We start from the raw sequence: 230,686 nt of genomic DNA on the forward strand, positions 1-230,686 counted from the left end.
GCAGCCTTGTGGAATTCCGGGTGGTGAAGACCCGGCGGTATCTCCGCTGCCCGGTATGCGAGGCAACGGTGATGGATGAGTCGTGCCGGCTTTCTCCTGATCAGGAGCGGGATATCTACCGACTGCACGATAACGACCCGTCTGATCCGGGCTATCGTAAATTTCTTTCAAAGCTGGCAGACCCGCTGCTGGAGCGCCTGCCACCGGGCGCCACCGGGCTGGACTTCGGCTGTGGGCCCGGCCCGGCCCTGGCAAGGATGCTGGAGGCCGAAGGCATGGTTGTCAGCCTCTATGATCCCTGCTTTTACCCCTCGCAAACAGCCTTGTCCCGTACCTATGACTTCATAACCTGTACCGAGGTGGTGGAGCATCTGTACGAGCCAGCGGAGGTGTTCCGGCAACTCGATCAATTGCTCAAACCGGGTGGCTGGCTGGGGGTGATGACCTGTTTCCAGACCGACGACGACCGGTTCGACAACTGGCATTATCGCCGCGACCCCACCCATGTTGTGTTCTACCGTGAGTCCACCCTGGCATTGCTGGCTGAAAAATTTGGCTGGGTTATGGAGATCCCGAGAAAGGACGTGGTGCTTTTCAGGAGGGGCAGCCAGACGGGACACTAGGGCGCTTCCCGGGGACACTCCGGTAATGTCGGGCAGTCTTTCGGTGCCGTTACCGGGTTTGATCGGAGCAATATTGAATTGCCAAAGCGTTCCGGTGCCAGGGCAGCGGCGCAGCGGGCGGCCTTGGTGGCGGTTACCGGGCAACTTGTCTCTTCCAGGGCAAAGGCGAGGTTGTTCCAGCCTCCGGCGAACTCCGGGAAACGGTTAACCGTGCGGAGGAAATGCCCTGCCGCCTCGGTATGCCTGCCCATCTGCCAGGCCAGATTGCCTCTGGCCATGATGGCGGCTGGTTGGTCAGGCCAGGTGGTTTCCGCAGTCTTGTACGCAATCGCCGCGGCAGTGGTTCGCCCGGTTGTCTCCAGATCGTGGGCTGACTGGAGAAACCGCAGTGGTTTCGCGGTTGCCGGAACCTGATCGGGAGGCAGAATCACCACAGACCAGTTGTCGGCCCGCCCCCAGGTGTTGGTAAACACTTCCAGGGCCACGCGCTGGCGTTCGCGGGTATCGGTATGAAGAATCAGATCCCTTCGCTCCGCGTCGTAACCGATCACAACCGCGAAGTGCCACTGGGGCCACCAGTCAAATCTCAGATTCTGCATAACCAGCACCGGGTTACCCGCCGCCAGTTCTGCCAGCATGCTCTCAAGCTCGCCGTCCAGCGGATAGACCAGCATCCCGTGGGACCGAGCACCGGCGACCATCTCAACCTGCAGGGAACCTTCCCGGCCGGGGATGTAAACCAGTTCTTTGAGAACTTCCGGATCGGTCGTAAGACCCTGGCTGTTCAGCGTCATGGCCAGTGAGGCCGGACCGCATTGGTACTTTTCCTGAGGAAAAAACGGGACATCCTCCAGAATCACCTGATCTGGCAGAGAAGGGCGGTCTGTTCCAGTGTCCGGGCCCGGCCATTTCGGGGCGCTGGCGCAACCGGCCAGGAGGCCGACCAGTAAAAACAGGGTCAGCCTGACTGACGCGGCCCTCTCCCGTTGCAAAATGACTGCCACGGACCGACGCTATCGGATGCAGTTCACGAATGGGAAGATGTTAGTGGCGCACAACATATCGGTGATAATGAAGACCAGCAGAAACAGCACAATAATGCCAACCACACCCTGACCCGCAGGGGCTTCGGCAAGCTGACGTTCAAAATCCGCCAGTTCCGCCGGCGTGAGGTTCTGAATACGTTCCTTGACCTGGTCCTGGCTTACGCCCAGATCTGCCAGTTTGTCCTGGACTTCCTGATTCTCAAGCATATCGATCAGCTGTTGTCTGTCCAGCTGGACCTGTTGTTCGCCAATCATCTCGCCGGTTCCTACCATCCCGGCGGATGCGGTGGCCGACCAGACAGAGCCAAGGGCCATCATCATGGCCATGAAAAAAGAAACATACCTCAGATGCTTGCGAATTCCTGACATGGTTCACTCCTGTTTGTTGGCTACTTCAAGTTTCCGTTCAGGCCAATGCAGTATAGCTGACCGGGTGAGCATGGGGCTTGTCCCTCATGTTCAGAAGGTCGACAGGCCGGTCGCTTCCATAATCCGGTAACGCCAGTAGCGCAGCGTTGATTCGTCGGCCCAGCGCTCATAAGGCAGGCTCATAACCGGCTCGTCGCCGGGGCCTTTGTGCCATTGCTGGTCGAAGAACGCTCTTGCTTTCATTGCAACCGAAGACTGGGTCGCAACCGAGATCCACAGGTCGGTTTCCAGGTTCAGGTCATCCAGATTGCGGCGGGTAAAATTGGCGGACCCCAGCAATATCCCGGTTGTCCCACTCTCCTTCGCCAACATCAACAGCTTACTGTGGCATTGCTCACCCCGGGTATTACACCAACGTACAGGAATACCTGCCCGGACCAGTTCCATGGCCACCTGCCGGTTGGGAATACCACTTTTCTGAAGACCAAAGGCCTCGTTGTTGGCATCAAGCAAAATCCGAAGCTGTGCGCCACGTTCCGAGGCCCTGATCAGCGCCCCGACAATCCGCCGGTGTGACAGGTAGAACATCGCCAGATCCAGCTGGTCTCCGTCCGCGGCCCCGCGAATCATTTCCAAAGCCTGGTCGAGTATGGCCGATTCGGTCAGTACCGCCACTTTGTCCTTTTTACCTTCTCCGGATTCAGGCGCTTCTTCAACCCGGCTGATCCAGTCATCAAGGGATTCTGTGTCGGCACCAGACATGGCCAGCACTGCCCGTTCACTTCGCAACACATCGGCCACGGCGGGCCCTTTGAAGCTCAGCCCGACGTTGCTGTGGCGGCTGCTGCCGTCATGCGGGTTGGCTGAGGTCACGAGAGCTCTCAGGGAGCCGGCCTCATCGGCCACCACAAGTTTGCGGTGATTGGCCTTGAAGTTCAGCAGCGAAAGGTAGCTTCGAACCGTGACTGGCTTGTTGCCCAGGGCATTGTCCAGCCAGGCCCCTTTCGGATTGTTACCGAACCACTGGCAACAAAGCCGCCAGACTGAAGACCAGGTGGGGTTGCTGTCCCTGAGGGGACGAAGCGCTGTTTCAACAACGGGAATGTCGGCCTTACGCAAGGCTTCAAACCAGGGTGACGTTGTCCCGCCATACATGGTGTTCAGTGGATCGGAAATAACGATCACAGACAGCCCCGGTTTTTCCGACTTCCGGGCCAGCAGGGCTTCGGTCAGCTGCTGTGCCAGGGGCCGGTGAACGACACCTTCCGGTTTGGTGCTGTTGAACAGGAACATGTCGACAAGAATGAACTCTTCGGCCTGCCCGATCAGCCGGAACACGTCGTTGAAGATTTCGTGGTCTTTCTCTTCGTGACCGTCCGTGTAGTGACGGGTGACATCGGTCAGCAGGACAGGATCTTCCAGCGGCAGGGCTTCACCCCGATAACTGATGCCCTGAGGCAAGGGTTTGTGGGTGTGGTAGAGCCCGATTCCAGTCAGCGCGAGCAGTAACAGGGGTAAAAGCAGCTTCAGTGTCATACCGGTAATTCCATCATCCTTGAGTGAAAAGACGAAATTACCATACGTGACCTTCCTCTCAGGTAAACAAACACTTACAAAAAACACCCCTGTCGTTGTATCGCCCGACACCAACGCTTTCTAAACTAGGCAGATCAATCATTTATAACAAAGTTGCCTGTGAACGCCATCATTTCATTCATGCCGCGCCTGTTCAGTCTGCGGGCCGTTGTTCTTTTGGCTGCCGTGGTGTTTGCCCTGGCCGGAGACCAGCTGGCGCTTGTTGGCTGGGCCGATAGGGTGCTGTTCAGTATTCTCGGAGTGCCAGAGGGTGCCAACCCCACCACCATTGTGCCACAGGACAGTCTTCACAAAGCGCTGGCTGACCGGGGGCTGGTGGAGCCTCTGTGGGCGGATGGTACGGTTACTGCCGGGCTGGCCGTTACGGCACTCTTTCTGACGCTTGCTGTCCCGGTGATGGGCGCCGCCGTTTCCCTGCCTGTCACTCTTCTGCTTGGCGGTTCCCTGGTGGTTTTACAGGCGGCGCTGATGTTTTATCGCAATGCCTGGGTGCCCCTGGGGGAAGTACTGACCTTGCTGGTGGTCGGTTTTGTGGTGATGCTGTTCTGGCTTCAGCCCCACAATCGCATCCGCGCACTGACAGACAGCGTTCGCGAAGCCCGCCTCCGGTTGGCCGGACTGCTCCTGCAGCAGGGCCACACCGACGATGCCCTTGAGGCACTCAATCACTGCCCGCCCTGCGAGGGGGCTCTGGAGCTGCGTTACGACATCGCCATCCACCAGGAACGCAAGCGCCAGTATGAGAAAGCTGTAAACACTTACCGCAGCATCCGGGAGCGCAGGAAGAATTTCCGGGATACCGCCGCTCGCCTGGCGGCACTGGAGAAATTGTCGCCGGATGCCTCAGTGGTGCAAACCGGCAGCTTCGACAACAACCGCACCCTGTTGATGCCGGAACCCACGGTGAGTCGGCCGACCCTGGGGCGCTATGAAATCGAGCGAGAGATCGGCCGGGGTGCCATGGGCGTGGTCTATCTCGGCAAGGATCCGAAAATTGCCCGCACCGTTGCCATCAAGACCCTGAGCTATCAGGCGTTTGATGATGCCCTGCTTCAGGATCTGAAGGAACGTTTCTTCCGGGAAGCCGAAGCGGCGGGTCGTCTGAGTCACCCGGCCATCGTAACGGTGTATGATGTTGGGGAGGAGGCAGACCTTGCCTATATTGCCATGGATTACGCCAGGGGCCGGCCGCTCAGTGAATTCGGCAAGCCCGGGAGGTTGCTGCCGTTGCCCCGGGTACTGGATATTATTGCCCGGGTTGCTGATGCCCTGGCCTATGCCCATAGCCAGAAAATTGTCCATCGGGACGTCAAGCCGGGGAACATCATTTTCAACCCGGATACCGGCGACATAAAGATTACCGACTTTGGCATCGCCAAAATTTCCGACGACTCGCGGACCCGCACCGGCGCCGTTATGGGTAGCCCGCTCTACATGTCCCCGGAGCAGCTCAAGGGCCAGAAGGTAACTGGCGCTTCTGATATCTACAGTCTGGGGGTCACACTGTACAAACTGGTGAGCGGTGAAACGCCGTATCAGGGCGATACCCTGGCCAACCTGACTTACCAGATCCTCAACAAACGCCCGCGCAGCGTCCGGGAGTTCAATGCCGGGTTGCCCAATGGGGTGGTTCGGTTGATCAACAAGGCCATCCAGCGCGAGCCGGATAAACGCTTTGCCAGCGCCGCCACCATGGCCGAGGCCGTGCGGCGCCTGGCAGTGCGGGAAGCGGGCCAGGAGGTGTCCTGATGAGGTATCGCATTGCAGGCCAGAGTCACCGGGGTGCAGTCAGGGAATCGAACCAGGATGTGGTGGACTGGCGGGTAAACGATGCCGGTGATCAGGCGCTGCTGGTGGTTGCCGACGGTATGGGCGGCTACCAGGGCGGCGAGATTGCCAGTCGTCTCGCGGTTGACGCTGTTGTGGAAGCCCTTGAGCCGGAAATCTCCGGGCCGTCATCCGGCAAAACCGGCAGCTCAGTCAGGGAAAGCCTGGAGCGTGCTTTCGCACTGGCCAATGAACGGATACTGAGCCAGCGTTCCGAAGATCCGAGGCTCGATAAAATGGGCACAACCCTGGTGGTGGCCTGGGCAATCGACAACGAGGCACACATTGCCCACATGGGCGATTCCCGGTGTTACTGCCTGCGCGGCGGCCAGGCGGTCTGCCTGACCCGGGACGATACCGTGGTCCAGAACATGCTGGAAGATGGCAGCATTACCGAGGCCGACGTTCCCAATGTACCTTTTAGAAATGTACTTACCCGTGCGGTGGGTGCAGTTGAGCAGGTGCAGCCCAGTTACCGGGTTGAGTCCTTGGAAAAAGGTGATGTGCTGTTGCTGTGTTCCGACGGGTTGCCCCATTCTGTCCCGGAAGCACAGTGGCTTGAGATTTTGAGGGACAGTGACGGCATGGAGCGCAGGGTTCAGGCTCTTGTTGAAGCCGGCCTGGCAAACGAGGCCGGCGATAACGTGTCTGTGGTATTACTGACGTTGGAGTATTGAGGAAACTGACATGGCTTCGCTTTCGCAACTGGTGGACAACGTGGTGGTCAACACCTTTGAACTCGGGCAGCCGGAAACCCGCCTTGGCCGCCGCCCGGATAGTGACATCCGGATTGATGAAATCTCGGTGAGTGGCCAGCACGCGCTGATTGAAGCGGTACCCAATGCCTATCTCGAAGACGCCGTGGATTACTACATTACCGACAGCAACAGCACCAATGGTACCTTTGTCAACGAATTGCGGATTGAGGGCCGGCAGCGGCTGAACAGTAACGATAGGGTGCGTATCGGCTGGAATGAGTTCCGCTTCATTGATGAAGAAGAGCAGGCGATGGAAAAGACGGCCTATATCCTCGACTGACGAAAAATGCCGGCCGGATATTACCGGGCTCGTTTGATAACCAGCCTTGAAAAACGAGGGAGAAGCGAGGATGCGTCCGGAGCGGGGCTCACACCGGCAATCAGTGCTTGCGCATCAAGCCCTTCCCGGGTCAGGTCCGGCGCCTGTACTTCCAGGTAGGCGCTCATGACGGTATCCGTGAACTCTGGATGGAACTGCACACCCCAGGCGCAGGGGCCGATTCTGAACGCCTGGTTAGGCTCGAAACCGTTGCGTCCCAGCAACACCGCGCCGGCGGGTAAGCGCAGTACCGACTGCCGGTGCGTCAACTGGGCCGGGAAAATCGCCGGCAGTCCCCGGAACAGGGTGTCTGAGTCGGCTTCGGGAAGCAGCTCAACCTGATGGGTGCCGGTCTCCCGGCCTTTCGGGTGATACCCCACTTCGCCGCCCAATGCATGGGCCAGCAGCTGATGCCCGTAGCAGACTCCGAGTACCGGGATTTCACCGGCAACCGCCCGTGCCAGCCAGGCCCCGGTATTTTCGCTCCAATCGGCCCGGTCACTCACCATGGCGGGGGAACCTGTCACCACAATGCCATCCCAGTCTTCAGGGCTTCCGGGTAGCTCGCCGGCTTCCACATTGGTGACAGTAATATCCAGCTCCGGTAACAGTCCGCGCAGGAACCAGTCGTCGAAATCACCGAATTGCACCAGGAGGCCAGGGTAGGTGCTGCCTGTTTTCAGGACCACCACCCGCGCCTTGCGGTTCGGGGAAGGGTTCTGCTGCACGGTGCGGTTTTCCTGCATGGCGTGAGCCTCTGGCTTACTGGTCCGGCAGCTCGGCGTTGTGGAATACATTCTGCACATCGTCCAGTTCGTTCAGCATATCCAGGAATTTTTCGAACATGGGGATGTCATCGCCTTCCACCGGTGTGGTGGTCTTGGGCAGGAACTGGATTTCGTCCACCTCAAAGTCGATGCCTTCGATTGCGTCTACCAAAGCCTGACGCGCCTTGGCATATTCCGTGTTTGGCGTGAAAACCGTAATCAGGCCGTCCTCGTTTTCAATGTCGGTCACGTCGACGTCCGCTTCCATCAGTGCTTCCAGAACGGCTTCCTCATCATCGCTCTTGAACGCAAAAATGGCACTGTGATCAAACATGTGGGCAACGGTGCCCGGGGTGCCGATCTTGCACTTGGTCTTGGTGAAGGCCAGGCGCACGTCGCCAAAGGTGCGGTTAGGGTTGTCAGTCAGGCAGTCCACAATCACCATGCAGTTGCCCGGTCCGTAGCCTTCGTAGCGGGCAGGGGAGTAGTCTTCACCAGCGCCACCCCGGGCCTTCTCAATTGCCTTCTCGATAACGTGGGAGGGTACCTGGTCTTTCTTTGCACGGTCGATCAGGCCACGAAGTGACAGGTTGCCATCCGGGTCTGTGCCGCCGGATTTGGCGCTCATGTAAATCTCGCGTCCGTACTTGCTGTAGACCTTGGTTTTTGCCGCAGCCGTCTTGGCCATGGACTCTTTACGGTTCTGGTAGGCTCTGCCCATATGCGCTGCCTCTTGGTTCTCTGGAAAAGGCCGGATTTTACTCAACATTGCCGGCTGGTGACAGGGTTATTTCGATTCGGGCAGAGACTCCGTTTCAGGTTATACGCGATCAACCGGCCTGCGATAATTGTCGCGGGTCAATTCTCTGACATCCCTCAAGTGACGATTTCTCAAGTGACGATTTGTTGTCGCCGGCCTTCAGGCCAACCGGGGTACCCGTTTGATTCCGCGGCGAATGCCCTGTTCAAGGGCCGTACGCACCACTTTTCCGGTAAACGGCACAATGTCGTCAAAAGAGATGGTGTAGTTCACCCGGGTCTTGCCTTCCGGCGTGTCCTCAAACCGGATCCGCCCCAGATGATTTCGGATCGGGCTCATACTGGTGATGGTGTACTCAATCAATGAATCCGGCTCGAAATTGGTGACTGTCTCTTCCAGGCCTACCGGCCCGATGCCAATCTTGCGGACCGAGCCGATGCCATTCGGGTCGGCCTGGTGGCTGTCCCTGATGCGTTTGGCCGGCGCACCCAGAAGTTTGCCAAAACGATGGTGATCGGCAAACAGGGCAAACACCTTTCTTCGGGGCAGGTCAAAGGTTTCATCAATTTCAATCCTGTACATGGCCATGGGCTCACTCTTTCTATCCATTTATCGGCCAAGACTAACCCTTTGGCTTCTGCAACAAAAGTCGTAGCAGGCGGCAGGTTTCAATCTGGCCCGGAGTGCCCGGTCAGTGCCGCGCGGTATGCCGGTAATCCCGGGGTGACTGGCCCATAACCTTTTTGAAAAGCCGGGAAAAATAATAGGCGTCGTCGTACCCGAGGCGCCGGCTGATGTCGGCAAAGCTCAGGCTGCTGGTGTCCAGCATCTGGCAGGCCCGTTCCACTTTCAGGTGCAGGAAGTGCCGGATAGGGGAGGTGCCGGTCTGCTCCCGGTAACGGGTGGCGAAATGGGCCGGGGACAGGCCGGCAAGGTCTGCAAGCTGCTCCAGGCTGATGCGTTCGTCCAGGTGTTCACGCATATAGTTGTGGATGGTTTCCAGTTCCGCCTGCCGCTCATGACCGGTCTCATCCGCGTTGATTGGGACTGCTGCCATTAGTTGCCGGAGCCGGTTGGCGGCGTGGATCAGCCCGCGAGCCCGGAAACCGGTCTGGCGTACCGATAACAGGCCGTTAAAGTCCACCAGCAGGCGTGGCTGGCGCCCCAGGTGGCGAATGCGGGTTGGGTCGTCAAACCCCATGTAATGGCGGAAATCCTCCGCCAGTGGCCCCGTGTAATGAACCCAGTGAATGGTCCAGGGATTGTCTGGATCAGCGGTATAGCGGTGGCTGGCTCCCGCCGGCAGAAGCAGCAGGTCACCGGCTTCCACGGTGTAGGGCTCGCCCCGGACATTCAGGAATGCCTTGCCTTCGGTGCAGTAAATCAAAAGATTGTCGTGGTGGTGTTCCCGGTGCATGTGATGGCCCATGGCCCGGCGGTAGTGGCCGAAGGCCAGGGGGTATAGGTCCCGGGTAAGTGGGTGGCTGGCCAGGAGCCGAATGATTGGCTCAGGTACCACATATCGAATGCTGTCTTTGGGCACCGGCCACTGCGAGGTTTGAGTCATGTCTGGTGTCGCCTGGGTTTCATATATCGAAATATAGTCCATTACGGGCGAAATTTAGTCAATCGCCCTCTCGCCGTACCCGTGCTAGTCTTTGGTTAAACGTGGTCGGAACCCAACGGGTTTCGGCTGGCTTCCCGCACAACAACAAACAGGGATATCAACATGAAAAATGTGCCGCTGTATCTCGCAGGTGAATTCGTCCAGAGCAACACCAGTGACTGGATTGATGTCACCGACCCCGCGACCAACGAAGTGATCGCCAAGGCGCCGTGCACCACCGATGCGGAAATGCGCAAGGCCATCGAAAGCGCCGGTGAAATGTTCAACACCTGGAAAGAAGTGCCAGTTTCCGAGCGTGCCCGGGTCATGCTGCGTTATCAGGCCCTTCTGAAAGAACATCATGACGAGATCGCCGAAATCCTCTCCAAGGAAACCGGCAAGACTTTTGATGACGCCAAGGGCGATGTCTGGCGTGGTATCGAAGTGGTTGAACACGCCGCCAACGTCGCCTCCCTGATGATGGGCGAGACCGTTGAAAACGTGGCCCGTGAAGTGGACACCCATTCCTGGATCCAGCCGCTGGGTGTTTGCGCGGGTATTACACCATTCAACTTCCCGGCCATGATCCCGCTGTGGATGTTCCCGATGGCCATTGCCTGCGGTAACACCTTCATCCTGAAACCGTCCGAACAGGACCCGCTGACTCCCATGCGCCTTGCCGAGCTGTTTGAAGAAGCCGGCGCGCCCAAGGGTGTTCTGCAGGTGGTTCACGGTGGCAAGGAGCAGGTAGACGTGCTTCTGACCGACCCGGCCATCAGGGCCGTTTCCTTCGTGGGTTCTGTGCCTGTCGGCCGTTATATCTATGAAACCGGCACCCGCAACATGAAGCGTGTGCAGAGCTTCGCCGGCGCCAAGAACCACATGGTCATCATGCCGGATGCCGACAAACAGCAGGTACTCAACGCCCTGGTGGGCGCTTCTGTTGGCGCCGCCGGCCAGCGATGCATGGCGATTTCCGTGGCCGTCTTCGTGGGCGAGGCCCAGCAGTGGATTCCGGAGCTGAAGGAAGCCATGGCCAGGGTTCGTCCCGGTGCCTGGAATGACGCCGGCGCCAGCTATGGTCCGGTGATTTCCGGCAAGGCGAAAGATCGTATCGAATCCCTCATTGCCACCGGCGAGGCTCAGGGTGCCAACCTGCTGCTGGATGGCCGTGGTTGCACCGTCGATGGCCTGCCTGATGGCAACTGGGTTGGTCCCACGCTGTTCTCCGGTGTGACCACGGAAATGGACATCTACAACGAGGAAGTCTTCGGCCCGGTTCTGTCCTGTGTTGAGCTGGACAGCCTGGGTGAGGCGATTGAGCTGGTTAACAAGAGCCCATACGGTAACGGTGTTTCCATCTTCACCAGCTCCGGTGGCGCTGCACGCCGGTTCCAGCATGAGATCGATGTAGGCCAGGTCGGTGTAAACATCCCCATTCCGGTGCCCCTGCCGTTCTTCTCGTTCACCGGTTGGAAGGGCTCCTTCTATGGTGATCAGCACGCCTACGGCAAGCAGGCGGTTCGCTTCTACACCGAAACCAAAACGGTTACTTCCCGCTGGTTCTCCAGTGAGGCGACGAGCTCGGAAGCCAACTTCTCTATCCAGTTGCGTTAATTGCGTTGAAGGTGGGGTATTTGGGCCGGAATCCGTTTCCGGCCCCTTGTTGTTCGCCCCTTTCAATGCCAAGCCTCTTTTATCTGGAGCGTAACGATGGACTTTAACCTCACTGAAGACCAGCAGGCGTTTCGCGAGGCGGCCCGGGCGTTTGCGGAGAAAGCCATGGCGCCGTACGCGGCAAAGTGGGACGACGAACATATCTTTCCGACGGATGTGCTCAAAGAAGCCGGAGAGATGGGCTTTATGGGCATGTACACCCCGGAAGCCCTTGGCGGCATGGGCCTGTCACGGCTGGACACCTCCGTTATCGTGGAAGAGCTCGCCGCGGCCTGCCCCTCAACGGCTGCATTTATCACCATCCACAATATGGCCACCTGGATGGTTGCCAGCTTCGCCTCGGACGACCTAAGACAGGAAATCGTGCCGAAACTGGCCAGCGGCGAATGGCTGGCGTCCTACTGCCTGACCGAACCGGGCGCCGGTTCAGACGCTGCCAGCCTTCGTACCAAGGCAGTCCGGGACGGCGACAGCTATGTGATTAACGGCAGCAAGGTATTTATCTCCGGTGCCGGCGCCACCGAAATCCTGGTGCTCATGGCCCGCACCGGGGCGCCGGATTCCGGCTACAAAGGTATTTCCACCTTCGTGATTCCTGCAGACGCCGATGGCGTTTCCTATGGCAAGAACGAGGAGAAAATGGGGTGGCACAGCCAGCCAACCCGGATGATCAGCCTTGAGAACGTGCGCATCCCGGCCAGCAACCGTGTGGGCGAGGAAGGCGACGGTTTTGCCATTGCCATGAAAGGCCTGGATGGCGGGCGCCTGAACATCGCCACCTGTTCCCTCGGTGGTGCCCAGGCAGCCCTGCTGCGGGCCCGTAATTACATGCACGAGCGCGAACAGTTCGGCAAACCGCTGGCCGCGTTTCAGGCCCTGCAGTTCAAACTGGCCGACATGGGCACCAATCTGGTCGCAGCACGGCAGATGGTTCGCCTGGGTGCCTTCAAGCTCGATAACGCCGATCCGGAAGCAACCCTGCATTGTGCCATGGCGAAACGCTTCGCCACCGACGCCTGCTTTGAGGTGGTCAACGAGGCCCTGCAACTGCACGGCGGTTATGGCTATATTCGCGAATACCCGCTGGAGCGTTACCTGCGCGATTTGCGAGTGCACCAGATTCTGGAAGGCACCAACGAAATCATGCGCCTGATTGTCGCCCGCCGTCTGCTCGAGGACGGCGTGGCGGAAGCCATTCAGTAGGCATAAAGAGGGGGTCAGATGAAAGTTCATCTGACCCCATTTTCAGAACGGGAGAATACGATGAGCGATCTGATTCAGCTCGAAAAACGCGGACACATTGCAATACTGACCATCAACAACCCCCCGGCCAACACCTGGACCCGGGATTCCCTGATTGCCCTGATGGACAGGGTTGGTGAACTCAACGAAGACCGAAACATCTTTGCCCTGGTAATGACCGGGCAGGGCGAGAAATTTTTCTCCGCCGGTGCCGACCTGAAAACCTTCGCCGACGGTGACAAGGCCCGGGCCAATGAAATGGGCCAGTTGTTTGGTGAGGCGTTTGCGACTCTCAGCCGATTCCGGGGTGTGTCAATCGCGGCGGTGAATGGCTACGCCATGGGTGGCGGCCTGGAGTGCGCCATGGCCTGCGATATCCGTATTGCTGAGGAGCATGCCCAGATGGCCTTGCCGGAGGCGTCCGTGGGCTTGCTGCCCTGTGCCGGTGGTACCCAGAACCTGCCCTGGCTGGTGGGTGAAGGTTGGGCCAAACGCATGATCCTGTGTGGCGAGCGCGTCAATGCGGATACCGCCCTGAGAATCGGCCTGGTTGAGGAAGTGGTGCCTTCGGGTAAGGGGCTTGAAAAGGCCCTGGAGCTGGCGGAAATGGCCTGCAAGCAGAGCCCGTCTTCCACTGCCCGCTGCAAGACCCTGGTGATGAGCGCCCGCGACGGTCGCAGCCATGACGACGGCTGGCGTATGGAACGGGAACTGTTTGTAGAGCTGTTCTCCACCGAAGACCAGAAAGAAGGCGTGAATGCGTTTCTCGACAAGCGCAAGCCGGAATGGAAAAACCGCTGAGGCCGGCGCCCTGAACCCTGGCTCAAGGATCTGTTATGAGTGATCACCCCATTATCTTTGAAGAGTGGAAAACAGGCGACGGCGCGCTGATTGCCGTGGCCCGGCTGAACATGCCGAAGACGCTGAACTCGCTGTCTCTGGAGATGATTCGCCTGCTGACACCGCAGTTGAAGCGGTGGGCAGAGGACCCGGCCATTCAGGCAGTCTGGCTTGAAGCCGAAGGCGATAGGGCGTTCTGTGCCGGTGGCGACATTGTCGCCCTGTATCGCAGTATGACCGAGCCCCAGGCTGCCAGTGAAGGTGAGGCGTTCTTCACCGAGGAATACGAGCTGGATTACCTGATCCATACCTTCCCGAAACCCATTGTTTGCTGGGGCCATGGCGTTGTGATGGGGGGCGGTATGGGCATCATGCAAGGCGCTTCCCACCGGGTAGTGACCGAAGGCTCGAAACTCGCCATGCCGGAAATCAGCATTGGCCTCTATCCGGATGTTGCCGCTGGCTGGTTCCTGAACCGCACCCCAGGCCGTACCGGGCTGTTCCTGGGCCTGACCGGCGCCCGCCTTAATGGCGCAGACGCCCTGTTTACCGGCCTGGCGGATCGGTTTATCCGGCACGATCTGAAAGCGGATGTGGTAGCAGAGCTGTGCAAGCGCAACTGGCAGGATGACGAGGCCCACGCCGTGGTTGGCAGTGTGCTCAGACAGTTCGAACGCCACAGTGGTGATGCCATACCGGAATCACCGGTACGTACCCATTTTGATGAGATTAACCGGGTCACGGATGCCGACTCCCTGGAAGCGACCGTCGACCAGCTGAAAGAACTTTCCGGTGGTGATGGGTGGGTGGCGAAAGCGACCCGTTCCCTAGCTGGCGCCTCACCAACGTCGCTGGCTCTGGTCTGGCACCACCTGCACGGCTGCAAACACGACAGCTTGAAAGAGGTGCTCGATAAGGAACTGGCGCTTTCCCGGAAGTGCCTGACAAAAGGGGAATTCGCCGAGGGTATCCGTGCGCTTCTGATTGACAAGGACCAGCAGCCGCGCTGGCGCTATGCGTCCCTGGCCGAGATGGACAGTGCCTGGATCGACGACTTTTTTACCCGGTAGCAGGCCTGCTGCCGGATTACGCTGCGCTAATCCGACAAGCTTTGACAAGAGAGCTCAGGGCTGCCGATAAGACAAGCCCTACGAATCAAATATAAGAATTAGGAGAAGAGACATGGCAACAATTACCTTCATCGGTCTTGGCAACATGGGCGGCCCCATGGCCAGCAATCTCATTAAAGCCGGCCACGAAGTAACAGTGTTCGATCTTTCGAAAGACGCCGTTGCAGCGCTGGTGTCCGAAGGCGCAAAAACCGCCGACACCGCCCACGAAGCGGCCAATGGCGCCGAGTGTGTCATCACTATGCTACCCGCCGGGCAACATGTGGAAGCCGTGTATCTGGGCGACGATGGCCTGCTGGCCAATCTGCCGGCCGGTACCCTGGTGATTGATTCCTCCACCATCGCGCCGGAAACAGCCCGCGGTGTGGCCGAGGCCGCAAAAGCGAAGGATATTCCGTTCCTGGATGCACCGGTTTCCGGCGGTGTAGGCGGTGCCAGGGCAGGCGCGCTAACGTTTATCTGCGGCGGTGCGGAAGAGACCTTCAGCAAGGCAAAGCCGATCCTGGAAGCCATGGGCAAGAACATCTTCCACGCCGGTGAGCATGGTTCCGGTCAGGTCGCCAAGATCTGCAACAACATGCTGCTCGCGATCCTGATGGCCGGCACCAGTGAAGCCCTGGCTCTGGGCGTGAAGAACGGTCTCGATCCGGCGGTACTGTCTGAAATCATGAAGCAGAGCTCCGGCGGTAACTGGGCGCTGAACGTCTACAATCCCTGGCCGGGTGTGATGGAAGGCGTGCCGGCATCCCGCGGCTATGAGGGCGGCTTCCTGGTAAACCTGATGAACAAGGATCTGGGTCTGGCTTTCGACAACGCGGTGAAGAACCACGCGGCGATCCCCATGGGCTCGCTGGCCCGCAACCTGTTTGAGCTCCATGCCGGGCAGGGCAATGGCACGCTGGACTTTTCCAGTATCCAGCGGCTTTACAAACCCGAGTAACGTAAAATCGGGGTCAGATGAAAAGTTCATCTGACCCCATTTTCATCTGACCCCATGTTCAGCCTTCACCACTGGATTTTCTGAACCAGTGCTGGTACTTTCCCCGCCAGTTGTTGTTCGTCAACCCGACCAGGATGTGGTTGGCGTGGAATTCGGGGTCAGATGAAAGTTCATCTGACCCCAACTTCAGGGATTGAAGATATGCCCCAGGCAAGCGGATTGCAGTTTACCGCCCATGTTGGCGAACTCCCCCCGGATCTATTCTCAGTGGTTGGCTTCACCCTGGCCGAGCGCCTTTCCGAGGTGTTCCACGGTCGCCTTGAGCTGGCCAGTACCGACCGGTCGATTCAGGCTGCGGACATTCTGGAACAACCGGTCGATCTCGCCGTCTGGCAGGACGGCGTGCCGCTTCGGCGTTTCACCGGCGTGGTCAGCGAATTCGCCCGGGGCGATGCCGGCCACCGGCGCACCCGCTACGAACTGGTCATCCAGCCCCCGCTCTGGCGTCTGGGCCTGATGCACAACAGCCGGATCTTCCAGGCCCAAGGCACCGATGCCATCGTGCGGACCCTGTTGGAGGAGCGGGGCATTATCGATTCGGTCTTTGATTTCAAACGCCCACCGCAAGAGCGGGAGTATTGCGTCCAGCACCGGGAAAGCGACCGGGCCTTTGTCGAACGCCTGGCCGCCGAGGAAGGCTGGCACTACCGCTACGAACACGGCAGCGTGGACGGGGAGATTCAACCGGCCCTGGTCATCGCCGATCACCACGGCGATGCCCCGACACTTGCCCCGGCAGAGTACAACGCCAACGCGGGCGGCAGCACCCAGCGCCCGGTGGTGTATCGCTTCCGATACGAGGAACGGGTGCGGGTGGCCTCCGTGGCCATGAAGGACTACACCTTCAGGAATCCGGCCTACGCCCTGATGCACGAGAATGCCACCGGCGGATTGCATCATCGCGAGGACTACCAGCACTACGACTACCCCGGCCGTTTCAAGGCCGACGCCAGTGGCCAGCCCTTCACCGAAGCCAGACTTCAGTCCCTGCGCAACGACGCCCGCACCGCCACCGGGGAGAGCAACCGCCCGGATTTCTGTGCGGGTGCCAAGGTAGAACTGACTGACCACGGCAGCGATGCCCTGAACCGGGAATGGCTGCTGACGGCGATCATCCACACCGGCACCCAACCCCAGGCCCTGGAAGAAGAGGACGGCAGCGAGCCGACCACCTACCATAACCAATTCCGCGCGGTGCCCGCCGACATCCCCTGGCGGCCACAAACCCAACACCGCCCCCGGATGGACGGCCCGCAGATTGCCATGGTCACCGGGCCCGAGGGTGAAGAGATTCACTGTGATAAGCACGGCCGGGTAAAAGTCCGCTTTCCGTGGGATAGATACAGCCGCAATAACGAACACAGCAGCGCCTGGCTACGGGTCAGCCAGGGCTGGGCCGGCGGCCAGTACGGCTTCATGGCACTGCCCAGGATGGGCCACGAAGTGATTGTCTCCTTCCTGGACGGCGACCCGGACCAGCCCATCATCACCGGTCGCACCCACCACGTCACCAACACGCCACCCTATGCGCTGCCGGAACACAAAACCCGCACCACCCTGAAAACCAAAACCCACAAGGGCGAGGGCAGCAACGAACTGAGGTTTGAAGACGAAGCCGACCAGGAGCAGATCTACCTCCACGCCCAGAAAGACCTGGACTTGCTTACCGAGAACAACCGGACCGAGGTGATCCGGAACGATAGCCACCTCACCGTCGAGAACAACCGCTTCAGCCAGACCAAAGGTAACGACCATGTCACCGTTGATGGCGAGTATCGCCAAAGCATAAGTGGCGATTCCAGTCTCACCGTCAACGGCAGCCACCACAGCAAACAGGGCAAAAGCCAGCTCATCGAAGCCGGCAGCGAAATTCACCACAAGGCGGGTATCAAGATCGTCATCGAAGCTGGCGCCGAAGTCACTCTCAAAGCCGGTGGCAGTTTTGTGAAGGTGGACCCCAGTGGGGTAACGGTGTCTGGTCCTTCAGTACGGATGAATTCCGGTGGTGGGCCGGGGAGCGGGAGTGGTGCGGCTGGCGAGACGCCGGAACTGCCTCTCGGGGTTATTGCGGAATCCGGGCGCCGGGACGCCGTGCAGCTGGCTGAAACCAACCAGCGGGCTTCGGGGAAGGGTGCCCCACAAGTCGTAGCAGATCCCTCAATATTGCTGAAGGAATCAGCCAACCAGGGAGCGCCCGTCGTTTCCGCTTGCGAGTTTGATGAGAATGGACGCTGCAAACTACATCAGCACGCTTGATCGTCTCGAGTTGCTAAATCAGGAACCCTTCCGAGCAGACTTTGCCGTCATCGACCTCGCGGTTGATGAACGGTTTCTGCAATTTCTGTACGACTCTGATCGACAGGGCGCTGTTCATTGGCGGAGTCTTCTGGAAAATACCCGATGGCAAGCTTCCTGGCAGGCTGGCCCGGTATTTCTGGAATTCGCTGGCGACAGCCACTTCCGGGACAAGCTGAAAGAACGGTTGACCCAATTGCCATTGGGCATCCTCGTTGAATCCTCTGAGAGCCCGGAGCAGGTTTTTGAGTGGGCTCAGGGATGGCTGCTGGCGCTTGCGGATTCGGATGAGCGTCTTTTCCGGTTTTACGATCCAAGGTCTTTCCGGCCGCTGATGGCAACACTCCAGGAAAGATCACGGAGCATGGTGAACCCAGGAGCGGCGATCTATTGGAGCCAGAGTGGCGCCTGGTACGCATACCGGTCTGCCGGTCAAACAGAAACAGGCGATGCCCCTGAAGGTATTTCGTTGTCTCAGGCAGAACTCTTGGAATTGCCGGGTTTTCGGTTGGCAGGTCGTGCCATGGTCTACACGAATGTCTACCGGGATTACCTGCCCTATAGCGAAAACCCCGGAGTCTGGGTGTTAGAGCAGCTGCAGGAAGCCAACAGTCTTGGTTTTGAATCCGCTTCTCTGCAAGAGCGCTGGTTGCGACTGAGAATTCGCAATGGCGCTCCTCTGCTTGGCCGGCTGGATTATCGAGAAATCATGAACAAGCCGGATATGACGCCGGCGGACCGTTTGAACGCTATGGAAAGCATATTGGAGTCCACGGATGCCACAACATAAAGTTCAGTCAGGTGAAACCCTGTCAGGTATTGCTTCCCGTTACGAGGTTTCGCTGGATGAGATCAAGGCTGAGAACCCGATTATTCAGGATGTGAATCACATAGAGGCCGGCTGGAATCTGACAGTGCCTGATAACCCCGCAACCCGGAATGCTTTGCCGCCAGCACAGTCGGCCAATGATGATACAAAAGATGATCTCGAATGTTCCCAGTGCTCGATAGAATGCGAAGCGCTTGTCCATGTCACTGGTGAGGAAGACGTTCTCTATGCGCTTACCCGAACTCAGCTAAGAGATCTGCATAGGGAGATTGAAACGCTTAACGAGCCATTGATTGAACTGAAAGCGGCGGAAGAAGGGCCAAAAGCAGAGATACCTGCCGCCCGGGAAAAAGCCTGGAACAGACTCAGAAAGTTGGGAGCGCTCCCGAAGCCGGAGCACAGTTCGACTGCAAAAGAACTGCTCAGAGACTACGAAGCGCGCTGGAAAAGGGAGCGGCAACGGCTTGAACATCAGCGCCGTCGTGCAAAGCGGATTGAGTATGAAATCAACCAGATTCGAAACCAGATCCTGTTTCCGGCCAGTCAACGCAATCTGACAGATGCAAGGGACCAGCTTTCGGTAAAGGTGTTCACAACGCTTTGTGCGGAACTGGAGGCGACCCTGCCAGGTGTGAAAGCCAAGGTTGAAGCCCATGAACTGATCGCCGACGCCAGTAAACAAGACCTATCGGCAATAGATGAAAGGCTGAAGTTTCTTCGCGCGGCGCTCGAGGCAGAAATTCAGTACCGGATGGTGGAGAGTGCCGACGACGCAGACAGCCAGGAAGCACGTCAGCTAAGGTATGAAGCCGACGAGCTGAAAAATTATACCCGCTGGCCTGATTTCATTGCCGAGTCCGATATCCAGTCTCTCGTAGAAAAGCAGAAACGGCTCAACGAGCTCGATGGTGAACTTATTCCGTACATGGATTACGTCAGCGACTATGCGGCGAAAGTGTCCTGGGTCGTCCGGCTGTGGAATGTCATCCACCACGAGGAGGTTGAGAAGCATCGTCAGGAGCAGCAGGAACGCCGGGACCTGATCGTCGATATTGGGAAGACCCTCAGAGGCCTGGTGGAAACCAGCCCTCCCTCGGCTGTCGATGTTCTTGCCAAACCCAATGTCAGTTCAATGAAAGCCCGCCCGTTGATCGAACTGAAGCACACTGGTGGCGCTGGTTATCGTTACGCCCGCCAGGAGGTTCTGAATCAATTGCGCAGTAACTGGAAGCCATTGAAGGCCTCGGATGTTCGTGCAGTGATGAACGCCGCCGACTTTGAGCGAGCCTGGGGCGAGGCCAAAGATTCACTGAAGAACAATCGGTCGCTCAAGGTGAAATTCGCCGAGTGGAAGAGTAAAGAGGACAACTTCTTCAACCAGTTGGAAATCGAATTATTTAAAAAAGAAGCGTCGACCAAAGATGGGCGCTTCGCTGCCAGTGCTGAAGCACAGATGTTCCGGTTTGCCGCTCAATGCAGTCTGGAAGCCAACTATGATCCCCAGAAGGGCGAGGCCTACATCGGCACGCAAATGCAGGGTGCGTACAGTTTGCTGCAGGGTGAGGCGACCTTTGCGGCACGAATACCTGATGAAACCGGAGCAAAGGTTATTCTCGAATACGAGAACCACCAGGGAAATCAGATAAAGCTTCATTGTGGTTACTTCAGAGCCGATGCGGAGTACCGGATCCAGGGCTTCGCTGGTGCCTGCGTCTCTCTTGCAGCCAATGCGAAGGTATCAAGTGCCCCGGGGCAAGTCGGTATTTCTGGGGAAACTAACGGGGAGGCATTTGCCGGGGCGACGGTGAGTAATGAAGCCAGGTTTGGGGTTAAGTGGAAGGCGGCTTATCAGGAGGTTGCCGATCACCAGGGTTCTGGTGAGGGTAGCTCCTCAAGAAGCACGGAGATCACTGAAGATCAAAAAGCACTGGGCTCCGAATTCAGATCCTTGCTGGATGTAAAGCCGGAGATTGCGATATCCGCAGGAATCGGGGCCGGTTTTGATTACAAGGTATTTCTTGAGCGGGATACATTGTACATGGCACTTAACGGTAGGCTGGTTGTCGGTGCTGGCGGAGGTGGCGGAATTGCCGCCGAACTCAATGGCAAGCAGATCTGGGAGTTGGGGAAGTTTGTCCGCTGGTCGCTGGAGCGGAGTGATTTCAGATTTCTGGACTGGATTGATGAGGGTGCATTCAAGCAGATCACGTTGTTTTTAAAAGCGTTTGTTTTAACGAAATCAGACTTTGAAGAGTTTGTTTCTCAGGGGGCAGAACGAATCGAAAAGTTCTGGGCGGATCTGAGCACAGCTAATTCGAGAGTAAGGGATGTTGCTAAGGCTGTTATTTCGAATAACGATGTGGCCAGGCTGCCCCCTCTTGCAAAAGCTGAGCTTTTGGAGATTTTGATGGAAGACAGTTCCGCTTTCTTCGGTTTTGAGGATCCATACCGATCAATTGCTGACGAAGCGAGTATGAAGATCCTTGAGACGGTAACCATGCATCGGGAATTGGTGGAGATTTTGAAGCGGATCGGTAATGAGGGGAAGAAAGGCGGCTTCCATGATCTCAAGACCAATTATGCGCGACTGATTGCTCGCCGATTATTGCGTTCGCCTCAATCTGAAAAGGCTGAGCGGTGGTTGTCAGGCGTGCTCAGTTAATGCTGCATGATGGTCTATTTTAAGCCTGAATCTGTAGAGCAACGGAACCCCCGGATCTCTGAAGCGAGCGTCTGCGAGCCTTTTCGTCGGGATATTGTTGTGTTTGCAAGGAAGTTCTCATAATTACCACCTCGTAACACCCGATAGGGCAAGCCTTCGAAAATATCCTTCTGTCCCTCTGCGGGCCCTTTAGGGTTGTTAACGGGAGAGTGCTCGTAGAAGTCCTCTGAGTAGTTGTCGCTAACCCACTCTCCAACGTTCCCCGACATGTCATATAACCCCAGCGCATTCGGTGGAAACGTGCCGGGCGGGTTTGGCATTGCGACTTCATAGGGTGGTGGGGCGTACCGGCTATGCTCAACCTTGGCAGCCATGGTGACATCTTCAATAGCCTCTCCGTTCTCGGTTGCGTAACGAAGCATTTGCCCCCGAGAACGTGCAGCAAACTCCCACTCTGCCTCTGTGGGAAGCCGGACTTTTGTGCCAGCGTGTTCGCCCAGCCATTGGCAAAAGGCTTTCGCATCTACCCAGGATGCGACAGCTGGGAATTCATCGTCAAAGCGCTCGGACATTTTATCCCTCATGTCCTCATAGCGATCATCGGAGGGCTCATACCCCGTCACCTCTATAAACAGCTCAAAATCTCCCTGGGTAACCTCATACTTCTGAATATAGAAATCATCCAGAACCACCCTGTGAGGCGGCCAGCTATCACTGCTCCCATCCCATCCACCTGGATTCCCCATCATAAACTCCCCACCTTCCACAAAAACCATGGCATCCATCTGTCGCTGGACCATGTCTTTTGCCTGGGATTCGAAATAGAGGCTGCAACCGGAAAGGGCTGATGTAAGAACGAGGGAAGAAAAAACGAGGTAACGCATGCTTGCTCCGTGCACTGGGATTAACACTCCATGTGTTGGTGCCATTCTAGCAACTAGCGTGAAGTAACAGAATTACTATAGAGACAGTTTGTGCCCAGTGGTGGAGCCAGGTCTCACTTCGTGACTTTCAAGCCCCGCCGATTCAAGTATAATTTTGACTCCCGAAAACAGGCCGTTTTCGGGCAAGGAAGAAACCATCAAAGGAACTGATATGAAAACCTTCAACACGCTGCGTGTGATCTTTGCACTCGTGGGTACCGGCATGCTTGTCGGCGCCTTCTTTTCTTTCCAGAGCACCTCAACCTTTCTTGATACCGCAACAGCCAAGCCCGGTGTTGTGACAGACCTGATCCGCTCGCGGTCCGGTGATTCAAATGCCTATTATCCCATCGTCCGCTTTGAAGACGAGCAGGGCAGGCTCACAGAGTTCCGTTCTTCAAGTGGCAGTAATCCTCCAAGTTACAGTCCCGGTGAGACGGTTCGTGTGCTGTTTACGCCCGACGAGCCTGAGTCTGCAAGGATTGACGGATTCTTTTCGCTTTGGGGTGCAACCCTGATCGTAGGCTTCTTGGGTGGCGTTTTCTTCCTGATTGGGGCCGGCATGTTTGTTGTACCGGCTGTCAGAAATGGTGGCGCGGCAAAGCTTCGCGAAACCGGACAGCGGGTTCAGGGCATCTTTCAGGGTGTCGAAAAGAACAAGATGATAGAGATGAACGGCAAAAGCCCCTATCAGATCGTTTGTCAGTGGCAGAATCCGGTCACTTCCGATATTCATGTATTCAGGAGTGACAACCTCTGGTTTGACCCGTCGGAGCATATCCAGAGCGAATCCATACCCGTGTACATCAACCCGACCAACCCGAAGCGCTATTGGGTAGATACGTCCTTTTTGCCGAAGATGGCGGCCTGATTCGGCTCTGAGCCCCCATGTAAGTGAACCCCACGTAGCCTCTCCCGGGTGCACCCTGGCACTGGTGAGGGTAGACTGACCGTTTTGAATGCCGGCCCGGCTTTTTCCGGGCCGGATTTTTCTCAAGGTCTGCAGGGTTCATCATGGACGACCATTCCACAAACACCGACTCGGCGGGCGAAAGCAGGCGCCCGCTGATTTCATCGGATCTTGCCACGCCAATCTACGGGCTGTTCGGCCTGGGTACTCTGTACACCCTGTACCTGGCCCATGAGATTGTTATGCCCATCATTCTCGCGTTAATGACGAGCCTGTTGTTGTCGCCACTGGTGAAGAAGGCCTACGTCAAATGGCGGATTCCGCGGGTGGTCAGCTCGCTGGTTCTGGTCTTGCTGGTACTGGCCGGGATTGTCGGTATTGCCGTTGCTGTCGCGACCCCGGCGCTGAAGTGGATGGAAGAGGTGCCGCAGGGTATCTCCAGGCTGCTGGTAGGCGAGAGCGAGATAAGTCGCCAGATTGCCAGGGTGACGGAATCAGCGAAGCAGGTTGAGAAATCCGTGGAGGAGCTTTCCGAGACAGAACAACAACAGCCAACGGCGGTTGTTCTGCAAACGGACTCCTGGCGCAGCCAACTGATGGCCAAAGTCCGGAACGGCATCGCGGGCCTCGCGCTGGCACTGGCACTGACCTATTTCCTTCTGGTCAGCGGTAACCGCCTGACCAGAAACTTTGTTCGTCAGCTCCCCATTGATCAGCGCAAAACGGTTTTACGGATCACTCATGATTCGCAGCATCAGATTGCCCGCTACCTGGGCGTTCTGGGATTGAGCAATCTGGCCGTTGGCACTATCACTGGTCTTATATCCTGGGGCGCCGGCTTGCCGGATCCGGCGGTCTGGGGGCTGGTGGCAGGGTTGGCCCGGTTTATTCCCTATCTGGGCAATATTCTCTCGATTTCGATGCTGACAATCGTATCAGCCGTCAGCCTGGATGAACTCTGGATGATGGCGATCGCGCCCCTGGGTTTCCTGGGGCTGACAACCCTTGTGGGTCTGTTTATCGAGCCCTGGATCCATGGCTTCCGCATGGCCATCAATCCGGTGATTATCTTCGTCTCGATCTTCTTCTGGGGCTGGCTATGGGGGCCAGTGGGCGTGCTTCTGGCGGTGCCATTGATGACGGTTATCCAGGTGGTCCTCAAGCAGATTCCCAAGCTGCGCCCGGTCTACAAGGTTATTGCGCGATAGCGGGAATAATGGATACCCGCAACACGCACTGACACACCCCGGAAACTCACCTATCCTCTCTGGATACCCGAAATTCAGCAGACAGGGAGGATCGCCCGCCCATGATCCCGACTACCATGAAAGCCATGGTTCTTACCGGTCACGGTGATATCGACAAACTCGAGTATCAGGATGTCCCCGTTCCCACCCCCGGGCCCGGCCAGGTGCTTGTTCAGGTGACGGCAACGGCTAAGAACAATACCGACCGGAAGGCCCGGGAAGGGCTGTATCCCACCAAAAAGGGTGAAATGACCTCGTTCCAGATGGGCGGCAAACCCACGCTGGTTTTTCCACGGATACAGGGTGCGGATATTGCCGGGCGTATTGTGGCCGTTGGCGAAGGTGTTGATGAGGCCCGGGTCGGCGAACGGGGTCTGCTGGACTTCAACATCTACGCCAATGATCGTCGGGATATCAATCTCACGCCCGATTACTACGGCCACGGCGCCGATGGCGGGTACGCGGAATACGCTGCACTGCCTGCGGACCAGTTTCATCACATACCCAACCCCGAAATGGCGGATGCCGAAGTCGCGTCCATGGGTATGTGTTCCTATCAGACTGCCATGCACATGCTCACGTCGGCCAACATCAGGGCCGGCGAACGGGTACTGGTAACCGGCGCCAGTGGTGGTGTGGGCACCGCACTGATCCAGCTGTGCCGGATTATGGGAGCAATTCCGTACGCCCTGAGCAAACAGGACAAGGCCGGACCGTTGCTGGAACTGGGTGCCGAGGCGGTGCTGGATCGCTCCGATATGGCTACGTTCGTGGAGCGAGTGAAAGCGCAAACCGGCGGCAAACCCATTGATGCGGTGATGGATCTGGTTGGCGGTGAAATGACCGATGCGTTCATCGATACCATGATTTTCGATATGAATGCCCGCAGCACCTACCCGCGCCTGAGCATTGCCGGCGCCAGCGGCGGCAACATCAGCGAAATCCTGTGGACCCGTATCTACCTCTATCAGGTGCAGATTCTCGGCGTGTCCCATGGTACCCGGGAGGAAGCGGAACAGCTGATGGCCTGGATTCGCAACGGCCACCTGAAACCGGTTCTGCACGGCGCTTTCCGGCTCTCTGATCTGCACCGGGCAGAGCAGTACTTCGTGAACCGGGGTAGCACTTATCTCGGCAAGATCGTGATTGTTCCCGACTCACAGTGGGAAGAACACGGCAAACGCTGGTCACTGGAGAGCGCCTGATGAAGCCGGAACTGACCATTGAACTGATGGATACCCATGCCGGCGGTGATGTCAGCCGTATCGTGACCGGTGGTATTGATCGGCTGCCCGGCGATACTGTTCGGGCGCAGATGGAATACCTGCGCGACGATGCCGATGGCCTGCGCCGGCTGCTGCTGGAAGAGCCCTATGGCGTGCCGGAAATGTCAGTGGATCTGCTGGTGCCGCCGACGGACCCGAGGGCGGCGGCCGGCTACATCATCATGGAGGTGATGGGCTACCCGATCTACTCCGGCTCAAACACCATTTGCACCGCCACCGCCGTGCTCGAATCGGGCATTGTGCCGAAACAGGAAGGGAAACAGAATTTCGTCCTGGAGTCGCCCGCCGGCCTGGTTCAGATCGAGGCGACCGTGCATGACGGCCTGGTGGAAACGATCACCTGTGAAGGCCTGCCCAGTTATATCCATACCTACCAGGCCACCATTGATGTGCCTTCGCTGGGTGGGATTACCTACAGCGTGGCCTACAGCGGCGGGTTCTACGCGCTGGTCGATGCCGCCAGCCTGGGTTTTGATCTGACCCTGGATGAGGAACGCAAGCTGGCGGAAACCGCCCACGCCATCGTCGAGGCCATTCAGGCCGAGCGTGGCTTTTCCCATTACACCCTTGGCGATGTCGGCCCGCTGCCGTTCCTGCACTTCATGGGGCCTGTGGAGCATCTAGCTGAAGGTTATTACCGTTCCCGTTCCGCTACCTACGTGCATCCGGGCGTGATATGCCGGAGCACGACCGGCACCGGCACCTCGGCGCGGCTGGCGCTGATGAATTACGAAGGCAGCATAAAGCCGGGCGACAAGCTGGAAACCATATCCCTGAGGGAGACCGGTTTTATCGGCGAATTTACCTCGGTTGAGGAAGAGGGCGAATACCAGGTGATCAAGAACAGCATCACTGGCAAGGGCTATGTCATTGCCCGCTCAGACATCGTTGTGAACTGCGATGATCCTATGGTGGAGTGTGGGGCCCTGCACCATATTCTTTCCAGCCGCCACTCCGGAGATATCACCCCGAAATCCTGATCTCCTCACTGGGCGCGGCCTGCCGGCTGCGCCGGTTTATCTCCTCATAAAGCGCCCCGATTTTCTTCCTACTTGGTCTAAAGTTTACCTTTACGTAAAGTGAAGCCTGTGCTAAACCTTGACCCGTGCTTTCGATGATAAAAACAACAGGAGTTGAGAATGAGCCTTCCGGAATACACTGACGTTTACAACAACTTCGATCCTGCTGCCCTGGAAGCGGACATCCTGGATGGACGTCTGGATAGCGGGCTCAACGTATGCCACGAAATCTGCGACAAGTGGGCGGGCGACCCCAGCCGGGTCGCCCTTTACTACGAAAAAGAGGATGGCGGTGACGGTGTTCTGACCTTTGCCGAGCTGAAAGAGCAGTCCGCCCGATTTGCCAATTACCTGGCATCCCAAGGCATTGGCAAGGGTGACCGGGTGGCTGCACTCCTGCCGCGTACACCGGAGCTGCTGATCGTCATCGCGGGCACCCTGCGCGCCGGTGCTGTCTATCAACCCCTGTTCACTGCCTTTGGGTCCGGGGCTATTGAATACCGTTTTGAGCGGGCCGGCACCAGGCTGGTGGTGACCAACCCGGAAAACTACCCCAAGCTGAATGACGTCAAGGTGTGTCCGCCGGTACTCGCAGTGAACGCCGGTGAGATTGACGCTGAAGTCCCCGATTTCGAGGAAACCCTGGCGGCGCAGTCCAGTGAGTTTGAGCCGGTCATGGTTAAAGGCGACGACCCGTTCCTGCAGATGTTTACGTCTGGAACGGTGGGCAAGTCCAAGGGCGTTGCCGTCCCGGCCAAAGCGCTGCTGGCGTTTTATGTCTATATGAAGTATGCCATCGATCTGCGTGACGACGACAGGTTCTGGAATGTGGCCGATCCCGGCTGGGCCTACGGCCTTTATTACGCCGTGGTGGGCCCCCTGTTGATGGGGCACGCTACCCATTTCAACCCGGGGGGCTTCACGCCGGAATCCACCTACGACATGATCCGGAAGTACAAGATCACCAACCTGGCCGCGGCGCCTACGGCCTATCGTCTGCTCAAGGCCAACGATCATGTGCTGCCAGAAGGTGAGAACCTGGGTCTGCGAATCGCCAGCAGTGCCGGTGAGCCCCTCAATCCGGAAGTGGTGAACTGGATCCGCAATCGTCACTTCTGCCCGGTCAAGGATCACTACGGCCAGACCGAAACCGGTATGACCTGCTGTAACTTCCATGGCCTTGAGCATCCCGTTCGCGAGGGTTCAATGGGTTATGCCTCCCCGGGCCATAAAGTCGTCGCCCTGAACGAGAAGAACGAGGAAGTGGGCGCGGGCGAGGTTGGTCAACTGGCCGTGGACGTGAAAGCTTCGCCCCTGTTCCACTTTGACGGTTACACCTGGGGTGAAAAAGACCCGTTCGTGGAAGGCTACTATCTCACCGGTGACATGGTGGTCTGCCACGGCGATGGGTGCTTCTCCTTCAGCGGTCGGGACGACGACATCATCACCACCGCCGGCTACCGCGTCGGCCCCGCGGATGTGGAGAGCACGTTGCTGGAGCATGCCGCCGTGGCGGAGTCCGGCGTAGTCGGGAAGCCGGATGAAAAGCGCGGCTCCATCATCAAGGCCTATGTGGTGATCAAGAGCGATCAGGAACCGGCGGATGAGCAGGCCCTGAAAGACGAACTTCAGGAGTTGGTGCGCCGCCGGTTGTCCACCCACGCCTTCCCCCGGGAAATCGAGTTCGTTGATGAGCTGCCGAAGACGCCGAGCGGCAAGATTCAGCGCTTCGTCCTTCGTAATAAAGCCCAGGAAGAAGCCGGCGCATGATCATCACGTTTGAAGAGCTGCAGGCCTTCCTTGACGAGCAGTTTCCGCAGGGGGCCGCCTTCGGCACCCTGCAAAAGCTGGGGGACGGCTGGGCGGAAATGAAGCTGGAAGTGGATGAGGAGCATCTCAGGCCGGGGGGGACCGTCTCCGGGCCGGCCATGATGGGGCTGGCGGACGTCACCCTTTACGCGGCGCTGTTGAGCAGGATTGGCCTGGTGCCGCTGGCGGTTACCACCAACCTGAATATCAACTTCCTGCGCAAACCTGTGGCACACCAGCCGATCTGGGCCAGGGCGACAATGCTGAAGGTCGGCCGTACCATGGGGGTGGGTGAAGTGTTTGTCTACTCCGAAGGCGCAGAGGATCCGGTGGCCCACTCCACCCTGACCTATTCGATTCCTCCGAACCGGTAGCGCCATGCAGATAAGAGACATGATGGTGCCGGTGGGCGAGGGCGTTGAGCTGGAAGTCAGGCGGATCCAGCACCAGCAACAAAAAGGGCCGGTTCTGGTGTTTCTGCACGAATCCCTCGGCAGTATTGCCCTGTGGCGGAAGTTTCCGGAGAAGCTTGCTAGGGCGACAGGGTGGGATGCGCTGATCTACAACCGGCAGGGTTACGGGCAGTCAACCCGGGAAGTGCTGCCGCGCCCCTACGACTACCTCGAAGTCGCCGGCCATCGCTGGCTACCCCGGTTGCTGGACAGGCTTGAAATTCCGGAAGCCGTGCTGGTGGGGCATAGTGATGGTGGCTCGATTTCCCTGGTAGCCGCCGGCGCTTTGGGCAGACGCGTAAAGGCGCTTGTCACCATGGCGGCGCACACCTACGCCGACCACCTGACGCTCGCGGGTTTAGAGGAAATGGCCAGTCGTTACCGGGAAACCGATATTCGTGAACGCCTGGAGCGGTATCACGGCCATCGGACCGATGATCTGTTTAACGCCTGGCAGACCGTCTGGCGTGATGAGGGGTTCCATGCGGCGATGGATTTCGGTCACTGGCTGGCGGCTATCGAATGCCCGGCTATGATCATTCAGGGAGAGTGTGACGAATACGGCGTGCCCGAACAGGTGACTGACATCGTGGCTGGCATCGGTTCCAGCGCCAGGGAGGTTTTCCTGGAAGATGCCGGTCACTCGCCCCATCTCGAGCAGCAGGACCAGTTGGTGACCCTCATATGCGACTTTTTGCGTAGCGAGGTTGAACTGAAAAATCAGAATTAAGTGTTGACGTTTACGTATACGTCAATCTAATCTGTGATATAGATAACATGTACAACAATAACAAAGGTAAATTGGCTCATGAGTGAACAGTACGTGCTGGAGACCCGTAACCTTGTCAAGGAATTCAAGGGCTTTGTTGCGGTCGACGACGTGAATCTGAAGATTCAGAAAGGCCATATTCACGCCCTGATTGGCCCCAACGGCGCCGGCAAGACCACGGTCTTCAATCTGCTCACCAAGTTCCTGATTCCGACCCGGGGTCAGATCCTGTTCAAGGGGCAGGACATCACAGCCATGAAATCGGCTGCCATTGCCCGTAAGGGGATCGTCCGCTCATTCCAGATTTCCGCGGTGTTTCCTCACATGACGGCACTGGAGAATATCCGGGTTGCCCTGCAAACCGCGGAAAACAACTCCTACAGCTTCTGGAAGTCCGGCGCTTCACTGAACAAACTGAACCAGCGCTGCATGGAATTGCTCGATTCCGTCGGGCTTGTGGAGTTCGCCAACACCACAACGGTGGAACTGGCCTATGGCCGCAAGCGGGCGCTGGAGCTGGCCACCACCTTGGCCATGGAGCCCGAATTGCTGCTTCTTGACGAGCCTACCCAGGGCATGGGCGGCGAAGACGTAGACAGTGTGGTTGAACTGGTTCGCAAGGCAGCCAGGGGCCGCACGGTGCTGATGGTGGAACACAATCTCGGGGTGGTCAGCAAACTGTGCGACCGCATCACGGTGCTGGCCCAGGGGGCCGTCCTTACCGAGGGAGAGTACAGCGAAGTGTCTGCCGATCCCCGAGTGCGTGAAGTCTACATGGGCACCGCGAACGATAAAGCCTCGGCGGAGCGGGAGACATCAGAATGAGCAACCGTGCCGACAAAGAATACGAACAGCTGCGGGTTTCCGGTCTGCACGCTTTTTACGGTGAGTCGCATATCCTGCACGGCATCGATCTTGTGGTTCACCGCGGCGAGCTGGTCACCCTGCTCGGGCGCAACGGCGCCGGCCGCAGCACAACGCTCAAGGCCATCATGAACATGGTTGGCCGCCGCACCGGCTCCATCATGATCAACGGCGAAGAGACCATGTCTTGTGCGCCGCACCATATTGCAAGGTTGGGTGTCGGGTATTGCCCCGAACACCGGGGCATTTTTTCCGCACTCAACGTCCAGGAGAACCTGACCCTGCCGCCGGTAGTGCGCAGCGGCGGCATGGGCCTGGAAGAAATTTACAGCATGTTTCCCAACCTCTATGAGCGCCGCTTCAGCCAGGGCACGAAACTGTCTGGCGGTGAACAGCAAATGCTGGCCATGGCCCGCATCCTTCGGACCGGCGCCAATATGCTGCTGCTCGACGAAATCACCGAGGGGCTGGCACCGGTCATTGTTGAAAAGCTTGGCGAAGTGCTGATCAAGCTCAAGAACAAAGGCCTGACCATTGTGCTGGTGGAGCAGAATTTCCATTTCGCCGCGCCGCTGGCTGATCGCCACTACGTTGTGGAGCATGGCCAGATCGTGGAAGAGGTAAGCGCCGGCGAGCTTGAAGCCAAGCAGTCGCTGCTGAACGACTATTTGGGTGTGTAACACCGGATAGAAGAGAGCAACAACCAAAAAAAGCAACAACCCGAACAACCAACGCACGACAGTCGCGGAGATACAACAATGACAATGATGAAAAAGCTTCTGACATCAGCCGTTGCAACCGCCATGATGGTGGGTGGCGCCCAGGCGGCCATTTCTGACAACACCGTTAAAATCGGCTACCTGGCGGACATGTCCGGTACCTACCGGGATCTCGCTGGCCCCAACGGCATGAAGGCCCTGGAAATGGCCGTCGCCGATTTCGGCGGAAAAGTGAGCGGCGCCACTATCGAAGTTGTGAGCGCAGATGACCGCAACAGCGCGGATGTGGCCTCCAGCACAGTCCGCCGCTGGGTCGAAAATGACAAAGTCGATCTGGTCGCCGGCCTTGTGGCTTCCTCAGTCTCCATCGCGGTAAGCGATATCCTTGAAGAGAATGACAAGCTGGGTATCATTTCCGGCTCTGCGGCCTCCAGCATCACCAACGAGCATTGCACGCCAAACCATATCCACTATGTGTACGACACTTATCCGCTGGCTAATGGCACTGCCAGTGCAGTGGTAAAAGAAGGCGGTAAAACCTGGTACATCCTGACCGCGGATTACGCGTTTGGTCATGCCCTTGAAGCGGACGTAACCCGCGTTGTTGAGGCCAACGGTGGCGAAGTCATCGGTACCCTGCGGCATCCGTTCCCTACGCCTGATTTCTCCTCTTTCATCCTTCAGGCACAGGCTTCGGGTGCGGATGTCGTGGCGCTGGCCAATGCGGGTGCGGATACCACCAATGCCATCAACACCGCCAGTGAGTTTGGTGTAACCCAGTCAGGACAGACCCTTGCCGCTCTGCTGCTGTTCCTGACAGATGTGCACGCACTGGGCGTGGATGCAGCCCAGGGCATTCAGCTGACCACGGGCTGGTACTGGGATATGAACGATGAGACCCGCGCCTGGTCCGATCGTTTCGAGAAAGAAACCGGAGTACGTCCGACCATGGTTCACGCCGGTATCTACTCCAGCACCATGCAGTACCTGAAAGCCGTTGAAGCCACCGGTTCCGACGATGCCCAGACTGTACGCCAGAAAATGATGGATACACCGATCAACGACATGTTTGCCAAGAACGGCAAGATTCGTGTCGATGGCCGTATGGTGCACGACATGTACCTGGCAGAAGTCAAAACACCGGCTGAGTCCAAAGGGGAGTGGGATCTGTACAAGATTCTCCGCACTATCCCGGCTGACGAAGCCTATCGCCCGCTCTCCGAGAGCAAGTGCCCGCTGGTAACCAGCAAATAAAGAGAAGAGCGTAATCTTCGGGGTTCCCTCGCCTTCCGGTGGGGCAGCCCCGGGAACTCGCAACGATGGTTCCCGGTATCACGTTTGCGCTGCTTTTGGAGTGAGCAACATGTCCATGATTTTCGGTGTCCCCCTTGCCGTGCTGGCTGGTCAGCTTCTGATCGGGGTCATTAATGGCGCGTTTTATGCGCTCTTGAGCCTCGGCTTGGCAGTTATCTTTGGCCTGCTCAAGATAATTAACTTTGCCCATGGGGCAATGTACATGCTGGGCGCCATGTCCACCGTCATCCTCTTTGACGCTCTCGGCGTCAATTACTGGGTTGCGCTTTTCGTCGCGCCACTTCTGGTCGGAGCGGTCGGCGTACTGATCGAATATTTCCTGCTCCGGAGGATCGCCGGCCAGGACCATATCTACAGCCTTTTGCTCACCTTTGGCGTGGCTTTGCTGTTACAGGGTGTGCTTACGAACATCTACGGGGTATCCGGGCTCCGGTATTCCATGCCTGATATATTCCAGGGCGGAATGAAACTCGGATTCATGTTCCTTCCTTATTACCGGCTCTGGGTTATCGTGATCGCGTTGCTGGTCTGCTTTGGCACCTGGTTCATGATCGAAAAAACCAAGCTTGGTGCCTATCTGCGTGCCGGAACGGAAGACTCTCAATTGATGCAGGGGTTCGGCATCAACGTGCCCTTACTGATCAGCCTTACCTACGGCTTTGGCGTTATGCTCGCGGCGTTTGCGGGTGTCCTGGCTGCGCCAATCTATTCCGTTACGCCGGTGATGGGGTCTCACATCCTGATAACCGTCTTTGCCGTGGTGGTTATCGGTGGCATGGGCTCCATCGGTGGCGCGATTATCACCGGTATTCTCATGGGGGTGATTGAAGGCCTTACCAAAACCTTTTATCCGCCTGCTTCATCCGCGGTGATCTTCCTGGTCATGGTGATCGTTCTGATGTTCCGCCCCAGTGGCTTGTTTGGTAAGGAGGCGTAACCATGACTCAGCCTGTCAATCAGACCGAGATCCAAAAAGCCATTCTGGAACAGCAAAGCGCGGACAACCGGAAAAAAATGGTACTGAACGGTGTCCTGCTGCTGCTTTTGCTCGCAGCACCGTTCGCCATGTATCCGGTGTTCCTGATGAAGATCCTGTGTTTTGCCCTGTTTGCGGTGGCATTTAACCTGCTGTTCGGTTTTACCGGCCTGCTGTCCTTCGGCCACGCGGCTTTTCTTGCGACAGGCGGTTATACAACCGGCTATCTGCTGAGCAACGTTTCCGGCCTGACCACTGAAATGGGCATTATTGCAGGCACCGCTGCTGCCACATTGCTGGGGTTGGCGTTCGCACTGCTGTCCATCCGACGGCAGGGCATCTACTTTGCGATGGTTACCCTGGCGCTGTCGCAGTTGGTGTTCTTCTTCCTCGTCCAGTCGGAATTCACCGGCGGTGAAGACGGGATGCATGGTATTCCCAGGGGCAATCTGTTTGGTTTCGTCGACCTCTCGGACAACTACAACATGTATTATTTCGTGTTGGCGGTTTTCCTCGGTTGTTATCTCCTGGTCCAGCGGATTGTAAGCAGCCCTTACGGCCAGGTGTTAAAGGCGATCAAGCAGAATGAACCCCGGGCCATATCATTGGGCTACAACGTGAATCGCTACAAGGTGCTTGCCTTTGTCATCTCGGCGGCCCTGGCAGGACTTGCCGGTTCCCTGAAGTCAGTGGTTTTCCAACTGGCCTCCCTGAACGATGCGCACTGGCATATGTCGGGCGAAGTCATCCTGATGACCCTCGTGGGGGGCATGGGCACCCTTCTTGGACCTGTTGTGGGCGCAACCTTTGTGGTTAATATCGAGTACCAGCTCTCCCAGGGTCCGCTTCGGGATTGGGTAGATCCGATTCTCGGTGGCATCTTCGTGCTCACGGTACTGGCGTTCCGCAGCGGTATCGTTGGTGAGATCCAGAAGTTTGTGAGAAAGAATCTGGGGTAAGCGAACCTCAGTTCGGGAACCCAGAGAGGCCACCGATCCAGGTGGCCTCTCTGTTAAACACGAAGGCGTCCATGGCCAGAACGCCATGTTCGATACCGCCATCAATCAGGCCGCCCGAACTTCCGATGCCAGCTGCACCGGCCGCCACCAGCAGAGGCAGGAAATGCTCTTCTGTGGGGTGGGCACGCCGGGCGTGGGGAGCCAGTTTCAAGGTTTCAATCAGCTGTTGCTGATTGCCTTCCCGGATGTTTGCCCGCACCCAGTCCGTAAATTCCCGGGCGTAGTCTGACGCCTTCCGATCCCGCCAGCGAACTTCGTGCAGGTTATGGGTCAGACTGCCGGATCCGACAATCAGTACCCCGTCATGCTCCAGGGGCTGCAGTGCCTCGCCCAGCTGCCACGCTGACTCGGAATCAAGATCCATTGGCATGGAAACCTGAAAGACCGGGACTGAAGCCTCCGGGAACAGGTGCATCAGGGGGACCCAGGCACCGTGATCCAGCCCCCGGCTGGCGTCAGCCACAGGTTTCCAGCCGGCCGCCTCCAGAAGCGCCAGGGCTTTGCCAGCCAAAGCCGGGTGGCCTGATACCGGATATTCCATCCGGTACAGCTCAGGCGGGAATCCGCTGAAATCGTGGATGGTTGCCGGTTTTTCCGAGAAGCCCACCCGGATTCCGGTGGTCATCCAGTGCGGTGAAACGACCAGCACGGCTTCGGGTTTTGGCAGGCGTCTACCCAGGTCGGTCAGTGCCGGGCCAGCCAGGCCCGGCTCCAATGCGAAGGTGGGTGCGCCGTGGGAGACAAACAGGCTCATGGTTGATTCTTCCTTGCTGAGCGTGGTTATTGGGCTGCGATAAGGCGGTCAACAGATGCCCGTCCGGCACCACTGAAAAACAGTGACACGGATACTGCCAGCAATGCCAGACCAAACTCGTAACCATTGTTGCTCATGAACAGCCCGTTGCCGATATGAACGCTGAAAATGGCAATCAGCATGGCGAAAGCCAGTACCGCGCTGGCGGGGCGAACCAGAAAGCCGATGATCAGTGCCAGACCGCCAAGGAATTCCGCACCACCGGCCAACAGGGCCATCAGGTAGCCCGGGCTCAGGCCGATGGAATCCATCCACTGCCCGGTACCTTCCAGGCCATAGCCGCCGAACCAGCCAAACAGTTTCTGGGCGCCGTGGGCGGCGAAAATAATCCCGACCGGAATGCGCAGGGCAAGAGCACCCCAGCCGGCCTGGGTAGACAGCAACGTGTTCAGGAATGCGTTGTTCATGGTGAATCTCCTTGGGTGTGTTTGAACATGTTGTCACTTTACAAATATCAAATAACGGGATAAACCTGCTTTATATAAATTAACTGTTCCGGAAAATGAAACAATGGATCGATTGCTGGAGATGCAGACCTTCTGTGCGGTGGTGGAGGCGGGCAGCTTCGTTGCCGCTTCGGATGCCCTGGGCATGTCCAGGGCGGCGGTGTCCCGCTATCTCGGTGAGCTGGAATCCCGGCTTGGAATAAGACTGTTGCACCGGACGACCCGGAGGCTGTCACTGACGGGAGAGGGTGAAGTTTTCTATGTTCGCTGCCGGGAGCTGCTCGCGGGCGTGGAGGAAGCCGAGGCGGAAATTACGTCCCGGAGCGATGTCGCCCGGGGTTTGTTAAGGATTAACGCACCGGTCAGTTTCGGGATCAGCCATCTGGCACCTTTGTGGGGCGAGTTTCACGCCCGTTATCCGGATGTGGCGCTCTCTATCGATCTGTCTGACCGGCTGGTGGACATTGTCGAAGAAGGCTTTGATCTGGCCATCCGTATTGCAACACTGCAAAGCTCCACGCTGGTCAGCCGACGGATAACGTCAACCCGCCTGATCGCCTGTGCCTCCCCCCATTATGTGTCGGCCCAGGGCTCGCCCGAAGCGCCTGCGGATCTCGCCAGCCACCGGATCATCGGCTACAGCAACTTCACGACCGGCAACGACTGGCCGTTCGAAGGACCGGAGGGGGCGACCAGTGTGCGGGTCCGGCCGTGGATGCAGGCCAATAATGGCGAGACATGCTGCGCAGCCGCGGTGGCTGGGCAGGGCGTGGTGCTTCAACCGGGCTTTCTCGTACAGAAGGACCTTGAAGCCGGGCGACTGGTGGAACTGATGCCAGAATATCGTTCCACTGAGCTCGGCGTGTACGCCGTTTATCCCACCCGCAAGTTCGTGACGCCCAAAGTCCGCGTGCTGGTTGATTACCTCGTATCGGCGTTTCCGGAGGCTCTGTGAGGCCTGATGCCTATGTTCCCAATTGTTTCCAATAAGGGCCGGAAGATCTCTGTTTAAAATTGTAAGCAGCCACCGGCACAGTCGCCGTCAGCCTTCGTGGAGCCGGTGGTCTAAGCATGGAAACCGTCAACCTGACTCCGTTGACGCACCTGGCCGTAACCCTGGCGGAACGCAGTGCCAACGGGCTTTCACCGAATGCGCTTTCTAGTGCCTACACAACGGTGGAAGCCTGGTTTGGTCTCCCGGCCGGCGCCCTCCGTCTCACCCCGCCGGATGTGACCCAGCTTGACGAAATGACCGGTGTTACCGCTGACGCCCTCCAGGTAGCTATCGCTAATGCCGCCTTCCTGGGTTTGGTAAACGACAATGCCCAGTGGAACTCGATTTCTGATGTACTGAACAATCTCACTTCTCAGGTCAGTGCCACGGGCCAGATCAGTGTGATGGGGGATGGCGCCAATGTAGCGCTCGCTGACCTTGTTTCTGCCGCAGCATTGCAGGCCTCTGAGCTCCAGGCAACCGTGGATTCAAGCGTCATCAGCCAGAAACTGGTGGTGGTTGAGTACCGCAACGTACAGCGTTTCAAAACCATTGCCGAAGTCTATGACGGCAGCGATACCAGTGTTGCTGACAGTGATGACACGACCACCGACACAACAAACGACAGTTCTGCAAGCACGGACCAGACGGCTGCAGACGGCGGGGATACGACGGCTGATACCAGTACGGAAACCACAACGGATAACACTGAAGAGCAGGTTGCCGGCACAACCGAACCGGATACCACTGTAGACGGCAGCACCGGTGATTCGGTTGCCGATACCGGAGCCAGCGAGCCGCCGGCCACGGAAACGACGCCGGAAGAAACCATTCCGGCCAACGCAGCCCTGCTGAGCTGGACGGCACCGCTGACCCGCGAAAACGGTGACAGCCTGGCCATGGGTGAAATTGCCGGCCTTGAAGTTGTCTACGGTACCAGCGCCGAAAGCCTGGACCAGAGCCTTGCGATCGGTGATGCTTCCACCGATGAGCTGCTGGTGGACGAACTCACCGAAGGCACCTGGTACTTCGCCATCCGCACCCTGGACACTGATGGCAACCGCAGCCGGCTGTCCGAGGTTGTTTACAAGCAGATCTGATCCGGCATGAAATGCTGCGGTGTCCCGCTGGGGTCGCCGCAGCCAGACTGCTACTATGTATCAGTCCAATATCCATGCCGAGCACGCAATGAATGGTTCAGACTCTCTCCAAACCCTCCTGGAAGTCATTCCGGATGCCCGCGACGGCCTCACCCGAACAGAGCGCATCATTCTGCATGTACTGCATGAAACCCAGCGGGAACTGAACGGCCGCAATGTACCAACCGCCATGTTGTATGGGCGGGTGCTGGAGTATGTGGATATGAGCGAAGCGGAGCTTCACGTCTATCTTGACCGGCTGGGAGTGAAGGGAGACGGTTTGTGAGTATCGATTTCAAAGCTCTCTATCCAAAGCTGATCAATCTGTTGTTGGATACGGTCTTCGTGGTCGATGAATTCGGACATATCGTGTTTGTCAGTGATGCCTGCGAGCAGCTGCTTGGTTATTCCGCCAACGAGATGATCGACACCCGGATTCTGAATTACATCCACCCTGACGACCTGGATCGCACTCTTGTAGCTATCGGCAATGTGATGAGTGGCCAGTCCCACACGGATTTCGAGAATCGTTACCTGCACAAAGATGGCAGCGTTGTTCAAATCCTTTGGTCCGCACGCTGGTCTGAGCAAGATCGCCTGAGGATTGCTGTGGCGCGAAATGTTACCGCACTGCGGCAGGCAGACCAGACCCGGAACGCGTTGTATCGAATTTCCGAAGCGGCCCACGCGGCAGAAACGCTCCGTGCGCTGTGCGACGGTGTGCGCGAGGTGATCGGCGAGCTTTTCCCGGAATCTGATCTGTGCCTCGGGTTTTACGACGCTGCCGGGAGCCTGCTCAGCGTTCCGGACTGGATCGCCGGACGATCCGGTAGCTGGATTGAGAAGCCTGTGGAATCAGGGACTGCCATTGCCGATGTCATCAACGCGGGGCAGGCTCTGCTGGCTTCCCGTGATCCCGCTCGGCAGGGGGTGGGGCTCAATGACCTGACACAACCTGAAGGTGCCAATTGGTTAGGTGTGCCCCTGATATCCCGGGACGCTGTTCTTGGTGTATTGGTCATTGAAAGTCCGTCACCAGGCACGCGCTATCGCGAAGCGGATCAGGCGTTGCTGCAGTTCGTGGCGACGCAGCTTGCGACGGTGGTTGAGCGTAAACGGGCGGAAGAACGCCTGCGGTTCATGGCTCACCACGACGCGTTGACCGGTTTGACCAACCGCTCGCTATTCTACGACCGCCTGGAAACCGCCCTGCGGTCGGCCAACAGGAACGAAGGCCGGCTGGCCTTGCTGTACCTCGATGTAGATGATTTCAAGCGCATCAACGACACCGGTGGCCATGAGGCCGGGGACCAGCTGCTTGTGGAAATCGCCCGCCGTCTGGAAGATTGCACGAGGGAGACGGATACAGTTGCGCGTATGGGTGGCGATGAATTCACGGTGCTGTTGACTGATGTTCATGGCCGTGACTCGGTCGAGACGGCTGTTGCCAAGGTCCATGAACTGACGGCGCTGCCCATGAATCTTGAAGGACAGACTTTTCATATCTCATGCAGCATCGGTACGGCTCTTTACCCGGAGGACGGAATGACGGCCAGGGAATTACTCAGCAAGGCCGACGCGAATATGTATTTGGGAAAAAGGCATGCGCACTAGCCGCTGCTTTCATGGGGGGGCTCCCTGGAACGACCGTGAATATCACCGCCTGATACGGTATATGCCTATCTTGCAAAGTGCTCCGAAAAACCGGATAAAGGAGCGTTAAGCCCCCTGTGCCGGCCCCTCGCCACAGGCCTGTTAGAGTTTGTGGAAGGTTTTTCCTATGGGTTCTGGTTTTGCGAGCGCTGAGGCGTTCCTTCAGGCGCATCCCGAGCTGCAGTTTGTTGACCTGCTGATTCCGGATATGAATGGCATTGTTCGTGGCAAGCGGGTGGATCCGTCTGCGCTGGCTAAGGTGTTTCAGCGGGGCGTAGCCATGCCGGCCTCGATCTTTGCACTGAACATCCAGGGCACCACCGTGGAAGAAACCGGCCTGGGCCTGGATATCGGCGAAGCGGACCGCGTGTGTCTGCCCATTGGGGGCACTCTCACCATGGAGCCCTGGCAGAAACGGCCGACAGCCCAGCTTTTGCTGACCATGTTCGAGCTGAACCGCGAAACGCCGTTTTTTGCCGATCCGCGGGTAGTGCTGAAGAATATCGTCAAACGCTTCGGGGAACTGGGGCTGACACCGGTTGCCGCCTTTGAGCTGGAGTTCTACCTGATTGATCAGGAGAACCTGGCGGGCCGTCCCCAGCCGCCGAAGTCGCCCATCTCCGGCAAACGCCCGGCGGGTACCCAGGCCTATTCCATTGATGATCTCGATGAATACGCAGAATTCCTGGCAGATGTGCTGGATGCGGCCCACGAGCAGGAGTTGCCTGCGGATGCACTGGTGGCGGAATCCGCCCCCGGCCAGTTTGAGGTAAACCTGCATTACGTGGACGACGCCGTGCGTGCCTGCGACCACGCCACTCTGCTCAAGCGCCTGATCAAGAACATGGCATACGACCATGAGATGGACACCACCTTCATGGCCAAGCCTTATCACAATCAGGCGGGCAGCGGCATGCACCTGCATGTAAGCCTGGTTGATGGGGACGGGCGCAACGTGTTCGCAGGTGACGCCGAGCAACCCAACGACCTGCTTCGCTGGGCGGTCGGGGGCCTGGTAGCCACCATGAACGATGCCATGGCGCTGTTCTGCCCCAACATCAATTCCTACCGCCGGTTCAGTCCGGAGTATTATGTGCCCAATGCGGCTACCTGGGGTGTGGACAACCGCACCGCGTCACTGAGACTGCCGGGTGGTGATCCCGGCGCCCTGCGCATTGAACACCGCGTAGCCGGTGCCGACGCCAACCCCTACCTGTTGATGGCAGCGGTGCTGGCGGGCATCCATTATGGCATCTCCAACCAGATCGAGCCGCCGCCGGTCACGGTGGGTAACGCCCACGAGCAGCACGAAGCGACGCTGGTAAACAACCTGCGGGATGCCTTGCGGGAGCTGGGACAGTCAGCGGTGATGGCCGACTATCTCGGCAGCCAGTTCCTGGATGTGTTCGTGGCCTGCAAGGAGCATGAGCTGAATGAGTTCGAGATGACTATCTCCGATCTCGAATATCTCTGGTACCTGCACACGGTTTAATGGTTTCCCGGAGTTGATCTGCGGCGCTTGTCGGGCGCCAGCCACACCGGTTTCATATTGGGCTGGCCGGCATAGACTTTCCTCCGGCGAGCACCGTTGCCGCCGGTTACCAAACTCTTCCATCACCCTGTCTGGCGCCACATAATGATCCAGTATCCCCCAGTTCTTTCCTATTACACCGCCTCCGCCAATCCGGCCCCTGTGCGCCCGGCTCTGCGGGGATCGTGTGAGGCGGATGTCTGCGTAGTCGGCGCCGGTTATACCGGCCTGTCCACGGCGCTGTTCCTGGCGGAAGCCGGTTTCAGGGTGGTGGTCCTTGAAGCCGCAACGGTTGGCTGGGGCGCGTCGGGTCGCAATGGCGGTCAGATCGTAAACAGCTTCAGCCGCGATCTGGACAGCATCGAACGGCAGACCACTGAAGACCACCTGAAGCTGCTGGCCGAAATGGCCTTCGAGGGCAGCCAGATTATCCGCCAGAGGGTGAAGAGTTACGGTATTCGTTGCGACTTGAAAGAGGGGGGCATTTTTGCTGCTCTTAATCCAGGACAGTTCAGACATCTGGAGTCCCAACAGGCGCTTTGGCGCCGATTCGGCTATAAGGAACTGGAGCTGCTGGATCGCGACGCCATTCGTGCACGGGTTGGCAGCGAGCGCTATGTGGGCGGTGCCATCGACCACACCGGTGGCCATATTCACCCACTGAACCTGGCGCTGGGAGAGGCGGCGGCACTGGAGTCCCGGGGAGGTGTTATTTATCAGCACTCAGCGGTTACCGGGATTCTTCCGGGGAAAACGGCAACGGTTAAAACCGAACACGGTGAGGTCAGGGCACAGTATGTCGTGCTGGCCGGCAACGCGTACCTGGGGGGGCTGGTGCCCGAACTTGAGGCCAAGTCCATGCCTTGCGGTTCCCAGATCATTGCCACCGAGCCGTTGGACGATGCGCTGGCCAGGAAGCTGTTACCTCAGGACAACTGCGTGGAAGACTGCAACTATCTGCTGGATTACTTCCGACTGTCTGGCGACAAACGCCTCATTTACGGCGGTGGTGTGGTGTATGGCGCCCGAGCCCCGGACAACATCGAACGGCTGATTCGACCCAACATGCTGAAAACGTTTCCGGAACTGGCGAACGTGATGATCGATTACGCCTGGACCGGCAACTTCCTGCTTACGCTCTCACGCCTACCCCAGCTCGGCCGCCTGTACGACAACGTGTTCTATTCCCAGGGCTGCTCAGGCCATGGTGTCACCTTCACTCACGTGGCCGGAAAGGCTTTGGCCCTGGCCATCCAGGGCCAGATTGAACGCTTTGATGCCTTTGCCAGCCTGCCGCATTACCCGTTCCCGGGTGGGCGCGCCCTCCGGGTGCCTTTAACGGCAATGGGGGCCTGGTACTACGCGTTGCGGGACAGGTTGGGGGTTTGAGTCATCGAGCCGTTCGAGAATTGCTGTAAATGGACAGCTCGCGCCCATGCCGTTCAGGTTTGGGGTCGTCAATGGACTCCACGGCTTCATTTTCATCGTAACCAAACCCCAGCGCCTCATGCCGATCCAGGTCAGGTTTTTCTGCGTCGACAATCTCGTAAACCACACCTATCACAAGATCGTCCGGGTTGCCGGTTTCTTCCGCGTCGCATTTGGCGGAGCCATCCCCGGCAGATTTATGGAAGCGAAGCCGATGGGCGGGTAACCCTGCCACAGCCACGAACCGGGCCGATGGAACCCGGGCCTGGAGCCGTCGTTGTGACATGTTGGAGCCGTAGCTGAAGCAGAGCATGGGGCCAGGTTAATCTCCGGTATCCGGGAGCGGTCTCCGGAAAACTGTGCAACCGCTCTCGCTTTATCAACGTTTAAATTTGTAATCAGGCACCGCGCCTGTCGTTCATGGCGCTGAGCCAGAATGTAATCGTGATGCATAAAAATACAGTAAAACAATACCTTATGATCCGCAATCCGGGCTCCGCGCTGTAACCTTCCATCACAACGTGTATCCCTCCGTAAGCGTCAATTTCCTGACGGGCCTGCTCCGGAAAATCCGGAACTGCGCCACATATAACCGAAAACCGCCGCTGTAAGATTCGCTCAAATTCGTCAAACAAGTGGTGCAAAAAAATGTCATATTGCGGCAAAAAATTAACGAAGCAAGGACTGCTGATGTTACCTGCGGTCATTCTGCTTTCGGGCTGCGGTCTGGACATTTCCAGTGACGAAGACAACACCTCGACACAGTCTTCGGCCACGGCTGAGCCGACAGTCCAGATTGCCGGCGCAGCGATGAAGGGCGTCATCCAGCAGGGGCTGGTTGTTGCCAATCGCCTGATTTCCGACAAAGACGGCTATTACGTGCCACAGCGCCAGGCGGCCAAGCCGGTGTTGACTGCAGACGATGGTAGTTACGAGTGGCAGCTCCGGGGCAAGGCCGAAGGCTGGGCCCTGGTTGAACTTACGGCTGATGGCGGCACCCGCATGATCTGCGATGTTGTGCCCCAGTGCGATCAGGCTGGCGGTGACCCGGTGGCTTTCGGCCAGACCATGCCGCTGGACAGCGACTTCAGCTTACTGGGCGCGGGTGATCTGCGCATGGAAACGGTAAACCTCACTCCGCTGACTCATCTGGCGGTTACCCTGGCGGAGCGCAGTGCTGAAGGTCTTTCACCGACCGCGATCTCCAGTGCCTACACCACAGTGGAAAACTGGTTCGGCCTTCCGGCCGGCGCTCTGCGCCTGACCCCGCCGGACCTGACCAACCTGGATGACATGACCGGCGTAGCCGCCGACGCCATTCAGGTTGCGATTGCCAATGCGGCATTCCTGGCTCTGGTGAACGACAACGCCCAGTGGAATTCGATTTCTGATGTACTGGGCGACGTGACCTCACAGGTCAGTGCCACCGGCCAGATCAGCGCGATGGGGGACGGTACCAACGTGGCGCTGGCGGACCTTGTCAGCGCCGCGGCACTGCAGTCTTCCGAGCTCCAGGCCATGGTGGATTCAAGCGTCATCAGCCAGAAACTGGTGGTTGTTGAGTACCGCAACGTGCAGCGCTTCAAAACGATTGCCGATGTTAACGAAGACAACGACACCAGTGTTGCCGACAGTGGTGACACGACCACCGACACAACAAACGACAGTTCTGCAAGTACGGACCAGACGGCTGCAGGCGGCGGGGATACGGCGGCTGATACCAGTACGGAAACCACAACGGATAACACTGAAGAGCATGTCGCCGGAACGACCGAACCGGATACCACTGTAGACGGCAGCACCGGTGATACAGTTGCCGATACCGGAACCACCACCGGAGCCAGCGAGCCTCCGGCTACTGAGACCACGCCCGAGGAAACCATTCCGGCGAATACGGCCCTGTTGAGCTGGACTGCGCCCCTGACCCGCGAGAACGGCGAGAGCCTTGCCATGGGCGAGATCGCAGGCTTCGAGGTGGTCTATGGCACAAGCGCTGAAAACCTGGACCAGAGTCTGGCGATTGGTGATGCCTCTGTAGACGAGTTGCTGGTAGACGAACTTACCGGGGGAACCTGGTACTTCGCTATCCGAACCCTGGACACTGATGGTAACCGCAGCCGTCTGTCCGATGTTGTTTACAAGCAGATCTGATTCATGGCTCACCACGACGCGTTGACCGGTTTGAGCAACCGCTCGCTATTCAATCACCAGCCAGGTGGCCTTGATTTCAGTGTATTTGTCGAAGGCGTGCAGGGACTTGTCGCGGCCGTTGCCGGACTGTTTGAAGCCGCCAAAGGGCGCGGTCATGTCGCCGCCGTCGTAATGGTTGATCCAGACGCTGCCGGCCCGAAGCGCCTTGGCGACCTTGTGGGCGGTGTTGATGTTGGACGTCCACACCGCTGCGGCCAGGCCGTAGATGGAGTCGTTGGCAATGTTGATGGCTTCTTCGGCGGTCGTGAACCCGATCACCGACAGTACCGGCCCGAAGATTTCCTCCGAGGCGATGCGCATACCGTTTTTCACCCCATCAAATACCGCAGGCTGAACGAACAGGCCACCGGTCTCTTCCATCACCTGTTTACCGCCTTCCACCAGGGTTGCCCCTTCGGACTGGCCGATACCGACGTACTCAATGATGCGATCCAACTGGGCCTGGTCAACGATGGCACCGCAGGTCGTCGCCGGATCCAGGGGATGGCCGGGGCGCCAGGTTTTCAGGGCCTCCCGGATCAGGCCAATGAACCCGGCGCGGATGCTTTCTTCAACCAGCAGCCTGCTGCCGGCGGTGCACACTTCGCCCTGGTTGAAGGCTATGGCGCTGGCGGCTTCGGCGGCGGCTTTCTTCAGGTCCGGCGCGTCTGCAAAGACGATGTTCGGGCTTTTGCCGCCGGCCTCCAGCCACACCCGTTTCATGTTGGACTGGCCGGCATGGATCATCAGCTGCTTGGCCACGTTGGTGGAGCCGGTGAACACCAGGCAATCTACGTCCATATGCAGGGCCAGGGCCTTGCCCACGGTGTGGCCATAGCCGGGCAGCACGTTGAACACGCCGGCGGGAATACCCGCTTCCTCCGCCAGGGCCGCCAGACGAATAGCGGTGAGCGGGGATTTCTCGGAGGGCTTGAGGATGACCGAGTTACCGGTGGCCAGGGCCGGGGCAATCTTCCAGGAGGCCATGATCATCGGAAAGTTCCAGGGCACGATGGCGGCCACCACCCCCATGGGCTCCCGGGAAATCATGCCGATCTGGTCGTGGGGCGTGGCTGCCAGTTCGCCATAGACCTTGTCGATAGCCTCGGCGGTCCAGCGGATCGCGCGCACGGTAGCCGGCACATCCACGGTTCGGGCGTGGCCGATGGGCTTGCCCATGTCCAGTGTTTCCAGCAGGGCCAGTTCATCCGCGTGTGCGTCGATCAGGTCCGCAAACCGAAGCAGAGTGGCCTTGCGCCTGGTGGGTGCCAGGCGGCTCCAGACGCCGCTTTCGAAGGCCTCTCTGGCGCCAGCAACGGCAAGCCCGGCATCGGCCTGGCCGCAACTGGCGATTTGGGTCAGCTCGCGCCCGTCTACCGGACTGATGCAGGCAAAGGTTTCGCCATCGCTTGCCCACCGGTAAGAGCCGTTTACATAGGCTCGGCTTTCAATTGTGAGTTGATCTGCCAGGGCCTGCCATCCGGCCTGGTCGGTGGGTGTGGTGGTAGTTTTGGGATGATTCATGGCCGTCTCACAGGCAGGGGAGTTGGCCAATCATAGCAGCACTTCCCCGGGTGATCGCGGCTTCAGATATAGGTAGAAGAACGTGTCTTCCCGAACGTCTGGTCCTGGCATAGACGTGCGTCGGCGGCTGTTTTCGGCCGCCGCCTTACTGCTATTCCCAGGGCTGCTCTGGCTACGGCGTCACCTTCACCCATGTGGCGCGGGCAAGGCCCTCGCGCTGGCGATTCAGGGTCAGGCTGAACGCTTTGACGCCCTCGCCAGCCTGCTGCTATGTACCAGTCTGAATTGCGTGGCCAGTAAATAATGTCTGGCTTTTATCACGGCACCGGCCGACATTGATGCCCGGTATCGGTTGTCATGGCACCGGATTAGACTATAGTCAGCGGGAGATCTTTCTTCAGGAATCAGGACCATCTTGCCGTGACGTTCCCGCTAAACGAAGTTGAACCGGCCGACATCCACCTGCTTACGGGCATGTTGGATACCATGGCCGATCATGTGTTTAGCCTGCGCGCAGAGGCGGGTCGGTATCGGCTGATCTATTGCAATAAGGCAATGGACCGGTTCATGAACCAGGCAGACGCCATGCTCTGTGGGCGGTTCCTCGACGAAATCGTGCCGGACCGGGACCTGTACCAGCGGATCGCTGATAATTACGCCCGCGCACGGATCGCCGGCCATATGATTCGCTATGAGGAAACCACGGAAGGTTTCGATTCCGCGCCGCTGACCATCTTTGAGACCAGTATTTCACCCCTTACCGGGCGGGATGGAGAAACGGCATACATTTGTGGCATTTCCCGTGACATCACCGCGCGCCGGAACGCAGAAATAGCCTTGCAGAAGGCCAACGAAAGGCTGGAGCAGCAGTTGGCCGAAAACAGGCGGCTGCAACAAAAGCTGCGTGAGGAAGCGATCCGCGACCCTCTCACCAATCTGTTTAACCGGCGCTATTTTCTTGAGAGTCTGGCCCGGGAAATGAATCGGGCGGAGCGCGGGGGTTATCCCGTTACCCTGATGATGGTAGACATCGACCACTTCAAGTGTTTGAACGATGACTACGGCCATTCTATCGGGGATCAGGTGCTGATCCAGTTCAGCAGGCAGCTCTGTTATGGAATGCGCAAGGGGGATGTGGTCTGCCGCTGGGGCGGCGAGGAGTTTCTCGTGATGATGCCCGGGATTTCCCTGAACGATTCGTACCGCCGAATGACCGATTGGCGCCGACAATACAGCCCCATGAAATTTAAAGCGGGTGGCCAGGAACTGGCTATTCGCTTTTCCTCAGGCCTCGCAACCGCCCCGGAGCATGGATTCAGCCCGGATGAGCTCATCGATGCCGCCGACAATGCACTTTACCGGGCTAAAGCCTCGGGGCGGGATCAGCTTCAGATGCCTGGGCAGCCAGAGCCTCGGCAATGAACTGGTAGCCCCTGGGCCCCGGGTGATAACCGTCTCGGGCAAGCAGTTCCGGGTCTGAAATCGTGGGGTAGCTTCGGTAAACAAAGTCTTCCGGATATTGCCGGGCAAGCTGGCGGTACAGGCTGTCCAGTTGCCTCGCGCGCCAGCCTATCACATAGCGCAGCGGCGCAGGCAGCGCCGTGAACAGGTGCATTGGCGGAACACTGAGCAACTGCAGCGGCCCGGGGTAGCGTGAAGCCAGTAACTTGCGAAGTGCCCGCAATTGGTTGCGGAACCGGTAACGGGGCGTAAAGCCGGTTGTGTCGTTCACGCCCATGCTCAGCAGCACCACATCGGCTTCTGGCAGTTCAGCGTCTGCATCCTCAACCGCGTGAATCAGCGCGCTAAGACGAATACCGTTGATGCCGAAAGTGTGCCAGGCGATTGTCTCGCCGGAACGTTCGTGGAGTCTGTGTGCCAACTGACTGGCCAGACCCTCGTCGTGGGTTTCAACCCCGACACCGGCGGCCGTGGATTCGCCAATGACCAGGATCCGCTTACCGGGTGTGCCTTTACCGTATTGGCCTGAAGGCGAGCCCCCGGCTTCCGGGAGCCGCGGTGTGTTGCGCCGCGCCTGTTTGCCCTGGTAGAGCAACACCGGGAAAAGCAGGGCGGTGGTCAGCCAGAAGGGAAGGTGCATGGTTTGGTGTCCCGAGCCAATTAAGGGCAAAGTGTACAGGCGTTTCAGAAAGATCAGGAGCTGAGTATGACGGATAAAAAGACCGCTGTAATTACCGGTGCCAACCGTGGCATCGGCCTTGAACTTGCAGAATCGAGGGGCTTAGCCTGGAGAATACCGGGTCCTTCTGGCACAGCAACGGTGAAGAGCTGCCCTGGTAAGCTGACGGCAATGGGGCCTGGTATTATGCGTTGCGGGACAGGTTGGGGGGTTGAATGCCCCCGGGTTGCCACCGAAAGGCGCGTTAACGAGTTTCTATTCTGAAATCATTCTCCAGTGCCTGCCAGTGAGCAATCAGTATGTTTTTTTGAGCAGCCGCCATTGGTAACTCTTGAAGGGCGTTCGGCCACAAGGTCCGGGCTTTTTCCAAAGTGTCGTCCAGATGGGGCTTGATAACCCGCCAGGGTATCCCGGATTTTTCTGCCCAGTTTCGGAAATGCTCCATGGTCGCAGAGTACCAACGTTTGTTTTTCCCCAGATTGAGCGCAAACTCACTCTCATTCTCGATGTAAACGCGGGTTGTGACGATGTCATAGGCCGGTGAAAGTCGGGGCGTGACCTGATCAGGGTAGGTCAGGCTCCAGTTTTTCAGATGGGCATCGCCGTTGGCGAGCAGGATATTCACCAACAGTCTACGGGCAAATTGTTGGGCGTCTGCAAGGCCATCGCCGGAGTAGTCGTAAACCACCCTACCGATCTGCTCATAGTTCGCCGAGTTGTATTTTTCGTGGGGGTACTTCACGAGGATCTGGGCGAAGTCCTCCATATGCACGCGCCTGTTTCCATCCCGGTCAAACCGCCTGATCGCAAATGCCTGCTTTTCCTCCGGCAGATTAATGGGCGGAAGGTTGTCGAGTTTATCAAGATCCACCAGCTTTATGTCCGGTATATCGATTCCGGCCAGGGATGCCAGGCTCATTGCCGTGTATTCGTTAAGGGGAACGTGGCTGTGCTTGGTCGAAGGTGTTTTGATAATCCAGTCGCCCAGTTCGTTACTCTTTGTCAGTTTGTAGCGACCTTCCTTTTCCTTCATGGAAAATTTCATCTGGACGCCCGCCAGCGAGAACCTGTTTTCGAATCTGGGTTTTTCGAACTTCACGGCCTTCGCTTTTCCGTGGGTCGATAAAACGCTGTCTGGAATGTCCTCCGGGTCCATGGGAGTGGCGATCAACGCACCTGGCAGATCCTCCCCGAGATAGGAAAAAAGGTAAAACTCGTTATCAACATGAACCTTCAGGCTTTGCGCAATCAGTTCCCTGAGCGATCCTTCCGGAAGGAGGTTGGACTGCGAGGTATGAAGCCTTTGGTTACGGGCCCATGGCTCTGCGAGCAGCTTTTCGGAATTCGGGAAGCGGGGATGGGTGATCAGGCTGAAGGTGGGGCGATCCCTGTCTTTTTTGAATTCCTCCGCAAAACTCAGGACGTTACGGCCAGTGCTGAAACCAGCCAGATAGCCCACCAGTCGTCCGTGAAGAGTCAGCTCGAGCACCTTCACGTCGCCGTCTGCTGCATTGCTCATTGATCGTCCTCCAGCAAGCCTCGCCAGGGATCGTCTGAGAGGGAGCGTTCTGTTTCAGATGAGCGGCTGTTGTGAGGAGAGTGGTCGATGCTCTTATCCTCGAGGACGGCCCTGACTGCCTCCAGCTTTTCCTGGGGAACCAACATGAGTTCGCTTTTTAGGCCCATGGCAATCAACTCAAGCGTATCGAGCCTTGGGTTACCCTTGGACTCCAGACGCTGGTATTGCTGGCGCGACATACCGACACGCATCATCATGTCGTGCTGTTTAAGTCCCAGGTTCAATCGACGTTGCTTGATTTGGTCCAGTAGTGAAGTCATACGGAAACGTATCAGTTGCCTTTTTGAGTGATAGCAACATATTCGCTTCTTTTTCCTATGTTGGCAACACAAAAGTTGCTAATTGTCGATAGCAAACCGGAAGTGTGGTGAATAGCAACTCATACGTTGCTGTAAATCGACAGCTCGCGCCCATGCCGTTCGGGTTTTGGGTCGTCAATGGAATCGACGGCTTCGATCTGCGAGATGTACTCAGCCGGCAGTTCGTTTTCCCTGGCGCCGGTGAGGACGTGGTCTTTGTACCAGTGGAAGGGCTTTAATGCCTTATTGATGCGCGTGGCGTAATACATCCAGGCGTGGAGTCTTCCGCTCCCGGTAAATAGTTCCACCTGCTTTTCATCGTAGCCAAACCCCAAAGCCTCATGTCGATCAAGGTCAGGCTTTTCTGCATCGGCAATCTCGTAAACCACACCGATCACCCGATCGTCCGGATTGCCGGTTTCCTCTGCATCGCATTTGGCAGAGCCATCCCCGGCCGATTTATGGAAGCAAAGCCGGTGGGCCGGTAACTCTGCTACAGCTACAAACCGGGCCGACGGAATCCGGGCCCGGAGTCTCCGTTTTGACATGTTGGAGCCGTAGCTGAAGCAGAGCATTGAGCCTCTTTAATTTACCATCCTGGAAATTTATTGCGGGGAGTGCGGGCCCACTTCATGCTTACTGCGGGCTCAGCCTTGCCCTTCAAAATAGCATAGTTTCAACGCCCCAAGCGTGTAATCAATAATGGGCTAGATTGCTATCTCGTGATGAGGAGGATTTTTATGACAGATAACAAAGCCGCGGTCATTACAGGGGCCAATCGTGGCATTGGCCTTGAGCTGGCGCGCCATTATGCGCGCGAGGGCTGGAATGTTATTGGCGTTTGCAGGCAAACGTCAGACGAGCTTTCTGGCGTCGCGGCGAAAGTCATCGACAACATCGATGTCACCACTGACAGCGGTATCTCGAAACTGAAGAACGAGCTGGCCGGGCAAACCATTGATCTGCTGATCAACAACGCCGGCCTGCTACAGGATGAGAAGCTGGGCAGCATCGACTTCGATTCCATCCGGACCCAGATGGAAATCAACGCCTATGCGCCGTTGCGGGTGGCCGAGGCCTTGGTCTCGCAGATCCCTTCCGGCGGGCTGATCACACCCGAGGAATCAGCCAAGGGTCTGGCAGCCAGGATTGAAGGCCTGAGCCTGGAGAACACCGGCTCCTTCTGGCACAGCAATGGTGAAGAGCTGCCCTGGTAACGGCGCATTAGCCGCTACCCGTCGCTTCAGTTGCCGCCCATATCGGCAAAATACGCGGATTGTCACCGAAGCATGGCTTTGCGCCAGCGCACCGGGGGCAGTCCGGTCCAGCGCTTGAAGGCGCGGTAAAAGGTACTGACTTCGGCAAAGCCCAGGGCTTCGGCAACTTTGGGTAGAGAGGCGCTGGGATCTGCCACGGCCTGCAGTGCCTTTTCACGGCGCACTTCGTCCAGCAGGGCATCGAACGTCTGCTCCTGTTCCTGCAGCCGCCGCGCCAGAGTCCGTTCGCTGATACCTAACGCCTCGGCTGCTTCGGCCCGACGAGGAAGGCTCGGGCCCAGACGGGCCATCAGCCATCTCCGTATCTCCGGCACAGAAGCGCTGTTAATGGAAAGCGCGGTAAGTCGGGCGGTGGTGTAGCGTTCGTGCACCTGCGCGAGTTCCGGATCGGCCTGGGGCAGGGGCTGGTCCAGAACGGCATTGTCGACCAGCACACCGCTGAACGCCTGCTCGAATTCCACCGGGCAGTTAAACGCGGCCTGGTATCCCGCCAGGGGCCCGAGCCGGGGCTGGCTGAACTGGACCCGTGAAGGCTGCATGCGGGTACCGGTTACCCAGCTGGCGAAGCCGACCACCGCGGCCAGCACCGCTTCAATCTGATGCGGACTGAAAGCCAGCTTCCCCTGCCGGGGATGGTAAACCAGCCAGGTGGCGGAATGGCCTGCCAGGATCTGGAAACGCCCGCCGTCGGAGATCAGCCGCTGGAAGCGCTGCCCCATCACAATGGCTTCGCGCAGAGTAGCGGCAGACTGGAGTGCAAAGCCCACACCACTGATGCTCATCGGGGTGAACTCCGCCCCGGCTTTCAAACCAAAACCGGGATCGCCGGTGCAACGCTCCGCCGCGTGCCAGAGCCGGGTGATGTCATCAATGGGCCAGCGTTCCCGGGTACCGGCCGCCTCCGGAATACCGGCGGTTGTCAGCAACGTACCTTCATCCACAGACAGCCTTTGCGCCGCCGCGATAACGGTATTCACCCAGCCAATGGAAACTGTGGCCTCTAAAGTCAATTTTTCTGGCCTCTAATGTCAATTTTAAAGCCATGGTACCGGTATATCTTTAAAGCTGACAACTCATTGCTACCGAGTCGGATGCGCACTATGGCCAAGGTAATTTCCTCAGACATTCTGGTGGTCGGCGGAGGGCTGGCCGGACTTGTCACGGCCCTCGAAGCTCTGCGAGCCGGGAAATCAGTGACCCTGGCGGACCGGGATACGGCCGAACGAATGGGTGGCCTGGCACTGTGGGCCTTTGGTGGCATGATGCTGGTGGGCACGCCCCTGCAGAAACGCATGAAGATTGCAGATACGCCGGAGATTGCCCTGGGTGACTGGCTCAGCTTTGGTGAGCTGGCGCCGGATGATGAATGGCCCCTGCAATGGGCACGCTACTACGTGGAGCATTCCCGCTCAGAGGTTTATGACTGGCTGGGCAATGAAGGCATCAAATTCCTGCCGGCCGTGAACTGGGTGGAGCGTGGTCGCTTCGGTGATGGCAACCGTTTGCCCCGTTACCATGTGATCTGGGGCACTGCCCGGGAATTGGTCCGCTGCCTGCTGGCGGCCCTGCACCGGGAAAACACTGGCGGCAAACTCACCCTGTTGCACCAGCATCGCATCACCGAACTGGAGCTTGAGGCCGGCAGAGTGAGCGGCGCCCAGGCCATCAACGAGGCCACCGGTGAGGAAGTCCGCCTGGCCGCATCCGCTGTGGTACTGGCCACCGGCGGCATCAACGGCAGCCACAGGGAATGCCGCGCCAACTGGCCCAAGAATCGTCCCCAACCTACCGGCATGCTGAACGGTGCCCACCCCTATGCGGATGGCCGCATGCACCACTGGGTGGCCGACACCCTCGGCGGCAGGATTACCCACGCCGGGGAGATGTGGAATTACGCGGCGGGCTTTGCGCATCCTTACCCCCACTTTCCCGGCCATGGGCTTTCCACCATCCCCTGCAAATCCGCCCTGTGGCTGAACCATCGGGGTGAGCGGATCGGCCCGGAACCCCTGGTGACCGGATTTGATACCCACTGGTTATGTCAGCGAGTGGCGGAACAGGAAAAACCCTGGACCTGGCACCTGCTCAACTGGCGCATTGCCGCCAGGGAATTCGCCATCTCCGGCGCCGAGCACAATGCCCGGATACGGGACAAGCAATTCCCCTTGTTCGTGAAAGAACTGCTGCTGGGCAACCACGCACTGGTGCGCCAGATGCAGCGTGAAAGCCGTGATTTCCTGGTGGCGGATAACCTGTCCGACCTGGCCGGCAAGATGAACGCGCTGACCTGTTCCCATGACATCAATCCGGCCACGCTCCAGGCCGCCGCGGATGCCTTCGATGCCAACTTCACCGCTGGCACCAGTCTCCATAACGACCCACAGATCCGGATGATCCAGCACGCCCGGGAATGGAAGCCGGACCGCCTGCGCACCTGTAAACCGGCCCCGTTGCAAAAGCCCGGTGCCGGGCCCTACATTGCTATCCGCATGCAACTGATCACCCGCAAGAGCCTGGGCGGGCTTCAGACCGATCTGCAAAGCCGCGTCCTCAATGCTCAGGGAGCGCCCGTCGAGGGCCTGTACTGTGTAGGAGAAGCGGCAGGCTTTGGCGGCGGTGGCGCCAATGGTAAACGCTCGCTGGAAGGCACTTTTCTGCCCGGCTGCATCATGACGGCCCGGGCAGCGGTGCGTTCCATTGTGACCGGAGGCTCAAGCCCCTGAACCCGAAGCTGACCCCAATGGCACAATCGGCCAGACCCTTAATAATTGAATTCCTAAAGGTTGGAGAATAACAATGACAAACGGCGCACAAGCCCTGATGAGAACCCTGGTGGATGCCGGTGTGGAAGTCTGCTTCAGCAACCCCGGCACCAGTGAAATGCATTTTGTGGCGGCTCTGGACGATGAGCCCAAGATGCGTGCCGTACTCGCCCTGTTTGAAGGCGTCGCCACCGGCGCGGCAGACGGATACGCCCGCATGGCGGACAAGCCCGCCGCCACACTGCTGCACTTGGGTTGTGGGCTTGGCAACGGGCTGGCCAATCTCCACAACGCCCGCAAGGGCAAGGTGCCGGTGGTCAACATTGTTGGCGACCACGCCACCTACCACGTGAAATACGACGCCCAACTGCAGTCCGATATCGAGACCGTTGCCCGCAACGTCTCCCCCGGCTTTGTGCGCACCGCCAAGAGCACGGAAACCCTCTGCCAGGACGCCGCCGCGGCCATTGCCGCCGCACGCACCGCGCCCGGGCAGGTGGCCACCCTGATATTGCCGGCCGATGTTTCCTGGGGCGAGGGCGGTGTGCCCAGCGCACCCCTGGTGCCGCCCACACCGGAGCCGGCAGACGATGCCACGGTAGAGGTCATTGCCTCGGCCATCCGCTCCGGCAGGAAAACGGCCCTGCTGATGGGCGGCCATGCCTTGCGGGAACCAGGCATGCTGGCGGCAGCAAAGTTGGCCGCACACAATGGCGTTACCCTGCTGGCCGAAACCTTCCCTACCCGGATGGAACGGGGTGCCGGCCTGCCCTACATTGAGCGCCTTGCTTACCTGGCTGAGCTGGCTACGGTGCAACTGACGGATATTGAACACCTCATCCTGGTGGATGCCAAGGCGCCCGTCTCCTTCTTCGCCTACCCCGGCAAACAAAGTTACCTGGTGCCCGATACCTGCCAGGTGCACACTCTGGCAGCGCCCAACCAGGACATCCTGGCCAGCCTGAACAAGCTCAACGATGCCGTCGGTGTCAGCCAGGCCGAACCCAAGCTACAACCTGCGAAACGACCGGGACGGCCACGAGGCAAACTGACCGCTGAGAAAGTCTGCAAAGCCGTTGGCCACCTAATGCCGGAGGACGCCATCATCGTGGATGAGGGCATCACCTCCAGCCTGATGCTCTCGGTGATGACTGCAGGTGCACCCCGTCATGACATGATCACCTTGACCGGTGGCGCCATTGGTCAGGGCCTGCCCAATGCCGTGGGGGCTTCTGTGGCCTGCCCGGACAGGCCGGTACTGGCCCTGATCGGTGACGGTACCGCCATGTACACCATCCAGGCCCTGTGGACCATGGCCCGTGAGCAGCTCAACGTAACCACCATCATCTTCAACAATGCGTCTTACTCGGTGCTGAACATTGAACTGGAGCGGGTAGGGGCAGAAGACGTCGGCATCAAGGCTAAATCCCAGCTGGACCTGCGAGGCCCCGTACTCAACTTTGCCCAAATGGCGCAGGGCATGGGCGTGCATGCGGTGCGGGTGGATACGGCGGAAGACATGGCAAAAGCCCTGGAATACGCCCGGAGCATGCCGGGGCCGCATCTGATCGAAGCCATGATTCCGGAGTCACTGAGCGGCGTGAAACGCAGGATACTGCCGTGGATGCTGCGCTCGTTGCCGAGCCTGCCGTTGTCGGTTTCCAGGGCGTTGAAGCGAAAACTGGCGCCGTGAGGTAGAAGCCTGGCACACCACTCCCCGCAGCCCGGAGTGGCGTAGGGTGACCGCCGTTGTCGTTAGGGCAGGATGACCAGGTGATTGGGAAGTTCGTTGCGCTCATGGGTGGCGGGCAGGTGCTCTTTCAGGAGCTTGCCACAGGCAGCAATGCAGTCAAGGAATCCCTGCCGGGTCTGGCCCTGGCGCACCCTGGCGGTGAAGTCCGCCACGATGTCTTGCCATACCGAGTTGTCCAGAACGTCGGCAATGCCCTGATCCACCAGGATCTCCACATAGCGTTCCGCCTCCGAGACGAAGATCAGCATGCCGGTGGCGCCTTCGGTATGGTGCAGGCTCTGCTCCAGGAACTGCCGCCGCGCCAGGTTGGAGGCCCGCCAGTAACGCACCTGCCGGGGAATCAGACGGGTGTTGATACCGGGCATCCGGAACAGCAGGCTGAGCAGGATGAACGTACCCCACTGCACCAGCATCAGCATATCGGCGCCGAACCAGCCGCCGAAGTAATTGCCAATACCCGGCACCAGCAACGCCAGGATGCCGGCCCAGAGCAGGGGAATATAGCTGTAGTTATCGGACTGGGCCGTCAGCACGGTGACCAGTTCGGCATCGGTTTCCCGCTCCACCTCGTTGATGGCGGCAGTAACGGCTTCCTGATCGCTTTTGTTTAATAATGTCATGATTCTCTGATTCTCAATTTCAGGTGAGGGGATTCAGCACGCTCGGCTATCAGTGCGGAGCTACCAGCCACCAGAGGCACCGCCACCGCCGAAGCCGCCGCCACCGCCGCCAAAACCGCCACCGCCGAAGCCGCCGCCATGGCCGCCACGGCCACCCATGGCGCCGCCCAGCAAAGCCGCGCCTAACAGGGCAGCGCCACCGCGCCCGCCACGGCCGCCGCGACTGCCAATAAAGAACACCACCGCCATCATGATGATGAAGAACAGCGCCACCAGGCCGGCCCTGGGCTTTTCCTGGACTGCAAGGGACTGCTGGCCCTGGGGAATCGCCATGGGCTCGCCGCCGAGGACCTGGATCATGGCGGCGGCACCGTTGACGATACCGGCCTGGAAATCCCCCTGACGGAACGCCGGGGTAATAATGCGATTGATGATGACAGAGGAGTCGGCATCGGTGAGCCGGCCTTCGAGGCCATAGCCCACCTCAATGCGGATTTTGCGCTCTTCCTTCGCCACGATCAGCAGGGCGCCGTTATCCTTGCCTTCCTGACCGATTCCCCACTGCCTGCCCAACTGATAGCCGAAATCCTCAATCGGAAAACCCTGCAGGTCCGGCAAGGTGACCACCACAACCTGTTCGGTGCTGGCCTGCTCGTGGGCCTGAAGCATCTGGCTCAGGCGCGCTTCCACCTCAGGGGACAGCATCTCCGCCTGGTCTACCACCCGGCCGGTCAGTTCGGGAAACTCCGGCGTTGACTGGGCCCAGATAGCAGCCGGTAGCAACAGCAGTAACGCCAATAGCATACTGTTTCGGAGCTGGGCAGCCATCAGAATTCCACCGCGGGCGCTTCATCCGCATTTTCCGTGGTGGCTTCGAAGTTGGCGCGGGGCTCCAGATCGCTATACAGGATGCTGTACCAGATCTTGCCCGGGAAGGTGCGCAGCTCGGTGTTGTAGCGCTCCACCGCCTGGATGAAATCCCGGCGTGCGACGGCAATACGATTCTCCGTACCTTCAAGCTGGGACTGCAAGGCCAGGAAGTTCTGATTCGACTTCAGGTCCGGGTAACGTTCAGACACAGCCATCAGCCGGCTCAGGGCGCTGCTCAGTTCACCCTGGGCCTGCTGGAACTGCCGCAGCTTCTGGGGATTGTTGAGAATGCTCTCGTCCACCTGAATCGACGTAGCCCTGGAGCGCGCCTCAATCACCGCGGTCAGGGTTTCCTGCTCCTGGGCCGCGAAGCCCTTGACGGTTTCCACCAGGTTGGGAATCAGGTCGGCGCGGCGCTGGTACTGGTTTTCCACCTGGGACCAGGCGGCGGTAACTTTCTCATCGTAAGTGGGGATGTTATTGATGCCACAGCCACTGAGAAACAACACCAGTGCCATCAGCGATGTCAACTGCCAGAAGGTCCGCGGTTGAAGCGGTTTGTGAAGGGTTGCCATAGTGCTCTGTCCCGATGGTGGTTGCATGAAATAGGGGAAGATGCCGGGCCCGCGGGCGGAGGCATCAAACTACCCTCTAATTGGGGACAGGGCCAGTGTTTTCAAGGTGATCAGCGTTTTGTGCACCTGCTGTATGGCGATTTCGTACAACAGCCCGGGCAAAAGGGCAGGGCCGGCCAATCGCTGAGGTTTGGCTGGTGGGCTCGTTGCGGTCTACGCTGACACGAATGAATAGCGTTAAAGGGCATGGATGTTTTTCGGAGGTGGCATGAAGTTTCCCTCAAGCACGGTGTTTGCACTCTTGGGAGCGGCACTGATCGCGATCAGTTACGGGCTCGCACGCTTTGCTTTCGGCTTGTTTGTGCCCCCGATCCGCGCTGAACTCGAACTGGCGCCGGACGTGATTGGCTTCATCGGCGCACTGCCGCTGATCAGTTTCGTGCTCGCCACGATGGTTGCGCCGCTTGCCGCTGATCGTCTCGGTGCCCGCAACACGGCAGTGCTTTCCGGCGTTTTTGGTGCTGTCGGTCTGGCGCTGATCAGCCAGGCCTCTGGTGCTCTGTCCCTCGGCATCGGTGTATTTGCCAGTGGCATCTGCACCGGCCTGATGATGCCGGCCCTCACGGCCGCCATGCAGGCCCTGGTGAAACGGTCCCTGCATGGGCGCGTTAGCGCGGTCATGAACGCGGGTACCAGCATTGGCGTCGCCATTGCCGTGCCGGCAATTCTGTTTCTGGCCGGGGCCTGGCGTTATGCGTATGTATCCTTTGCCATCCTGGCGGTGATCGGGGTGTTCGCCACGTGGTTTTTCATCCCTTCAGTTTCGCGTATCACGCCTTCGAACGCAGCGCCCCCGCCTCCGATCAGCGCCTTGCAGTGGTTGCGCCTGTTCCGGCTCTCGCTGTTTGCCTTCGGGATGGGCTTCGTCTCCGCGGCGTACTGGATTTTCGCGCCCGATCTGGTCGTCAGCCTCGGTGCCCTGCCGCCCGGCGCAACCGGCTGGCTGTGGCTGGCCGTTGGCATCGCCGGTCTCGGAGGTGCCGTGGTGGCCGACCTGGCTGATCGCAACAACCCGCCCATTACGCAGGCACTCATGCTGACGATGCTGTCCGCGAGCCTGGCATTGCTCGCCGCCAGCCCTGGTAATCTGGTGATCGCGGCATTCTCCGCTCTGGTCTTCGGCCTGGCTTATATGAGTCTGACGGGGCTCTATCTGATGACCGGCATCCGTCTGTTGCCGGGCAGACTGTCTATGGGCCCGGTGCTGCCATTTATGGCTGTATCGCTCGGGCAGGCGGCCGGTTCGCCCCTGGTTGGCATGCTGGTGAATGAATTCGGTTACCCCGATGCGTTCGCCATGTTCTCCGTGACTGGCATTCTGGTGGCAATGCTGTCGCCACTCTATCCGCGCTACATTGAGCATGAGCCCGAGGAGGAAGCTGAGGACGAAACCGGACTCCAGGCGGCGTACGATTATCAGCTTCAGAACGAGGATGGTGAGCCGTTTAAATCTGTCGAGAATGAAGCCACAAACCCGTAGTCGAACACTGACACTGACAGAGGAGCCGGTTGATCGGGTCTGCGGCTGCGGCCTGCGCCTGGATATGACTTGACTGGGCAGTATTGGGCATGCTAACAAAAGACAGGCAGAGCAAGGGGATACAGAGTGGGAGAGCGCCGTTTCTATGATTGCGCACTGAGTGAAAAGCGGCTGTATACCGCGTTTCTGCTGCTCATGGCTACGGCTTACCTGATGGCGCCGCAAGACAGCCAGTTCCACTAGCTGAGGAGGGCGCAACATGCACAGCAAGGTTGTTGCGATGACCACGCGATCCTCCGATCTGACGCCGATCATCGACCTGGCAGCGGAGCCGGGTACCGGACCGACGCGCACGCGGCGGCCGGTCTACGTGGATCTTCTGCCCCCGTGCAACCAGGCCTGTCCGGCAGGGGAGAACATCCAGGCCTGGCTGGCCCATGCGCAGGCGGGCCGCTACCGCGAGGCATGGGAGACGCTGGTGCGGGACAACCCGCTGCCGGGCGTGCATGGACGGGTCTGTTATCATCCCTGCGAAACCGCCTGCAACCGCCGCGCGCTCGACAGCGCCATCTCGATCCACGCGGTCGAGCGTTTCCTTGGTGACCTGGCCGCGCGGGAAGGCTGGGCGTTGCCGGTCGATGCCGCGCCGAGCGGCAAGCGGGTGCTGATCGTCGGCGCCGGCCCAAGCGGTCTGTCGGCTGCGTATCAGCTCGCGCGCCGCGGCCATGCGGTTGAGATCCGGGAGGCCGGTCCGCTGCCTGGTGGCATGTTACATTTCGGCATTCCCGCCTACCGGCTGCCGCGTGCGGACCTGCTGCAGGAGGTGCGGCGGATCGAGGCCATGGGCGTCAGGATCGTCCTCGATCACAAGGTCGAGGACCTGCTGGCCGAGCAGGAAACCGGGGGCTTCGATGCGGTATTTGTCGCCATCGGGGCGCATGTCGCCAAACACGCGGACATCCCGGTACGCGATGCCGCCCGGGTGCTCGACGCGGTGAGTCTGCTGCACGAGGTCGGCGGTGGCGAGCGACCACAGCTTGGCCGGCGGGTGGTGATCTACGGTGGCGGCAATACGGCCATGGATGCCGCACGCACTGCCAGGCGCCTCGGCGCGGAAGAGGCGCTGATCATCTACCACCGCGACCGCGCGCACATGCCGGCCCACGCCTTCGAGGCCGACGAGGCTCTCGAGGAAGGGGTCAGGATCCAATGGCTGACCAGCATCAAGGAGGTCGCGGGGCCGTCGCTCACCGTCGAGGTCATGGCGCTGGATGCGGCCGGTCGGCCGCAGCCGACGGGCCGTTTCGAGACCCTGCAGGCAGACGCCGTGGTGTTGGCCCTGGGGCAGCAGGCCGACAGCGGTTTCCTGCGCCGGATTCCAGGCATCGAATTCCAGCCCGACGGCACGGTCATGGTCGCCCCGAACATGATGACCGGTCGGCCCGGGATCTTCGCCGGCGGCGACCTGGTGCCGGGCGAGCGCACCGTAACGGCGGCGGTCGGGCATGGCAGGCAGGCGGCGCGGCACATCGATGCCTGGCTGTGCGGCACCACCTACCAGCCTGCCGAGAAGCACCCCGTCGTCTCCTTCGATCAACTGCACCTGCCGATCTACAGTGATGCCGACCGCTCGGTGCAGCAAACACTGCCGCCGGAGGCCCGTGCGACCGGCTTTACTGAGGTGCAGGCCGGCCTGAGCGAAGCCGAGGCGATTTACGAAGCCCAGCGCTGCCTGTCTTGCGGCAACTGTTTCGAGTGTGACCAGTGCTACGCCGCCTGCCCGGAGCAGGCGATCGAAAAACTCGGGCCCGGCCGGCGTTACCGCTTCCTCTATGACCGCTGCACCGGCTGCGCGGTCTGCGTCGAAACCTGTCCATGCCATGCCATCGAGCTGATTCCCGAGCCGACCCAGACGGGGGGAACGTGATGCCGCACGAGTCCGATATGCCCGATACCGACACCCTCGACGGCAACACCGCGGTCGCCCATGTCGCCTACCGCGTCAACGAGGTGTGTGCTATCTACCCGATCACGCCGGCCTCGCCCATGGCGGAGCTGGCCGACGAATGGTCGGCGCAGGGGCTGACCAATCTCTGGGGTGGTATCCCGGTGGTGCATGAAATGCAGAGTGAAGGGGGAGCGGCGGGTACGGTGCACGGTGCGCTGCAGTCGGGTGCCTTGACCACCACCTTCACCGCCTCCCAGGGCCTGCTGCTGATGTTGCCGAACATGTTCAAGATCGCCGGCGAGCTGACGCCGACGGTGTTCCATGTCGCCGCGCGTGCGCTCGCCACCTCGGCGTTGTCGATCTTCGGTGATCATTCCGATGTCATGGCCGCTCGCAGCACCGGTTTTGCGCTGCTGGCGTCGGCGTCGGTGCAGGAAGCCCACGACCTGGCGCTGATCGCCCACGCGGCGACTCTGGAGGCACGGGTGCCGTTCCTGCATTTCTTCGACGGCTTCCGCACCTCGCATGAGGTCAACAAGCTGACCCTGCTGTCCGACGCCCACCTCCGGGCCATGATCCGCCAGGACCTGGTGCTTGCCCACCGGGCTCGCGCGCTGACTCCGGAACGCCCGGTGGTGCGCGGCACCGCCCACAATCCCGACACCTTCTTCCAGGCGCGCGAGGCCTGCAATCCTTACTATGCGCGGGTGCCGGAAATCGTGCAGGCCAGCATGGACCGGTTCGCCGCACTCACCGGCCGCGCCTACCGGCTGTTTGAGTATGACGGTGCGCCCGACGCCGAGCGGGTCGTGGTCCTGATGGGCTCGGCGGTGGAGACGGTGCGCGCTACCGTTGCCTTCCTGCGCCAGGCCGGGGAGCGCGTCGGCGTGCTGCAGGTGCGGCTGTACCGCCCGTTTGCGGCCGGGCACTTCCTCGCCGCCCTGCCGCAGTCGTGCCGTGCCGTCGCGGTGCTGGACCGGACCAAGGAGCCGGGTGCGCCGGGCGAGCCGCTCTATCTCGATGTGGTCACGACCCTGGCCCAGGCAGTGGTGGACGGAAAGCGCGCGGCCCTGCCGCGCGTGATCGGCGGGCGCTACGGGCTGGGCTCGAAGAACTTCAACCCGGCCCAGGCCAAGGCGGTGTTCGACGAGCTCAGCCAGGCCACACCGAAGAACGGCTTCACGGTCGGCATCGAGGACGACGTCTCGCACACCAGCCTGGCAGTCGACCCGGCGTTCTCGCTCGAGGGCGACGACACAGTGCGGGCGCTGTTCTTCGGCCTCGGCGCCGACGGCACCGTCGGTGCCAACAAGAACAGTGTGAAAATCCTCGCCGGGGATCCGGGGCGCTATGCCCAGGGTTACTTCGTCTACGATTCGCACAAATCCGGCGCGCAAACCATCTCCCACCTGCGCTTTGGCAGTCAGCCGATCCGCGCCCCCTACCTGATCGAATCCGCCCAGTTCATCGCATGCCACCAGGCGGGGTTCCTCGACCGCATTGACGTGCTGCGGCTGGCGGCCGAGGGCGGCGTGTTCCTGCTCAATACCCCGCATGGGCCGGAGGCGGTCTGGGACCGGCTGCCGCGCTCGCTGCAGACGCAGATCCTGGAGAAGCGGCTGCGCTTTTTTGTGATCGACGCCTCGAAAGTTGCGGGCGACTCCGGTTTGGGCGGGCGCATTAACACCGTGCTGCAGACCTGCTTCTTTGCGATCTCGGGGGTGCTGCCCCGTGACGAGGCGATCCAGAGCATCAAGAACTCAATCAAAAAGAGCTATGGCGCCAAGGGCGGCGATGTGGTGCGCAGGAATTTTGCCGCCGTCGACCAGGCGCTGGCGCATCTGTTCGAGGTGGACGTGCCGGGCGCGGCGACTAGCACCTTCGACCGGCCGCTGATCGTGCCGGCGCAGGCGCCGGCGTTCGTGCGTGAGGTCACCGCGCCAATGATGTTTGGTCTCGGCGATGGGCTGCGCGTCGGTCAGTTGCCCGCCGACGGCACCTTCCCACCGGGTACCGCGGCATTCGAGAAGCGCAACATCTCCGACAGTGTGGCGGTCTGGGAGGCGGACCTGTGTGTGCAATGCGGCCAGTGCGGCTTCGCCTGTCCCCACAGCGTGATCCGCTCCAAGTACTATGGCGCCGACGCCCTCGACGGCGCGCCGCAGGAGTTCGAATCGGCGCCGGTCAACGCCCGCGGCTATCCGGATGTGCGCTTCTCACTGGCGGTCTATGTGGAGGATTGCACCGGCTGCGGTATCTGCGTCGAGGTCTGCCCGGCGCACAGTCCGCTCGATCCCGGTGTGAAGGCCATCAACCTCGGGCCGAAGGCGCCGATTCTTGAACGCTCGCGTGCCAACACGGCCTTTTTCGAGGCACTGCCGGTCAACGACCGCGCGCGGGTCGACTTCGCCAATGTGCGCGGCGTGCAGTTCCTGCAGCCGCTATTCGAGTTCTCCGGCGCCTGCGCAGGCTGCGGCGAGACGCCTTACCTCAAGCTGCTGTCGCAACTGTTCGGGGACCGGCTGCAGATCGCCAACGCCACCGGCTGTTCATCAATCTACGGCGGCAACCTGCCGGTCACGCCCTGGACGCGCGACGCCGACGGCCGTGGGCCAGCCTGGTCGAATTCCCTGTTCGAGGACAATGCCGAGTTCGGGCTGGGTTTTCGGCTGGCCGCCGACCAGCACCTTGAGCTGGCGCGGAGCCGGCTGCGCGAGCTGGCGCCGGTGGTGGGCGAGGAGCTCGCCGGATTAATTCTCGACGCGCCACAGGTACACGAATCCGAGCTGCGCGCCCAGCGCGAGCGTGTCGAGGCGCTGAAGCGGAAGCTCGCGGTCGTGGACGAAGACGCCGCAGGCGAACTGCTCTCGGTCGCCGACTACCTGGTACGGCGCAGCATCTGGATCGTCGGCGGCGACGGCTGGGCCTACGACATCGGCTACGGCGGACTCGACCAGGTGCTGGCGAGCGGCCGCGACGTCAACCTGCTGGTGCTCGACACCGAGGTGTACTCCAACACCGGCGGCCAGGCCTCCAAGGCGACCCCGCTCGGCGCCGTGGCCAAGTTCGCCGCCGCCGGCAAGCGCGTCGCGCGCAAGGATCTGGCCTTGCAGGCGATCGCCTACGGCAACGTGTATGTCGCCCAGGTGGCGATGGGTGCCAACCCTCAGCACACGCTGCTCGCGTTCCGCGAGGCCGAGGCCTATCCGGGCCCGTCGCTGATCATCGCCTATAGCCACTGCATCGCCCACGGTTTCGATCTCCGCCACGGCATGCGCCAGCAGGACCTGGCCACCGCCAGCGGTTACTGGCCGCTGTTCCGATTCAATCCGGCGATGCTCAGCATTGGTGCGCGGCCGTTCCGGCTCGATTCGCCGCGACCGACCATCCCGTTCAAGGATTACGCCTACAACGAACTGCGCTACCGGGTGCTTGCGCACACGGATCCGGCTGCGGCCGAAGCGCTGCTGGAGGCCGCACAGCAGGTAGTGACCGAGAAATACCGGCAATACGAGGAACTGGCGAGCCTTGGCTGTGAGTGTTTCCATCCCTCGGGCATGAGCGGCGGCGATGCGAAACCGGAGAACGACCTATGGACCTGACGACGGACTACATGGGCCTGCGTCTGCGCAACCCGCTGATCGCTTCGGCGTCGCCGCTGAACGCCGACCTCGGCCAGTTGCGCCGCCTCGAGGATGCCGGCGCCGGCGCCGTGGTGCTGCCGTCGATCTTCGAAGAGCAGATCGTTGCCGAGCGAGAGGCATTCGAACGCCACACTGAGACAACAGCGGAAGGGTTCGCCGAGGCGCTCTCCTTCTTCCCGGCGTATGCCGGCAAGGGGTTCGGGCCGGGGCGCTATATCGAGCTCGTGCGCCGTGCCAAGGCGGCGCTCGACATCCCGGTGATCGCCAGCCTGAACGGTGCTTCCCTGTCCGGCTGGACCGGGTATGCACGCGACCTTCAGGACGCCGGTGCCGATGCCATCGAACTCAATATCTATCTCATCCCTACCGCCCTTACCACGACGGGGCGCGAGGCCGAACAGCATTATCTCGACATTCTGACGGCCGTGAAGGCGGCGGTCACCGTCCCCGTGGCGGTCAAGATTGGCCCCTACTTCAGTGCGTTCGGGGCCATGGCGCTGGCGCTTGCCGAAGCCGGCGCGGATGCGCTGGTGCTGTTCAACCGTTTCTATCAGCCCGACATCGACCTCGTGTCCCTGCGCCCGTCGCCGGACGTCGAGCTCAGCACGCCGTCCGAGATGAGGCTGCCGCTGCTGTGGATTGCCGTGCTCCACGGGCACCTTCCGGCATCGCTGGCCGCCAGCACCGGGGTTGACTCGGCGGATGATGTATTCAAGTACCTGCTGGCCGGCGCGGACACGGTGATGACGACCGCGTCGCTGCTGCGCCACGGCGCCTGGCACATGCGCACCCTGCTTGATGGCCTGGTGGCGCTGCTCGCCGCGCGCGGGATCGAGTCCCTGGATGCCATCCGCGGCCGCATGAGCCGGGGAAATCTGGAGGACCCGGGCGTGCTTGAGCGGGCGGGTTATGTGCAGATGCTGCAAAGCTATCAACCCGCGTTTCATGGGGGTGGTGCGGGATCAGGAGAGTCAGAATGAGAATCAGCTTCCTGGCAGCCTGTCGGACTTAAGGCTGATCTACTGTGCCGGTGGGAAAGCGGCTCAAATTTTCCGGATTTTTCGTTACATAGAACCACTATGCGCCTCAAAATCCAAAAAATTTGCGCTCGCTTTCCCACCTTGCTCGTGACGATCACTTAAGTCCGACAGGCTGCTGGGCCGGACTAAAATGGTGGCCGGTTCCTCGGGGCATAGCCGTCATAGCCCTTATGGGTGTATCTGACACAAGGGTGCGCATGCTTCAGGCGTTAATTGCGACATGAAGTTGCATAAGTATATGTTGTAATTCGAGTTATTTTCGTAGTTGTTGGCTCTGCGCACCATTGGCCCACCCAACAGAGAAGTACTCGAAAGCGCAACCTGGTGTTCTACCACCAGTATCCTACCCACCATGCGAAACGGATTTGGTATGAAGCGTTGGGGACAATGAACCCTGTTAAGAGGAACCGTGAGGGGAATCGGAACTGCCAGTGCCAGGCGGTCGGGGGCTAGGATGGAGCGATAGGATGAACGTAAGTGAAGAATCGTTGACGTTCCGTGAGATGCCAGATCTGCCAAAGGCGCTGACAGGCAGTCACCAAAAGGTAAGCAATCTCGGTCGTCGCCTTGATAACGTGGGCGGCGCGTAGACACCGCATTGCCGGGATACAGATTCCATCTACGTCGCTCGTAAAGGTGCTTATGCAGAACATGGCAATGTCGTAGAGCCTTCAGGGAGGAAGAAGGTAACCCGTAAGGGAGCCGGTGACTCTGCGTCGATGAGATGGGGGAAAAAGCGAAGGGTTTCCTGTAATGGGAGGCATACGGATTCGAACTTTGTCCGGCACGAAAGTGAGCCCACGTCCCCTCGGTGCTTTGTTGCGAGAGAGCTGACAGAATCGATTTCATGAAGGAACGACAAATGATCGCCGCCACGGCGAGTGCACCTTCAACCGACGCCCAACGCTGGCAGTCCATAGACTGGCCGGCGATGGAAAAGCGCGTTTATCGACTGCAAGTGCGTATCGCAAAATCTATCCGCGAGCAGCGGTGGGGTAAGGCGCGAGCCCTGCAACATCTGCTATCGCGCTCGTTTGCGGCAAAGCTGATCGCCGTCAGACGGGTCATATCCAATAAAGGAAGCCGCACGGCAGGTGTTGACGGAGAGCGGTGGACCGCTCCCGGGCAATACTGGCGGGCGGCGCAACAACTAAGGACAGCCGGTTATCAGGCGCAACCACTGCGCCGGATCTATATCCCGAAAAAGAACGGTGACCGCCGTCCTTTGGGGATACCCACCCTTCATGACCGGGCGATGCAAGCCCTCTATGCTCTTGGGCTTAACCCCATTGCGGAAACCACGGGAGACAAACACTCTTACGGTTTCAGGGAAAAACGCAGCCTGCACGATGCTTGCAAACAGGGCTTCATTATACTGGCCCAGAAAACCGCGGCCCAGTGGGTTCTGGAGGCAGACATCAAAGCCTGCTTCGACCGCATCAGTCATGACTGGTTGTTGACGCATATCCCGCTGCCCAGGCGGGTGTTAGGGCAGTGGCTTAAATCGGGGTACTTGGACAAGGAAGCACGCTACGAGACGGAAGACGGCACCCCGCAAGGTGGCATTATCTCGCCCACCCTCTGCAACATGACACTGGATGGCCTGGAAGATCTGGTTGTGCCGGCGTCCCGCAGTCAGGGGCGCAGCAAACTGCATATCATTCGATATGCGGACGACTTTATCATCACCGGGACCACCCCCGCCATTCTGGAGCACGAAGTCCGGCCCAAGGTCGAGCGCTTTCTGGCGGAGCGTGGGCTACAGTTGTCAGTAGAGAAAACACGTTTAAGTCATATTGATCAGGGTTTCAACTTTCTGGGCTTTCACTTCAAGAAGTACCGGAAAACCCTGCTGATCCAGCCCGAGGACGGCAAGACCGGAGAAGTGCTGGCGAAAGTGCGAGGGGTGTTAAAGAAATACCGAGGCATCCCCTTCCATGCTCTGCTGGCCAAACTCAATGCCGTGATCCGGGGCTGGGCCTATGCGTACCGACACGTGGTAGCGAAACAACGCCTGAGTTACGTCGATGACAGGATCTACCCACTGGTGAAAAAGTGGCTACAACGGGAACACCGATCCAAGACGTGGGCATGGATAAGGAAACGCTACCGGGGTTGCTTCAAGGGTCGCATAGAGTATGGGTGCCACTACCCGACAACATCGGGCATGAAACTCATACGCTTGTTCAAGGCTGGAGACTTACCGATCCGGTATCACAGCAAAGTTCGCAGTGACGCCAATCCTTATGACCTGGCCGACAGCGACTACTATAAGGCGAGAACCGCAAGGCAGCGAATGCACGCGCGCCGGGACCGAGTCTTCTTGAACAGCTCGTCCTACGAGAAACTGGCCGCCTGAATGGATGCGTTATTGGATGTGAATAGGTGGGTCGCCTGGGCGGCCTTTAAAGGGCTTGAGCTGTATGATGGGAAACTATCACGTACAGTTCTTATGGGGCGAAGGGCCGGAAGGCCCTTAGCTACCAGGTATTTTTGCTGCAGCCTTGAAAAATATGATGTAATACAGTGTAGTCACTGTATGCGGGGGTAGAACAATGAGCGTAACCACAGTCCGCCTTCAGGTTGAGGTAGAGCAGCATCTGGATGCAATCGCCAGCAGGCTCCGTCGGAGCAAAGGCTGGGTTATCAATCAGGCGTTAACTGAGTACATCGAAAAGCAGCAGCGTGAGCAAGAGCGTTGGCAGCAAACCCTGGAGGCAATGGAATCTGCGGCCCAAGGGAAAGTAGTCGATGCGGGTGAGGTCCATAGTTGGCTTAAGAGCTGGGGCTCCGAGAACGAGCAGGTTGCGCCGGGGTCAGGTGAGTGAAACTGGTTTACACACAAGAAGCCGTTGCAGATTTAAAGCGTCTAAGGGAGTTCATCGCTGTTCACAGTCCTTCAACTGCGACTCGAATAGCCACCGAATTGATTTGCAAAATCGAGCTGCTACCAGATTTCCCTAAAATCGGCGTTCCGGTTGAGATAGCGCCGGAACCAGAATCAGTTCGTGACATAGTCTTTGGCAAGCACATTGTCCGTTATTCGGTTCACATCAAGACAATCATAATATTGCGGGTGTGGCATACCTTGGAAGGTGAGCGATAGCAATTTAATTTCAGGAATCGGGCGGTGGGAACGGCTCGGAATCGGGTTTTTCTACGGTCTCTTTATGTTTAATAAATAATTTGAGATATAGAATGAATATAGAATTACAGGAATTGCTTGAAAAGTATAAATGCGATAAAGAGTCAGTATTCAACACCTGGTTTATCAATAATGATGAACGTCTGAAAGCCTTTCGTTCTATTCGCCGCGGGGTTCAGAAAGTAATACTGGAAATCAAGACTAAAGAATTCGGAAACGATTATAAAGGCTCATCCCTGGAGTTTGTCTTAAACTGTATTACCGAACAAAAGCAGGTATTTATTGGAGCGTCACATGCATTCTACTGGAAGCCAAAGCTTCGGATTCCAGATATTTATGAGAATGAAGAAAACAAGATGGCATTTGGTCAGTTTCTTGAGAATTGCTATAATGCTACAAGAGAAGATAAAATATTAAAGGAAATAATCCGCCTCGATCAGAGAAAAATAAAGGGGCTGGGGCCTGCAGTAGTTAATATTCTGTATTTCCTTCATCCTGAGATTATTCCTCCATTCAATACTGCAATCGTTAATGGGTTTAACCACTTATTCAAGGAAAATATTAAGCTTGGTTCATGGCAGGAATACCTTCGTATGCGGGAGATAATTATAGGAAAAAACAGCCAGCACAGAAGTATACTTTCTAAGGATCTTGGGGCATTTTCTGGCTTGTTGTTTGACATTGGCGTTAAAAAGCTCATGGTTGGAGATGAAGGTGCTCTTTCTGATGATGAGAAGGTGAAAATAGAAAAGCTCCTTAAGAAACGACACAAAGAAGTTACAAATGAAAAAGAAGAGGAAGATCTGCATACAGAAATGCAATACCATCTTCTGAAGATCGGCCACGCGTTAGGGTATGATGTAATTAGCGCTTCAAACGATCGGTCAAGATGTCACGATGGTATTAATTTTTCATTTATAAGTCTGCCAATATTTCCTGATATAGGTGTTGATAGAGACACAAATAACACTATTGCGCTAATTGACGTGATTTGGTTTGAGAAAGGCACAAACAAAATTGTTTGCGCTTTTGAGGTTGAGAAAAGCACATCAATATATTCTGGAATACTTCGGCTTACTGACTTGTACTTCTCATTTCCAGAAGACCCCTCCTCCCTGTTCCTTATCATTCCTGACAACAGAGAAAAGGAGTTAGAGTTGCAGCTAAGTCGGCCAGCGATTAAGGGCAATAATATCGAAATTCATTACATTTTATTCTCTGACTTGCGTAAACACTGTGATGCGATATGTACGTTTGGCGATAGCAAAGAAACTCTGAAGAAAATAGCTAAGGTGGTCAGTTGAGTCAGTGCATATCAAGGCCATGCACCGGATGCCAGAACTTCCGCTTCGCTACGGTTCTGTCATCGGTGATGACGTTGCCCTGAGAGCTGGTTGGCGATGCAAGATATGTACGATCTCTGGGTGGCCCGTGGTACGATCAATCTGGACGGTGTTCATCCCCTGGATTTCGAAGTAGCTTAACCAGCGCGGCAGGCGTTAGATTTTAAATAGAACACATGATGAAAAACTGCAAATACGTCCGGATACACATAATAGTCATCAGTATCCTGTTGCTTATAGGGCAATTGAGTGTGCTCTGTCACTCCGCAGAACACCAATTTCATGCGCCAGATAAGTCATGCCAGATATTTTTGCAGCTGGAGAAGTCAGGAAACGGATTGATCTTTTCCGACTTACGATTAATGTCGTTGGTTAAAAATATCCCGCTCACCCCTAGAATTACTACCCTCCGAATACCCTTTCTGCAAGCGATGTATTTCGCACGCGCTCCCCCTTTTTCTTCGTAACACCTTAATAAATCGTTTATTAAATTGACACAACTATTTGAAGTTGTGTTTGCTGTTTTTCGTTATCAGAGTATTTCCATGTATAAGATATTATTTGTAGCTACTATAATAACAGCCACAATGGCAAGTCCGGTATTATCTGATAATATTATAGATTTAACTGGTTTAGATAGACCAAAAAACCATGGATTTGAAACTATAAAGCTGGGTGCTAATATGGATCTCTTTGCAGCATCAAGAGACTTTGGTCCAGTCGGTGAGAAAAGTGAGCTGAAACTTCGCGAAATGGAGATGTCACTTGAAGCTCAAATAAATCCGTGGCTTTACGGTATGATATTTTTAACAAAACCATCCGATGAGCCTTTTGATGTCGAAGAGGCCGCAGTTATAGCAGACCTCAGCTACGGATTTCGATTGAAAGCCGGCAAGTATCGAAATGAGTTTGGCTTGCTTAACGCAATTCATGAGCCAGAAAGGCCACAAATTTCGCTCCCGCTACCAGTTGCCGAATTTTTAGGAGAGGAGCAACTTCGTGAGCCAAGTATTACGATTGGGAAAAAAATCGAGTTTGTAAACGGCCACAATGGAGGCGTGAGCCTTGCACTGCTTAATAGTGAAAATGAAGTTGCTTTTAATCAAGCCCAATCGAAAGATAAAGCCTATTCTGGTAAATTATATTATGGTTATAGATCATCCGACACGGCCTATCAGCTTGGGTTTAGTGCACTAACCGGGAAAAACGATGTAGACGGACGTTTAAGTACAAATCTGCAAGCCGTTGATTTTCTCTATATGCTGAAGCCAGATTATGCGTCAGGATATGATTATCCAGCACGTTTTATGTTGCTAGGTGAGGCCTTTTATAACCAGCGTGAAATTACAGCGGGCAACACAAATAAAGCTCAAGGTTATTGGGCGGTGGCAGATTACCAGTTTTTGCCTGCGCACCATATTGGCATAGGGCTGGAATCTACTGAAGGAATATTGGATAAATCTATTAAGTCGGATGCGTACTCCATGCATTATAGCTGGTACTATGGTTCGCATAGTCGTTTGCAATTAGAGGCACGCCGTCTAAAAATAGATAATGAAGATGATGGTCTGGAGATTCTACTTCAATGGAATATCGTGTTGGGTCCACACAGTGAAAAACCATTTTTGCCCATGTTAGGGCAGTGAAATTGGTATAGTTACAACGCATATAACAAGGCAAATTAACTTGGACAGTTTAAAGCAGCGCACCTCGCTCCTCTGCTTTAAACTGCCGGTTATTTGCGACGTTAGAAACTGGTCGAACGATGGCGGCCGCCCACCGGCCGCCCTTGCCTGGGCAGCGCTTATATCCGCGTTGTAGGGTCGACTACTTCTTTCATAAAAGATCCTCGTGAGCGAACGCTAAGAGTGGCAGGAATCACTGAAAGATTGGGAACCGTGGTGCTTTGGCGCAGGGATCACCTGGCGGGCTTTCCCTGGGGGCTCAGTCCGGCGATGTCTCAGGCGACGCCGCCCAACTGGTATAACCAAGCTCCATGATTCGCGCGACTTCCTCATCCGGTACTGCCGAAAGGTCACCCAGCTCCAGCGTGTCGTAATGGAATGCGTAGAGCCGGGAGGTGAATTCGGCAATGGGCAGGGAGGCCTCGCCGCGGAACTCGCCGTGGCCCCGGGTGGAGCAGGTAATTCCCTGGCCCCAGTCCTGACCACTGTCGTTGTTGGGGTTGAAAAAGTAGACCCGCATCTCATTGCGGGGGCTGAGCCCGACCCTCAGGATGTTGATGGCGTGGCGGCCTACAAAGCGTGCGGCGCTGTCGGTAACGGCAATACCGGCCGGCTGGGCGTGGATTACGGGCAGGTGGCCGTTGTAGAAAGGGTGGTAGCTGGCATAGAAGTGCCGGATGAAGCCCTCGTAGTCGTGCACCTCGCCAGTGTAAATATCAGCCACCACACGGAACCCGTGGCTGACCCACCAGCCATAGAATTCCGGGTTGATCCAGCGGTGGGCATCGTCGTCGCGGTTTTCACAACGGCGCCACATTTCGCCGTAGATGCGATCGAGGTGGGGGATGAGGATCAGAGATACCGGATCTACATCGACCGGTGTTTCCTTGACCAGCCCGGGCTCCAGGTCCCTGGAAGAGACGTTCTCGCCTTCGAAGCGGCTTAGCACTTCGTTGTCCCGGGCCGCCCAGGTCAGTACCTGAAGGAGATAATCGGCCTCGTTGGCCGCCCATACCGACAGGCCGATGGCAGACTGGCAGGTAGGGTTGTTGCCCTGGCCCACACCCAGCGGCTGCCCCAAAAGGTTGATGACACCGGCCAGCAGGAATACCCGGGGCGGTCGGGCATCGCCAAAGGCCTCTCGAAGGGTATTGGCGGTCTCCGCCGACAGTTTGAGTTGGATCTGCCGCCACAGGGCCTGGGCCACAGAGGGCGTAAACAGTGAGCCCCGCTCCAGCATCATGGTAAGGCCATATACGGCCTGGCAGGTCTCCGGGTATATGGCTTCGTCAATCAGGGCATGGACCAGTTCAGTGTAGCAGTAGAGATCGTCCAGGCCGGTCATGGTCAGCCCCAGTATGGTGGGTATCAGATCGTCCTGATCATTGTTGCGCAGGAACCTCAGCATAACCGCGTGGTACGGGGAGGCCAGACCGGTGTCGTGCATGCTGCGGGCAAAGCAGGTGGCTTCGGAAGCGAGGGTTAGGTCGTCCATCTCGGTCAGACGCTGCTCATAAACCTGCAGGCCGGGGTCTTCAGCGCTGCCCGGTGTGGGCGCAAACAGGGCGTTGACCAGGCGGGTTGCGGCGACGTTTTTGTTGGTTTCTATCTTCGGGTCATAGAGGCACTTGGCGATCTGGCCGATCATCTCGCAGATGCTGTCGACCTGCACCGGCCCCTGGTCCAGGAGGCGCCAGACTTCCGCCACCAGGCTGTCCAGCAGGCTCTCATAGCCGAGGTGGGAAATCAGATACCGGTAGAGTTCCTGGACAATCATCCCGAGCTGTTTCGGGCGCTCCCGGTCGGCTTCCGTGAGTTGGCCAGACAGCAGATCCAGGTTCAACGCCATAACCTGGGTCAGGAAGTATCGTGCCTGTTCTGCGGAAATGCCGGGGTGGAAGTAATCGCCCCGGGTGACGGCAAGCATTCGTAGCTCACTGATGGCCTCTACGATGGTTGTAACAGCACCGGCCTCGCGCAGGGAGTGCTTGGCCAGTGCCGGCTGGAGGATTGCCGGCTGAGCCCAGTCGCTGGAGCCGAAGATGCCGGCGGATTCCAGCGAGCGAACCCGCCGGTACAGGGCGTCAAAGCCGCCCGGGAGCGTCATCAGCATTCGGGTGCGCTCTAGCAGCCCAAGGCTGGAGGCCTTGGGGTCGGTGCGACGGGCGCGGGCGAAATCTCCCAGCGCTACATCAAACTGCCTCAATGCCGGCCCGAGCGCAGGATCAGCGTTTTGGTGCGCCATAGCTTCGTCTCCCTCGATCTCTTTTGGCTAGATGTTTGAGGTGGATGCTCAACCGCCGGCCTCCCGATAGGTCACCATACGCTGTTTCTCTTCATCCCAGAGGGCGTACCGGAAGCAGTCCGCAATGTCGCGGGGTGCAAGGGTCGTTATTAGCGGTGATTGTAGTTCAGGAATGGTCGCCATCACTTCGGGAAGGCGGTAGAAGGGAATTCGAACGTTGAGATGATGAATATGGTGGTAGCCAATATTTCCGGTAAACCACTGCATAACCCGATTCATCCGCATGAAACTCGAAGACTCCATGGCTCCCCGGTAAAAGGTCCAGGCTTCGGGCGAGGCAATCTGCATACGCCGGAAACTGTGCTGGGCAAAAAACAGATAGCACCCCATCGCGGCGGCAAGGGTCATGGGCAACAGGATGACATAGAAGACCAGACCGAATCCGCCCAGCACCCACAGCACGGCGATCAACCCGAAATGACTGAACAGGGCTATCAACGAGTCGATGTGTTTGCGGGGGGTCTTCAGCAAGGGTATGAGCGTAATGTTCAAACCGAAAACAATGGGGTAGCTCAACAGCACCACCAGGGGATTCCGCTGGGCGCGATAGGTAAAGCGTTGCCACCGCGTTGAGTCTTGCCACATACGGGCGGTTATAAGCGGAAAAGCGCCCACGCTGGCATCCGAAATCTGGCCCACATGGCCGTGGTGATAATTGTGGCTGGCACGCCAGGAGCGGGTTGGCGTGAGAGTCAAGGCGCCGTAGGTATGGAAGAGCCAGTAGGCAACCCGGGAGTCTTTTAGAATTGCACCGTGCAGGTAATCGTGAAAGGTGATGAAGGCGCGCACCATCAGCAGGGCGCCCAATACCGAAAACACCACTCTGAGGGGCCACCACGGGATCACCCCGGCGGCCGTCAGTGCGGCAAACACCAACCCAAAGGTAGAGCCGACATACCACCAGCTTGTTGCAGCAGATTCTTCAACGTAAGGTTTCGTGGCCTCAAGCAGCTCCCGCCCTACCCGGATATCTTCGCTGTGTTCCGGCAAGCTGTCGTCCGATTCCCGGACATTGTCCTGACGCATGGCCCGTCCCCCCCCTGCCTATAAAATTAGATCTTTTGGCAGGTAATTTCCAACGGCAGGAAACGCTGAAAGCTCTGGGTATCGGCGGTACGCCTGAAAGAACAAACCCCGACAAAAGCCGGGGTCTGAAGGTTTTCGCGAAGCAGCGAGGAGAAGTTACTTCTTCAACCCCATCTCCTCAATTGAAATCTCCCGCATCTTGAACTTCTGGATCTTCCCGGTGACGGTCATCGGGAATTCATCCACGAACTTGTAGTTCTTCGGGATCTTGAAGTGGGCGATCTTGCCCTTGCAGAAGGCCTGCAGGTCCTCTGCGGTGACCGGGGCCGCTTCGGGGGCCAGTTTCACCCAGGCAATCAGCTCTTCACCGTACTTGTCATCGGGAATGCCGGTTACCTGCACTTCCTCGATGGCCGGATGGGTGTAGAGGAACTCTTCGATTTCCTTCGGGTAGATGTTCTCACCGCCGCGGATGACCATGTCCTTGATGCGACCAACAATCTGGACGTAGCCCTCTTCGTCCATGGTGGCCAGGTCGCCGGTGTGCATCCAGCCGGCACTGTCTATAGCTTCACGGGTTTTTTCCTCGTTGTTCCAGTACTTCAGCATCACGCTGTAGCCGCGGGTGCACAGTTCGCCGATTTCGCCGCGCGGGACCACGTTGCCGCTGGCCGGGTCCACGATCTTGGTTTCCAGGTGCGGCTGGGTGCGGCCCACGGTGGTGACCTGCTTCTCGAACGGGTCGAGGGAGCTGGTCTGGGTGGATACCGGGCTGGTTTCGGTCATGCCGTAGGCAATCTGAACTTCTTTCATGTTCATCTTGCCGTTGACCTTCTTCATCACCTCGGCCGGGCAGATGGAACCGGCCATGATGCCGGTGCGCAGGCTGGAGAGATCGTAGGTTTCAAACTCCGGCTCGGCCAGTTCGGCGATGAACATGGTGGGCACGCCATACAGGGCGGTGGCCTTTTCCTGGTGTACGGCCTGCAGCACGGATTTTGGTTCAAAGCCTTCACCCGGGTAGATCATGGTGGCACCGTGGGTAATGCAGCCGAGGTTGCCCATCACCATGCCGAAGCAGTGGTACAGGGGCACCGGGATCACCAGGCGGTCGTTTGCTGTGAAGCGCTGACTCTCGGCCACGAAGTATCCGTTGTTGAGGATATTGTGGTGGGTGAGGGTGGCGCCTTTCGGGTTGCCGGTGGTGCCGGAGGTGAACTGGATGTTGATGGGGTCATCGAACTGCAGCTCGCTCTGGCGTTTGTCCAGATCGTCTTCGGAGACGTCGCCGGCGAAGCCCAGGAACTCTTTCCAGGTCCACATGCCGTCGTGCTTGTCTTCATGCACGTTGATCACGGCGCGCAGCTCCGGTACGTGGTCGGCCTTGAGTTTGCCGGGGACGCTGCGCTTCAGTTCCGGCGCCAGCTCGTAGATCATCTCGCGGTAGTTGGAACCCTTGAAGGCGTCCGCCGTTACCAGCGTGGTGATGCCGGCCAGGTTCAGGGCGTATTGCAGCTCGTGCACGCCGTAGGCCGGGTTGATGTTCACCAGGATGGCGCCCACTTTCGCGGTGGCGAACTGGGTAACGGTCCACTCATAACGGTTGGGGGACCAGATGCCCACGCGGTCGCCGCGCTTCACGCCGATGGCCATGAAGGCGCGGGCGGCTTCGTTGACCTTTTCAACGAATTCTTTGTAGGTCCAGCGAATGTCCTGGTGCAGGCACACCAGGGCTTCGTTGTCCGGATACTGTTCGGCGGTGCGGTCGAGCATTTGACCGATGGTCATGCCCAGCAGGGGCACTTCCGCGGTTCCGCTCGTATAGCTTGGTAGAGTCTTGCTCATATCTCTGCCTCCATTGTTTTTGTATTCGAGGGCGAGCAGGGTTGCGGTCCTGCTAGCGACTCTGACTGTGATACTCGGGGTTTGGTTGCATATCGCTGGCAATCGCCACGCGATTGGACATGTTGTAAAAACCGACCAGGTTGCTCAGGTCCCAGATTCCGCGGTCGCTGAGTCCTGCATCCCGCAGGGCCTGCGTGTCTTTTTCGGTGACGGTGGCCGGTGAGCGAGTCAGGTGGGATGCAAAGTCCAGCATCGCCCGCTGGCGCTTGTCGAGTCTGGCGCTGCGGTAATTCATGACCATGTGCTCGCCCAGTTGGGGATCACCGCTCAGTACCCGCACGGCGGCGCCGTGGGCCACCAGGCAGTAGAAGCATTTGTTCTCTGAGGAGACCACCACGGCCACCATTTCCCGCTCCAGTTTGGAGAGTTCCCCTTCACCGAGCATGAGTTCGTTGTAGAGGCGGGTGAAGCCTTCCAGCTGTTTAAGGTTCTGGCTGTAGGCGGTGAGTACGTTCGGAATCATGCCCAGCTTTTCCTGGCAGATCTGGAAGTACTTCCGGGTGTCTTCCGGCATGTCGCTGATCTCCGGGATCGGGAGATCCAGGGCGACTACGTTTTTATTACTCATTCTTGCTGACTCCTAGCCTTCAGGATTTGGTGCAGTGGCGAGCGGGTACGACTTCCCGGGACACGCTGTGAATACCTCCCTGTACGCTTGCCTGCAGCATCCATGCTGCAGACAGTCCCGGGAAGTCGTACCCGCTCACCACGTTAATCATTGGCAGTTACCGCCTAGCGCCTGTCCTACTTTGGAGCCATTTGCACGGTTCAGTTGGCCGCAGATCCAGTCGCCGGTTGCCACTAATTTTTCGAGATCAACACCTGTTTCTATACCCAGGCCGTTAAGCAGGTATAGCACGTCTTCGGTGGCGACGTTGCCGGAAGCGCCCTTGGCATAGGGGCAGCCGCCGAGGCCGGCGACGGAGGCGTCGATAACCGCAATGCCTTCTTCCAACACCGCGTAGAGGTTGGCCAGGGCCTGGCCGTAGGTGTCGTGGAAGTGGGCGGCCAGCTTTTCCAGGGGAACATGGGCGGCGACGGCTTCAAGCATGCGCTTGGCTTTGATGGGTGTGCCCACGCCGATGGTGTCGCCCAGGGAGATTTCGTGGCAGCCCATGTTGTAGAGGGCTTTGGCCACGGCAGCGACCTGCTCGGGAGCAATGTCGCCTTCGTAAGGGCAGCCCATCACGGTGGAAACATAGCCGCGCACGGGGATGCCGTGCTTGCGGGCTTCTTCCACTACCGGTGCAAAGCGTTCAAGGCTTTCGGCGATGGTGCAGTTGATGTTCTTTTTGGTGAAGGATTCGGAGGCAGCGCCGAATACCGCAACCTCGTCTGCCTTGGCTGCCAGTGCGCCCTCAAAGCCTTTCAGGTTTGGGGTGAGGGCGGAGTAGCGTACGCCGGGCTTACGGGTAATGCCGGCCATCACTTCGGCGGCGTCGCCCATCTGCGGCACCCATTTCGGGGACACAAAGCTGGCGGCCTCAATGTGGCTCAGGCCGCTGTCTGCCAGGCGGTCGATCAGCCCGGTTTTGATGGCGGTGGCGATCACCGGGCCGGGCTCGTTCTGGAGTCCGTCCCGGGGGCTCATCTCAACCAGGCGAACCTGTCTGGGAAAGGCCATCAGCCTGCCTCCTCTTCAGTCACTTCAATGGCGATCAGTTCGGCACCTTCTGAGACCTGGTCGCCTTCGGCGAAGAAGATTTCCGTCACCACGCCGTCGGCCGGGGCCTTGATGGCGTGTTCCATCTTCATGGCTTCCATGATCACCAGGCTCTGGCCGGCGGTGACCTTGTCGCCGACTTTGGCCTGAACGGCCACGATGGCGCCGTTCATGGGCGCGGCCAGGCTGCCTTCGCCGGCTATTTCCTCGAAGCCGTAGGTTTCCCGGTATAGGGTGCAGTTGAAGGTGTCACCTTCGTAGAACAGCACCAACTGGTCGTTGTGCAGGTTGCCGTGGATGCTGATGCGGTGGCCGTTGATCACGGCCTGCAGGTAATCGTCATCCAGGCGGGCGGTGAGGTTGTATACGCTGCCGCCCACGAACACCTGATAGCGGTCGTCCCGTTCCAGGATCTTCAGGTCGTGAATCTCCTCACCCACCTGAAGTTGCAGGGGCTGGGCGTATTCGGAGTTCATGCGCCAGCTGTTCTGGCGGCCAAACGGTGACCAGGGGTCGGTGCTCACCACTTCCCGGGATTTACGCTGCTCCAGTACGAAGCCGGCGGCCAGTACCAGGGCCTTGTGGGTATCGAGTTTCGATTTCGGGAACAGCAGTTCCCGGTGATCGTCGATAAAGCCGGTGGTCAGGTCCGCTTCCCGGAACGGCTGGGCATCGGCCAGGGCGTGCAGGAACCGGATGTTGGTTTTCACGCCGGCAATGCGGTAGTGCTCCAGGGCCTGAACCATGCGGTTGATGGCCTGGTCCCGGGTTTCATCCCACACGATGAGTTTGGCGATCATTGGGTCGTAGTGGATGCTGATGTCGTCGCCTTCGGTAACGCCGGTATCCACACGCACGTGGGCGCTTTCATCCGGGGTGCTCAGGTAGCGCAGGTTGCCGGTGGCGGGCAGGAAGTCCTGGTCCGGGTCTTCGGCATAGATACGCGCTTCCAGGGCGTGGCCCCGGGTTTTTACCTGGGACTGCTCCAGCGGCAGCGGGTCGCCCCAGGCTACCTTCAATTGCCATTCCACCAGGTCCTGGCCGGTGACCATTTCGGTGACCGGGTGCTCTACCTGCAGGCGGGTGTTCATTTCCATGAAGAAGAAGGAGCCGTCCACGTCGTACAGGAACTCGACGGTGCCGGCGCCTACGTAGTCGATGGCCTGGGCGGCTTTTACCGCCGCCTCACCCATGGCTTTGCGGGTGTCTTCGCTCAGGCCGGGGGCCGGGGCTTCTTCCAGGACTTTCTGGTGGCGGCGCTGCACAGAACAGTCCCGCTCGGCCAGGTACACACCGTTGCCATCCTGATCACAGAATACCTGGATTTCCACGTGCCGTGGCTGGGTCAGGTAGCGTTCGATGAGCATATCCGGGTTGCCGAAGGCGTTCTTCGATTCCCGTTTGGCGGCGGCCAGGGCGTCGTCGAAGTCTTCCATGCGCTCTACCACGCGCATGCCTTTGCCACCGCCGCCGGCGACGGCCTTGAGCAGCAGCGGGAAGCCGCATTTTTCGGCTTCTGCCCGGAGTGTTTCCGGGTCCTGGTCGTCGCCATGGTAACCGGGCACCAGGGGCACGCCCGCTTTTTCCATGATGGCCTTGGCGGCGGACTTGGAGCCCATGGCGGCAATAGCCGGGGAGGGCGGGCCGATGAACACCAGGTTATTGGCTTCACAGGCTTCGGCAAAGCCGGTGTTCTCCGAGAGGAAGCCGTAGCCCGGATGAATAGCCTGGGCACCGCTCTTCCTGGCAATCTCGATGATCTTTTCGGCTCGCAGGTAGCTCTCGGAGCTGGGTGCCGGGCCGATGTGGAAGGCTTCGTCGGCCATGGCCACGTGCCGGGCGTTGGCGTCGGCGTCTGAATAGACGGCCACGCAGCGAATACCCATGCGGTGGGCGGTTTGTATGATCCGGCAGGCAATTTCGCCCCGGTTGGCAATGAGAATTTTGCTGAACATTAGTCTGTCTCCGGAACCCAGTTGGCCTTGCGCTTGTTCAGGAAGGCATTGAGCCCTTCCTGCCCCTCTTCACCCACCCGGATATCCGCTATGCGGTGCGCGGTGTCGTCAATCACGTCGTCGTTGATGGGCTTGTGGCTAACGGCAAATACCAGGTCCTTGGCAGCCCGCATGGCTTCCGGGCCGTTGGTGACCAGTTGTTGCACCATCTCGTTGCAGCGGGCTTCCATGGCCTCGACATCGTCGCAGACGATGTGCACCAGGCCGTAGTCCTGTGCCTGCCGGGCGTTGAACACTTCGGCAGAGATAAAGTAGCGGCGGGCCTGGCGTTCCCCAATGGCGCTTACCACGTAGGGGCTGATCACCGCCGGGATCAGGCCGAGTTTCACTTCGCTCAGGCAGAAGCTGGATTTCTCGGTGGCGATGACGATGTCGCAGCAGGCGGCCAGGCCCACGGCGCCGCCATAGGCGGCACCTTGTACCAGGCCAATCACCGGCTTGCGCAGGCCATTGAGTACTTCCATCAGCCGGGCCAACTGGCGGGCATCGTCCAGGTTTTCCTTGTGGCCGTTGTCGGCCATGCGGCGCATCCAGCCAAGGTCGGCCCCGGCGGAGAAATGCTTGCCCTCGGAGCGTAGGATCACCACCTTGGTTTTGCTGTTGGAGCTCACCTCGGTGAGGGTGTTGATCAGCTGCTGGATGATCACGTCGTCAAAGGCGTTGCGTTTGTCGGGGCGATTAAGGACCACCTCGGCAATGCCCCCGGCGCGGTGTCTGAGCAGAACTGCGGATTCGGTGTCTGTCATGTCATTCTCCCCGATTACATCCGGAACACGCCGAAGCGTGTCGGTTTGGCCGGGCGGTTAAGGGTGGCAGACAGGCTCAGGGCAACCACTTCGCGGGTCTGGGCCGGGTCGATCACGCCGTCGTCCCACAGCCGTGCACTGGCGTAGTAGGGGTGGCCCTGGTGCTCGTAGGTGTCGATGATCGGCTGTTTGAATTCGGCCTCTTCTTCGGCGCTCCACTCCTGGCCTTTACGTTCCATGCCCTCGCGGCGCACGGTGGCCATGACGCCGGCGGCCTGTTCGCCACCCATCACCGAGATGCGGGCATTGGGCCACATCCACAGGAAGTCCGGGCTGTAGGCGCGGCCGCACATGCCATAGTTGCCGGCGCCGAAGCTGCCGCCGATCAGTACGGTGATCTTGGGCACGTTGGCGCAGGCCACGGCCATCACCATCTTGGCGCCATGCTTGGCAATGCCTTCGGATTCGTACTTCTGGCCGACCATGAAGCCGGTGATATTCTGCAGGAACAGCAGCGGGATGTTGCGCTGGCAGCAGAGCTCCACAAAGTGCGCGCCTTTCTGGGCAGACTCACCGAACAGGATGCCGTTGTTGGCGATGATGCCCACCGGATAGCCGTGGATATGGGCAAAACCGGTCACCAGGGTCTGGCCGTAGTAGCGTTTGAACTCGTCAAACTCGGAGCCATCAACGATGCGGGCGATCACGTCGCGTACGTCGAACTGTTTGCGCAGGTCAGTGCCGACGATGCCGTAGATTTCCTCGGCGTCGTACAGCGGCGCTTTCGGCTTGCGGATCTCGACGTCCACTGGCTTGCGGCGGTTCAGGTTGGAGACGCAGCGCCGGGCGATTTCCAGGGCGTGAGCGTCGTTTTCGGCGTAATGGTCGGCAACACCGGAGATCTTGCAGTGTACGTCGGCACCGCCCAGGTCTTCGGCGCTGACCACTTCACCGGTGGCGGCTTTCACCAGCGGCGGGCCGGCCAGGAAGATGGTGCCCTGGTTGCGGACGATGATGGATTCGTCAGCCATGGCGGGTACGTAGGCGCCGCCGGCGGTGCACAGGCCCATGACGACGGCAATCTGGGGGATGTCGTCGGCGGACATGCGGGCCTGGTTGTAGAAGATGCGGCCGAAGTGGTCGCGGTCCGGGAAGACTTCGTCCTGTCTTGGCAGGTTGGCGCCGCCGGAATCGACCAGGTAGATGCAGGGCAGGCGGTTCTGCAGGGCGATTTCCTGGGCGCGCAGGTGTTTTTTGACGGTCAGCGGGTAGTAGCTGCCGCCTTTCACCGTGGCGTCGTTGGCGATGATCATGCATTCGGTGCCGGAGACGCGGCCCACGCCGGCAATGACGCCCGCTGCGGGGACTTCTTCATCGTAGACGTTGTAGGCGGCGAACTGGCCGATTTCCAGGAAGGGGGAGCCGTCGTCCAGGAGGCGGTTTATGCGCTCGCGGGGCAGCAGTTTGCCACGGGCGATGTGGCGCTCCTGGTAGGAGGGGCCACCGCCTTGCTGGATGGTGGAAACTTTGTCGCGCAGGTCCGCTACGGCGGTTGCCATGGAGTCCTGGTTGGCCTGGAATTCGTCAGACCTCGGGTTTATTTTGCTTTGCAGTATCGTCATGTTTTCCGGGCCTCGAGTTTCGGGGCGGCGGGACTGGCGGGGTGTCGCTCCGGGAACCGCTACGAGCACGTCCATGTGCGCTTGTTTCCGGCCATCCTTGGCCTCCAACATTCCCGGACCGTCCTGCCGCCGCCCCCTCCGTCATACTTTGGGTGCTGGCCGTCCCTGGCTTTCTTCGCTTTGGACAGCCTCTGGCTTGAAGCTGCGTTTTACTTGTTCAGGTACAGCTCTCGGCCGATCAGCATCCGGCGGATTTCGGACGTTCCGGCACCGATTTCGTAGAGTTTGGCGTCCCGCAGCAGTCGGCCAGTCGGGTATTCGTTGATGTAGCCGTTGCCGCCGAGCAATTGGATGGCGTCCAGAGCCAGTTTGGTGGCCATTTCCGCGGAGTAGAGAATGACGCCGGCGGCGTCTTTGCGGGTAGTTTCGCCTCGGTCGGCGGACATGGCGACCATATAGACGTAGGACTTGGCTGTGTTCATCCAGGTGTACATGTCGGCGACTTTGCCCTGTACCAGTTGGAATTCGCCGATGGCCTGGCCGAACTGTTTGCGCTCGCGGATGTAGGGGACGACCACGTCCATGGCGGCCTGCATGATGCCCAGGGGACCGCCGGAGAGGACGAGACGCTCGTAGTCGAGGCCGCTCATCAGGACTTTGGCGCCGTTGCCAACGCCGCCCAGAATGTTTTCTTTGGGAACCTTGCAGTCTTCGAACACCAGTTCACAGGTGTTGGAGCCGCGCATGCCGAGTTTGTCGAGTTTCTGGTGGCGGCTGAAGCCCGGGGCGTCGCGTTCTACGATGAAGGCGGTAACGCCCTTGGAGCCGGCCTGGGTGTCGGTCTTGGCGTAGATGACGTAGGTATTCGCATCCGGGCCGTTGGTGATCCACATTTTGGTGCCGTTGAGGACGTAGTGGTCACCGGCGTCTTTGGCGCTGAGCTTCATGGAGATGACGTCGGAGCCGGCATTGGGCTCGGACATGGCCAGGGCGCCGATGTGTTCACCACTGACGAGCTTCGGCAGGTATTTCTGTTTCTGCTCTTCGGTGCCGTTGCGGTGAATCTGGTTTACACACAGGTTGGAGTGGGCACCGTAGGAGAGGCCAACGGAGGCGGAGGCGCGGCTGATTTCTTCCATGGCGATGACATGCGCCAGGTAGCCCATGTCGGAGCCGCCGTATTCTTCGCTCACGGTGATACCCAGCAGGCCCATGTCGCCCATTTTCCGCCACAGGTCCATGGGGAACTCGTTGTTGCGGTCGATTTCCTCGGCGCGGGGTGCGATTTCAGCGGCGGCGAAGCCGTTGACCTGCTCACGCAGCATGTCGAGGGTTTCACCGAGGCCGAAATTGAGCTCTGAGTATTGTGATTTCATCGTTGGCTACCTTTGGTTTTTGTCATTGGTGTTCAGCGGTCTGCCGGGCTTCGTCGTCGGCCAGGGCCTGCTGTTTCTTTTTGTTCTGCAGTTCAGCCAGGGCTTCGCGGCACCGGGTTTCGGCTGTGTCTATTTCCATTTCCGCCTGGGCAATGTCGTTCTTTTGCTGTTCCATTTGTGCTCGTTTGTTGGCCAGAATGGTCAGCATCTTGTGAAGCTGTTTCTCATTTCCGCTGAGGGTTTCGTCCCACAGGTCAAACAGCTCTTTGGTTTCGGCCAGGGAAAAACCCATGCGCTTGCCCCGGAGGATGAGCTTCAGGCGCACCCGATCCTTTGAACTGAAGATCCGTGTCTGCCCGCGCCGTGAGGGCTTGAGCAGCTCCTGATCTTCGTAGAAACGAATGCTCCGGGTTGTTACATCGAACTCTTTGGCGAGCTCGCTGATGCTGAATGTCTTCTTTATGTCCATTGGGATTTCCTTTTTAGACTTAGGTTAGATAAAGTTTACGTAAACGTAAAGTAGTTTTAGAGTCCGATTTTAAACAAACAGAATCCTGAAAAGGGGGAGTGAACGATGGAATTTAAAAATGTAGCAGCCATTGTAACAGGCGGGGCTTCCGGGCTGGGCGAGGGTGCTGCCCGTGCGCTGGCGGCTGCCGGGTGCAAGGTGGCTATTCTGGATCTTCAGAAAGCGCAGGGTGAAAAGGTGGCAGCGGATATCGGCGGGATCTTCCTGGAGTGCGATGTCAGCTCGCCGGACAGCGCCGAGGCAGCCATCAAGGCAGCACGGGAAGCCCATGGCCATTGCGGCATTGCGGTGAACTGTGCCGGTATTGCCCCCGCCTCGAAGATTCTGGGCCGTGATGGTGTGATGCCGCTGGAGAACTTCAGCAAGGTTATCCAGGTCAACCTTATTGGCACCTTTAACATTATGCGCCTGGCGGCGGCGGAAATGGCCCAGCGTGAGCCGAATGCCGATGGTGAGCGTGGCGTGATCATCAACACGGCGTCGGTGGCCGCTTATGAAGGCCAGATCGGCCAGGCGGCGTATAGTGCTTCCAAGGGTGGCGTGGTTTCTCTGACACTCCAGTCCGCCCGTGAGCTGGCCCGGGAAGGTATCCGGGTGAATACCATTGCGCCGGGACTGTTCATGACGCCGATGATGGCTGGCATGCCTGAAGAAGTTCAGGAGAGCCTGGCTGCTACGCTGCCGTTCCCGAAGCGGCTCGGCAAACCGGAGGAGTTTGGCATGATGGTAGACCAGATGGTGCGTAACCCGGTTCTCAACGGCGAGGTCATCCGCCTCGATAGCGCCCTGCGTATGGCGCCCAAGTGACATCATTCAATTGCAGGAGACATTCATGACCATGTCTGTTGATAAAGAAGAACTGGCGATGTTCCGTGAGTCGGTGATCAGGGCTCTGGAAGCCGAGGTTAAGCCTCATTACGAAGCCTGGGAGAAGACCGGCATCGTGCCCAGGGAGCTGTGGAACACCCTCGGCAACGCCGGCATGCTGTGTGTCGACGTGCCCGAAGAGTGCGGGGGGGTCGGTGCACCCTTCCAGTTCTCCGTGGTTGTGGGAGAAGAGCTTGCCCGCATGGGGTTCGGCGCGCTGTCCACCAATGTGATGGTGCACTCGGATATTGTTGCGCCGTACCTTAGCCACCTTGCCAGCGAAGAGCAGAAGCAGCAGTGGCTGCCAAAGCTGGTTTCCGGGGAGGCGGTTGGCGCCATCGCCATGACCGAACCCGGCGCCGGCAGTGACCTGCAGGCGATCCGCACCAGTGCCGTGAAGGATGGCGACGACTACATCCTCAATGGCTCGAAGACCTTCATCACCAACGGCCAGCACGCCGACATGGTCATCGTGGCCGCCAAGACGGATCCCAAAGCCGGTGCCCGAGGCATCAGCCTGTTCCTGGTGGATACGTCACTGCCGGGCTACAGCAAGGGCCGGAACCTGGACAAGATCGGCCAGCATTCCGGTGACACCTCCGAGATGTTCTTCTCGGATATGCGCATTCCGTCTTCTGCTCTTCTGGGTGAGGAAGGGCAGGGTTTCATGTACCTGATGCGCGAGCTGCCCCGGGAGCGGCTGGTGATTGGTGCCCTTGGTGTTGCCGCCGCCCGTGGCTCCCTCGACCTGACCATCGCCTATGCCCAGGAGCGGGAACTGTTCGGCCAGAAACTGGCCCAACTGCAAAACACCCGGTTTGAAATCGCCCGCATGGAGACCGATTACCGGGTCAACAAGGCGTTCGTGGACCAGTGTATTGATCAGTACGATCTGGGCGAGCTGGATGCCCCAACTGCCTCCATGGCCAAGTACAGCGCCACCGAGATGCAGTGTCGCGTGGCCGATGGTTGTTTGCAGCTGTTTGGCGGTTACGGCTATACCACGGAGTACCCGATCTCCCGGAACTTTATCGACGCCAGGGTGCAGCGGATTTACGGTGGCACCTCGGAAGTGATGAAAGAAATTATTGCCCGTTCTGTGCTGGGCAAAGCCTGAAACCCGGGAACCTAATCCGGTTCTATAGAGGGCAATTCGAATGTTTGGGGTCCGAGCAGGGGGATGCCTTTCCGGGACTGTCCAAAACATGGATGTTTTGGACAAGCGTACAGGGACGTATATACCGCGTGTCCCGGAAAGGCATCCCCCTGATCGGGCCCTCCCCCAAATCAGGAGGACAATCAAATGAACAGCAATGACGTAGTAATAGCAGGTTCCGCAAGAACACCAATGGGCGGCATGATGGGCTCCCTCAGTTCCGTGCGTTCCCCGGATCTGGGCGCCACCGCCATCAGGGCGGCCATCGAACGCTCCGGCCTCCAGCCGGCTGACATCCAGGAAGTGATCATGGGCTGCGTACTGCCCGCGGGCCTCGGCCAGGCCCCGGCCCGCCAGGCCTCCCGTGCCTCCGGCATCCCGGACAGCTCCGGCTGCACCACCGTCAACAAGATGTGCGGCTCCGGCATGCAGGCCGTGATCATGGCCCACGACCAGATCAAGGCCGGCACCAACAACATCATGATCGCCGGCGGCATGGAAAACATGAGCCAGGCGCCGTACCTGTTGCCCAAAGCCCGCGCCGGCATGCGCATGGGCCACGGCCAGGTGATGGACAGCATGTTCCTGGACGGCCTGGAAGACGCCTATGAAGGCGGCCTGATGGGCGTGTTCGCCCAGCGCACTGCTGACAAATACGACATCAGCCGCCAGGCCATGGATGAATTCGCTATCGGCTCCCTGCAGAAATCCCTGGCCGCCATCGAAAACGGCTGGTTCCGGGACGAGATTGTTCCAGTGACTGTCTCTGGCCGTGGTGGTGACACCAACGTCGACACTGACGAGCAACCGGGCAACGCCAAACCGGAGAAAATCCCGCATCTGAAACCGGCCTTCGCCAAAGACGGTTCGGTGACCGCCGCCAACTCCAGCTCCATCAGCGACGGCGCCTCTGCGCTGGTGCTGGCATCCGCTGCTGAAGCCGACGCCCGCGGCCTGACGCCCCAGGCCCGTATCCTGGCCCACGCCACCCATGCCCGCTTGCCGGCCGAGTTCACCCTGGCGCCCATCGGTGCCATCGAAAAAGTGCTGAAGAAAGCCGGCTGGAGCGTGGACGACGTGGATCTGTTCGAGATCAATGAAGCCTTCGCGGTGGTCACCCTGGCGGCCATTAACGAGCTCAAACTCCCAGCCGAAAAGGTCAACGTCCACGGTGGCGCCTGCGCCCTTGGTCACCCGATTGGTTCTTCGGGGTCGCGGATCATCGTTACCCTGATTAATGCCCTGAAGCAGCGTGGCCTGAAGCGTGGCGTAGCTTCACTGTGTATTGGTGGGGGCGAGGGTACCGCCGTGGCCATTGAGCTGATCTGATCTGGCCCGGGAGGCAGCTCCGGTTTTGGTCTGCCTCCCCCCGCTCCTCACACTTCAAATCTGACGGGCCTGAAAATTTCTGGGCTCAATCCGGAGTTTTTTCAGCCGCGAGGTGAGGGTGGTTGGCTTGATGCCCAGCATCGCCGCCGCCCCGTCCTCCCCGAATACCCGGCCGCCACTCATTTCCAGGGCCTTTGTCAGGTTCTGTTTTTCCAGCTCTCTGAGTTCGTGTTCAGTCATCAGTTCGCCGTTGAAATGCCGGGCCGGCGGCGTTTGTTCGGGCGTGGGTCTGGCGGCGGAATCCGGCCCGGGAAGATCCAGGTCCAGTCTGCCGTTGGCGGTGATGACCTGGCGCTCAATCACGTTCTCCAGCTCCCTCACGTTGCCCGGCCACTGGTAGGCCTTGAGGGTCTCCACGTCCCGCTCTCTTAATGTCAGCTGGGGCCGGTTGAACTTCTGGCAGGCCCGGTTCAGGAATTCCCGGGCGAGAATGGGAATGTCTTCCCGGCGCCGGCGCAGTGGCACCGACTCGATAGGGAAGACGTTCAGGCGGAAGTAGAGGTCTTCCCGGAAGGCTTTCTCCTGAACTTCCGATTTCAGATCCCGGTTGGTGGCCGCGATGACCCGGACATCCACCGCCCGGGTGCGGTTTTCGCCCACGCGCTCGAACTGCTGGTCCTGCAGAACCCGAAGCAGTTTGCCTTGAAGTTCCAGCGGGATTTCCCCCACTTCGTCCAGGAACAGGGTGCCGCCGTCGGCCAGCTCGAACCGGCCCACGCGGTCGCTGACGGCGCCGGTGAACGCGCCCTTGATGTGGCCGAAAAACTCGCTCTCGAACAGGTCCTTGGGAATGGCCGCGCAGTTCACCCGGATCAGGGGCCGGTCCCGCCGGCTGCTGGACTGGTGGATGGCGCGGGCGATCAGTTCCTTGCCGGTGCCGGATTCGCCGGTGATCAGCACGTTGGCATCGGTCGGCGCTACCATGCTGATTCGTTGCACAATGGCTCGGATGGCCTCGCTCTGGCCAAGGATTTCGTGAAAGTGATATTCCGCGCTGAGTTCCTCCTGCAGGTAGGCGTTTTCCATTTCCAGCCGGTGTTTGAGGGTCTCCACCTCCTCCAGCGCTTTCTGCAGTTCTTTCTGGGCCTCGAGGCGTGCCGAGATATCCCGGAAGACCACCACGGCGCCCACCGGATGGCCGTTATCCAGAATCGGCGTGCTGGTGTATTCCACCGGGAAGCCAGTGCCGTCCTTGCGCCAGAACCAGTCCTCGCCTATCTGCTTCACGCTGGCGTCCCGGAACGCAGCATAAATGGGGCACTCTTTCAGGGGGAAGAGGCTGCCATCCGCATGGGAGTGATGCACAACGCGGTGAATGACCCGGCCCATCAGCTCATCAATACGCCAGCCCAGCATCCGTTCCGCGGCCGGGTTGGCAAAGGTGGTTCGCCCCTCCGCATCGACGCCGTAGATGCCTTCTCCGACCGCGTGCAGGATGAGCTGGTTCTCCCGTTCCATGTCCTTGAACAGTTCCTCCACCCGTCGCCATTCGAGCAGCCCTCCCCGGTGATAGTGGTTGGCATCGTGTCGTTCCCGAAGGGTACGCAACTGGCGGCGGTCCCGAAGCAGCAGCAAGACGTTCCGGGATTCCGCCTCGCCAACCCGGGAGGAGGAGATCTCCAGCTCCACTGTGTGGCCGTCCCTGCGCCTGAGCATGAAGTCTTTGCTCCAGCCGTGGCTTCGGAACAGGGTTTCTTCAGTGAAGGTAATCAGTTGCGGGCGCTGGTCAGGGAACAGAAGGGTGCAGGGGGTGCCCGTCAGGGATTGCCGGTCCGTGCCGATCATGCGGGCAAGGGCGCTGTTGGCCGCAACGACCAGATCCTGGCTGGCATCCACCAGCAGGGCGGCTTCGGGCAGGTGGTCGATCCAGTTCGTGGCGGCTATCGGAGTGATGGCGTTTTCGGGGCTCATGGGTCTGTCCTGTGTTATCCCGGATAAGACCAGACAAACCCTGTGCCAACTACGAAAAATCGTGGCATTTGCTACGAAAAATCGTTAACTACGAAAAATCGTAGTTGGTGAGATTCGTAGTCTTGGATTTAAACACCAGTTAAAACAGCGCATTAATAAAAAAACAGCAGTTGGCACAAACCCTGCGATAGCTCTTTCAGAACGTAAAAAAGGTCCGGCCCTTTTTCAACTCCGGATCCGAACTGCACCTTGGCTGCACCGCGAGAGTGCAAAAACAACCCGAGATTAGGGAGAGTGCCCCATGACCACAAAAAGCCTTGGTAATCCGTTTGACGGTGACCAGTCACTGATTCACGCCAGAACCTGTGGCTGTCCGGAATGCAAGCCCGGGCAGGAAACGCCGTCGGTGCCTCTGAATCTCCAGCAATCGACAAGCCAGGATGCATCGGCCTCCGAAGGCGCCATGGATTCCGAGGTCATGATGGACCGGGCAATCGAGAGCGCGGTGGTTCGGTCGGTGTTCGGCCACAACGATCACAGTCGCCGGAGCTTCATGAAAATGATGGGGGCGGGCACCGCGGCCGCGCTGCTGGGCAGCGTCTTTCCCATGGACAAGGCCAAGGCGGCGGTCAAGGAATCCCTGGGCAAGCTGGAGAAGACCAAACTCAACGTCGGCTTCGTGCCTATCACCTGTGCCACGCCCATCATTATGGCGCACCCCATGGGTTTTTATGAGCGCTACGGCCTGGATGTGACCGTTACCAAAACCGCCGGCTGGGCGGTGGCCCGGGACAAGTCCCTGGCAGGCGAATACGACGCTTCCCATATGCTGACCCCCATGCCCCTGGCCATGAGCATGGGCGCCGGTTCAACACCCGAGCCGTTTATCATGCCGGCGGTTGAGAACATTAATGGCCAGGCCATCGTCCTGCATGTGGATCACAAGGACAAGCGGGACCCGAAACAGTGGAAAGGCTTCAAGTTCGGGGTGCCGTTCGAATACTCCATGCACAACTTCCTGCTGCGCTACTACCTGGCCGAGAACGGTATCGACCCCGACAAGGACGTACAGATCCGCGTGGTGCCGCCGCCCGAGATGGTTGCCAACCTGCGTGCCGGTAACCTGGATGGCTACCTGTCTCCGGACCCGTTCAACCAGCGTGCGGTGTGGGAGAAGGTGGGCTTCATCCATATGCTCACCAAGGACATCTGGGAAGGCCACCCGTGCTGCGCCTTTGCCTGCAGCCAGCAGTTCGCCACCCGGAACCCGAATACCTACGGCGCCCTGCTGCGGGCGATCATCGACGCCACCCAGTACTCCAACAATCCGGATAACCGCAAGGAAATTTCCGAAGCCATTGCACCAAAGAACTACCTGAACCAGCCGGTTCCGGTGATCCAGCAGGTGCTCACCGGCTACTACGCCGATGGTTTGGGCGAGGTGAAAAACGTACCGGACCGTATCGACTTCGATCCGTTCCCCTGGCACTCCATGGGTGTCTGGATTCTCACCCAGATGAAGCGCTGGGGTTATATCGAAGGCGACGTGGATTACAAGGGGATCGCCGAACAGGTCTACCTGGCGGGCGAGACCGGCAAGGTCATGGAAGAACTGGGCTACACGGCACCGGACAGGACCTACAAGACCCACACCATCATGGGCAAGACCTTTGATTCGGATCGTGCCGAAGCCTATGCCCGCAGCTTCGCGATTGGAAGGGTGTAATCATGGCTTCGTTGAACGTACGGGCAGCACTGCTGTCGGTGTCGTTCCTGATTCTGGCCCTGGGGCTCTGGGAAATGGCAACCCAGCCCCCGGAAGCCCAGACCGGAATGACGGAATACGAGATACTGATGGGGGGTGCCGACCAGGAATCCCGGGTGCCGCCGCCCTCAGCGGTGATCAAGCTGGCCTGGGCCGAGTTGTCCAACCCGTTCTATGACGCCGGCGCCAACGACAAGGGTATCGGCATCCAGTTGGGGTATTCGGTGTACCGGGTGCTGACCGGCTACCTTGCTGCCATGGCCATCGCGCTGCCCATAGGTTTCCTGATTGGCATGTCGCCGTTGATGTACAAGGCGCTGAACCCGTACATCCAGGTTCTGCGCCCCATCTCGCCCCTGGCCTGGATGCCGCTGGCCCTGTTCATTATCCAGGATTCCGATGCCTCGGCGATCTTCGTGATCTTCATCTGCTCAATCTGGCCGATGTTGCTCAACACCGCCTTCGGCGTTGCCAATGTGAGGCAGGACTGGGTGAACGTGGCCCGCACCCACGAACTCGGGCCGCTGCGCACCGCCATCACGGTGATCCTGCCGGCCGCCGCACCGACCATCCTGACCGGTATGCGAATTTCCATCGGCATTGCCTGGCTGGTCATTGTCGCCGCGGAAATGCTCGTGGGCGGCACCGGCATCGGTTACTACGTGTGGAACGAGTGGAACAACCTGGACCTGGCCAGTGTGATCTTCTCCATCCTGATGATCGGGGTGGTCGGCATGCTGCTGGATCTGGCCCTGGGCAAGGCTCAGAAGCTGGTGGAATACAAAGAATGAGCGGTTCGGTGACGGGCAGCCGGCGCCGGCCTCAAACCTCCGAATGGAGACCTGTTATGAGTAAGTCATTCCTGGAAGTAGAGGGTTTGTCCAAAGTGTATCCGGACGGCCAGGGCGGCGAACTGACTGTGTTCGAGGATGTCCGCTTTGCTCTGGAGAAAGGGGAGTTTGTCTGCATCATCGGCCACTCCGGTTGCGGCAAATCCACCATCCTGAACGTATTGGCGGGCCTGGACGAGGCCAGGGCCGGCAACGTGGTGATGAACGGCAAGGAAGTCAAAGGCCCCGGGCTTGAACGTGGCGTGGTGTTCCAGAACTACAGCCTGCTGCCCTGGAAAACCACACTGAACAACATCGTGTTTGCCGTTCGCGCCCGTTGGCCCAAATGGTCCAGGGAAGAGGTTAAAGCGCACAGCGAGCGCTACCTGAAAATGGTGGGGCTGGATCACGCCCTGAATCGCAAGCCGTCCCAGCTCTCCGGAGGCATGCGCCAGCGGGTCAGTATCGCCCGGGCCTTCGCCACCCAGCCGGAACTCCTGTTGCTGGACGAACCCTTCGGCGCGCTGGATGCGCTGACCCGGGGTGTGATTCAGGACGAACTGGTGAAAATCTGGGAAGAAACCCGCCAGACCGTGTTCATGATCACCCACGATGTGGACGAAGCCATCCTGCTCTCCGACCGCATCTTCCTGATGTCCAACGGTCCCAATGCCCGCATCGCCGAAAGCGTGAAAGTGGACATCCCGCATCCAAGGGCCCGGGCCACCATCTTCCAGAACCCGGCTTACCACAAAACCCGGGACTACCTGGTGGACTTCCTGGTCAACCGCAGTGGCGCGGCCCTGCCAGAGAAAGACGGCAGCCCGAAAGTCGCCGAGCCTGCCAAGGGCGTTGCCCAGTCAACGCCAGCGTCTGCCGAACCTGAATCCGAATCTGAAACTGCCGCTCGCGCGGTGAATGCCTGAAATCTAAAGCCAAGAGAGGAAACAGCCATGATGAACAAAGAACTGATGACCGCCAAAATCCTGGAAGCCAAAGTTTCCAAGGGCATTACCTGGGAATCCATCGCCGAAACCATCGGCATGTCCCCGGTGTTCACCACCTCAGCGGCCCTGGGCATGAACAGCCTGACCGAAGACAAGGCCTTCGCGTTGTGCGAAATCCTGGGTCTGGACAAGCCGGTGGCGGAAGCCCTGCAGGTCTGCCCGAAAAAGGCCTGGGACGGCGCCGTGCCGCAGGATCCGCTGATCTACCGTTTGTATGAGGTGGTGGGTGTTTACGGTGACACCATGAAAGAACTCATCCATGAGAAGTTCGGCGATGGCATCATGAGCGCCATCGACTTCACCATGGATGTCGAGAAGGAAGAGAACCCGAAGGGCGACCGCGTTGTGGTTACCATGAACGGGAAGTTCCTGCCTTACAAGGCCTGGTAACCTCAATGCCTGTAACTTCGGAGTTTCCGTCCTTGTAGCCTGTGGGTTGAGGGGCGGGCCTGCCACCCCCGTACCTGCCCGCCAAATCTCAGGCTACAAAAAGACCAGCCCTTAAAAGTTCAGGCCGAACGAGACCGAGCCACAGACCCAGATGCGAGGGCAACCTCGGCCACCGTATGCAGCTTCTCCAGTTGCGACTGCAACATGGCAATCGGCCGCGTGCCCTCGAGGGTGAGGGCGATGTTCAGGTGCTCGCCGGCGGTTTCTACCGCCATGGTGGCAATCCGGAACCCGCGGATGCGGACCACCTGGCACAGACGCTCCAGGGCGGCGGCTTCGTGGGTCATCCGGCAATTGATGGTGTAGCTGGGTGTTGATGGCTGGGGTTGCGGGTTCATGCAACTTGCTCCTTGCCGGCTTTGGGCGTGCGTCGGGTTTCGTCGATCATGTCTGTGTTGCTGGCGCCGGGTTTGACGATGGGCCAGACGTTTTCTTCACGGCTGATGGCCACGTGCAGCAGCATGGGGCCGTTGTAGGCCAGGATGGTTTCGATGCCACGGCGGATCTGGTCGGTGCGTTCGATGTATAGGCCCGGGATGTCAAAGGCCCGGGCCATGGCGACGAAATCCGGATTGTCGTCCAGGTTTATCTGGCTTTCCCGGTTGTTGTAGAACAGCTCCTGTTGCTGGCGGACCATGCCCAGGCACTGGTTGTCCATGATGATGAGCTTCACCGGCAGGTTGTAGCGGCGGATGGTAGCCAGTTCCTGGGCGTTCATCATGAACGAACCATCGCCGGTAACGTTGATGACCGTGCTGTTGCGGTCGGCAAACTGGGCGCCGATGGCCGCGGGCAATCCAAAGCCCATGGTGCCGAGGCCGCCACTGGTGAGGTGGTGGCGTGGGTGGTCGAAGTCATAGTGCTGGGCAACCCACATCTGGTGCTGGCCCACGTCGCAGGCGATCACGGTGTCGTCGGGAGCAATCCGTGAGAGCTGGCGGATAAAGGCCGGGCCGGTAATGGGTGCCATAGGACCATCGTTGTCGGCCGCGTGGAAGCCGCCGGTGGTGTGCCAGGTGCGGCACTGTTTCTGCCAGTCGCTGATGGTCAGTGGCTCATCCTGCAAGGCTCCGGCCAGTACCTTCAGTATTTCGTTCAGGTCCCCGCGGATAGCCAGATCGGCCGGGCGCAGTTTGTTGATTTCGGCGGCATCGGCGTCGATGTGGATCAGCTTTGCGTTGGGGGCGAAGCCGTCCAGGTTGCCGGTGGCGCGGTCGTCCAGGCGGGCGCCGATGACCAGCAACAGGTCGCATTCGTCCACCGCCTTATTGGCGGCGCGTGAGCCGTGCATGCCCAGCATGCCCAGATTGTAGGGATTGTGTTTGCCCGGGTTGCCGATGCCCTTGAGGGTTAAAACCGCCGGCAATTCGGAATATTCGGCAAACGCCCGGAAGCTGTCCTCGGCGTGGGCCAGGCTGATGCCACCGCCGCTGTAGAGCAGGGGCTTGCGGGCGGCGTGCAGCATCGCCAGGGCTTCCGTCAGGTCTGTCGAGGCCGTTTCACGGGGCTCGGGTTGGGAGAAGGGCGCATCGGCCACTTCGGTCAACAACAGGTCTTTGGGAACATCAATCCAGACCGGGCCGGGGCGGCCGCTCTGGGCCAGTTCCATGGCTTCTTCCATGATCGCGGGCAGGGCATTGGCGTCGTCGACCAGGTAGCTGTGTTTGACGATACCCAGGGTCATGCCCAGTACATCGGTTTCCTGGAAGGCATCGGTGCCGATCAGGCCGGAGGGCACCTGGCCGGTGATAACCAGCATGGGGATGGAATCCCGGTGAGCGTTGGCCACGCCGGTGACCAGGTTGGTTGCACCAGGGCCTGAGGTGGCGATGCACACCCCCAGAGTGCCGCTGGCCCGGGCATAGCCGTCGGCAGCGAGGGCGCAACCCTGCTCGTGGCGGCACAGCACGTGTTCCACGCTCACATCGTCTACCAGCGCGTCGTATAGCGGCATGATGCAGCCGCCCGGATAACCGAAAACCGTGCGGATGTTGTGGCGGTGGAACGCTTCAAGAATGTGCTGTGCGCCGTTCATGGTCGTTTTTCCTTTTTTCCTGGCCGCAAATAAAGAAACCCCCGGGACCTTTCGGTGCCGGGGGTTTCTGGTGTCTTGTCAGGTTTGTCGCTATCTCACCCGCTTGTCCACGCAGAAGCCCCCAGACGGTACCACGACCACCAGGACTAGCTTCACAAGGACAATCACTGCGTTGAGATTCATATAATCGACGGTCTGCTCTGAATTCGTCAAAAGATTCTGTGTAGAATCTACCCCACGTTTTCAGCCGGATGCAACCGTTAATTACGGGTTTTTTCTGCCAGCCTCGAGAGAGGCTTCATATCAGTAACAGTGAGAGTAACAGTGAGCATTCAATGACGAAAGCAAAATGGGGTTCCCTCGGTCTGTCACTTCTGGTCGTGATTGCGCTGGTGATCTGGATGGCTACCGGTGAGGTGAAGGTAGCCAGTGATGAGCCTCTGGAGCGCCAGGATGGCGGTGACGGCCAGTTGACAAGCGTGCAGGTGGAAATCCTGACAGCGAAGCTCCACGAGCCGGGGTTGATGCTTCAGGGACAGTTGGAGCCATGGAATTCCGTGATGCTCAGTGCCCAGGTTTCGGGCCGGATTGAATCCCTGGCTGTCGGACTCGGCGAGCAGGTCCGGGAAGGGCAGGCGCTGCTTACGGTTTCCGATGAAGGGCGCAGTTCCGCGGTTCTGCGCTGGCAATCCAGGGTTCGCAAGCTGGAGGCAGACCTGGCCGCTGCCCGCCGGCTGAGGGCCGACAACCTTGCCGCCCAGTCGGAAGTGCTGGCCCTTGAGAGTGAACTGGCCGCCGCCAATGCCGAACTGACCAACGCCCGGCAGGCTGTCAGCCATCTCACACCTGAGGCGCCTTTCGACGGCACCATCAACAGCAAATCCGTGGATACCGGCGATCTTGTGCAGGTGGGCTCTCCGCTTTTCCAGCTGGTAAGAGTGGACCGTCTGAAAGCGACCGCGCAGATTCCCCAGCAGTCAGTGACCAATGTGGCAGCCGGCCAGGCCGTTCGCGTGGATCTGCTGGATGGCAGCCGGCTCTCCGGCGTTGTAACGTTTGTGGCCAGTGCGGCATCGCCGGAAACCCGCAGCTTCGCAGTGGAAATCGCCGTGGAAAATCCGGACCGCAGGCGGGTGGCCGGTGGCAGCGCCAGCCTGCGAATCGCGCTGCCCGAGGTGAAGGCGATGTTTATTTCTCCGGCTTATCTTTCGCTCGGGGACGATGGCCGCCCGGGGGTGAAATACGTGGACGACCAGAACCGGGTGGTGTTCGGTGAGGTGACATTGCTGAGTGTTTCCACCGACGGGGCCTGGGTAACCGGGTTGCCGGATGAAATCCGTCTCATCACCCGGGGTGGCGGTTTCGTGAGTACCGGTGAGAAAGTGATGCCGGTCGACACCTCTGAAAACAGGGGTTAGGCCAGATGCGTGCGCTGATTTTTGCGGCCATTGATCGCAGCCGTACCACGCTGCTGACCCTGCTGTTCCTGATTCTCGGCGGTATCGCGGCGTTCCAGACCATTCCCAAGGAAGCCAATCCCGACGTCACCATCCCGGTGATCTATGTCTCCATGACCCTGGACGGGATCAGCCCGGAAGACGCCGAGCGTCTGCTGGTTCGGCCCATGGAGCAGGAGCTGCGATCCCTCGAGGGCATCAAGGAAATGCGGGGTACCGCGTCCGAGGGGCATGCCTCAGTGATGCTGGAATTTGATGCCGGTTTCGATCCGGACAAAGCCTTGCAGGATGTACGTGAGAAAGTCGACACCGCCCGCAGTGAGCTGCCGGGAGAGGCAGACGAACCGAGGGTCAACGAGATCAACGTGTCCTTGTTCCCAGTGTTGTCGGTCGGGCTGTCCGGCCCCCTGTCGGAGCGGGAGCTGATTACCATTGCCCGCCAGTTCCAGGATGCCATCGAGTCCATTCCGGAGGTGCTGGAAGTCGAGATCGGCGGCGACCGGGAAGACCTGCTGGAAATCGTGGTGGATCCCCAGGTTCTGGAAAGCTACGGCATCGATTTCGATCAGTTGGCCTCACTGGTCACCCGCAACAATCAGCTGGTGGCTGCCGGCTCGCTGGATACCGGAAACGGCCGCATGGCCCTGAAAGTGCCCGGGGTGATCGAGACCATCGAGGATGTGATGTTCATGCCGGTCAAGGTGGATGGCGATACGGTGGTGACCTTCGGGGATGTCGCCATGCTACAGCGCACCTTCAAGGATCCCACCGGCTTTGCCCGCATCAACGGCGAGCCGGCGCTGGTGCTGGAAGTCTCCAAGCGCTCCGGCGCCAACATCATCGAAACCATTGCCCATATCCGCGATCTCATCGACCAGGCCAGGCCCCAACTGCCGGAAAGCCTGGAAATCCGCTACATCATGGATCAGTCCGAGGAAGTGCGGGACATTCTCAGCGACCTGCTGAACAACGTACTCACCGCCATTGTGCTGGTGATCATCGTGGTGATTGCAGCCATGGGGCCGCGTTCCGCATTCATGGTGGGTTTGACCATTCCGGGCGCTTTCCTTACCGGCATCCTGGTGATCTGGAGCATGGGGTTGACCCTCAATATCGTGGTGCTGTTCAGCCTGATTCTGGTGGCGGGCATGCTGGTGGATGGCGCCATTGTGGTGTCCGAGCTGGCGGACCGCAACCTGTCGGATGGCCAGGCGGTAAAAAACGCCTGGGCCGGGGCCGCAAGCCGCATGGCCTGGCCCATCATTGCCTCCACGGCCACCACGCTGGCGGTGTTTGTGCCTCTGCTGTTCTGGCCCGGGGTGGTGGGGGAGTTCATGAAGTTCCTGCCCTTGACGGTCATCATCTGTCTGGTGGCATCGCTGGCGATGGCGCTGGTGTTTCTGCCGGTGCTGGGCAGTGTCAGTGGCGGCCGGAGGGACCGGCAGAGAGAAACAACAGGCCGGCTGATGCAAGGCTACCGCTGGCTGCTGTCGGTGCTGCTGAAGTCGCCCGGGCTGACGCTGACTGGTGTGCTGTGTGTGATTGCGGTGATATACGCCGCCTATGCCCGCTTCAATTACGGTGTGGAGTTTTTCCCGAGTGTCGAACCGGATTCGGCCCAGGTGCAGGTCCGTGCCAGAGGCGATCTGTCAGTGTGGGAGCGGGATGTGATCGTGCGTGAGGTGGAACAGCGCCTGCAGGGAATGCCGGAGGTAAAGGCCCTGTACGCGCGTTCAATGGTCAGTGCCAGTTCGCAGATGGCGCCCGATGTGATTGGTGTTCTGCAGTTTCAGTTTACCGACTGGTACACCCGGCGCCCGGCCAGTGCCATTATGGAGGATTTCCGGGCGTGGACCGATGATATCCCGGGCATTGAGCTGGAATTCCGCAAGCAGGAGGGCGGACCGGCGGAGGGCAAACCCATTGAGCTGCAGGTGAGCAGCCGTGAGGCCGACGGCCTTAACGGCTATGTGGACAGGATCAAAGACCGCATGCGGGAGCAGGGTGGTTTTGCGGATATCGAGGATGACCGGAGCTTGCCGGGTATTGAGTGGCGGCTGCAGGTTGACCGGGAGGCCGCTGCCCGGTTCGGCACCGATGTGCTGGGTATTGGCAGTGCCGTGCGCCTGGTCACCAACGGTCTGGTGTTGGCGACCTATCGCCCGGAAGACGTCCGGGATGAAGTGGATATTGTGGTTCGGGTACCGAACAACTGGCGGGAGCTGGACCATCTGCAGCGCCAGACCATTCGTACCTCCCGGGGCCAGGTGCCGCTCTCGCAGTTCGTCGACCTTCAGCCGGGGGACAAGACCGGCAGTATTGTCCGGGTGGATGGCCAGCGCACCGTGACCATCAAGTCCGATCTGGCCCCGGGCCGTCGGGTTGACGAACTTCTGCGATCCCTGCAGGCCGGGATGCCGGAGCCACCGGAAGGCATTTCGGTAAAATTTGCCGGCGAAAACGAGGATCAGCAGCAGGCGGCCAACTTCCTGATCACCGCCTTTCTGGTGGCCATCGGGCTGATGTTGCTGATTCTGGTGACCCAGTTCAATTCACTCTACCAGACCTTCCTGATCCTCTCCGCCATTGTGCTTTCGACGGCGGGGGTGCTTCTTGGCCTGCTGGTCAACGGCCAGTCGTTCGGCATTGTGATGGTGGGCATGGGGACCATTGCGCTGGCGGGCATTGTGGTGAACAACAACATTATTCTGATTGATACCTACAACCAGATGCGCAAGGAGGGAATCGCGGCCTATGAGGCGGCCCTGGAAACCGGTTGCTTGCGTCTGCGGCCGGTGTTGCTCACGGCCATCACCACCGTGCTGGGCCTGATGCCCATGGTGCTGGGGGTGAACGTGGACTTGCTGACACCTTCCCTGGGCCTCGGGGCGCCCTCGACCCAGTGGTGGACCCAACTGTCCAGTGCTATCGCTGGCGGGCTGACCTTCGCCACGGTGCTGACGCTGTTGCTGACGCCCGCGCTGCTGGTGCTGGGCAGCCGGGCCGGCCAGGCCCTGGGAAGGCTGACCGGCCGGGTCAGTCGGAGTAATAGCGGCCAATGATTTCGGAAAACGGCAGCGGTTTGCTGTACAGGTAGCCTTGGAGATAGTCGCAGCCTTTCTCGAACAACCAGGCCTCATGGGCTTTATGCTCTACGCCTTCCGCCACCACGAAAAGCCCCAGCCCCCGGGCCAGACCGATGATGGATAGGGTAATGGCGCAATCGTCTTCGTCATCCGGCAGGTTCTTGATGAACGAGCGGTCGATCTTGATCCGGGAGAATGGCAGGTATTTCAATCGGGATAACGACGAGTAGCCAGTGCCGAAATCGTCAATAGCCAGTTCTGCGCCGGCTTCCACCAGCTTCTCCAGAACCCGCCCGATGACCCCGAAATCCCCCTGGATAGAGTCTTCGGTTACCTCGAACTGCAAGGCCTCAACGGGCATCTCCTGGTGGTCGCAGATCTCCTTTACCAGTTCCGGAAAATCGGGAACCAGCACCTGCTCAGCCGACAGGTTGACGGAAATCGTCGGCAACGGGATATTCCTCTCTCTGGCCTCGCGCCAGTGTGAGCACACACTTCTGAGCACGCAGGCACCCAGCTCATACATGAAGCCTGCGCTGCGTGCCACATCGAGGAATTCAATCGGAGACAGCCAGCCACGCTGTGGATGCTGCCAGCGAACCAGAGCTTCCATGCTCTCGAGATGCGTTCCCGTGCGATCCATGATTGGCTGATAGAACACATCCAGGCTGTTGCTTTTGAGGGCTTCCCGCAATTCGCTTTCAAGGGCAAAGCGGGAACGGGCCGTTGTCTGGATTTCGGAATCGAACAGGGTGGAGCGATCCCGGCCCTGGCGTTTGGCGTGGTACATGGCGGCCTCGGCACCCCGAAGCAACTCCTCGGGTTCATGGCAGTCGCCGGGGAAGTGGCAGATGCCTATGCTGGCACTGACGTTCAGATCCTGATCGGACACCCGGATCGGCTGGCGAATGCGTTCCTGGATTTCCCTGGTCACTTCAATCAGGAAGCCGGGCAGGGTGTAGTTGCGGATCACCAGTGCGAACTCGTCTCCCCCGATGCGGGCAATAAAGTCCTTGCCGGCCAGTTGAATATCCCTCAGCCGCTGGCCAATGTCGGCGATAACCTGGTCCCCTGCCTGGGGGCCGAGGCCGTCGTTGATGGTTTTTAACCTGTCTACATCGATCCAGAGCAGCGCGAGGCTGCCTGCACCCCGGCGTTTGATCTTGCGCAGCAGATGGCCGAGCCGGTCGCGGAGGGAATCGATATTGGCAAGGCCAGTCAGCGAATCGTAGCGCCTGACGTATTCCAGCGCCCGTTTGGATCTCAGCCAGGCTTCGTGGGTGTTCATCAGGCTGATAGTATCAGCAATGGCCACAGCCAGGGAGATGTCTGGAACGGACCACTCCCGGTGCTCGTGGGATTCCAGGCAGATCACCCCGCTGAGCTCCTCGCCATCAAAGATGGGGGCGTCGAGCATGGCGTGAATATTCTGAACCGACAGGTAGCCTTGATGGAAAGAACGGGTCCGGGGATCGTTCGGGGCGTCCTCTACGGCAATGACCCGCTCTGCTGTAATGGCCTGAAAGTATTCGGGGTGGTCGGACCGGAAGAGATCGTAGCCGGTATTTTCTTCTTTAACGCAGCTGTTGTGTCCTGGCTGCTCTTCGTCATGCAGCCATTCGCAGGTTATACGGTCCCGTTCCGGCGGAAACAGCCAGACACTTGCCCTTTGAATACCCAGCAGCCGGGTACACAATTCCACGAGAGCCGCCAGTTTCCGGGGCCGGGGCATTTCGATGAAGCCGATGTTGTGACTCAGCTCCATCAGGGCTTTGTGGTGGGTCACGAGGACTTCACTGTCACGCATGGCCGGGCTCAATACGATGTCCTTTCCTTTTGAAGTACGAACGGCCCTCAGTCTCGATTCGGTGCAGAGAACAGATAATATCTGAGCTTCCTATAGAATATGGCAACTGGCGTTAAGTATGTCCAATTCACGCTGTCCCGGTCAGCGAATCCGCACGTGGCGCCGCGTCATTGGCGTGACCCTGGCGAATCAGATCCCTGAGCAGCGGCCAGGGATGTTCAGCCTCGAGGGTAAAGGCAATGTCCAGCAGGGTGCGCTCGCCACCGTGGCGGCCCATGAACTGAACAGATACCGGCAGTTGATCCGGCGTGCGGCCCATTGGAATCGAGATAGCCGGTGCACCCGTGGCATTGGCCAGGGGGGTGAAGCTGACATACTGTCGCAGGCGCTCAAAAAGGGTATCAAAAGGTACCTCAGGGCTGAGATCGCCGAGCGGCGGTGTTGTATGGCCCAGTACAGGGGTGAGCACGGCATCGAAGCCGGCCATGGCATGGGCGTAGTCATGCCGGGAGCGTTTCAGCCGCCAGAGCGCGGTGGGCAGGCGCCAGAACTGTTTCCTGAACATCGTGTCCAGGCCATTGGTCAGGCCGTCGGTCCTGTGTTTTTCGAAAGCGGGATGAATCAGTTTTTTGCCGTTGGCTTTTACGCCAAAGGCCAGCAGTGCCCAGTACAGGGCGAAGTCGTCCGGAAATGAAGAATGCACTGGAACGGAAACCGGCTCGATCCGATGGCCCAGCTTTTCCAGTTTCCGCGCTGTCTCCTCAACTGTCTGCCGGGTGATGTCGTCGGTTTTGTGGCCGTTGATGGAATCCAGTATCAAGCCAATCTTCAGTGGTCGGCCAGAGGGACCCTCGATTCTGCCGCCCGCTGGCAGTTCCGGGTTCCTGTAGAAGGCCTCGGCCTGTTCCAGGAAATTGGCGGTGTCCCGCACAGAGCGTGTGACTACGCCTGCTGCAACAAGGGCTGCTGAGCCGCCGGAAGAGGCACCGGTCGAGTAGGCCAGATTCCATGGATTGCGGGTGGGTACGTCGTGGGCAGGTTCGGTGGTTGCGTTAAAGCCGAATTCCGGCAGCGTGCTCTTGCCCAGGCAGAGAAACCCCTGGGCCAGCATCTGCCGGGCAAACGGACTGGTATTCCTGGCCCTGTTTACGGGAACGGCAAGAGAGCCATGCCGGGTGGCTTTCCATAACCGTTGTCAGGTAATAAGCTGACAGGTTCAACCCATTGTTAGTGATCCCGATGGAATTTACAGAACCTCTCGTACGTCACTTTCTCGGCATCTTCTTCCTGATGATCGGCCTGCAGTTTGCCAGCCGCAGTCTGGGCCTGTTCCAGCGCATGCGCTTTTCCCACATCAATTATGGAGAGCGGGGAAGTGCGCCCTGGTGGCACCGGCATATCTTCAATGTGTTCCGGGCACTGATTCTTGCGGTTTGCGTGGTGCGGATCTTTGCGGATATCGACGGCTGGCTCGGCGTTTTTGGCTGGCTGTATCATTGGCCGGTGTTGTTGGCCGGAATGTTGTTGTTATTGGCATCGTTCACTGTGGTGAACTACCTGCAGGCTTACATGCATGAGGACTGGCGCTCAGGCATTGATCCCCGGAAGGACCAGCGAAAGCTGCTGACGGACGGGCCCTTTGCCCGCTCACGGAACCCGTTGTTCCTGACAGTGATGGCGGGGCAACTGGGCTTTTTCCTGGCGCTGCCCAGCGTATTCTCGCTGGTATGCCTGGTGGCCGGTGTGCTGGTAATCACCCGCCAGGCCGGTGAGGAAGAAAAGGCGCTGGCGGTCAAATTCGGAGAGGACTACGAGCGTTACCGGGTTCGGGTGCCGCGCTGGTTCTGAGCCGCCGCCTGCGAAAAGCGCCGGGCTTTACGCCGACGTTTTCCGGGCTTCCTTGATAACATCGTAGGCGTGGCTGATCTCCCGGGTGCGTTCTTCTGCCATTTCCCGCATGCTCTCGGGTAAACCCCGGCCGGCCAGTTTATCCGGATGGTTTTCGCTCATCAGTTTGCGGTAGGCTTTCTTGAGCTCCGCGTCACTGGCTGACGATGAAACCCCCAGGACCTTGTAGGCATCACTGATCTGATCGGCGGAAGATGGCTGGCCAGCTCCGGCCCGATTGGTATGGGCACCCCGTAGCATGGCTTCCAGCTGATCCACCTGGCTCTCGGGCAGTCCCAGGCCGCGGGCGATTCGCACCAGCATCTCATGTTCGGCCGGGTGTACCACGCCATCGGCGGCAACAGCTGAGACCTGAACCTGAAGAAACATCTGCAGGAACGCAGGTTGCCGGCCACTAGCCTGGAGGAACCGGTTCAGCTCTGCGTCCAGATCGAAATCCGGCTCCTTGCCCCGGTTGAAGGCGGCTTTGGCCGTGGCTTTCTGCTCTTCGTTCAGGCGGAAGCGTACGAACATGGCTTCCGCCATCTGGATTTCGTCGCGGGATATAATGCCGTCTGCCTTGCAGAGGGCACCCATGACGGCAAAGACGGACTCGACAAAGCCGGATTGGATACTCTGGAGCTTGCCGATCAGACGGCGCTTGAGGTGGTTGAAGAGAAAGGCACCGATTGCCGCACCCACCAGAAAACCCGGAAATTTGCCAAAGGCGTAACCGATCAGACCGCCAACGATGATTGCAAACAGCATTAAATTGTCCTTACCAGGGATGAACCAGCCTATAGAATATACGTGTTTTTCAGTCCGGCTTCATGAACAGGCTTTCATGGGGGCAAGGTTAAAAACAATTTGCGCTGGAAATTTCGATGCGTCGTTGATCCTGCTGAGTGCGATATCGCGCAGGACATTGGGAGATGGTTCTGGGGCTCAGTGTTGATAGAATCTACGCGCGGTCGTTTTCATTTTCAGACGAAGCCAAAAGTTATGACACAGGACCTGTTTGGCGAACTGTCGCCGGAGTTGATCAGGGAGCATCTGATGGAAGGTGCGGTGGTGCTTCGCCAGTTCGCCCTCGCAGACGCTGAATGGCTCCTGAACGACATTCAGCGAGTTACCACTCAGGCACCGTTTCGGCATATGAAAACCCCTGGCGGTCATGCCATGTCGGCCGCTATGAGTTGCTGCGGTGATCAGGGTTGGGTTACCGATACCCGGGGGTACCGCTACCAGTCCGAGGACCCGACTTCAGGCCAGCCCTGGCCGGCGATGCCGGAATCCTTCCGCAATCTTGCCGGGAAGGCCGCAGTCGCAGCTGGTTTCGAGGGCTTTGAGCCGGATGCCTGCCTGATCAACCGTTATGAGCCCGGGGCAAAAATGGGACTGCATCAGGATAAGGATGAGCAGGATTTCAGCCAGCCGATTGTATCGGTATCCCTGGGCTTACCCCAGGTATTTCAGTTTGGCGGGCTGAAACGTAACGAACGTCCTGTCAGGGTTCCGCTTGCCCATGGTGATGTGGTGGTCTGGGGTGGCCCGGCACGGCTGAGATATCACGGAGTAATGACGTTGAAGGCCGGGGATCACCCTCTGACCGGCGTCTGTCGATACAATCTGACGTTCCGCAAAGCCCGGTAACCGGTTACTGCAACCAGGCCACCAGCAATCCGGCGGCCAGGGACAGCACCATCGGTACGCCAACCAGAAGCCCGATCTGGCGATTGCCGATCAACCCCGCCATGGCGGATTTGACCAGGTTGTTGGTTGCCGCCGCAATGACGATACCAATGACGGCCGTGCTCATGGCGAGGCCGTTGTTGGACATGCGGGTCAGGGACAGGGTGATGGCGTCCACATCGGCCACCCCGGACGTTGCTGCAAGGACATAGATGCCCGTGTCGCCCAGCCAACTGCTCAGGAACTCGCCCAGCAGCAGGATGGCGGTCAGCAACATTCCGAATACCAGCGCCGAGGTGAGATCCAGTGGATTCTGGTTGAGGGGCGGCTGGCTGACCTGTAACTGTTTTTCGTTTTTTCGCCAGATAATCAACGCCGGGACGTAGAGCAAGATGGTCATCACGAGAACCGGCCAGATGAGCATCGGCAGCAGGCTCCGGTTGATCACCAGGCAATAAAACAGGATGCGGGGAAACATGGTGCCGCAGGCAATCAGGATTCCCGTTGCGAACTGGGCATTCAACTGAGGGGTTTTGGAGGCCTGACGCGCGAAGTGCAGGGTGAGGGCCGTGGATGAGCTCAGACCGGCGAACAGGCTGGTGAACAGAATGCCCTTTCGGGTGCCGGTCACCCGGATGGCGAAGTAGCCGACAAAGGAAATGGAGGCGATCATCACTACCATCCACCAGATCTCCCGAGGGTTGAGAACCCCGCCAGGGCCCAGCTTTTCATTGGGCAATAGAGGCAGCATCACCACGGAAATGAGCAGCAGCTTGAGCGCCGCATCCAGCTCGTGTTCCTTCAGCTTGTTGACCCAACCGTGAATCTCTTCCTTGTTATCCAGGATGATGGCAGTCACGACGGCTGCGGCGGTGGCAATCACCGGATCCACCGCAACCGCCACCGCGCCGAAGCAGAAGGTCAGCACCATGCCTACCATGCCGGTGATACTGAAATTGCGGATGTGCACAAGCCGTTCGCTGTAGGCCACGATTGCCATGGCCACCACGCTGACCAGCAGCACAGGAAACGCCCATTCGGTTATCTCCTGTGCCAGTACCGCGGAAACGCCACCGAGCAAACCGACCAGCGAAAAGGTGCGAATACCGGCAATCCGCTCGCCGGCTTTCTGCTCCCGGGCATCCCATCCCCGCTCCAGGCCAATAATCGCGCCCAGAAGAAGCGCGACCGCGAGGTTTAGGGTGGTCTGGTTTCCGGCCAGAAACCGGGAAGCAACATCATTCATGGGTGGGTGCAGTCTCCTGTTAATCATTGAATGTCCTGATGATAGCAGCAGAGGCACGCAGTCGTTAGGCGTCTAAGAAGATACCGCTAGCGACCTTACTTTCCTGTAAGGGGGCTGATAAGCTTCGCGGCCTTTGAATTCGTAGCAAACCGGAACCCCGAAATTATGGTGAATTCCTTAAAGGCCAACTGGCTTTCGAATACCCGCGGCGATGTCCTTGCCGGCATTGTGGTTGCCCTGGCGCTGATCCCGGAGGCAATTGCCTTTTCCATCATCGCCGGAGTCGACCCCAAGGTCGGGCTTTACGCGTCCTTCTCCATCGCCGTGATTATTGCGTTCGTGGGCGGACGCCCCGGTATGATCTCGGCAGCCACCGGGGCCATGGCCTTGCTGATGGTCACGCTGGTGAAAGACCATGGCCTTGAATACCTTCTGGCGGCGACGCTGCTGACCGGTGTTATCCAGATTGCCGCCGGTTACCTGAAGCTTGGCGGCCTGATGCGGTTTGTCTCACGCTCGGTGGTCACGGGCTTTGTGAACGCACTGGCGATCCTTATTTTCATGGCCCAGTTGCCCGAGCTGACCAATGTGACCTGGCACGTGTACGCCATGACGGCAGCCGGCCTCGGCATCATTTACCTGTTCCCGCTGTTGCCCCGGGTTGGCAGGATCCTGCCTTCACCTCTGGTGTGTATCGTTGTTCTCACGGCTGTGGCGATGTACCTCAACCTGGGTATCCGCACGGTAGGCGACATGGGCGAGCTGCCTGATACCCTGCCGGTTTTCCTGTGGCCGGATGTGCCTCTGAATTTCGAAACCCTGATGATTATCCTGCCTTATTCGGTGGGGCTGGCTGTTGTTGGGCTGCTGGAATCCATGATGACCGCAACCATCGTCGACGATCTGACCGACACCACCAGCGATCGCAACCGTGAGTGCAAGGGCCAGGGTATTGCCAACATCGGCTCCGGCCTGCTCGGCGGCATGGCCGGTTGCGCGATGATCGGGCAGTCCATCATCAACATCAAATCCGGTGGTCGTACGCGCCTGTCGACACTGACCGCCGGCGTGTTCCTGCTGGTAATGGTGCTGGTGCTGGACAAGTGGCTGGTTCAGATCCCCATGGCAGCGCTGGTCGCCGTGATGATCATGGTCTCGATTGGTACCTTTAGCTGGGGCTCTGTCAAGAACCTCAGGGAACACCCGCTGTCAACCAACATCGTCATGGTTGTTACCGTTATCGTGGTGGTGGCCACCCATAACCTGGCGTTCGGTGTGCTGGCGGGCGTGCTGCTGGCGGCCCTGTTCTTTGCCAACAAGGTGGGGCACTACATGCTGGTTACCTCAGAGCTGGATGAGGCCACGGATACCCGCACCTACCGGGTAGTGGGCCAGGTGTTCTTCAGTTCCTCGGAAAAATTCATGGAATCCTTTGATTTCAGGGAAGCAGTCGATAACGTGGTCATAGACCTGAGCCGGGCGCATTTCTGGGATATAACCGCGGTAGGCGCGCTGGACAAGGCGGTGATCAAGTTCCGCCGTGAAGGTTCGGAAGTTGAGGTTATCGGGCTGAATGAGGCCAGTGCCACGATTGTCGACCGCTTCGGCGTGCACGACAAACCCGAAGCCGTTGATCAGCTGATGGGGCACTGACATGACACAGACCCGGGAATCCAACAGCGATCACAGCCAGAATAGCAATTACAGGGATCACGAAGGCGAGGTTGAGATGTTACGAGTAGTTGCCTGCATTGACGGCTCCCACGCCGCCCCGGCCGTATGCGATTACGCCGCCTGGGCCAGTAAACACATGGAAAGCCCCATGATGCTCCTGCACGTGCTTGACGAAGAGCGTTATCCGGCCGAGCCGGACCTCGCCGGAAGCATCGGCCTGGGCAGTCGAGAGCAGTTAATGGAGGATTTGGCGGAACTTGACCGCAAGCGCGCGAAACTGGCCCTGGAACACGGGCACCACATGCTGGATGAGGCGGAGAAACGGGTGCGTGACGCGGGCATCACCGACGTTGTGCAGCGCCAGCGCCATGGCGACCTCACCGAGTCCCTGCTGGCACTGGAAAACCAGACCCGCCTGCTGGTCATGGGGTTGCACGGTGAAACCAGTTCGGAGCGCGATACCCACATTGGCAGCCAGTTGGAAACGGTGATCCGCAGCATGCATCGTCCGATTCTCCTGGTGCCGGATGAATTCACCCGGCCCCGCAGTGCCATGCTGGCCTTTGACGGCAGCGCAACGGCGTTCAAAGGTGTGGAGCTTCTGGCCGGTAGCCCGGTGCTCAAGGGTATGCCCCTGCATCTGGTGATGATTGGCGCGGATACCAGTGACCGCCGGGAGCAGCTCAGGAAGGCGGAGAAAATGCTGGCGGGCCTGGAATCCGGGATCACTCTGGCGATCCGTGCCGGCGATGTTGAACCCGCGTTACACGCCTATCAGGAAGAACACGATATCGACATCCTGGTCATGGGGGCCTACGGCCACTCCCGTATCCGGCAGTTCCTGGTGGGCAGCACAACCACCACCATGCTCAAGACCGCCAGAAAACCGCTGGTGGTCCTTCGTTAGTTCCCGGGAGTGGGTCTTCTCAGGCGGTTGTCCGGGAAGACTCCCCGAACCGCTTGACCTGCGAAACAAAGTCGCTGAAACGGGTTCCCTGAATCAGCACATGCTCTTTCAGGGCTCGCTCGGCCTCCTGCTCCTTTCCATTTTTGATCGCTTCGAAAATTTCCCGATGCTCGGCAATGGAGTTGGAAACCCGGTTACGTGCCTGTAATTGAAGGCGGCGATAGGGCTTCAGTCTCTGTTTAAGCTGTCTTGCTTCAGTCGCCAGGAAGTGGTTGTGGCTGGCCGTGTAAATGCAGTTGTGGAACTCTTCATTTTCGTAGTAATAATCGTCCGGGTCAGCCATGACATCGGGATCCTCGCAGCGCTGCAACGCTGCCCGCAGGGACTCAAGCTCGGATGACTGAATTCTTCTGGCTGCCAGTCTGCCGCACATTCCCTCCAGTTCCGCCATTACCTCGAACATCTCAATCAACTGATCAAAGCCTACCCTGGCGACGAAGGTGCCTTTTTTGGGTTTCACGATGACCAGGCCACTTACGACAAGCTGCTGGACCGCCTCACGAATAGGGGTTCTCGAGACGCCGTACTGCGTGGCGAGGGCATCGTGGTCAAGCTTTTCGCCGGGTAACAGTCGACCGTTGATGATGTCTTCCTCGAGCGCGTCTTTCAGTTTCTGGGTATTCGAGCGTTTCATTTTTATCCCTGCTCGGGGTGAAAACAGGATTGATCATACTTTGGTCAATTGGTGTTGACAGAAGTATATATCAAGCCTAATGATATATACATCAGAATGCTCTGATTGATATTACAACAACAATTTCTGGAGAGAAAACGATGAAGATGCCCTTCGCTAAACTGGCCATGGCGGCCTCCCTGTCGGTATTTTTTTCTGGTATTGCCCTGGCTGATACCGTTTTGCGTGTTTCCCACCAGTTCCCGGGCGGTAAAGGAGACGTCAGGGACGAAATGGTCCAACTGATGGCCCGTGAAGTGGCCGCGGCCGACGTTGGTCTGGAGCTTCAGGTGTATCCGGGCCAGTCCCTGTTTAAGGCCAAGGAGCAGTGGGGAGCCCTGGTTCGAGGCCGGGTCGACATGACTTCCCTGCCGCTGGACTATGCCAGTGGCCGTCATCCCGAGTTCTCCGCCACGCTGATGCCCGGCCTGGTTCGCAGCCACGAGCGTGCCCGGCGCCTGAACGATTCCGAATTCATGGACATGATCAAAAAAGTGATCAACGATGCGGGCGCCCGGGTGCTTGCGGATGCCTGGCTGGCGGGTGGCTTTGCCTCCAACAAGCAATGCATCACGTCGCCGGATACGGTGCAGGGCCAGACACTCCGTGCCGCCGGCCCGGCCTTTGATGAAATGCTGGCGACGGCCGGCGCGTCCATTGCCTCCATGCCGTCGTCCGAGATCTATACCGCCATGCAGACCGGCGTGCTTGACGGCGCCAACACTTCTTCGGGCTCTTTTGTCTCCTACCGTATCTACGAGCAGGTTACCTGCCTGACCGCGCCGGGAGAGAACGCGCTCTGGTTCATGTATGAGCCGGTGCTGATCTCCGAGCGCAGCTGGAACAGCCTGAACGCGGAGCAACAGGCGGCACTGACCGCGGCCGGCCAGAATGCGGAAGAGTATTTCGCCAAAGAAGCCGCTGGTCTTGACCAGAAGATGGTCGATGTGTTCTCCGAAAACGGCGTTGAAGTGGTCAAGATGACGCCGGAAAACTATCAGGCTTGGCTGGATATTGCCAAGAAGAGTTCCTACAAAACCTTCGCGGAGAACGTTCCGAACGGACAGGCACTGATTGACGCTGCGCTGGCGGTCGAGTAGCACCTTCGGTACCGAGTTCTCTGGCTAGCTACCCCGCCCTGGCTTCCGGCCGGCGGGGTAAGCACAACTTTTCCGGGGTTTGAGCTATGTCCCAATCTTCCAGTTATCGGCGAGCCTCGGAGCGAGGTGTGTTTGGCGGCTATATTCGCGGCATGGATGCGGTGTCAGTGGCTGCCGCCATTGTAGCGGGTGTCCTGCTCGCCCTTGGCGTGCTGTCTGTCGTTCATATGGTGTTTGTCCGTTACGTGATGGGTGAGAGCACCGTCTGGCAAACGGAGTTCACCACCTTTGCGATCACGGCCTCCATGCTGCTGGGCACCCCCTACGTGCTGAAAACCGGCGGCCACGTGGCAGTGACGGTGTTACCCGATGCTCTGCGGGGCTTCCCCAGGCGCCTGATGCGTTTGTCGGCCTCCCTGGTTGGCCTGGCCTTCTGCCTGGCCCTGACTTACGGCTCCTGGTACTACTTCTACGAAGCTTATGCGTTTGACTGGACCACGGGTACAGTCTGGAATCCGCCGTTGTGGCCGGCCATCCTGCCGGTGGCACTGGGTGCCTCCCTGCTGTCGCTGCAATATCTGGCTGAAATTCTTCGAGCGGAGCTGTAGCTATGGATCCGGTAACGAGCGGTATTCTTGTCGTTGTGGTTTTGCTGGTACTGATGGCTATTGGTACTCCGATCGCCTTTGCCCTCGGCGCCGTTTCACTGGGAGCCCTGATCCTTGATCGTGGCGTCGGAGAGCTGATCTATTTTGGTGAAACCTTTTTTGGCAGTGTGGCGTCTTTCGGCTTCGTTGCCATCCCCATGTTTATCCTGATGGGCGCTGCGGTGGCCTCCTCGCCAACCGGGCGTGATCTGTATCGATCCCTCGATCTGTGGATGGGTAGGCTGCCGGGCGGCCTGGCCATTTCCAACATTGCCGCCTGTTCGATTTTTGCGGCGCTGTCTGGTTCGTCACCGGCGACCAGTGCCGCCATCGGCAAGCTCGGTATCCCCGAGATGCGCAAGCGGGGCTATCCGGATGGGGTCGCCGCCGGCTGTATCGCGGCCGGTGGCACCCTGGGCATTCTGATTCCGCCTTCCGTCACCATGATTGTCTATGGCATCTCCACCGAAACCTCCATTGGCCGCCTGTTCATTGCCGGCGCGATTCCGGGGCTGATGCTGGCGGTGCTGTTCATGGTCTGGACACTGATCGCCTGCAAGCTTGCGGGCGGTTACAACAGTCCGAATCCGGTGGCCGAGGCGGCGGCTCAGGTCAAGGAGAACGTCGAAGGCAACATCAAGGCACTGGTGCGCGTGCTGCCGTTCCTGTTGGTGGTCATGGGTATCCTGTTTGCGCTCTACGGCGGGGTGGCGACACCCTCCGAAGCAGCTGGGGTCGGCGCCTTCCTGTGTCTGGTACTGGCGATTGTGGTGTACCGCATGTGGCAGGTCAAACCGGTGGGCATCATCATGCGTGACGCCTTGCGTGAGAGCGTGATGATCATGCTGATCATTGCCACCGCCGAAATCTTTGCCTTTGCGCTTTCCTCGCTCTTCATTACCCAGACCGTGGCCGGAGCCATTGCCGATCTCGAGGTGAATCGCTGGGTACTGATGGGCGTGATTAACCTCTTTCTGCTTGTGGCTGGTTTCTTCCTGCCGCCGGTTGCGGTCATCGTGATGGCGGCGCCGATCCTTCTGCCGATCATTGTGGCGGCGGATTTCGACCCCTACTGGTTTGCGGTCATTCTGACCATTAACCTGGAAATCGGCCTGATCACGCCGCCGGTCGGTCTCAATCTTTTCATCATAAAAGGCATTGCTCCAGACATAGCGCTCCGGGACATCCTGCTGGGAAGCCTGCCCTATGCCCTGTGCATGATTCTGGGCATCGTGCTGCTGAGTTTCTTCCCGCAGATTGCCCTGTGGCTGCCGGATCTGATTATGGGCGCGGGCTCCTGACGTAAGATAAGGGTTATCACTATGAACATGAGTTTTTTGCAAGAGCTGTTCAGCGGCATTACCCGGCGTGACGCGCTGCAGCGCAGATTCGGCACCAGGAAGACCAATTACGACCACACGGATCTGGAGGCAGCCTGTCATGAGTTGCTGTACAGTGACGGCGAGGCGGCCAGCATTGTTATGGCCAGTCGCGCACTGGATATATATCAGTCCCTGGGTGACGACGATAAGCGCGCGTTCTTCCGGGCGCTGGGCAGTAACTTCGCAGCTGATCCGGACAAGATCGATGAAGCCTACCGGATTTATAGGGGCGACCGGTCCAACAAGCACCTGGCGGGGCTGTTCGAAGTCTGTGAGCCACTGCGCCAGGAATTGTTCCGGCGGCTCAACCTGGCCCAGGGCGCAACCTATGAGCTGGTGAAAATGCGCCAGGATTTCCTGGCGCTGATGAAAGGCCACAAGGATTTCGAGCCGATCAACGCTGATTTTGAGCACCTCTTCGGCTCCTGGTTCAACCGGGGCTTTTTGATGCTGCGCCGCATTGACTGGGCTACGCCGGCGTCCATCCTGGAGAAGATCATACGTTATGAGGCGGTACACAAGATTCAGGGCTGGGACGACCTGCGTCGCCGGCTGGATAACCGGGACCGACGCTGCTTTGCCTTCTTTCACCCGGCCATTGGTGATGAGCCACTGATTTTTGTGGAGGTGGCCCTGACCAAGGGGATTCCCGACAAGATCCAGCCCATCCTGGCGCACGACCGTTACGATATTGACGCTCCTGAGCTGGCCGATTCCGCCGCTTTCTTTGGTATCAGCAACTGTCAGGTCGGGCTCCGGGGCATTTCCTTCGGTAATTTTCTGATCAAACAGGTGGTTCAGGAGCTTAAGCAGGAACTGCCCAATCTGAAGAACTTTGTGACCCTGTCGCCGTTACCCATGTTCCGCAACTGGCTGGAGCAGATCTCTCACCCGGATTCCGGCCAGCTGACACCGGAGGCGCGGAGTGTGCTCGGCCACCTGGATAATCCGGAGTGGGCCAGGCATCCGGAACTGGCGGAGCGCCTGAACGAGGTCATCCGGCCGCTGGCGGCCCGCTACCTCTTGAAGGAAAAGAGCGGTGACAACCTGCCGCTGAATCCGGTGGCACGTTTTCACCTGGGCAATGGCGCCGAACTGCACCGCATTAACTGGCTGGGCGATGTCTCGGAAAACGGAATGAAACAGTCGGCCGGCCTGATGGTTAACTACCTGTATGTCCTCGAAAACATCGAGCGCAACCACGAAAAATTCACCACCAATGGTGAGATCGTCTGTTCCCCTAGCGTGCGCGAACTGAGCAAGCTGGGCCGGAAACTGCTCCAGGGAGAACCCGAGAAATGAACCACAACCTATTCGATACCTTTGCCACCAGGATGCAGGCCCGGGGCACGGCGAATTTTATCACCACGCCCGAAGGCAGTACCTATTCGTACGCCGATGCGCTGGCTAAGACGGAGCGCATTGCCGGTGCTCTGAAACACCTCGGTGTTAAACCGGGCGACCGGGTTGCCGTGCAGGTTGATAAGAGCCCCGAGGCGATTCTGTTATACCTCGCCACCCTGCGTATGGGAGGAGTGTATCTGCCACTCAACACCGGTTACACCGCCGACGAAATCGGCTATTTCCTTGGTGATGCGGAGCCCGCGCTTTTTGTGTGTCAGCCGGCAGCGCTCGAGGCGGCAGAGGCTATTGCCGCGCAGACTCAATGCCCCTGTGTCCAGACCCTGGGTACCAACGCGGATGGCTCACTGATGGAGGTGGTGTCAGAAGCGGAAGCCTTCACGGGTATCGAGCCGCAGAGTGAGGACGACCTGGCAGCGATTCTTTATACCTCGGGCACGACCGGCCGCTCCAAGGGCGCGATGCTGACCCATAAAAACCTGGGTTCGAACTGTAAGAGCCTGGCCGAGGCCTGGCGTTTCACCGAAAAAGACCGCCTGATCCACGCCTTACCCATTTTCCATACCCACGGTTTATTCGTTGCCTGCAACGTGATTCTGATTACCGGGGCCAGCCTGTATTTCATGCCCAGGTTCGATGTGGACACGATCATCGCTGCCATGCCGGAAGGCACATCGCTCATGGGGGTGCCGACCTTCTACACCAGACTGCTTCAGGATGACCGCCTGACGCCGGAACTGACGGCAAACATGCGGTTGTTCACCTCAGGGTCAGCCCCGCTCACCGCGGAAACCCATCAGCAGTTCAAGCAACGGACCGGGCATGCCATTCTCGAACGCTACGGCATGACCGAAACCAACATGAACACCTCCAATCCCTATGACGGTGACCGCATTGCCGGCACTGTGGGTATGCCGCTGCCGGGTGTTGAAATCCGTATTACCAACCCGGAAACCAAGGACCATACGCCGCTGCCCCAGGGTGAGATCGGCATGCTGGAAGTGCGTGGCCCGAACGTATTCAAAGGCTACTGGCGCATGCCGGAGAAGACCAGGGCCGAGTTGCTTGAGGATGGATTCTTTATTACCGGCGACCTGGCCCTGATCGACGAACGTGGCTATGTGCAGATTGTCGGGCGTGACAAGGATCTGGTGATATCCGGCGGCTTCAACGTTTACCCGAAAGAAGTCGAGCAGGTGATCGATGCCATGCCGGAGGTGATGGAGTCGGCTGTTATCGGTGTGCCGCACCCGGATTTCGGCGAGGGCGTAACGGCGGTTGTGGTTCTGCTGCCGGGGCAGAAGCTGGAAGAGGCGGATGTCATCAAGGCGCTTGCTGGCCATCTGGCCAAATTCAAACAGCCCAAGCGCGTCTTCTTTGTCGATGCCTTGCCCCGAAACACCATGGGTAAGGTTCAGAAGAAGCAGCTCCGGGATCAATTCAAAGACATCTATCAGGACGCTTGACAGGCTCGGCGCTGGAGAAGCACCCATGACCAGAAGTTTTCGTATCGGCCAGATCGTACCCAGTTCCAACACCACCATGGAGACCGAGATACCGGCAATGCTTCGGGCCCGTGAGGCAGTGGAACCGGAGCGCTTTACCTTTCACTCCAGCCGTATGCGTATGAAAAAGGTAACCAGGGAAGAGCTGGCAGCCATGGATGATGAGTCGGATCGCTGCGCGCTTGAGCTGTCCGATGCCGCCGTGGACGTGATGGGTTACGCCTGCCTGGTAGCCATCATGAGCCGCGGGGCAGGGTACCACCGTGAATCTCAGGCGCGCCTGCACGGAGTCACTGTAAAAAACGGTCACCCGACGCCGATTGTCAGCAGTGCCGGTGCTCTCACCGAAGGCCTGGATATTCTCGGGGCCAGGCGTGTTGCGATCATCACGCCCTATATGAAACCCCTGACCCGGATGGTCATTGACTACATCGAGGCGGAGGGCATTCAGGTGGTGGACAGCATTGCCCTGGAAATTCCAGACAACCTGGAAGTCGGTCGGCGCGATCCGCTGGCGCTGACGGAAATCGTGAAGCGCCTCGACATCAGCAAGGCCGATGCCGTTGTTCTTTCCGCGTGCGTACAGATGCCTTCGCTGGCCTCGATTCAGCAGGTTGAGGATTCACTGGGGTTACCGGTGGTGTCCGCAGCCACCTGCACCACCTATCAGATCCTGAAGGAGCTGAAACTCAAACCCCTGGTGCCTGACGCCGGCAGGCTTCTGAACGGCAGCTACACCTGACCACGGACCCCGGGGAACCGGGGCAGGTCATCCGTGATCTGCCACCAGTCAGCCTTGGAGTCGGTGAACGCGTGCGATGACAGTATCGTCGCCAGGGTGCCGTCAAGGAGCCCTGCGCGCACACGCAGTTTATTGGGAAGGCCGGCTCTCCGACTGAAAACCGGGGAACCACACCGGCGACAGAAGACCCGCTCCTTGCCTGGTGAAGACTCGTAACTCGACAGACTGTCCTCTCCGGTGAGCAGACGGAACTGACTGGCCGCTACCGGAATATTAGTGGCGAACGCCGTACCCTGGGCCCTGCGGCACTGGCTGCAATGGCAGATTTCGATAGAGGCCAGCTCGCCATCAATCTCGAATGTGATCTCGCCGCAAAGGCAATGTCCTGTTGTCTTCATAGCTCTCCCTCAGTTCCGTCAGACTTGTTCGGCCCATGCCAGATGGCTCCCGATTCAGTATTTGTATCAGCTAACCGGGCACAGGTATCAAGGTATTTGTCGCGGTGTGGATGCTGATCCGGTGGACCCACTGATGATTTCCCTAAAACGGTCTGATCAACGGTACAACCAAAACAGAAAAGGAACGTATACATGCAGTGCTGGCATGCAGTCCTGTAACTGATGGTAGGTCAGCTATAAGTATTCCTATAAATTATAAGGAACCTTAAAGTGACAATAAGCAATTCGTTAAGAAACCTCACTGTCGGTAAAAAACTGACTCTCAGCTTTGCCATCCTTCTGGTATTTCTGGTCATCGTATCCGGGGTCAGTTTGTTTTCGCTCGATGACTATAATCATCGGGTTTCAATTGTAAAGCACGCTAACGCGGCAGAGATTGCACTGCTGGAAGCAGAAAGAGACCAAAAGAATTTCAAGGTTGAACGGGATCCACGATACATCGGGCACGCCATCGGGTACGTTGATGAGGCAAAAAGCGCTCTGACGCCTCTGATCGAAATGAACGAGGGCGAAGACCGGCAGCGGGCAGAACAAATTTTTGACGATGTACGGACCTATGAGGAACTGCTGAAAAGGTATGAGGCTGGTATCGACGGGCCGCCTGAAACCCTCAAGTCCATTGAGGAGCAACTGCTTGCCGTCGCAACCCGCACGATTGGCCTGACAGAGGACCTGAAAAAACTCGAGCAAACACAGATGCAAGAGCGATACGACCTCACGGTTGCGGAAATTATTATAGTGACAGTGATTGCCCTTCTCTCGACCCTCATCCTTGCGTGGATACTGACAAAGTCAATTACGGCGCCAATCAACGAAGTGGTCAAAATAGCCAACAAGGTTGCCTCAGGCGACCTCACTGTGGATGTCCGAAGCCAGCGCGGTGATGAATTTGGCCAGCTGCTCGCTGCGTTTGGAGCCATGATAACCAATCTCAGAGAGCTGATTCGCGAAATTGATACCGGGGCCTCCAGCATCGCCTCATCATCGGAACAGCTGTCTACCGTAACGAATCAGACCAGTAAGGGCGTAGCGGAACAACAGTCACAGACCGATCAGGTCGCCACCGCCATGAATGAGATGGTCGCAACCGTCAATGATGTTGCCAAAAGCGCCGAGGCCGCCTTTGAGGCGGCTAACGACGCCAGTGAGAAATCCGGCAATGGTGAGATGGCGGTCAGGGAAACCCTGGAGTTTGTCGCGGATCTGAACAAACAAAGCGCCAATGTGATGGAACTGCTCAACGGCCTGCAAATGGAAACCAACAACATTGGCACAGTGCTGGACGTGATCAAGTCGGTTGCCGAACAGACCAACCTGCTGGCACTCAACGCCGCCATAGAAGCGGCTCGGGCCGGAGAACAGGGGCGGGGATTTGCCGTGGTGGCTGACGAAGTGCGGTCCTTGGCTCAGCGAACCCAGAGCTCTGCAACCGAGATAGAAACCCTGGTCAGCAATCTGGTTAACAGTGCTGAAACATCGGTTGCCAGCATGGAGACCGGTACAAAGCTTGCGGAGCAGACGCTAGAACGGGCGCAATTGGCCGGTACGGCGATTCAGGAAATGGCGAATGGAGTTGAACAAATCCGCCAGTACAACAGCCAGATTGCGACCGCTGCTGAAGAACAAAGCGTTGTGGCGGAGGATATCAATCAGAATATCACGCTGATCCGCGATGTATGTGATCAGTCTGCCGCGTCCACCGAACAGGTCTCCGCTGCGAGTGAAGAGCTGGCGCGCCTTGCTGAAGGGCTCAGCACACAAGTGGCCCGTTTCAAGGTTTGATGGATGGAGCGAGTCATCGAGAAGGGGCGGATCACATAGCCTGCCTCTTTCCGCAAGAGACAGTGTTGTCGACAGTGCAAAACAGCTTTGAGATAGCACGACCAGTTGCACACAGCGTCCATGCTCAAGAGTCGAAAGGACGGTTGCTCGTTGGCGAACGATTTATTGAGTTATGATGTAAAACAACTAAAAAAGTTTGGCTGTCACTTTTATGGCCAGAAAAACCAGAGTTGTGATCAGGAGCCTGATAGGTATTCAGCATCGGTTCGTACCTATTCTCACTGGTCCTGAATTGTCTGCTGTGAAGGCGAGACTGCAAACAAGCTGAAGGCGTCTAGCGAAAGAGGTTCTACCTATGTCGGTTGGCGAAGTTTTATCAGGGCACGATTACTTTGACGAGGAGTTCGGCGTTTCAGTATCCAAGCTTTTGGGTATGTTACGGCGTAGCTTTGCCATGGACATGGCATTCATCGGAAAATTTGAGAATGGGTCTCGGACCATGGTGTTTGTTGAATCCGATAACAACATTAGCGCTCGCTCACAAAGTTTCTGTTTTTCCCATCCTGAAAGTCAGACCTATTGCCGAAAAATTGCAGATGGCGAGTTACCATCAATAATTCCTGATACACAGTCGAATGAGATAACACGTCTTATGAAGGTAACGGACGAGTTGTCAATCGGTGCCTACCTGGGCGTGCCCATTTACCTTTCAGATGGTGAGATATACGGAACTCTGTGTTGTATTAAGTACTCTAGTGATCCGTCGTTGGAAACTCGCGACCCCTCATTGTTGACGTTTGTTGCCGATGTGATTGCGGATCGGGTCGAGTTTCATCGGAATATTCAAGAACATGATAATCAGATTCGCGACCGAATAGAGCGGCTGAGCTTAAGTAATGAGTTGACTATGCATTTTCAGCCGATTTGGTCTGTCACTGACTCTGCGATTTGTGGGTATGAGGCATTGGCCCGATTCAATACCGAGCCCTACCGCTCGCCGGATGTTTGGTTCAAGGAAGCCAGTCAGGTTGGTTTGGGGGATTTTTTGGAGTCATTGGCAATTACTCGGGCATTAAGTCAATTGCCTAAGATTCCTGAGTTCTGCTTTTTAAGTATAAATGCATCCCCGGATGCTATTTTATCTGGAGCTGTTGGGGAACTCTTGAATCGCCAAGATGCCCATAGGGTAATATTGGAAGTTACCGAACATTCGCAGATATTAAACTACCCCGCATTTCGAGATGCGGTTCAGTCGATTCGTAAAATCGGTGCGCGACTTGCGATCGACGATGCTGGTTCCGGGTATGCTTCTTTGCAGCATGTTGTAGAGCTTGACGCGGACGTTATAAAGTTGGATCTCAACCTGATTCGGAACATACACTGTGACCGAAAGAAGCAGGCTCTTGCAGCAGCCCTTGTTTCCTATGCGCGCCACGTAAAGGCACAAGTCGTTGCAGAAGGAGTAGAGACAAAGGCGGAGTTCGATGTGCTCAAGGAGCTTAAAATAGATAAGGTACAAGGCTACTTTATTGGCAAACCCGCGGAATTGGCTTGATCGCTGAATTACTCCTAAATGTCGTCGGGCAGTGGCTCATCCGACTTCCGTCCAGGGAGTTGAGCTACCTCCCAAACTAATTGCGATTCTCTTAATTTGAATTATTCACGGCCAGGTTCAGGCATCGTTCCCCGCCGCAACACCGGACGCCCAGGCCCACTGGAAATTGTGGCCGCCCAGATGGCCGGTGACATCCACCACCTCGCCGATGAAATACAGGCTTGGCCGCTCCAGAACCGCCATGGTTTTGGAGGAAAGCTGGCGGGTGTCCACACCTCCGAGAGTGACTTCCGCGGTCCGGTAGCCTTCGGTGCCGGCGGGTTTGATGGACCACCGATTCAGAATATCCGCTACCTGTTCGATATCGCCGTTCTTGTAACCCTGCAAGGGGCCGGTCCAGCCCTGCAATTCGTTGAAGGCCTGGGCAAACCGTTTGGGCAGGTGCTGGGCCAGGTAGTGGCCAACCGTGGCTTGTGGCCGGGTTTTGCGCAGGTTGAGCAGATCGTCACTAATCTGGCAGGCCGGCAGAAGGTTAATGGCCAGGCTGTCGCCGGGCTCCCAGAAACTGGAGATCTGCAGCATCGCCGGGCCGCTGAGCCCGCGATGGGTTACCAGCATGGGTTCCCGGAAATGCTGGTCGTGGCATTGCACATCGACAGGGCAACTGACACCCGACAAAGGCGCGAGCTGTTCTTTCAGCTCCGGCTGCAGGGTAAAGGGCACCAGGCCTGCGCGGGTGGGCAGTATTTCCAGGCCGAACTGCTCCGCCACCCGGTAACCAAACGCTGTGGCGCCCATGGTGGGAATCGACAATCCGCCGGTGGCGATCACAAGCGATTCGCAGGTGATCTCCCCGGATCCGATGCGCAGACGGTAGCCTGCGTCGGTTTCGGTAATGCGGTCGACCGCTGTCTTCATTCTCACTTCCGCCCCTGCCCACTCGCATTCGGTCAGCAGCATACTGAGGATGTCCTTGGCGCTGTCCTTGCAAAACAGCTGGCCGGGTGCTTTTTCCTCATGCTCAATGCCATGGCGGTCCACCAGTTCCAGAAAATCCTGCGGCGTATAGCGCTTGAGCGCGGAAATGCAGTAGTGAGGGTTGTCCGACAGGAAGTTGGCGGGCGTGCTGTTCAGGTTGGTGAAGTTGCAGCGCCCGCCGCCGGACATCAGGATTTTCTTGCCCGGCTTGTTGGCGTGGTCCAGCACCAGCACACGGCGACCCCGGTATCCCGCGGTGGCGGCACACATCAGACCTGCGGCGCCGGCGCCGATGATGATTACGTCGTACTGTGATGTGGAACCTGCCGCCATACTGCCCGCCAATCGAAGGAAAGGGCGGGCAGTATACCAGTCTCAAGGCAGGTGGACGGAGCCTTCCAAATAGAAGGCCGCCTGGCCGGCGATGTCTACGCGGTCGCCTTTCAGCTCGCAGCGCAGCACACCGCCCCGGGCTGAAACCTGACGGGCCTCGAGCCGATTCTTTCCGAGTTTTTCAGCCCAGTAGGGCACCAGCACGCTGTGGATGGAGCCTGTGACTGGGTCTTCATCAATGCCTGCTCCGGGGGCAAAGTAACGGCTGACGAAATCGCAGTCTGTGCCTGGCGCGGTGATAATCAGACCCTGATTGCCCAGCTGTTTCAGTTTCCGGATATCCGGTTGGGCAGCCTGAACCGCGGTTTCATCGTCCAGAACCACCATGTAATTGGTGTCGTTCGGAACATAAAACGCGGTTTCCGGTGCGCTTTCCAGAGCTTCCCGAATCAATGCCGGCGTTGGCTGTTTCTCGAAGGCCAGATTCGGGAAATCCAGCACCAGCCAGCCATCGTTGGCTTTCTTCACGGAGAGAGGGCCGCTCTTGGAGCGAAAACGGATCTGTTCCCGATCCCAGCCGAGCTTGTTGAAAATAACCCAGCCACTGGCCAGGGTGGCGTGGCCACACAGAGGTACCTCAATGCCCGGGGTAAACCAGCGGATGTGGAAATCGGCCTCATCCTCTTCCGGCAGGCGCACGAAAAAGGCGGTTTCAGAGAGGTTGTTCTCCATTGCAAGCGAGAGCATGACGTTATCGGATAACCATTGCTCCAGCGGCATGACCGCCGCCGGGTTGCCACCGAAAATCTCACTGGTAAAGGCATCGACCTGATAGATGGGATACGTCATGGCGTGTTCTCCTGATGATGTTGTTAAGACTGAGCAGAAAGGGCTTTCTGATTCTGTCCTCATTGTAGGGAATGAAATGACTGCCATAACAGATTCAGATAATCTGTTTTTGAACCGGTACAGAGTGGGTTTGACGATATCTGTCCCGGTCATATTGGAAGCTATCTGTACTGCACAGATAAGCTCCGGGTCTGGTGCAATAGATCAGTGACTTCCGATGGGCCCGTAGACGAGGGACTGGTAATGGGCATTCTCTACAATCAGGTAGCGGATCAGCTTCAGGTGCTGATTCATGAAGGTGTGTACCGGGACGGCGACCGGCTTCCGGGCGTGCGTGTGCTCAGCCGACAGTTTGGGGTGAGCATTTCGACCATCCTGCAGGCACACCAGACCCTGGAGGCTCGGGGCTTTCTGCAGGCCCGGGAGCGTAGTGGCTACTTCGTGCGCCTGCCGGCGGTGGATGCACCCGAGCCGGTGATGCGCCGGCACCGGAGCCGCCCGGTACCTGTCAGTGCCCGTGAGATGACCCTGGATCTGTGTGCTGACGAGCAGAAGCGCATGGTGCCTCTGGCTACCGCCATTCCCCACCCGGATTACCTGCCACTCCGGCAGATCCAGCAGAGCACCCTCTGGGCTGCGCGCAGAGGACTGGAAACCCTGGATTACGCCTTTCCCGGGAAGGAATCGTTTCGGCGGCAGATCGCCCAGCGAATGGCGACACTCGGGGTGCCGGTAACACCGGATGATGTCCTGGCCACCAATGGTGCCCAGGAGGCCATTATTCTGGCGCTCCGGGCGGTTACCCAGCCTGGCGATATCGTTGCGGTGGAGTCCCCATCGTTTCCGGGCATTCTTCAGGCCCTTGAGGTTGTCGGGCTGAAGGTTATTGAAATTCCCACGCATCCCTCCGAGGGGTTGAGTCTTGAAGGATTACAGCTAGCTCTGGAGCAATGGCCCCTGAAGGCTTGCGTAGTGGTGACCAATCACAGCAACCCCATGGGCGCGAGGATGTCGGACGAGCGCAAGAAGCAGTTAGTCTCCATGCTGGCGGCTGCCGCAGTGCCGCTGATCGAGGACGATATCTACGGGGATCTACACCACTCCGGGGACCGGCCTCGACCAGCCAAGGCGTTTGATCGAACCGACAATGTGATTTACTGCAGCTCCTTTTCGAAAACCATTTCGCCCGGCCTGCGCCTTGGCTGGATGGTGCCCGGGCGCTACATGGCCAGTGCCCGGCAGCACAAGTATTTTGTGAACCTTGCTACGTCCTCCATTCCCCAGATGGCAGTGGCGCATTTTCTGGAGCAGGGCGGCTATGATCGTTATCTGCGATCAGCACGACAGCACTATCGTAAGTGTACCGAGCGGATGCGGACGGCAGTGGCAAGGGCTTTTCCAGAGGGTACAGCCGTGAGTCGTCCCCAGGGTGGATTTGTGCTCTGGGTTCAGTTGCCGGATGGTGTTTCCGGAGCGGAGGTCTACCAGCGAGCCAGGGCTGAAAATATCAACGTTGCGCCGGGGCTGATGTTTTCCACCGCCAACAAATACGAGAATTGCCTGCGGCTGAACAGCGCCAACCCCTGGAGTGAGCGTATTGAGCAGGCGGTTGGCAGGCTTGGTGTGCTGGCTCACGATGTGCTGGCCGCGGCGCGGTAGGACAATTCAGCGCTTTTCGCCGCGCAGGTCCTTTGGGTCGAGCAGCCCGGCGGCAATAGCTGTGCCGGTGACATCCGGCAGGCGATCTGCACCGAGGCGCTTCATCACTCGCGCCCGGTAGAGATCAATAGTCTTTACACTGACATCCAGCTGGTCGGCGATTTCCCGGCTGGTGTAGCCTTTGGCCAGCGGCAGAAAAACGTCCCGCTCCCTTCGGGTGAGGGTGGCCAGCAGCGCCTCGGTTGCTTCGTCGCCCTGCGCCTGTGCGCCAGATTGCCGATGTTCCTGAAGGGCCTGTTGTACGCTGTCCAGCAGCAGCTGTTCATTGAAAGGCTTCTCGATAAAATCAAAGGCGCCCGATTTGAACGCCCTGACTACAATGGGCACGTCGGCATGGCCGGAAACGAAGATGATCGGCAGTTCCAGCCCCCGTTTCTGTAGCTCCTCCTGAACGTTCAGGCCACCGAGACCGGGCATCCGGACATCCAGAACCACGCAACCGGCTTTCTTGTTGCCTACAGCGTCCAGAAATTTTCGACCGTCGCTGTAGGCCTCGACCTTCAGGCCAACGGATTCCAGCAGCCACTGGGTGGATTCCAGCATGCCGGCGTCGTCGTCAACAACGTAGACGGTGGTGGCTTCCGGGGCAGAGTGATTACTCATCAGGCTGGATCTCCGTGGTTGTGATTCTGTTCTTGTGGCTCTGACTGGCCGGGAACCGGCAGATCAGGGACAGGCCTCCAGTTGCTGCCGGGCGGGCATCCAGGAAGCCTCCGAATCCCTCAATGATCGAGCGGCTCATGGACAGCCCAAGGCCCAGCCCCTGGGGCTTGCTGGTGTAAAACGGCTGAAACATCTGGCGGATGCCTTGCTCATCGAGGCCCGGCCCCTCATCGGTGACTTCAATCAGGGTTTCATTCTGATCGTTGACGCAGGTGGTTATGACGATCTGCGAAGGCGAGCCCGGCTTTCGTTCGCCACGGGCTTCGACCGTGGCTTCAATACCGTTGCGGATCAGATTGATCAGCACCTGTTCCAGCAGCACCGGATCGGCGGTGATTACCGGGGCGCAGCAGGCCAGTTTCTCGCGGATCTGCACGTTGTTCTTTTCGGCTTCCCACTGGCACAGGCGGGCGACGTTCCCGACGACATCGTTCAGGGCAAGCGGCGCGGTGCGCTTCTGGCCCTTGCGCAAAAAGGCTCGCAGGCGCTTGATCACTTCCGATGCGCGGTTGGCATGGTGGACAATCTTCTGCAGGCCGTCGTCCACGCGATCCAGGCATTCGGGGTTGGTTCGGGCGCTTTTAAGGTAACGCTGACTGGCGCAGGCGAAGTTCACGATGGTGGCCAGGGGCTGGTTCATCTCATGGGCAATGCTGGAGGCCAGCTCCCCGAGGGTGGCGAGCCTGGCGGTATGGGCGAGTTCGTCGGCCAGTCGGCGGTTGTTTTCTTCGGATTCCACCCGGGCGGTAATATCCCGGGAGACGCTGATTACCTCGATGACGGCGCCGGTGTAGGTTTCCCGGATGGCCCGGCTGGCGATTTCGAACCAGCGTCTGGTGCCATCCCGATGAATGATTTCCAGGGTCATGGTGGCGTAGCCGTCGTCCCGGAGTAAGTTGCGGGTTTCGGCCAGTTGCTGGGCCACATTGTTGCCCCGGAAGACCTCCTCGAGCGGTTTGCCCCGAAGCTCTTCCGGCCAGTAACCCAACAACCGCCAGGAAGCGGGTGTGGCATCGATAAAGCGTCCGTCCGGGGCGTGGCGGGAAATGAGATCGGTGGTGTTTTCGGTGATCAGCCGGTAAAGGCGGTTGGATCGGGTTGCCTCTTCCTGGGTAAGGACATCTTCCGTGGCGTCTCTTGCCCGCGCCAGAACCCGGGCTGTTCCGGAGTCGGGAATGAAGGTCCACATGAGGATGGTTCCGGGAATCCGGGCTTCCACATTTTCAATGGCCCGACCCTGTTCAAGGGAGGATTTGGCCAGTGCCTGAATGTTGATTGGCAGGAGCCTGGAGGGCGAAGCCAGACCGGCAACCTGGCACAGATCCCGGCTCGCCCGGTTCCCCTTGAGGACGGCGCCCGCCGCATCCAGGAGCAATCCGGGTTGCGGGTCGGCGTCGTGCAAACTAAATACACTGGGAGGGGAAGAATCGTTCATGGCTCATAGAATATAGTATTATCACTATAATACATTGGTGTAATTTCTAGTATTTATTATATCAAATACTATTTTGCTAACCCGAAGTATAGCTAGTTTAGCGATATTCCTGAATACGCCATAAGAACAACAGCACTCAAGAGGACCACACAATGACCTCGATATTTGACCAGGGCCTAGCGCCCGTTGATGCCAACTACGCCGTTCAATCCCCCATCGATTTTATCGAACGCACCGCTACTGTTTACCCGGAGTATCCCGCGGTTATTCACGGGGCGATCCGTTACAACTGGGCGCAGACCTATGATCGCTGCCGGCGCCTGGCGTCTGCCCTGAAAGGCCGCGGTATCGGCCCTGGTGATACCGTTGCGGTGATGCTGCCAAATATTCCGGCGATGGTGGAATCCCACTTCGGGGTGCCCATGATCGGTGCGGTGCTTAATACCCTGAACGTGCGCCTGGACGCCGAGGCGATTGCCTTCATGCTGGAGCACGGTGAGGCCAGGGTGGTCATTGCAGACCGTGAGTTCGGTGAAGTTATCAGGGACGCCGTGAGCCGGCTGGACACCAGGCCCCTGGTGATAGATGTGGACGATCCCGAGTATGGCGAGGGTGTTCAGGTCAGCGATCTCGATTACGAGGCCTTCCTGCAGGAAGGGGATCCGGCGTTCCAGTGGAGCTTTCCGGAGAACGAGTGGGATGCGATTTCCCTGAACTACACCTCAGGCACTACCGGCAACCCGAAAGGTGTGGTCTATCACCATCGCGGTGCTTACCTGAATGCCATTGGTAACCAGGCCGTGTGGTCCATGGACATGCACCCGGTGTACCTCTGGACCCTGCCGATGTTCCACTGCAACGGCTGGTGTTTCCCCTGGACCATCACCGCCATGGCCGGTACCCACGTGTGCCTGCGCCGGGTTGATCCGGAAAAGATTCTGCAGCTGATCCGCGATCACCAGGTCACCCACATGTGTGGTGCGCCGATTGTGCTCAATGCCCTGCTGAACGTGCCGGAATCCGCCAAGGCGGGGATCGATCACGAAGTGAAGTCCATGACCGCCGGCGCGGCGCCCCCCGCCCAGGTGATCGGGGCCATCGAGGAGATGGGCATTCAGGTGACTCACGTCTACGGCCTGACCGAAGTCTACGGCCCGGTGACCGTCTGTGCCTGGAAATCCGAATGGGATAAACTGCCCCTGCACGACCGTGCCCGGAAAAAGGCCCGCCAGGGCGTTCGTTACCATACCCTGGCCGGTACCTTGGTTGGCGACCCGAACTCCATGGAGCCGGTGCCCAAAGACGGCAAGACCATCGGTGAAATCTTCCTGCGCGGCAACACCGTGATGAAAGGTTACCTGAAGAACCCGAAGGCCACCGAAGAGGCGTTCCGCGGTGGCTGGTTCCACACCGGTGATCTGGCGGTGTGGCACGAAGACGGCTACATGGAGATCAAGGACCGGCTCAAGGACATCATCATCTCCGGTGGCGAGAACATTTCCACCATTGAGGTGGAAGATACCCTCTACCGGCACCCGGCCGTTCTGGAGGCTGCCGTGGTCGCCCGGCCAGACGAGAAGTGGGGTGAAACCCCCTGCGCCTTTATTACCCTCAAGCCGGAGGCCGGACAAGTGAGTGAGGAAGACATCATCAGCTTCTGTCGCGAGCATCTGGCCCGGTTCAAGGTGCCCAAAACCATCGTCTTCTCGGAGCTGCCCAAGACGTCCACCGGCAAGATCCAGAAGTTCGTGCTGAGGGACCAGGCCAAAGAACTGGACTGAGCCCCTTAACGGCTGCGCCGGCCCGGCGCAGCCGATGTTAACCAGAAAAACAACGCTGTCAGGCACACGCACCGCGTGAGCCCGGAGACCTTTTTATGCAAATGTTTCATCGGAAGAACGGGGAAGAGCAGCCATACTGGCCTGCGGGTCCCTTTAAGGTTCGTCTGCCGTTCGTCCACTATCGGTGGGAATTCGCGGAGATGGTGCAGGCCCTGATCATGTTCGTGGTCAGCCTGGCCATGATCCCCCTGCTGGAGAAATACCTGGGTGTTCCCTACGACGTCGCTCTGGCTTACGTGGTGGTTTGTGGGATCGGCTTTATGCTCCCGGCGCTGCTGGGAGTGCCGCTGGTGCCTGGCTGGATAACGCCGGGTATTCCCGTGGTGCTTCTGTTCTTGAGTGATTACGAACCCGGGCCGGAGGCCATTCAGGCGCTGTTTGCCCTGCAGTTCCTGGTGTTCATTATTTTTCTGGTCCTCGGTGTTACCCGCCTCGGCAGCAAGCTGGTGGAACTGATTCCCCGGTCTATGAAAGGCGGGATCATCATCGGCGCCGGTATTGCGGCCCTGATGGGTGAAATCGAAGCCGGCGGTCGCCTGGCCAACACACCGATCTCCCTGATCATCGGTGGCTTGGTCTCCCTGTACCTGATGTTTTCGGTGTCCTTCAAAGGCTTTGTTGAAAGCAATTCCATTGCCCGCAAGATCGCCAACTACGGCATGGTCCCGGGCATGGTGGTGGCTATCCTAGTGGGGTTTGCCACGGGCGAATACGCCGTGCCCAATGTGGAGTGGGGTATTACCAGACCGGCGTTCGGCGAGCTCTGGAACTATCTGCCGTTTACCGTTGGCTTCCCGGACAGCAGCGTATTCCTCTACGCCGTCCCGACCGCTGTGATCGCGTATGTCATTGCCTTCGGCGATATCGTTGTTGGCCAGTCACTGATGAGCCGTGTGGATCACCTGCGCAAAGACGAAGACATTGATAACAGCATTGACCGCGTGCACCTGGTAACCGCACTCCGGAACGGTGGTCATGCCTTTTTTGCTCCGTATCCCGGTCTGGCCGGTCCGATCTGGACGGCGGTTACCGCCACCATGGCCGAGCGCTACAAATACGGTCGCAATGCCATGGATTCCATCTACAGCGGCGGCGGTACTTTCTGGATTACCGGCTTTATTGCGCTGTTTATTCTGCCCCTGGTGAGCTTTTTCCAGCCGGTGTTGCCGATTGCCCTGTCGCTGACCCTGCTTCTTACTGGTTATATCTGTTTGATGGTCGGCCTGGAGCAACTGGAGAACAACACTGAGCGGGGAATTGCCGGCACCATGGGCGTAGTTCTGGCGGTCTATGGCGCAGGCTGGGGCCTGGCCACCGGCGCCGTCCTTTACTTTCTGATTGAACGTACCAAATTGCTTGGCTTTGCAGCGGACCCGGAAGCGCCGGGTGTGAAAGCCGCAGAAGAGCACTAAACCTGCGCCTTCCGGCCCTGCACTGGAAAGCGCTGACCCCCTGTGTGTCCTTGGGAGGCCTCGTGCCTCCTTTTTTTCGCTCTGAGCTCTGTTTTGACAGAATGTCATTTCGTGACAATATGTCCGATTTTTCCCCTGGCTCCCTTCCTTCCCTCAGGTTTTCAGGTTTAAACTGCCTTGACTGATGATTTTTTGTCCGCTGTTCATTACTGATAGCAACATTACAAAAACAGGAGGCAGTTATGACCATCAGCTCCACGCCCGAGGGTGTGTCCGTTGAGCCGAGGCATCTGCGGTTTGATGTCAGTGAAGACCTGAAAACGCTCTGGCACGGCAATGATGCCTTCCGGACTGCTTTCTTCAATGCCCTTTCACTCCAGTTTCCCGATGGTGAGCAACAGTTCATCAATGCTGTACGGCTCTACCGGGACAGAATCGAAGACCCGAAGCTGCAGGCCGAGATTCGTGGCTTTATCGGGCAGGAGGCCCTCCACAGCCGTGAGCACAAGCACTACAATGAGGCGTTGAGGGCGCGGGGCTACGATATCGATGCCATTGACCGGCGTTTCGGGAAGCATATGGAGTGGGTGGGCCAGCTTCCGCCTAGCCGGCAGCTGGCGGGAACCTGCGGTGCCGAGCATTACACCGCTGTACTGGCGAACGCCATCCTGAGCCATCCGGAATGGATGGAGGGTGCCACCCCGGCCATGGCGAAACTGTGGCGCTGGCATGCAATAGAGGAAACCGAGCACAAATCCGTTGCCTTTGACGTTTACCGGGCGTGCGTGGGTAATGAGCGTCTGCGCCGCGTGGTCTTCCTGTTTGTTACCTGGAACTTCTTCAAGTACACCTTCCTCAATACCTGCAGCCTGCTGAAAACCGATGGCAAGCTCTGGAGCCTGCGTACTTGGCTAGGCGGTTTTAATTTCCTGTGGGGAAAACCCGGGGTTCTTCGCAAGTGCCTGCCGGAATTTCTGGCCTATTTCCGCAAGGGGTTTCATCCCTGGCAGCAGGACAACCGGGAGCTTCTGGAGCAAAATCTCAAGGAACTGGAAGTGATATCCCCTGCCGGGTAAGCCGGGATTGCTGAAATTCCAGCCAGGTTATGTAAGACTGAGCGGCATAAAGAATAACGACAATAAAGGGCGCTTCCGGTCGAGGAGCGGCCCGGAGCTGGAGGCCCGCCATGCGAGTTGGTTTGATCGTTGATTCTGCGTGTGATTTACCTTATGAGTTCAGCCGCAAGCACGATTTGTTCATCCTTCCCGTTACCGCTGTGATCGACGGCCAAACCTACATAGACGAGCATGACCCGGTCCGGACCCAGGAGTTCTACCAGAGTGGCCTGCTGCAGAAGGGGCACCAGGCGGAAACCCGGGCGTTCACCGCCGGGCAGATCCACGATCTGTTCATGGAGAAGATCGTTACCCAGTTTGATGTGGCCATCTGCGAGACGGTCACAAAAACCCGAAGCCTGATTTTCCAGAATGCCACCGAGGCCATGAACGGTGTCCTGGCCCATTATGAAGGTGCGCGGGAAGCCGCGGGCCGCAAGGGCCGGTTTTTCATGCGGGTGATCGACAGCAAACAGATTTTTGCCGGCCAGGGTTTGCTGGCGGCGCATACGCTGAAGCTGATCGACCAGAAGATGTCCAAGAATGCCCTGCGCCATGAGGTGGAAACCTTCACCGACAAGATCTACACCTGCGTGATTCCCCGGGATCTGCACTACATCCGTGAACGGGCCAGGCGCCGAGGTGATAAGAGCGTGTCGGCACTGGTTGCCTTCCTGGGCAAGGCATTGAACATCACGCCGGTGATCTTCGGGCAGGGCGCCGGGGGGCAGCCGGTAGCGAAGACCCGCAGCTTCGATGCGGCGGTGGAAAAGGTGATGAACTATGCGGCCGCTAGGGTGGAAGCGGGCCTGCTGACGCCCTACGTAAGCCTGTCCTGTGGCCTGACCTGGACCGAGATCGAGGATCTTCCCGGCCTCAATCGCTTGCGGGACGCGTGTGAGCACAACGGTGTGGAACTGTTGCTCTCACAAATGGGTATAACCAGCAGTATCTATGTTGGCCCCGGCAGCCTTTGCCTGGCGCTGGCCGCGGAGCCCCACAGCTTCAACGATTTCCAGTAATCAGCCTGCTATGAGCTGCGGCCGGCTATGACTGGCCCGGCCGCAGCCTCCCCCTTGTAGTTTTGGCAAACCGGTCAGCCGGGACTCCGTGTTAGCCTTTGTGCAGTGTGTTTCATTCCAACAACAGGACATCAGACGCCATGACCGAAGGCAAAACGGATCTCGCCACCGAGCTGCTGGAACAGCATGTGAAGCATGAGCTGGCATCACTGAAGGGCGCCAGGCTACACAGGTTTCTGGAGCAGGAACTGGATGAGCTCTGGAATTATGCCGGTGAGATAACCCTGAACCGCCTCACCTCGGAAGAGCAGGTGATGGGCGTGATTCAGCGCATTGTGATGGATATGGAGCTGGATGCGGGGATTCCCGAGCTGGCGGCCGAAATGGCCACCGAGGTGCTCAATGCCGGGGTGCAGTCCAGGACAACCCTGGGCGAGATTATTACCCGTGAGCAGGCCACCGGCTTCCTGGAACAGGCACTGGAGCTGAAGCACCAGCGGGAGCGGGTGATCAGTGAGATCATGGCTCATCCGGTGTATCAGGAGATGGTGTCCAATGTGGTGTATCACGGCCTGGTGAACTATCTGTACGAGGACAACCTGATCACCAAATCCGTACCGGGTGTCGGTTCGATGATGAAGTTCGGCAGGCGCATGGCCAACAGAGCGGTGCCGGGCCTGGATGAAACCTTCGAGCGGCGGCTCAAAATCTGGCTATCCGACAGCCTGCCGGGCCTGATCAGCCGCAGTGAGCAGTTCCTGCACCGGGCGCTGTCTGATGACGAGTTGCGGGACAGCGTGATGGCCGCCTGGGTGTCACTGGAGGACCGCACGATAGAGGAACTGCGTGAAGGTCTGGGGGAGGTCGAACTGCAGGAATTTGTGGTGCTCGGGTATGAGTTCTGGCTGCAGTTCCGCAAGACCGGGTACTTTGAAGGCTGTGCCTGGGCCGTGGTTTCCCACCTGTTTGTGAAGTACGGCGAGCATCCGATCACCGACCTGCTCAGGGACATGGGCGTCACCCGGGAAGTGGTGAAGGCGGAAGTTGATGCCTACGCAATTCCGGTTATAGACGTTTTACGGGAAGAGGGTTATGTTGAGGCCCTGGTTCGCCGGCGGCTCACGCCTTTTTACAAGTCTGCCGCGGCGCGCAAGATTCTCCAGCAGGAGGCCTGATTATTCCAGCCTCCGTGGACCGTTCTGGGAGGCGTGGTTTTGTTCTCGGACCTGTTCTGGGCCTATCTGGTTGCCATCACATTGCTCACCATGACGCCGGGTGTGGATACGCTGCTGGTGATGCGTAATGCCGGCCGCGGTGGCTTGAGGGATGGCTGTGTGACCAGCGTGGGCATCTCTGGTGGCCTGTTCATCCACGCGACTCTCTCGGCCCTGGGTATTTCCCTCCTGCTGGTAGAAACCGCCTGGGCATTTTCGGCGTTGAAGTGGGCTGGTGCCTGCTATCTGGTGTGGCTGGGAATCGGCTCGTTGCGTCTGGCCCTGAGGCGAGGGGGAGAGCCTTCGGTGCAAGCCGTGACGGTGGCGCGCCGGAGTGTCCCCCTGGTGACTTCTTTCCGGGAAGGCTTGTTGTCCAACGTGCTGAATCCGAAAACCGCGCTGTTCTATATGGCGTTGTTGCCACAGTTTGTTGACCCTGCCGGTAACGCCTTTCAGCAATCCCTGATGCTGGCTGGGGTCCATTTCCTGCTGGCGATGCTCTGGCAGTGTGGCCTGGCCTGGGTGGTGGTGAGTTTTCGGAGCCTGGGCGCGAATGCGCGGCTGAAGCGAGTGCTGAACGGGCTCACTGGCGGATTCTTTGTGGCCATGGGGGCGAAGCTGGCAAGCACCTGAGGCTTCCGGACACTGGGCAGGCAAAGAAAAAGGGAAGCCTCGGCTTCCCTTTACATTTAGTTACATTCAGTTCCGGTAAATCACTTCTCCAGATACTGGAGCTTGTTCGGCTTGCCATCCCATTCTTCGGCATCGGGCAGCGGATCTTTTTTCTCGGTGATGTTCGGCCATTTGGCGGCCAGATCGGCGTTAATCTCCACAAACTGGACCTGATCGGCAGGCAGCTCGTCTTCCGAGAAAATGGCTTCGGCCGGGCACTCAGGCTCGCACAGGGCGCAGTCGATACATTCATCCGGGTCGATTACCAGAAAGTTGGGGCCTTCGTAGAAGCAGTCTACCGGGCAGACTTCCACGCAGTCTGTATATTTACACTTGATGCAGTTATCAGTAACGATAAACGCCATAGTCAGATCCCTGGTCCAGTGGTCGGTCAGTCTCATCAGGAGCGCCGTCGTGGGCGCCACCGTTATGTTTTAGTGCGCGATATTGTAGGGAGCGACCCGCATAGCCGCAAGCGTTGGGCTGCTATAACCTTATTACACAGATCAATTTTCCGCTATTTCTTCATCAGGGCCTTCAGCTCGTACAGCCGATTCATGGCATCCCGGGGAGTCAGGCCGTCCAGGTCCAGCTCTTTGAGCGCTTCTTCCACGGCGCTCGGCTCAAGACTCGCGAACATATCGCCCTGGTAAGCCGGCTCACTCACATGCTTTGGAACGTTGCCGTGTGGTGCTTCACTCTGCTTATCATGAGCAGCGCCCGCCGGTGCCGCAGGCGTTGCGCTGCCCTCAAGGTGAGAAAGCTGAGTTTTGGCGTTGCGGATCACATCCTGGGGCACGCCGGCCAGCTTGGCCACCTGAAGCCCGTAGCTCTGGCTGGCCGGGCCATCATGAACGTTGTGCAGGAACACGATGCTGTCGTCGTGCTCTGTGGCCGTAAGGTGCACGTTCACCGCGTGTTGCAGCTCATCCGCCAGTTGCGTAAGCTCGAAATAATGGGTGGCAAACAGGGTGTAGCAACGGATTTCCCGGGCCAGGTGCTCCGCGGTGGCCCAGGCCAGCGACAGGCCATCAAAGGTACTGGTGCCACGGCCAACCTCGTCCATCAGTACCAGGCTGTGTTCGGTAGCATTGTGCAGGATATTGGCGGTTTCGGTCATTTCCACCATGAAGGTGGAGCGGCCACCGGCGATGTCGTCTGAGGAGCCCATCCGGGTGAAGATCCGGTCTACCGGGCCGATTACCGCGCGGTTGGCGGGCACGAAGCTGCCGGTATAGGCGAGCAGGGCAATCAGCGCAGCCTGGCGCATGTAGGTGGACTTGCCGCCCATGTTCGGGCCGGTGATCACCAGCATGCGTCGCTGGGTGTCCATCAGCAGATCGTTGGGTACGAAAGGTTCATCCAGTAATTGCTCGACTACCGGGTGGCGGCCTTCCTCAATGTCAAAGCCTGGCGCTTCACTGAATTCCGGCGCTGAAAAACGAAGTGAGGTGGCCCGCTCCGCAAAATTGCTCAGCACATCCAGCTCAGCCAGGGCCTGCGCCGCATCCTGTAGCGGCGCCAGTTGACCGGCTACGGTTTCCAGCACGTCATCGTACAGCCCTTTCTCCCTGGCCAGGGCACGGCTCTTGGCACTCAGGGCCTTGTCTTCGAATTCTTTCAGTTCCGGGGTGATGAAGCGTTCGGCATTCTTCAGGGTCTGCCGGCGGATATAATCTACCGGGGCCTGATCGGACTGGGCCCGGCTGATCTCGATGTAATAGCCGTGAACCCGGTTGTAGCCCACCTTCAGGGTGCTGATTCCGGTGCGTTCCCGCTCCCGGGTTTCCACATCCAGCAGGTACTGGCCGGCGTTCTCGCTGATGTTGCGCAGTTCGTCCAGTTCCTCGTCGAAGCCTTCCTGGATGACGCCGCCCTCCCGGATAACCACGGGCGGGTTATCAATGATGGCCCGTTCCAGGAGATCCGCCAGTTCGGGGTATTCGCCGATGATGGTGGCGAGTCTGACGATGTGGTGTGAGTTCACCGGTTTCAGCGTCTCCTGAAGATCCGGCAATGCCTGGAAGGCATCCCGCAGGCGGGCGAGGTCGCGCGGGCGCGCAGATCGCAGGGCTACCCGGGCCAGTACCCGCTCAATATCGCCAACGGCTTTCAGCAGATCGTGCACCGGCTCGTAATGAAACCCGTCGAGGAGTGCGGACACCGCCTGTTGGCGCTGGCGGACAATCTCCACATCCCGCAGCGGCCGGTTCAGCCAGCGCCGAAGCTCCCGCCCGCCCATGGAGGTTGCGGTGCGATCCATCACCCAGGCCAGGGTGTACTGATGGCCGCCCATCAGGTTGGTGTCGATCTCCAGATTGCGGCGGCTGGCGGCATCCATTATGACGGCTTCATCCCGTCGTTCGCGGGTAAGCTTGCGAATATGGGGCAGGGCGGTGCGCTGGGTTTCCCTGGCATACTGCAGCAGACAGCCGGCGGCACAAACCGCGAGATTCAGGTCCTCACAGCCGAAACCGGTCAGGTCCCGCACCTGCAGCTGCTGAGTGATCACCCGGCGGGCGGTGTCCAGTTCGAACAGCCAGGGTCCCTGGCGCCGGATTCCGGTAAAGCCTTCCAGTATTTCCTGATAGGGGAAGTCCTCGCTGATCAGGATTTCCGCCGGTCGCAGCCGCTGGAGTTCTCCTTGCAGGGCTTCCAGGTTCTCCAGCTCAGACACGGCAAAACGACCGCTGGAAATGTCCAGAGAGGCAAAACCAAACTGTTCCCGGTGGTTATAGATGGCCACCAGCAGGTTGTCCCGGCGGTCTTCGAGGTAGGCATCGTCACTCAGGGTGCCCGGTGTAACGATCCTTACCACCTGTCGGTCGACCGGTCCCTTGCTGGTGGCCGGGTCGCCAATCTGTTCGCAGATGGCGATGGATTGACCTGCCCGGACCAGGCGGGCAATGTAGCCTTCAGACGAGTGATAAGGAATGCCCGCCATGGGGATCGGGTTGCCCCCGGACTGGCCCCGGGCGGTCAGGGTAATGTCCATCAGCTCGGCCGCTTTCTTGGCGTCTTCGTAGAAGAGCTCGTAGAAATCCCCCATGCGGTAGAACACCAGTTCATTGGGGTGCTGACCCTTGATCTTCAGGTATTGCTGCATCATTGGGGTGTGCTTGGAAAGATCGGTCTGAGCTGCTGACATGGACGGGTCCGGATTGCCTTGCTTTGGATGAAGGCGTGAATTGTAAGAAAATAACGGCCGTGATGAAACGAAGGAGGTCATTATGCTGGCCAGCGATCACGAATTGGAAGAGGCGGGTAACCGCCTCGGTGAACGGCTGCTGGAACTGGAGCGTACTGTTGCAACAGCCGAAAGCTGCACGGGTGGCTGGGTTACCAAGGTGCTGACCGACCGGGCTGGTTCCTCGGCCTATGTGCTGGGTGGTCTGGTAACCTACAGCAACGACGCCAAGCAGGCCCTGCTGGGGGTAACCCGGAAGTCACTGGATGAACACGGTGCGGTCAGCGAACCGGTTGTGCGGGAGATGGTTGCCGGTGCCCTGGCGGCCACTGGCGCAGGTGTGGCTGTTGCCATCAGTGGCGTGGCTGGCCCCGGAGGGGGAGGCGAGGAAAAGCCCGTTGGTACCGTCTGGTTTGCCTGGGGCAGTACCCCGGCTGACACTGTAGCGGTGGTCAGGCACTTTGAGGGGGACCGGGACCAGGTCAGGCGACAGGCGGTTCTCTTTGCCCTTCAGGGGGTTAACGGGTTTGTGGATGAGCACTGACGGCTTTCACATCAAGAGGGGTTGGTCTCCTTTGCCGGTTATGTTTTAATACTGTTCAAATATACAGGGAATTGGCTGGTTACACTGTACGGATTCCCGATTCACTATTACGCTGCCGGAGTCCTCACGGCTCCGGTGGCCAGGGCGACAGAGGGTTTTGCACTGATGGAAGACAACCGCAAGAAAGCATTGAGCGCAGCACTTGGCCAGATTGAGCGCCAGTTCGGCAAGGGCGCCGTGATGAAAATGGGCGACCAGCCCCGTGAAGCCATTCCTGCGGTCTCCACGGGCTCCCTTGGGCTGGATGTTGCCCTGGGTATTGGCGGCCTGCCTTACGGTCGTATCTGTGAGATTTACGGTCCGGAAAGTTCCGGTAAAACCACATTGACCCTGCAGGTGATTGCCGAGGCCCAAAAGGCCGGTAAAACCTGTGCCTTCGTGGATGCTGAGCATGCCCTGGACCCGATCTACGCCGAAAAGCTGGGTGTCAACGTAAACGAGCTGCTGGTGTCCCAGCCGGATACCGGTGAACAGGCGCTGGAAATCTGCGATATGCTGGTTCGCTCCAACGCGGTAGACGTGATCATCGTCGACTCCGTTGCCGCCCTGACGCCGAAAGCGGAAATCGAAGGTGAAATGGGCGATAGCCACGTCGGCCTTCAGGCACGGCTGATGTCCCAGGCGCTGCGTAAACTGACAGGTAACGTCAAGCATGCCAACTGTCTGTTGATCTTCATCAACCAGATCCGTATGAAAATCGGTGTTATGTTCGGCAGCCCCGAAACCACCACCGGCGGCAACGCCCTGAAGTTTTACTCCTCCGTGCGTCTGGATATCCGCCGCATTGGCTCGGTAAAAGACGGCGATGAAGTGGTAGGCAATGAGACCCGGGTGAAAGTGGTCAAGAACAAGGTGTCACCGCCGTTCAAGCAGGCTGAATTCCAGATCATGTACGGCAAGGGCATTTACCACATGGCCGAAGTGCTCGATATGGGCGTGAAAGAAGGCTTTGTTGACAAGTCCGGCGCCTGGTATGCCTACAAGGGTGACAAGATCGGCCAGGGTAAGGCTAACGCCTGCAAGTTCCTGGAAGAAAACCTGGATATTGCCAACGAAATCGAAGCTGCGGTGCGTGATAAGCTGATGCCGAAGCCGGTCTCCAGGAAAGAAGCCGTTGAGGCACCGGCGGAAGCCAGCGGCGAATTGCTCTAAGCATCTGCGGGGGAGGTATGGATAGCAAAAAGAAACTGCTCATTGTTGCCCATGCGCCTTCCCCGAATACCCTCAAACTGAGGGAAGCTGTGGAGCAGGGTGCTTGCCATGAAGACGTCGGGAACGTTGAAGTAACAGTCCTTGCTCCCCTGGATGCCGGCCCTGAGGATGTTCTTGCCTGCGACGCGATCATCCTGGGTACCACCGAAAACCTCGGGTACATGAGCGGGGCTTTGAAGGACTTCTTTGATCGCAGCTACTACCCCTGCCTGGAGAAAACCCAGGGTTTGCCCTTTGCCTACTACATCCGGGCTGGTCACGACGGCACCGGTACCAACCGGGCGATCGAAAGTATCACTACCGGGTTGCGCTGGAAACGGATTCAGGACCCTCTGATCTGCCGGGGCGAATACCGGAATGAGTTCGAGGAACAGTGCCGGGAGCTGGGCACGTATGTGGCTGCCAGCCTGGATGCCGGGCTTGTCTGACGACGCGGAAATGGCTTAGCTGGCGAACCGGTTATAGAAGCCTTCGATTCGTGACAGGGCGTTGTCCACCGCTCGTGAATACCCTTTCTTGTCCCGGCAGTAGCTGAACTGCACGCTGATGCGATAACCGGTCTGAAACGGCTGGCAGTCCACCACCCGGGCGCATACCCTCGATTCACTGATGTACTTGCCGTCAAAATCCATGAATAGCCGGGCGCCCGGATCCACTGGCCTGGGGCACAGTATTGCCATGCCGTAGCGGTTAAGATCCAGACAGGTGGCGGGTGTGGCGGGCTTGCCACGGCTAAAAAAGCCGCGCTCCCGAAGTTGAACCTTCAGGCAGGAAGCGGGATAACGATCCTTGATTCTGCGATCTGCGGAATCACTGGTCATACGCTGGCATCCGTTGCGTGCATTGTATTTTTTGCCGGGAGATGAAGTGTAGTTCCGGAACAACTGCCTGAAAAATGAACGCTGGCAAAACTGTGAACTGACCAACAAATTCCTGCGCATTGTGCGCAACCCCAGAAATCTGCTCGCTGAACGCGACATGGCCGACTGCAGAATCTACAATGACCGGCCAATGAGTCAACCGTTACAGGACCGAACCTTGAAGTCACTGTCCCTGCACCAGCTTTACAAAGCCTGTGTTCTGAAAGATCTGCCATTCAAAACCACCAGGCAACTGGAACCTCTGGCCGAAATCGTGGGCCAGAACCGTGCCCAGGAAGCCGTGCGTTTTGCCCTGGCGATGCCCCATGGCGGTTACAACGTGTACGCCGTTGGCCGAAATGGCCTGGGCAAACGCACCATGATGCTGCGTTACCTGGAGCACCATGTGGATACCGATCAGCAGAGCCATGACTGGTGCTATGTAGCCAACTTCGAGGAGCCCCGTATTCCTAAGCTGTTGCAGCTTCCGGCGGGCAAGGGGACCCAGCTTAAGCAGGATATGGAAAAGCTGATGAGCCGCCTGGTAAAGGTGATTCCCCAGACCTTCGACAGCGACAGTTTTCTTGAGCGCTCGGAACAGCTGAAGAATGAATACGGCAAGAAACAGGAAGATGAACTGGAAAAAGTGGCTGCCCAGGCCAAACGCAAAAAAGTCAGCCTGACCGTGACCACGCCCGGCGGTTACCGATTGGTTGCCATGAATGGCGAGGAACCGCACACCGTGGAATCCTTCCAGGCGCTGACAGACGAGCAGCGTGACAAGTTTGAAGACATCATCAACAAGCTGGAGAAAAAGCTTCGGCAAGCCCTGCGCAAACTTGCTGACTGGGAACAGGAATACGCTGACAAACAGCAGGCGCTGAACCAGGAGACCCTGGAGAGTATTTCGGGCCATCAGGTTGATGAGCTGATCGAGAAGTACAAGGATCTTCCCGACGTGGTCGCCTTTTTCGAGGCGGTCCGGGCAGATCTGGTGGAGAACCTCGAGATTTTCCTGGACGATAACGAGGAGCAGGCGGCGATTGCCTACGCGTCCCTCGACAAGAAAATGCCCCGCCGATACCTGGTGAACGTGCTGGTGCACCAGAAAACCAACGAGGTTCCCATGGTGGTGGAGGACAATCCCACCTACCACAACCTGTTCGGGTACGTGGAGAACGTTACCTACAAGGGCACCGTGTTTACCGATTTCTCACTGATCCGCCCGGGCAGCCTGCATCGGGCCAACGGCGGTTACCTGTTGATGGACGCCATCAAGGTGCTGGAGCAGCCTTTCGTGTGGGACGGGCTGAAGCGTGCCCTGCGTTCGAAATCGATACAGATTAACTCCCTGGAGCGGGAGCTGACCCTTTCCGGCACCATTTCCATCGAACCGGAATCAGTCCCGCTGGATGTCAAAATTGTCCTGTTTGGTGATCGCGAAACCTGGATGCTGCTGCAGGAGTACGACTCGGAATTTGCCGAGCTGTTCCGGGTAACAGCGGATTTCGAGAACGAGATGTACCGCTCTGATGACAGTCAGTTGCTATACGCCAAGTTCATTGCCAGCCTGGTAAGCGAGAAATCACTGCTGCATTGCTCAAACAAGGCGGTCGCCCGGATTATTGAGCACAGTGCGCGCATGGCCGAGCATCAGGACCGTTTGTCTCTGCATGCGGCGGATATCGCCAATCTGCTTCGGGAATCGGATTTCTGGGCCCGGCAGGCAGGGGCGCGGCTGATCCAGGATACTCATGTGGAGCGGGCCCTGGAAAGCGCCAAATACCGCAGCAGCCGGATTCGCGACCAGTTCTACGATTCCATCCGTGATGGCTCCACACTCGTAACTACTGGTGGAACCTGCGTTGGCCAGGTGAATGCGTTGTCGGTGTTGTCCACGGGCGGGTTTGAATTCGGACTTTCCAACCGCGTGACCGCGACCTGCTATTATGGAGATGGTGCGGTGATCGATATTGAGCGCGATGTGAAGCTCGGCGGCAACCTTCACTCCAAGGGCGTGATGATCCTGAGTTCCTGGCTGGCTTCCCATTTTGCGGTTAACGATCCGATGCATCTGTCGGCCAGTCTGACCTTCGAGCAGAACTACGGTGAGGTGGATGGCGACAGTGCGTCTCTTGCGGAACTGTGCGCGCTGGTATCTTCCCTGTCCGGTATTCCGGTCCGCCAGGATCTGGCGATTACCGGATCCGTAAACCAGTTTGGTGAGGTTCAGCCCATTGGCGGTGTGAACGAGAAAGTGGAAGGCTTTTTCACAACCTGTCAGCTCAAGGGTGGGCTCTCAGGAACCCAGGGCGTGATCGTGCCAACCACGAACGTGCAGAACCTGATGCTCGATAGCGAATTGGTGCAGGCGGTGCGTGAAGGCCGGTTTGCGGTGTACGCGGTTGCCCGCGTTGAGGAAGCTATTACCCTGCTTCTGGGTAAGCCCGCGGGCAAGGCCGATGACAAAGGCAGGTACCCGAAGCAGAGTGTTTTTGGCATTATCCAGCAACGACTTGAAAAAATGCGGGAACACGAGCGGCAGGAGCATGCACGTGATGATCACAAAGACCCGTCAACCCACTGACCGGTAATCATAAGAAAACGGACAGGAGAGAACACGCCCATGACTGATACCCAGCAAACCGTATACGTCGTAGAGGACGATGAGGCAGTCCGCGATTCCCTGGAGCTGCTGCTGAAATCCGACGGCAAGCCGGTCAGGCCCTATGAGAGTGCAACTGCTTTCCTGAAGGATTATTCCGACAAAATGACGGGATGCATTGTGCTGGATATCCGTATGCCCGGCATGGACGGCATGGAGCTGCAGAAGAAGCTGAATGAAAGGCACTCCATCCTGCCGATTATTTTTGTCACCGGGCACGGTGATGTGCCCATGGCGGTTGATGCCATGAAAGAAGGGGCCGTGGACTTTATCCAGAAGCCCTACCGCGAAGAGGCGCTGCTGGAAAAAATCGAGGCGGCGCTGAAGCAGGATCTGGAGCAGCGCAAATCCCTGGATGAAAAGCAGGAGATCATCCGCCGTATCAAGAGCCTGACTCCCAGGGAGCACGAGATCATGGACCGGATGATCGCCGGCCAGGCCAACAAGGTGATTGCCATTGAGCTGGAGATCAGTCAGCGTACGGTGGAGATCCACCGCTCCCGGGTTATGCACAAGATGGGCACCCATTCCCTGGCACATCTGGTTCGTATGGCCCTGTCCGTAAAGGACCTTATCGACGCACGGTGATCCTGTCGGCATCATACGGTTACGCTTTTAACCGGCCCGAAAACTATGACTGAACCTGTCAGCGAGAACTCGGAGGTGACGGTTCTGCTCGTGGATGACAATCCGCAGAACCTCAAAGTCCTCTATGAGACCCTGAAAGACAAAGGCTACCGGCTGCTGATTGCCAATGAAGGCGAAAAGGCCCTGGACCTTGCCCACCGCCACCAGCCTGAAGTGATTCTCCTGGATATCATGATGCCGGAGATGGATGGTTATGAGGTGTGTGAGCGCCTCAAAGCCGATCCCGAGACGGCGGATTGTGCGGTGGTGTTCCTTTCCGCCCTCGATGATCTGCAGGCCAAGGTTAAAGGCTTCTCGCTCGGTGGAGCCGACTACATTTCCAAGCCATTCCAGTCCCGGGAAGTGATTGCCCGGGTGAAAACCCATGCCTCGGTTATCCGCCTTGAAAGAGAGCTGCAGGCCCGTAACCGCGAGCTCCAGAGCGACCAGGCCCGCATCCTGAATTCCATCAGCGAGGGCATTTACGGCCTTGATGAGAACGGCGTTATCGAGTTTGCCAATCCAGCGGCGACACTGATTGTCGGCTGCCCGGTGGAAGAGCTGATCGGCCGAAACTTCTTCGAAACCCATTTCGCCACGGCGGGGGACAATCCGGACGACCTGCCGGTAAAAGCCACCTGTCAGCAGGGTGTTGCCGAAAACCGGCGGGACATCCGTATACTCCGGGCTGACGGAACAGGCTTTCCGGCCGAGTATCGTTCAACCCCAAAGCGGGATGGAGGCGGGCTCCACGGCGCCGTTGTGGTGTTTCGGGACATCACTGCCGAGCTGGATAACGAGAAGGCCCTGGAAGAGGCCCGGCAACTGGTGCAGGAACAGCGGGATCAGCTGGCTCATACCTCGCGCCTGACCACCATGGGTGAAATGGCCGCGGGCGTCGCCCATGAGGTCAATCAGCCGCTGACGGCAATAACCAACTACGCCCGGGTCGCCAAGCGGATGATGGCGAAAGAATCGGCGGATATGGGTCTGCTCCAGGAGACCCTGGACAAGATCGAAGCCCAGTCCCACCGCGCCAGCGAGATCATCCGGCGAATCCGGCGGTTCATGAAGAAGCCGGCAACCGGCAAGGAAGTGCTATCGGTATCCGCGCTGCTGGAGGACACCCGGCAGTTTGCCGAGGTGGATATGCGCAATAACAAGGGTGCCATAAAGGTTTCGGTGCCAGGGGATATGCCAGATGTCCTGGCTGACCCCGTTCAGGTGCAACAGGTTGCTCTGAACCTGATCCGGAATGCCCTGGAAGCGACCAGCTGCGTGGATTCAACGGCGCCTGTTGAGGTATCAGCCAGCCTTCAGGGTGACAGCTGTGTGCGAATCCAGGTGCGCGACCACGGAGTTGGCCTGCCTGACGGCGCCGAGGAAAAACTGTTCCTGCCGTTTTTTACTACCAAGGATGAGGGCATGGGCATCGGCCTCTCGACCTGCCGCTCCCTGATTCAGGCCCAGGGCGGAGACATCGGTTTCGTGCGCCCGGAAGACGGTGGCGCCTGTTTCTACTTCACCCTTCCGGTCGCCGGTGCGCAGGGTTCCCCCTGTGCACCGGAAAACGAGACTTCTCAGCGTTAAAGGAAGTCCCCCGGGGTTAGAGCCAGTCGATGCGTCCACTCAGGTGTGGCGCGTCGCCTTTGGCATTCAGCACCTGGTAGTCCCAGCCTTTGTCCTCCGCTTGCCAGTTCAATTGGGCTGTGCCCGGCAGGAACAGTGGTTTCTTGAACTGACAGCTGACCCTGATGGCGCCCGGTCGCCAACCGTCCTGTTGTTCCAGTAGCGCCAGTGCGTGGGCCTTGGTCCACATGCCGTGGGCGATTGCCTGGCGAAAACCGAAGATCCTGGCGCTCAGGGCGTGCATGTGAATCGGGTTACTGTCCCCGGACACCCGGGCATACTGGCGGCCAATGGTTTCTCCCGCCTTCAGGCTCAGTGTGTTGGGGTAGTGTTCCAGTTCAGGCGGGGCCTTTTGGCCCGATGATTTCCCATTACCTTGTGGTTGTCGGAACAGGGTCGTGCTCGTTTCCTCCCAGACCGGTTTGCCTGCAGAGCGGGCCTGAGTGATCAGATCAAACTCCACCCCACGACTACTCTTTACCGAATTTCCCAGACGTACGCTGATATCCAGAATTTCGCCGGCTCCGATTGGCCGGTGCTGGGTAATGATATTTCTCAGGTGCACCAGGCCGAGTAGCGGCAAGGGAAAGCTCTTCTCGGTCAGCAGTTTCAGATGCAGGGAGAAAGCCAGTACATGGGGCCAGGTGAGCGGTAAGTGGTTGTGCGGAGCGAACCCGCAAACCTTTTGGTAGCGTTTCAGGCTATCGCCGCCGGTGCTGACGCCCAGCAGGCTGGCAGACAATTCCGGGACAGTAATGTCGCCACCGTGCTTTCCTTGCTTTGCCAGCAATGCCTTGCCGTAAAGGGGCAGCAATGATGGTGGTGATTTGTGATAAACGGGAGTCTCTGGCATGGGTCGTTCTCCTTCACCGTCTTCGCCGGTCACGGTCAGTATGGCACTACCATAATGGAAATTTTATCGCGAAGGTCATGGGTATTCTTACAAACTGGTACAACTGTGTGTCTGTGGCCTGATATGCTCTAATATAAGACGATAGTCTAACAGGGGCTGTTTTCAGGCCCCACAAGTCTGGCAAACCCTGCCAGAGCTGGCATTGACCTGGCGTGCTACGGCAATTGTCCGGCCGGTCAAAGTAGTAGCAATCCAATAAAAAAAGCGGGATCTTATGCAGGAACTTCGTGACGCGGGAGTGATGTTACGCCTGATCTATGAGGCGATGAAAAAAAAGGGGTTCGACACCAATGCCATCTTCAGCCGTCTCGGGGTGGATGAGAATTACGTCTATACCGAGCAGCTCCGAACCCCCCACAGTGCCCAGATGTACTTCTGGCAGGCCGTCGAAGACGTCTCCGGCGATCCGGATGTCGGGTTGCACCTGGGGCAATTGTTGCCCGTCTACAAAGGCCAGGTACTGGAATATCTTTTCCTGAGCAGCCCGACTTTCGGCGAAGGGTTGCGGCGGGCGCAGAATTACCAGCGGTTGCTGAGCGATGCCGCCAACACGGATTTCTTTATTGAAGGTGACGACGCCTGCATGGTGCTGGACGCTGCGTCTGATGATGTCCGCAGGCTGCGGCATTTCAACGAATGCTTCGTGCAGGGGCTGATTACCTTTTTCCGCTCCATTACCGACGATAACTTCCATCCCTCACGCATCGAGTTTGAGCACGAGCGGGCCGATGGCCAGGATCATGTGCGGGAGGTGCTCGGCTGTGAGGTCTCCTTCGGTTCTGAAGAGAATCGTCTCTACTTTCCTGCTGCTCTGCTTTCCCACGCGTCGCCTCATGCTGAGCCTGAGCTTCTGGACCTCCATGAGCGTTTCGCCAGCGAGCAGGTGGCCCGGCTCGAAAAGAGAGATATTGTCGGGCAGGTAGAGCGGATTGTGGCGGAGCTTCTGGACAGTGGCGAGGTAACTCTGGATGCGGTGGCTGAGCGTCTGGGCATCAAGCCGCGAACCCTGCGTACCCGCCTGACGGAAGCCGAAACCAGTTTTAACCAGGTGCTGGCTGATTTCCGTTACCGGCTGGCGCGCCAACTGCTGGCAACCACTGACGAATCCATTGATGAGATCGTGTATCTCACCGGCTTCTCGGAGCCGAGTACTTTCTACCGGGCTTTCAAGCGCTGGTCTGGTATGACCCCGATCGAGTACCGCAAAACCGCACAGGGCAGGGGCGCCGTGGTTGATGCGATGTAACGGAGCGCGGCTTCTGAACTTTTTTCAGGAAAAGCGTTGACATAACGGGGTGCCTCTTTATAATGCGCCCTCGTTGTCACCGAGCAGTCACACCCTTGATTGCACCGCCTTCTAAAGGCAGGACGTGATAACTCACGCGGAGCGGTAGTTCAGCTGGTTAGAATACCGGCCTGTCACGCCGGGGGTCGCGGGTTCGAGTCCCGTCCGCTCCGCCATTTTCCCCCTCCTGTTTTTCGTTTTTCCTGCATTAAGTCTTCGCAAGCCAGCATGTTTGTCATTTGCTTGTCATACATCCGCTCTAGTCTGTTTCTGAATCAGGAAACAGGGTAATAGCCATGCGGGACTATGAAGAAGAGCTGATTGAAAGCCAGTTCGAGGAATATGAAGACGACCAGGGCTGGGACGACGCCATTGAGCTCTAACCCACTGAGTTCTAACAGAGTCAGGCGCCCCGGGAATGCCTGATCCGTTTTCGATGCTCTCCAGGGCTCAGGTTGAACCATCGCCGATACGCCTTGTGAAAGGCCGCCGGATTGGCAAACCCGAGAAGCCAGGCAATTTCTGCCAGTGACGTGTCGGTCTCCCGGATATAGTCCCGGGCCAGGCTTTTCCGCGTGTCATCCACCAGTTCCCGGAACCCCGTTCCTTCGGCCGCCAGCTGTCTTTGCAGTGTCCAGGGTGTAATGCCAAGTTTCATGGCAATGGTTTCCAGGCCGGGTGTTTCGCCCCGGAACAGAGGGGTGAGAAGGTTCTTTACCCGGTCTCCGGTTGTCCAGCCCCGCCGGATCTGCTGCATCTCCCGCTCGCAAAGTTCCGACAGTTTTTCGTGCATGGCCGGCTGCGCCTGCAGGCTCGGGCTTTGCCAGATATCCCGGCGGACAGTGAGGCTGTTTGCCGGTGCTCCGAAGTGTACCGGGCAACGGAACCAGCTCTCGAACACTTCATCCAGGCCGATGGCAGGGTATTCAATGGTGACCTTCTCCAGAACCTCATACCGGCCGGTCACGTTACGAAGGAACTGGGTCCAGGCTGCCAGCACTGAATCCACCACAAAATAGTTGAAGCCGTTGTAGGGACGTATCGAGTAAAACTGTACCTGTCGGGTTTCCGGCCTGATGGTCGGGTTGCCGCGGCTGTTCCTGCTGGTCAGCAGGGCGTAACGGATCAGCGTGCTGATGGCCGCGCCAGCGGTGCCGGCAGTTTCCCCGGCAAGCCCGGCGATGCCGGCATCGACAGGCCGTGACAACGCGCCCATACGCAACCCCAGGGCCGGATTGCCGGTTTCACTGATCGCTGCGTGCCCCAGACGCATGAAGCGGGGGATGCTGATGCGTGCGGCGGGCGAGGTCAGTGTCTGCCGGTCAAGCTGGAAATGGGATGCCAGTTCCGTCGTATCCGCACCCTCCGCCGCAGCAGCCCGCATCAGTACGGACACGTAGAGAACGCTGATGTCTCCGAGGGAGTTACGGGATTGCCTGGCGTCTGTCGATTGCGTACTCATTGAAGCCTTTGTCGGACATGTTATCCAAAGATAATAAAATGTTATTCCGGGATATTGTTGATGGCAAGGCACACCGGTAATTTAGGTCTCAATAATGAGCAGGGCTCTGCAAGCCCGCCGATGATCACGATGAGGAGACAGAATATGACTGCAAGTACGACGCCGGGCGTTGCCAAATATCCGAACCTGCTTGAGCCGCTGGACCTTGGGTTCACCAAGCTGCGCAACCGTACGCTGATGGGCTCCATGCACACCGGCCTTGAGGAGGCCAGGAACGGATTTGAGCGTCTGGCGGCGTTTTACGCAGAGCGCGCCCGTGGCGGTGCCGGCCTGATTGTCACCGGGGGTATCGCGCCCAGCGTCGAAGGCGGGGTATTCCAGCATGCGGCCAAGATGACCACCGAAGAAGAGTCAGACAAGCATCGGATCATCACCGACGCGGTGCACGGCGCAGACGGCAAGATCTGTATGCAGATTCTTCATGCTGGCCGTTACGCCTATTCTCCTGAGCTGGTCGCACCTTCCGCCATTCAGGCACCGATTAACCCGTTTAAGCCGAGAGAGCTGGACGAGGAAGGGATTGAGAAGCAGATTCAGGACTATGCAGATTGTGCTGCCCTGGCCCAGAGAGCCGGATATGATGGCGTTGAGGTAATGGGTTCGGAAGGCTATTTCATCAACCAGTTCATTGTTTCCCATACCAACCATCGGACCGACCGTTGGGGTGGCAGCTACGAGAATCGTATCCGCCTGCCGATTGGCATTGTGCGCAGGGTTCGTGAGCGGGTGGGTGAGAACTTTATCCTGATTTACCGTCTCTCCATGTTGGATCTCATTGAAGATGGCAGCACCTGGGAAGAGGTGGTGTACCTGGCGAAAGAAATTGAAAAGGCCGGCGCGACCATCATCAATACCGGTATCGGCTGGCATGAGGCCCGTGTGCCCACCATCGCCACGTCGGTTCCCCGCGGTGCCTTTACCAAGGTGACTGCGCGCCTGAAGGGTGAGGTGAGTATTCCGCTGGTAACCACCAACCGGATCAACATGCCGGATGTTGCCGAAAAGATTCTGGCCGAAGGAGATGCCGATATGGTGTCCATGGCCCGTCCTTTCCTCGCGGACGCTGACTTGGTCCTGAAAGCCGCGGAAGACCGGGCCGATGAGATCAACACCTGCATTGGCTGCAATCAGGCGTGTCTTGACCACACCTTCAGCGGCAAGCTGACTTCTTGCCTGGTAAATCCCCGGGCCTGCCACGAGACCGAGCTGACCTACGTGAAAACGTCTGCGCCGAAATCCATTGCGGTGGTCGGTGCGGGTCCTGCGGGCCTGGCGTTTGCCTCTGTGGCCGCGGAGCGGGGCCACAAAGTAACCCTGTTTGACGCCGGCAGCGAAATTGGTGGCCAGTTCAACGTGGCCAAGCTGATTCCGGGCAAGGAAGAGTTTTTTGAAACCCTTCGCTACTACCGGGTCATGCTGGACAAGTATCAGGTGGATGTGCGGCTGAATACCCGGGTCAGCGCCGATGATCTCAAGGCCGGCGGCTTTGACGAGGTGATTCTGGCTGCCGGCGTCAAGCCGCGGACCCCGGACATTGAGGGAATTGATCACCCGAAGGTGATTGGCTATCTGGATGCTCTTCTGGAGCGCAAACCGGTTGGCCAGAGAGTGGCGGTTATCGGCGCCGGTGGCATCGGCTTTGATGTCTCCGAGTTTATCGTTCACAAGGGGACCTCTGCGGCGCTGGATACCGAACTCTTCATGCGTGAGTGGGGTGTCGATCTGAGCGTTGAGCATCGCGGCGGCATCCAGGGCGTTACACCAGAGGTTCCCGAACCTGCCCGCGAGGTTTACCTGCTCCAGCGTAAGACCTCCAAGGTAGGCAAAAACCTCGGCAAGACCACGGGCTGGATTCACCGTACCTCTCTCAAGAATCGAGAGGTTCAGATGGTCCCCGGGGTAACCTACCGCAAGATTGATGACGAAGGGCTTCATATCACGGTTACGCCGAAAGGGGCAGAGCACGGTGAGGATCGGGTGTTGCCCGTGGATACGATCATCGTGTGTGCAGGGCAGGAGCCGTTGCGTGAACTGCAGGCGGATCTGGAGGCTGCCGGGCTGCCGGTTCATCTGATCGGTGGTTCGGATGTCGCGGCGGAGCTGGATGCCAAGCGGGCCATCAATCAGGGAAGTCGCCTGGCTGCGGAGCTGTAAGCGCAAACACGATCACAAAATGTTGCAGTTTTTCCCTGTGCAGCAAGGATTGTCTGGCTAGACTATTACGTTTGAGTCAGTCCAATCTTTGAATCATGGGAGTCAGCAATGGAGTCTGCCGGCCAGGCAGCCGAGGGTTATTCGGCGGTATTTTTCATGGAGGGCAGCCAGGTGGCGCGCGAGATGCGTGCCAGCGAATTCGGCGCCTTCCTGGACGGCTATGTGGGCCTGTCTGATCTCGCCGAAACCGAAGTCAGGGCTGTTCTGGTCGAGCTGAGCGATGATCTTCTTGTGCAGGCTCTGGTGTTTTTCCGGATCTGGTTTGATGAGGAGGGCCGGGCAGACAGCCACTGGAACGTGCCTATTGAGGCGCTGGCAGGGCGTGGTGCCAAGGGGCCCGACATGGGTGGTGGCGCTATCCGCCTTGTTTGCCGTAGCCAGTGCCCTGATCCCCAGTACAAGGAAGACCTGTGGGACCCGGATATGACGCCGGGGAACAACCACTTTCAGGCGATTCGCAAAGCGGTTGAGGTGAATAACCTCAAATTCCGCAAGATTGAACCGGTTCAGGAAGAAAACATTCCGGTTCTAAGTGCCCAGGCCGAGGATTCGGCCGATCCGGAAGAGTCCGCGGCTGCCGCGAATCGCTCCCGCCTGGCACAGCTTATCCGGGAACAGCGCCTGCGGATCAAGACACTGCAAAGCGTTCACCGGGATTCCCTGTCGGATATCCAGCGGGAGCATCGGCTGGAAATGCAGGGCCTGCGCAGTGAAATGGCAAATCTTGAGCAGAAATACGAGCGCCAGCGCCTTAGCAATGAGCAGCTCAAGAAGCGCCTGTCGGAACGTAATGAGCAATACCTGACCATGCAGGAACAGATGGTCTTCAGCGGTGAGGGCAAGCAGCAGGACGATGCCAGCGTGGATGCAGAGCTGGTGCTGCTGCGGGAGCAACTTGAGCGCCGGCAGCGGGAGCTGGAGCTCCGGAACGACATGATTGTAGCCCTTGAGCAGGAAATTCATGAGCTTCGGCACCGGGAGCCCGCCGAAAATTCCATCCTCGATCACCTTAAACGCCAGTCCGTTTTCCTGGTGGCTTATCAGCCCGGCGTTGGCCATGTGACGCTGCCCTTCAAAGACATCGAAACCTACTTCAATAACCCCACCGCCTACGCGGCAGAACGCTGCGGCATGAATGAGCCTGCCTACCGGGAGTGGCTGGAGCATTACGAAAACCCAGTCTGCAAGCACGAGGGCAAAGGTGGCAAGTTCTGTGAAGAGCCCATCCTTCGGATAAGCCAGCCGGCGGAGTTCCGTCCGGGGATTGATGACCGCTGCGAGAAACACCGGGACTGAGTGTGGGAAGTTTTTTCAGTATCGGGGTGACTTTCGTTAAACTGTACGCCAGATTGTCATGGGGGTAACGGATTCGTCTGGCCCCGCCGCATCCCGACACCACAGGAAACTTCATGGATCAGTTCAGGAACATTGGTGTGATTGGCCGGATGGGCAGCGTTAAAGTGGTTGAATCACTGCGCCAGCTCAAACAGTATCTGATCGCCAACAACTACCACGTCATTCTCGAGGAAGATACCGCGAGTATGCTGCCTGGCCACGGCCTGCAGGTGGCGAGCAAAAAGCTGCTGGGCGAAATCTGTGATCTGGTGATCGTGGTTGGCGGCGACGGCAGTTTGCTGGGGGCCGCCCGGGAACTGGCAAAATCCAAGATTCCCCTGCTTGGGGTAAACCGTGGCCGGCTGGGCTTTCTGACCGATATTTCTCCGTCTGACCTGGAGGAGCGTCTTGGCAAGGTGCTGCAGGGCGAATACATGGAAGAAACCCGGTTTCTTCTGGATGGCAATGTGGAGCGAAACGGTCAGCCCCTTGGCTTTGGTACTGCACTGAATGATGTGGTGCTGCACCCGGGTAAATCCACCCGGATGATCGGTTTTGACCTGTTCATTGATGGTCACTTTGTCTACAGCCAGCGCTCGGACGGCCTGATCGTTTCCACGCCCACGGGATCGACGGCGTACTCACTGTCGGCAGGCGGGCCGATCATGCATCCCAAGCTGGACGCCATTGTTCTGGTGCCGATGTTTCCCCACACTCTCAGCAGCCGGCCGATCGTGGTCGACGGCAAGAGTGAAATCAAGTTGGTGATCGGTGAGACCAACGAAACCTATCCGCAAATCAGTTTCGACGGGCAGATGAACATCGCCTGTGCGCCGGGCGATATCATCCGCATCACCAAAAAGCCGTTCAAGATCCGGTTGATTCATCCCACCGACCACAATTTCTACGCCACCTGCCGTGACAAGCTTGGCTGGGCTAGCGAAATATCAGCGAGTTGATCATGGCTGGAAACAGACAAACCGCAAGCCGCGGTTATGACATCATTGGCGATGTACACGGCTGTGCGAACACGCTCGCCAGGCTTCTGGATCAGATGGGTTATCGCAAGGTCAACGGTGTGTACCGGCACCCGCGCCGGCAGGCCATTTTCATTGGCGATATCATTGATCGGGGCCCCCGTATCCGGGAAGCGCTGCACCTTGTCAGAGACATGGTGGAGCGCGGCTCGGCCCGGATTGTTATGGGTAACCACGAATACAACGCTCTGGGCTACTGTACCCGAGCCCGTCCGGGCAGTGGCAAGAAGTGGTTGCGAGAGCACAACGCCCGTCATGACCGGTTGATCAAGGAGACACTTGATCAGTTTGAAGCCTACCCCCACGAGTGGAATGAGTTTCTTGAGTGGTTTTACACTATTCCCCTGTTCATTGAGGACGAGAGTTTTCGTGCGGTTCATGCCTGTTGGGATGGCGACCTGATCGAGAAATTCAAGCGGGTGCAGGGAGGTGCCTGTATTGATGAGGATTTCCTGCACGCCTCGGCGGCCATTGAATCTTTCGCCGGGCAGGTGATGGATACCCTTCTCCGTGGCACGGATCTACGGCTGCCCGAGGGCATGTCAATTACCGGAAAGGACGGCTATGTCCGCGAGTTTTTCCGCACCAAGTTCTGGGCGGACGATCCCCACACGTATGCCGATGTTGTGTTCCAGCCGGACCCACTGCCGCCGGAAGTGGCGCGCCGTGTGTTAACGGAGAACGAGCGAAAGCAGTTGATCAGCTATCCCCTGGGCGCACCGCCGGTCTTCGTCGGGCATTACTGGATGGAGGGTGAGCCAGCCCCGCTCAAGTCCAACGTTGCCTGTATTGATTTCAGCGCCGTGAAGTACGGTCGGCTGGTGGCCTACCGGATGGACGGAGAGCGGGCACTTTCCCGGGACAAGTTTGTCTGGGTAGAGGTGGAACGGCCGGAGCAGCCGGATTATCCCACCAGTGAAGACAGTGTTGCACGCTAGTCCGTATAGAACGGCCCAACCATTTTTGGAGGCGGAGTAAAAAACGGTGTACCGAGTCAAACAGGTGGATACCACGGTGAATCTGGCCGGCTTCAGCCGCTGGCTGAACGGGCAGGGTGTTACTCACCGGATTGCCGAGGAGGGTGGTTTTCAGGTGATCTGGCTGGAGGATCCGGCCCACGCTGAGCCGGTGCTTGCAGCCCTTGAGCGCTTCATGGCGGAACCGGAGCTCCGGGATGCGGTTGATCGCCAGAACCGGTCGCCGGTTTTTGTTGGCGGGCGCTGGCAGCCTTCGCCTCGCCATGCGCCATTGGTTCTGGGCATCATCGGCTTTGCAGTGATTATGGTCTGGCTCACAGCCATGGGGCAGAATGAACTCGCTGCCACACTGATGATGATTGACCCGCGTGATTATGACTGGAGCACCATGGCCGGTCGTATTGATGCCTTGTCGGCGACTCTCGCCAGTGGCCAGGTGTGGCGTCTGCTGACTCCGGATTTTCTGCACTTCAGCTGGACCCATATAATTTTCAACTCGGTCATGCTCTGGTTCCTGGGCAGTCAGATTGAATGGTTTGACGGGCGGGGACGGCTGGTCACTCTTTTCCTGGTGACCAGCCTGGTCTCCAACGGGTTGCAGTACTTTGTTTCCGGGCCCCTTTTTGGCGGGCTGTCCGGCTTTGTCTACGGTATTCTGGGTTATTGCTGGCTGAGCCAGCGGTCTGCGCCAAGGTTCCAGTTTCCGCCGGCATTGGTAACCTTTGCCGTGGTGTGGATGGTGATCGGTTTTACCGCGCTTCCTGAAATGCTCGGTCTCGGGCGTATGGCAAATGAAGCCCATCTGGGAGGATTTGTCGCGGGATTGGCCCTTGCGGTGATTTTGCCCGTAAGAGCCAGACGCGGAGTATAAAAAAAGCCCCACCAGAGGTGGGGCGTGAAAAGAGCTGTAAGCTCCTGATGAGAGAGACCAAATGATACGACCGTCGTCATTTGGTGAGTTAATGATAATCATTATCGTTTGATTCTGTCAAACGATTCCGCCACTTTTTTATGAACGTTTTTTCAGGAGAGCGGGATGACTTACGAAGAACTGATTGATCGGCTGGATCCCAATGTGTACCGGAGTCTCCGGCAGTCCATTGAGCTCGGGAAATGGCCCGACGGCCGCAAGCTGACTCCCGGGCAGCGGGAAATCAGCCTGGAGGCAGTCATCTATTACGAAAACCTGCACAACATTCCCGAAGAGGAGCGTGTGGGTTACCTCGACAGAGGCAGCAAGGCGGGAACCGCCTGCGATCCCTCCATAACGCGCAATCTGAGTGACGGCGACGCAGATCCGGGCCAGTTTGTTGAGGTCAAGTCTTGAGTAAAACCATTGATGTAACCGGTCGGCTTCGGAAAATGCCGGCAGAGGCGGGAGATCCGGTGGCCTACACCATTGCCGTCGGCGATACCCGTATACCCCTGAACGAGCTGATTGGCAGGCCGTTGCGGTTTGATTTCGACGGCATCATTCGTTGTATCCACTGCGACCGAACCACCAAAAAGAGTTTCAACCAGGGGTTTTGCTACCCCTGTTTTCGCAAGCTGGCAGCCTGTGACAGTTGCATCATGAGCCCGGAAAAGTGCCATTATCATCTGGGAACCTGTCGTGAGCCGGAGTGGGGCGAGACCCACTGTATGGTGGAGCACGTGGTTTACCTCGCGAATTCATCCGGTCTCAAGGTGGGTATCACCCGGGCCTCCCAGGTGCCGACCCGCTGGATTGACCAGGGCGCGGTAGATGCCATTCCCATGGTGCGGGTTGCGACCCGATACATCGCCGGGTTGGTGGAAGTTGCCTGCAAGGCCCACGTTGCCGACCGAACCAACTGGCGGGCGATGCTCAAGGGCGACGTACCGGAGCTGGACCTGGCCGAAGAGCGCTGGAGAATTCTGGGGCTGATTGCCGGGGATCTTGAAGCACTGAGAGAAACTCACGGCCAGGAGTCTATCCGTGAGGTGGATGAGCAGGGGCTCGGCCTCAGTTATCCCGTTGAGGTCTGGCCAGAGAAGATCAAAACCCATAACCTCGACAAAACGCCGGAAGTTGAAGGCGTCCTTGAAGGCATCAAGGGGCAGTACCTTATTCTTGATACCGGTGTAATGAACATCAGGAAGTTCACCGGTTATGAAGTCCGTTTCCGGGTTGCGGAGCGCTGAACCGCTCCCCACCCGGCCATTCCGTTCATGCCTCCGGACCCTGATTTTTGGTCCATGCAGGCAGCGAATTCTGGAGAAAACCAATGCGTACCAGCCAGCCACAAACCATTTACCTGAGCGATTACAAGGTGCCCGCGTATCTGGTCGATACCGTGGAACTGACCTTCGAGCTTTTTGAAGATGGTGCCCGGGTACACAGCACGCTTGAACTTCGTCGGAATCCTGAGTCCGCCGAGGCATCGGCACCCCTGGAGCTTGACGGTGACAGCCTGAAGCTGGAGTCCGTTGCCCTGGATGGCGCCAAACTGGCGGCGAGCGATTACGAGGACCGGGGCGATCAGCTGGTCATCCGGTCTGTACCGGACCGGTTCCGTCTGACCACCGTAACCTGGATCGAGCCCCAGAATAACACCCGGCTCGAAGGTCTCTACAAATCCTCGGGCATGTTCTGTACCCAGTGTGAGGCCGAGGGATTCCGCTGTATTACCTACTTCCCGGACCGTCCCGACGTTATGGCACGCTTCCGCACCCGCATTGAGGCCAGCAAGGAGGCGTATCCGATCCTGTTGTCCAATGGTAACGATGTCGAGAAGGGCGAGCTGGAAAACGGGCGCCACTTCGTGACCTGGGAAGATCCGTTCCCCAAACCCTGTTATCTCTTTGCCCTGGTAGCCGGGGATCTTGTGGAGAAGCGTGACAGCTTTACCACCTGCTCCGGCCGTGACATTGATCTGCGTATGTATGTGGAGCCCCGGAACGCCAGGAAATGTGATCACGCCATGGATTCCCTGAAACGGTCCATGCGCTGGGATGAGGAGGTCTACGGTCGGGAATACGATCTGGATATTTTCATGATCGTGGCGGTGGACGACTTCAACATGGGCGCCATGGAAAACAAGGGCCTCAATATCTTCAACTCCTCATGCGTGCTGGCCAGCCAGGAAACGGCAACGGACATAGCGTTTCAGCGCATCGAGGCCATCGTCGCCCACGAATACTTCCACAACTGGTCCGGGAACCGGGTCACCTGCCGTGACTGGTTCCAGCTGAGCCTGAAAGAAGGCTTCACCGTATTCCGGGATTCCCAGTTTTCAGCAGATATGGGCTCGCCCACCGTCAAGCGGATTGAAGATGTCACCCTGTTGCGCACCGCCCAGTTTGCCGAAGACAGCGGCCCGATGGCGCACCCGGTTCGGCCAGCTTCCTATATGGAAATTACCAACTTCTACACCCTGACCGTTTACGAGAAAGGGGAGGAAGTGGTGCGCATGATCCATACCCTGCTGGGACCGGACATGTTCCGCAAGGGCAGTGATCTGTACTTTGAGCGCCATGACGGCCAGGCGGTCACCACCGACGATTTCGTAAAAGCCATGGAGGATGCTTCGGGCCGTGATCTGAGCCAGTTCCGGTTGTGGTACGAGCAGGCGGGAACGCCGGTGCTGACCGTTTCCGATGAATTCGACGCCGGCCCGGGCATTTATCGACTGACGATTGAGCAGAACATTCCGGATACACCGGGCCAGACCAATAAAAAGCCCCAGCACATTCCATTTTCTTTGGGACTTCTGGGGCAGGATGGTCAGCCACTGCCCTTGCAGCTGGAGGCGGATGCGTCTGAAGCGCCCACAGAGCGCGTGCTTGAGCTTACCGAAGCCGTCCATACCTTTGACTTCCATGGCGTTGAGGCGAAGCCGGTTCCCTCTCTGCTGCGGCACTTCTCGGCGCCGGTCCGGGTTCGCTATCCGTGGACCCGCGAGCAGTTACTGTTCCTGATGAGTCACGATCCGGACGGATTCAACCGCTGGGATGCCGGCCAGAGGCTGGCGGTGGACGTGATTCAGTCCCTGGTGGGTGCCGCGGATGGCTCGGAAGTGGAGCCAAGGCTGGTTGAGGCTTACCGGAAACTGGTTTCCGATACGGATCTTGATCAGGCACTGGTGGCAAAAATGCTTCAGCTGCCGTCCGAGGCGTATCTGATTGAGTTGGCGGAAAATGCCGATGTTCCCGCGATTCACCAGGCCCGCGAAACAGTGCTTAAATGCCTGGCTCACGCCCTGAGGAACGAGCTACTGGCGTGTTACCAGCGTAATCTCGAAACCGGTGCCTATGAGGTGACTCCAGAGGCCATTGCCCGTCGCAGCCTGCGTAATACCGCGCTCGCCTGGCTGCTGGTGATCAATGATGAGAAAGGCCGCACTCTGGCGGTGAGCCAGCTGAACCAAGCCGACAATATGACAGACCGGATGGGTGCCCTGCAGGCGCTGGTCAACTCCGACTATGAAGATGACCGGCGTCAGGCCCTGGACGAGTTTTACAACAGCTTCCGGGACGATCCGCAGGTTGTTGAACAGTGGTTCTCCGTACAGGCGGCCAGCGACCGGGCCGGGCAGCTGCCGGATATCAGGAAGTTGCTGGAGCATCCGGCCTTTGACTGGAAGAATCCGAACAAGATTCGTTCAGTGGTAGGTGCATTCGCCGGGCAGAACCTGGCGGCTTTCCACAATCCGGACGGTTCCGGTTATGACTTCCTGGCAGATCAGGTTTGCCGGCTGGATGACAGCAATCCGCAGATCGCGGCGCGCCTGGTGACGCCGCTGACCCGGTGGCAAAAGTTTGCGCCGGCCTACAGCGGGCCGATGAAGTCCGCGCTGGAACGTATCCGCGACAAAGACGGCCTGTCCCGGGATGTCTATGAGGTGGTGCACAAGAGCCTTGCCGGTTGAATCCGAAGGTGGTTCAGGTAGCCGGCTGTGACCGGGAGCTTTGTCACAGCCGGATACAAAATCGCACTTTCGGTCGATAGACTTTAAGGCGTGATCCGTTAATCTGGCTGAAGGTCTGAAATTCCATCAGATGACAATAAAATGCCTCTTCAGAGGCTTCCAGACGCACTTAAGGTTTTACAATGAGTTACAACAAAAATGCGATTCTCGGCGGTCTGCTGGTTCTTTCCGTGGCATCGTCGCCTGCCTGGTCGGCGGTTTCCGCCAGTGAAGCGGCCCGTCTGGGCCAGGACCTGACCCCTTTTGGCTCCCCCAAGGCCGGTAACAGTGCCGGTACTATTCCGGCCTGGACCGGGGGGCTGACAGAACCACCTCCCGGGTATGAGGGCAGCGGGCAACACCACATAAATCCGTTTCCGGACGATGACGTCCTTTTCACCATCACGCCTGCCAATATGGATCAGTACGGGGACTATCTGACGGATGGTGTGAAAGCGTTGCTGGAAACCTATCCGACCACTTTCCGTGTGCCGGTGTACCAGTCCCGTCGAACCCATGCAGTTCCCGACTGGGTGGCGGAGAACACCCGCGAGAACGCGGTGAATGCGGAAATCGTCGGCCAGGGTGAGGGCCTCGAAGGCGCGTTCGGGGGCTACCCCTTTCCCATACTGCATGGCGACAACGAGCAGAAAGCCTGGCAGGCAATCTGGAACCATCTGACCCGTTGGCGCGGTGTATCGCTTACCCGTCGTTCCAGTGAGGTGGCTGTCCAGACCAATGGTGACTACACCCTGGTCACTTCGCAGCAGGAAGCGTTTTTCAACTTCTACAACCCCGAAGGTGGTGAAGAAGATCTCGATAACGTAATTTTTTACTACCTGTCGTTCACCCAGTCTCCCCCCCGCCTTGCCGGTGGTGCCATTCTCGTCCACGAGACTCTGAACCAGATCATCAGTCCGCGGAACGGATGGGGTTACAACGCGGGCCAGCGCCGTGTGCGCCGGGCGCCGAACCTGGGATATGATTCGCCGATCGCGGCCGCGGACAACCTGCGCACCGCCGACGACACGGATATCTTTAACGGTGCCCTGGACCGGTACAACTGGCGTTACGAGGGCAAGCGGGAAATCTATATCCCCTATAATAATTACCGGATCGGCGAGAAGGGTACGCCTTACGAGGAGATCCTGGGGGTTTCCCACCTGAATCCCGATCTTACCCGCTGGGAGTTGCACCGGGTCCATGTGGTTGAAGCCACGCTGAAGGAGGGCGAGCGCCACATCTACGGCAAGCGCCGCTTCTATATTGATGAGGACAGCTGGAACACCGTTCTGCTGGACCAGTACGACGGCCGTGGCGAACTCTGGCGGGTGACCATGGGTCTGCCGAAAAATTATTACGAACTTCCGGGTGTGTGGACAGTGCTGGACGTCTATCATGACCTTCAGGCCCGGCGTTATCACGTGCTTGGCCTTGATACCGAAGAGGCCAATACCCGGGTGTTCACCAACGAGGTTCCGAACAAGCGTTACTTCTCTCCCGCGTCCCTGCGTCGCAGGAGCGTTCGATAAGGCTTGGGTGATCAAGGGATGCGTCCCCGCCCATAGGAAGTGGCGACCCGACATACCGGCCACCATGAGGTGGCCGGTATGTTCACAGTTATTCCCGGCTTGGCCGGTCAGAGATACAGTTCAATACAACACAATAGGCAATCTGAATGGCTAATAGGTTGATGTGCAAGACGCTGGGAGCGGCCTGTCTCGGACTTTCCATGGCGTGGTCCGCCCCTGCGGCGTTTGCGCTTGCAGATATCATCGAAACCCCGGCCCGGCCAACCGATCTGGCCCCGGAGAATCTTCTGAACGATGCGACCCGGACCGGAGATCGTATCGTGGCCGTAGGAGAGCGAGGCCATATCATTTATTCGGATGATGAAGGGGAGACCTGGGTTCAGGGTGAAGTTCCTGTCTCGGTCACCCTGACCGGAATCGATTTCGGTTCAGAAACTCATGGCTGGGCGGTAGGGCACAGTGGTGTGGTTCTGCATACCGAGGATGCCGGTGCCACCTGGAGCCTTCAGCTTGACGGTATCAGAGCAGCGGCACTGGCCATCGAGAGCAGGGAAGAGCAGATTGCAGCGATGGAGGAGCGCATTGAAGGGGCTCCCGAATCTGAAAAAAGTGACCTGGAGTGGGCACTTGACGACCTCTACTTTGCCCTGGAAAACCTGCAGGCTGATCTGGATGTCGGGCCGGTAAACCCACTGCTGGATGTCTGGTTCGAGAACGAGAACCGCGGTTTTGTTGTGGGTGCCTACGGAATGTTCCTGCGAACAACGGATGGCGGTGAAACCTGGAAGGACTGGGCACCCCGGATCGAAAACCGGCAGAATTTTCACCTCAATGGCATTACCCGGGTCACCGGTGGCGCTTTGGTAGTGGTTGGTGAGGCTGGGCAGATCCATGTCTCGGTGGATGGCGGCGAGACGTTCGAGCGCCGCGAGTCTCCTTACGAAGGCTCCCTGTTTGGGGTGATCGGTACCGGCCAGGTGAACGAAGTCCTGGCGTTTGGCCTGAGAGGCAACATGCTGTTCTCAACGGATCTTGGCAAGAGCTGGCGCATGATTCCCAATTCGGCTGGCGCAACTCTCAACGACGGCGCCGTTGCTAAAGACGGCCGGATTACTCTGGTGGGTAACGGTGGCGCCGTCCTTCTCAGTACCGACAGAGCAGAAACCTTCCGGGAGAATTTCCGTAGTGATCGGGATGGGGTCATGAGCGTGGTGCCCATTTCAGGGACAGATCTGCTGCTTGTCGGCGAAGGTGGCGTAAAAATTACAGACGCCCGTGGAAAGAACCTTCAATAACGCCCTGATGTGGCAACAACCGAACGAATAATAGAGGGGCTTTTGAATGTCCAACCCTAAGCATGACAAGGGCGAACACTACCTGACCACGCCCAAGGCAGAACCATTCCTGGAGCGGCTGATTTTCAACAACCGGGCACTCATTCTGATTGCCTTTACCGTGTTGACGCTGTTTCTGGGTTACAACGCCATCAAGATCCAGCCTGATGCCAGTTTCGAGCGCATGATCCCGCTTGAACATCCGTACATCGTTAACATGCTGGAGCATCGGGACGATCTCGAAAATCTCGGTAACTTCGTTCGTATCGCCGTGGAGGTTGAAGATGGCGATATCTTTACTCAGGAATACATGGAAACCCTGAAGCAGATCACGGACGAGGTTTTCTATCTGGATGGCGTGGACCGATCGGGTCTTAAATCCCTGTGGACCTCGAACGTTCGCTGGGTGGAAGTGACTGAGCAGGGTTTCCAGGGTGGAACCGTTATTCCGGATAACTACGATGGTTCAAGAGACAGTCTTGAGCGGTTGCGTCAGAACGTTCTGCGCTCCAATGAAGTCGGGCGCCTGATTTCCGATAACTTCCAGTCAACGATTGTTTACGCGCCGTTGTATGAAAAAAATCCGGAGACCGGTGAGGCTCTCGACTACGGCGAATTCTCTCGTCAGTTGGAAGAAAAGATCCGTGAAAAGTACGAGGCCCAGAATCCGAACATTGAGATTCATATTGTCGGTTTTGCAAAAAAGGTTGGCGATCTGATTGAAGGGATTGGCTCCATCGCCTGGTTTGCCGGCATCACCATCCTGCTGACCACGCTGCTGCTGTTCTGGTATTCCCGTTCGATTGCCGGAACTCTGGTCCCCGTCTTTACCTCGATCATTGCGGTTTTCCTGCAGCTGGGAACTCTGCGGTTGATGGGTTATGGCCTGGATCCGTATTCCGTTTTGGTGCCGTTCCTGGTGTTTGCGATTGGTATCAGTCACGGCGTCCAGATTGTTAACGCCATGGCGGTTGAGGCGGCCAGGGGCTTTGACTCGGTCACGGCTGCCCGCCTTGCCTTCCGTGCCCTTTATATCCCGGGTATGCTGGCACTGATCTCCGATGCGTTCGGTTTCCTCACACTCATCTTCATTGAGATTGACGTAATCCGGGATCTGGCGGTGGCAGCGGGTATTGGCGTGGCCTTCGTTATCCTGACCAACCTGGTGCTGCATGTTCTGATCATGTCTTACATCGGGATCTCCCAGGGCGGTATTCGCCATGTGCAGAACCATGGGGAAAAGCAGGACCGGAAGTGGCGCGTCATGTCTTACTTCTCACATCCGGGCGTGGCGCCGATCTCCCTGCTGATCGCCGTGATTGGCCTTGGGCTCGGCCTCTACTACAAACAAAACCTCAAAATTGGCGATCTGGACCGGGGTGCACCCGAGCTGCGTGCGGATTCCAGATACAACAAGGACAACGCCTACATCATCGACAACTACTCCACCAGTGCCGATGTGCTTGTGGTAATGGTGAAAACGCCGGAAGAGCAGTGCACCCAGTACAACGTGCTGCGTGCCATGGACGCCTTGCAGTGGGAGTTGCAGAACACACCGGGTGTACAGTCTTCCGTGTCGCTGGCGGATGTGTCCAAAGTGGTGACCAAGGCGCTGAATGAGGGTAACTGGAAGTGGTACGAGATTTCCCGTAACCAGACCATCATCAACGCGTCCATTCGTGAGGCACCGGCGGGGCTGATCAATACCGACTGCAGTCTGACACCCGTGCTTGTGTTTCTTGAGGATCACAAGGCGGAAACGCTGGAAACGGTCATTGAACGTGTTGAGGAGTTCGCCAGCGCCAACAGTACCGAGGAGCACAGGTTCCTGTTGGCAGCAGGCAACTCAGGCGTGGAAGCGGCGACCAACGAGGTGATTTCCAGCGCCAAGGACAAGATGCTGCTGCTGGTTTACGGCGTGGTGAGTTTACTGTGCTTTGTTACCTTCCGTTCGATCCGCGCGGTGCTCTGTATTGTGATACCGCTTGGTCTGACCTCTGTCCTCGGCGAAGCGATCATGGCGGTGTCCGGTATTGGCATCAAGGTAGCGACGTTGCCGGTTATCGCCCTGGGGGTTGGTATTGGTGTTGACTACGGCATCTATATCTACAGCAAGCTGGAGAAGTATCTTCTTGAGGGCAAACCCCTTCAGGAGGCCTATTACGAGACGCTGCGCTCCACCGGTAAGGCTGTTATGTTCACCGGTGTAACACTGGGTCTCGGCGTTGTTACCTGGATTTTCTCCCCGATCAAGTTCCAGGCAGACATGGGCTTTCTCCTGTTCTTTATGTTCCTGTGGAACATGGTTGGAGCCATCTGGCTGCTGCCGGCTCTCGCCCGGTTCCTGTTGAGGCCGGATCAAATGCTTGCAAAAGCGCGCACTGCGAAATAAGATTCGCAGCGACTTGAACAAAAAAGCCCGCATTGCGGGTTTTTTTGTTGTCTGCTCAATCGGTTAGCGAGCTAATCCACACTTTATTTATGGCGTGAAGTGGTCTATGTTCTAAGACGACCGCGATGTCCGCTCGCAGCAAAAGGCGGGCAATTGATGATAACGACCAGAAAAAGGAAGAACTCACATGACACTGAAACTCAAAGCCTCTGCATTTGCCGTTGCTGCTGCTGTTGGCCTGGGTGTGGCCTCAGCATCGGTGACCGCACAGGAGCAACAGTTCGTGACCATCGGTACCGGCGGTGTGACCGGGGTCTATTACCCGGCCGGCGGTGCCATCTGCCGTCTGGTGAACATGGATCGCAAAGAACATGGTATTCGGTGCTCCGTAGAAAGCACCGGCGGTTCCGTCTACAACCTGAACGCCATTCGCCAGGGCGAGCTGGATCTGGCGGTTGCCCAGTCTGACTGGCAGTACCATGCCTACAACGGCACGAGCCAGTTTAAAGACGACGGCGCCAACAAGAAGCTTCGTGCGGTTTTCTCCCTGCACCCGGAACCGTTCACAGTCGTTGCCAGCAAGGGCTCCGGCATCAAGACTTTTGAAGACCTTGAAGGCAAGCGTGTGTCCGTGGGCAACCCCGGTTCCGGCCAGCGTGCAACGGCTGAAGTGCTGATGGATGAGATGGGCTGGACCATGGACAAGTTTTCACTGGCTGCTGAACTGAAAGCGGCAGAACAGTCCCAGGCGCTGTGTGATGGCAACATTGATGCTTTCTTCTACACAGTCGGGCATCCCTCCGGCGCCATCAAGGAAGCGACCACTTCCTGTGACAGCGTCATCGTTGAAGTGGATAACGCCGCCACCAAAAAGCTGATCGATGAGAATCCGTACTATCGTAAAGCCATCATTCCCGGTGGCATGTACCGCGGAACCGACGAGGATGTGGCCACCTTCGGGGTAGCCGCGACCTTTGTGTCCTCTACCGATGTGTCCGAAAAGGTGGTTTACGAAGTGGTCAAGGCAGTGTTCGAAAACTTTGACAGTTTCAAGCGCCTGCATCCGGCATTTGCCAATCTGGAGAAGTCAGAAATGGTATCTGATGCCCTGAGTGCGCCGCTGCATCCGGGTGCCCTGAAGTACTACAAGGAAGCGGGTCTGATCAAATAACGACTGACCGGGCAATCGGGTGTGGCCTGTGCCACCCCGATTGTTGTTTCCTTTCCCTCCTTCACAGGACATACCTATGACCGGCAAAGATCCTAACTCCGGGGATTCCGTAGATACTTCAGCCGTAGATCAGTTCCTGCAAACAGAAACCGGCGGGCGTGCCGGCACCGGATATGCTGCGGTGCTTCTGTTTGTTATTCCGGTGGTCTGGTCTCTGTTTCAATTGTGGATTGCTTCGCCACTGCCCTACATTTTTGAAATAGGGGTGTTTAACTCAACAGAGGCACGTTCGATCCACCTGGCGTTTGCGTCTTTCCTGGCGTTTGCCGCCTTCCCCATGATCAAGGGGCGGCACGACACCTCCAACGCAGTGCCCTTTTATGACTGGATTCTTGCACTTCTGGCAGCGTTCTCGTCGGCGTACCTGTACATCTTCTATAAGGAGCTGTCGACTCGGCCGGGTGCGCCAATTCTGCAGGATCTGATCATCGCAATGCTCGGCCTGGTGCTTCTGCTTGAGGCGACCCGCCGTGCCCTCGGCCTGCCACTCACAATTGTGGCTGCCGTGTTCATTTTCTATTCGCTCGCGGGCCCCTACATGCCGGATGTGATTTCCCATGGCGGCGCCAGCCTGGAAAAACTCGCCTCGCATCAGTGGTTGGGTACCGAGGGCGTGTTCGGTGTTGCCCTGGGTGTCTCCACGAGCTTCGTGTTCTTGTTTGTGCTTTTTGGTGCCTTGCTGGAGAGAGCTGGAGCGGGTAACTATTTCATCAAGGTTGCCTATGCCTCCCTGGGTCACATGAAGGGTGGTCCGGCGAAGGCGGCGGTGGTGTCCAGTGGCTTGAGCGGGATCATCTCCGGCTCCTCCATTGCAAATGTGGTTACCACCGGCACCTTCACAATTCCGCTGATGAAGCGGGTCGGATTCCCAGCCACCAAAGCCGGTGCCGTAGAGGTGGCTGCGTCCACCAATGGCCAACTGACGCCGCCAGTAATGGGGGCGGCAGCGTTCCTGATGGTGGAGTACGTGGGCATCTCCTATCTGGAGGTGATGAAACACGCGATCCTTCCCGCAATGATTTCCTATATTGCCCTGATCTATATTGTCCACCTCGAGGCCTGCAAACTGAACATGCAGGGGCTGGAGCGGCCAAACAAGCCGACGCTTGCCCAGCGGTTGCTGACCTGGGTTTTTATGCTCTTGGGCCTGTCGGTGCTGACCCTGGCGGTGTACTACGGAATTGGCTGGACGAAAGAGGTATTTGGTGCCGCGGCGGTGTGGGTTCTGGGGCCCGTTGTGTTGGCCATCTATATCGGATTGGTGGGTTATGCGGCCAAATTCCCGGACTTGCAGGAAGATGACCCGGCCGATTCAATGGACGAGCTGCCACCACTGGGGCGCACGGTGAAAACCGGTCTTTATTATCTCTTGCCTGTCGTGGTTCTGATCTGGTGCCTTACGGTGGAACGTTTCTCACCGCAGCTTTCTGCATTCTGGGCGACCATGTTCATGATCTTTATTGTGGTTACCCAGGTACCACTCAAGAACCTGTTCCGCAAACGGGGAAAAATCGGAGGGGCGACCAAGCAAGGCGTTGTGGATGTCGTGAATTCACTGGCAACCGGCGCCAGGAACATGATTGGCATTGGTGTGGCGACGGCATCAGCGGGTATCGTTGTTGGCACGGTTACGCTTACGGGCATTGGCCTGGTCATGGCCCAGTTTGTCGAGTTTATCTCCGGCGGCAACCTGATGCTTATGCTGGTTTTCACTGCTGTGATCAGTCTTATCCTGGGTATGGGGCTTCCGACCACGGCCAATTACATTGTGGTGTCGACCCTGATGGCACCGGTTATTGTGACGCTGGGGGCCCAGAATGGGCTGATCGTGCCGCTCATCGCTGTGCACCTGTTCGTGTTTTACTTCGGGATACTGGCGGACGACACGCCGCCGGTGGGGCTTGCGGCCTACGCCGCCGCCGCGATTTCCGGGGCCGACCCCATTCGAACGGGTGTTCAGGGGTTCACCTACGATATCCGGACCGCGATCCTGCCGTTCATGTTTATCTTCAACACCCAGTTGTTGCTGATCGGGCTGACAGGCTGGTTTGATCTTCTGGTCACCGTATTCAGTGCCGTGACGGCCATGCTGGTTTTCTCCGCGGCAACGCAGGGGTTCTGGTTTACCCGCACCCGCTGGTGGGAAACCCTTTGTCTGCTGTTGATAACGTTCACTCTTTTCCGGCCCGGGTTCTGGTGGGATAGGGTCTATCCGCCGGTTGAGAGCCGCCCCGGAACCGAGATCATGGAATACATCGAGGCTGTTCCGGCGGGTGAGGATATTGTTATCAAGGCCACGGGTATGACCATTGATGGCGATGAGAAGTCAACATTCCTGCAACTGCCATTGCCTGCGGGCGAGACTCCCGAAGCCCGGCTCCAGGAATCAGGTCTTGGTCTGCGCCGGGACGGCGATCAGATGATTGTGGACTTTGTGTCCTACGGCAGTGTGGCGGAAACTGCCGGCCTGTACTTCGACTGGACGATCGATGCCTTTCAGGTGCCGCTGGAGCGCCCGCCGAAGGAGCTGATGTTCATTCCGGCACTGGTGCTTCTGGGGCTGGTTGCCTTCGGGCAGTTACGCCGACGGGCCAGGGAAGAGGGGGCAGTGGAGCCAGCCTGACCAATGTTTCTGTCCGTAAAAGCCCGGCATTAACCTGTCGGGTTTTTTTCTGTTAGACTTCGCCTCGAATCGGCCCGCGGTTTGTGTCGCGCAGTGCCGTCAACATGTGGTCTCTGGTATAGATCACCGCTGAGTAACCAACAGGAGCTTTCCATGCCCGTCGTAACCCTGCCCGATGGCAGCCATCGCAGTTTTGCTGAACCCGTAACCGTCCATGACGTCGCCGCCGATATTGGTGCTGGCCTCGCCAAAGCCGCTCTCGCCGGGAAGGTGGATGGCCGGCTTGTAGACACCAGCTACCGCATTGAAGACGATGCTGAGCTGGCCATTGTCACCGAGCGTGATGAAGATGGCGTCGATATCATCCGTCACTCCACTGCCCATTTGCTGGCAATGGCCGTCAAGGAGCTGTTTCCGGCAGCCCAGGTTACCATCGGCCCGGTCATCGACAACGGCTTCTATTACGACTTCAAGTTCGACCGCCCCTTTACCAACGAGGACCTGGCGCGGATCGAGAAGCGTATGGAGGAGCTTTCGAAACAGGATATTCCGGTTTCCCGGTCTGTTATGTCCCGGGAAGACGCCGTCAAGCTGTTTGAGGAGATGGGTGAAGAGTACAAGGTGCGCATCATTGAGGACATTCCCGGTGATGAGGACCTGTCCTTCTATCGCCAGGGCGACTTCATCGACCTGTGCCGCGGCCCCCACGTGCCCAGTACCGGCAAGCTGAAGGCGTTCAAGCTGACCAAGGTTTCCGGCGCTTTCTGGCGTGGTGACACCGGCAACGAACAGTTGCAGCGTGTTTACGGCACAGCCTGGGGCAACAAGAAGGACCTGAAGGCGTACCTGCACCGTCTGGAAGAAGCCGAAAAACGTGATCACCGAAAGGTTGGTAAGAAGCTTAATCTGTTCCACATGCAGGAAGAAGCGCCCGGGATGGTGTTCTGGCACCCGGACGGCTGGTCGCTGTACCAGGAAATTGAACAGTACATGCGCCGCAAGCAGCAGGAGCATGGTTACAAGGAAATCAAGACGCCCCAGGTGGTGTCCCGTACTCTGTGGGAAAAGTCGGGTCACTGGGACAAGTTTAAGGACGACATGTTCACCACGGAGTCGGAGAAGCACGACTACGCCATCAAGCCCATGAACTGTCCGTGCCACGTTCAGGTCTTTAACCAGGGGCTGAAGAGCTACAAGGATCTTCCCCTGCGACTGGCAGAGTTCGGTTCCTGTCACCGTAACGAGGCGTCGGGTGCACTGCACGGCCTGATGCGTGTTCGCGGTTTTACGCAAGATGATGCCCACATCTTCTGCGAAGAGGACGCGATCCAGAAGGAAGTGTCGGACTTCATTGGAATGCTGCACGAGATCTACACAGATTTCGGGTTTACCGAGATTCTGTACAAATTGTCCACTCGCCCTGAGAAGCGGGTCGGTTCCGACGAAGTCTGGGACAAGGCCGAGGCCGCCCTGGAAGAGGCGCTGAATCGTGAGGGCGTGGACTGGGAATTGTTGCCGGGCGAAGGTGCTTTCTACGGCCCTAAAATCGAATTCTCCCTGAAAGACTGTATCGGCCGGGTATGGCAATGCGGTACCATTCAGGTCGATTTTTCCATGCCGGGCCGCCTTGGCGCCCAGTATGTGGCAGATAATTCCGAGCGTAAGACGCCGGTCATGCTGCACCGAGCGGTACTCGGGTCGTTCGAGCGGTTCATCGGTATTCTGATTGAAGAATACGAAGGCGCATTCCCCACCTGGCTGGCACCAAGCCAGGTTGTGGTCCTCAATATCACCGATAATCAGCGTGACTATTGTCAGAATCTGGCGAAAAAGTGGGATTCTTTGGGCTTTAGGGTTAATGCTGACTTGAGAAACGAGAAGATCGGCTTTAAAATCCGCGAGCATACTCTTAACAAGGTTCCCTATCTTGTCGTCGTCGGCGACAAAGAGGTCGACAACAACACCGTTGCGGTGAGAACCCGCAAAGGCGAAGATTTGGGAACGCTATCGCTCGAAGCGTTTGAGCAACTTTTGCAGAAAGATGTTGAGCGCAAGGGCAAAACAAAGACGGAGATCTAATTATTAAACAGCGAGCGAATCGGGGTGGGCGTACACCAAAGGCGCCGATCAATGAGAATATTGACGCAACCGAAGTCCGTCTGATCGATGCCGAAGGCAACCAGGTCGGTGTAGTACCAATAGAGGACGCCATCAAGCAAGCTGAAGAGGCGTCTCTTGACCTGGTCCAGGTTACGGATTCCGATCCGATCGTCTGTAAGATAATGGACTACGGCAAGAAAATCTTCGACGAGAAGAAGGCCAAGGCGGCTGCCAAGAAAAAACAGAAGCAGACGCAGGTCAAAGAGCTTAAGTTCCGTCCCGGAACTGAAGAAGGGGATTATCAGGTAAAACTACGCAACCTGGTACGTTTCCTTGAAAACGGGGACCGCGGCAAAATCACGATCCGCTTCCGTGGCCGTGAGATGGCACACCAGGAAATTGGTATGCAACTCATGCAGCGCATCGAAGCAGATGTGGAAGAGCTTGCCCAGGTAGAGATGCGGCCGAAAATGGAAGGCCGGCAGATGACCATGGTTGTGGCGCCCCGCAAGAAGAAGTGAACCTGATCGGGTGCTTGTCCCCCGCGCATGCGGGGGATTTGTCGTTCAGGGGCACGTCATTGTTTATTTAAAAATAGAATGCGGAGTTTTAAAAAATGCCTAAGATGAAAACCAAAAGCGGAGCCACCAAGCGGTTCAAGAAAACCGCCACCGGCTTCAAGCACAAGCAGTCCTTCACCAGTCACATCCTGACCAAGAAGAGCCCGAAGCGTAAGCGTCAGCTGCGCGGCACCAAGCTCATCGCCAAGTCGGATGTTGCATCTATCAAGCGTATGACCGCGTGCTGATCCAGCCGCGAGAATCATTCCTTAGAAAGTACAGGTAGAAGGATTAAAGTATGGCTCGTGTAAAACGTGGTGTGGTCGCACGCCGTCGTCACAAAAAGATTCTCAATCAGGCCAAAGGTTACTACGGCGCTCGTAGCCGGGTATTCCGTGTAGCCAAGCAAGCGGTTATCAAAGCCGGTCAGTACGCTTACCGCGACCGTCGTAACCGCAAGCGTGCTTTCCGCGCTCTGTGGATTGCCCGTATCAATGCTGGTGCCCGCGCTAACGGTCTGTCCTACAGCCGTCTGATCGCTGGTCTGAAAAAGGCTAACGTTGAAATCGATCGTAAGGTTCTGGCCGATCTGGCCATGAACGAGCAGCAGGCGTTTGCCGCTGTTGTTGAGAAGGCCAAGGCGTCCCTGTGATCGCTTAGCTCTTTCATCGATTGCTGATCGATATGGGCGCCTCATGATTTCATGATGGCGCCTCCTGATAGGGGAAGGGCACGCTCTTCCCCTATTTTTGTTTTTGAAGTTACGTTTTAAGCACTTCCATTTCTGGTTTGGAGCAGGGTCAATGGAAAACCTGGAGCAACTGGTTCAGGACGGTCTGGCAGCAGTTGATAGCGCCGACAGCCTGCAGGCACTTGATCAAATTCGTGTTGAGTATCTTGGCAAGAAGGGTGTGATTACCCAGCAGGCCAAAACTCTGGGTAAGCTTTCCGCTGAAGAGCGGCCGGCGGCCGGCCAGAAGATCAATGAAGCCAAGGGGCAGGTGGAAGACGCGATCAATGCGAAGCGCGCTGATCTTGAGCGCGTCGCCATCGAGCAGAAACTTGCCAGTGAATCCATTGACGTTACCCTCCCGGGCCGTGGCCAGGAGCTTGGCGGTTTGCATCCGGTTACCCGTACCCTGCAGCGGATTGAGCAGTTTTTCTCCCGGGCCGGCTATACCGTTGAGCAGGGGCCGGAAATCGAAGATGATTACCATAACTTCGAGGCGCTGAACATTCCCGGGCACCATCCTGCCCGAGCCATGCACGACACTTTCTATTTCAACCCGGGCACCCTGCTGCGCACCCATACCTCGCCGGTTCAGATCCGCACCATGGAGGCCGGCAAGCCTCCGTTCCGAATGATCTGTCCGGGCCGGGTGTACCGCTGCGATTCGGACATGACCCACACTCCCATGTTCCATCAGGTGGAAGGTTTACTGGTGGAGAAAAATGTCAGCTTTGCGGATCTGAAAAGCACTGTGGAGGAGTTTCTCCAGGTGTTCTTCGAGCGGGATTTGCAGGTTCGCTTCCGTCCGTCCTACTTCCCCTTCACCGAACCCTCCGCGGAAGTGGATATTGAATGGGGGCGGGAAGCCGATGGCAGCATCAAGTGGCTGGAAATCATGGGTTGCGGAATGGTGCACCCCAAGGTGTTTGAATATTGCGGAATTGATGCCGAGGAATACCGTGGTTTTGCATTCGGCCTGGGTGTAGAGCGCCTGGCCATGCTTCGTTACGGCGTGAACGACCTGCGTATGTTCTTTGAGAACGATCTGCGCTTCCTGCGCCAGTTCCGTTGACAGGCGACACCAGGGCATCCAAACAAACAGGCATAACCGCATCAGGACAAGGCAATAACCATGAAATTCAGTGAACAGTGGCTACGCGAGTGGGTTAATCCGCAAATCGGTACCCAGGAATTGATGGACCAGATCACCATGGCGGGTCTGGAAGTGGACGGTTTTGAACCGGTGGCGGGCCAGTTTAGCGGTGTAGTTGTCGGTGAGGTTCAGTCTGTGCAGCCCCATCCGGATGCGGACAAACTCCGGGTCTGCCAGGTCAGTGATGGAAAAAATACCGTGCAGGTGGTTTGCGGTGCCGCCAATGTTCGGGAAGGTCTCAAGGTACCGTTTGCTGTGGTTGGTGCGGTTCTGCCCGGTGATTTCAGGATCAAGAAAGCCAGGCTCCGTGGTCAGCCTTCAGAAGGTATGCTGTGCTCCGGGTCGGAGCTGGGGCTGTCCGAGAATCATGACGGACTGATGGAGTTGCCGGCCGATGCGCCGGTTGGCCAGGATGTCGCGGATTATCTCAGGCTGAACGATGTAACCATCGATGTGGATCTGACCCCCAACCGGGCCGACTGCCTTTCTATCAAAGGCATTGCCCGGGAAGTGGGGGTGCTCAATAGCGTGCTGGTAGAGGCCCCGGCCATTGAGCCGGTCGAAGCTGTGCACTCAGAAGTCCCGGATATACGTGTCGAGGCGCCGGCCGGTTGCCCGCGCTATCTCGGCCGGATTCTTCGTAATGTGAACCTGCAGGCTGAGTCGCCGCTGTGGATGCAAGAGAAGCTGCGCCGTTCCGGCATTCGTTCCATCGATGCGGCTGTGGATGTAACCAACTACGTGATGCTGGAGCTCGGTCAGCCTATGCACGCGTTTGACCGTGATGAGATTCGTGGTGGCATCGTTGTGCGTATGGCCCGGGTCGGTGAGAAACTGGTGCTGCTCGACGGCCAGGAAGTGGAGCTGACCCGGGGCACACTGGTGATTGCTGATCATGAAAAGCCAATCGCCATTGCCGGCGTTATGGGCGGCGAACATTCCGGTGTCGGTCTGAAAACCCGGGATCTGGTTCTGGAGTCGGCCTACTTCGACCCCATTATCCTGGCCGGCAAGGCACGTCATTATGGCTTGCATACCGATGCCTCTCACCGCTTCGAGCGCGGTGTGGATTACAAGCTGGCTCGTGAAGCCATGGAGCGTGCAACCCGCCTGCTGATGGACGTCGTCGGCGGTGAGCCGGGCGAAATTGTCGAGGTAGTCAGCGATGAGGATATTCCCGAGGATCGTGTAGTCGACCTCCGGGCCCGGCGCCTCAATGACGTTCTGGGTATGGAAATTTACCGCACCACGGTCGAGGAAATCCTGGCCCGGCTCGGGCTTAGGGTAGAGAAGCTGCTGAAAGACGGGTGGAGGGTTAGTGTGCCCAGCTTCCGTCCGGACATCTCAATCGAAGAAGACCTGATCGAAGAAGTGGGGCGGATCTACGGCTACAACAACCTGCCTGTGACCGAGCCTACGGGTTCCCTTGGGCTGCGCCCGGAGAGAGAGGCTGTCCGCCCGGTATCGGCCATTCGCAACTTCTTTGTGGACCATGGCTACCAGGAAGCGGTGACCTACAGCTTTGTGGATCCGAAGGTACAGCAACTGGTTGACCCTGAGCGCGAGGGTATCGCTCTGGCGAATCCGATTTCCTCCGATCTCTCGGTAATGCGCACCAGCCTCTGGAGTGGCCTGCTGAAAACGGTGGCCTATAACCAGAACCGTCAGCAGTCCCGTATTCGCCTGTTTGAGACGGGCCTTCGCTTCCTTAAGGAAGGCGAACATATTGATCAGCAGCCCATGCTTGCGGGTGTAGTTGTTGGAAACCAGTATCCTGAAAACTGGGTCAACGGTCGCAGAAATGCAGATTTCTTTGATGTAAAAGGGGATTTGGAGAGTCTGTTCCGTTTGCTGGGCATCGAAATTCATTTTGTCGGCAGTCAGCATCCTGCCCTGCACCCTGGACAGACTGCGGAGCTGCTGCGGGACGGCGAACATGTCGGCTGGCTAGGCACGTTGCATCCACAAGTTCAGAAAAATCTTGAACTTAATGGCACGATCCTGATGTTTGAGCTATTCTTGAATTCGGTCGTAACCGGATATGTGCCTAATTTCAAAGAAATTTCAAAATTCCCGGAAGTTCGTCGGGATTTGGCTATTATTATCGGGAGCGATGTGGCGTTTGCGGATGTGGAGCGTGTGGCCAAAAAGCATGCCGGTGAGCGCCTGACAGCGTTACGTGCGTTCGATGTCTACGAAGGTGAGAGCCTGGGTGAGGATAACCGAAGCCTGGCACTGAGCCTGTTCTGGCAGCATCCCGAGCGTACGTTGAACGAGGATGAAGTGCATTCGCTCTTCAACGGTGTGATCGACGCATTGAAAGAAGAGCTGGGGGCGACACTGAGGAGTTGAGACATGGCGGCTTTGACGAAAGCGGAAATGGCGGAGCGGTTGTATGAGGAATTGGGCCTGAACAAACGCGAAGCCAAGGAGATGGTGGAAGCTTTTTTCGATGAGATCAGAGGCGCGCTCAGTCACAATGAGCAGGTGAAGTTGTCGGGTTTTGGTAACTTCGATCTGCGGGACAAGAAACAGCGGCCGGGACGGAATCCGAAAACCGGCGAGGAGATTCCGATCAGTGCACGGCGTGTTGTGACCTTTCGCCCCGGGCAAAAACTAAAGCAAAAAGTAGAAGCGTATGCTGGAACCCAGTCATAACAACGAGCTTCCCGCAATTCCGGGAAAGCGTTATTTCACGATTGGTGAAGTGGCGGAGCTGTGCGCGGTCAAGGCACACGTCCTGCGTTATTGGGAACAGGAATTTCCCCAACTGTCGCCGGTCAAGCGTCGGGGCAACCGACGTTACTATCAGCGGGCGGACGTGATCACCATCCGCCAGATTCGCAGCCTGCTCTATGATCAGGGGTATACCATTGGTGGTGCCAAGCAGAAGCTGAGCAGCCACGAGATAAAAGACGACACCTCCCAGTACAGGCAGCTGATCCGCCAGATGATCACCGAGCTGGAAGACGTGCTCGAGGTTCTGAACGCGCCGGTCAGATAGGGCGCTTGCAGGCCCTGAACTTGGGTACCCCAAAAAAAGAACCGGGACGCGCCTCCGCCGCCCGGTTTTTTTGTGTCCGCGGAAGGTCGGTCTCCAGCGGTTGATGATGTCAACGGCTCTTGGTGCCCGGCAGTGAACCTCGCCCGGCGGCGGGCGGCGACTTGCCGGAAGCCGGTCTGTCAGCTTTACTGGTCAGAGGCAGTGGTTAGGTCCACGCCAGGCCCGGGCACTCCGGGAACCGGGTGGCACCCAGGGCGCTGGTCGGTTGGTTTGCGTCTGTCCGGGAAATTCGGCGAGGGATGAAGAGGGTTGTTATTGGAATCCTGTCTTCATAGTTACGAAACAGAGCTGCGAATTTGACCTGGATCAACCATTGTGAGTGGTTTCCCCGGGCAATTCAGTTCCATTTCAGGCGGGGTGGATAGGGTGATGATTCAGAACAGGAGGGGGTATGTCGGACACGGTCAATGAGTTGCTGGTCAACTATTGGGCAACCGGTTTTTTTGTGATCGCTGCCCTCGGCTTATGTGCCTTCATGGCAGGCGTTTCCAGCTTGCTTGGCGGGCGCAGCCACGGCGTCAGCAAAACCATCCCGTTTGAGTCCGGTATTGTCGGTGTCGGTGACGCCCGCCAGCGGTTTTCCGTCAAGTTTTATCTGGTCGCGATGCTCTTTGTGATCTTCGATATTGAGGCGGTGTTTCTGTTTGCCTGGGCGGTTGTGATTCCGGAAACGGGCTGGAGCGGGTTCTGGGGCGCGGCGGTTTTTATACTGATATTGCTTGCCGGCCTGCTCTACGACAGTCGCTCAGGGGCTTTGGAGTGGGCTCCCGAGGGCTCTCAGGGATACAGGGAGAACTGAGCCACTGAGTCCCCGGGCGACGTTGCCCGGACCTTGATCACCGTCAGCAAACCTTTATGGAGACCAGCCATGCCTTACAGACTGACACGGGCCGAGGAAGAGCCGGAATCCAGTGACCGTTACCCGATGGGGCGCCGGCAGTCATCGGAGGAGTACGTCAAAAGCCAGCTTGAACGCAACGTATTCACCGGCAAGCTGAGTGACGTCCTCAACTCGGCGGTGAACTGGGGGCGCAAGAACTCCTTGTGGCCCTATAACTTCGGCCTGTCCTGCTGCTACGTGGAAATGACCACCGCATTTACCTCGCCCCATGACATTGCGCGCTTCGGGGCGGAGGTGATCCGCGCCTCGCCGAGGCAGGCCGACTTTATGGTGATAGCGGGCACCTGTTTCATCAAAATGGCGCCGGTCATCCAGCAGCTCTACGATCAGATGCTGGAACCCAAGTGGGTCATTTCCATGGGTTCCTGCGCCAACTCCGGCGGTATGTACGACATCTATTCGGTGGTTCAGGGGGTTGACAAGTTCTTGCCCGTGGATGTCTACGTGGCCGGCTGTCCGCCGCGGCCCGAGGCGTTTCTGCAGGCGCTTCGCCTGTTGCAGGACTCGATTCAGGAGGAGCGGCGGCCGCTGTCCTGGGTCGTGGGTGACCAGGGAGTCTACCGGGCCGAGATGGCGTCCCAGCGGGAGCAGAAACGGAGCCAGCGAATCGAGGCCACCGAACTGAGGACGCCGGACAAGCTCTGAGCGTCGATTCCCGATTCGTCCAACCGTGACAGGAGATTAGTCCGCATCATGACCACAGACGCTCTCGATACGCATGCACCGGCCCAGTCCGGCATTGACCGGGCCCTCGGGCTTCTGGACGGATTCCGGGAACACATCGAGCACGTTCAGCCCACCCTGACCGGGCTTCCGGTGCTGTGGGTGCGACGTGAGCGGATAGTGGAGATACTGCGCCACCTGAAGGCGCAGCCGGCGTCTTTTTCCATGCTTTACGATCTCTCGGCCGTGGACGAGCGGCTCCGTGCCCACCGTGACGGGCTACCAGCCGCGGATTTCACGGTCTTCTACCATCTGTTGTCGGTGGATCGTAATGAAGACCTGATCATCAAGGTGGCGCTGACCGGTAGCGACCCGAACCTGCCAAGCGTGACCCGGGTGTTTGCCAATGCCAACTGGTATGAGCGGGAAATCTGGGATCTGTTCGGCATTACCGCAACCGGCCATCCCCATCTGCAACGGCTGCTCATGCCGCCCACCTGGCATGGCCACCCATTACGCAAGGACTATCCCGCGCGGGCCACGGAATTCGACCCCTACACCCTGACGGTGGAAGGCCAGAAGGTCGAGCAGGAGGCGCTGAAATTCGAACCGGAAGCCTGGGGCATGCAGCGTGAGCGGGACGGCAGCGAGTTCATGTTCCTCAATCTGGGCCCCAATCATCCCTCTGCCCACGGTGCCTTCCGGATCGTTCTTCAACTGGACGGCGAAGAGATTATCGACTGCGTGCCGGATATTGGCTATCACCACCGGGGCGCGGAAAAAATGGCCGAGCGCCAGACCTGGCACAGCTTCATTCCCTATACCGACCGCATCGACTACACCGGCGGCGTAATGAACAACCTTCCCTATGTCCTTGCGGTTGAGAAACTGGCGGGTATCGAGGTGCCCGACCGGGTCAAGACGGTCCGGGTGATGATGGCGGAGATGTTCCGTATTAGCAGCCATTTGCTGTTCCTGGGGACCTACCTGCAGGATCTGGGCGCCATGTCGCCGGTGTTCTACAGCTTCACTGACCGTCAGCGGGCCTACAAGGTGATTGAGGGTATCACCGGTTTTCGCATGCATCCGGCCTGGTACCGGATCGGCGGCCTTGCCCAGGACCTGCCCGTGGGCTGGCAGCAGCTGGTGCAGGAGTTCCTTGACTGGATGCCGCCGCGGCTGCGGGAATATGAGCTGGCCATGATGAAAAATGCCCTGGTGCGGGAGCGGACCCGGCATGTGGCTGCTTTCACCACCGCCGAGGCCCTGGAATGGGGCGTGACCGGTCCCAACCTGCGGGCCACCGGCTGCAACTTTGATCTGCGTAAGCAGCGGCCCTATTCCGGCTATGAGAATTTCGACTTCGAGGTGCCTCTGGGGCAGCATGGAGACGTTTTTGACCGGGGCCAGCTGCGTATTGAGGAAATGCGGCAGAGCCTGCGCATTATCCAGCAATGCGTCGATCACATGCCCGCGGGCGACTACAAGGCGGACCATCCGTTGACCACCCCGCCACCCAGGGAGCGGATGTTGCAGCACATCGAAACGCTGATCACCCACTTTCTGCAGGTGTCCTGGGGACCGGTTCTGAAACCCGGCGAATCCCTGCAAATGGTGGAGGCCACCAAGGGCATTAACAGTTACTACCTGACCAGCGACGGCAATAACATGAGCTACCGAACCCGCATCCGGACCCCGAGCTTTCCGCACCTGCAGCAGATACCGTCCTTGATGCGCGGAGGCTTCGTGCCGGACATGATCGCCCACCTGGGCAGTATCGATTTCGTAATGGCAGACGTGGATCGCTGATGATGGCAACAACCCCGCACACAACCGAACTGATCGGCAGTGACCGTTTTGAACTGCACCCAGACGACGAAGCCGCGATTCTCCGGGAAAAGGAACACTACGAGCAGCCCCAGGCCGCTTGTATCGAGGCGTTGAAAATCGTCCAGCGCCGCCATGGCTGGGTTCCCGACGGTGCCATCTTGGCCGTTGGCCGGTTGCTGGGCCTGGGATTCGCCGCGGTAGACGGCGTGGCTACCTTTTACAGCCTTATTTTCCGCCAGCCGGTAGGGCGCCATGTGATCCTGGTCTGCGACAGCAGCTCCTGCTTCCTGACCGGGTATGAAACGCTGAAACAGGCCCTGGTGGAGAAGCTGGGAGTGGACTACGGCGCCACCACCGCCGATGGCCGCTTCACCCTGTTGCCCGTGTGTTGTCTCGGCGCCTGTGACGGTGCCCCGGCGCTGATGATTGACGGGGAAACCTTCGGGCCGGTCACACCGGAGGATCTGTCCGACCTACTGGAGGGCTACGAATGAGCGGATCCACCTCAGGTCAAGGCAACCCGCTGCGTTATCACAGCCGGATACGGCAATCCAGTACCGAGCGTCAACCCGAAACCCATCCGCTGACCTGGAGGCTGAGGGACGACGGCGAGGTGGTCTGGCTCGGCGAATATCTGGATAAGGATGGTTATCAGTCGGTCCGCCGGGCATTGGCCGAGAGCGACCCCCAGGGCATCATCACCGTGGTGAAAGACGCCAATGTGCGTGGCCGGGGCGGCGCCGGTTTTTCCGCTGGCGTCAAGTGGAGCCTGACGCTGCAGGGGGGTGACATGCCCCGGGGCTACCTGATCTGCAACGCGGATGAAATGGAACCGGGCACCTTCAAGGACCGGTTGCTGATGGAGCAGCAACCCCACCTGCTGATTGAGGGGATGATCCTCGGAGCCCGGGCCAACAACGCCCGGCAAGGCTACATTTTTCTGCGGGGTGAATACGTGGAGGCGGCCCGGGTGCTGAACCGGGCCATTGATGAGGCCCGCGAAGCCGGCTGGCTGGGGCCGGATATTGATGGCAGCGGGTTCGATTTCGACATCGCGGTGCATACGGGGGCGGGGCGCTACATCTGCGGCGAGGAAACGGCTCTGATCAATGCACTGGAGGGGAAGCGCGCCAATCCCCGGGGCAAGCCGCCGTTCCCCGGCCAGTCCGGAGCCTGGGGCAGGCCCACGGTGGTTAACAACGTCGAGACCCTGTGCAACATACCCGCCGTGATTCTCCATGGCGCTGACTGGTATCAGAACCTGTCCGGCAACCGTACCGGTGACGGCGGCACCAAGCTTTATGGCGTGTCGGGGCCGGTTGCGGAGCCGGGCCTCTGGGAGCTGCCCATGGGCGTCACCGGGGCCGAGCTGCTCGACCGGGCCGGGGGGCTGCAGCAAGGCCGTCGGCTCAAGACGTGGTTGCCCGGGGGCACCAGTACCGGCTTCCTGTTGCCGGAGCATCTGGAGCTGCCCCTGGACTTTGACTCTATCGCCAATGTCGGCAGCCGGCTGGGCACCGGCCTGATGATGGCGGTCCCCGAGGACCGGGGCATGGTATCGCTGATGCGCAACCTGGAGGAGTTCTTCGCCCGGGAATCCTGCGGCTGGTGCACTCCGTGCCGTGATGGTCTGCCCTGGGTGGTAAAACTGCTCCGGGACCTGGAAAAGGGACAGGGGCAGGCCGGCGACATCGAATTGCTCGACAAGTTGGCGGCGGACTGTGGTCCGGGGTTGACCTTCTGCGCCCTTGCCCCTGGCGCCGCCATGCCGCTGGAAACAGCGCTGCGGCACTTCCGGCAGGAGTTTGAGCAGGGCATTGGCAAGGTAAGCGGCGACACCCGGGGCGTTCCGAACCGGGTCGCAGCGGACGCGCCGGCAAACAACCGTTAGTTTCAACAGTCACTTTCAACAAACAGTGATCGCACTTTCTAGGTGAAGGCAGAAGCAAGCATGGCGACGATTCACGTGGACGGAAAAACCTACGAGGTCAACGGGGCGCACAACCTGCTCCAGGCCTGCCTGTCACTGGGCCTGGATATTCCCTACTTCTGCTGGCATCCGGCCATGGGAAGTGTCGGCGCCTGTCGCCAGTGCGCGGTGCGCCAGTACAAGGACAAGGACGATAACAAGGGCGTTCTGGTCATGTCCTGTATGACCCCGGCGGCGGACCAGACCCGAATCGATATCGATGACGAGGAAGCCCGGGCTTTCCGGGCCAGTGTGGTGGAGTGGCTGATGATCAATCACCCCCACGACTGCCCGGTGTGCGAGGAGGGCGGCCATTGCCACCTGCAGGACATGACGGTAATGACCGGCCATGACCGCCGCCGCTACCGGTTCAACAAGCGCACTCGCCGCAACCAGTACCTGGGGCCGTTCATCGCCCACGAAATGAACCGCTGCATTACCTGCTACCGGTGCGTGCGCTTTTACAATGACTACGCCGGTGGCACCGATCTGGGCGCCTTTGGTGCCCGGGACAACATCTACTTCGGACGATACGCCGAAGGCACACTGGAAAGCCCGTTCTCCGGCAACCTCACCGAAGTCTGCCCCACTGGGGTGTTCACCGACCAGAGTCATTCCGATCACTACACCCGAAAGTGGGACCTGCAGTATGCCCCCGGCATCTGCCACCAGTGCGCGGTCGGTTGCAACATCAGCCCCGGGGAACGCTACGGCGAGATTCGCCGCATCGAAAACCGCTACCACGGTGAGGTTAACAGCCACTTCCTCTGTGACCGCGGCCGGTTTGGTTACGGATACGTCAACCGCGCCGACCGGCCGCGGGTTCCGGAATGGACCGAACGGCCGGGGCAGGAGGCCGTGACGCTGGGGGTGGATCCGGCCCTGGAGCGTATCACCGGCGCCCTGCGTCAGGCCCGGCGCATCATCGGCATCGGATCGCCCCGGGCCAGTCTGGAAAGCAATCACCAGCTATTGGCCATGGTGGGGCCGGAAAACTTTTCCACCGGGATAGAGTCCCGGGAGCAGGCGTGCCTGGCCATAATGAACCGGCTGCAGGAAACGTCGGGACTGCCCACCCCGACACCCCGGGAAATAGAACGCCACGATGCCATTCTGGTGCTGGGCGAGGACCCGGTCCAGAGCGCCGCGCGCCTGGGGCTGAATCTGCGTCAGGCTGTGCTGTCACGGCGGGAAGAACTGGCTGAACAGATCGGCGTGCCGGCCTGGAATGCCGAGGCCGTCAAGACCCTGGGGCAGGACCGGTACCACCCGCTGCACATTGTCTGGCCAGCGCCCACCGAGCTGGACAGTGTCGCTGTCGCCCGCCATGCCCTGGCGCCGGATGATATCGCCCGGCTCGGTTTCGCGGTGGCTCATGCCATCGACCCGGCGGCGCCCCCGGTGGACGGCCTCGACCCGGCCAGCCAGGAGCGGGCCGGAGAAATCGCCGTCAGCCTGTTAAAAGCGGCGCGGCCGCTGGTTGTCAGCGGCGGCTCCCTCGCCAGCGAGGCCATCCTGGAAGCCGCCGGTGCGGTTGCCCGGGCCCTGTCCAGGCGGGCAGCGCAGGGTGGGCTGGTGTTGATCCGGCGGGAGGCCAACAGCACCGGGCTGTCGCTCATGGGGGGGCAGACACTGGACTGGGCGCTGGATGAGTTGAGTGAGGGCCGGGCCGATGCGGTGGTGGTGCTGGAGAACGACCTGTATCAACGCCTGCCCGCCGACCGGGTGGAGCAGGCCCTGGCCCGTGCCAACACCCGCGTGGTGCTGGACCACCAGCGGACGAGAACCGCCGAGGGGGCGGACTTCATCCTGCCTGCTGCCAGTTTCGCGGAAGGGAGCGGAACCCTGGTAAATCTGGAAGGGCGGGCCCAGCGCTTCTTCCGGGTGTTCGAACCGGCCTACCTGCGCCCCGAGACCCGAATTCACGAGAGCTGGCGCTGGTTACACACCCTGGCCGCCGGGCTGCGGGGCGAAGCCCCCGGGGATATCAGCCTGGATCTGGCCACCCGGGCCTGCGCCGGGGCCCATCCAGGCCTGGCCGGGATTGTGGATGCCGCGCCCGGGCCCGATTATCGCATAGAGGGCCTGCGGCTGGCCCGTGAGCCCCAGCGTTACAGCGGCCGCACCGCCATGCGCGCCAACCTCGATGTAAATGAACCCCGCCCGCCACAGGATACCGATACACCCTTCGCTTACTCCATGGAAGGCTACAGCGGATTTGACCGGCCCCGGCAGCAGATACCTTTCGCCTGGGCGCCGGGCTGGAATTCCCCGCAGGCGTGGAACAAGTTCACCGATGAAGTGGGCGGTCACCTGCGCGGAGGGGACCCGGGCGTAAGATTGATTCGGCCTCAGCCCGGCCATCGCGAATACCCCGACCCGGTCTTTGATGACGGCGCCACTGACAGCAACGGGCTGCGGGCGCTGGTGTTGCCACGGGTGTTCGGGGGGGAGGAAACGTCTGCCCGGGCTGAACCTGTCCGGCAGCGGATGACCGCGCCGGTGGTCATCCTGGCCCGCCCGGATGCCGAGGCGCTGGGCGTGCGCGACGGCGACAGCCTGACGCTGCTTGGTGTGCGCGAGGGCGACAGCCTGATGCTGTTTGGCGGTCCGGCCATTACGGTATCGGAGCAGGAAGACTGGCCCCCCGGCTGGGCTGGCCTGCCCGCGGGATTGTTGCCCGGCCTGGGGCAGGGCGCGACACTCACTTTAGGAAAACCCACGGGAGGTGAGTCATGAGCTGGTGGACTCCGCAACTGGCAGCCACTCTCTGGGCCATGTTCCAGGCGCTGGTGATCCTGCTTGCCGTGGTCGTGGTGGGAGCGGCACTGACCGTGGTCGAACGTCGGCTGCTGGGCCTCTGGCAGGATCGTTATGGTCCCAACCGGGTAGGGCCATTCGGCACTCTTCAACTGATTGCCGATATGCTGAAGATCTTTTTCAAGGAAGACTGGACTCCGCCCTTTGCCAGCCGCGCCCTGTTTATGCTGGCACCCAACCTTGCCTTCGCTTCCCTGCTGCTGTCTTTCGTTATTATCCCCATAACACCGGGGTGGGGGGTGGCGGACATGCACATCGGGCTGCTGTTCTTCCTCGCGCTGGCCGGCATCAACGTCTACGCGGTGTTAATCGGTGGCTGGGCCAGTGGCAATAAGTATGCCTTGCTCGGCGCGTTGCGAGCCTCGGCCCAGACCCTGTCCTACGAAGTGTTCATGGGGCTGTCGCTCATGGGTGTGGTGGCCATGGCCGGCTCCTTCAACCTGCGCGACATCGTCGCGGCCCAGGAAGGCCTGTGGTTCGTGATTCCCCAGTTCCTGGGTTTCGTCACGTTTCTGATCGCCGGCATCGCGGTGACACACCGCCACCCTTTCGACCAGCCGGAGGCGGAACAGGAACTGGCGGATGGTTACCATGTCGAGTACTCCGGTATGAAGTTCGGCATGTTTTTCATTGGCGAATACGTGGGCATGGTGCTGGTTTCCGCGCTGATCGTGACATTGTTTTTCGGCGGCTGGCAGGGCCCCTGGCTGCCACCCATTGTGTGGTTTGCCCTCAAGACCAGCTTCTTCCTGATGCTGTTTATCCTGCTCCGGGCATCGCTGCCACGGCCCAGGTATGACCGGGTGATGAGCTTTGGTTGGCGGGTGTGTCTGCCGCTGACCCTGGTCAATCTGCTGGCTACCGGGGCGGTGCTGCTACTGACCGGTTCATAGGGAGGAAAGATGCGTAAAAACAAGGTGTTGTCGGTGTTATGGCTGATACCGGCCAGTTGGTCGCTGCTGCGTACCATGTGGATGGTATTCATGCACGGCTTCCGCAAGCGGGAAACCGTGAACTATCCGGAAGAGGAAGTTTATCTGCCTCCTCGGTACCGGGGCCGCATCATACTCACCCGGGATCCGGACGGCGAAGAACGATGCGTGGCGTGCAACCTTTGCGCGGTGGCCTGCCCGGTGGATTGTATTTCCCTGCAGAAAGGTGAAAAAGACGACGGCCGCTGGTATCCGGAGTTCTTCCGCATCAACTTTTCCCGTTGCATTTTCTGCGGCATGTGTGAAGAGGCCTGCCCCACCTCCGCCATCCAGTTGACACCGGATTTCGAGATGGGCGAGTACCAGCGTCAGCAGTTGGTGTACGAGAAGGAAGATCTGCTGATCAACGGCCCCGGCAAGGACCACGACTACCACTTTTACAAGGTTGCCGGCATGGCTATCGCCGGCAAGGATAAAGGTGAGGCACAGAACGAGGAGGTCCCGGAGGATGTCCGTACGCTTTTACCCTGACCAAAAAAGGAACTACTGATGGAACTGGGATTCTACCTTAGCGGCCTGGTGGCGGTGCTGGCCACGGTCGGTCTTATCAGCGGCTCCAGTCCGGTGCATGCGGTGGTGTACCTGATTGTTTCGCTGATTGCCGTCGCCCTGGTGTTCTTCGCCCTGGGCGCGCCCTTTGCCGGTGCTCTCGAGATTATCGTCTATGCCGGCGCCATAATGGTGCTGTTCGTGTTCGTGGTGATGATGCTCAACCTGCGTCCGGAGGCCAAGCGGGATCCCCTGTGGCAACGTCCGGGCTACTGGCTCGGGCCGTCGCTGCTGGCTCTGGTGTTGCTGGTGGCGCTGGTGGCGCTGATCGGCGACGGGCAGGCAGGCATGACCATTGACGGTGAGCTGATAACCGCCCGGGACATCGGCCTCACCCTGTTCGGCCCATGGCTGATAGTGGTGGAACTGGCCGCCATTCTGCTGCTGGCGGCGCTGGTGACGGCGTCCCACGTGGGCCGGCGCAACAAACCCCGGGGCAATCGCAACCGTGGAGGCACCCGATGACTGGTATCCCGATGGAGCATGGCCTGATCCTGGCCGTTATTCTTTTCAGCCTGGGGTTGGCCGGGTTGATGCTGAGGCGCAGTATGCTGTTCGTTCTCATGAGCCTGGAAGTCATGCTCAATGCCGCCGCGCTGGCCTTTGTGGTGGGCAGCACCGCCTGGAACCAGCCGGACGGGCAGGCCATGTTCCTGCTGGTCATCACCCTGGCGGCAGCCGAGGCCAGCGTCGGCCTGGCGCTGATGATACAGCTTTACCAGCGTTTCCGTTCACTTGAGCTGCACGAAGTCAGCAGGATGCGTGGATGATGATGGCTGCGACTTTACTGTCATTTCTGTTACCTCTGGCCGGTGCCATTGTTCTCGGCTTTTCCGGCGGGCGGCTGGGACCGCGGGCCAGCGCGGCCATTGGCGTGGGCAGCGTGGGGCTGGCCGCGCTGGCCACCGCCTGGGCCCTGCTGACCTTCTCCGGCGACAGCCAGGGCTTCACGCTCTGGACCTGGGTTTCCGTGGGCGAGTTCCAGCCGACCATGGGCGTGGTGGTTGATCGTCTCTCGCTGGTCATGATGTCGATCATCACCGGCGTGGGTTTCCTGATTCACCTGTTCGCTGTCTGGTACATGGTGGGCGAGGCCGGTATAACCCGCTTCTATGCCTGGATGAACCTGTTTGTGTTCAGCATGCTGGTGCTGGTGCTGGCCGATAACCTGCTGTTGCTGTTTCTCGGTTGGGAAGGCGTTGGCCTTTGCAGCTACGGCCTTATCGGCTACTACTATCAGAACGAAGCTAATGGGCGGGCGGCGTTCAAGGCGTTTATCGTGACCCGCACAGGTGACGTATTCCTTGCCCTGGGGCTGTTCCTGATCTTCGTGGAACTCGGCACCCTCGATATCGGATTGGTGCTGGAGCAGGCACCACGGGTCTGGGCCGAGGGGAGTGTCACTGCCAATCTTGCGGCCTTGCTGGTCCTTGGCGGTGCCCTGGGCAAGTCTGCACAGGTGCCGCTGCACACCTGGCTGCCGGATGCCATGGCAGGCCCCACTCCGGTGTCGGCCCTGATCCACGCGGCCACCATGGTGACCGCCGGCGTTTATCTGATTGCACGCCTGAACGGGCTGTTCCTGCTGGCACCGGATGTGATGTGGCTGGTGGGCATCATCGGAGCCCTGTCGCTGTTGCTGGCGGCCTTCGCGGCCCTGGCCCAGACCGACATCAAGCGGGTGCTGGCCTATTCCACCATGAGCCAGATCGGCTACATGTTCCTGGCGCTGGGGGTCGGGGCGTTTGACGCGGCCATTTTTCACCTGATGACCCACGCCTTCTTCAAGGCATTGCTGTTCCTTTCAGCTGGGGCCGTTATCATCAGTTGCCACCATGAACAGGATCTGAGCCGGCTGGGTGGGCTCTGGCGCAAACTGCCGGTCGCCTATGCCGGTTTCCTGGCGGGGGGCGCGTCGCTGGTGGCATTGCCGCTGGTAACCGCGGGCTTCTTCAGCAAGGACGAGATTCTCTGGCAGGCCATGGCCTCGGGCCACTACGGACTGTTCGCGGCGGGTCTGACCGGAGCCGTGCTAACCGGCCTGTACACGGTGCGGCTGATCCTGGGCATTTTTCATGGCCAGCCCCGCAGTGATCATGCACGCCATCCCCGGCCGGGCACCAGTCCCCTCAGGCATCACCTGCCTTTGGCAATCCTGGCCGTGCTTTCCACCTTCGTTGGTGCCTGGCTGTACCCGGGGCTTGAGGTGGTGTTCCCGCCGCCCCCCGATGATGCCACGAACGCCGGCCACACCCTGTTTCAGTTCCTGGCGACCGGAGCGGTGCTTGCTGGCCTGGCTCTGGCTGGCTGGCTGTTCCTGGCGCGGCGCCGGTGGCTTGACGCAAAGGTCGGTCGGGGCTTGGGGGCGCGGCTCTGGATCCTGTTCAACCGGGCCTGGGGCTTCGATGCCCTGTTCGACCGGACACTGGTCCGGCCCTGGCAGGCCCTGGTACGCGTGCTGCGTTTCGACTTTATTAACCTGGGGATGAACCTGCCGGCCGTGATTGCCCGCCTGTGCAATGCGGGCCTGGTGCGGTCCCAGGACGGCCAGCTGCGGACTTACGCCAAAGTGATGGTATTCGGTGCCACGGTGATACTGGTTGGCCTGGTAATGACTCAGGGAGGTGGCGCATGATTCTGTTCTGGCTGATTCTGATTCCCTTCCTCGGTGGCATGCTGTGCTGGCACTCGGAGCGTTGGGGCGAACAGGCGCCGCGCTGGATTGCCCTGGCCACCATGCTGTTCGTGCTGGCGGTCAGCGTCGTGCTTTGGGCAGGCGGTGATTTCAGCGCCTATGGCACCGGCGAGAGACCGTGGCTGCTGGAGTGGCGAGTCCCCTGGATTCCTCGTTTTGGCATCGAGATTCATCTGGCTCTGGACGGCTTGTCGCTGATCCTGATTGCGCTGACCGGCTTTCTGGGTGCCTTGGCGGTACTTTGCTCATGGAAAGAGATTGTCGAGCGGGTGGGCTTTTTTCATCTGAATCTGCTGTTTGTTCTGGGCGGCGTGGTGGGTGTGTTTCTGGCGCTGGACCTGCTCCTGTTCTTCCTGTTCTGGGAAGTGATGCTGGTACCCATGTATTTTCTGATTGCCCTCTGGGGGCACAGCGGCTCCCCGGGGCAAACCCGGATTCGTGCCGCCACCCGCTTCTTCATCTACACCCAGGCCAGCGGCCTGCTGATGCTGGTGGCGATCCTTGCGCTGGTGTTCGTGCATTACACCAGCTCCGGCGAGATAACCTTCAGCTATGACGCACTGTTGAACGCCGACGTGCCCGACAATCTGTCCTTCTGGATTATGCTCGGGTTTTTTATTGCCTTTGCGGTGAAGCTGCCTGTCGTGCCTTTTCATGGCTGGCTGCCGGATGCGCACGCCCAGGCGCCCACTGCCGGCAGCGTGGACCTTGCGGGCATTCTGCTGAAAACCGCCGCCTACGGCATGCTGCGCTTTGCGATTCCGTTGTTTCCGGAACAGTCCCAGGCCTTTGCGCCGGTGGCCATGGCGCTGGGGGTCGTGGGTATTATTTACGGCGCGGTCCTGGCCTGCGGCCAGCAGGATATCAAGCGGCTGATTGCCTATGCCAGCATATCCCATATGGGGTTCGTGCTGATTGCCGTTTATTCCGGATCCGAACTGGCGATCCAGGGCGCAATCGTACTCATGGTGGCCCATGCGTTCTCCAGTGCCGCTCTGTTCATTCTCAGTGGCCAGCTCTTTGAACGCATTCATACCCGGGATATGCGTCGCATGGGCGGGCTCTGGGGCCGCATACCGGTGTTGCCCGGCGTGACCTTGTTTTTCCTGGCGGCCTCTCTGGGGATGCCCGCCACGGCCAATTTCCTTGGCGAGTTCATGGTACTGTTCGGTACCTTCCGCAGCGCTCCGGTGGTGGTGGTCATCGCCAGCGCCGGGCTGGTGCTTGGCGCGATCTATTCACTGCTGATGATGCAGCGGGTGCATTTCGGTCGCGAACAACAACCGGGCCTGCTCGCGGGTCCGGATGTGCGGGAGTACGGCATGATGTTGGCCTTGATCGGACTCACCCTGGCAGTGGGCCTGAATCCGCAACCCCTGCTTGATACCACGGCGTCAATGGTCCGGCCGGTGGCGGACCTGTTCATGGCGGGCCCGGTCCGGGCAGGAGGGATGAACTGATGCTGACCCTGATCGATCTTGTGGGGCTGCTGCCCCTGCTTATTGTCGCCTCGACAGCCGTACTGGTAATGCTGGGCGTCGCCTGGCGACGCCACCACGGTGGTACCGCGGCGGTCACTGTCAGCGGTCTGGCCCTGGCCCTGGCGAGCCTGCCGCTGGCCTCGGCCGCGCCCTCTTCGCCGCCGCTGATGATCTTTGACGGCCTTGCCCTCATGGGCAGCGCGCTGGTGTTGGTGAGCGGCCTGTTTATCGCCGCCATGAGCCATGGTTACCTGGCCGGCTACAGGGGGCCGCGGGAAGAGTTTTACCTGTTGTTGCTTTGCGCGGTAACAGGTGCCCTGGGCCTTGTGGCCAGCAACCACCTGGCCACCCTGTTCATCAGCCTTGAATTGCTGTCGATGCCTTTGTACGGCATGGTGGCGTACAGTTTCCGGACAGAACGGTCCCTGGAGGCGGGGATCAAATACCTCATATTGTCCGCCGCCGCCACCGCCTTTCTGCTGTTTGGCATGGCGTTGATCTATGCCCGCACCGGCCACCTTGAGCTGACGGCACTCGCCGCGGGGGTTGCTGGCAGTCCGGACCCCTGGATTCTGGGCGGCGCCGCACTGTTACTGGTGGGGCTGGGGTTCAAGTTGTCCATCATACCGTTTCACCAGTGGACACCGGACGTATACCAGGGAGGTCTGGCGCCGGCGACCACTGTGCTGGCCACGGTGAGCAAACTGGCGGTGTTTCTGGTATTGCTGCGGCTGGTACTGGTGGCCCCGGTCTTCGGCAGTGGATGGCTCCTTGGCCTGATCAGCCTGCTGGCTCTTCTCAGCATGTTCGGTGGCAACCTGCTGGCCCTGTTCCAGCCTGACCTGAAGCGCCTGCTGGGCTACTCTTCCATCGCCCATATGGGCTACCTGCTGGTGGCCGTTATAGTAGGTGGCCCCCTGGCGTTGGAAACCACCGGGGTTTACCTGTTCACCTATATTGTGGCCACCATGGGGGCGTTTGGCGTGATTATGCATGTCTCCGGCACTGGCAGTGGCGAGGATGCCTCCGGGTTGCACCATTACAGGGGACTGTTCTGGCACAGCCCCTGGCTGGCAGCATTATTGACTCTGAGCATGTTGTCCCTGGCCGGCATTCCGCTGACCGCCGGATTCTTCGGTAAATTCTATATCATCGCCCTGGGTGTGGAAGGCAGCCGGTGGTGGCTTGTTGGAGGGATCGTTATCGGCAGCGTTATCGGGCTGTTCTACTACCTGAGGGTGATCGTCACCCTGTATCTGCGCGAACCGGGTATGCAGCAGGCGGTGGCGGATGCCGGCCGGGGTCGGGTAGAGAAGCTCGCCCTTCTGATTGTTGCCGTCTCAATACTGCTGCTGGGTATTTACCCGGTGCCGTTTATTGACTGGGTGGCGGGTCTCGCCTGGGCGGCCTGACAGCCGTAAGCAGAGGGTCAGAGGGGCCTGGGGAATGTGTCATCATTTTTTCACCGGCGGCCAGGCTTCTTTGACTTAAATCAATATAGCCCCGGCTTTTTTCAGATTGTTCCCTATTTTCAGTGTCAGTTCAGTTGTGGGTGATTAACTGTCACTTCCAAGCCGAAGAACCGGAGCGATCCTTCTTCAGCTCACTGACGAGGAGGCGAAATGAATACGAAGTTTTGCAAAGTGACTGCGATCTTCTCCAGTCTGGACTTGAAGAAAGTAGAGGATGCGCTGATCGCGGCTGGTTTTTCCGGTATGACTGTGTCTAAAACCCATGGCCGTGGCCGATATAAAAACTACTATGCCAAGGACACCATGGCCGATTCCGTTCGCGTGGAGATATTCACGGAAGCCGAGCAGGCAGACGAGATCGTTGACCTCATTGCCCGAACGGTGCACAAGGGGCTTGCCAGCGACGGAATCATAGCCGTGCTGCCGGTGGAAGACCTGCTGCACATCCGTGACTTCAAGGAGGCCCAGTGATCGGGTATCGCTGTGTCTTATGTCTTTGTGACAAGGTGAGGGGAAGGCGGGTGCGGACATGATGGGCGTCAACGAGGCTGGGACTGGTATCGGAGCCATGATGTCAGACAACAGAAATGGCGCGGTCGAGATTGCCGGCGCCGGACCGGCCGGGCTGGCAGCCGCCATCACACTGGCGCGCTCGGGGCGACCAGTTATCGTGCATGAGGCCCGGGCCGAGGTGGGGCACCGCTTCAAACGGGACCTGCAGGGGTTGGAGAACTGGAGCACGCAGCAGGATGCCCTGGCGGTGTTGCAGGAACTCGGAATCACCACCGACTTCAAGCGAGTTCCATGCCGCCGTGGTACCGCCTTTGATGCCTGGGATTCCCCGTACGCCATTGAGAGCATTGAGCCGCTGTTCTACCTGGTGGAGCGTGGCTCCGGGCCAGACACATTGGACACGGCGTTGCTGAGACAGGCCAGGGAACTGGGCGTGCAGGTGCATTTCAAAAGCCGGCTGCGGCATGCCCGGGGCCCGGCCATCCTGGCGACTGGCCCAAAGGCCGCCGATGCCATTGCGGTCGGCTATCATTTCGATACATCCATGCCGGACGGTTTCTGGGCAATTTGTGATAACAACCTTGCCCCTAAAGGGTATGCCTACCTTTTGGTAATGGGAGGCAAGGGAACGGTAAAGAGTTGCATGTTTACTGGTTTCAGGGATGAAGCAAAGTATGTGGAGCGAACTGTCAGTGCGTTTCAGAGGCTGGCCGGCATGGAGATGATGAATCCTCAGCCGCACGGCGGTGTTGGAAACTTCCGTATCCCTGTAACCGCATTGTCCGGGGTGCACCCGGTAGCGGGTGAGCAGGCCGGTTTCCAGGATACGCTGTGGGGCTTCGGGATGCGCGCGGCCATCACCTCCGGCGTGCTGGCCGCACGCAGTCTGCTGCATGGTGACGACTACAACCGGCTTTGGCGAGAATCCCTGGAGCGTCCGATGGCGGCGGCGTTGGTGAACCGCGCGTTTTATGGGCTGCTGGGTAACCGCGGTTATCGCTGGTGCATGCGCCGCCAGGAAAACCATCTGGATGCGCGCGAGTTTTTGCGCCGTCTCTACCGGCCCACACTTGCCAGGCGTCTGCTGGCGCCGTTGGCGGGTTTGCATTTGCGGAGCCAGCGACGGGATATAAGCTGCAATCATGTCGATTGCAGCTGTGTCTGGTGCCGGCATGGCCGGGAGCCGCATACGTGATGTCAACCGTCCGCAAGGATTTCGGAGTTGAGTGATGAATGAATCGATCAGTCATAGTGGGGCATGGGGCATCGCGATTATTGTTATCGTACTGGTATCCTGGTTCTTTTACCGCTATTTTGCGCCGAAGAACTGGCGCGAGTGGGCAGGCGCCGGGGCGGTACAGGCCTTTATCATCGCGCTGTATGCGGAGATGTACGGCTTTCCGCTGACCATTTACCTGTTGGTGCGTTTTTTCGGCCTCGACAGTGAGTACGTCAGTGCAAGCCTCTGGTCCACACTGGTTGGTCTGGGCGAGACCGGCATGCTCGTCTCGATGCTGGTTGGCTACGCAATTGCGTTCATCGGCGTGGGCCTGTTCATCCAGGGATGGCGCCAGGTATACCGGGCACGCAAGGAAGACAGACTGGTTACCGATGGGCTTTATGCCTATGTTCGACATCCTCAGTACACCGGCTTGTTCATTGCCCTGTTCGGTGAGGGCGTGGTTCACTGGCCAACGTTGTTCTCGATCGGGTTGTTCCCGGTGATCGTGCTCGTCTACGTCTGGCTGGCGTATCGTGAGGAAGAACAGGTGATCGCCCGGTTCGGCGACACCTATCGCATCTATCAACGGCAAGTGCCCATGTTCATTCCCCGCTGGAGTCAGTGGCGGCGGCTTGCGGATGCATCGCACGACCGCTCCGATCAGGGCGATCCGAAGTGACGGAGTCCGGCGGCGACCCCTCGAAGGTAAGCGGCGGATTTCGCAAGACTATTTTGGTAATGTAAGGTTGTTGGGGTGTCAGTGGGGTTGTCGGCTGGAGGCAGTCTTGTCTCAGAGCCACCCCGGAAACGCATGGTTGCACGAGCTGGAGAATACAGGATGAGTGCTCTGGAACAATACAGCCTGCTGCTGGGCCTGGTGATCGGCACCGCTGGTGTCGTCTTGAGTCTGTATGGTCTTGCCCGCGCGATGGGGCCTGCACGGCGGGAGCCGGGTAAGGATGTGCCGGCGAGCTCCGGTGTGCTGTCGCGGGATCCGGTGTGGGGGCGCTATCACGCACGCTTCTACGGTTACGCGCTGCTGTTTCTGGCCTTTGATATGGAGATGGCGTTCATGTACCCATGGGCGGTCGTGTACAAGGAAGTAGGGCTGGTTGCCTTGCTTGATATGGGCGTGTTTCTGGCCATTCTTTTTCTCGGCCTGCTCTATGGATGGAGCCAGGGGGCTCTGAGGCGGCAATGACTTCTGATCCGGCAATGACCATCACGGGCGCGCGACAGCGACAGAAGCGGTCCGCAATGCTGCAGAAGTGGGTCTCCCGGGCCCTCGCGCGCAACCTGAGCTGCCTGATCGTCCCGGGGCCGGAAGTGGCCCTGGCGCATGGTCTGGATGTGATGGCGGCCGGCCTGCGCATCACCGGGACGCCTCGCGATGCAGGGGTGCTCCTGGTTGTCGGGCCATTGTCCGAGAAAATGAGCGAGGCCGTGGCGGTGCTCTACGCGCAGATGCCGCGGCCGCGCGCCATCCTCGTGCTGGGCGGACCGGCACCGTCATCTTTACCAAACGCCGATGTTTCCGCAGGTCTTTCGCAAGAGGAACTGACCGACGCGGTTGACTGGCTGAAGCGCGCACTGGCTGAGGGCGCCTTTGCAGTCTCACCCGAGGATTTCGACGCCTCTGTCCTGCATGCCAGGATCGAGTATGTCTGCCCCATGCATCCGGAAGTTGTCCAGGACGAGCCGGGCAGCTGTCCCAAGTGTGGCATGGATCTGGTAGCCCGCGAGGCCGGCGAAGACGAGGGCGCCGGGGAAACCACCGCAGAGCACGGCCATCACCATGGCCATGAGCACCACGATCATCAGGACCACGGGCACGAACAGCACCATGATCACGACCATCATCACGGTCACGAACAGCACCATGATCACGACCATCATCATGATCACAAACAGCACCATGGCCATGAGCACCACGAGCAGGATCATCACGGCCATGATCACCAGCACCACCACGGTGGGGCCGGCGGGCACTCGGAACATGATCACTCCGGTCACGATCATGGAGGCAGCGACCATACGGGGCACGACCACGGAAGTGATGACCATGCGGGACACGACAGCGGAGGTGATGACCATGCGGGACACGACAGCGGAGGTCATGGCCACGCGGGGCACGACCACGGTGCCATGGGGTTCATGTCCATGGTTGAAGTGACCAAGGACCTGCCCCGCAGTGCCGACGGGCTGGCGATGGACTGGATCGAGGTGCCGTTCGGTCCGGTTTTCCCCGGCCTGCCTGGCGGACTGAAGTTGACGCTGACCCTCGACGGTGACGGGGTGACTGAAGGGCAAGCCACATCCCTGGTGGGCATTGCCACAGAAGGTGACGAGGTGGATGCCGGGACCTTTGTCGAGCGTCTGGCGTCGGCCATGCCGCTGGCGCCTGTGAGCTACCGCCTGCTGGCCTGCCTGGCAATCGAGCGGGCGGCCGGGCTGGAGGATGATCCGGGGATCGCCCGGGCCCGGGCCAGCGCCCTTGAGCGTGAGCGCATCGCCAGTCATCTGGGTTGGCTGGCCCAGTTGGGGCGTCAGCTCGGCTTCGCCTGGCTGACACATCGTGCTTCAACCCTGCAACTGGAAATTCAGGTCGCCAGTCAGCAACGGCATGCCGAGTTGGAGCCGGCGCTACAGGCACTGGCTAACCGTCTCGGGCGAACGCCTTTGCTCAAGGCGCGATTAAAGGGGACCGGCGTTCTGCCAGCGGGTTCTTCTGACCTGCGTGGGCCGGTGGCGCTTGCCGCCGACGAAGCCGGAGATGCCTGGACACGCCTGTGGCAACGCCTGGCCGAAATCACGGCGAGCCTCGACTTCATCAAGGCGACCGGGGAGCCGGAGCTGCCGGCCCTGCGAAACATCGGTCATGTATCCGGTACCGGTGAGGCAGCCGTGGAAACCCCGCGCGGCCTGGCTCAACTGAGTCTGAAACTGGGGCATGGCCGGGTGGAATCATACAAGCTGGACACCGCCTGTAGTCACCATATCGGCCTGGTCGCAAAGCTTGTCGAAGGCCGGGAGCTGGGCGACGCACTGGTGGCGGTCGGATCACTTGACCTTTCGCCCTGGGAGGTGATCTCGTGAACTTTGTCATCGTGTTGCTTGCGTTGCTTGGCAGCGTCTGGCTGCTCGCCGTGGTCGAGGGCTGGACGACAACCGGCCGCCTGCGTCCGGCTGCGCCTCTGCTCAGCGGCCTGGCGCACCTCGGTCGTGAATCCATTGTACCGCGCACGCCGGACCGGGTCTTTTTCGAGGCGGCGCCGGTGCTGCTCCTGATTGTCGCGGTGCTTGGCGTGGCGGTTCTGCCGCTGGCACCGACCCTGGTGATCGCGGATCTGGCCACCGGTGCCCTGTTCATCAATGCGGCGTTGGCTTATGTGCTAGTCGCCCTGATTATGGCCGGTTGGGGCCCGAACGGCGCCTATGCCATGATCGGTGGCTGGCGATTCCTTGGTCAGCTTATCGCCTACGCCATGCTCATTGTCATGCCCATCACAGCGGTGGCCATGCGCGCCGAATCCATGGTAAACACCGTGATTGTCAGCTCCCAGGACAGCTTGTGGAACATTATTTATCAACCGCTTGGTTTCTTGCTGTTTTTCATTGCCTCCATGGCGCTGGCGTTCCGTTCGCCATTTGATCTGCCTACCGCAGAGGGGGAGCTGGGCGGGGGCGTGGACGCCGAATACACTGGCGTGCGCCTGGCGGTACTGCGCCTGGCTCGACTGACGCTGGTGGTTACGCTGGCTTTCGCGATCACGGTGTTTTACCTCGGCGGCTGGCACGGGCCGCTACTGCCGCCCTGGGCCTGGAGTCTGATCAAGACCCTCGCCGTGGCCGTGTCGATGCTCCTGGCCGGTCGCTACCTGCCGCGCATCCGTGAGGCGGATCTGTTGAGGTGGTGCTGGACCCTGGGGATTCCCCTGGCACTGCTCAATATCATTATTGTCGGTTTACTGGTTCTGGTGGTTCCATAATGTACGCTCAGGCATTTTTTGTTGCTGTTTTCGGGCTGGCCTCAATCGGCTTCGGTGTGGTGGTGTTTCGTACATCATCCATGGTGCGTTCCGCGCTGGCGCTGTTATTTTCGCAGACGGCCGTCGGCTTAATGTTCCTGGCGATGCAGACCGAATTCCTGGGCGTGCTGCAGATTATGATGATGGCCACGGAAATGAGCATCATGGCCATCTTCATGGTGATGTTCATGATGGACCCAGGCGGGCTCGGCGGCATGGAGATGACTCACCAGAAGCGCTTTTCAATAAGCGCCGGGGTGGTTGCTGGCGGCGCAGCGATTGCGGTCGCGCTTCTGGCCGACTGGGGGCCGGTGACTGTCGAGGCGCCGGATGCCGAGATGCAGACACGGGCGCTGGGCATTGAGTTGCTGGGACGTTCTATGCTGATCTTCGAAACCGCCGGTATCACTATCCTGACCGCGATGATCGCGGCCACGGCGGTGGCGATACCGGTGTATACCTTGTCCGGTAACGGCGGCACGGAAACCAAGGAGACCTCGGAATGACGTTGATCCTGATCCTGGCGCTTGTGACCGGCGCGATCCTGTTCGGCGTCGGCGTCTATGGTGCGCTGTCCCAGACCAATCTGGTCATGATCATGATGGGAGTGGAACTGATTCTCGCGGGCGCGCTGGTGAACCTGGTTGCCTTCTGGCGTTTTCTGCATCCCGAGAGCTACTCCGGCCAGATGTTCGCGCTGGTGGTAATGACGGTCATGGCGGTTGAAATGGCGGTCGGCTTCGGCGTCGCGATCGCACGCTTCCGGGCCAGGGGCTCGGTAGAGATGGAAGAAGCGGGGGACCTTAAAGGATGAGTACCGTAGTGCTGCCGGTACTGCCACCCCTGCTCGCCGCCTTGGCCGTGCTGATACTGCGTCGGGGCGGACCTGCGCTGGCCCTGGCCGGCGCAACGCTCAGCCTGGCAGGAAGTCTCTGGCTCCTGGCCCGGGTCGCCGGCGGTCAGGCCGAAACCCTGCTTCTGCCCGGTCTGCCGGAAATGCCACTTCGACTGGTCGCCGGACCGCTGACGGCGCTGCTGGCGGTGGCGGTGGCCACCGTGGGCACGTTCGTGCTGATTCATGCAGTCGGTTATATGAAGCGGGAGTCCGGCCTGTGCCGCTTCTACGCCTTGATGTCCCTGTTCCTGGCCGCCATGCAGGCGCTGGTGCTGGCCGGCGACTGGGTTCTGCTGCTGGCGGCCTGGGAGTTGATCGGTTTGTGCAGTTACCTGCTGATCGGCTTCTGGTTCCAGCGGCCCGAGGCCGCAGACGCCGCCGGTCGCGCCTTCCTTTATACCCGTAGCGCCGATCTGGGGCTTTACGTTGCGGTATTCATGCTTATCGGGTCGGCCGGTACCAGCGAGATTGCCGCCTCCCTGGAGACCGGCGGCAGTGCATCGACCGCCGCCGGGCTTTTGTTGCTGCTGGCCGCCATGGGCAAGTCTGCCCAGGTCCCCTTGCAGGACTGGCTCATGCGTGCCATGGCGGGGCCGACACCGGTCTCGGCGCTGCTGCACTCGGCCACGCTGGTGGCGGCGGGCGCCATCCTGCTGATCCGTTCGGCCCCGCTGCTGAGCCCCGAGGTCCTGCTCGCCGTTGGACTTGTCGGTGGCGTTACCACGGTGGCAGCCGGGGTCATTGCACTTGCCGAACGTGATCTCAAACGCCTGCTCGCGGCTTCCACTGCCAGTCAATATGGCCTGATGCTGGTCGCGGTCGGCGCCGGGGTTCCGCTGGCTGCCCTGTTGCATTTGCTCGCCCATGCCGCCATCAAGAGCACCCTGTTTCTTGCCGCCGGCGACTTCCAGCATGCCCGCGGGGGTACCAGTTTCGATCAGTTGGAGGGCGTTGGCCGCGCCAGACCCTGGGCTTTTGCCGGCTTTGCGTTGGCGGCGCTGGCACTGGCCGGTATTCCGCCACTGAGCGGGTTCTTCTCCAAGGACGCGGTAATCGCCGCCGCCCTGTCTGCGCAGGGCGCCGCCTGGCTCGGCCCCCTGGCGCTGGCCGGTACCCTGCTGACCGGCGGCTATATGGCCCGGGCCTTGCGCCTGCTGTGGCGAGGCTCCGGCGAAACCCGACCGGTTGCTGGTAGTGCCTGGATGCGCGTGGGCATTTGGGGTTTGGTGGTCCCTGCCACTACCCTCGGCCTGGCCTTCGGCCCCATCGAGGCAGTTCTTGATCTGCCCGCCGTCACCGCAGGCACAGTGGCCGTGCTGCTTGGGCTCCTTGCTGCCGCGAGTGGGCTGGGCCTGGGCTGGCTCGTGCCGGCTCCCCGCCTGCTAGGGCCGGTCTACCCGTGGGCACGACGCGGACTTGCCGTTGGCGGCGGGCTTACGGTCTGGGTCGGGAGGCCAGCAATGGCCGTTGCCCGGGGGTGTGAGTGGCTGGAAGGTCGCCTGTATGCAGCCGTCCTCAATGTCGGCCAGGCCGGGCTCGCGGTGGCGCGGCTGGCGCGCGCCACCGACGAGCGCCGCATCGATGGCCTGATCTTCGCCCTGGTGGCAGGTGTGCGGGCTTTGGGGGATCGCGCCCGCGCACTGCAAAGTGGTCTGATCCATCGTGAGCTGGCCGTCAGTGTCTCGGTTACGGCCGTGGGACTGGTCGTGCTGCTTGTGACGTTGCTGCGTTTCTAGCTGCGTTTCTAGTTTCTAAAGGGAATCCGATATTCATGTTACCACTCGTTTCCATCACCTTGTTCCTGCCCCTGGCGGGCGCCGTCCTGATCCTGGCCCTGCCACGACCGACGGCACAGACCGTGCACGGCATCGGCATCGCCACCGCCTCCCTGACACTGGCCTTTGCCGTTGCCATGTGGCTGCGGGGTGTCAGCGGCGCAGGCTTTTCCCAGGTCGAGGAGCTGGAATGGATCCCGGCCATTGGCGCCGCCTACCGGGTGGGGGTCGACGGCATCAGCCTGCCGTTGGTGCTACTGAGTGCCGTGCTTTTCCTGGTTGCGTTCATCTACGCTTCGTCGCTTCGTGAACGTCCGCGCGCCTACGTGGCCCTGGCCCTGCTTCTGGAGACTGCGGCAGTCGGTACCTTCACCGCTCTCGATGGGATTTTGTTCTACGTCTTCTTCGAAGTTTCCCTGGTGTCGATGTACTTCATGATCGCCGGGTGGGGACACGAGGAGCGGCAGCGTGCAGCCCTGATGTTCTTTATTTACACGCTGCTGGGCAGCCTGCCGCTGTTGCTCGCCATCCTGGGGCTTTACCTCGGCAGCTCTGAACCGACCTTCGACATGCGAGCCTGGATCGAGAATCCGCCACTGGAAGGGGCGGCGGCTATGTGGGCATTGGTCGCTATGCTGATCACCTTTGCGGTAAAGATCCCCGCGGTGCCGCTGCATACCTGGTTGCCTGCCGCTCATGTTCAGGCGCCGACCGTCGGCAGTGTCATCCTGGCCGGCATCATGCTGAAGTTCGGCACTTACGGATTGGTCCGCTTTGCCCTGCAAATGACCCCCGATGCTTTCCGTGAAGCGGGGGTCGTTGTTCTGATCTTTGGTGTCGTCAGCGCGCTCTACGGGGCTTTTGCCGCCCTGGCTCAGAGCGACCTCAAGCGCCTGGTTGCCTACACCTCAGTTAATCACATGGGCTATGTGATCGTCGGCGTCGCCGTGGCCGCACTGACTCTGGACTCCTCGGTGCGTGCCGTCGCGCTGGATGGTGCCGTGTTGCAGATGTTCAGTCACGGTCTGGTTACCGGCGCCCTGTTCTTGCTGGTGGGCATGATTCAGGACCGCGCCCATACCCGTGAAATGGGTGAGTTCGGCGGTCTGCTCAAGACGGTCCCGATGCTTGGCTGGTCATTTATATTGGCGGCCTTTGCGTCCCTGGGCCTGCCGGGGCTGGCGCACTTTCCGGCTGAGTTCCAGATATTTCTCGCCACCTTGGGTAGCGCGCCCGTAGCGGTTGTTGTGATTCTGGGTATTGCCATTATCGCCGGCACCTTTCTCAAGGCACTGCGCGAAACCTTTCTGGGCGAGCCCCGGCAGCGCTGGCAGGCCATGCCGGACCTGAGTACGCGGGAATGGCTTGCCGTGGCGCCACTGCTGGTGCTCACCGTTGCCACTGGCGTGGCGCCATCCTGGGTGCTGGACATCATTCACCGGACCACATCGGGACTGGTGCTGTAATGGGCCCTGATCTCGCATTATTAATCCCGGAAATTGTCGTCCTTTTGACGGCTGTCGGCGCGCTGGTCGCGGAAATGCTGCGTAGGCCGCGAACCGCCCTGGCCGTGGCTGTCATTGGCCTACTTGTCGCCACGGGGCTGACCTTGCGCCTGATCGGCGCCGACACAACGGTGTTCGGCGGCAGCTTCCGGATCGACGAACTCAGTGTCTGGGCCAAGCTCATTCTGCTGCCGGCCACCGTGCTCTCAATGCTGCTGGCGCGAGTGGATGTGCGAGGCACCGCGCGTGAGGGTACGGTCTACAGCCTGCTGTGCTTTGCCACCCTCGGCGCCCTGGTTCTGGCCGGCGCGGGCGATACGATGTTCCTGGTGTTGGGCACACTGTTGACCGGCCTGGCCACCTTCGCCCTGGTCGCCTATCCGGATACCGACCCGGCCACCGAAGCCGCCATGAAATTCTTCGTGTTTGCCTCGGTCACCGGTGCAATCATGATTTTCGGCCTGAGCTACTGGTTCGGTGCCGCCGGCTCCACCTTGCTTGCTGATCTGCCGGGCATGGATACCATGCCTATGGCCGTCATCGTCGGCTTTGTGGCTGTCGTTATCGGCCTTGGCTACAAGGCATCGCTGGTTCCGTTTCATTTCTGGGCGCCAGATGCCTACGAGGGCGGGCCGCTGTCGATAGCGGCTTACCTGTCCGTGGTGCCCAAGATCGGGGCTCTGTTCGCACTCGCTCAGGTGGTTCGCGGTCTGCCCCCGGAAAGTGGTTGGACTGCCGTCATCGCGGGTCTGGCCGTTCTGACCATGACCTACGGCTATCTCGCCGCGCTGGTGCAGGATAACGTCATCCGGCTGCTGGCCTACTCGTCGATTGCCCAGTCTGGCTATTTTCTGCTGGGCATCGTCGCGGTGGGCTCGAGCAAACTCGCGCTGACATCAGTTATCCTGTTCGCCGCCGCCTACGCGGCCATGAACCTGGGCGCTTTTGCCGTTACCGCCGCAACCGGGCGCACTCTGAACGATTTTGGCGGGCTGGGCCGGGCAAAGCCGGTGACCGGAATCGCGATGGTGGTTTTCCTGCTGTCGCTGGTAGGTATTCCGCCTCTCGCCGGCTTCGTTGGCAAGTTCCTGCTCTTCGCCGCCGCCATCGATGTCCAGTTCACCTGGCTGGCGGTGGTGGCGATTGCCAACAGTGTGCTTTCACTAGCGGTATACCTGCGCATCGTCGTACCCATGTACCAGCAGGCGGCGACGGAATTCGCGCCATTGGGCAGAAGTCTTGGCACGGTGGTAGTGACCACCTTTGCCGCCACACTGATCATCGGCCTGGCGGCCCAGTTCTTTCTTGCGGGACTGGTGGAGTGGCCGGCCTAGTGCCCCGCCCGGCGACGCTGGCCATCGTGCCGGCCATGAGCACACCGCTGGCGTCCATTTTCGGCAGTGGCTTCCTGGTAATCGTACCGGTACTGGCCAGTAGTGTGGGGCCGTATTCGTTATGGGCGATGCTGGCGGTGGCTTTTGTCGCTTTTCACACCGGTGCCGTCGTGCGCCATAACATTCTGTGTGCTGAACCGGTGCTGGCAGCGGGCAGTCAACGTCTGACGCTCACGCTCGAACGACTGTCGGATGGGGCGCTGGTCCTGGCTTATATTGTGTCCGTGTGCCTCTACATTCATATCCTGAGCGCCTTCGTGCTCGGGGCTTTCGGACTGGATTCGGGCTTCAACAAGAGCCTGTTTACCACGCTGGTGATCGGCGTGATTACTGCAATTGGCATCATGGGTGGCTTGAGACCGTTGGAGCGGATGGAGCGGTGGGCTCTGTATGTGACCATCCTGGTGCTCGCTGTGCTGTTGGCCGCCTTCGCCCTGCGTGACATCAGCGACTTTCTGGACACCGGACGCTTTGTGCTGCCATCCATGCCGCAACGTTCCGGCTGGGAAATGGTGACCATGGTGGCCGGTACCCTGATCGTGGTGCAGGGCTTCGAAACGCCGCGCTATCTCGGCCAGAGTTTTGATACCTGGACGCGGATCCACGCCTCGCGCTGGTCGCAATATGTATCTCTCACGGTCTACGTGGCATTCGTCGCCGTGGTCTTGCCCCTGGTGCCAATTCTGGACGGGCAATACGCAGATAACAGCCTGATCCAGGTGGTTGCCTCGGTCTCGGTACTTCTTTCGGCGCCGCTTATCCTCGCCGCCGGCCTGTCGCAGTTCTCCGCTGCCGTTGCGGACACCCTGGCGGCTGCGGCGAACCTGGAGGAAGTGACGCGGCGGCGCCTCACCCAGCGTTGGGGTTACCTGCTGGTAGGCGGTGCGGCTATGGCGCTGGCCTGGTCCGGTTCCACCTTTACGGTGATCGCGCTGGCGTCACGCGCCTTCGCCCTATACTACCTGTTGCAATGTCTGGTGGCCCTGACGGTGTGCCGCAACCGGCGTGAGCGGGTACGTTTCTTCCTGGTTGCGCTGGCACTCATTTTTGTCCTCCTTTTTGCGGTGCCGGCCGGTTGACCGAGCGGTTTCTGGCGAAAGCCTGAATGTCTAATCTGCCCCACGAACTCATAACGAACCCCGTAATTATTACGACTCCGGGATGGCCGGAGTTGCGTGTGTATTCCCGGCGAATATGGGACAAATTGCTCCCTCAGTTAATGCGTTTACTGATGTCGAAGTTAACCGGCTGGACTTGAGGAAAATGGCATAACGACGATCAGTGAACTACGATGATTGGAACTGTTTCACCAACAATAAGACCATAAGGAACAAGTCCAATGCCTATTAAATCCTTTCCCACCTCTCACTTTTTGGGCAGTGTAGCCGCTGCTGTTTTACTAGGGGTCGCGGGAATCAGCCATGCCCAGACTACAATTAAGCTTGGATGGACCACTGCTGACAGCGAAGCAGATGAAGTGGACCCCGAAATTTGGACAGGTGCCTAAGCTCTGATTCATCATCTCCACAAGGAGGAGAATCATGAGCAAGAAACGCAAGCAATACAGCGCATCGTTCAAGTCCAAAGTCGCCCTGGCCGCCCTCAAGGGTGACCAGACCACATCCGAAATCGCTGCCCGTTTCCAGATCCACCCCACCATGGTCAGCACTTGGAAGCGTGAGCTGCTGGAGAATGCTCCGGACCTCTTCGAAGGCAAGAAAAAGTCTGGCAAGCAGTCCAACGAGCCCAGTTCTGACGAGCTTTATCGCGAGATCGGCCGACTGACGGTAGAACGCGATTTTTTGTCGCGCAAGCTCGATCAGTAAGCCGTCAACAGCGGTTGACGATGATCGAGCGTGGTCATCCCCAGGTCAGCATTTCGCGCCAGTGTGAGCTGCTCAAGCTGAGCCGTTCCTCGATCTATTATGTCCCTCGTGAACAGCCACAGGAGGACCTGAATTTGATGCATCTGATCGACCGGCAGCATCTGGAAACACCGTATTATGGTTCTCGCAAGATGCGTGTTTACTTGCAGCGTAAGGGCCATCAGATCAATCGCAAGCGAGTGCAACGGCTGATGCGCATCATGGGCATTCAGGCCGTGTATCCGCGGCCCAGAACCAGCATTCCGGGTGACGGGCACAAGATCTATCCGTACCTGCTCAAAGGGCTGATGATCGACCGCCCCAATCAGGTGTGGGCGGCTGATATCAGTTATATTCCGCTGGCTCGGGGCTTCATGTACCTGGTCGCCATCATCGACTGGTACAGCCGCAAGGTGCTGGCCTGGCGGGTTTCCAATACCATGGACACAGACTTCTGCATTGATGCCCTGGAGGAGGCCCTACAGCGCCATGGAGCGCCGGAAATCTTCAATACTGATCAGGGTGCCCAGTTCACCAGCGAGGCCTTCACAAGTGTTCTCAAAGAGCATGGCATCCGGATTAGCATGGACGGCAAAGGCTGCTACCATGACAACATTTTCGTGGAACGGCTCTGGCGCAGCGTCAAACACGAGTGCGTCTACCTCACTGCATTCGAGGATGGACAGCACCTGAAACAGGCGCTCCACCGGTACTTCCGGCATTACAACCAGACCCGGTACCATCAAAACCTTGATTATCAAACACCAGATGAGGTGTACTATGGGCAAACCATAGCCTTGGCAGCCTGAGCCAGGGAAACAACAGGATCATAGCTTAGGAACACCATCAGGTTGTCCAACTGATTGGGTCCACCTCAAGATCCATATGCTATCGCTGCCCATTACTTTGCCGAGGAGCTTGAGTCTGCGGCACCCGGGGAATTCAAGGTATCGTTTTTCCCAAACCATCAGCTTGGCAATGACACAGCAATGTTACAGGCAATGCAATTCGGAACGATGGGTGCTGGCGTCATTACCGGGACTCAGGTAGGCACATTGGAGTCTGCATTTCAGCTCAATGACCTTCCGTTCCTCTACGCTACTAACCAGCAGGCGCACAAGGTTCTTGATGGAGAGGTTGGCCAGAAATTGCTATCCCTGCTTGATGCCAAAGGCATTGTGGGACTTGGGTTTCCTGAGGCAGGCTTCCGACATACCATTAACAACAAACGCCCAATCCGGACCCCGGCCGACTTTAATGGAGTGAAGCTCCGGGTCCAACCCAGCGACCTATTCATTTCCAGCTTTCGCGCCATTGGCGCAAATCCGGTGCCAATGGCTTGGAGCGATGTGTTCACTGCAGTTCAGCAGGGTACTGTCGATGGTCTCGAAATCCCACTTCCTGTGATATTTGCAAATAAATACCCGGAGGTGACCGACTATCTCTCATTGACAAGCCATACCTACAATGCGTTGGCTTTACTCATGTCCAAACAAACTTTCGATAAGCTTTCGGCTGAAAACCAGGAAATAGTTCGCCAGGCTGCCAAGCGAGCGATCAAACGCCAGCGTAAGACTGTCGCGGCCAATAACGACCAGGTTCTCGAACAAATCCAGGCAGCAGGAATGACTGTCAATGAGGTCGATGACGTCGAGGCATTCAGGAGCAAAGTATCGGGCGTGTACGATGAATACCGCAGCAAAATTGGTGAGGATATCCTTGCCAAGGCACTTGAGCAGGTTGCCGAGTAGCAGTCGCCAGATTCATCATCGCTCCCGGCTCCATCGCGCCTTTATAAGCCAGGAACCTTTCAGATGTACCGTTACCTAGATAATTTGGGGTATGGTCTGGCCTTTGGGTCCCAGGTAGCCGGGGCTTTGACCGCCCTGGTGATGATTGTAAGTCTCCTGCTTGGTGTTTTTTTCCGATATGTGCTTGGGGACTCCCTTGCATGGAGCGATGAAATCGCATCGCTGGCATTCACCTGGACCGTATTCCTTTTTGCCAGTGCACTGGTCAGGGAGGGCGGTCACGTGCGGGTCACCTTGCTGGTGGACGCACTCCCTCCGACTATCTCCGAACTGGTGGAAAGAGGCATCATGCTTCTTATTCTTGGGTTTGGCGTGTTGATGCTCTGGACGGGATGGAATTTCGCTGAATTCACTTCCGGTCAGGTGTCTCCTGCCGTCAGGTATCCCGTCTGGATCAGAAATGCTGCAGTACCAACCAGCGGCCTCCTGATCAGCTTTCACGCTGTGGTTCTTATACTTCGTCCCGCGCCCATCCGCAACATAGCGGAGCCTGGAAATGGGTGACATTGGCACAATCATGACGATTGGATTAATCGTTCTATTAGCATTGGGAGTGCCAATTGCCTTTACGATAGGCCTGCTTGCTGCAGTTGGTATCTGGATGGCGGACATCAATCCGATGATTCTGCCGCAACAGTTCATCGCGGGAAGTAACGTCACGAGCTTACTTGCCATTCCTGGGTTCATATTGGCAGGCGAGCTCATGAGCGCTGGAGGGCTATCCCGACGCTTGGTACGCGTTGCTGAAACTTTTTTCGGGCATCTAACGGGCGGCCTCTCCATGTCTACAGTGGCAGCGGGAACTTTCTTTGGCGCGATTTCCGGCTCAGCGCCCGCCACGACCGCTGCAGTGGGCTCGATAATGATTGATGAACTTGAGGCCCGCGGCTACCAGCGGGGATATGCAGCTGCTTTGGCTACAGCTGTAGGACCTCTTGGACAGATGATTCCCCCATCAATCCCGATGGTGATATGGGGTGTGCTTGCAGAAGAATCTATCGCCAAGCTTTTCTTGGCGGGAATTGTGCCTGGTTTGCTTGCCGCTGCTGGCTTTTGCGTAGTGAGTGTTATTTATGCCCGTTACCGTGGCGTAGCGCGGGAAGCTCGCGCCACAGGCAAGGAAATTCTGTTTGCTCTTCGAGATGGCATATGGGCCCTTCTTGCTCCTGTAGTCATTCTTGGGGGCATCTATAGTGGGATGTTTACGCCTACTGAAGCAGCCATGGTGGGGGCTCTTTACAGTGCGATTGTCGGGCTGTTTTTATATCGTGATCTGAAGTGGCAAACAGTGCCATCAATCCTGATGAGTTCGATGAGAACTACTGGCATTATCATGTTCATAATCGCCGTGGCTTACGGCTTTGCCTGGGTCATGGCTAGTGAGCAGATTCCTGCCCGTCTTACCGAAGCATTGCTTTTGCTTACTGACAATCCAATCGTTTTGCTGCTAATTCTGAACGTCATGCTGCTTCTTCTCGGTGCGGTGATGGATAACATTTCTGCAATGGTAATCCTTAGCGGTGTACTCATTGGATTAGGACAGCAAATTGGTCTGGACCCGATTCAGTTGGGTGCCATGGTCGTAATCAACTTTGCAGTAGGTATGGTCACTCCACCGGTCGGCTACTCTATTTTTGTCGCCTCCAGCATTAGTGGGTTACGAGTAGAAACAGTTGCACGCCACATTTGGCCATTCATGTTGGTACTTATCACCATTGTCGCCTTAATAGCCTACGTTCCGGCAATAACGCTTTGGCTGCCCGGAAAATTTGGTTAACCACCAAGGCTGATAGCGTGGGGTAACCATCTGATTTACATCGACACTTTGCCACATAAGGATTAGAAGCCCATGTTTGCCAAACCTGATATACCCGGCCCGAACCCATGGGTTGAATCGCCACAGGAAAAGTTACCGGAGGGGGCCTGCGACACTCACGCCCATCTTTTTGGGCCGCAGGAGGCGTATCCTTACCAGACTAAAAGAGGTTATACGCCGCCAGACGCAACCGAAACATCATATCGGAACTTGCTACAAACTCTCGGTTTTCAGCGAGCAGTTCTGGTCCAGCCAAGTGTATATGGCACCGATAATCGCCTCATGCTTGACACGCTCTCAGCAAGCACTGATTCAGATCCCATAGACTGGAGGGGCGTTGCGGTTGTAGACCGCCATATTAGCGATGAAGAGCTGAGCCGAATGGATACGCTCGGCGTAAGGGGCATCCGCATCAACCTGGTCTTTCCAGGTGGCGTAACGTTTGAGGACATAGTGTCACTGGCAGCCCGAATCAAGGTCTTTGGCTGGCATATTCAGTTTTTGGTTGATGTATCAAAGTTCGAAAATTTAGCTGAACGCTTGGATAAGCTGCCTGTGCCAAGCGTGGTAGATCATATGGGGCACCTGTCAACACGTCTCGGCATCGCCAACCCTGGCTTCCGCGAACTATTGGATTTAATGGCCGAGGGTCGTACATGGGTCAAGCTCACAGGGCCAAATCGCCTGAGCACACTTCCGGAAGCCCCCTTCACAGATGTGGATCCGTTCTTTCAGGCACTTCGTGAGGCGCGTCAGGACCGGTGCCTTTTTGGAACAGACTGGCCTCATGTTCAGCTACCTACCCCGATGCCGTTTGATCATAGTCTTGTGAATGAATTTATAAGACTGGTTCCTGATGTTCAGGGCCGGCAAGCTATTCTCGTAGATAATCCAGCAAATCTATACGGGTTTTGATCCATCATGGGAAGAAAAACAAGATCGATATCTACCGACAATCGAGGGAAGTCGCGAATAAAAAGATTGATGGCGGTGCCGCCTTTGAGGGCAAAACACTTATGTTCAGCCACGTAGGGTATGATTTGAAGTAAAAGCCGAACCTGGCTGTAATAATGCTCTCGTTTATCCATGCTCTCGGGACTCCTCGTGCATTTCTTCTGGAACGGTGATTGCCCAGCGGGCATTGAGCTTACCGTTCTTGGCTATAACCCGCTTACCGGCTCCCAGATCGTATGCGTTTGGGTTCAGGTGTTTGAACCAAGCATGATCTTGACGTTCAGCTAGCCACAGAAATAGCCGTTTGACCTTGATGCTGCGACAAGCTTTTAAGAGAGTGTCGATCTTTCTCGGTGAAAGGCTGGATAATCCTTGCATGAGAGCGTTTGCGTGCTCGAAACTGACCATCGAAGGCACCTCTGCGAGTACCTCCAAAATGGCTTTCTCAGGACACGAATATAAAACAGGAGGTCGTGCTTCTAGCCAATCATGCTCATGCAGAAACCGGGGGTTCGTCATAATTGATTCTGGCCATAGCCTGAGGGTGCTGTGACCCTCAAAAGTGGCGTCAACTGGAATTCTTCTGATCCAAGCTGGCAAGGGGGACTCTGAGAAGAGCGGAATCCGGACTTCTTCACTGGTTGTCAAAAAATGCGCTAAACCGGCGATGTCTAATGCCTTAAGACCGCCTACATGGACGGGCTTTTCTGACATCCGTTGAAGAGATGCAACAACGCCATGCCAGCTAATGGATTTTTCATAGAGAGTGTAGACGCCGGCGGTAAGCGGGATCAGAGTTCGACTGCGGACAGCATTGTCTAAAAAATGCAAACTTAAGCCCTGGTCCAGCAACCAGCGCTTGGTTGCAATCATGAAGGGAGGTACAAGCTCCTTAAGCTGCTTACGAGCATCTCTGTTAAGCATGGTTTATGAATCCATAAAAGCACGGCAATAATTGGCGTGTTAATAATCAATCAAAAACCATCCTAGTTGAAATTGTTTACAGTATCTATAAATCGCGTCATTAATTGCCGTACAAATACAAAAAGTTAAACTTTATCATTGCTTTGTGAGGTTGTGGTTTACTGCGTGCGCTGTCGAGTTCCCGAAGTGCCCTTGAGATTTCGTCCCAGCAGCCTGTCGGACTTTCCAGACCAGTATGAGATAATGTCGGCATCAAATAAATCACGGATCAGCCATGAGTAACTTTCGTTCTTTCGACCGTCACACGGCCTATCTGCTCCCGCCATCCGTTGACGATTGGTTACCCTAGGACCATTTGGCGCGTTTCATTGTCGAGGTTGTCGACGGTCTTGATCTGCGTTCAATGGTGAACGCCTATGGTGGGCGCGGCGGCGCGGCCTATCATCCATCGCTGCTGTTGTCGTTGCTCATCTACGGCTATGCCACGGGCGTGTTTTCCAGCCGCAGAATAGAGCGGGCGACCTACGACTCGGTGGCCTTCCGGTTTATCGCAGCTGGCGCGCATCCAGACCACGACACCCTGGCGACATTTCGTCGACGTTTTCTCGGCGAACTGGCCGAGTTGTTTGTTTAGGTTCTCGACGTCGCGCAGGAGATGAAGCTGCTCAAGCTGGGCACCATCAGCCTGGATGGCACCAAAATCCAGGCCAACGCGTCGCGCCACCGCGCCCTGTCCCATGGTCACATCGAGAAGATGGAATCCGCCTGCCGGAAGAAATACAGCGCCGGGAAGATCGGCTCAAGGCGATGGCGGACGCCAAAACGAAGATCGAAGCCCGGGCCAGAGCACGTTTCGAGCGCGAGCAAGCCGAGTACAAGGCCAAACTTGCCGCGCGGGAAGCAAAACAGAAGAAGAACGGCAGAAAACCAGGCGGTCGTCCACCCAAGCCGCCCACGGCGGGTCCCAAGGCAAAAGACCAGCTCAATCTCACCGATGAAGAATCGCGCATCATGCCAGTGGCCGGTGGCGGCTTCGAGCAGGGCTACAATGCCCAGGCCGCTGTCGATGCTGACAGCCTGCTGGTGATGGCACCAGCGGTGACCCAGGCCTGTAATGACAAGGAACAAGTCGAGCCGATGCTGGCGCAGTTGGCGGCATTGCCGGAATCGTTGGGTAAAGCTGACACACTGCTCGCGGATACCGGTTATTTCAGCGCCAAAAATGTCGCCGCCTGCGAAAAGGCCGGCATCGATCCGTACATCGCCGTCAAACGGGAAAACCACCACCCGCCGGCGTTGGAACGATTCGCCGAACCAATGCCCATAGCCGAGGGCAGCACGCCGGTCGAGCGCATGGCGCACAAGCTACAAACCCGGGCGGGACGCACGGCCTATGCCTTGCGTAAGCAAACCGTCGAGCCGGTATTCGGCATCATCAAATCGGTGCTCGGATTTCGGCAGTTCTCATTACGCGGACTGGACAAGGTGAGCGGCGAATGGGCGCTGGTTTGTCTGGCCTGGAATCTGAAACGCATGGCCGTACTGCGCCCGACATCCGCCCAATGGGCCTGAAATGCGGGCGATTCTGCTCGTTTTGGGATTATTGGGCGCTGTAGGTCACAAATATGCACCATAATAGTGCCAAATCTGTCTGGGCAAGCGGGGGGGGCAAAAATATGCCAATGCTAAGTCCGACAGGCTGCTGGTGTGCCGACTCGATCCGGGGCAGACGCCCGAGGTACCCCGACCCGATTCAATGGGGAGGAGGGCACTGTGTATGGACAGTAAAAATTGTCATCAAATCAGGACTCCAAGCCAAATTCGGTATGGGGTGGACTAAGGAGTGCCGACGAGTATCCTGCTCGGCAGCGGGGCCGTGACGCCGCTTATTGATATCCGCTATTTTTACAGGATACAAATACTAAGACGTTGTTGATTGAAGGTATGGTACGACCCTTTTGATTACTTCTGAAATTGTAAGTCAAATATTGATGATGTGAGGGGGGGGGGGAGACAAAAATTGGAAATTGGGACAATCTTGGGACACAAAAAAATCAGCTTCTTGTAAGAAGCTGATTTTTATATTACCAATTGGTCGGGACGGTAGGATTTGAACCTACGACCCCCTGCACCCCATGCAGGTGCGCTACCAAGCTGCGCTACGCCCCGATTCGCTGTTGGCCAGAGAAGAAAACTTAAGAGTATTCTCAGTGGCTTAGCGGGAGCGAAGTCTACACGAGCCCATGGGAAAAATAAACAGCCTTGGGCGATTTTGATGTTCGATTTTTAGCGCAGCTTGGTCTCCCGGAGTTTCAGGATGAATTCGGGCGGTTCAAAGGTATCGGGGCGGGCGAATTCCCAGTACTTGTCGAACACGGTCAGGCCGGTTTTGCCTTCCAGCAGAGCTCCGGGTTCCAGGAAATGGAAGAGATCCATATAGGAATTAACCTCGGTTTTCGAAATTCGCCGCACAACATGCTCCGGACCGAGTTCCGATGGGTGTCTGAGGCCGGAAGCTTCCAGCAGGTTCTGCAGGGCGTCCAGGGTATTCTTATGGTAATTGTAGACCCGCTGGCTCTTATGCTCCACATCAAGCTTGTTGCCACGCCTGGGGTCCTGGGTGGCAACGCCGCTGGGGCAGCGCCCGGTGTGGCAATTGAGTGCCTGGATACAGCCCAGGGAAAACATGTAGCCCCGTGCCGCGTTGCACCAGTCGGCGCCGAGGGCGAGGGTGCGGGCAATATTGAACGCGGAGGTGATTTTGCCCGCCGCACCAACGGCAATGTCGTCCCGAAGGTTTGTGCCCACAAGGGTGTTGTGGACTAGCAGCAGAGCCTCCGTCATTGGCGTTCCCAGCCGGTTGATGAACTCCAGAGGCGCCGCGCCTGTTCCACCTTCGCCGCCATCGACCACGATAAAATCGGGTTTTCTGTCGGTCTCCAGCATGGCTTTGACGATGGCAAACCATTCCCAGGTATGGCCGATGGCCAGCTTGAATCCAACGGGTTTTCCGCCCGACAACTCCCGCAACCGGTCAATGAATTCCAGCAACCCCACGGGCGTTGAGAAGGCGGAGTGGCTGGCCGGGGATATGCAGTCCTCGCCGACCGCCACGCCCCGGGCTTCCGCAATTTCGGGAGTTACCTTGGCGCCCGGCAGAATGCCTCCGTGGCCGGGCTTTGCGCCCTGGGATAGTTTGACCTCTATCATTTTCACCTGTTCCAGGGTGGCACTTTCCCGAAACATGTCCTCATTGAATGAGCCGTCTTTATGGCGACATCCGAAATAGCCGGAGCCGATTTCCCAGACCAGGTCGCCGCCGGGTTGCCGATGGTACCGGGAGATCGAACCTTCGCCGGTGTCGTGATAGAAGCGGCCCATCCGGGCGCCGGTATTCAGGCTCAGGATGGCGTTGGCCGACAATGACCCGAAACTCATGGCCGAGATGTTGAAGACGCTGGCGCTGTACGGCTTCTCGCAGTTCTTTCCGATCAGAATCCGGAAGTCGCTGTCGGTCAGGCGGGTTGGGGCGAGGGAATGGTTCATCCATTCAAAGCCTTCGTTGTACATGTCCAGCTGGGAGCCGTAAGGGCGTTTATCGAGAACGTTTTTGGCCCGTTGGTAGACCACGGAGCGCTGTTCCCGGGAGAAAGGTCGTTCTTCGGTATCCGACTGAATAAAATATTGCCGGATTTCCGGGCCGGCGGCCTCAAGCAGATACCGGAAATTGGCCATGATCGGGTAGTTCCGGCTAACCGTATGTTTCCGCTGTAACAGATCGTAGGTCCCAAGAGCGGCGAAGGCGCCAAAAATCACCGGGAGCAGATAACCCGTACCGAGCATCAACTCCATAAGCAGGGAGCCGATAAAGCCGGCAATGCTCAGGACATAGACGGTATATCGAAGCGGAAAGGTTTTGGTCTTTTCCATGTATTTCCTCAGTAAGTCCGGGAAGTTCTGGGCCTGCGTATCGGAACATGAGTATACCGATACGCGCACTGATCGCTAACCGATCAGTTTAAGGCATGGCTGGCCCGCTCAGGATGATGGTCTATGCTTATGGCTGGTGTGGAAAACCGCTGGACTTTTGATGTTTTGAACTCAAAACATTATCATGACGCGCTTGTAACGTTTGAATTCCGATTCTGAATAAAAGACTTATCAACTCAGGAGGCGCCAAAACGTGGGCGACGTAGTTAAAGACGAATATCAGACGGATTACGTGGCTGGCCAGGATAATATCACTCCATTCGGGCTGGATCTTCATGCGCCGGTATTTCCGATCACGGCGATACTGGTGGTGTTGTTTGTAGTAGGAACCCTGATGTTCCCCGGCCAGGCCAAAGAACTGCTGGACGGTGCAAAATGGGACATTATTGCGACCTTTGACTGGTTTTTCCTGATCAGCGCCAACATTTTTGTGGTGGTGTGTCTGGCTTTGATTGTGATGCCCGTAGGCAAGATCCGCCTGGGTGGCATGGATGCAAAGCCGGAGTTCTCCACACTGTCCTGGTTTTCCATGCTGTTTGCCGCGGGTATGGGTATCGGTCTGATGTTCTGGGCAGTGGCCGAGCCTGTGGCCTACTACACGGGCTGGTATGAGACCCCGTTCAACGTTGAAGCCAACTCCCCGGAAGCCGCGAATCTGGCCATGGGGGCTACCATGTACCACTGGGGACTTCACCCTTGGGCCATTTACGCGATTGTAGCGCTTTCCCTGGCGTTCTTTTCGTTCAACAAGAACATGCCTCTGACCATTCGTTCAGCTTTCTTCCCTCTTCTTAAGGACAGGGTCTGGGGCTGGCCGGGACACATCATTGATATCCTGGCCGTTGTTGCGACTATCTTTGGTCTGGCCACATCCCTTGGTTTCGGTGCCCAGCAAGCCTCTGCGGGGTTCGACTATCTGTTCGATACCGGAAGCGGCACCAACGTTCAGATGGCAATCATCGTGGGTGTCACGGCTCTTGCTCTGATTTCCGTGCTTCGTGGTCTTGACGGCGGTGTGAAGGTGCTGAGTAACATCAACATGGGCCTTGCCGGCATTCTGCTGTTCTTTATCATCTTCGCCGGCCCGACAATGACAATACTGGAAACCCTCTGGGTAACCTCCTCAAGCTACGTTGGCAATGTGCTTCCGCTGAGCAACCCGTTCGGCCGTGAAGACGAAGCCTGGTTCCAGGGCTGGACTGTCTTCTATTGGGCATGGTGGATTTCCTGGTCGCCGTTCGTAGGCATGTTCATCGCGCGTGTGTCCAAAGGGCGTACAGTTCGCGAGTTCATAACAGCTGTTCTGATCGTACCGACTGTGATTACCGTCGTCTGGATGAGCGCCTTCGGTGGTTCTGCCCTGGAGCAGATCCAGCAAGGAATTGGTGCCCTGGCTGAGAATGGCCTGACCGATGTATCACTGGCCATGTTCCAGATGTTCGCCAATCTGCCGCTGACCGGAACTATCTCGTTCGTGGGTATCGTTCTGGTACTGGTGTTCTTCGTGACATCGTCTGACTCCGGTTCGCTGGTCATCGACAGCATCACCGCCGGTGGCAAGACTGACGCTCCTACTGCCCAGCGTGTCTTCTGGGTTGTGGCGGAAGGCGCCATTGCTGCCGCTCTGATTTTTGGTGGCGGTGAAGATGCGCTTGGCGCCATTCAGGCAACCGCGATCAGCGCGGGCCTGCCATTCACCGCGATCCTGCTGATCATGACCTGGGGTCTGCTGAAGGGTCTGAGCCATGAGCGTAAGCTTCTGATTGCCCGAGGCGAAATGACGTGAATGTCGGCTGAAATGAAAAAACCGGGGTTTCGGCCCCGGTTTTTTTTGCGCCTGGATGAAGGGTTCAGAGACTGGCAAAGCTCTCCATGGCGTGGCTGGCCCGCTCTCTGGGAGTAAAATGTGGCCGTTTGAGGCCCTCAATCGCCCGCAGACGAGGCAACAGGCCCCGACCGTTCGCCATCTGAATCGCCAACCCCGGCCGGGCGTTGAGTTCGAGCAACAACGGGCCCTTGTTGGCATCGACAACCAGATCAACACCCATGTAGCCCAGCCCTGTTGCTTCATAGCAACGAGAGGCCATTTCGAGCATCTCGTCCCAGGCCTCAATGTTGATATTTTCCAGCGCCAGGCCCGTGTCCGGGTGGAGGGTAATCGGGCGGTTGAACTGAACGGCATTCAGGCTTCTTCCGGACCCAATATCAAGGCCAACGCCCACAGCGCCCTGGTGCAGGTTGGCCTTGCCGTCTGATGCGGTAGTGGCCAGTCTGAGCATGGCCATCACCGGATAGCCCTGGAAAACGATAATCCGGATATCCGGCACACCCTGGTGAGAATATTTGGCGAGAGAAGGCGCTGATTCCACCAGGCTTTCGACAATGGCAACATCCGGTGTGCCAGCCAGTGAATAGAGGCCGGCGAGGATATTGGTCAGGTGGCGTTCCAGAAAGGGAGAGTCTACCCGGGAGCCCGACGCCTTGATGTATTCCTCGCCGTCGCGACCGGTAATAACGGTGATGCCCTTGCCACCGGACCCCTTGGCCGGTTTGATGGCGAATCCCGCAAGCCCCTGGGCCATTTCCCGGAACCGGGAGATCTCATGTTGCTGGCGAACAACCTGAAGAAGTTCCGGGGTTTTAACGCCGTATTCGGCAACCACCAGCTTGGTCTTCAGTTTGTTGTCCACCAAGGGGTAAGAGGAGCGCTCATTGTACCGAGCGATGTAATCCACATTGCGCCGGTTCATATTGAGCATGCCCATCCGTTTAAGCGCTCGCGGCGATATCCAGTCCATGTCAGTCGTAGACCTTCATTGGCGTGAAGCGCTTCAGCTCGCTCAGCTTGTAGCCGGTGTACTGTCCCATCAGCAGGATCAGTCCGAGGATAACCAGGTGCAATTCCGGAAAGTTGAAGGTGAGGTGACCGGCAAGAGGAGTGCTCATAAGCAGGTAGGCGCAGATGGCCACGAACAGGCTGCCGGCACCCTGAATCATGACCTCATGGGCACCTTCCTCTTCCCAGAGGATAGACATGCGCTCAATGGTCCAGGCAATAATCACCATCGGGAAAAAAGTGACCGTCATCCCGGTGTTGAAGCCCATCTGATAGCCGATGATGCTCAACCCGGCGGTTATGAAAATCACCAGGATGATCAGTGCGGATATCCGGGAGACCAGTAGCAGGTTCAGGCTGGACAGGTAGCCCCGCATTAACAGGCCAATGGCGACCACCGATAAAAACGCAATCAGACCCGGGATAAGGGTTGTCTGTACGAAAGCCACGGCAATCAGCACCGGCATAAAGGTGCCAGATGTGCGAATGCCGATCACGATCCGCATGAAGGCCACCGTGAGCGCTCCCAGTGGTAACAGCAGAAGCATCCTGAACATGCTCTGTTCTTCAATGGGCAGTTCGTAAAAGCTCAGGAATCCGAGGCCATTGGATGCCGACTGCATGGTGGCAAGTTGCAGGGCCGGAACGGTTTGCCGGAGCATGGAGAAGCTCACTTCAGAGTTTTCTCCGCCGACAACATCAAGCAAAGAGGCCGAACCCTGTCGCCAGAGCAGCAGGTCCTCGGGAACACCCTGTTCGGCGGTTTTTGGGTTGAAAGTGAGCCACTGCTTACCATTATAAATCTGCAGGTAGGGCATCAGCTGTTGCCGGCGGCGGGCATCTTCAAGCCGTAATCCGTCGGCAATTCTGGCCGCGATGCCGGCGTGGTTGAGCATGTCGACCAGCAGGTCCAGATAGTTTTCTTCCGCGATCAGCAGTGTCGTATTCTGTGTGCGGGTGTCCGGTTGCATCAGTCGGATGAGCTCCCGGGTCATGCTTTCCGGAGTGCTGGAGCGGGCCTTCGCCTGTTCGAGAATCTCCTGCACTGCTGTTGCCTGAGGCTCCTCCCAGAATACATTCCGGGTCTTGGGCTCCCGGCCGGGAATCGCCGGCTGAGCTGTGGGGTCCGGAACAAACTGTGCTTTGAAATACAGGGTCTGGGGCCCGGCGACGTTGCGTTTGCTCCACTCCGCACGGCGGCTGCCGGAGCTGTTGATGATCGAGAAGCCGTAGCCAGGCGACGCTGCCTGTTCGGTCAGAATCCGGAAACCCGGAGGCTGCTCCGGAACATTGAGGCTCGCAAGCACGGAGGCATCACCGGCGTCGAAATCGATTCTGGCCTCAACCATCCAGACCGGCCGCTGCTCGCCGGTGAGCCATGGGATGCCAAGTTCCATGTGCCTCCAGACGGCAAGCGAAATACCCGCGGCGATCAGGAGAAAGACGGCGATGTAAAATGGCAGGCGCGAGCGGGTGGTCACGATCCGTCCCCGTTGCCGTTGCGGAGTGATTCAGGCAATTCGGTCGCATACTCCTTGCCGACGTCGATCAGCATGACGTCGCGCAGGATGTTTCGGCCAATCAGTACTTCGTAGGTCAGATTCGTCCGGTCCGCGAGGGTGAATTCGGCCACCTGCTGGTGGTCGCCAATAGAGAACTGCAGCTCAACCACAACTCTTCGTTCCGCTTCTTCCGCGCTGGCCTGTATGACACGGACCCGGCGGGAGATCTCTTTCTCGAGGGTGATGAATTCCTCGGTACCCGGAACCGGAACATCAAAGCGCACCCAGTTGCTGCCATCACGTTCAAAGCGCGTGATGTTCCTGGCGTCAATGGACGAGGTTTCCGCGCCACTGTCGATCCGGGCCTTATAGATCAGCCCTGGCCCGGCGAGATAGAAGTTCTCTACTTCGCCCACGATGACTTTTCCCTTGAGGCGGTCTGCGCGGCCCTTCGAAGTGTCTTTAGCCGGGCACGCCGTCTGCGCGGGTATGGGAGGGCATTCGGGCTTTTCCACCCGGGTGGCGATGGCGTTCAGTATGGTGTCGGTAGCCGCGCGGTTCTGTTCAATCACCTGCTGGTGCCGAACGGAGGCGTTGTTCTCCATGGTAACCAGGGTGGCGCGCTGGCTTTTTACGGATGCCCCGAGCTCATTCAGATCGGTCTTGGGAACCATAAAATAACGGTCTGCCGAGCATCCCGTGAGCAGGAGGAGCCCTGCAAGAGCAGTAACGGGAAGTTTTGGCAGACCAGCCCGGAAACGTTTGAAAGCCATGAAAAACCCCTGAGCCGGCAGCCTGTCACGCCCGGAATCTGGCAGCTGTGACGGTCTGTGCATGTAAATCCAAGTAAATACGGAGGGGGAGTATACAACATCCGAACTGTGTGGTTGATTTACAGATGGTTAAGGGCGCGCGGTGTTCACCGCGACAGCAGATGTCCTTCACCCAGCACCGTCTCCGACCGGAGATATTCCTGAATGATTGGCGAACAATTCAGGTAGAAAAGCAGCAGCTCCCGTTGCACGTCCTGGTCCTGAATCCGCGCGGCAAAGCTGATCAGTTCCCGGATTCCCTCATCGCTGTCATCTCGGTTTGAGGGCATTCCGAAACTCTTGCCATAGCGGGATTTTAGCACATTGGTCAGGCGTTCGAGGTGAAACTCGCCGGTGTGAGTGATGTGGGGCAGGATTCCGGGCTCATCCCCGCCGCCAGAAGGACCGTTGCCAAAAAAACTCCCGCGGCTCTCTTGCGTGGAGCAGTCCGTCTGCAGAAAATCCGCCCCCAGTTTTCGCCACAGTTCTTTCAGCATGATCGATTATCCGTTTCTGATCGGGTTCCTGTCCGGTGTGCGATTAATAAAAGGAAATAACCGCACAGGCAAAGAACATTTTAACCTTTTAGACGATATTACGACGGGCGTCCAGAGATAGATTCCATAGCTTTGCAATATTGCTAAACAGTCGTGGTCCTCTTTTTGGGCTGCCATTCCGGGTGGCGGCGTCCCGGGCAAAAGGTTCGCGTCCTGAGGTAGACTGTCTTGCAGTTTCGACAACAGTGATCGTTCGATCGATCAGTGATTTTCAAGGGGAGTGCTGTGTAGTGCATGAAGCCATCACGGAATTGATGTTGTCCCGGACTGATCTGATGGCCGGGTTGATGGTTGTGTTTTTCATTTCAGCAATTGTGCTGGCAGGCCTGCTGGCTAAATCCGCAGCGGAAAAGCGGAGAGTTACTCGGGATGCCAATGAACTGGAAGCGGCCAAGGCTGTTCTCGAAAAGCAATTGAATGATACCGAACACGATCAGGCCATGGGCGCTCAGCGCGCCGAACAGCTTGAATATGCTGTGGCTGAACAGCGAGAAAAGAATGCACGCATGGAGCGCGATATCGAGCGTTGGCGGCAGCGGGCCGCGGGCCTGGAGAACCGGGTGGCGGCGCTGGAATCGGACCTGGAAGGGCGAAAGCAGAGAATCGGACAGCTGGAAGGCGAGCGCCAGAGTCTGCAGGCAAAAGCGGAGGACCTCAGCCGGGAACTGGGCGAGGCCCGTGTTGCCCTTCGGGAGCAGGAGGTAACGCTCGACAAAGAACGCCGGTCAACCACCGAGAAACTCGAACTGCTGGAGCGTAACCGGGACGCTTTGAAGCAGGAGTTCGAAAACCTCGCCAACAAGATTTTTGAGCAAAAAAGCGAACGGTTCAGCCAGCAGACCCGCACCAGTCTGGATACCCTTCTGAATCCGTTCCGTGACCAGCTGCAGGATTTCCGGAAGCGGGTTGAAGACGTTTACACCACGGAAACCCGGGATCGCCAGGCCCTGCGTAGTGAGATCAAATCACTTCAGGATCTGAATCGCCAGATTACCGAGGAAGCCTCCAATCTCACCCGGGCACTGAAGGGGGACAAGAAAATTCAGGGCAACTGGGGCGAGTTGATCCTGGAGCGGGTACTGGAAAAGTCCGGTTTGAGAAAAGGTGTTGAATACGATACCCAGGGCAGCTACCGGGATGGAGACAACCAGCTGTACCGGCCGGATGTCATCGTTCACCTGCCGGACCGCCGGAACCTGATTGTTGATTCCAAGGTCTCACTGCTGGCCTACCAGAGGTGGGTGACCGAGGAAGAGGATTCCGGGGCAGGAGACGAAGCCCTCAAACAACACATTGACGCGGTAAGGAACCATATCCAGACCCTCAGCGAAAAAGATTACAGTCAGCTCCACGGCCTGCATTCGCCGGATTTCGTGCTGCTGTTCATGCCTATTGAACCGGCGTTTGTGGCAGCATTCCAGCAGGACGAGAACCTTTTCGCAGAAGCCTTTGAGCGAAAGATTATTGTGGTGACACCTACCACATTACTGGCAACACTGAGAACCATTGAAAACATCTGGCGGTACGAGCGCCAGAGCCAGAATGCCAGGCGCATTGCCGAGCGGGCCGGCGCGGTGTATGACAAACTACGGGTGTTTGTGGAGGCAATGGAGCGGCTGGGCAGCCAACTGCATACCGCCCAGGGAACCTATGATTCGGCCATGAATAACCTGACCCGGGGCCGTGGTAATCTGATTTCCCAGGCGAACCGCTTTGTTGAGCTTGGCGTTCGGGTTAAAAAGGAATTGCCGAAAGCGATCATGGACCAGGCCGAAGTGGACGACGGAGAGGAATCCGAAATCGCTGATGACAATGATCTGCCTGATACTGAAGAGCAGACGATTGGTGCAGACAACCAGCAGGAGTAAATGCCATGGCAGTATTGTTTGGAACAGGTCGCCAGTTGGCGCGTGGAGCCGTCCTTGCATCTGTGCTTCTGGCCGGACAGGCGCTGGCGCTGGCGCCAGAGCACGAAACCCGCAGGCTCATGCTGGCAACGGAAGAAGCCGTGGTGGCGGAGAAATGGGGTGAGGCCGCCGAGTACCTGAACCGGTTGCAGCAACTGGAAGGGGAAAAACCGGTCGATTATTACTTTTTCCGTGGCCGGGTGATGTTGCAGTCATCCCATCTCAACGAGGCCCAGTCGGCCCTGGAGACCTATGTGACCCGCGCCGGTGCCAAGGGTGCCCATTATCAGGAGTCCCTGAAGCTGATTACCGATATTGAAAAGGCGAGAAAGGAAAGTGCCCTTGCACCTCAGGGCGCCGGTGAGCCGGAGAGGGTTGCGGTAATCGAGCCGGCAGGGGACAGCCGGGTAGCATCCCTGCGAAAGCTCTACCTTGCGGATTCGGACCGGGAGGCGCTCACCCTGCACATCAACAGCCTGCTGGAGCTTTCCGGCTGGCGGCGTGATCAGACGGTGGTCAGGCTTGACCGGCCGGCTGAGGTGGAATATCGCCTGAGCAGCCAGGGTAGCGAAATCCAGATTCAGGAAATCAGGCGTGGTGACGACGGGCGGGTCAGGCGAAGCACCGAGCCGATGTCGGTTTTTGGCATAAATCCGAGAGTGGAATGGCGCTGTGAACCAGCGACCTCAACCTGCTGGGTATACGACCCCAGGGATGGTTCCCGGCTGTTCCAGCTTGCCTTGAACCGGGATCAGGCTCAGGAGATTGCAGACACTCTGGGGCACCTTATCCGTACCGTTCAGGCACCATCGGATTCCTGATTCAGCCCGACAGGTTACCGCGCTCACCCTCCCGGTAGGCGCCCGGCGTTACCCCGGTCCACTTCTTGAAGGCCCGGTGGAAGGTTGAGGGCTCGGTGAATCCGACCTTGGCGGCGATGTCGTTAATGGGCAGCTCCTGCCGGCTCAGGTAGTAAATTGCCATGTCCCGGCGCAACAGATCCTTGATCTCCTGGAACGAAGTATTCTCCTGCTTCAGGCGGCGCCGGAGCGTTTGCGGGCTGGTGTGCAGCTCTGCGGCGATCCATTCAAAATCCGGCAGCGGTTTTGAGAAATCCCGGCCAATAAGCGCCCGGATTCGTCCGGTAAACGTGTTGCTCTCATCCGGCCGGGACAACAGATCCGCCGGAGAGGTTTTCAGGAACTGCCGCATTTCCGGCTTGTCCCGGATTACCGGGGCAGACAGGAAGCGCTTGTCGAAAGTGAGGGCGGTTTTATCCGACTCGAATGCCAGTGGGCAATGAAAAATATGCCGGTACTCATCCCCATGCGCTGGCCGGGGATAATCAAACTCGGCCTTCTCCAGCTCAATCGGTTGTCCGATCAGCCAGCTGCCGAGCCGATGCCAGATCACCAGGATGCTCTCCCGCAGGAAAAAACAGGGATCGTGGATTTCGCCCTCAATCCGGGTAACCAACTGCGCCTTGTCCTCGCCGATTTCCAGTTCCATCGCTACCATGGGCTCAAACAGACGGGAAAACCGGAAGGCCTGGCGGTACACCGATTCCAGGTTCGGGCAGTCCATGACCAGCGCGCACATGGTTGCAAACGTTCCGGTCCGGGCCCGTCTCGGGCCAAGCCCCATGAACTCGTCGCCCATCCGGTTCCACAGCACCTGCATCAGATGGCTGAACTGGTCACTGCTTACCCTGGCCATCTCAATACGCAGCAGATCCGGAGAAATACCGGCCTCCCGGAGCATTTCTCGGGTATCAAAACCAAGCGTTTCGGCGCCCACCAGGGCGGCCTGAACAAAGTGCCTTGAAACCGTCAGATCGGACATCACGCTCGCCATTCCATGAAAACGAGACCCATCATAAAACCCCCATGGAACAATGCAACCGAAGCCGGACCAACCGGATGGAAGAAACCGCCAATTGGAATGACCGAAGCAGTAGTTGGCCTCACCGGCAAAACCGGGCAGCATGATGGGGATAACAACGAGTGGAGAAACCACTCTCACAACAAAAGGAGATCATCATGGCCGGTCCACTGACCTCACTCAAAGTCCTCGACTTCAGCACTTTATTGCCTGGCCCCTATGCCACCATGTTGCTGGCGGATATGGGCGCGGATGTGTTGCGTGTCGAGGCGCCGGACAGGGTGGACCTGATCCGGGTAATGCCTCCCCATGATGCCGGAGTGAGCACCGCTCACGGCTTTTTGAACCGTGGCAAGAAGTCACTGACGCTTAACCTGAAGGAAGAGGGCAGTGCAGACAAGGTGCTGGAGCTGGTAAAAGACTTTGACATCGTGATCGAGCAATTCCGGCCCGGGGTGATGGACCGCCTTGGCATTGGGTATGAAGCCCTCAAAGCCGTCAACCCGAGCCTCATCTACTGCTCCATTACCGGCTATGGCCAGACCGGCCCATACAAGGACCGTGCGGGCCATGACATCAATTATCTTTCCCTGGCCGGCGTCAGCAGCCACTGTGGCCGAGCGGACAGCGGTCCGCCCCCGATGGGAATACAGATTGCCGATGTTGCCGGCGGCTCTCACCATGCTGTGATGGGTATTCTGGCGGCGGTGATACACCGACAGCAAACCGGAGAGGGGCAGTTCGTTGATGTCAGCATGACCGATGCCGCCTTTGCCCTGAATGCCATGTCCGGCGCCGCCTGCCTGGCGGGTGGACAAGAGCAGAAACCGGAGAGCTCACTGCTCAATGGTGGCTCCTTCTACGATTATTACCAAACCAGTGACGGCCGCTGGCTATCGGTCGGCAGTCTGGAACCGCAGTTCTCCGCACGCCTGTGCGACACCCTGGGGATTGCCGACCTGAAAAGCGACGCCCTGAGCCAGAAACCCGAACATCGGCAACGGCTCAAAGCCGCCCTGAAAGAAAGGGTTGCCTCGAAAACCCTGGCCGAGTGGCAGGAGATTTTTGCGGGTCAGGATGCCTGCGTGGAGCCGGTTCTGACAATCTCCGAGGCCGCTGAGCATCCGCAGCTTAAGGCAAGGGAGATGGTGATTGGTGTGGACCGGGGTGACGGCACCCAACAGAGGCAGGTCGGGTTTCCCATCAAGTTCGAGAAAACGCCATCGGAAACGTCCCGGATTGGCAAAATGCCTGGGGCTGATAACGAACAATTCCTTTAGAAGGAAAACCGTGAGTATCGATTCAGTTTTTTCTGGTCGAAAATGAGGGCTCTGCTAGCTTTATAAGTGTCACCGATGACGGTGAATCCGTAGTGAACAAATACAAGGATGACACTATGAAGCTCAGGAAAAAACCGAGTGGCAGGCATGCCCTCAGTCTCATGGTTGCGCTGTTGGGCAGCACACTTATGGTGGGCTGTTTTGACAGCGACAGTTCGTCCGGAACGGCTCAGGCTGAAGTGGACACCAATCTTTTCCCGGCGGATGGCAAACTCGAAGCAACCATACGCCGGACTACTGGCGGGGTGCCGCACATCACCGCCGATAACCTGAAATCTGCCGCCTTTGGGCATGGTTATGCGCAAGCGCAGGACAACGCCTGTTTGCTGGCGGAGGCAATTGTCAAGGCTCGCAGTGAGCGGGCGAAGTATTTTGGGCCGGGGCCCGCTACACAGATCGGCGTGGGGCTGAATATCATTAACGACTTTAGCTACAAAGCGCAGCAGATCTATGCGGGAGCGGAGTCTGAACTCGGAGCATTGAGTGCGGAGAGTCGTGCTCTGATAGAAGGGTTCACAGAGGGGTACAATCGCTACTTGAGTGAAACCGACCCGGCAGATTTCCCTGTGGAATGTGCTGAGCAGGATTGGGTCAAACCCATCACTCCGGTTGACCTCCTGGCCCATTACAGGGTCGTGGGTCAATACGCCAGTGGGGCGTTATTTGCGACCGGTGCTGTGTTCCTGGCGGTCCCTCCTGGAGAAAGCCCGGCACCAAGTCCTGTCAGTTCGGTTACCAATGCAGAGGAAGTAGACAAGCTCCTCAAACACGTTGTGGCAACCGCCCATACCGGAGCAAACTCGAATACTAATTTCTCCGATATGGGATTGGCGAGCAACGCCTGGGGTATCGGAAAAACCATGACCGAGCAAGGTCGCGGTGCTCTGCTGGCCAACCCGCATTTCCCGTATACTGGCCATCGCCGTTTTTATGAGGTTCAGATGACTGTGCCAGGTTATCTGAACGTTCACGGTGCAGGGCTTTTGGGAACGGCCATCCCGCTCATCAATTTCAATGAGAATCTCGCTTGGTCTCACACGGTGACCACCAGTCGTCGTTTTACCTGGTACGAGTTGGTTCTCAAGGATGGAAACAATCTGAGCTATGTGAAGGACGGAGTTGAGAAGCCGATTACCACCGAGACTTATCAAATAGAAGTAAAAATGGATGGTATGGCTGAACCTCTGGTTCTGGAAAGAACGTTTTACTTCTCAGAATATGGGCCGATGATTGCCGCCAATGCCGTTAGTGGCCAGTTACCATCGTGGGGCGACAATGGGGCGTTGAACACCTCTTCGACAGTGGCGCACACTTATCGCGACGCAAATGCGAACACCGGGGGGCTACTGGATACCTGGCTTCAGATGAGTCTGGCCAGCAACCTTGAGGAGTTCCAGAGCGTGTTCCAGAATTGTGGTTCCACTCTCTGGACCAACACAACCTACGCTGATGATCAGGGTAATGCGTTCTATATAGACAGCAGTTCGGTACCGAACCTCTCTGAAAAAGCTATTGCGCTGGTCAATTTCAGAAGGGCGGGAAGTGCAGCATACGCTGGTCTCTTCGATCAAGGCGTAACGCTCCTTGATGGCAGACTGTCTCAGGAAGACTGGGTTGAAACAGCGTGTGGTCCGCTGGCCCCCTACGGCCAGAAGCCAAAGCTGGTACGCTCAGACTGGGTGCAAAATTCCAACAGCAGTTACTGGTCTACCAATCCGGATGAGTTCCTGACCGGCTTTTCGCCCCTTTTCGGAGATGAGAGAGCGCCGGTCAATCCCCGTACCCGCTTGGGCATTAAGATGCTTCAGAACCCGATGGCTCCGGGTTTTCCGAATGCGCCACTACCAGCGGGACAGGATGGAAAGTTCAATGCAGAGGAGCTGATCGGGGTAATCTGGAATAACCGGGCTTGGTATGCGGAACAATTCCTTGCTGAGCTTCTGGAGCGTTGTGACGCTATAGGAAGCACTGCGGTTAACGGTGTCGACCTGTCTTCCTGGTGTCAGTCCCTCGATAACTGGGACGGGCTTTACAACAAGGGCAGCGTTGGCGCCCATATTTTCCGGGTTTTCATGGCGAACTACTTGGACGATGTGGACACGGATCTGACAACGTCCTTCAGCCCCGCTGACCCCGTTGGAACTCCGGCGGACCCATCCGAGGAAAACGCGGGTACCACCAGCGACACCATGCTGCTTGCCTTGGCCGACGGCGTCAGTGCCCTGCAATCTCAGGGGATATCACCGACAGATGCGCTGGGTGACCTCCAATACTACCGCGCTTCTGGTGGCGTTGTGCCCGGCAGCGGCGAGACTCCTGTTTTCCAGACTCAGCCCATCCCTTGGCATGGTGGTGATGGCAACATTGATGGTGCTTTCAATGCGATAGGTGTTGTGACTGATTCCTTTGCGGAAGATACTCGGTTCCCGAGGATTGCTCCGACAACCATCCCGAACACGGCGGGCCTCTCAGATGGCTCTGACGGTATAGACGGCTGGCTAATGGCCAGGGGTACGAGTTGGCATTTCGGGCTGGAGTTTACGGACAATGGTCCGGAAGCCTATGGATTGGTGAGCTACTCGCAGTCTACTGATGCTATGTCTCCCTTCTTCAGTGATCAGAGTGAACAGTATTCCAATAAGGAGTATCGCCAGTTGTTTTTTGCGGAAGAGGACATTGAGGCGAATCTGCTACCACAAGGTGAAACGGTAATCTCTACTCAGTAAGAGAGGGGAAGGTAAAGGAAGTCGCCGCCATCATAATCAATGGGTGGCGGCGTTTTTTTGGACTGTAAAAAAGCCCTGGCATCGCCAGGGCTTTGGTCGGTTAGAGGCAGTTACTTAAGGAACTTGCTGTTCATCCTGATCCAGCGCATTGCCGAGGGTCGTGCTGCTGCCCAAGGATGCACCGATGGCCGGGATAGAAGAGCCTGGAACCGGCTGACTACTGAGGGCTTGAGCCGTCTGGGTCACCATGGCGCTGAATGCAACGCTCGTGTCGGCCGCACCATTGGGGCAGGCATCGTTAGGCGCAATCGGAGCGACGAAGGTTCCGTGGTTGGCGTCTGAGCAAGGGTTGGTGCCGTCGAAGAAGCTTGCCACTGGCATCGCACTACCTGTGGAAGTGTCTGAGTCGATGATGGAAAGGCCCTCTGCACCGTTCGACAGCCTGGTGCCGCCGGCGCCCAAGTCAATCAGTGCCATCAGCGGCTCGGTGCCAACCAGCGGAGCAGAGAATGCGCTACCCAGTGTGTTGACGTTGGCTTCGTTCGGCACAGTGCCATCGCCAACGACTTCGGTAACCAGCAGGTTTCCAGTGGACCCGCCCAGAGACTTGGCAAAGTTCACCGGATCTCCGGCGTCGGAGATGGACTGGAACACGTAGAAGAAGCTCTCAAAGTCCGAGGAGCCCTGAGTTACGCCGGCGGCAGCAAGCCCTGGAAGAACGCGACCAGAAATGCTTGGTGAGTTCTCGATCAGACGAGTCACCTGTCCGCCGGTATTATGCAACACAATAGAGTTCAGCGTCGGGAAGGTAAAGCTGCTCAGAGGAGCGCCTGCCTGGGCATAAATGCCATTGAGCGTTCCATTGAGAGTTGGATCGTTGGCAAGGGCAGCAAAGACCGTTCCCGAAACACCACCGAGCGAGTGGCCGATGAAATTAACCGGAACATCTGCCAGATCACCCTGCGTGCCCGGATTTCCGTCAATGTCGAAGGTCTGAATTGATGCTGCAACGTTTAACAGGTCAACCACGCCCTGTCGCAGGTTGTCCCGACTGTTCATCATGTTCAGGGGGTTAATGAAGAGGCTTCCTGAAGAGATGTTAGCCAAGTCGGCGGCAACAGGCTGAAGGGAGGCATTGGCGGTGTACCCGAAGTGCCGCTCGCCAATGTAGTCCGCGCTAATCAGCGCATTCAATTGCACTTCCAGTGCCGTGCCGGAAACTCCCGGTGCCTGAAGCATCTGGTTGACTGCGGTAGTGAGGACATCTTCATCCAATGGTGTGAGGCCCGGAATCGTACCAGCTGTGGCACCAGCAAGACCGTGTAGGGGCTGATCAATGGCTACAACGGCCTGACACGCTGCCTGGGCAAGCACGATGCCCGGCAACATTGCAACGCTGCGATCAACGGTAATCCCGTGTTGAAGAATGGTTACCCCGTTGGGCTTAGCGGGATCAGCACAAGATGCGGGGCGTGAATCAGTAGACGGATTGAAAATAACGACCGGTACGGTTGTATCAGCTTTCTTTTCCGGGAACGGGAAATAACCGTTCACGTTCAGGGTGCCGTCAATGTCGCGCAGGAAGCTGAAAACGGTTTCGCCCGGGGCCAGGCTCTCATTCAGATCTTCTTCCAGGCTGGTATTTCCTGTCCAGTTGCCAGTCACGATACCGGCACCAGTTTCACCGGGGAGGCTCTGGAAATAGGGAAGGGTAATTGCCCCCTGGTGAACCTGTACCTGAGTCGCTGCTTGAGCAATGCTGTTGGATGCCTCAAGACTCTGAATGGTCGCGAGATCTGACGCTTCGCTCTTGGGAAGGAAGAAAGACGGACGCGGTACCGGCAAGTGGAGCGTGTCGCCAATTTCGCCCGCTATGGCATTTC

The 230,686-nt window shown here is 58.4% G+C and carries 191 protein-coding genes, 2 tRNA genes and 3 pseudogenes (2 of these 196 cut by a window edge); 138 read left to right on the forward strand and 58 right to left on the reverse strand.

Translation table 11 applies throughout. From position 1 onward, the window contains the following. Window positions 1–623, forward strand: the 3' portion of a protein-coding gene (locus tag D0851_RS18110) for a class I SAM-dependent methyltransferase (protein WP_117619876.1). Its footprint begins 28 nt before the window's first position; 623 of the gene's 651 nt are visible here — the last part of the coding sequence; its start codon lies off the left edge, out of view; the stop codon is at window positions 621–623. Here the strand turns inward: D0851_RS18110 and D0851_RS18115 are convergent. From D0851_RS18115 to D0851_RS18125, 3 genes are all read right to left on the reverse strand, one after another. Further along, window positions 620–1,627 carry a PA2778 family cysteine peptidase gene (locus D0851_RS18115; RefSeq protein WP_227539349.1) on the reverse strand — a complete coding sequence of 336 codons (1,008 nt, stop codon included), beginning with the start codon at window positions 1,625–1,627 and terminating at the stop codon, window positions 620–622. The genes D0851_RS18110 and D0851_RS18115 overlap by 4 nt on opposite strands. Before the next feature lie 9 nt (window positions 1,628–1,636). After that, a complete protein-coding gene (locus D0851_RS18120; protein ID WP_227539564.1) occupies window positions 1,637–1,996 on the reverse strand; it encodes a PA2779 family protein in 360 nt (119 codons plus the stop codon). 132 nt (window positions 1,997–2,128) lie between these two features. Then, on the reverse strand, window positions 2,129–3,574 hold the full coding sequence (locus D0851_RS18125) for a phospholipase D family protein (protein ID WP_117619878.1): 1,446 nt from the start codon (window positions 3,572–3,574) through the stop codon (window positions 2,129–2,131). Between the two features lie 159 nt (window positions 3,575–3,733). On the opposite strand from D0851_RS18125, the gene D0851_RS18130 reads away from it, so the two are divergent. The 3 genes from D0851_RS18130 to D0851_RS18140 are packed head-to-tail and all read left to right on the forward strand — an operon-like array spanning window position 3,734 to window position 6,499. Next, window positions 3,734–5,383, forward strand: a complete 1,650-nt coding sequence (locus D0851_RS18130) for a serine/threonine-protein kinase (protein WP_117619879.1) — start codon at window positions 3,734–3,736, stop codon at window positions 5,381–5,383. Continuing rightward, window positions 5,383–6,138, forward strand: a complete 756-nt coding sequence (locus tag D0851_RS18135; protein WP_117619880.1) for a protein phosphatase 2C domain-containing protein — start codon at window positions 5,383–5,385, stop codon at window positions 6,136–6,138. The genes D0851_RS18130 and D0851_RS18135 overlap by 1 nt, the downstream gene beginning before the upstream one ends. Window positions 6,139–6,148: 10 nt before the next feature. Beyond that, entirely contained in the window at window positions 6,149–6,499 is a 351-nt protein-coding gene (locus tag D0851_RS18140) for an FHA domain-containing protein (RefSeq protein WP_117619881.1), read from the forward strand. A 20-nt stretch (window positions 6,500–6,519) separates the two neighbouring features. On the opposite strand, the gene D0851_RS18145 is transcribed toward D0851_RS18140, so the two are convergent. The 4 genes from D0851_RS18145 to D0851_RS18160 form a co-directional block, all read right to left on the reverse strand. Further along, entirely contained in the window at window positions 6,520–7,284 is a 765-nt protein-coding gene (locus D0851_RS18145) for a glutamine amidotransferase (protein WP_117619882.1), read from the reverse strand. A gap of 16 nt (window positions 7,285–7,300) precedes the next feature. Continuing rightward, entirely contained in the window at window positions 7,301–8,026 is a 726-nt protein-coding gene (locus tag D0851_RS18150; RefSeq protein WP_117619883.1) for a YebC/PmpR family DNA-binding transcriptional regulator, read from the reverse strand. 198 nt (window positions 8,027–8,224) lie between these two features. Then, window positions 8,225–8,653 carry an SRPBCC family protein gene (locus D0851_RS18155; RefSeq protein WP_117619884.1) on the reverse strand — a complete coding sequence of 143 codons (429 nt, stop codon included), beginning with the start codon at window positions 8,651–8,653 and terminating at the stop codon, window positions 8,225–8,227. A gap of 103 nt (window positions 8,654–8,756) precedes the next feature. After that, window positions 8,757–9,632 carry an AraC family transcriptional regulator gene (locus D0851_RS18160; protein ID WP_117619885.1) on the reverse strand — a complete coding sequence of 292 codons (876 nt, stop codon included), beginning with the start codon at window positions 9,630–9,632 and terminating at the stop codon, window positions 8,757–8,759. 162 nt (window positions 9,633–9,794) lie between these two features. Between D0851_RS18160 and D0851_RS18165 the strand changes: the two genes are divergently transcribed. The 8 genes from D0851_RS18165 (at window position 9,795) to D0851_RS18200 (ending at window position 21,346) form a co-directional block, all read left to right on the forward strand. Next, complete coding sequence (locus tag D0851_RS18165) at window positions 9,795–11,288, forward strand: CoA-acylating methylmalonate-semialdehyde dehydrogenase (RefSeq protein ID WP_117619886.1); 1,494 nt, start codon at window positions 9,795–9,797, stop codon at window positions 11,286–11,288. A gap of 96 nt (window positions 11,289–11,384) precedes the next feature. Continuing rightward, window positions 11,385–12,551, forward strand: coding sequence for an acyl-CoA dehydrogenase family protein (locus D0851_RS18170; protein WP_117619887.1), 1,167 nt, complete (start codon window positions 11,385–11,387; stop codon window positions 12,549–12,551). Window positions 12,552–12,611: 60 nt separating this feature from the next. Next, window positions 12,612–13,391, forward strand: a complete 780-nt coding sequence (locus D0851_RS18175) for an enoyl-CoA hydratase (protein ID WP_117620466.1) — start codon at window positions 12,612–12,614, stop codon at window positions 13,389–13,391. Window positions 13,392–13,426: 35 nt separating this feature from the next. Continuing rightward, entirely contained in the window at window positions 13,427–14,500 is a 1,074-nt protein-coding gene (locus D0851_RS18180) for an enoyl-CoA hydratase/isomerase family protein (RefSeq protein WP_117619888.1), read from the forward strand. Window positions 14,501–14,612: 112 nt separating this feature from the next. Next, entirely contained in the window at window positions 14,613–15,500 is an 888-nt protein-coding gene (gene mmsB, locus D0851_RS18185) for a 3-hydroxyisobutyrate dehydrogenase (protein WP_117619889.1), read from the forward strand. Between the two features lie 201 nt (window positions 15,501–15,701). Next, entirely contained in the window at window positions 15,702–17,816 is a 2,115-nt protein-coding gene (locus D0851_RS18190; protein ID WP_117620467.1) for a type VI secretion system Vgr family protein, read from the forward strand. After that, window positions 17,785–18,645 carry a DUF4123 domain-containing protein gene (locus tag D0851_RS18195; RefSeq protein WP_162893773.1) on the forward strand — a complete coding sequence of 287 codons (861 nt, stop codon included), beginning with the start codon at window positions 17,785–17,787 and terminating at the stop codon, window positions 18,643–18,645. Before D0851_RS18190 ends, D0851_RS18195 begins: the two co-directional genes overlap by 32 nt. Further along, the gene (locus D0851_RS18200) at window positions 18,632–21,346 is read left to right on the forward strand and encodes a LysM peptidoglycan-binding domain-containing protein (RefSeq protein ID WP_117619891.1); all 2,715 of its coding nucleotides are present in this window, start codon (window positions 18,632–18,634) and stop codon (window positions 21,344–21,346) included. The genes D0851_RS18195 and D0851_RS18200 overlap by 14 nt, the downstream gene beginning before the upstream one ends. Window positions 21,347–21,360: 14 nt before the next feature. On the opposite strand, the gene D0851_RS18205 is transcribed toward D0851_RS18200, so the two are convergent. Then, window positions 21,361–22,230, reverse strand: a complete 870-nt coding sequence (locus D0851_RS18205) for a formylglycine-generating enzyme family protein (protein ID WP_162893774.1) — start codon at window positions 22,228–22,230, stop codon at window positions 21,361–21,363. Window positions 22,231–22,441: 211 nt separating this feature from the next. On the opposite strand from D0851_RS18205, the gene D0851_RS18210 reads away from it, so the two are divergent. The 12 genes from D0851_RS18210 to D0851_RS18265 all read left to right on the forward strand — a co-directional run bounded on the left by D0851_RS18210 (window position 22,442) and on the right by D0851_RS18265 (window position 34,593). Next, on the forward strand, window positions 22,442–23,140 hold the full coding sequence (locus D0851_RS18210) for a DUF3592 domain-containing protein (protein WP_117619893.1): 699 nt from the start codon (window positions 22,442–22,444) through the stop codon (window positions 23,138–23,140). A gap of 143 nt (window positions 23,141–23,283) precedes the next feature. Continuing rightward, window positions 23,284–24,387, forward strand: coding sequence for an AI-2E family transporter (locus D0851_RS18215; protein WP_117619894.1), 1,104 nt, complete (start codon window positions 23,284–23,286; stop codon window positions 24,385–24,387). Window positions 24,388–24,488: 101 nt separating this feature from the next. After that, window positions 24,489–25,631, forward strand: coding sequence for a zinc-binding dehydrogenase (locus D0851_RS18220; protein WP_117619895.1), 1,143 nt, complete (start codon window positions 24,489–24,491; stop codon window positions 25,629–25,631). Next, on the forward strand, window positions 25,631–26,692 hold the full coding sequence (locus tag D0851_RS18225; protein ID WP_117619896.1) for a proline racemase family protein: 1,062 nt from the start codon (window positions 25,631–25,633) through the stop codon (window positions 26,690–26,692). Before D0851_RS18220 ends, D0851_RS18225 begins: the two co-directional genes overlap by 1 nt. 159 nt (window positions 26,693–26,851) lie before the next feature. Then, window positions 26,852–28,501 (forward strand): AMP-binding protein, encoded by a 1,650-nt coding sequence (locus D0851_RS18230; protein ID WP_117619897.1) that lies wholly within the window; start codon window positions 26,852–26,854, stop codon window positions 28,499–28,501. Then, complete coding sequence (locus tag D0851_RS18235; protein ID WP_117619898.1) at window positions 28,498–28,914, forward strand: PaaI family thioesterase; 417 nt, start codon at window positions 28,498–28,500, stop codon at window positions 28,912–28,914. Before D0851_RS18230 ends, D0851_RS18235 begins: the two co-directional genes overlap by 4 nt. Before the next feature lie 4 nt (window positions 28,915–28,918). After that, a complete protein-coding gene (locus D0851_RS18240; protein WP_117619899.1) occupies window positions 28,919–29,722 on the forward strand; it encodes an alpha/beta fold hydrolase in 804 nt (267 codons plus the stop codon). A 78-nt stretch (window positions 29,723–29,800) separates the two neighbouring features. Further along, window positions 29,801–30,586, forward strand: a complete 786-nt coding sequence (locus D0851_RS18245) for an ABC transporter ATP-binding protein (protein ID WP_117619900.1) — start codon at window positions 29,801–29,803, stop codon at window positions 30,584–30,586. Then, a complete protein-coding gene (locus tag D0851_RS18250) occupies window positions 30,583–31,305 on the forward strand; it encodes an ABC transporter ATP-binding protein (protein ID WP_117619901.1) in 723 nt (240 codons plus the stop codon). Before D0851_RS18245 ends, D0851_RS18250 begins: the two co-directional genes overlap by 4 nt. Window positions 31,306–31,383: 78 nt before the next feature. Continuing rightward, a complete protein-coding gene (locus D0851_RS18255) occupies window positions 31,384–32,598 on the forward strand; it encodes an ABC transporter substrate-binding protein (protein ID WP_117619902.1) in 1,215 nt (404 codons plus the stop codon). A 109-nt stretch (window positions 32,599–32,707) separates the two neighbouring features. Further along, window positions 32,708–33,595 (forward strand): branched-chain amino acid ABC transporter permease, encoded by an 888-nt coding sequence (locus D0851_RS18260; protein WP_117619903.1) that lies wholly within the window; start codon window positions 32,708–32,710, stop codon window positions 33,593–33,595. Between the two features lie 2 nt (window positions 33,596–33,597). Next, window positions 33,598–34,593 carry a branched-chain amino acid ABC transporter permease gene (locus D0851_RS18265; RefSeq protein ID WP_117619904.1) on the forward strand — a complete coding sequence of 332 codons (996 nt, stop codon included), beginning with the start codon at window positions 33,598–33,600 and terminating at the stop codon, window positions 34,591–34,593. A 7-nt stretch (window positions 34,594–34,600) separates the two neighbouring features. Here D0851_RS18265 and D0851_RS18270 read toward each other — a convergent pair whose 3' ends face one another. Both D0851_RS18270 and D0851_RS18275 read right to left on the reverse strand, forming a co-directional pair. Beyond that, entirely contained in the window at window positions 34,601–35,407 is an 807-nt protein-coding gene (locus D0851_RS18270; RefSeq protein WP_117619905.1) for a DODA-type extradiol aromatic ring-opening family dioxygenase, read from the reverse strand. Window positions 35,408–35,433: 26 nt separating this feature from the next. Beyond that, the gene (locus D0851_RS18275; protein ID WP_117619906.1) at window positions 35,434–35,874 is read right to left on the reverse strand and encodes a DoxX family protein; all 441 of its coding nucleotides are present in this window, start codon (window positions 35,872–35,874) and stop codon (window positions 35,434–35,436) included. 103 nt (window positions 35,875–35,977) lie between these two features. Here D0851_RS18275 and D0851_RS18280 point away from each other — a divergent pair, with 103 nt between their 5' ends. The 6 genes from D0851_RS18280 (at window position 35,978) to D0851_RS18305 (ending at window position 42,619) form a co-directional block, all read left to right on the forward strand. After that, complete coding sequence (locus D0851_RS18280) at window positions 35,978–36,868, forward strand: LysR family transcriptional regulator (RefSeq protein WP_117619907.1); 891 nt, start codon at window positions 35,978–35,980, stop codon at window positions 36,866–36,868. A gap of 116 nt (window positions 36,869–36,984) precedes the next feature. Next, window positions 36,985–38,007, forward strand: coding sequence for a DUF4998 domain-containing protein (locus D0851_RS18285; RefSeq protein ID WP_227539350.1), 1,023 nt, complete (start codon window positions 36,985–36,987; stop codon window positions 38,005–38,007). Between the two features lie 88 nt (window positions 38,008–38,095). Further along, window positions 38,096–38,332 carry a hypothetical protein gene (locus D0851_RS18290; RefSeq protein WP_117620468.1) on the forward strand — a complete coding sequence of 79 codons (237 nt, stop codon included), beginning with the start codon at window positions 38,096–38,098 and terminating at the stop codon, window positions 38,330–38,332. Beyond that, complete coding sequence (locus D0851_RS18295) at window positions 38,329–39,660, forward strand: GGDEF domain-containing protein (RefSeq protein WP_117619908.1); 1,332 nt, start codon at window positions 38,329–38,331, stop codon at window positions 39,658–39,660. Before D0851_RS18290 ends, D0851_RS18295 begins: the two co-directional genes overlap by 4 nt. Window positions 39,661–39,826: 166 nt before the next feature. Beyond that, a complete protein-coding gene (locus tag D0851_RS18300) occupies window positions 39,827–41,191 on the forward strand; it encodes a glutamine synthetase family protein (RefSeq protein WP_117619909.1) in 1,365 nt (454 codons plus the stop codon). 144 nt (window positions 41,192–41,335) lie between these two features. Then, window positions 41,336–42,619, forward strand: a complete 1,284-nt coding sequence (locus D0851_RS18305) for an NAD(P)/FAD-dependent oxidoreductase (RefSeq protein ID WP_117619910.1) — start codon at window positions 41,336–41,338, stop codon at window positions 42,617–42,619. 1 nt (window position 42,620) lies between these two features. Here D0851_RS18305 and D0851_RS18310 read toward each other — a convergent pair whose 3' ends face one another. Then, window positions 42,621–42,944 carry a gamma-glutamylcyclotransferase family protein gene (locus D0851_RS18310; protein ID WP_227539352.1) on the reverse strand — a complete coding sequence of 108 codons (324 nt, stop codon included), beginning with the start codon at window positions 42,942–42,944 and terminating at the stop codon, window positions 42,621–42,623. Between the two features lie 404 nt (window positions 42,945–43,348). On the opposite strand from D0851_RS18310, the gene D0851_RS18320 reads away from it, so the two are divergent. Continuing rightward, window positions 43,349–44,809, forward strand: a complete 1,461-nt coding sequence (locus tag D0851_RS18320) for a hypothetical protein (RefSeq protein ID WP_117619913.1) — start codon at window positions 43,349–43,351, stop codon at window positions 44,807–44,809. Window positions 44,810–44,854: 45 nt separating this feature from the next. Here D0851_RS18320 and D0851_RS18325 read toward each other — a convergent pair whose 3' ends face one another. Further along, window positions 44,855–46,372, reverse strand: a complete 1,518-nt coding sequence (locus tag D0851_RS18325; RefSeq protein ID WP_117619914.1) for an aldehyde dehydrogenase — start codon at window positions 46,370–46,372, stop codon at window positions 44,855–44,857. A 420-nt stretch (window positions 46,373–46,792) separates the two neighbouring features. Between D0851_RS18325 and D0851_RS18330 the strand changes: the two genes are divergently transcribed. Next, window positions 46,793–47,794: a sensor domain-containing diguanylate cyclase gene (locus D0851_RS18330; protein ID WP_117619915.1), complete on the forward strand. Its 1,002-nt coding sequence runs from the start codon at window positions 46,793–46,795 to the stop codon at window positions 47,792–47,794. On the opposite strand, the gene D0851_RS18335 is transcribed toward D0851_RS18330, so the two are convergent. The 4 genes from D0851_RS18335 to D0851_RS18355 all read right to left on the reverse strand — a co-directional run bounded on the left by D0851_RS18335 (window position 47,736) and on the right by D0851_RS18355 (window position 50,965). Continuing rightward, window positions 47,736–48,473 carry an SGNH/GDSL hydrolase family protein gene (locus D0851_RS18335; protein WP_117619916.1) on the reverse strand — a complete coding sequence of 246 codons (738 nt, stop codon included), beginning with the start codon at window positions 48,471–48,473 and terminating at the stop codon, window positions 47,736–47,738. The two genes, D0851_RS18330 and D0851_RS18335, sit on opposite strands and share 59 nt — an antisense overlap. A 283-nt stretch (window positions 48,474–48,756) precedes the next feature. After that, on the reverse strand, window positions 48,757–50,031 hold the full coding sequence (locus tag D0851_RS18345; protein ID WP_117619917.1) for a type II toxin-antitoxin system HipA family toxin: 1,275 nt from the start codon (window positions 50,029–50,031) through the stop codon (window positions 48,757–48,759). Then, on the reverse strand, window positions 50,028–50,351 hold the full coding sequence (locus tag D0851_RS18350; protein WP_117619918.1) for a helix-turn-helix domain-containing protein: 324 nt from the start codon (window positions 50,349–50,351) through the stop codon (window positions 50,028–50,030). Before D0851_RS18350 ends, D0851_RS18345 begins: the two co-directional genes overlap by 4 nt. Before the next feature lie 119 nt (window positions 50,352–50,470). After that, complete coding sequence (locus D0851_RS18355) at window positions 50,471–50,965, reverse strand: gamma-glutamylcyclotransferase family protein (protein WP_117619919.1); 495 nt, start codon at window positions 50,963–50,965, stop codon at window positions 50,471–50,473. A gap of 165 nt (window positions 50,966–51,130) precedes the next feature. Between D0851_RS18355 and D0851_RS18360 the strand changes: the two genes are divergently transcribed. Next, on the forward strand, window positions 51,131–51,607 hold the full coding sequence (locus tag D0851_RS18360) for an SDR family NAD(P)-dependent oxidoreductase (protein WP_117619920.1): 477 nt from the start codon (window positions 51,131–51,133) through the stop codon (window positions 51,605–51,607). 62 nt (window positions 51,608–51,669) lie between these two features. On the opposite strand, the gene D0851_RS18365 is transcribed toward D0851_RS18360, so the two are convergent. Then, the gene (locus D0851_RS18365; RefSeq protein WP_117619921.1) at window positions 51,670–52,677 is read right to left on the reverse strand and encodes an AraC family transcriptional regulator; all 1,008 of its coding nucleotides are present in this window, start codon (window positions 52,675–52,677) and stop codon (window positions 51,670–51,672) included. Window positions 52,678–52,767: 90 nt separating this feature from the next. Between D0851_RS18365 and D0851_RS18370 the strand changes: the two genes are divergently transcribed. Both D0851_RS18370 and D0851_RS18375 read left to right on the forward strand, forming a co-directional pair. Beyond that, window positions 52,768–54,390: an FAD-dependent oxidoreductase gene (locus D0851_RS18370; RefSeq protein ID WP_117619922.1), complete on the forward strand. Its 1,623-nt coding sequence runs from the start codon at window positions 52,768–52,770 to the stop codon at window positions 54,388–54,390. Window positions 54,391–54,463: 73 nt separating this feature from the next. Beyond that, complete coding sequence (locus tag D0851_RS18375) at window positions 54,464–56,122, forward strand: acetolactate synthase large subunit (RefSeq protein ID WP_117619923.1); 1,659 nt, start codon at window positions 54,464–54,466, stop codon at window positions 56,120–56,122. Between the two features lie 62 nt (window positions 56,123–56,184). Here the strand turns inward: D0851_RS18375 and D0851_RS18380 are convergent, their stop codons facing one another. From D0851_RS18380 to D0851_RS18390, 3 genes are read right to left on the reverse strand one after another with little or no spacing between them, the layout of a single operon-like run. Continuing rightward, window positions 56,185–56,802: a TPM domain-containing protein gene (locus D0851_RS18380; protein ID WP_117619924.1), complete on the reverse strand. Its 618-nt coding sequence runs from the start codon at window positions 56,800–56,802 to the stop codon at window positions 56,185–56,187. A gap of 60 nt (window positions 56,803–56,862) precedes the next feature. Beyond that, the gene (locus tag D0851_RS18385; protein ID WP_117619925.1) at window positions 56,863–57,630 is read right to left on the reverse strand and encodes a TPM domain-containing protein; all 768 of its coding nucleotides are present in this window, start codon (window positions 57,628–57,630) and stop codon (window positions 56,863–56,865) included. Further along, complete coding sequence (locus D0851_RS18390) at window positions 57,630–58,247, reverse strand: LemA family protein (protein ID WP_117619926.1); 618 nt, start codon at window positions 58,245–58,247, stop codon at window positions 57,630–57,632. Before D0851_RS18390 ends, D0851_RS18385 begins: the two co-directional genes overlap by 1 nt. 268 nt (window positions 58,248–58,515) lie before the next feature. Between D0851_RS18390 and D0851_RS18395 the strand changes: the two genes are divergently transcribed. The 10 genes from D0851_RS18395 to D0851_RS18445 all read left to right on the forward strand — a co-directional run bounded on the left by D0851_RS18395 (window position 58,516) and on the right by D0851_RS18445 (window position 72,553). Then, window positions 58,516–59,787, forward strand: coding sequence for an MFS transporter (locus tag D0851_RS18395; RefSeq protein ID WP_117620469.1), 1,272 nt, complete (start codon window positions 58,516–58,518; stop codon window positions 59,785–59,787). A gap of 259 nt (window positions 59,788–60,046) precedes the next feature. After that, window positions 60,047–61,714: an NAD(P)-binding protein gene (locus tag D0851_RS18400; protein ID WP_227539353.1), complete on the forward strand. Its 1,668-nt coding sequence runs from the start codon at window positions 60,047–60,049 to the stop codon at window positions 61,712–61,714. Between the two features lie 17 nt (window positions 61,715–61,731). Continuing rightward, on the forward strand, window positions 61,732–65,337 hold the full coding sequence (gene nifJ / locus D0851_RS18405; protein ID WP_227539354.1) for a pyruvate:ferredoxin (flavodoxin) oxidoreductase: 3,606 nt from the start codon (window positions 61,732–61,734) through the stop codon (window positions 65,335–65,337). Next, window positions 65,328–66,359, forward strand: coding sequence for a dihydroorotate dehydrogenase-like protein (locus D0851_RS18410; protein ID WP_117619928.1), 1,032 nt, complete (start codon window positions 65,328–65,330; stop codon window positions 66,357–66,359). The genes nifJ and D0851_RS18410 overlap by 10 nt, the downstream gene beginning before the upstream one ends. Before the next feature lie 527 nt (window positions 66,360–66,886). Next, window positions 66,887–67,009 (forward strand): hypothetical protein, encoded by a 123-nt coding sequence (locus D0851_RS20890; RefSeq protein ID WP_264756443.1) that lies wholly within the window; start codon window positions 66,887–66,889, stop codon window positions 67,007–67,009. Window positions 67,010–67,266: 257 nt separating this feature from the next. Continuing rightward, the gene (gene ltrA, locus D0851_RS18415; protein WP_205422237.1) at window positions 67,267–68,778 is read left to right on the forward strand and encodes a group II intron reverse transcriptase/maturase; all 1,512 of its coding nucleotides are present in this window, start codon (window positions 67,267–67,269) and stop codon (window positions 68,776–68,778) included. 196 nt (window positions 68,779–68,974) lie between these two features. Continuing rightward, entirely contained in the window at window positions 68,975–69,247 is a 273-nt protein-coding gene (locus D0851_RS18420; RefSeq protein ID WP_117619929.1) for a CopG family ribbon-helix-helix protein, read from the forward strand. Further along, entirely contained in the window at window positions 69,244–69,525 is a 282-nt protein-coding gene (locus D0851_RS18425) for a type II toxin-antitoxin system RelE/ParE family toxin (RefSeq protein WP_117619930.1), read from the forward strand. Before D0851_RS18420 ends, D0851_RS18425 begins: the two co-directional genes overlap by 4 nt. A gap of 92 nt (window positions 69,526–69,617) precedes the next feature. Further along, on the forward strand, window positions 69,618–70,868 hold the full coding sequence (locus D0851_RS18430) for a hypothetical protein (RefSeq protein ID WP_117619931.1): 1,251 nt from the start codon (window positions 69,618–69,620) through the stop codon (window positions 70,866–70,868). Between the two features lie 584 nt (window positions 70,869–71,452). Beyond that, the gene (locus tag D0851_RS18445) at window positions 71,453–72,553 is read left to right on the forward strand and encodes a hypothetical protein (RefSeq protein ID WP_162893775.1); all 1,101 of its coding nucleotides are present in this window, start codon (window positions 71,453–71,455) and stop codon (window positions 72,551–72,553) included. Between the two features lie 298 nt (window positions 72,554–72,851). Here the strand turns inward: D0851_RS18445 and D0851_RS18450 are convergent, their stop codons facing one another. The 10 genes from D0851_RS18450 to D0851_RS18495 all read right to left on the reverse strand — a co-directional run bounded on the left by D0851_RS18450 (window position 72,852) and on the right by D0851_RS18495 (window position 85,719). Then, window positions 72,852–74,837 (reverse strand): hypothetical protein, encoded by a 1,986-nt coding sequence (locus tag D0851_RS18450; RefSeq protein WP_117619934.1) that lies wholly within the window; start codon window positions 74,835–74,837, stop codon window positions 72,852–72,854. A 48-nt stretch (window positions 74,838–74,885) separates the two neighbouring features. Then, window positions 74,886–75,923: a fatty acid desaturase family protein gene (locus D0851_RS18455; RefSeq protein WP_117619935.1), complete on the reverse strand. Its 1,038-nt coding sequence runs from the start codon at window positions 75,921–75,923 to the stop codon at window positions 74,886–74,888. A 156-nt stretch (window positions 75,924–76,079) separates the two neighbouring features. Then, entirely contained in the window at window positions 76,080–77,768 is a 1,689-nt protein-coding gene (locus tag D0851_RS18460; RefSeq protein ID WP_117619936.1) for an AMP-binding protein, read from the reverse strand. Window positions 77,769–77,820: 52 nt separating this feature from the next. Continuing rightward, window positions 77,821–78,396, reverse strand: coding sequence for a peroxidase-related enzyme (locus D0851_RS18465; protein WP_117619937.1), 576 nt, complete (start codon window positions 78,394–78,396; stop codon window positions 77,821–77,823). 147 nt (window positions 78,397–78,543) lie between these two features. After that, window positions 78,544–79,452, reverse strand: coding sequence for a hydroxymethylglutaryl-CoA lyase (locus D0851_RS18470; RefSeq protein ID WP_117619938.1), 909 nt, complete (start codon window positions 79,450–79,452; stop codon window positions 78,544–78,546). Next, window positions 79,452–81,446 (reverse strand): acetyl/propionyl/methylcrotonyl-CoA carboxylase subunit alpha, encoded by a 1,995-nt coding sequence (locus D0851_RS18475; protein WP_117619939.1) that lies wholly within the window; start codon window positions 81,444–81,446, stop codon window positions 79,452–79,454. Before D0851_RS18475 ends, D0851_RS18470 begins: the two co-directional genes overlap by 1 nt. Next, window positions 81,446–82,252 carry an enoyl-CoA hydratase-related protein gene (locus tag D0851_RS18480; RefSeq protein ID WP_117619940.1) on the reverse strand — a complete coding sequence of 269 codons (807 nt, stop codon included), beginning with the start codon at window positions 82,250–82,252 and terminating at the stop codon, window positions 81,446–81,448. The genes D0851_RS18475 and D0851_RS18480 overlap by 1 nt, the downstream gene beginning before the upstream one ends. A 14-nt stretch (window positions 82,253–82,266) precedes the next feature. Next, window positions 82,267–83,874, reverse strand: a complete 1,608-nt coding sequence (locus tag D0851_RS18485; RefSeq protein WP_117620471.1) for a carboxyl transferase domain-containing protein — start codon at window positions 83,872–83,874, stop codon at window positions 82,267–82,269. Window positions 83,875–84,083: 209 nt separating this feature from the next. Then, window positions 84,084–85,250 carry an isovaleryl-CoA dehydrogenase gene (locus tag D0851_RS18490; RefSeq protein WP_117619941.1) on the reverse strand — a complete coding sequence of 389 codons (1,167 nt, stop codon included), beginning with the start codon at window positions 85,248–85,250 and terminating at the stop codon, window positions 84,084–84,086. 22 nt (window positions 85,251–85,272) lie between these two features. Next, the gene (locus D0851_RS18495) at window positions 85,273–85,719 is read right to left on the reverse strand and encodes a MerR family transcriptional regulator (RefSeq protein ID WP_117619942.1); all 447 of its coding nucleotides are present in this window, start codon (window positions 85,717–85,719) and stop codon (window positions 85,273–85,275) included. 105 nt (window positions 85,720–85,824) lie between these two features. Between D0851_RS18495 and D0851_RS18500 the strand changes: the two genes are divergently transcribed. The 3 genes from D0851_RS18500 (at window position 85,825) to D0851_RS18510 (ending at window position 89,131) form a co-directional block, all read left to right on the forward strand. Continuing rightward, entirely contained in the window at window positions 85,825–86,586 is a 762-nt protein-coding gene (locus D0851_RS18500) for an SDR family NAD(P)-dependent oxidoreductase (RefSeq protein WP_117619943.1), read from the forward strand. A gap of 25 nt (window positions 86,587–86,611) precedes the next feature. Beyond that, window positions 86,612–87,763, forward strand: a complete 1,152-nt coding sequence (locus tag D0851_RS18505; protein WP_117619944.1) for an acyl-CoA dehydrogenase family protein — start codon at window positions 86,612–86,614, stop codon at window positions 87,761–87,763. 186 nt (window positions 87,764–87,949) lie between these two features. After that, window positions 87,950–89,131: a thiolase family protein gene (locus D0851_RS18510; protein WP_117619945.1), complete on the forward strand. Its 1,182-nt coding sequence runs from the start codon at window positions 87,950–87,952 to the stop codon at window positions 89,129–89,131. Between the two features lie 54 nt (window positions 89,132–89,185). On the opposite strand, the gene D0851_RS18515 is transcribed toward D0851_RS18510, so the two are convergent. Further along, window positions 89,186–91,102, reverse strand: a complete 1,917-nt coding sequence (locus D0851_RS18515; RefSeq protein ID WP_117619946.1) for a sigma 54-interacting transcriptional regulator — start codon at window positions 91,100–91,102, stop codon at window positions 89,186–89,188. A 301-nt stretch (window positions 91,103–91,403) separates the two neighbouring features. On the opposite strand from D0851_RS18515, the gene D0851_RS18520 reads away from it, so the two are divergent. Genes D0851_RS18520 through cynS form a run of 4 tightly spaced genes read left to right on the forward strand, consistent with a single transcriptional unit; the run spans window position 91,404 to window position 95,094 of the window. Further along, window positions 91,404–92,828 carry an ABC transporter substrate-binding protein gene (locus tag D0851_RS18520; RefSeq protein ID WP_117619947.1) on the forward strand — a complete coding sequence of 475 codons (1,425 nt, stop codon included), beginning with the start codon at window positions 91,404–91,406 and terminating at the stop codon, window positions 92,826–92,828. A 2-nt stretch (window positions 92,829–92,830) separates the two neighbouring features. After that, the gene (ntrB, locus tag D0851_RS18525; protein ID WP_117619948.1) at window positions 92,831–93,658 is read left to right on the forward strand and encodes a nitrate ABC transporter permease; all 828 of its coding nucleotides are present in this window, start codon (window positions 92,831–92,833) and stop codon (window positions 93,656–93,658) included. Between the two features lie 56 nt (window positions 93,659–93,714). Then, entirely contained in the window at window positions 93,715–94,623 is a 909-nt protein-coding gene (locus D0851_RS18530; protein ID WP_117619949.1) for an ABC transporter ATP-binding protein, read from the forward strand. Window positions 94,624–94,650: 27 nt separating this feature from the next. Next, window positions 94,651–95,094 carry a cyanase gene (gene cynS, locus D0851_RS18535; RefSeq protein WP_117619950.1) on the forward strand — a complete coding sequence of 148 codons (444 nt, stop codon included), beginning with the start codon at window positions 94,651–94,653 and terminating at the stop codon, window positions 95,092–95,094. A gap of 119 nt (window positions 95,095–95,213) precedes the next feature. Here cynS and D0851_RS18540 read toward each other — a convergent pair whose 3' ends face one another. Continuing rightward, window positions 95,214–95,492 (reverse strand): ACT domain-containing protein, encoded by a 279-nt coding sequence (locus tag D0851_RS18540; protein WP_117619951.1) that lies wholly within the window; start codon window positions 95,490–95,492, stop codon window positions 95,214–95,216. After that, window positions 95,489–97,189: an acetolactate synthase 2 catalytic subunit gene (gene ilvG / locus D0851_RS18545; RefSeq protein WP_117619952.1), complete on the reverse strand. Its 1,701-nt coding sequence runs from the start codon at window positions 97,187–97,189 to the stop codon at window positions 95,489–95,491. Before ilvG ends, D0851_RS18540 begins: the two co-directional genes overlap by 4 nt. A gap of 335 nt (window positions 97,190–97,524) precedes the next feature. Between ilvG and D0851_RS18550 the strand changes: the two genes are divergently transcribed. Together D0851_RS18550 and D0851_RS18555 are read left to right on the forward strand one after the other, a co-directional pair. Then, window positions 97,525–98,607: an efflux RND transporter periplasmic adaptor subunit gene (locus tag D0851_RS18550; RefSeq protein WP_162893776.1), complete on the forward strand. Its 1,083-nt coding sequence runs from the start codon at window positions 97,525–97,527 to the stop codon at window positions 98,605–98,607. 5 nt (window positions 98,608–98,612) lie between these two features. Next, entirely contained in the window at window positions 98,613–101,708 is a 3,096-nt protein-coding gene (locus tag D0851_RS18555; protein ID WP_117619954.1) for an efflux RND transporter permease subunit, read from the forward strand. Here the strand turns inward: D0851_RS18555 and D0851_RS18560 are convergent. Together D0851_RS18560 and D0851_RS18565 are read right to left on the reverse strand one after the other, a co-directional pair. Further along, window positions 101,683–103,539, reverse strand: coding sequence for a putative bifunctional diguanylate cyclase/phosphodiesterase (locus D0851_RS18560; protein ID WP_117619955.1), 1,857 nt, complete (start codon window positions 103,537–103,539; stop codon window positions 101,683–101,685). The two genes, D0851_RS18555 and D0851_RS18560, sit on opposite strands and share 26 nt — an antisense overlap. 127 nt (window positions 103,540–103,666) lie before the next feature. Then, window positions 103,667–104,698, reverse strand: a pseudogene (locus D0851_RS18565) (amidase family protein); the annotation flags it as partial. 80 nt (window positions 104,699–104,778) lie between these two features. On the opposite strand from D0851_RS18565, the gene D0851_RS18570 reads away from it, so the two are divergent. Then, window positions 104,779–105,387, forward strand: a complete 609-nt coding sequence (locus D0851_RS18570) for a methyltransferase family protein (protein ID WP_117619956.1) — start codon at window positions 104,779–104,781, stop codon at window positions 105,385–105,387. A 27-nt stretch (window positions 105,388–105,414) separates the two neighbouring features. Here D0851_RS18570 and djlA read toward each other — a convergent pair whose 3' ends face one another. Beyond that, on the reverse strand, window positions 105,415–106,194 hold the full coding sequence (gene djlA, locus D0851_RS18575) for a co-chaperone DjlA (RefSeq protein WP_117619957.1): 780 nt from the start codon (window positions 106,192–106,194) through the stop codon (window positions 105,415–105,417). Between the two features lie 234 nt (window positions 106,195–106,428). Here djlA and alkB point away from each other — a divergent pair, with 234 nt between their 5' ends. Then, complete coding sequence (alkB, locus tag D0851_RS18580; RefSeq protein WP_117619958.1) at window positions 106,429–107,079, forward strand: DNA oxidative demethylase AlkB; 651 nt, start codon at window positions 106,429–106,431, stop codon at window positions 107,077–107,079. Between the two features lie 4 nt (window positions 107,080–107,083). On the opposite strand, the gene D0851_RS18585 is transcribed toward alkB, so the two are convergent. Next, entirely contained in the window at window positions 107,084–108,364 is a 1,281-nt protein-coding gene (locus D0851_RS18585; protein ID WP_117619959.1) for an MgtC/SapB family protein, read from the reverse strand. Between the two features lie 165 nt (window positions 108,365–108,529). Between D0851_RS18585 and D0851_RS18590 the strand changes: the two genes are divergently transcribed. Both D0851_RS18590 and D0851_RS18595 read left to right on the forward strand, forming a co-directional pair. Then, entirely contained in the window at window positions 108,530–110,017 is a 1,488-nt protein-coding gene (locus D0851_RS18590) for a SulP family inorganic anion transporter (protein ID WP_117619960.1), read from the forward strand. 76 nt (window positions 110,018–110,093) lie between these two features. Next, window positions 110,094–110,945, forward strand: a complete 852-nt coding sequence (locus tag D0851_RS18595) for a universal stress protein (protein ID WP_227539570.1) — start codon at window positions 110,094–110,096, stop codon at window positions 110,943–110,945. 19 nt (window positions 110,946–110,964) lie between these two features. Here D0851_RS18595 and D0851_RS18600 read toward each other — a convergent pair whose 3' ends face one another. After that, on the reverse strand, window positions 110,965–111,639 hold the full coding sequence (locus D0851_RS18600) for a GntR family transcriptional regulator (RefSeq protein WP_117619962.1): 675 nt from the start codon (window positions 111,637–111,639) through the stop codon (window positions 110,965–110,967). Between the two features lie 140 nt (window positions 111,640–111,779). Between D0851_RS18600 and dctP the strand changes: the two genes are divergently transcribed. The 6 genes from dctP (at window position 111,780) to D0851_RS18630 (ending at window position 118,416) form a co-directional block, all read left to right on the forward strand. Further along, a complete protein-coding gene (gene dctP / locus D0851_RS18605) occupies window positions 111,780–112,778 on the forward strand; it encodes a TRAP transporter substrate-binding protein DctP (RefSeq protein WP_227539356.1) in 999 nt (332 codons plus the stop codon). An 86-nt stretch (window positions 112,779–112,864) separates the two neighbouring features. Beyond that, window positions 112,865–113,386 carry a TRAP transporter small permease subunit gene (locus D0851_RS18610; RefSeq protein ID WP_162893777.1) on the forward strand — a complete coding sequence of 174 codons (522 nt, stop codon included), beginning with the start codon at window positions 112,865–112,867 and terminating at the stop codon, window positions 113,384–113,386. A gap of 2 nt (window positions 113,387–113,388) precedes the next feature. After that, window positions 113,389–114,726 carry a TRAP transporter large permease gene (locus D0851_RS18615; protein ID WP_117619963.1) on the forward strand — a complete coding sequence of 446 codons (1,338 nt, stop codon included), beginning with the start codon at window positions 113,389–113,391 and terminating at the stop codon, window positions 114,724–114,726. A gap of 21 nt (window positions 114,727–114,747) precedes the next feature. After that, window positions 114,748–116,109: a malonyl-CoA decarboxylase gene (locus D0851_RS18620; protein ID WP_117619964.1), complete on the forward strand. Its 1,362-nt coding sequence runs from the start codon at window positions 114,748–114,750 to the stop codon at window positions 116,107–116,109. Beyond that, window positions 116,106–117,635, forward strand: a complete 1,530-nt coding sequence (locus tag D0851_RS18625) for a malonate--CoA ligase (protein WP_117619965.1) — start codon at window positions 116,106–116,108, stop codon at window positions 117,633–117,635. The genes D0851_RS18620 and D0851_RS18625 overlap by 4 nt, the downstream gene beginning before the upstream one ends. 25 nt (window positions 117,636–117,660) lie before the next feature. Further along, the gene (locus D0851_RS18630; protein WP_117619966.1) at window positions 117,661–118,416 is read left to right on the forward strand and encodes an Asp/Glu racemase; all 756 of its coding nucleotides are present in this window, start codon (window positions 117,661–117,663) and stop codon (window positions 118,414–118,416) included. On the opposite strand, the gene D0851_RS18635 is transcribed toward D0851_RS18630, so the two are convergent. Next, window positions 118,407–118,814: a GFA family protein gene (locus D0851_RS18635; protein ID WP_117619967.1), complete on the reverse strand. Its 408-nt coding sequence runs from the start codon at window positions 118,812–118,814 to the stop codon at window positions 118,407–118,409. The genes D0851_RS18630 and D0851_RS18635 overlap by 10 nt on opposite strands. Before the next feature lie 270 nt (window positions 118,815–119,084). Between D0851_RS18635 and D0851_RS18640 the strand changes: the two genes are divergently transcribed. Then, on the forward strand, window positions 119,085–120,656 hold the full coding sequence (locus tag D0851_RS18640; protein ID WP_117619968.1) for a methyl-accepting chemotaxis protein: 1,572 nt from the start codon (window positions 119,085–119,087) through the stop codon (window positions 120,654–120,656). A 355-nt stretch (window positions 120,657–121,011) separates the two neighbouring features. After that, the gene (locus tag D0851_RS18645; RefSeq protein ID WP_117619969.1) at window positions 121,012–122,211 is read left to right on the forward strand and encodes an EAL domain-containing protein; all 1,200 of its coding nucleotides are present in this window, start codon (window positions 121,012–121,014) and stop codon (window positions 122,209–122,211) included. Window positions 122,212–122,328: 117 nt separating this feature from the next. Here D0851_RS18645 and D0851_RS18650 read toward each other — a convergent pair whose 3' ends face one another. Both D0851_RS18650 and D0851_RS18655 read right to left on the reverse strand, forming a co-directional pair. Further along, entirely contained in the window at window positions 122,329–123,522 is a 1,194-nt protein-coding gene (locus D0851_RS18650; RefSeq protein ID WP_117619970.1) for an NAD(P)/FAD-dependent oxidoreductase, read from the reverse strand. 42 nt (window positions 123,523–123,564) lie between these two features. Then, window positions 123,565–124,371: a PhzF family phenazine biosynthesis protein gene (locus D0851_RS18655; protein ID WP_117619971.1), complete on the reverse strand. Its 807-nt coding sequence runs from the start codon at window positions 124,369–124,371 to the stop codon at window positions 123,565–123,567. 243 nt (window positions 124,372–124,614) lie between these two features. Between D0851_RS18655 and D0851_RS18660 the strand changes: the two genes are divergently transcribed. Then, complete coding sequence (locus D0851_RS18660) at window positions 124,615–126,030, forward strand: PLP-dependent aminotransferase family protein (RefSeq protein ID WP_117619972.1); 1,416 nt, start codon at window positions 124,615–124,617, stop codon at window positions 126,028–126,030. A 6-nt stretch (window positions 126,031–126,036) separates the two neighbouring features. Here the strand turns inward: D0851_RS18660 and D0851_RS18665 are convergent, their stop codons facing one another. Further along, the gene (locus D0851_RS18665) at window positions 126,037–126,693 is read right to left on the reverse strand and encodes a response regulator transcription factor (RefSeq protein ID WP_117619973.1); all 657 of its coding nucleotides are present in this window, start codon (window positions 126,691–126,693) and stop codon (window positions 126,037–126,039) included. Then, complete coding sequence (locus D0851_RS18670) at window positions 126,686–128,188, reverse strand: sensor histidine kinase (protein WP_117619974.1); 1,503 nt, start codon at window positions 128,186–128,188, stop codon at window positions 126,686–126,688. The genes D0851_RS18665 and D0851_RS18670 overlap by 8 nt, the downstream gene beginning before the upstream one ends. A 152-nt stretch (window positions 128,189–128,340) precedes the next feature. On the opposite strand from D0851_RS18670, the gene D0851_RS18675 reads away from it, so the two are divergent. The 6 genes from D0851_RS18675 to D0851_RS18700 all read left to right on the forward strand — a co-directional run bounded on the left by D0851_RS18675 (window position 128,341) and on the right by D0851_RS18700 (window position 135,425). Beyond that, window positions 128,341–129,969 (forward strand): acyl-CoA synthetase, encoded by a 1,629-nt coding sequence (locus tag D0851_RS18675; RefSeq protein ID WP_117619975.1) that lies wholly within the window; start codon window positions 128,341–128,343, stop codon window positions 129,967–129,969. A gap of 95 nt (window positions 129,970–130,064) precedes the next feature. Then, window positions 130,065–131,441: a solute carrier family 23 protein gene (locus tag D0851_RS18680; protein ID WP_117619976.1), complete on the forward strand. Its 1,377-nt coding sequence runs from the start codon at window positions 130,065–130,067 to the stop codon at window positions 131,439–131,441. 242 nt (window positions 131,442–131,683) lie between these two features. Next, complete coding sequence (locus D0851_RS18685; protein ID WP_117619977.1) at window positions 131,684–132,517, forward strand: metal-dependent hydrolase; 834 nt, start codon at window positions 131,684–131,686, stop codon at window positions 132,515–132,517. A gap of 110 nt (window positions 132,518–132,627) precedes the next feature. Next, entirely contained in the window at window positions 132,628–133,578 is a 951-nt protein-coding gene (locus D0851_RS18690; protein WP_117619978.1) for a DegV family protein, read from the forward strand. 140 nt (window positions 133,579–133,718) lie between these two features. Then, entirely contained in the window at window positions 133,719–134,753 is a 1,035-nt protein-coding gene (locus D0851_RS18695; RefSeq protein WP_117619979.1) for a hypothetical protein, read from the forward strand. Window positions 134,754–134,786: 33 nt separating this feature from the next. Next, window positions 134,787–135,425 carry a LysE family translocator gene (locus D0851_RS18700; RefSeq protein WP_117619980.1) on the forward strand — a complete coding sequence of 213 codons (639 nt, stop codon included), beginning with the start codon at window positions 134,787–134,789 and terminating at the stop codon, window positions 135,423–135,425. An 80-nt stretch (window positions 135,426–135,505) separates the two neighbouring features. Here D0851_RS18700 and fdxA read toward each other — a convergent pair whose 3' ends face one another. Together fdxA and mutS are read right to left on the reverse strand one after the other, a co-directional pair. Continuing rightward, window positions 135,506–135,829, reverse strand: coding sequence for a ferredoxin FdxA (fdxA, locus tag D0851_RS18705; RefSeq protein WP_117620474.1), 324 nt, complete (start codon window positions 135,827–135,829; stop codon window positions 135,506–135,508). A gap of 152 nt (window positions 135,830–135,981) precedes the next feature. Beyond that, the gene (gene mutS / locus D0851_RS18710) at window positions 135,982–138,612 is read right to left on the reverse strand and encodes a DNA mismatch repair protein MutS (RefSeq protein WP_117619981.1); all 2,631 of its coding nucleotides are present in this window, start codon (window positions 138,610–138,612) and stop codon (window positions 135,982–135,984) included. Window positions 138,613–138,694: 82 nt separating this feature from the next. Here mutS and D0851_RS18715 point away from each other — a divergent pair, with 82 nt between their 5' ends. The 3 genes from D0851_RS18715 to D0851_RS18725 all read left to right on the forward strand — a co-directional run bounded on the left by D0851_RS18715 (window position 138,695) and on the right by D0851_RS18725 (window position 140,895). After that, a complete protein-coding gene (locus D0851_RS18715) occupies window positions 138,695–139,195 on the forward strand; it encodes a nicotinamide-nucleotide amidohydrolase family protein (protein ID WP_117619982.1) in 501 nt (166 codons plus the stop codon). Between the two features lie 165 nt (window positions 139,196–139,360). Continuing rightward, window positions 139,361–140,407 carry a recombinase RecA gene (gene recA / locus D0851_RS18720; RefSeq protein ID WP_117620475.1) on the forward strand — a complete coding sequence of 349 codons (1,047 nt, stop codon included), beginning with the start codon at window positions 139,361–139,363 and terminating at the stop codon, window positions 140,405–140,407. A gap of 17 nt (window positions 140,408–140,424) precedes the next feature. Then, complete coding sequence (locus D0851_RS18725; RefSeq protein ID WP_117619983.1) at window positions 140,425–140,895, forward strand: flavodoxin family protein; 471 nt, start codon at window positions 140,425–140,427, stop codon at window positions 140,893–140,895. A gap of 15 nt (window positions 140,896–140,910) precedes the next feature. Here the strand turns inward: D0851_RS18725 and D0851_RS18730 are convergent, their stop codons facing one another. Further along, on the reverse strand, window positions 140,911–141,288 hold the full coding sequence (locus tag D0851_RS18730; RefSeq protein ID WP_117619984.1) for a PilZ domain-containing protein: 378 nt from the start codon (window positions 141,286–141,288) through the stop codon (window positions 140,911–140,913). 217 nt (window positions 141,289–141,505) lie between these two features. On the opposite strand from D0851_RS18730, the gene D0851_RS18735 reads away from it, so the two are divergent. From D0851_RS18735 to D0851_RS18745, 3 genes are read left to right on the forward strand one after another with little or no spacing between them, the layout of a single operon-like run. Then, entirely contained in the window at window positions 141,506–143,914 is a 2,409-nt protein-coding gene (locus D0851_RS18735; protein WP_117619985.1) for a Lon protease family protein, read from the forward strand. 39 nt (window positions 143,915–143,953) lie between these two features. Continuing rightward, the gene (gene fixJ / locus D0851_RS18740) at window positions 143,954–144,580 is read left to right on the forward strand and encodes a response regulator FixJ (protein WP_117619986.1); all 627 of its coding nucleotides are present in this window, start codon (window positions 143,954–143,956) and stop codon (window positions 144,578–144,580) included. Window positions 144,581–144,625: 45 nt separating this feature from the next. Beyond that, window positions 144,626–146,209 carry a response regulator gene (locus D0851_RS18745; protein ID WP_117619987.1) on the forward strand — a complete coding sequence of 528 codons (1,584 nt, stop codon included), beginning with the start codon at window positions 144,626–144,628 and terminating at the stop codon, window positions 146,207–146,209. Between the two features lie 16 nt (window positions 146,210–146,225). On the opposite strand, the gene D0851_RS18750 is transcribed toward D0851_RS18745, so the two are convergent. Next, window positions 146,226–147,101 (reverse strand): MaoC/PaaZ C-terminal domain-containing protein, encoded by an 876-nt coding sequence (locus D0851_RS18750; RefSeq protein ID WP_117619988.1) that lies wholly within the window; start codon window positions 147,099–147,101, stop codon window positions 146,226–146,228. A gap of 274 nt (window positions 147,102–147,375) precedes the next feature. Here D0851_RS18750 and D0851_RS18755 point away from each other — a divergent pair, with 274 nt between their 5' ends. Together D0851_RS18755 and D0851_RS18760 are read left to right on the forward strand one after the other, a co-directional pair. Further along, on the forward strand, window positions 147,376–148,407 hold the full coding sequence (locus D0851_RS18755) for an AraC family transcriptional regulator (protein ID WP_117619989.1): 1,032 nt from the start codon (window positions 147,376–147,378) through the stop codon (window positions 148,405–148,407). A 138-nt stretch (window positions 148,408–148,545) separates the two neighbouring features. Next, window positions 148,546–148,622: transfer RNA gene (locus D0851_RS18760), tRNA-Asp, on the forward strand. Between the two features lie 227 nt (window positions 148,623–148,849). On the opposite strand, the gene D0851_RS18765 is transcribed toward D0851_RS18760, so the two are convergent. Continuing rightward, on the reverse strand, window positions 148,850–149,908 hold the full coding sequence (locus tag D0851_RS18765; RefSeq protein ID WP_117619990.1) for an AraC family transcriptional regulator: 1,059 nt from the start codon (window positions 149,906–149,908) through the stop codon (window positions 148,850–148,852). A 144-nt stretch (window positions 149,909–150,052) separates the two neighbouring features. Between D0851_RS18765 and D0851_RS18770 the strand changes: the two genes are divergently transcribed. The 51 genes from D0851_RS18770 (at window position 150,053) to D0851_RS19030 (ending at window position 210,289) form a co-directional block, all read left to right on the forward strand. Next, the gene (locus D0851_RS18770; protein WP_117619991.1) at window positions 150,053–152,122 is read left to right on the forward strand and encodes an FAD-dependent oxidoreductase; all 2,070 of its coding nucleotides are present in this window, start codon (window positions 150,053–150,055) and stop codon (window positions 152,120–152,122) included. A gap of 108 nt (window positions 152,123–152,230) precedes the next feature. After that, window positions 152,231–153,478, forward strand: a complete 1,248-nt coding sequence (locus D0851_RS18775; protein ID WP_117619992.1) for a DNA repair protein — start codon at window positions 152,231–152,233, stop codon at window positions 153,476–153,478. 113 nt (window positions 153,479–153,591) lie between these two features. Continuing rightward, window positions 153,592–154,476 carry an NAD(+) kinase gene (locus tag D0851_RS18780; protein ID WP_117619993.1) on the forward strand — a complete coding sequence of 295 codons (885 nt, stop codon included), beginning with the start codon at window positions 153,592–153,594 and terminating at the stop codon, window positions 154,474–154,476. 2 nt (window positions 154,477–154,478) lie between these two features. Beyond that, window positions 154,479–155,492 carry a metallophosphoesterase gene (locus tag D0851_RS18785; RefSeq protein WP_117619994.1) on the forward strand — a complete coding sequence of 338 codons (1,014 nt, stop codon included), beginning with the start codon at window positions 154,479–154,481 and terminating at the stop codon, window positions 155,490–155,492. A 46-nt stretch (window positions 155,493–155,538) separates the two neighbouring features. After that, entirely contained in the window at window positions 155,539–156,402 is an 864-nt protein-coding gene (locus tag D0851_RS18790; RefSeq protein WP_117619995.1) for a rhomboid family intramembrane serine protease, read from the forward strand. 165 nt (window positions 156,403–156,567) lie between these two features. After that, window positions 156,568–156,858, forward strand: coding sequence for a YeaC family protein (locus D0851_RS18795; RefSeq protein WP_117619996.1), 291 nt, complete (start codon window positions 156,568–156,570; stop codon window positions 156,856–156,858). After that, window positions 156,855–157,694 carry a DUF2797 domain-containing protein gene (locus D0851_RS18800; RefSeq protein WP_117619997.1) on the forward strand — a complete coding sequence of 280 codons (840 nt, stop codon included), beginning with the start codon at window positions 156,855–156,857 and terminating at the stop codon, window positions 157,692–157,694. Before D0851_RS18795 ends, D0851_RS18800 begins: the two co-directional genes overlap by 4 nt. 83 nt (window positions 157,695–157,777) lie before the next feature. Next, a complete protein-coding gene (gene pepN / locus D0851_RS18805; RefSeq protein ID WP_117619998.1) occupies window positions 157,778–160,420 on the forward strand; it encodes an aminopeptidase N in 2,643 nt (880 codons plus the stop codon). Between the two features lie 182 nt (window positions 160,421–160,602). Further along, window positions 160,603–161,991, forward strand: coding sequence for a DUF1329 domain-containing protein (locus D0851_RS18810; protein ID WP_117619999.1), 1,389 nt, complete (start codon window positions 160,603–160,605; stop codon window positions 161,989–161,991). 146 nt (window positions 161,992–162,137) lie between these two features. Beyond that, entirely contained in the window at window positions 162,138–163,286 is a 1,149-nt protein-coding gene (locus tag D0851_RS18815) for a WD40/YVTN/BNR-like repeat-containing protein (protein ID WP_227539359.1), read from the forward strand. 46 nt (window positions 163,287–163,332) lie between these two features. Beyond that, on the forward strand, window positions 163,333–165,717 hold the full coding sequence (locus tag D0851_RS18820; RefSeq protein ID WP_117620001.1) for an efflux RND transporter permease subunit: 2,385 nt from the start codon (window positions 163,333–163,335) through the stop codon (window positions 165,715–165,717). Between the two features lie 187 nt (window positions 165,718–165,904). Next, window positions 165,905–166,888 (forward strand): TAXI family TRAP transporter solute-binding subunit, encoded by a 984-nt coding sequence (locus D0851_RS18825; protein WP_117620002.1) that lies wholly within the window; start codon window positions 165,905–165,907, stop codon window positions 166,886–166,888. Window positions 166,889–166,964: 76 nt separating this feature from the next. Beyond that, window positions 166,965–169,571: a TRAP transporter permease gene (locus D0851_RS18830; protein ID WP_117620003.1), complete on the forward strand. Its 2,607-nt coding sequence runs from the start codon at window positions 166,965–166,967 to the stop codon at window positions 169,569–169,571. 153 nt (window positions 169,572–169,724) lie between these two features. Further along, window positions 169,725–171,650 carry a threonine--tRNA ligase gene (gene thrS / locus D0851_RS18835; protein WP_117620004.1) on the forward strand — a complete coding sequence of 642 codons (1,926 nt, stop codon included), beginning with the start codon at window positions 169,725–169,727 and terminating at the stop codon, window positions 171,648–171,650. Window positions 171,651–171,652: 2 nt separating this feature from the next. Continuing rightward, a complete protein-coding gene (gene infC / locus D0851_RS18840; protein WP_205422356.1) occupies window positions 171,653–172,192 on the forward strand; it encodes a translation initiation factor IF-3 in 540 nt (179 codons plus the stop codon). Between the two features lie 95 nt (window positions 172,193–172,287). Continuing rightward, entirely contained in the window at window positions 172,288–172,479 is a 192-nt protein-coding gene (gene rpmI / locus D0851_RS18845; protein WP_007151842.1) for a 50S ribosomal protein L35, read from the forward strand. Window positions 172,480–172,529: 50 nt separating this feature from the next. Further along, complete coding sequence (gene rplT, locus D0851_RS18850; RefSeq protein WP_008170485.1) at window positions 172,530–172,883, forward strand: 50S ribosomal protein L20; 354 nt, start codon at window positions 172,530–172,532, stop codon at window positions 172,881–172,883. Between the two features lie 151 nt (window positions 172,884–173,034). Next, window positions 173,035–174,033, forward strand: a complete 999-nt coding sequence (pheS, locus tag D0851_RS18855) for a phenylalanine--tRNA ligase subunit alpha (protein ID WP_117620006.1) — start codon at window positions 173,035–173,037, stop codon at window positions 174,031–174,033. A gap of 60 nt (window positions 174,034–174,093) precedes the next feature. Then, window positions 174,094–176,466 carry a phenylalanine--tRNA ligase subunit beta gene (gene pheT, locus D0851_RS18860; protein WP_117620007.1) on the forward strand — a complete coding sequence of 791 codons (2,373 nt, stop codon included), beginning with the start codon at window positions 174,094–174,096 and terminating at the stop codon, window positions 176,464–176,466. 3 nt (window positions 176,467–176,469) lie between these two features. Continuing rightward, complete coding sequence (gene ihfA, locus D0851_RS18865) at window positions 176,470–176,772, forward strand: integration host factor subunit alpha (RefSeq protein ID WP_007151838.1); 303 nt, start codon at window positions 176,470–176,472, stop codon at window positions 176,770–176,772. Continuing rightward, complete coding sequence (locus tag D0851_RS18870) at window positions 176,753–177,118, forward strand: MerR family transcriptional regulator (protein WP_117620008.1); 366 nt, start codon at window positions 176,753–176,755, stop codon at window positions 177,116–177,118. The genes ihfA and D0851_RS18870 overlap by 20 nt, the downstream gene beginning before the upstream one ends. A gap of 451 nt (window positions 177,119–177,569) precedes the next feature. After that, the gene (gene ndhC / locus D0851_RS18875; RefSeq protein WP_117620009.1) at window positions 177,570–177,977 is read left to right on the forward strand and encodes an NADH-quinone oxidoreductase subunit A; all 408 of its coding nucleotides are present in this window, start codon (window positions 177,570–177,572) and stop codon (window positions 177,975–177,977) included. Window positions 177,978–178,046: 69 nt separating this feature from the next. After that, window positions 178,047–178,724, forward strand: coding sequence for an NADH-quinone oxidoreductase subunit B (locus D0851_RS18880; RefSeq protein ID WP_117620010.1), 678 nt, complete (start codon window positions 178,047–178,049; stop codon window positions 178,722–178,724). Between the two features lie 48 nt (window positions 178,725–178,772). After that, window positions 178,773–180,551, forward strand: a complete 1,779-nt coding sequence (nuoC, locus tag D0851_RS18885) for an NADH-quinone oxidoreductase subunit C/D (protein WP_117620011.1) — start codon at window positions 178,773–178,775, stop codon at window positions 180,549–180,551. Further along, window positions 180,551–181,066, forward strand: a complete 516-nt coding sequence (nuoE, locus tag D0851_RS18890) for an NADH-quinone oxidoreductase subunit NuoE (RefSeq protein ID WP_117620012.1) — start codon at window positions 180,551–180,553, stop codon at window positions 181,064–181,066. Before nuoC ends, nuoE begins: the two co-directional genes overlap by 1 nt. Next, window positions 181,063–182,463: an NADH-quinone oxidoreductase subunit NuoF gene (gene nuoF / locus D0851_RS18895; RefSeq protein ID WP_117620013.1), complete on the forward strand. Its 1,401-nt coding sequence runs from the start codon at window positions 181,063–181,065 to the stop codon at window positions 182,461–182,463. Before nuoE ends, nuoF begins: the two co-directional genes overlap by 4 nt. A 60-nt stretch (window positions 182,464–182,523) precedes the next feature. After that, window positions 182,524–185,280 (forward strand): NADH-quinone oxidoreductase subunit NuoG, encoded by a 2,757-nt coding sequence (gene nuoG, locus D0851_RS18900; protein ID WP_117620014.1) that lies wholly within the window; start codon window positions 182,524–182,526, stop codon window positions 185,278–185,280. Beyond that, window positions 185,277–186,254 (forward strand): NADH-quinone oxidoreductase subunit NuoH, encoded by a 978-nt coding sequence (nuoH, locus tag D0851_RS18905; RefSeq protein ID WP_008169464.1) that lies wholly within the window; start codon window positions 185,277–185,279, stop codon window positions 186,252–186,254. Before nuoG ends, nuoH begins: the two co-directional genes overlap by 4 nt. Window positions 186,255–186,263: 9 nt before the next feature. Continuing rightward, complete coding sequence (gene nuoI, locus D0851_RS18910) at window positions 186,264–186,824, forward strand: NADH-quinone oxidoreductase subunit NuoI (protein WP_039881756.1); 561 nt, start codon at window positions 186,264–186,266, stop codon at window positions 186,822–186,824. Between the two features lie 18 nt (window positions 186,825–186,842). Then, entirely contained in the window at window positions 186,843–187,367 is a 525-nt protein-coding gene (nuoJ, locus tag D0851_RS18915) for an NADH-quinone oxidoreductase subunit J (RefSeq protein ID WP_117620015.1), read from the forward strand. After that, entirely contained in the window at window positions 187,364–187,672 is a 309-nt protein-coding gene (gene nuoK, locus D0851_RS18920; protein ID WP_008169467.1) for an NADH-quinone oxidoreductase subunit NuoK, read from the forward strand. Before nuoJ ends, nuoK (D0851_RS18920) begins: the two co-directional genes overlap by 4 nt. Next, the gene (gene nuoL, locus D0851_RS18925; RefSeq protein ID WP_008169468.1) at window positions 187,669–189,537 is read left to right on the forward strand and encodes an NADH-quinone oxidoreductase subunit L; all 1,869 of its coding nucleotides are present in this window, start codon (window positions 187,669–187,671) and stop codon (window positions 189,535–189,537) included. The genes nuoK (D0851_RS18920) and nuoL overlap by 4 nt, the downstream gene beginning before the upstream one ends. Continuing rightward, entirely contained in the window at window positions 189,534–191,057 is a 1,524-nt protein-coding gene (nuoM, locus tag D0851_RS18930) for an NADH-quinone oxidoreductase subunit M (protein ID WP_092031080.1), read from the forward strand. Before nuoL ends, nuoM begins: the two co-directional genes overlap by 4 nt. Next, window positions 191,054–192,490: an NADH-quinone oxidoreductase subunit NuoN gene (gene nuoN, locus D0851_RS18935; protein ID WP_413773558.1), complete on the forward strand. Its 1,437-nt coding sequence runs from the start codon at window positions 191,054–191,056 to the stop codon at window positions 192,488–192,490. The genes nuoM and nuoN overlap by 4 nt, the downstream gene beginning before the upstream one ends. Window positions 192,491–192,700: 210 nt before the next feature. After that, window positions 192,701–193,021, forward strand: a complete 321-nt coding sequence (locus tag D0851_RS18940; protein WP_092031077.1) for a P-II family nitrogen regulator — start codon at window positions 192,701–192,703, stop codon at window positions 193,019–193,021. 100 nt (window positions 193,022–193,121) lie between these two features. Beyond that, on the forward strand, window positions 193,122–194,258 hold the full coding sequence (locus D0851_RS18945) for an NAD(P)/FAD-dependent oxidoreductase (protein ID WP_162893778.1): 1,137 nt from the start codon (window positions 193,122–193,124) through the stop codon (window positions 194,256–194,258). A 34-nt stretch (window positions 194,259–194,292) separates the two neighbouring features. Then, on the forward strand, window positions 194,293–194,964 hold the full coding sequence (locus tag D0851_RS18950; protein ID WP_117620018.1) for a methyltransferase family protein: 672 nt from the start codon (window positions 194,293–194,295) through the stop codon (window positions 194,962–194,964). A gap of 159 nt (window positions 194,965–195,123) precedes the next feature. After that, window positions 195,124–195,486, forward strand: a complete 363-nt coding sequence (locus tag D0851_RS18955) for an NADH-quinone oxidoreductase subunit A (RefSeq protein WP_117620019.1) — start codon at window positions 195,124–195,126, stop codon at window positions 195,484–195,486. After that, entirely contained in the window at window positions 195,483–197,381 is a 1,899-nt protein-coding gene (locus D0851_RS20685; protein WP_227539360.1) for a heavy metal-binding domain-containing protein, read from the forward strand. Before D0851_RS18955 ends, D0851_RS20685 begins: the two co-directional genes overlap by 4 nt. After that, window positions 197,378–198,274: a complex I subunit 1/NuoH family protein gene (locus tag D0851_RS18970; protein WP_117620020.1), complete on the forward strand. Its 897-nt coding sequence runs from the start codon at window positions 197,378–197,380 to the stop codon at window positions 198,272–198,274. Before D0851_RS20685 ends, D0851_RS18970 begins: the two co-directional genes overlap by 4 nt. Then, on the forward strand, window positions 198,274–198,819 hold the full coding sequence (locus tag D0851_RS18975; protein WP_117620021.1) for an NADH-quinone oxidoreductase subunit J: 546 nt from the start codon (window positions 198,274–198,276) through the stop codon (window positions 198,817–198,819). The genes D0851_RS18970 and D0851_RS18975 overlap by 1 nt, the downstream gene beginning before the upstream one ends. Continuing rightward, complete coding sequence (gene nuoK / locus D0851_RS18980) at window positions 198,816–199,127, forward strand: NADH-quinone oxidoreductase subunit NuoK (RefSeq protein WP_008169448.1); 312 nt, start codon at window positions 198,816–198,818, stop codon at window positions 199,125–199,127. Before D0851_RS18975 ends, nuoK (D0851_RS18980) begins: the two co-directional genes overlap by 4 nt. Next, window positions 199,124–200,944 (forward strand): NADH-quinone oxidoreductase subunit L, encoded by a 1,821-nt coding sequence (locus D0851_RS18985; RefSeq protein WP_117620022.1) that lies wholly within the window; start codon window positions 199,124–199,126, stop codon window positions 200,942–200,944. Before nuoK (D0851_RS18980) ends, D0851_RS18985 begins: the two co-directional genes overlap by 4 nt. A gap of 35 nt (window positions 200,945–200,979) precedes the next feature. Then, complete coding sequence (locus tag D0851_RS18990) at window positions 200,980–202,449, forward strand: complex I subunit 4 family protein (RefSeq protein ID WP_117620023.1); 1,470 nt, start codon at window positions 200,980–200,982, stop codon at window positions 202,447–202,449. Further along, window positions 202,449–203,822, forward strand: a complete 1,374-nt coding sequence (locus D0851_RS18995; RefSeq protein ID WP_117620024.1) for an NADH-quinone oxidoreductase subunit N — start codon at window positions 202,449–202,451, stop codon at window positions 203,820–203,822. Before D0851_RS18990 ends, D0851_RS18995 begins: the two co-directional genes overlap by 1 nt. Then, window positions 203,810–204,961, forward strand: a complete 1,152-nt coding sequence (locus D0851_RS19000) for a hypothetical protein (protein WP_039881755.1) — start codon at window positions 203,810–203,812, stop codon at window positions 204,959–204,961. The genes D0851_RS18995 and D0851_RS19000 overlap by 13 nt, the downstream gene beginning before the upstream one ends. A gap of 462 nt (window positions 204,962–205,423) precedes the next feature. After that, window positions 205,424–206,556, forward strand: a protein-coding gene (locus tag D0851_RS19010; protein ID WP_117620025.1) for an IS3 family transposase whose coding sequence is annotated in 2 segments (ribosomal slippage) — window positions 205,424–205,694 and window positions 205,694–206,556 — 1,134 coding nt in all. Because the reading frame shifts where the segments join, the coding sequence is not laid out codon by codon here. A gap of 54 nt (window positions 206,557–206,610) precedes the next feature. Next, the gene (locus D0851_RS19015; protein ID WP_117620026.1) at window positions 206,611–207,498 is read left to right on the forward strand and encodes a TRAP transporter substrate-binding protein; all 888 of its coding nucleotides are present in this window, start codon (window positions 206,611–206,613) and stop codon (window positions 207,496–207,498) included. Window positions 207,499–207,561: 63 nt separating this feature from the next. Continuing rightward, complete coding sequence (locus D0851_RS19020) at window positions 207,562–208,062, forward strand: TRAP transporter small permease (protein WP_117620027.1); 501 nt, start codon at window positions 207,562–207,564, stop codon at window positions 208,060–208,062. Continuing rightward, window positions 208,055–209,335, forward strand: a complete 1,281-nt coding sequence (locus D0851_RS19025; RefSeq protein ID WP_117620028.1) for a TRAP transporter large permease — start codon at window positions 208,055–208,057, stop codon at window positions 209,333–209,335. The genes D0851_RS19020 and D0851_RS19025 overlap by 8 nt, the downstream gene beginning before the upstream one ends. Window positions 209,336–209,407: 72 nt before the next feature. Continuing rightward, window positions 209,408–210,289: an amidohydrolase family protein gene (locus D0851_RS19030; RefSeq protein ID WP_117620029.1), complete on the forward strand. Its 882-nt coding sequence runs from the start codon at window positions 209,408–209,410 to the stop codon at window positions 210,287–210,289. A 5-nt stretch (window positions 210,290–210,294) separates the two neighbouring features. Here the strand turns inward: D0851_RS19030 and D0851_RS19035 are convergent. Together D0851_RS19035 and D0851_RS19040 are read right to left on the reverse strand one after the other, a co-directional pair. Then, window positions 210,295–210,462 (reverse strand): annotated as a pseudogene (locus tag D0851_RS19035) (nucleotidyl transferase AbiEii/AbiGii toxin family protein); the annotation flags it as partial. Continuing rightward, window positions 210,455–211,252 carry a type IV toxin-antitoxin system AbiEi family antitoxin gene (locus tag D0851_RS19040; RefSeq protein WP_117620030.1) on the reverse strand — a complete coding sequence of 266 codons (798 nt, stop codon included), beginning with the start codon at window positions 211,250–211,252 and terminating at the stop codon, window positions 210,455–210,457. The pseudogene D0851_RS19035 and the gene D0851_RS19040, both read right to left, overlap by 8 nt. 355 nt (window positions 211,253–211,607) lie before the next feature. Between D0851_RS19040 and D0851_RS19045 the strand changes: the two are divergent. Continuing rightward, a pseudogene (locus tag D0851_RS19045) lies at window positions 211,608–212,824 on the forward strand (transposase). Between the two features lie 520 nt (window positions 212,825–213,344). Here D0851_RS19045 and D0851_RS19050 read toward each other — a convergent pair. Both D0851_RS19050 and D0851_RS19055 read right to left on the reverse strand, forming a co-directional pair. Further along, window positions 213,345–213,421, reverse strand: a tRNA-Pro gene (locus D0851_RS19050). 117 nt (window positions 213,422–213,538) lie between these two features. Beyond that, complete coding sequence (locus D0851_RS19055; RefSeq protein ID WP_117620031.1) at window positions 213,539–215,182, reverse strand: FMN-binding glutamate synthase family protein; 1,644 nt, start codon at window positions 215,180–215,182, stop codon at window positions 213,539–213,541. A gap of 253 nt (window positions 215,183–215,435) precedes the next feature. Here D0851_RS19055 and D0851_RS19060 point away from each other — a divergent pair, with 253 nt between their 5' ends. After that, complete coding sequence (locus D0851_RS19060; protein WP_117620032.1) at window positions 215,436–217,028, forward strand: BCCT family transporter; 1,593 nt, start codon at window positions 215,436–215,438, stop codon at window positions 217,026–217,028. Between the two features lie 64 nt (window positions 217,029–217,092). On the opposite strand, the gene D0851_RS19065 is transcribed toward D0851_RS19060, so the two are convergent. From D0851_RS19065 to D0851_RS19080, 4 genes are all read right to left on the reverse strand, one after another. Further along, window positions 217,093–218,040: an alpha-L-glutamate ligase-like protein gene (locus D0851_RS19065; protein ID WP_117620033.1), complete on the reverse strand. Its 948-nt coding sequence runs from the start codon at window positions 218,038–218,040 to the stop codon at window positions 217,093–217,095. A 1-nt stretch (window position 218,041) separates the two neighbouring features. Next, a complete protein-coding gene (locus D0851_RS19070; protein WP_117620034.1) occupies window positions 218,042–219,559 on the reverse strand; it encodes an inactive transglutaminase family protein in 1,518 nt (505 codons plus the stop codon). Continuing rightward, window positions 219,556–220,353, reverse strand: coding sequence for an ATP-dependent zinc protease (locus D0851_RS19075; RefSeq protein ID WP_117620035.1), 798 nt, complete (start codon window positions 220,351–220,353; stop codon window positions 219,556–219,558). Before D0851_RS19075 ends, D0851_RS19070 begins: the two co-directional genes overlap by 4 nt. A 146-nt stretch (window positions 220,354–220,499) precedes the next feature. Further along, window positions 220,500–220,889, reverse strand: a complete 390-nt coding sequence (locus D0851_RS19080) for a hypothetical protein (protein ID WP_117620036.1) — start codon at window positions 220,887–220,889, stop codon at window positions 220,500–220,502. A gap of 314 nt (window positions 220,890–221,203) precedes the next feature. On the opposite strand from D0851_RS19080, the gene rmuC reads away from it, so the two are divergent. Both rmuC and D0851_RS19090 read left to right on the forward strand, forming a co-directional pair. Further along, window positions 221,204–222,817 carry a DNA recombination protein RmuC gene (gene rmuC, locus D0851_RS19085; RefSeq protein WP_376788099.1) on the forward strand — a complete coding sequence of 538 codons (1,614 nt, stop codon included), beginning with the start codon at window positions 221,204–221,206 and terminating at the stop codon, window positions 222,815–222,817. A gap of 5 nt (window positions 222,818–222,822) precedes the next feature. Next, window positions 222,823–223,677, forward strand: coding sequence for a hypothetical protein (locus D0851_RS19090; RefSeq protein WP_117620037.1), 855 nt, complete (start codon window positions 222,823–222,825; stop codon window positions 223,675–223,677). A 1-nt stretch (window position 223,678) separates the two neighbouring features. Here the strand turns inward: D0851_RS19090 and D0851_RS19095 are convergent, their stop codons facing one another. After that, entirely contained in the window at window positions 223,679–224,698 is a 1,020-nt protein-coding gene (locus tag D0851_RS19095) for an AraC family transcriptional regulator (protein WP_117620038.1), read from the reverse strand. Between the two features lie 197 nt (window positions 224,699–224,895). On the opposite strand from D0851_RS19095, the gene D0851_RS19100 reads away from it, so the two are divergent. Together D0851_RS19100 and D0851_RS19105 are read left to right on the forward strand one after the other, a co-directional pair. Next, window positions 224,896–226,017 carry a CaiB/BaiF CoA transferase family protein gene (locus D0851_RS19100; protein WP_117620039.1) on the forward strand — a complete coding sequence of 374 codons (1,122 nt, stop codon included), beginning with the start codon at window positions 224,896–224,898 and terminating at the stop codon, window positions 226,015–226,017. Window positions 226,018–226,133: 116 nt separating this feature from the next. Then, window positions 226,134–228,803: a penicillin acylase family protein gene (locus tag D0851_RS19105; protein ID WP_117620040.1), complete on the forward strand. Its 2,670-nt coding sequence runs from the start codon at window positions 226,134–226,136 to the stop codon at window positions 228,801–228,803. 114 nt (window positions 228,804–228,917) lie between these two features. On the opposite strand, the gene D0851_RS19110 is transcribed toward D0851_RS19105, so the two are convergent. Continuing rightward, window positions 228,918–230,686, reverse strand: the 3' portion of a protein-coding gene (locus D0851_RS19110) for an MECDP-synthase (protein ID WP_117620041.1). Its footprint extends 1,078 nt past the window's final position; 1,769 of the gene's 2,847 nt are visible here — the last part of the coding sequence; its start codon lies off the right edge, out of view; it ends in the stop codon at window positions 228,918–228,920.

It is taken from the genome of Marinobacter sp. Arc7-DN-1, from assembly GCF_003441595.1.
GTDB classification, from domain to species: domain Bacteria; phylum Pseudomonadota; class Gammaproteobacteria; order Pseudomonadales; family Oleiphilaceae; genus Marinobacter; species Marinobacter metalliresistant.

Bases quoted from the DNA above. Each gene is read 5' to 3' on its own strand.
- D0851_RS18120 (WP_227539564.1), bottom strand. From the start codon at position 1,996: ATGGCCATGATGATGGCCCTTGGCTCTGTCTGGTCGGCCACCGCATCC.
- D0851_RS18125 (WP_117619878.1), bottom strand. From the start codon at position 3,574: ATGACACTGAAGCTGCTTTTACCCCTGTTACTGCTCGCGCTGACTGGA.
- D0851_RS18135 (WP_117619880.1), top strand. From the start codon at position 5,383: ATGAGGTATCGCATTGCAGGCCAGAGTCACCGGGGTGCAGTCAGGGAA.
- D0851_RS18140 (WP_117619881.1), top strand. From the start codon at position 6,149: ATGGCTTCGCTTTCGCAACTGGTGGACAACGTGGTGGTCAACACCTTT.
- D0851_RS18145 (WP_117619882.1), bottom strand. From the start codon at position 7,284: ATGCAGGAAAACCGCACCGTGCAGCAGAACCCTTCCCCGAACCGCAAG.
- D0851_RS18150 (WP_117619883.1), bottom strand. From the start codon at position 8,026: ATGGGCAGAGCCTACCAGAACCGTAAAGAGTCCATGGCCAAGACGGCT.
- D0851_RS18155 (WP_117619884.1), bottom strand. From the start codon at position 8,653: ATGGCCATGTACAGGATTGAAATTGATGAAACCTTTGACCTGCCCCGA.
- D0851_RS18160 (WP_117619885.1), bottom strand. From the start codon at position 9,632: ATGACTCAAACCTCGCAGTGGCCGGTGCCCAAAGACAGCATTCGATAT.
- D0851_RS18165 (WP_117619886.1), top strand. From the start codon at position 9,795: ATGAAAAATGTGCCGCTGTATCTCGCAGGTGAATTCGTCCAGAGCAAC.
- D0851_RS18170 (WP_117619887.1), top strand. From the start codon at position 11,385: ATGGACTTTAACCTCACTGAAGACCAGCAGGCGTTTCGCGAGGCGGCC.
- D0851_RS18175 (WP_117620466.1), top strand. From the start codon at position 12,612: ATGAGCGATCTGATTCAGCTCGAAAAACGCGGACACATTGCAATACTG.
- D0851_RS18180 (WP_117619888.1), top strand. From the start codon at position 13,427: ATGAGTGATCACCCCATTATCTTTGAAGAGTGGAAAACAGGCGACGGC.
- mmsB (WP_117619889.1), top strand. From the start codon at position 14,613: ATGGCAACAATTACCTTCATCGGTCTTGGCAACATGGGCGGCCCCATG.
- D0851_RS18190 (WP_117620467.1), top strand. From the start codon at position 15,702: ATGCCCCAGGCAAGCGGATTGCAGTTTACCGCCCATGTTGGCGAACTC.
- D0851_RS18195 (WP_162893773.1), top strand. From the start codon at position 17,785: ATGGACGCTGCAAACTACATCAGCACGCTTGATCGTCTCGAGTTGCTA.
- D0851_RS18200 (WP_117619891.1), top strand. From the start codon at position 18,632: ATGCCACAACATAAAGTTCAGTCAGGTGAAACCCTGTCAGGTATTGCT.
- D0851_RS18205 (WP_162893774.1), bottom strand. From the start codon at position 22,230: ATGCGTTACCTCGTTTTTTCTTCCCTCGTTCTTACATCAGCCCTTTCC.
- D0851_RS18210 (WP_117619893.1), top strand. From the start codon at position 22,442: ATGAAAACCTTCAACACGCTGCGTGTGATCTTTGCACTCGTGGGTACC.
- D0851_RS18215 (WP_117619894.1), top strand. From the start codon at position 23,284: ATGGACGACCATTCCACAAACACCGACTCGGCGGGCGAAAGCAGGCGC.
- D0851_RS18220 (WP_117619895.1), top strand. From the start codon at position 24,489: ATGATCCCGACTACCATGAAAGCCATGGTTCTTACCGGTCACGGTGAT.
- D0851_RS18225 (WP_117619896.1), top strand. From the start codon at position 25,631: ATGAAGCCGGAACTGACCATTGAACTGATGGATACCCATGCCGGCGGT.
- D0851_RS18230 (WP_117619897.1), top strand. From the start codon at position 26,852: ATGAGCCTTCCGGAATACACTGACGTTTACAACAACTTCGATCCTGCT.
- D0851_RS18235 (WP_117619898.1), top strand. From the start codon at position 28,498: ATGATCATCACGTTTGAAGAGCTGCAGGCCTTCCTTGACGAGCAGTTT.
- D0851_RS18240 (WP_117619899.1), top strand. From the start codon at position 28,919: ATGCAGATAAGAGACATGATGGTGCCGGTGGGCGAGGGCGTTGAGCTG.
- D0851_RS18245 (WP_117619900.1), top strand. From the start codon at position 29,801: ATGAGTGAACAGTACGTGCTGGAGACCCGTAACCTTGTCAAGGAATTC.
- D0851_RS18250 (WP_117619901.1), top strand. From the start codon at position 30,583: ATGAGCAACCGTGCCGACAAAGAATACGAACAGCTGCGGGTTTCCGGT.
- D0851_RS18255 (WP_117619902.1), top strand. From the start codon at position 31,384: ATGACAATGATGAAAAAGCTTCTGACATCAGCCGTTGCAACCGCCATG.
- D0851_RS18260 (WP_117619903.1), top strand. From the start codon at position 32,708: ATGTCCATGATTTTCGGTGTCCCCCTTGCCGTGCTGGCTGGTCAGCTT.
- D0851_RS18265 (WP_117619904.1), top strand. From the start codon at position 33,598: ATGACTCAGCCTGTCAATCAGACCGAGATCCAAAAAGCCATTCTGGAA.
- D0851_RS18270 (WP_117619905.1), bottom strand. From the start codon at position 35,407: ATGAGCCTGTTTGTCTCCCACGGCGCACCCACCTTCGCATTGGAGCCG.
- D0851_RS18275 (WP_117619906.1), bottom strand. From the start codon at position 35,874: ATGAACAACGCATTCCTGAACACGTTGCTGTCTACCCAGGCCGGCTGG.
- D0851_RS18280 (WP_117619907.1), top strand. From the start codon at position 35,978: ATGGATCGATTGCTGGAGATGCAGACCTTCTGTGCGGTGGTGGAGGCG.
- D0851_RS18285 (WP_227539350.1), top strand. From the start codon at position 36,985: ATGGAAACCGTCAACCTGACTCCGTTGACGCACCTGGCCGTAACCCTG.
- D0851_RS18290 (WP_117620468.1), top strand. From the start codon at position 38,096: ATGAATGGTTCAGACTCTCTCCAAACCCTCCTGGAAGTCATTCCGGAT.
- D0851_RS18300 (WP_117619909.1), top strand. From the start codon at position 39,827: ATGGGTTCTGGTTTTGCGAGCGCTGAGGCGTTCCTTCAGGCGCATCCC.
- D0851_RS18305 (WP_117619910.1), top strand. From the start codon at position 41,336: ATGATCCAGTATCCCCCAGTTCTTTCCTATTACACCGCCTCCGCCAAT.
- D0851_RS18310 (WP_227539352.1), bottom strand. From the start codon at position 42,944: ATGTCACAACGACGGCTCCAGGCCCGGGTTCCATCGGCCCGGTTCGTG.
- D0851_RS18320 (WP_117619913.1), top strand. From the start codon at position 43,349: ATGTTACCTGCGGTCATTCTGCTTTCGGGCTGCGGTCTGGACATTTCC.
- D0851_RS18325 (WP_117619914.1), bottom strand. From the start codon at position 46,372: ATGAATCATCCCAAAACTACCACCACACCCACCGACCAGGCCGGATGG.
- D0851_RS18335 (WP_117619916.1), bottom strand. From the start codon at position 48,473: ATGCACCTTCCCTTCTGGCTGACCACCGCCCTGCTTTTCCCGGTGTTG.
- D0851_RS18345 (WP_117619917.1), bottom strand. From the start codon at position 50,031: ATGAGCAATGCAGCAGACGGCGACGTGAAGGTGCTCGAGCTGACTCTT.
- D0851_RS18350 (WP_117619918.1), bottom strand. From the start codon at position 50,351: ATGACTTCACTACTGGACCAAATCAAGCAACGTCGATTGAACCTGGGA.
- D0851_RS18355 (WP_117619919.1), bottom strand. From the start codon at position 50,965: ATGCTCTGCTTCAGCTACGGCTCCAACATGTCAAAACGGAGACTCCGG.
- D0851_RS18360 (WP_117619920.1), top strand. From the start codon at position 51,131: ATGACAGATAACAAAGCCGCGGTCATTACAGGGGCCAATCGTGGCATT.
- D0851_RS18370 (WP_117619922.1), top strand. From the start codon at position 52,768: ATGGCCAAGGTAATTTCCTCAGACATTCTGGTGGTCGGCGGAGGGCTG.
- D0851_RS18375 (WP_117619923.1), top strand. From the start codon at position 54,464: ATGACAAACGGCGCACAAGCCCTGATGAGAACCCTGGTGGATGCCGGT.
- D0851_RS18380 (WP_117619924.1), bottom strand. From the start codon at position 56,802: ATGACATTATTAAACAAAAGCGATCAGGAAGCCGTTACTGCCGCCATC.
- D0851_RS18385 (WP_117619925.1), bottom strand. From the start codon at position 57,630: ATGGCTGCCCAGCTCCGAAACAGTATGCTATTGGCGTTACTGCTGTTG.
- D0851_RS18390 (WP_117619926.1), bottom strand. From the start codon at position 58,247: ATGGCAACCCTTCACAAACCGCTTCAACCGCGGACCTTCTGGCAGTTG.
- D0851_RS18395 (WP_117620469.1), top strand. From the start codon at position 58,516: ATGAAGTTTCCCTCAAGCACGGTGTTTGCACTCTTGGGAGCGGCACTG.
- D0851_RS18400 (WP_227539353.1), top strand. From the start codon at position 60,047: ATGCACAGCAAGGTTGTTGCGATGACCACGCGATCCTCCGATCTGACG.
- nifJ (WP_227539354.1), top strand. From the start codon at position 61,732: ATGCCCGATACCGACACCCTCGACGGCAACACCGCGGTCGCCCATGTC.
- D0851_RS18410 (WP_117619928.1), top strand. From the start codon at position 65,328: ATGGACCTGACGACGGACTACATGGGCCTGCGTCTGCGCAACCCGCTG.
- D0851_RS20890 (WP_264756443.1), top strand. From the start codon at position 66,887: ATGAACGTAAGTGAAGAATCGTTGACGTTCCGTGAGATGCCAGATCTG.
- ltrA (WP_205422237.1), top strand. From the start codon at position 67,267: ATGAAGGAACGACAAATGATCGCCGCCACGGCGAGTGCACCTTCAACC.
- D0851_RS18420 (WP_117619929.1), top strand. From the start codon at position 68,975: ATGAGCGTAACCACAGTCCGCCTTCAGGTTGAGGTAGAGCAGCATCTG.
- D0851_RS18430 (WP_117619931.1), top strand. From the start codon at position 69,618: ATGAATATAGAATTACAGGAATTGCTTGAAAAGTATAAATGCGATAAA.
- D0851_RS18445 (WP_162893775.1), top strand. From the start codon at position 71,453: ATGTATAAGATATTATTTGTAGCTACTATAATAACAGCCACAATGGCA.
- D0851_RS18450 (WP_117619934.1), bottom strand. From the start codon at position 74,837: ATGGCGCACCAAAACGCTGATCCTGCGCTCGGGCCGGCATTGAGGCAG.
- D0851_RS18455 (WP_117619935.1), bottom strand. From the start codon at position 75,923: ATGCGTCAGGACAATGTCCGGGAATCGGACGACAGCTTGCCGGAACAC.
- D0851_RS18460 (WP_117619936.1), bottom strand. From the start codon at position 77,768: ATGAGCAAGACTCTACCAAGCTATACGAGCGGAACCGCGGAAGTGCCC.
- D0851_RS18465 (WP_117619937.1), bottom strand. From the start codon at position 78,396: ATGAGTAATAAAAACGTAGTCGCCCTGGATCTCCCGATCCCGGAGATC.
- D0851_RS18470 (WP_117619938.1), bottom strand. From the start codon at position 79,452: ATGGCCTTTCCCAGACAGGTTCGCCTGGTTGAGATGAGCCCCCGGGAC.
- D0851_RS18475 (WP_117619939.1), bottom strand. From the start codon at position 81,446: ATGTTCAGCAAAATTCTCATTGCCAACCGGGGCGAAATTGCCTGCCGG.
- D0851_RS18480 (WP_117619940.1), bottom strand. From the start codon at position 82,252: ATGACAGACACCGAATCCGCAGTTCTGCTCAGACACCGCGCCGGGGGC.
- D0851_RS18485 (WP_117620471.1), bottom strand. From the start codon at position 83,874: ATGACGATACTGCAAAGCAAAATAAACCCGAGGTCTGACGAATTCCAG.
- D0851_RS18490 (WP_117619941.1), bottom strand. From the start codon at position 85,250: ATGAAATCACAATACTCAGAGCTCAATTTCGGCCTCGGTGAAACCCTC.
- D0851_RS18495 (WP_117619942.1), bottom strand. From the start codon at position 85,719: ATGGACATAAAGAAGACATTCAGCATCAGCGAGCTCGCCAAAGAGTTC.
- D0851_RS18500 (WP_117619943.1), top strand. From the start codon at position 85,825: ATGGAATTTAAAAATGTAGCAGCCATTGTAACAGGCGGGGCTTCCGGG.
- D0851_RS18505 (WP_117619944.1), top strand. From the start codon at position 86,612: ATGACCATGTCTGTTGATAAAGAAGAACTGGCGATGTTCCGTGAGTCG.
- D0851_RS18510 (WP_117619945.1), top strand. From the start codon at position 87,950: ATGAACAGCAATGACGTAGTAATAGCAGGTTCCGCAAGAACACCAATG.
- D0851_RS18515 (WP_117619946.1), bottom strand. From the start codon at position 91,102: ATGAGCCCCGAAAACGCCATCACTCCGATAGCCGCCACGAACTGGATC.
- D0851_RS18520 (WP_117619947.1), top strand. From the start codon at position 91,404: ATGACCACAAAAAGCCTTGGTAATCCGTTTGACGGTGACCAGTCACTG.
- ntrB (WP_117619948.1), top strand. From the start codon at position 92,831: ATGGCTTCGTTGAACGTACGGGCAGCACTGCTGTCGGTGTCGTTCCTG.
- D0851_RS18530 (WP_117619949.1), top strand. From the start codon at position 93,715: ATGAGTAAGTCATTCCTGGAAGTAGAGGGTTTGTCCAAAGTGTATCCG.
- cynS (WP_117619950.1), top strand. From the start codon at position 94,651: ATGATGAACAAAGAACTGATGACCGCCAAAATCCTGGAAGCCAAAGTT.
- D0851_RS18540 (WP_117619951.1), bottom strand. From the start codon at position 95,492: ATGAACCCGCAACCCCAGCCATCAACACCCAGCTACACCATCAATTGC.
- ilvG (WP_117619952.1), bottom strand. From the start codon at position 97,189: ATGAACGGCGCACAGCACATTCTTGAAGCGTTCCACCGCCACAACATC.
- D0851_RS18550 (WP_162893776.1), top strand. From the start codon at position 97,525: ATGACGAAAGCAAAATGGGGTTCCCTCGGTCTGTCACTTCTGGTCGTG.
- D0851_RS18555 (WP_117619954.1), top strand. From the start codon at position 98,613: ATGCGTGCGCTGATTTTTGCGGCCATTGATCGCAGCCGTACCACGCTG.
- D0851_RS18560 (WP_117619955.1), bottom strand. From the start codon at position 103,539: ATGCGTGACAGTGAAGTCCTCGTGACCCACCACAAAGCCCTGATGGAG.
- D0851_RS18570 (WP_117619956.1), top strand. From the start codon at position 104,779: ATGGAATTTACAGAACCTCTCGTACGTCACTTTCTCGGCATCTTCTTC.
- djlA (WP_117619957.1), bottom strand. From the start codon at position 106,194: ATGCTGTTTGCAATCATCGTTGGCGGTCTGATCGGTTACGCCTTTGGC.
- alkB (WP_117619958.1), top strand. From the start codon at position 106,429: ATGACACAGGACCTGTTTGGCGAACTGTCGCCGGAGTTGATCAGGGAG.
- D0851_RS18585 (WP_117619959.1), bottom strand. From the start codon at position 108,364: ATGAATGATGTTGCTTCCCGGTTTCTGGCCGGAAACCAGACCACCCTA.
- D0851_RS18590 (WP_117619960.1), top strand. From the start codon at position 108,530: ATGGTGAATTCCTTAAAGGCCAACTGGCTTTCGAATACCCGCGGCGAT.
- D0851_RS18595 (WP_227539570.1), top strand. From the start codon at position 110,094: ATGTTACGAGTAGTTGCCTGCATTGACGGCTCCCACGCCGCCCCGGCC.
- D0851_RS18600 (WP_117619962.1), bottom strand. From the start codon at position 111,639: ATGAAACGCTCGAATACCCAGAAACTGAAAGACGCGCTCGAGGAAGAC.
- dctP (WP_227539356.1), top strand. From the start codon at position 111,780: ATGAAGATGCCCTTCGCTAAACTGGCCATGGCGGCCTCCCTGTCGGTA.
- D0851_RS18610 (WP_162893777.1), top strand. From the start codon at position 112,865: ATGTCCCAATCTTCCAGTTATCGGCGAGCCTCGGAGCGAGGTGTGTTT.
- D0851_RS18615 (WP_117619963.1), top strand. From the start codon at position 113,389: ATGGATCCGGTAACGAGCGGTATTCTTGTCGTTGTGGTTTTGCTGGTA.
- D0851_RS18620 (WP_117619964.1), top strand. From the start codon at position 114,748: ATGAACATGAGTTTTTTGCAAGAGCTGTTCAGCGGCATTACCCGGCGT.
- D0851_RS18625 (WP_117619965.1), top strand. From the start codon at position 116,106: ATGAACCACAACCTATTCGATACCTTTGCCACCAGGATGCAGGCCCGG.
- D0851_RS18630 (WP_117619966.1), top strand. From the start codon at position 117,661: ATGACCAGAAGTTTTCGTATCGGCCAGATCGTACCCAGTTCCAACACC.
- D0851_RS18635 (WP_117619967.1), bottom strand. From the start codon at position 118,814: ATGAAGACAACAGGACATTGCCTTTGCGGCGAGATCACATTCGAGATT.
- D0851_RS18645 (WP_117619969.1), top strand. From the start codon at position 121,012: ATGTCGGTTGGCGAAGTTTTATCAGGGCACGATTACTTTGACGAGGAG.
- D0851_RS18650 (WP_117619970.1), bottom strand. From the start codon at position 123,522: ATGGCGGCAGGTTCCACATCACAGTACGACGTAATCATCATCGGCGCC.
- D0851_RS18655 (WP_117619971.1), bottom strand. From the start codon at position 124,371: ATGACGTATCCCATCTATCAGGTCGATGCCTTTACCAGTGAGATTTTC.
- D0851_RS18660 (WP_117619972.1), top strand. From the start codon at position 124,615: ATGGGCATTCTCTACAATCAGGTAGCGGATCAGCTTCAGGTGCTGATT.
- D0851_RS18665 (WP_117619973.1), bottom strand. From the start codon at position 126,693: ATGAGTAATCACTCTGCCCCGGAAGCCACCACCGTCTACGTTGTTGAC.
- D0851_RS18670 (WP_117619974.1), bottom strand. From the start codon at position 128,188: ATGAACGATTCTTCCCCTCCCAGTGTATTTAGTTTGCACGACGCCGAC.
- D0851_RS18675 (WP_117619975.1), top strand. From the start codon at position 128,341: ATGACCTCGATATTTGACCAGGGCCTAGCGCCCGTTGATGCCAACTAC.
- D0851_RS18680 (WP_117619976.1), top strand. From the start codon at position 130,065: ATGCAAATGTTTCATCGGAAGAACGGGGAAGAGCAGCCATACTGGCCT.
- D0851_RS18685 (WP_117619977.1), top strand. From the start codon at position 131,684: ATGACCATCAGCTCCACGCCCGAGGGTGTGTCCGTTGAGCCGAGGCAT.
- D0851_RS18690 (WP_117619978.1), top strand. From the start codon at position 132,628: ATGCGAGTTGGTTTGATCGTTGATTCTGCGTGTGATTTACCTTATGAG.
- D0851_RS18695 (WP_117619979.1), top strand. From the start codon at position 133,719: ATGACCGAAGGCAAAACGGATCTCGCCACCGAGCTGCTGGAACAGCAT.
- fdxA (WP_117620474.1), bottom strand. From the start codon at position 135,829: ATGGCGTTTATCGTTACTGATAACTGCATCAAGTGTAAATATACAGAC.
- mutS (WP_117619981.1), bottom strand. From the start codon at position 138,612: ATGTCAGCAGCTCAGACCGATCTTTCCAAGCACACCCCAATGATGCAG.
- D0851_RS18715 (WP_117619982.1), top strand. From the start codon at position 138,695: ATGCTGGCCAGCGATCACGAATTGGAAGAGGCGGGTAACCGCCTCGGT.
- recA (WP_117620475.1), top strand. From the start codon at position 139,361: ATGGAAGACAACCGCAAGAAAGCATTGAGCGCAGCACTTGGCCAGATT.
- D0851_RS18725 (WP_117619983.1), top strand. From the start codon at position 140,425: ATGGATAGCAAAAAGAAACTGCTCATTGTTGCCCATGCGCCTTCCCCG.
- D0851_RS18730 (WP_117619984.1), bottom strand. From the start codon at position 141,288: ATGACCAGTGATTCCGCAGATCGCAGAATCAAGGATCGTTATCCCGCT.
- fixJ (WP_117619986.1), top strand. From the start codon at position 143,954: ATGACTGATACCCAGCAAACCGTATACGTCGTAGAGGACGATGAGGCA.
- D0851_RS18745 (WP_117619987.1), top strand. From the start codon at position 144,626: ATGACTGAACCTGTCAGCGAGAACTCGGAGGTGACGGTTCTGCTCGTG.
- D0851_RS18750 (WP_117619988.1), bottom strand. From the start codon at position 147,101: ATGCCAGAGACTCCCGTTTATCACAAATCACCACCATCATTGCTGCCC.
- D0851_RS18755 (WP_117619989.1), top strand. From the start codon at position 147,376: ATGCAGGAACTTCGTGACGCGGGAGTGATGTTACGCCTGATCTATGAG.
- D0851_RS18765 (WP_117619990.1), bottom strand. From the start codon at position 149,908: ATGAGTACGCAATCGACAGACGCCAGGCAATCCCGTAACTCCCTCGGA.
- D0851_RS18770 (WP_117619991.1), top strand. From the start codon at position 150,053: ATGACTGCAAGTACGACGCCGGGCGTTGCCAAATATCCGAACCTGCTT.
- D0851_RS18775 (WP_117619992.1), top strand. From the start codon at position 152,231: ATGGAGTCTGCCGGCCAGGCAGCCGAGGGTTATTCGGCGGTATTTTTC.
- D0851_RS18780 (WP_117619993.1), top strand. From the start codon at position 153,592: ATGGATCAGTTCAGGAACATTGGTGTGATTGGCCGGATGGGCAGCGTT.
- D0851_RS18785 (WP_117619994.1), top strand. From the start codon at position 154,479: ATGGCTGGAAACAGACAAACCGCAAGCCGCGGTTATGACATCATTGGC.
- D0851_RS18795 (WP_117619996.1), top strand. From the start codon at position 156,568: ATGACTTACGAAGAACTGATTGATCGGCTGGATCCCAATGTGTACCGG.
- pepN (WP_117619998.1), top strand. From the start codon at position 157,778: ATGCGTACCAGCCAGCCACAAACCATTTACCTGAGCGATTACAAGGTG.
- D0851_RS18810 (WP_117619999.1), top strand. From the start codon at position 160,603: ATGAGTTACAACAAAAATGCGATTCTCGGCGGTCTGCTGGTTCTTTCC.
- D0851_RS18815 (WP_227539359.1), top strand. From the start codon at position 162,138: ATGGCTAATAGGTTGATGTGCAAGACGCTGGGAGCGGCCTGTCTCGGA.
- D0851_RS18820 (WP_117620001.1), top strand. From the start codon at position 163,333: ATGTCCAACCCTAAGCATGACAAGGGCGAACACTACCTGACCACGCCC.
- D0851_RS18825 (WP_117620002.1), top strand. From the start codon at position 165,905: ATGACACTGAAACTCAAAGCCTCTGCATTTGCCGTTGCTGCTGCTGTT.
- D0851_RS18830 (WP_117620003.1), top strand. From the start codon at position 166,965: ATGACCGGCAAAGATCCTAACTCCGGGGATTCCGTAGATACTTCAGCC.
- thrS (WP_117620004.1), top strand. From the start codon at position 169,725: ATGCCCGTCGTAACCCTGCCCGATGGCAGCCATCGCAGTTTTGCTGAA.
- rpmI (WP_007151842.1), top strand. From the start codon at position 172,288: ATGCCTAAGATGAAAACCAAAAGCGGAGCCACCAAGCGGTTCAAGAAA.
- rplT (WP_008170485.1), top strand. From the start codon at position 172,530: ATGGCTCGTGTAAAACGTGGTGTGGTCGCACGCCGTCGTCACAAAAAG.
- pheS (WP_117620006.1), top strand. From the start codon at position 173,035: ATGGAAAACCTGGAGCAACTGGTTCAGGACGGTCTGGCAGCAGTTGAT.
- pheT (WP_117620007.1), top strand. From the start codon at position 174,094: ATGAAATTCAGTGAACAGTGGCTACGCGAGTGGGTTAATCCGCAAATC.
- ihfA (WP_007151838.1), top strand. From the start codon at position 176,470: ATGGCGGCTTTGACGAAAGCGGAAATGGCGGAGCGGTTGTATGAGGAA.
- D0851_RS18870 (WP_117620008.1), top strand. From the start codon at position 176,753: ATGCTGGAACCCAGTCATAACAACGAGCTTCCCGCAATTCCGGGAAAG.
- ndhC (WP_117620009.1), top strand. From the start codon at position 177,570: ATGTCGGACACGGTCAATGAGTTGCTGGTCAACTATTGGGCAACCGGT.
- D0851_RS18880 (WP_117620010.1), top strand. From the start codon at position 178,047: ATGCCTTACAGACTGACACGGGCCGAGGAAGAGCCGGAATCCAGTGAC.
- nuoC (WP_117620011.1), top strand. From the start codon at position 178,773: ATGACCACAGACGCTCTCGATACGCATGCACCGGCCCAGTCCGGCATT.
- nuoE (WP_117620012.1), top strand. From the start codon at position 180,551: ATGATGGCAACAACCCCGCACACAACCGAACTGATCGGCAGTGACCGT.
- nuoF (WP_117620013.1), top strand. From the start codon at position 181,063: ATGAGCGGATCCACCTCAGGTCAAGGCAACCCGCTGCGTTATCACAGC.
- nuoG (WP_117620014.1), top strand. From the start codon at position 182,524: ATGGCGACGATTCACGTGGACGGAAAAACCTACGAGGTCAACGGGGCG.
- nuoH (WP_008169464.1), top strand. From the start codon at position 185,277: ATGAGCTGGTGGACTCCGCAACTGGCAGCCACTCTCTGGGCCATGTTC.
- nuoI (WP_039881756.1), top strand. From the start codon at position 186,264: ATGCGTAAAAACAAGGTGTTGTCGGTGTTATGGCTGATACCGGCCAGT.
- nuoJ (WP_117620015.1), top strand. From the start codon at position 186,843: ATGGAACTGGGATTCTACCTTAGCGGCCTGGTGGCGGTGCTGGCCACG.
- nuoK (WP_008169467.1), top strand. From the start codon at position 187,364: ATGACTGGTATCCCGATGGAGCATGGCCTGATCCTGGCCGTTATTCTT.
- nuoL (WP_008169468.1), top strand. From the start codon at position 187,669: ATGATGATGGCTGCGACTTTACTGTCATTTCTGTTACCTCTGGCCGGT.
- nuoM (WP_092031080.1), top strand. From the start codon at position 189,534: ATGATTCTGTTCTGGCTGATTCTGATTCCCTTCCTCGGTGGCATGCTG.
- D0851_RS18940 (WP_092031077.1), top strand. From the start codon at position 192,701: ATGAATACGAAGTTTTGCAAAGTGACTGCGATCTTCTCCAGTCTGGAC.
- D0851_RS18945 (WP_162893778.1), top strand. From the start codon at position 193,122: ATGTCAGACAACAGAAATGGCGCGGTCGAGATTGCCGGCGCCGGACCG.
- D0851_RS18950 (WP_117620018.1), top strand. From the start codon at position 194,293: ATGAATGAATCGATCAGTCATAGTGGGGCATGGGGCATCGCGATTATT.
- D0851_RS18955 (WP_117620019.1), top strand. From the start codon at position 195,124: ATGAGTGCTCTGGAACAATACAGCCTGCTGCTGGGCCTGGTGATCGGC.
- D0851_RS20685 (WP_227539360.1), top strand. From the start codon at position 195,483: ATGACTTCTGATCCGGCAATGACCATCACGGGCGCGCGACAGCGACAG.
- D0851_RS18975 (WP_117620021.1), top strand. From the start codon at position 198,274: ATGTACGCTCAGGCATTTTTTGTTGCTGTTTTCGGGCTGGCCTCAATC.
- nuoK (WP_008169448.1), top strand. From the start codon at position 198,816: ATGACGTTGATCCTGATCCTGGCGCTTGTGACCGGCGCGATCCTGTTC.
- D0851_RS18985 (WP_117620022.1), top strand. From the start codon at position 199,124: ATGAGTACCGTAGTGCTGCCGGTACTGCCACCCCTGCTCGCCGCCTTG.
- D0851_RS18990 (WP_117620023.1), top strand. From the start codon at position 200,980: ATGTTACCACTCGTTTCCATCACCTTGTTCCTGCCCCTGGCGGGCGCC.
- D0851_RS18995 (WP_117620024.1), top strand. From the start codon at position 202,449: ATGGGCCCTGATCTCGCATTATTAATCCCGGAAATTGTCGTCCTTTTG.
- D0851_RS19020 (WP_117620027.1), top strand. From the start codon at position 207,562: ATGTACCGTTACCTAGATAATTTGGGGTATGGTCTGGCCTTTGGGTCC.
- D0851_RS19025 (WP_117620028.1), top strand. From the start codon at position 208,055: ATGGGTGACATTGGCACAATCATGACGATTGGATTAATCGTTCTATTA.
- D0851_RS19030 (WP_117620029.1), top strand. From the start codon at position 209,408: ATGTTTGCCAAACCTGATATACCCGGCCCGAACCCATGGGTTGAATCG.
- D0851_RS19040 (WP_117620030.1), bottom strand. From the start codon at position 211,252: ATGCTTAACAGAGATGCTCGTAAGCAGCTTAAGGAGCTTGTACCTCCC.
- D0851_RS19055 (WP_117620031.1), bottom strand. From the start codon at position 215,182: ATGGAAAAGACCAAAACCTTTCCGCTTCGATATACCGTCTATGTCCTG.
- D0851_RS19065 (WP_117620033.1), bottom strand. From the start codon at position 218,040: ATGGACTGGATATCGCCGCGAGCGCTTAAACGGATGGGCATGCTCAAT.
- D0851_RS19075 (WP_117620035.1), bottom strand. From the start codon at position 220,353: ATGGCTTTCAAACGTTTCCGGGCTGGTCTGCCAAAACTTCCCGTTACT.
- D0851_RS19080 (WP_117620036.1), bottom strand. From the start codon at position 220,889: ATGCTGAAAGAACTGTGGCGAAAACTGGGGGCGGATTTTCTGCAGACG.
- rmuC (WP_376788099.1), top strand. From the start codon at position 221,204: ATGTTGTCCCGGACTGATCTGATGGCCGGGTTGATGGTTGTGTTTTTC.
- D0851_RS19090 (WP_117620037.1), top strand. From the start codon at position 222,823: ATGGCAGTATTGTTTGGAACAGGTCGCCAGTTGGCGCGTGGAGCCGTC.
- D0851_RS19095 (WP_117620038.1), bottom strand. From the start codon at position 224,698: ATGTCCGATCTGACGGTTTCAAGGCACTTTGTTCAGGCCGCCCTGGTG.
- D0851_RS19100 (WP_117620039.1), top strand. From the start codon at position 224,896: ATGGCCGGTCCACTGACCTCACTCAAAGTCCTCGACTTCAGCACTTTA.
- D0851_RS19105 (WP_117620040.1), top strand. From the start codon at position 226,134: ATGAAGCTCAGGAAAAAACCGAGTGGCAGGCATGCCCTCAGTCTCATG.